At 61.9% G+C, this 220,935-nt stretch carries 228 protein-coding genes and 10 tRNA genes (1 of these 238 cut by a window edge); 142 read left to right on the top strand and 96 right to left on the bottom strand.

Annotation, left to right across the window (positions count from 1 at the left end):
- Together MKI86_RS01870 and MKI86_RS01865 are read right to left on the bottom strand one after the other, a co-directional pair.
- Nucleotides 1-1,225 carry the 5' portion of a DNA polymerase IV gene (locus MKI86_RS01870; RefSeq protein ID WP_442475971.1) on the bottom strand. It extends 122 nt beyond the left edge of the window, so only the first 1,225 of its 1,347 coding nucleotides appear in the window; it begins with the start codon at nt 1,223-1,225; its stop codon lies off the left edge, out of view.
- Between the two features lie 112 nt (nt 1,226-1,337).
- Nucleotides 1,338-1,637, bottom strand: coding sequence for a DUF3572 domain-containing protein (locus MKI86_RS01865; RefSeq protein ID WP_241596365.1), 300 nt, complete (start codon nt 1,635-1,637; stop codon nt 1,338-1,340).
- A gap of 141 nt (nt 1,638-1,778) precedes the next feature.
- Here MKI86_RS01865 and MKI86_RS01860 point away from each other — a divergent pair, with 141 nt between their 5' ends.
- Entirely contained in the window at nt 1,779-2,150 is a 372-nt protein-coding gene (locus tag MKI86_RS01860; RefSeq protein ID WP_003537642.1) for a response regulator, read from the top strand.
- Between the two features lie 15 nt (nt 2,151-2,165).
- On the top strand, nt 2,166-3,533 hold the full coding sequence (locus MKI86_RS01855; RefSeq protein ID WP_241596362.1) for a PleD family two-component system response regulator: 1,368 nt from the start codon (nt 2,166-2,168) through the stop codon (nt 3,531-3,533).
- 651 nt (nt 3,534-4,184) lie between these two features.
- Here the strand turns inward: MKI86_RS01855 and rpmG are convergent.
- From rpmG to topA, 6 genes are all read right to left on the bottom strand, one after another.
- Nucleotides 4,185-4,352 carry a 50S ribosomal protein L33 gene (rpmG, locus tag MKI86_RS01850; protein WP_241596359.1) on the bottom strand — a complete coding sequence of 56 codons (168 nt, stop codon included), beginning with the start codon at nt 4,350-4,352 and terminating at the stop codon, nt 4,185-4,187.
- A 94-nt stretch (nt 4,353-4,446) separates the two neighbouring features.
- A complete protein-coding gene (locus tag MKI86_RS01845; protein ID WP_241596354.1) occupies nt 4,447-5,631 on the bottom strand; it encodes an MFS transporter in 1,185 nt (394 codons plus the stop codon).
- Between the two features lie 13 nt (nt 5,632-5,644).
- The gene (locus tag MKI86_RS01840; protein WP_241596351.1) at nt 5,645-6,307 is read right to left on the bottom strand and encodes an NUDIX hydrolase; all 663 of its coding nucleotides are present in this window, start codon (nt 6,305-6,307) and stop codon (nt 5,645-5,647) included.
- Nucleotides 6,304-6,774: a DUF983 domain-containing protein gene (locus tag MKI86_RS01835; RefSeq protein WP_241596348.1), complete on the bottom strand. Its 471-nt coding sequence runs from the start codon at nt 6,772-6,774 to the stop codon at nt 6,304-6,306. The genes MKI86_RS01840 and MKI86_RS01835 overlap by 4 nt, the downstream gene beginning before the upstream one ends.
- Nucleotides 6,775-6,851: 77 nt before the next feature.
- On the bottom strand, nt 6,852-9,203 hold the full coding sequence (gene rnr, locus MKI86_RS01830; RefSeq protein WP_241596345.1) for a ribonuclease R: 2,352 nt from the start codon (nt 9,201-9,203) through the stop codon (nt 6,852-6,854).
- 4 nt (nt 9,204-9,207) lie between these two features.
- On the bottom strand, nt 9,208-11,883 hold the full coding sequence (gene topA / locus MKI86_RS01825) for a type I DNA topoisomerase (protein ID WP_241596343.1): 2,676 nt from the start codon (nt 11,881-11,883) through the stop codon (nt 9,208-9,210).
- A gap of 258 nt (nt 11,884-12,141) precedes the next feature.
- On the opposite strand from topA, the gene MKI86_RS01820 reads away from it, so the two are divergent.
- Nucleotides 12,142-12,396: a hypothetical protein gene (locus MKI86_RS01820; RefSeq protein ID WP_241596340.1), complete on the top strand. Its 255-nt coding sequence runs from the start codon at nt 12,142-12,144 to the stop codon at nt 12,394-12,396.
- Here the strand turns inward: MKI86_RS01820 and dprA are convergent.
- The 4 genes from dprA to MKI86_RS01800 form a co-directional block, all read right to left on the bottom strand.
- Nucleotides 12,328-13,479: a DNA-processing protein DprA gene (gene dprA, locus MKI86_RS01815; RefSeq protein WP_241596337.1), complete on the bottom strand. Its 1,152-nt coding sequence runs from the start codon at nt 13,477-13,479 to the stop codon at nt 12,328-12,330. The genes MKI86_RS01820 and dprA overlap by 69 nt on opposite strands.
- A 2-nt stretch (nt 13,480-13,481) precedes the next feature.
- Complete coding sequence (plsY, locus tag MKI86_RS01810; RefSeq protein ID WP_241597790.1) at nt 13,482-14,087, bottom strand: glycerol-3-phosphate 1-O-acyltransferase PlsY; 606 nt, start codon at nt 14,085-14,087, stop codon at nt 13,482-13,484.
- A 71-nt stretch (nt 14,088-14,158) separates the two neighbouring features.
- The gene (locus tag MKI86_RS01805) at nt 14,159-15,451 is read right to left on the bottom strand and encodes a dihydroorotase (protein ID WP_241596335.1); all 1,293 of its coding nucleotides are present in this window, start codon (nt 15,449-15,451) and stop codon (nt 14,159-14,161) included.
- Nucleotides 15,448-16,389 carry an aspartate carbamoyltransferase catalytic subunit gene (locus MKI86_RS01800; protein ID WP_241596332.1) on the bottom strand — a complete coding sequence of 314 codons (942 nt, stop codon included), beginning with the start codon at nt 16,387-16,389 and terminating at the stop codon, nt 15,448-15,450. Before MKI86_RS01800 ends, MKI86_RS01805 begins: the two co-directional genes overlap by 4 nt.
- 172 nt (nt 16,390-16,561) lie before the next feature.
- Between MKI86_RS01800 and MKI86_RS01795 the strand changes: the two genes are divergently transcribed.
- Nucleotides 16,562-18,208 carry an acyl-CoA dehydrogenase family protein gene (locus tag MKI86_RS01795; protein ID WP_241596329.1) on the top strand — a complete coding sequence of 549 codons (1,647 nt, stop codon included), beginning with the start codon at nt 16,562-16,564 and terminating at the stop codon, nt 18,206-18,208.
- Here the strand turns inward: MKI86_RS01795 and MKI86_RS01790 are convergent.
- Complete coding sequence (locus tag MKI86_RS01790; RefSeq protein WP_241596326.1) at nt 18,190-19,125, bottom strand: AEC family transporter; 936 nt, start codon at nt 19,123-19,125, stop codon at nt 18,190-18,192. The genes MKI86_RS01795 and MKI86_RS01790 overlap by 19 nt on opposite strands.
- 207 nt (nt 19,126-19,332) lie before the next feature.
- On the opposite strand from MKI86_RS01790, the gene MKI86_RS23780 reads away from it, so the two are divergent.
- Both MKI86_RS23780 and MKI86_RS01785 read left to right on the top strand, forming a co-directional pair.
- Nucleotides 19,333-19,464, top strand: a complete 132-nt coding sequence (locus MKI86_RS23780) for a hypothetical protein (protein ID WP_256465722.1) — start codon at nt 19,333-19,335, stop codon at nt 19,462-19,464.
- Entirely contained in the window at nt 19,461-19,787 is a 327-nt protein-coding gene (locus tag MKI86_RS01785) for a DUF6105 family protein (RefSeq protein WP_241596324.1), read from the top strand. The genes MKI86_RS23780 and MKI86_RS01785 overlap by 4 nt, the downstream gene beginning before the upstream one ends.
- Here MKI86_RS01785 and ruvX read toward each other — a convergent pair.
- On the bottom strand, nt 19,733-20,218 hold the full coding sequence (ruvX, locus tag MKI86_RS01780; protein ID WP_241596321.1) for a Holliday junction resolvase RuvX: 486 nt from the start codon (nt 20,216-20,218) through the stop codon (nt 19,733-19,735). The two genes, MKI86_RS01785 and ruvX, sit on opposite strands and share 55 nt — an antisense overlap.
- 11 nt (nt 20,219-20,229) lie before the next feature.
- Nucleotides 20,230-20,526, bottom strand: coding sequence for an alkylphosphonate utilization protein (locus MKI86_RS01775; protein ID WP_241596318.1), 297 nt, complete (start codon nt 20,524-20,526; stop codon nt 20,230-20,232).
- A gap of 111 nt (nt 20,527-20,637) precedes the next feature.
- On the opposite strand from MKI86_RS01775, the gene MKI86_RS01770 reads away from it, so the two are divergent.
- The 5 genes from MKI86_RS01770 (at nt 20,638) to MKI86_RS01750 (ending at nt 24,528) form a co-directional block, all read left to right on the top strand.
- On the top strand, nt 20,638-21,342 hold the full coding sequence (locus MKI86_RS01770; RefSeq protein WP_241596316.1) for a metal-dependent hydrolase: 705 nt from the start codon (nt 20,638-20,640) through the stop codon (nt 21,340-21,342).
- A 104-nt stretch (nt 21,343-21,446) separates the two neighbouring features.
- Nucleotides 21,447-21,734 carry an Asp-tRNA(Asn)/Glu-tRNA(Gln) amidotransferase subunit GatC gene (gatC, locus tag MKI86_RS01765; protein WP_241596313.1) on the top strand — a complete coding sequence of 96 codons (288 nt, stop codon included), beginning with the start codon at nt 21,447-21,449 and terminating at the stop codon, nt 21,732-21,734.
- Nucleotides 21,735-21,737: 3 nt separating this feature from the next.
- Nucleotides 21,738-22,202: a GNAT family N-acetyltransferase gene (locus tag MKI86_RS01760; RefSeq protein WP_241596310.1), complete on the top strand. Its 465-nt coding sequence runs from the start codon at nt 21,738-21,740 to the stop codon at nt 22,200-22,202.
- 18 nt (nt 22,203-22,220) lie between these two features.
- Nucleotides 22,221-23,702 carry an Asp-tRNA(Asn)/Glu-tRNA(Gln) amidotransferase subunit GatA gene (gene gatA / locus MKI86_RS01755; RefSeq protein ID WP_241596307.1) on the top strand — a complete coding sequence of 494 codons (1,482 nt, stop codon included), beginning with the start codon at nt 22,221-22,223 and terminating at the stop codon, nt 23,700-23,702.
- A gap of 313 nt (nt 23,703-24,015) precedes the next feature.
- Nucleotides 24,016-24,528 (top strand): GNAT family N-acetyltransferase, encoded by a 513-nt coding sequence (locus MKI86_RS01750; protein ID WP_241596304.1) that lies wholly within the window; start codon nt 24,016-24,018, stop codon nt 24,526-24,528.
- Nucleotides 24,529-24,561: 33 nt separating this feature from the next.
- On the opposite strand, the gene MKI86_RS01745 is transcribed toward MKI86_RS01750, so the two are convergent.
- The 4 genes from MKI86_RS01745 to MKI86_RS01730 all read right to left on the bottom strand — a co-directional run bounded on the left by MKI86_RS01745 (nt 24,562) and on the right by MKI86_RS01730 (nt 26,802).
- Nucleotides 24,562-24,819, bottom strand: coding sequence for a YjhX family toxin (locus tag MKI86_RS01745; RefSeq protein WP_241596301.1), 258 nt, complete (start codon nt 24,817-24,819; stop codon nt 24,562-24,564).
- Between the two features lie 198 nt (nt 24,820-25,017).
- The gene (locus MKI86_RS01740; RefSeq protein WP_241596298.1) at nt 25,018-25,914 is read right to left on the bottom strand and encodes an NAD(P)/FAD-dependent oxidoreductase; all 897 of its coding nucleotides are present in this window, start codon (nt 25,912-25,914) and stop codon (nt 25,018-25,020) included.
- Nucleotides 25,915-25,997: 83 nt separating this feature from the next.
- Nucleotides 25,998-26,441 carry an RrF2 family transcriptional regulator gene (locus MKI86_RS01735; RefSeq protein WP_241596295.1) on the bottom strand — a complete coding sequence of 148 codons (444 nt, stop codon included), beginning with the start codon at nt 26,439-26,441 and terminating at the stop codon, nt 25,998-26,000.
- A gap of 55 nt (nt 26,442-26,496) precedes the next feature.
- Nucleotides 26,497-26,802 carry a DUF1294 domain-containing protein gene (locus MKI86_RS01730; RefSeq protein ID WP_241596292.1) on the bottom strand — a complete coding sequence of 102 codons (306 nt, stop codon included), beginning with the start codon at nt 26,800-26,802 and terminating at the stop codon, nt 26,497-26,499.
- A 130-nt stretch (nt 26,803-26,932) separates the two neighbouring features.
- Between MKI86_RS01730 and gatB the strand changes: the two genes are divergently transcribed.
- The 4 genes from gatB (at nt 26,933) to MKI86_RS01710 (ending at nt 29,992) form a co-directional block, all read left to right on the top strand.
- Nucleotides 26,933-28,435, top strand: coding sequence for an Asp-tRNA(Asn)/Glu-tRNA(Gln) amidotransferase subunit GatB (gene gatB / locus MKI86_RS01725; RefSeq protein WP_241596289.1), 1,503 nt, complete (start codon nt 26,933-26,935; stop codon nt 28,433-28,435).
- A 2-nt stretch (nt 28,436-28,437) separates the two neighbouring features.
- A complete protein-coding gene (locus MKI86_RS01720) occupies nt 28,438-28,938 on the top strand; it encodes a GNAT family N-acetyltransferase (RefSeq protein ID WP_241597762.1) in 501 nt (166 codons plus the stop codon).
- A 126-nt stretch (nt 28,939-29,064) separates the two neighbouring features.
- Nucleotides 29,065-29,460: an NADH:ubiquinone oxidoreductase subunit NDUFA12 gene (locus MKI86_RS01715; protein ID WP_241596286.1), complete on the top strand. Its 396-nt coding sequence runs from the start codon at nt 29,065-29,067 to the stop codon at nt 29,458-29,460.
- A gap of 127 nt (nt 29,461-29,587) precedes the next feature.
- A complete protein-coding gene (locus MKI86_RS01710; protein WP_241597760.1) occupies nt 29,588-29,992 on the top strand; it encodes a DUF2155 domain-containing protein in 405 nt (134 codons plus the stop codon).
- 180 nt (nt 29,993-30,172) lie between these two features.
- On the opposite strand, the gene aat is transcribed toward MKI86_RS01710, so the two are convergent.
- From aat to MKI86_RS01680, 6 genes are all read right to left on the bottom strand, one after another.
- Nucleotides 30,173-30,787: a leucyl/phenylalanyl-tRNA--protein transferase gene (gene aat, locus MKI86_RS01705; RefSeq protein ID WP_241596283.1), complete on the bottom strand. Its 615-nt coding sequence runs from the start codon at nt 30,785-30,787 to the stop codon at nt 30,173-30,175.
- Between the two features lie 13 nt (nt 30,788-30,800).
- The gene (accC, locus tag MKI86_RS01700; protein WP_241596280.1) at nt 30,801-32,147 is read right to left on the bottom strand and encodes an acetyl-CoA carboxylase biotin carboxylase subunit; all 1,347 of its coding nucleotides are present in this window, start codon (nt 32,145-32,147) and stop codon (nt 30,801-30,803) included.
- A 10-nt stretch (nt 32,148-32,157) separates the two neighbouring features.
- Nucleotides 32,158-32,619 carry an acetyl-CoA carboxylase biotin carboxyl carrier protein gene (gene accB / locus MKI86_RS01695; protein ID WP_241596277.1) on the bottom strand — a complete coding sequence of 154 codons (462 nt, stop codon included), beginning with the start codon at nt 32,617-32,619 and terminating at the stop codon, nt 32,158-32,160.
- Nucleotides 32,620-32,641: 22 nt separating this feature from the next.
- Nucleotides 32,642-33,079 (bottom strand): type II 3-dehydroquinate dehydratase, encoded by a 438-nt coding sequence (gene aroQ, locus MKI86_RS01690; RefSeq protein ID WP_241596274.1) that lies wholly within the window; start codon nt 33,077-33,079, stop codon nt 32,642-32,644.
- Between the two features lie 149 nt (nt 33,080-33,228).
- Complete coding sequence (locus tag MKI86_RS01685; protein ID WP_241596270.1) at nt 33,229-33,987, bottom strand: DsbA family protein; 759 nt, start codon at nt 33,985-33,987, stop codon at nt 33,229-33,231.
- Nucleotides 33,984-34,232 carry a hypothetical protein gene (locus MKI86_RS01680; RefSeq protein WP_241596267.1) on the bottom strand — a complete coding sequence of 83 codons (249 nt, stop codon included), beginning with the start codon at nt 34,230-34,232 and terminating at the stop codon, nt 33,984-33,986. Before MKI86_RS01680 ends, MKI86_RS01685 begins: the two co-directional genes overlap by 4 nt.
- On the opposite strand from MKI86_RS01680, the gene MKI86_RS01675 reads away from it, so the two are divergent.
- Nucleotides 34,194-35,345 carry a pyridoxal phosphate-dependent aminotransferase gene (locus MKI86_RS01675; protein ID WP_241596264.1) on the top strand — a complete coding sequence of 384 codons (1,152 nt, stop codon included), beginning with the start codon at nt 34,194-34,196 and terminating at the stop codon, nt 35,343-35,345. The two genes, MKI86_RS01680 and MKI86_RS01675, sit on opposite strands and share 39 nt — an antisense overlap.
- A gap of 75 nt (nt 35,346-35,420) precedes the next feature.
- Here MKI86_RS01675 and MKI86_RS01670 read toward each other — a convergent pair whose 3' ends face one another.
- A complete protein-coding gene (locus tag MKI86_RS01670) occupies nt 35,421-36,185 on the bottom strand; it encodes an SDR family oxidoreductase (RefSeq protein WP_241596260.1) in 765 nt (254 codons plus the stop codon).
- 142 nt (nt 36,186-36,327) lie between these two features.
- Nucleotides 36,328-39,225 carry an Rne/Rng family ribonuclease gene (locus MKI86_RS01665; protein ID WP_241596257.1) on the bottom strand — a complete coding sequence of 966 codons (2,898 nt, stop codon included), beginning with the start codon at nt 39,223-39,225 and terminating at the stop codon, nt 36,328-36,330.
- A 632-nt stretch (nt 39,226-39,857) separates the two neighbouring features.
- Between MKI86_RS01665 and MKI86_RS01660 the strand changes: the two genes are divergently transcribed.
- From MKI86_RS01660 to prfB, 3 genes are all read left to right on the top strand, one after another.
- Nucleotides 39,858-41,096 (top strand): N-acetylmuramoyl-L-alanine amidase, encoded by a 1,239-nt coding sequence (locus MKI86_RS01660; RefSeq protein ID WP_370879860.1) that lies wholly within the window; start codon nt 39,858-39,860, stop codon nt 41,094-41,096.
- Between the two features lie 280 nt (nt 41,097-41,376).
- Nucleotides 41,377-43,824 carry a penicillin-binding protein 1A gene (locus tag MKI86_RS01655; protein ID WP_241596253.1) on the top strand — a complete coding sequence of 816 codons (2,448 nt, stop codon included), beginning with the start codon at nt 41,377-41,379 and terminating at the stop codon, nt 43,822-43,824.
- A 99-nt stretch (nt 43,825-43,923) separates the two neighbouring features.
- Nucleotides 43,924-45,055, top strand: a protein-coding gene (prfB, locus tag MKI86_RS01650) for a peptide chain release factor 2 (protein WP_241596250.1) whose coding sequence is annotated in 2 segments (ribosomal slippage) — nt 43,924-43,992 and nt 43,994-45,055 — 1,131 coding nt in all. Because the reading frame shifts where the segments join, the coding sequence is not laid out codon by codon here.
- A gap of 48 nt (nt 45,056-45,103) precedes the next feature.
- On the opposite strand, the gene MKI86_RS01645 is transcribed toward prfB, so the two are convergent.
- From MKI86_RS01645 to MKI86_RS01630, 4 genes are all read right to left on the bottom strand, one after another.
- Nucleotides 45,104-45,574 (bottom strand): hypothetical protein, encoded by a 471-nt coding sequence (locus MKI86_RS01645; protein WP_370879879.1) that lies wholly within the window; start codon nt 45,572-45,574, stop codon nt 45,104-45,106.
- Between the two features lie 51 nt (nt 45,575-45,625).
- The gene (locus MKI86_RS01640) at nt 45,626-46,399 is read right to left on the bottom strand and encodes an NAD kinase (RefSeq protein ID WP_241596245.1); all 774 of its coding nucleotides are present in this window, start codon (nt 46,397-46,399) and stop codon (nt 45,626-45,628) included.
- A gap of 229 nt (nt 46,400-46,628) precedes the next feature.
- Nucleotides 46,629-46,820 (bottom strand): hypothetical protein, encoded by a 192-nt coding sequence (locus MKI86_RS01635; RefSeq protein WP_241596242.1) that lies wholly within the window; start codon nt 46,818-46,820, stop codon nt 46,629-46,631.
- A 139-nt stretch (nt 46,821-46,959) separates the two neighbouring features.
- On the bottom strand, nt 46,960-47,127 hold the full coding sequence (locus MKI86_RS01630) for a hypothetical protein (protein ID WP_241596239.1): 168 nt from the start codon (nt 47,125-47,127) through the stop codon (nt 46,960-46,962).
- 204 nt (nt 47,128-47,331) lie between these two features.
- Here MKI86_RS01630 and MKI86_RS01625 point away from each other — a divergent pair, with 204 nt between their 5' ends.
- Complete coding sequence (locus tag MKI86_RS01625) at nt 47,332-47,541, top strand: hypothetical protein (RefSeq protein WP_241596236.1); 210 nt, start codon at nt 47,332-47,334, stop codon at nt 47,539-47,541.
- A gap of 169 nt (nt 47,542-47,710) precedes the next feature.
- On the opposite strand, the gene MKI86_RS01620 is transcribed toward MKI86_RS01625, so the two are convergent.
- Together MKI86_RS01620 and MKI86_RS01615 are read right to left on the bottom strand one after the other, a co-directional pair.
- Nucleotides 47,711-47,786, bottom strand: a tRNA-Thr gene (locus tag MKI86_RS01620).
- A 55-nt stretch (nt 47,787-47,841) separates the two neighbouring features.
- Complete coding sequence (locus MKI86_RS01615; RefSeq protein WP_241596234.1) at nt 47,842-48,789, bottom strand: LysR family transcriptional regulator; 948 nt, start codon at nt 48,787-48,789, stop codon at nt 47,842-47,844.
- A 131-nt stretch (nt 48,790-48,920) separates the two neighbouring features.
- On the opposite strand from MKI86_RS01615, the gene MKI86_RS01610 reads away from it, so the two are divergent.
- Entirely contained in the window at nt 48,921-49,544 is a 624-nt protein-coding gene (locus tag MKI86_RS01610; RefSeq protein ID WP_241596232.1) for an FMN-dependent NADH-azoreductase, read from the top strand.
- Between the two features lie 69 nt (nt 49,545-49,613).
- Here the strand turns inward: MKI86_RS01610 and rlmB are convergent, their stop codons facing one another.
- Nucleotides 49,614-50,489, bottom strand: a complete 876-nt coding sequence (gene rlmB / locus MKI86_RS01605; RefSeq protein ID WP_241596229.1) for a 23S rRNA (guanosine(2251)-2'-O)-methyltransferase RlmB — start codon at nt 50,487-50,489, stop codon at nt 49,614-49,616.
- 254 nt (nt 50,490-50,743) lie between these two features.
- On the opposite strand from rlmB, the gene MKI86_RS01600 reads away from it, so the two are divergent.
- The 13 genes from MKI86_RS01600 to rpoC all read left to right on the top strand — a co-directional run bounded on the left by MKI86_RS01600 (nt 50,744) and on the right by rpoC (nt 65,841).
- A tRNA-Tyr gene (locus MKI86_RS01600) sits at nt 50,744-50,828 on the top strand.
- 25 nt (nt 50,829-50,853) lie between these two features.
- Nucleotides 50,854-50,927, top strand: a tRNA-Gly gene (locus MKI86_RS01595).
- Between the two features lie 218 nt (nt 50,928-51,145).
- Nucleotides 51,146-52,321, top strand: coding sequence for an elongation factor Tu (gene tuf, locus MKI86_RS01590; RefSeq protein WP_241596205.1), 1,176 nt, complete (start codon nt 51,146-51,148; stop codon nt 52,319-52,321).
- Nucleotides 52,322-52,721: 400 nt separating this feature from the next.
- Nucleotides 52,722-53,282, top strand: coding sequence for a hypothetical protein (locus MKI86_RS01585; protein ID WP_241596226.1), 561 nt, complete (start codon nt 52,722-52,724; stop codon nt 53,280-53,282).
- Nucleotides 53,283-53,417: 135 nt separating this feature from the next.
- A tRNA-Trp gene (locus MKI86_RS01580) sits at nt 53,418-53,493 on the top strand.
- Between the two features lie 192 nt (nt 53,494-53,685).
- A complete protein-coding gene (secE, locus tag MKI86_RS01575; protein ID WP_241596223.1) occupies nt 53,686-53,886 on the top strand; it encodes a preprotein translocase subunit SecE in 201 nt (66 codons plus the stop codon).
- Between the two features lie 16 nt (nt 53,887-53,902).
- Complete coding sequence (gene nusG, locus MKI86_RS01570; protein WP_064329841.1) at nt 53,903-54,433, top strand: transcription termination/antitermination protein NusG; 531 nt, start codon at nt 53,903-53,905, stop codon at nt 54,431-54,433.
- A gap of 211 nt (nt 54,434-54,644) precedes the next feature.
- Nucleotides 54,645-55,076 carry a 50S ribosomal protein L11 gene (gene rplK / locus MKI86_RS01565; RefSeq protein WP_023517311.1) on the top strand — a complete coding sequence of 144 codons (432 nt, stop codon included), beginning with the start codon at nt 54,645-54,647 and terminating at the stop codon, nt 55,074-55,076.
- Between the two features lie 4 nt (nt 55,077-55,080).
- Nucleotides 55,081-55,773 (top strand): 50S ribosomal protein L1, encoded by a 693-nt coding sequence (gene rplA, locus MKI86_RS01560; RefSeq protein ID WP_241596220.1) that lies wholly within the window; start codon nt 55,081-55,083, stop codon nt 55,771-55,773.
- Nucleotides 55,774-56,124: 351 nt separating this feature from the next.
- Nucleotides 56,125-56,643 carry a 50S ribosomal protein L10 gene (gene rplJ, locus MKI86_RS01555; RefSeq protein ID WP_160859783.1) on the top strand — a complete coding sequence of 173 codons (519 nt, stop codon included), beginning with the start codon at nt 56,125-56,127 and terminating at the stop codon, nt 56,641-56,643.
- 60 nt (nt 56,644-56,703) lie between these two features.
- Nucleotides 56,704-57,081, top strand: a complete 378-nt coding sequence (gene rplL, locus MKI86_RS01550; protein ID WP_134652681.1) for a 50S ribosomal protein L7/L12 — start codon at nt 56,704-56,706, stop codon at nt 57,079-57,081.
- 253 nt (nt 57,082-57,334) lie between these two features.
- On the top strand, nt 57,335-61,474 hold the full coding sequence (gene rpoB, locus MKI86_RS01545; RefSeq protein WP_241596218.1) for a DNA-directed RNA polymerase subunit beta: 4,140 nt from the start codon (nt 57,335-57,337) through the stop codon (nt 61,472-61,474).
- 155 nt (nt 61,475-61,629) lie between these two features.
- A complete protein-coding gene (gene rpoC / locus MKI86_RS01540) occupies nt 61,630-65,841 on the top strand; it encodes a DNA-directed RNA polymerase subunit beta' (protein WP_241596215.1) in 4,212 nt (1,403 codons plus the stop codon).
- A gap of 130 nt (nt 65,842-65,971) precedes the next feature.
- Here rpoC and MKI86_RS01535 read toward each other — a convergent pair whose 3' ends face one another.
- Complete coding sequence (locus MKI86_RS01535; protein WP_134652687.1) at nt 65,972-66,268, bottom strand: transcriptional regulator; 297 nt, start codon at nt 66,266-66,268, stop codon at nt 65,972-65,974.
- 553 nt (nt 66,269-66,821) lie between these two features.
- Between MKI86_RS01535 and rpsL the strand changes: the two genes are divergently transcribed.
- The 32 genes from rpsL to MKI86_RS01375 all read left to right on the top strand — a co-directional run bounded on the left by rpsL (nt 66,822) and on the right by MKI86_RS01375 (nt 87,656).
- A complete protein-coding gene (gene rpsL / locus MKI86_RS01530; RefSeq protein ID WP_003507760.1) occupies nt 66,822-67,193 on the top strand; it encodes a 30S ribosomal protein S12 in 372 nt (123 codons plus the stop codon).
- 55 nt (nt 67,194-67,248) lie between these two features.
- Nucleotides 67,249-67,719, top strand: coding sequence for a 30S ribosomal protein S7 (gene rpsG, locus MKI86_RS01525; protein ID WP_241596211.1), 471 nt, complete (start codon nt 67,249-67,251; stop codon nt 67,717-67,719).
- A 30-nt stretch (nt 67,720-67,749) separates the two neighbouring features.
- Nucleotides 67,750-69,849 carry an elongation factor G gene (gene fusA / locus MKI86_RS01520; RefSeq protein WP_241596208.1) on the top strand — a complete coding sequence of 700 codons (2,100 nt, stop codon included), beginning with the start codon at nt 67,750-67,752 and terminating at the stop codon, nt 69,847-69,849.
- Nucleotides 69,850-69,914: 65 nt separating this feature from the next.
- Nucleotides 69,915-71,090: an elongation factor Tu gene (gene tuf / locus MKI86_RS01515; protein ID WP_241596205.1), complete on the top strand. Its 1,176-nt coding sequence runs from the start codon at nt 69,915-69,917 to the stop codon at nt 71,088-71,090.
- Between the two features lie 188 nt (nt 71,091-71,278).
- Nucleotides 71,279-71,587 (top strand): 30S ribosomal protein S10, encoded by a 309-nt coding sequence (gene rpsJ, locus MKI86_RS01510; RefSeq protein ID WP_003507767.1) that lies wholly within the window; start codon nt 71,279-71,281, stop codon nt 71,585-71,587.
- 169 nt (nt 71,588-71,756) lie between these two features.
- Entirely contained in the window at nt 71,757-72,440 is a 684-nt protein-coding gene (rplC, locus tag MKI86_RS01505; protein ID WP_024270438.1) for a 50S ribosomal protein L3, read from the top strand.
- Between the two features lie 12 nt (nt 72,441-72,452).
- Complete coding sequence (rplD, locus tag MKI86_RS01500) at nt 72,453-73,073, top strand: 50S ribosomal protein L4 (RefSeq protein WP_241596202.1); 621 nt, start codon at nt 72,453-72,455, stop codon at nt 73,071-73,073.
- A complete protein-coding gene (locus MKI86_RS01495) occupies nt 73,070-73,363 on the top strand; it encodes a 50S ribosomal protein L23 (protein WP_117372286.1) in 294 nt (97 codons plus the stop codon). Before rplD ends, MKI86_RS01495 begins: the two co-directional genes overlap by 4 nt.
- 31 nt (nt 73,364-73,394) lie before the next feature.
- A complete protein-coding gene (gene rplB, locus MKI86_RS01490; protein WP_134649048.1) occupies nt 73,395-74,231 on the top strand; it encodes a 50S ribosomal protein L2 in 837 nt (278 codons plus the stop codon).
- Between the two features lie 16 nt (nt 74,232-74,247).
- Nucleotides 74,248-74,526 carry a 30S ribosomal protein S19 gene (gene rpsS / locus MKI86_RS01485; protein ID WP_023517272.1) on the top strand — a complete coding sequence of 93 codons (279 nt, stop codon included), beginning with the start codon at nt 74,248-74,250 and terminating at the stop codon, nt 74,524-74,526.
- A gap of 2 nt (nt 74,527-74,528) precedes the next feature.
- Nucleotides 74,529-74,918, top strand: a complete 390-nt coding sequence (rplV, locus tag MKI86_RS01480) for a 50S ribosomal protein L22 (protein ID WP_134649049.1) — start codon at nt 74,529-74,531, stop codon at nt 74,916-74,918.
- Entirely contained in the window at nt 74,918-75,649 is a 732-nt protein-coding gene (gene rpsC, locus MKI86_RS01475) for a 30S ribosomal protein S3 (RefSeq protein WP_241596199.1), read from the top strand. Before rplV ends, rpsC begins: the two co-directional genes overlap by 1 nt.
- A 38-nt stretch (nt 75,650-75,687) precedes the next feature.
- Nucleotides 75,688-76,101: a 50S ribosomal protein L16 gene (rplP, locus tag MKI86_RS01470; RefSeq protein ID WP_024270440.1), complete on the top strand. Its 414-nt coding sequence runs from the start codon at nt 75,688-75,690 to the stop codon at nt 76,099-76,101.
- Nucleotides 76,102-76,113: 12 nt separating this feature from the next.
- Nucleotides 76,114-76,314 carry a 50S ribosomal protein L29 gene (gene rpmC / locus MKI86_RS01465; protein WP_024270441.1) on the top strand — a complete coding sequence of 67 codons (201 nt, stop codon included), beginning with the start codon at nt 76,114-76,116 and terminating at the stop codon, nt 76,312-76,314.
- Between the two features lie 12 nt (nt 76,315-76,326).
- Entirely contained in the window at nt 76,327-76,563 is a 237-nt protein-coding gene (gene rpsQ / locus MKI86_RS01460) for a 30S ribosomal protein S17 (protein WP_117372292.1), read from the top strand.
- A 248-nt stretch (nt 76,564-76,811) separates the two neighbouring features.
- Nucleotides 76,812-77,180: a 50S ribosomal protein L14 gene (gene rplN, locus MKI86_RS01455; protein ID WP_147182031.1), complete on the top strand. Its 369-nt coding sequence runs from the start codon at nt 76,812-76,814 to the stop codon at nt 77,178-77,180.
- A 12-nt stretch (nt 77,181-77,192) separates the two neighbouring features.
- Nucleotides 77,193-77,504, top strand: a complete 312-nt coding sequence (gene rplX, locus MKI86_RS01450) for a 50S ribosomal protein L24 (RefSeq protein WP_241596196.1) — start codon at nt 77,193-77,195, stop codon at nt 77,502-77,504.
- On the top strand, nt 77,497-78,054 hold the full coding sequence (rplE, locus tag MKI86_RS01445) for a 50S ribosomal protein L5 (RefSeq protein WP_241596193.1): 558 nt from the start codon (nt 77,497-77,499) through the stop codon (nt 78,052-78,054). Before rplX ends, rplE begins: the two co-directional genes overlap by 8 nt.
- Nucleotides 78,055-78,087: 33 nt before the next feature.
- Nucleotides 78,088-78,393, top strand: coding sequence for a 30S ribosomal protein S14 (rpsN, locus tag MKI86_RS01440; protein WP_241596190.1), 306 nt, complete (start codon nt 78,088-78,090; stop codon nt 78,391-78,393).
- A gap of 12 nt (nt 78,394-78,405) precedes the next feature.
- On the top strand, nt 78,406-78,804 hold the full coding sequence (rpsH, locus tag MKI86_RS01435) for a 30S ribosomal protein S8 (RefSeq protein WP_134649052.1): 399 nt from the start codon (nt 78,406-78,408) through the stop codon (nt 78,802-78,804).
- 42 nt (nt 78,805-78,846) lie between these two features.
- Nucleotides 78,847-79,380 carry a 50S ribosomal protein L6 gene (gene rplF, locus MKI86_RS01430; RefSeq protein WP_241596187.1) on the top strand — a complete coding sequence of 178 codons (534 nt, stop codon included), beginning with the start codon at nt 78,847-78,849 and terminating at the stop codon, nt 79,378-79,380.
- A 12-nt stretch (nt 79,381-79,392) separates the two neighbouring features.
- Nucleotides 79,393-79,755 carry a 50S ribosomal protein L18 gene (gene rplR, locus MKI86_RS01425; protein WP_134649054.1) on the top strand — a complete coding sequence of 121 codons (363 nt, stop codon included), beginning with the start codon at nt 79,393-79,395 and terminating at the stop codon, nt 79,753-79,755.
- Nucleotides 79,756-79,883: 128 nt separating this feature from the next.
- On the top strand, nt 79,884-80,450 hold the full coding sequence (gene rpsE, locus MKI86_RS01420) for a 30S ribosomal protein S5 (RefSeq protein WP_134649055.1): 567 nt from the start codon (nt 79,884-79,886) through the stop codon (nt 80,448-80,450).
- 13 nt (nt 80,451-80,463) lie between these two features.
- Nucleotides 80,464-80,667 (top strand): 50S ribosomal protein L30, encoded by a 204-nt coding sequence (rpmD, locus tag MKI86_RS01415; RefSeq protein WP_119258419.1) that lies wholly within the window; start codon nt 80,464-80,466, stop codon nt 80,665-80,667.
- A 13-nt stretch (nt 80,668-80,680) separates the two neighbouring features.
- A complete protein-coding gene (rplO, locus tag MKI86_RS01410) occupies nt 80,681-81,160 on the top strand; it encodes a 50S ribosomal protein L15 (RefSeq protein ID WP_241596184.1) in 480 nt (159 codons plus the stop codon).
- Between the two features lie 315 nt (nt 81,161-81,475).
- Entirely contained in the window at nt 81,476-82,816 is a 1,341-nt protein-coding gene (secY, locus tag MKI86_RS01405; RefSeq protein ID WP_241596181.1) for a preprotein translocase subunit SecY, read from the top strand.
- The gene (locus MKI86_RS01400; protein ID WP_241596177.1) at nt 82,813-83,397 is read left to right on the top strand and encodes an adenylate kinase; all 585 of its coding nucleotides are present in this window, start codon (nt 82,813-82,815) and stop codon (nt 83,395-83,397) included. Before secY ends, MKI86_RS01400 begins: the two co-directional genes overlap by 4 nt.
- Nucleotides 83,398-83,625: 228 nt before the next feature.
- Nucleotides 83,626-83,994 (top strand): 30S ribosomal protein S13, encoded by a 369-nt coding sequence (gene rpsM / locus MKI86_RS01395; protein WP_134649059.1) that lies wholly within the window; start codon nt 83,626-83,628, stop codon nt 83,992-83,994.
- A gap of 241 nt (nt 83,995-84,235) precedes the next feature.
- On the top strand, nt 84,236-84,625 hold the full coding sequence (rpsK, locus tag MKI86_RS01390; protein ID WP_023513823.1) for a 30S ribosomal protein S11: 390 nt from the start codon (nt 84,236-84,238) through the stop codon (nt 84,623-84,625).
- 100 nt (nt 84,626-84,725) lie between these two features.
- Nucleotides 84,726-85,736, top strand: coding sequence for a DNA-directed RNA polymerase subunit alpha (locus tag MKI86_RS01385; RefSeq protein WP_134649060.1), 1,011 nt, complete (start codon nt 84,726-84,728; stop codon nt 85,734-85,736).
- 139 nt (nt 85,737-85,875) lie between these two features.
- Complete coding sequence (gene rplQ, locus MKI86_RS01380) at nt 85,876-86,301, top strand: 50S ribosomal protein L17 (RefSeq protein WP_134649061.1); 426 nt, start codon at nt 85,876-85,878, stop codon at nt 86,299-86,301.
- A 164-nt stretch (nt 86,302-86,465) separates the two neighbouring features.
- On the top strand, nt 86,466-87,656 hold the full coding sequence (locus MKI86_RS01375) for a GGDEF domain-containing protein (RefSeq protein WP_241596174.1): 1,191 nt from the start codon (nt 86,466-86,468) through the stop codon (nt 87,654-87,656).
- Here MKI86_RS01375 and msrQ read toward each other — a convergent pair whose 3' ends face one another.
- Together msrQ and msrP are read right to left on the bottom strand one after the other, a co-directional pair.
- Nucleotides 87,657-88,316, bottom strand: a complete 660-nt coding sequence (gene msrQ / locus MKI86_RS01370; protein WP_241596171.1) for a protein-methionine-sulfoxide reductase heme-binding subunit MsrQ — start codon at nt 88,314-88,316, stop codon at nt 87,657-87,659.
- Nucleotides 88,316-89,257 carry a protein-methionine-sulfoxide reductase catalytic subunit MsrP gene (gene msrP / locus MKI86_RS01365; protein WP_241596168.1) on the bottom strand — a complete coding sequence of 314 codons (942 nt, stop codon included), beginning with the start codon at nt 89,255-89,257 and terminating at the stop codon, nt 88,316-88,318. The genes msrQ and msrP overlap by 1 nt, the downstream gene beginning before the upstream one ends.
- Nucleotides 89,258-89,457: 200 nt before the next feature.
- Here msrP and MKI86_RS01360 point away from each other — a divergent pair, with 200 nt between their 5' ends.
- Both MKI86_RS01360 and MKI86_RS01355 read left to right on the top strand, forming a co-directional pair.
- Nucleotides 89,458-90,861, top strand: a complete 1,404-nt coding sequence (locus MKI86_RS01360; protein ID WP_370879857.1) for a DegQ family serine endoprotease — start codon at nt 89,458-89,460, stop codon at nt 90,859-90,861.
- Nucleotides 90,858-92,171, top strand: coding sequence for a replication-associated recombination protein A (locus tag MKI86_RS01355; RefSeq protein ID WP_241596165.1), 1,314 nt, complete (start codon nt 90,858-90,860; stop codon nt 92,169-92,171). The genes MKI86_RS01360 and MKI86_RS01355 overlap by 4 nt, the downstream gene beginning before the upstream one ends.
- Here the strand turns inward: MKI86_RS01355 and MKI86_RS01350 are convergent.
- The 6 genes from MKI86_RS01350 to MKI86_RS01325 all read right to left on the bottom strand — a co-directional run bounded on the left by MKI86_RS01350 (nt 92,168) and on the right by MKI86_RS01325 (nt 95,762).
- Nucleotides 92,168-92,482 carry a DUF1883 domain-containing protein gene (locus MKI86_RS01350; protein WP_241596163.1) on the bottom strand — a complete coding sequence of 105 codons (315 nt, stop codon included), beginning with the start codon at nt 92,480-92,482 and terminating at the stop codon, nt 92,168-92,170. The genes MKI86_RS01355 and MKI86_RS01350 overlap by 4 nt on opposite strands.
- A 157-nt stretch (nt 92,483-92,639) precedes the next feature.
- A complete protein-coding gene (locus MKI86_RS01345) occupies nt 92,640-93,275 on the bottom strand; it encodes an alpha/beta hydrolase family protein (RefSeq protein WP_241596161.1) in 636 nt (211 codons plus the stop codon).
- Nucleotides 93,276-93,288: 13 nt separating this feature from the next.
- Nucleotides 93,289-93,459: a hypothetical protein gene (locus tag MKI86_RS01340; protein WP_241596158.1), complete on the bottom strand. Its 171-nt coding sequence runs from the start codon at nt 93,457-93,459 to the stop codon at nt 93,289-93,291.
- Between the two features lie 61 nt (nt 93,460-93,520).
- Nucleotides 93,521-94,513, bottom strand: coding sequence for an endonuclease/exonuclease/phosphatase family protein (locus MKI86_RS01335; RefSeq protein ID WP_241596154.1), 993 nt, complete (start codon nt 94,511-94,513; stop codon nt 93,521-93,523).
- 90 nt (nt 94,514-94,603) lie between these two features.
- Nucleotides 94,604-95,215, bottom strand: a complete 612-nt coding sequence (locus tag MKI86_RS01330; protein WP_241596149.1) for a GIY-YIG nuclease family protein — start codon at nt 95,213-95,215, stop codon at nt 94,604-94,606.
- Between the two features lie 259 nt (nt 95,216-95,474).
- The gene (locus MKI86_RS01325) at nt 95,475-95,762 is read right to left on the bottom strand and encodes a hypothetical protein (RefSeq protein WP_241596145.1); all 288 of its coding nucleotides are present in this window, start codon (nt 95,760-95,762) and stop codon (nt 95,475-95,477) included.
- A gap of 208 nt (nt 95,763-95,970) precedes the next feature.
- Between MKI86_RS01325 and MKI86_RS01320 the strand changes: the two genes are divergently transcribed.
- The 5 genes from MKI86_RS01320 to MKI86_RS01300 all read left to right on the top strand — a co-directional run bounded on the left by MKI86_RS01320 (nt 95,971) and on the right by MKI86_RS01300 (nt 100,309).
- The gene (locus MKI86_RS01320; RefSeq protein WP_134649071.1) at nt 95,971-96,207 is read left to right on the top strand and encodes an Lrp/AsnC ligand binding domain-containing protein; all 237 of its coding nucleotides are present in this window, start codon (nt 95,971-95,973) and stop codon (nt 96,205-96,207) included.
- Nucleotides 96,208-96,253: 46 nt separating this feature from the next.
- Entirely contained in the window at nt 96,254-97,246 is a 993-nt protein-coding gene (locus MKI86_RS01315; protein ID WP_241596142.1) for an RluA family pseudouridine synthase, read from the top strand.
- Nucleotides 97,246-97,911, top strand: a complete 666-nt coding sequence (locus tag MKI86_RS01310; protein WP_241596139.1) for an HAD-IA family hydrolase — start codon at nt 97,246-97,248, stop codon at nt 97,909-97,911. The genes MKI86_RS01315 and MKI86_RS01310 overlap by 1 nt, the downstream gene beginning before the upstream one ends.
- A complete protein-coding gene (locus tag MKI86_RS01305) occupies nt 97,904-98,689 on the top strand; it encodes an ATP12 family chaperone protein (RefSeq protein WP_241596136.1) in 786 nt (261 codons plus the stop codon). The genes MKI86_RS01310 and MKI86_RS01305 overlap by 8 nt, the downstream gene beginning before the upstream one ends.
- A gap of 87 nt (nt 98,690-98,776) precedes the next feature.
- A complete protein-coding gene (locus tag MKI86_RS01300) occupies nt 98,777-100,309 on the top strand; it encodes an acyl-CoA carboxylase subunit beta (RefSeq protein ID WP_241596133.1) in 1,533 nt (510 codons plus the stop codon).
- 72 nt (nt 100,310-100,381) lie between these two features.
- Here the strand turns inward: MKI86_RS01300 and sugE are convergent, their stop codons facing one another.
- From sugE to MKI86_RS01265, 7 genes are all read right to left on the bottom strand, one after another.
- Entirely contained in the window at nt 100,382-100,696 is a 315-nt protein-coding gene (gene sugE, locus MKI86_RS01295) for a quaternary ammonium compound efflux SMR transporter SugE (protein ID WP_241596130.1), read from the bottom strand.
- Between the two features lie 162 nt (nt 100,697-100,858).
- Complete coding sequence (gene fghA, locus MKI86_RS01290) at nt 100,859-101,692, bottom strand: S-formylglutathione hydrolase (protein ID WP_241596127.1); 834 nt, start codon at nt 101,690-101,692, stop codon at nt 100,859-100,861.
- Between the two features lie 15 nt (nt 101,693-101,707).
- The gene (locus MKI86_RS01285; protein ID WP_241596124.1) at nt 101,708-102,364 is read right to left on the bottom strand and encodes a DUF1345 domain-containing protein; all 657 of its coding nucleotides are present in this window, start codon (nt 102,362-102,364) and stop codon (nt 101,708-101,710) included.
- Complete coding sequence (locus MKI86_RS01280; RefSeq protein ID WP_241596121.1) at nt 102,361-102,834, bottom strand: YaiI/YqxD family protein; 474 nt, start codon at nt 102,832-102,834, stop codon at nt 102,361-102,363. Before MKI86_RS01280 ends, MKI86_RS01285 begins: the two co-directional genes overlap by 4 nt.
- Nucleotides 102,835-102,847: 13 nt before the next feature.
- A complete protein-coding gene (locus tag MKI86_RS01275; protein WP_370879856.1) occupies nt 102,848-103,321 on the bottom strand; it encodes a GNAT family N-acetyltransferase in 474 nt (157 codons plus the stop codon).
- A complete protein-coding gene (locus MKI86_RS01270; RefSeq protein ID WP_241596115.1) occupies nt 103,321-104,448 on the bottom strand; it encodes an S-(hydroxymethyl)glutathione dehydrogenase/class III alcohol dehydrogenase in 1,128 nt (375 codons plus the stop codon). The genes MKI86_RS01275 and MKI86_RS01270 overlap by 1 nt, the downstream gene beginning before the upstream one ends.
- Nucleotides 104,449-104,526: 78 nt before the next feature.
- Nucleotides 104,527-104,931 (bottom strand): helix-turn-helix domain-containing protein, encoded by a 405-nt coding sequence (locus MKI86_RS01265; protein WP_241596112.1) that lies wholly within the window; start codon nt 104,929-104,931, stop codon nt 104,527-104,529.
- A 154-nt stretch (nt 104,932-105,085) separates the two neighbouring features.
- Here MKI86_RS01265 and MKI86_RS01260 point away from each other — a divergent pair, with 154 nt between their 5' ends.
- The 3 genes from MKI86_RS01260 to MKI86_RS01250 all read left to right on the top strand — a co-directional run bounded on the left by MKI86_RS01260 (nt 105,086) and on the right by MKI86_RS01250 (nt 109,379).
- Nucleotides 105,086-106,036 carry a DMT family transporter gene (locus MKI86_RS01260; RefSeq protein WP_241596109.1) on the top strand — a complete coding sequence of 317 codons (951 nt, stop codon included), beginning with the start codon at nt 105,086-105,088 and terminating at the stop codon, nt 106,034-106,036.
- 76 nt (nt 106,037-106,112) lie between these two features.
- Nucleotides 106,113-108,065, top strand: coding sequence for an acetyl-CoA carboxylase biotin carboxylase subunit (locus MKI86_RS01255; protein ID WP_241596106.1), 1,953 nt, complete (start codon nt 106,113-106,115; stop codon nt 108,063-108,065).
- A gap of 69 nt (nt 108,066-108,134) precedes the next feature.
- Nucleotides 108,135-109,379 carry a hypothetical protein gene (locus MKI86_RS01250; RefSeq protein ID WP_241596103.1) on the top strand — a complete coding sequence of 415 codons (1,245 nt, stop codon included), beginning with the start codon at nt 108,135-108,137 and terminating at the stop codon, nt 109,377-109,379.
- On the opposite strand, the gene lipB is transcribed toward MKI86_RS01250, so the two are convergent.
- Nucleotides 109,352-110,098 (bottom strand): lipoyl(octanoyl) transferase LipB, encoded by a 747-nt coding sequence (lipB, locus tag MKI86_RS01245; RefSeq protein ID WP_241596100.1) that lies wholly within the window; start codon nt 110,096-110,098, stop codon nt 109,352-109,354. The two genes, MKI86_RS01250 and lipB, sit on opposite strands and share 28 nt — an antisense overlap.
- Nucleotides 110,099-110,293: 195 nt before the next feature.
- On the opposite strand from lipB, the gene MKI86_RS01240 reads away from it, so the two are divergent.
- Both MKI86_RS01240 and exoR read left to right on the top strand, forming a co-directional pair.
- A tRNA-Leu gene (locus MKI86_RS01240) sits at nt 110,294-110,378 on the top strand.
- A 461-nt stretch (nt 110,379-110,839) separates the two neighbouring features.
- On the top strand, nt 110,840-111,625 hold the full coding sequence (gene exoR / locus MKI86_RS01235) for an exopolysaccharide production regulator ExoR (protein WP_370879855.1): 786 nt from the start codon (nt 110,840-110,842) through the stop codon (nt 111,623-111,625).
- Between the two features lie 27 nt (nt 111,626-111,652).
- Here exoR and xth read toward each other — a convergent pair whose 3' ends face one another.
- Nucleotides 111,653-112,444: an exodeoxyribonuclease III gene (gene xth, locus MKI86_RS01230; protein WP_241597752.1), complete on the bottom strand. Its 792-nt coding sequence runs from the start codon at nt 112,442-112,444 to the stop codon at nt 111,653-111,655.
- Nucleotides 112,445-112,509: 65 nt separating this feature from the next.
- Entirely contained in the window at nt 112,510-112,842 is a 333-nt protein-coding gene (gene erpA, locus MKI86_RS01225; protein WP_241596097.1) for an iron-sulfur cluster insertion protein ErpA, read from the bottom strand.
- A gap of 217 nt (nt 112,843-113,059) precedes the next feature.
- Here erpA and MKI86_RS01220 point away from each other — a divergent pair, with 217 nt between their 5' ends.
- From MKI86_RS01220 to MKI86_RS01150, 15 genes are all read left to right on the top strand, one after another.
- A complete protein-coding gene (locus MKI86_RS01220; RefSeq protein WP_241596094.1) occupies nt 113,060-114,280 on the top strand; it encodes a deoxyguanosinetriphosphate triphosphohydrolase in 1,221 nt (406 codons plus the stop codon).
- A 69-nt stretch (nt 114,281-114,349) separates the two neighbouring features.
- On the top strand, nt 114,350-116,110 hold the full coding sequence (gene argS / locus MKI86_RS01215; RefSeq protein WP_241596091.1) for an arginine--tRNA ligase: 1,761 nt from the start codon (nt 114,350-114,352) through the stop codon (nt 116,108-116,110).
- Nucleotides 116,111-116,172: 62 nt separating this feature from the next.
- On the top strand, nt 116,173-119,469 hold the full coding sequence (locus MKI86_RS01210) for an SPOR domain-containing protein (RefSeq protein WP_241596088.1): 3,297 nt from the start codon (nt 116,173-116,175) through the stop codon (nt 119,467-119,469).
- A gap of 129 nt (nt 119,470-119,598) precedes the next feature.
- Nucleotides 119,599-120,618: a beta-N-acetylhexosaminidase gene (nagZ, locus tag MKI86_RS01205; RefSeq protein WP_241596086.1), complete on the top strand. Its 1,020-nt coding sequence runs from the start codon at nt 119,599-119,601 to the stop codon at nt 120,616-120,618.
- A 108-nt stretch (nt 120,619-120,726) separates the two neighbouring features.
- Nucleotides 120,727-121,542 (top strand): segregation and condensation protein A, encoded by an 816-nt coding sequence (locus MKI86_RS01200; RefSeq protein ID WP_241597750.1) that lies wholly within the window; start codon nt 120,727-120,729, stop codon nt 121,540-121,542.
- Between the two features lie 4 nt (nt 121,543-121,546).
- Nucleotides 121,547-122,239, top strand: a complete 693-nt coding sequence (gene scpB / locus MKI86_RS01195; protein ID WP_370879878.1) for an SMC-Scp complex subunit ScpB — start codon at nt 121,547-121,549, stop codon at nt 122,237-122,239.
- A 63-nt stretch (nt 122,240-122,302) separates the two neighbouring features.
- Nucleotides 122,303-123,406, top strand: coding sequence for an ABC transporter ATP-binding protein (locus MKI86_RS01190; RefSeq protein ID WP_241596080.1), 1,104 nt, complete (start codon nt 122,303-122,305; stop codon nt 123,404-123,406).
- A 42-nt stretch (nt 123,407-123,448) separates the two neighbouring features.
- On the top strand, nt 123,449-123,643 hold the full coding sequence (locus tag MKI86_RS01185; protein WP_241596076.1) for a twin-arginine translocase TatA/TatE family subunit: 195 nt from the start codon (nt 123,449-123,451) through the stop codon (nt 123,641-123,643).
- A gap of 50 nt (nt 123,644-123,693) precedes the next feature.
- Nucleotides 123,694-124,299 carry a Sec-independent protein translocase protein TatB gene (gene tatB / locus MKI86_RS01180; protein ID WP_241596073.1) on the top strand — a complete coding sequence of 202 codons (606 nt, stop codon included), beginning with the start codon at nt 123,694-123,696 and terminating at the stop codon, nt 124,297-124,299.
- Entirely contained in the window at nt 124,296-125,126 is an 831-nt protein-coding gene (gene tatC / locus MKI86_RS01175; RefSeq protein WP_241596070.1) for a twin-arginine translocase subunit TatC, read from the top strand. Before tatB ends, tatC begins: the two co-directional genes overlap by 4 nt.
- Before the next feature lie 66 nt (nt 125,127-125,192).
- Nucleotides 125,193-126,476, top strand: coding sequence for a serine--tRNA ligase (gene serS, locus MKI86_RS01170; protein WP_241596067.1), 1,284 nt, complete (start codon nt 125,193-125,195; stop codon nt 126,474-126,476).
- Between the two features lie 13 nt (nt 126,477-126,489).
- Complete coding sequence (gene surE / locus MKI86_RS01165) at nt 126,490-127,260, top strand: 5'/3'-nucleotidase SurE (RefSeq protein WP_241596064.1); 771 nt, start codon at nt 126,490-126,492, stop codon at nt 127,258-127,260.
- A complete protein-coding gene (locus MKI86_RS01160) occupies nt 127,257-127,913 on the top strand; it encodes a protein-L-isoaspartate(D-aspartate) O-methyltransferase (RefSeq protein ID WP_134649100.1) in 657 nt (218 codons plus the stop codon). The genes surE and MKI86_RS01160 overlap by 4 nt, the downstream gene beginning before the upstream one ends.
- Before the next feature lie 246 nt (nt 127,914-128,159).
- A complete protein-coding gene (locus MKI86_RS01155; RefSeq protein WP_241596061.1) occupies nt 128,160-128,765 on the top strand; it encodes a biotin biosynthesis protein BioC in 606 nt (201 codons plus the stop codon).
- Nucleotides 128,766-128,903: 138 nt separating this feature from the next.
- Nucleotides 128,904-130,463 (top strand): peptidoglycan DD-metalloendopeptidase family protein, encoded by a 1,560-nt coding sequence (locus MKI86_RS01150; protein ID WP_241596058.1) that lies wholly within the window; start codon nt 128,904-128,906, stop codon nt 130,461-130,463.
- Between the two features lie 68 nt (nt 130,464-130,531).
- On the opposite strand, the gene MKI86_RS01145 is transcribed toward MKI86_RS01150, so the two are convergent.
- The gene (locus MKI86_RS01145; RefSeq protein ID WP_370879854.1) at nt 130,532-131,416 is read right to left on the bottom strand and encodes an ATP-binding protein; all 885 of its coding nucleotides are present in this window, start codon (nt 131,414-131,416) and stop codon (nt 130,532-130,534) included.
- 167 nt (nt 131,417-131,583) lie between these two features.
- Here MKI86_RS01145 and yajC point away from each other — a divergent pair, with 167 nt between their 5' ends.
- The 5 genes from yajC to MKI86_RS01120 all read left to right on the top strand — a co-directional run bounded on the left by yajC (nt 131,584) and on the right by MKI86_RS01120 (nt 136,336).
- Nucleotides 131,584-131,922, top strand: coding sequence for a preprotein translocase subunit YajC (gene yajC / locus MKI86_RS01140; protein ID WP_241596051.1), 339 nt, complete (start codon nt 131,584-131,586; stop codon nt 131,920-131,922).
- Between the two features lie 87 nt (nt 131,923-132,009).
- Nucleotides 132,010-134,526, top strand: a complete 2,517-nt coding sequence (gene secD / locus MKI86_RS01135) for a protein translocase subunit SecD (protein WP_241596048.1) — start codon at nt 132,010-132,012, stop codon at nt 134,524-134,526.
- A complete protein-coding gene (locus tag MKI86_RS01130; RefSeq protein WP_241596046.1) occupies nt 134,510-134,896 on the top strand; it encodes an Mth938-like domain-containing protein in 387 nt (128 codons plus the stop codon). The genes secD and MKI86_RS01130 overlap by 17 nt, the downstream gene beginning before the upstream one ends.
- Before the next feature lie 21 nt (nt 134,897-134,917).
- Nucleotides 134,918-135,769, top strand: coding sequence for a phytoene/squalene synthase family protein (locus MKI86_RS01125; RefSeq protein ID WP_241596043.1), 852 nt, complete (start codon nt 134,918-134,920; stop codon nt 135,767-135,769).
- Nucleotides 135,770-135,886: 117 nt separating this feature from the next.
- Nucleotides 135,887-136,336, top strand: a complete 450-nt coding sequence (locus MKI86_RS01120) for a hypothetical protein (protein WP_241596040.1) — start codon at nt 135,887-135,889, stop codon at nt 136,334-136,336.
- 8 nt (nt 136,337-136,344) lie between these two features.
- Here MKI86_RS01120 and trmFO read toward each other — a convergent pair whose 3' ends face one another.
- From trmFO to MKI86_RS01100, 4 genes are all read right to left on the bottom strand, one after another.
- Nucleotides 136,345-137,754, bottom strand: coding sequence for a methylenetetrahydrofolate--tRNA-(uracil(54)-C(5))-methyltransferase (FADH(2)-oxidizing) TrmFO (trmFO, locus tag MKI86_RS01115; protein WP_241596037.1), 1,410 nt, complete (start codon nt 137,752-137,754; stop codon nt 136,345-136,347).
- A 157-nt stretch (nt 137,755-137,911) separates the two neighbouring features.
- Complete coding sequence (locus MKI86_RS01110) at nt 137,912-138,055, bottom strand: DUF1127 domain-containing protein (protein ID WP_119258352.1); 144 nt, start codon at nt 138,053-138,055, stop codon at nt 137,912-137,914.
- A 340-nt stretch (nt 138,056-138,395) separates the two neighbouring features.
- Nucleotides 138,396-138,539 carry a DUF1127 domain-containing protein gene (locus MKI86_RS01105; protein WP_069058672.1) on the bottom strand — a complete coding sequence of 48 codons (144 nt, stop codon included), beginning with the start codon at nt 138,537-138,539 and terminating at the stop codon, nt 138,396-138,398.
- Between the two features lie 139 nt (nt 138,540-138,678).
- A complete protein-coding gene (locus MKI86_RS01100) occupies nt 138,679-139,047 on the bottom strand; it encodes a hypothetical protein (RefSeq protein WP_241596034.1) in 369 nt (122 codons plus the stop codon).
- A gap of 356 nt (nt 139,048-139,403) precedes the next feature.
- On the opposite strand from MKI86_RS01100, the gene MKI86_RS01095 reads away from it, so the two are divergent.
- From MKI86_RS01095 to tig, 4 genes are all read left to right on the top strand, one after another.
- On the top strand, nt 139,404-140,507 hold the full coding sequence (locus MKI86_RS01095; RefSeq protein WP_241596031.1) for a DUF2157 domain-containing protein: 1,104 nt from the start codon (nt 139,404-139,406) through the stop codon (nt 140,505-140,507).
- 1 nt (nt 140,508) lies between these two features.
- The gene (locus MKI86_RS01090) at nt 140,509-141,099 is read left to right on the top strand and encodes a GDYXXLXY domain-containing protein (protein WP_241596028.1); all 591 of its coding nucleotides are present in this window, start codon (nt 140,509-140,511) and stop codon (nt 141,097-141,099) included.
- A 135-nt stretch (nt 141,100-141,234) separates the two neighbouring features.
- Nucleotides 141,235-141,319 (top strand) — tRNA-Leu (locus MKI86_RS01085).
- A gap of 180 nt (nt 141,320-141,499) precedes the next feature.
- On the top strand, nt 141,500-142,975 hold the full coding sequence (tig, locus tag MKI86_RS01080) for a trigger factor (protein ID WP_241596026.1): 1,476 nt from the start codon (nt 141,500-141,502) through the stop codon (nt 142,973-142,975).
- A 98-nt stretch (nt 142,976-143,073) separates the two neighbouring features.
- On the opposite strand, the gene MKI86_RS01075 is transcribed toward tig, so the two are convergent.
- Nucleotides 143,074-143,511: a BA14K family protein gene (locus MKI86_RS01075; RefSeq protein ID WP_241596023.1), complete on the bottom strand. Its 438-nt coding sequence runs from the start codon at nt 143,509-143,511 to the stop codon at nt 143,074-143,076.
- Between the two features lie 286 nt (nt 143,512-143,797).
- Between MKI86_RS01075 and MKI86_RS01070 the strand changes: the two genes are divergently transcribed.
- Nucleotides 143,798-144,772, top strand: coding sequence for a GlxA family transcriptional regulator (locus tag MKI86_RS01070; protein WP_241596020.1), 975 nt, complete (start codon nt 143,798-143,800; stop codon nt 144,770-144,772).
- 66 nt (nt 144,773-144,838) lie between these two features.
- On the opposite strand, the gene MKI86_RS01065 is transcribed toward MKI86_RS01070, so the two are convergent.
- The 4 genes from MKI86_RS01065 to MKI86_RS01050 form a co-directional block, all read right to left on the bottom strand.
- Nucleotides 144,839-145,615: an amino acid ABC transporter ATP-binding protein gene (locus MKI86_RS01065; RefSeq protein ID WP_241596017.1), complete on the bottom strand. Its 777-nt coding sequence runs from the start codon at nt 145,613-145,615 to the stop codon at nt 144,839-144,841.
- Between the two features lie 16 nt (nt 145,616-145,631).
- A complete protein-coding gene (locus MKI86_RS01060) occupies nt 145,632-146,786 on the bottom strand; it encodes an amino acid ABC transporter permease (RefSeq protein ID WP_241596014.1) in 1,155 nt (384 codons plus the stop codon).
- Nucleotide 146,787: 1 nt separating this feature from the next.
- Entirely contained in the window at nt 146,788-147,996 is a 1,209-nt protein-coding gene (locus MKI86_RS01055; protein WP_241596011.1) for an amino acid ABC transporter permease, read from the bottom strand.
- Between the two features lie 95 nt (nt 147,997-148,091).
- On the bottom strand, nt 148,092-149,120 hold the full coding sequence (locus tag MKI86_RS01050; RefSeq protein WP_241596008.1) for an amino acid ABC transporter substrate-binding protein: 1,029 nt from the start codon (nt 149,118-149,120) through the stop codon (nt 148,092-148,094).
- Nucleotides 149,121-149,475: 355 nt separating this feature from the next.
- Here MKI86_RS01050 and MKI86_RS01045 point away from each other — a divergent pair, with 355 nt between their 5' ends.
- Nucleotides 149,476-150,666 (top strand): cystathionine beta-lyase, encoded by a 1,191-nt coding sequence (locus tag MKI86_RS01045; RefSeq protein ID WP_241596005.1) that lies wholly within the window; start codon nt 149,476-149,478, stop codon nt 150,664-150,666.
- A 69-nt stretch (nt 150,667-150,735) separates the two neighbouring features.
- On the opposite strand, the gene MKI86_RS01040 is transcribed toward MKI86_RS01045, so the two are convergent.
- On the bottom strand, nt 150,736-151,896 hold the full coding sequence (locus MKI86_RS01040) for an FAD-dependent monooxygenase (protein WP_241596002.1): 1,161 nt from the start codon (nt 151,894-151,896) through the stop codon (nt 150,736-150,738).
- A 22-nt stretch (nt 151,897-151,918) separates the two neighbouring features.
- Entirely contained in the window at nt 151,919-152,167 is a 249-nt protein-coding gene (locus MKI86_RS01035) for a zinc-finger domain-containing protein (RefSeq protein ID WP_134649122.1), read from the bottom strand.
- 228 nt (nt 152,168-152,395) lie between these two features.
- On the opposite strand from MKI86_RS01035, the gene MKI86_RS01030 reads away from it, so the two are divergent.
- The 8 genes from MKI86_RS01030 to MKI86_RS00995 all read left to right on the top strand — a co-directional run bounded on the left by MKI86_RS01030 (nt 152,396) and on the right by MKI86_RS00995 (nt 159,279).
- Nucleotides 152,396-153,181, top strand: a complete 786-nt coding sequence (locus MKI86_RS01030) for an alpha/beta fold hydrolase (RefSeq protein WP_241595999.1) — start codon at nt 152,396-152,398, stop codon at nt 153,179-153,181.
- 90 nt (nt 153,182-153,271) lie between these two features.
- Nucleotides 153,272-154,105 carry a serine O-acetyltransferase gene (gene cysE, locus MKI86_RS01025; protein WP_241595996.1) on the top strand — a complete coding sequence of 278 codons (834 nt, stop codon included), beginning with the start codon at nt 153,272-153,274 and terminating at the stop codon, nt 154,103-154,105.
- A gap of 131 nt (nt 154,106-154,236) precedes the next feature.
- Nucleotides 154,237-154,440, top strand: coding sequence for a DUF3126 family protein (locus tag MKI86_RS01020; protein WP_241595993.1), 204 nt, complete (start codon nt 154,237-154,239; stop codon nt 154,438-154,440).
- Between the two features lie 217 nt (nt 154,441-154,657).
- Entirely contained in the window at nt 154,658-155,011 is a 354-nt protein-coding gene (locus tag MKI86_RS01015; protein ID WP_241595990.1) for a phasin family protein, read from the top strand.
- A 247-nt stretch (nt 155,012-155,258) separates the two neighbouring features.
- Nucleotides 155,259-155,609, top strand: coding sequence for an ATP-dependent Clp protease adapter ClpS (gene clpS, locus MKI86_RS01010; protein ID WP_134649127.1), 351 nt, complete (start codon nt 155,259-155,261; stop codon nt 155,607-155,609).
- Between the two features lie 9 nt (nt 155,610-155,618).
- Complete coding sequence (gene clpA / locus MKI86_RS01005) at nt 155,619-158,132, top strand: ATP-dependent Clp protease ATP-binding subunit ClpA (RefSeq protein WP_241595987.1); 2,514 nt, start codon at nt 155,619-155,621, stop codon at nt 158,130-158,132.
- Between the two features lie 65 nt (nt 158,133-158,197).
- Nucleotides 158,198-158,938, top strand: coding sequence for an AzlC family ABC transporter permease (locus MKI86_RS01000; RefSeq protein WP_241595984.1), 741 nt, complete (start codon nt 158,198-158,200; stop codon nt 158,936-158,938).
- Complete coding sequence (locus MKI86_RS00995; RefSeq protein WP_241595980.1) at nt 158,935-159,279, top strand: AzlD domain-containing protein; 345 nt, start codon at nt 158,935-158,937, stop codon at nt 159,277-159,279. The genes MKI86_RS01000 and MKI86_RS00995 overlap by 4 nt, the downstream gene beginning before the upstream one ends.
- A gap of 6 nt (nt 159,280-159,285) precedes the next feature.
- Here MKI86_RS00995 and MKI86_RS00990 read toward each other — a convergent pair whose 3' ends face one another.
- Genes MKI86_RS00990 through MKI86_RS00975 form a run of 4 tightly spaced genes read right to left on the bottom strand, consistent with a single transcriptional unit; the run spans nt 159,286 to nt 162,108 of the window.
- Nucleotides 159,286-159,708, bottom strand: a complete 423-nt coding sequence (locus tag MKI86_RS00990) for an HIT family protein (RefSeq protein WP_241595978.1) — start codon at nt 159,706-159,708, stop codon at nt 159,286-159,288.
- A gap of 15 nt (nt 159,709-159,723) precedes the next feature.
- Nucleotides 159,724-160,917 carry a GNAT family N-acetyltransferase gene (locus MKI86_RS00985; RefSeq protein WP_241595976.1) on the bottom strand — a complete coding sequence of 398 codons (1,194 nt, stop codon included), beginning with the start codon at nt 160,915-160,917 and terminating at the stop codon, nt 159,724-159,726.
- Between the two features lies 1 nt (nt 160,918).
- The gene (locus MKI86_RS00980) at nt 160,919-161,644 is read right to left on the bottom strand and encodes a glycerophosphodiester phosphodiesterase (protein WP_241595973.1); all 726 of its coding nucleotides are present in this window, start codon (nt 161,642-161,644) and stop codon (nt 160,919-160,921) included.
- Nucleotides 161,644-162,108 carry a RidA family protein gene (locus MKI86_RS00975; RefSeq protein WP_241595970.1) on the bottom strand — a complete coding sequence of 155 codons (465 nt, stop codon included), beginning with the start codon at nt 162,106-162,108 and terminating at the stop codon, nt 161,644-161,646. Before MKI86_RS00975 ends, MKI86_RS00980 begins: the two co-directional genes overlap by 1 nt.
- A gap of 178 nt (nt 162,109-162,286) precedes the next feature.
- Between MKI86_RS00975 and MKI86_RS00970 the strand changes: the two genes are divergently transcribed.
- The 14 genes from MKI86_RS00970 (at nt 162,287) to lpxB (ending at nt 176,636) form a co-directional block, all read left to right on the top strand.
- A complete protein-coding gene (locus MKI86_RS00970; RefSeq protein ID WP_241595967.1) occupies nt 162,287-163,114 on the top strand; it encodes a cell envelope integrity EipB family protein in 828 nt (275 codons plus the stop codon).
- Between the two features lie 243 nt (nt 163,115-163,357).
- Nucleotides 163,358-164,119, top strand: coding sequence for a 30S ribosomal protein S2 (rpsB, locus tag MKI86_RS00965; protein WP_134649136.1), 762 nt, complete (start codon nt 163,358-163,360; stop codon nt 164,117-164,119).
- A 234-nt stretch (nt 164,120-164,353) separates the two neighbouring features.
- Nucleotides 164,354-165,280 (top strand): translation elongation factor Ts, encoded by a 927-nt coding sequence (gene tsf / locus MKI86_RS00960; protein ID WP_241595964.1) that lies wholly within the window; start codon nt 164,354-164,356, stop codon nt 165,278-165,280.
- 205 nt (nt 165,281-165,485) lie between these two features.
- The gene (gene pyrH, locus MKI86_RS00955; protein ID WP_241595961.1) at nt 165,486-166,208 is read left to right on the top strand and encodes a UMP kinase; all 723 of its coding nucleotides are present in this window, start codon (nt 165,486-165,488) and stop codon (nt 166,206-166,208) included.
- 59 nt (nt 166,209-166,267) lie between these two features.
- Nucleotides 166,268-166,828, top strand: coding sequence for a ribosome recycling factor (frr, locus tag MKI86_RS00950; protein WP_241595958.1), 561 nt, complete (start codon nt 166,268-166,270; stop codon nt 166,826-166,828).
- Nucleotides 166,829-166,868: 40 nt separating this feature from the next.
- On the top strand, nt 166,869-167,615 hold the full coding sequence (locus MKI86_RS00945; RefSeq protein ID WP_241595956.1) for an isoprenyl transferase: 747 nt from the start codon (nt 166,869-166,871) through the stop codon (nt 167,613-167,615).
- A complete protein-coding gene (locus MKI86_RS00940; RefSeq protein WP_241595953.1) occupies nt 167,615-168,448 on the top strand; it encodes a phosphatidate cytidylyltransferase in 834 nt (277 codons plus the stop codon). The genes MKI86_RS00945 and MKI86_RS00940 overlap by 1 nt, the downstream gene beginning before the upstream one ends.
- 25 nt (nt 168,449-168,473) lie before the next feature.
- Nucleotides 168,474-169,607, top strand: a complete 1,134-nt coding sequence (gene rseP, locus MKI86_RS00935; RefSeq protein WP_241595950.1) for an RIP metalloprotease RseP — start codon at nt 168,474-168,476, stop codon at nt 169,605-169,607.
- A gap of 233 nt (nt 169,608-169,840) precedes the next feature.
- A complete protein-coding gene (gene bamA, locus MKI86_RS00930) occupies nt 169,841-172,183 on the top strand; it encodes an outer membrane protein assembly factor BamA (protein WP_241597744.1) in 2,343 nt (780 codons plus the stop codon).
- Between the two features lie 48 nt (nt 172,184-172,231).
- A complete protein-coding gene (gene lpxD, locus MKI86_RS00925; RefSeq protein ID WP_241595947.1) occupies nt 172,232-173,299 on the top strand; it encodes a UDP-3-O-(3-hydroxymyristoyl)glucosamine N-acyltransferase in 1,068 nt (355 codons plus the stop codon).
- Nucleotides 173,292-173,762, top strand: a complete 471-nt coding sequence (gene fabZ, locus MKI86_RS00920; RefSeq protein ID WP_241595945.1) for a 3-hydroxyacyl-ACP dehydratase FabZ — start codon at nt 173,292-173,294, stop codon at nt 173,760-173,762. Before lpxD ends, fabZ begins: the two co-directional genes overlap by 8 nt.
- Nucleotides 173,759-174,577, top strand: a complete 819-nt coding sequence (lpxA, locus tag MKI86_RS00915; protein WP_241597742.1) for an acyl-ACP--UDP-N-acetylglucosamine O-acyltransferase — start codon at nt 173,759-173,761, stop codon at nt 174,575-174,577. Before fabZ ends, lpxA begins: the two co-directional genes overlap by 4 nt.
- 5 nt (nt 174,578-174,582) lie before the next feature.
- Entirely contained in the window at nt 174,583-175,461 is an 879-nt protein-coding gene (locus MKI86_RS00910) for an LpxI family protein (protein ID WP_241595942.1), read from the top strand.
- Nucleotides 175,458-176,636 (top strand): lipid-A-disaccharide synthase, encoded by a 1,179-nt coding sequence (gene lpxB, locus MKI86_RS00905; protein WP_241595939.1) that lies wholly within the window; start codon nt 175,458-175,460, stop codon nt 176,634-176,636. The genes MKI86_RS00910 and lpxB overlap by 4 nt, the downstream gene beginning before the upstream one ends.
- A gap of 29 nt (nt 176,637-176,665) precedes the next feature.
- Here lpxB and gltA read toward each other — a convergent pair whose 3' ends face one another.
- On the bottom strand, nt 176,666-177,955 hold the full coding sequence (gltA, locus tag MKI86_RS00900) for a citrate synthase (protein WP_241595936.1): 1,290 nt from the start codon (nt 177,953-177,955) through the stop codon (nt 176,666-176,668).
- A gap of 450 nt (nt 177,956-178,405) precedes the next feature.
- Between gltA and MKI86_RS00895 the strand changes: the two genes are divergently transcribed.
- Nucleotides 178,406-180,781 carry a ComEC/Rec2 family competence protein gene (locus MKI86_RS00895; protein ID WP_241595933.1) on the top strand — a complete coding sequence of 792 codons (2,376 nt, stop codon included), beginning with the start codon at nt 178,406-178,408 and terminating at the stop codon, nt 180,779-180,781.
- A gap of 167 nt (nt 180,782-180,948) precedes the next feature.
- Here the strand turns inward: MKI86_RS00895 and lexA are convergent, their stop codons facing one another.
- From lexA to MKI86_RS00865, 6 genes are all read right to left on the bottom strand, one after another.
- Nucleotides 180,949-181,671 carry a transcriptional repressor LexA gene (gene lexA, locus MKI86_RS00890; protein ID WP_241595931.1) on the bottom strand — a complete coding sequence of 241 codons (723 nt, stop codon included), beginning with the start codon at nt 181,669-181,671 and terminating at the stop codon, nt 180,949-180,951.
- 93 nt (nt 181,672-181,764) lie between these two features.
- Nucleotides 181,765-182,988 (bottom strand): molybdopterin molybdotransferase MoeA, encoded by a 1,224-nt coding sequence (locus MKI86_RS00885; protein WP_241595928.1) that lies wholly within the window; start codon nt 182,986-182,988, stop codon nt 181,765-181,767.
- Nucleotides 182,988-183,482: a cyclic pyranopterin monophosphate synthase MoaC gene (gene moaC, locus MKI86_RS00880; protein ID WP_241597739.1), complete on the bottom strand. Its 495-nt coding sequence runs from the start codon at nt 183,480-183,482 to the stop codon at nt 182,988-182,990. The genes MKI86_RS00885 and moaC overlap by 1 nt, the downstream gene beginning before the upstream one ends.
- Nucleotides 183,482-184,297, bottom strand: a complete 816-nt coding sequence (gene trpC, locus MKI86_RS00875) for an indole-3-glycerol phosphate synthase TrpC (protein ID WP_241595925.1) — start codon at nt 184,295-184,297, stop codon at nt 183,482-183,484. The genes moaC and trpC overlap by 1 nt, the downstream gene beginning before the upstream one ends.
- An 8-nt stretch (nt 184,298-184,305) precedes the next feature.
- Nucleotides 184,306-185,328 (bottom strand): anthranilate phosphoribosyltransferase, encoded by a 1,023-nt coding sequence (gene trpD, locus MKI86_RS00870; RefSeq protein WP_241595922.1) that lies wholly within the window; start codon nt 185,326-185,328, stop codon nt 184,306-184,308.
- Between the two features lie 15 nt (nt 185,329-185,343).
- Complete coding sequence (locus tag MKI86_RS00865) at nt 185,344-187,233, bottom strand: peptidylprolyl isomerase (RefSeq protein WP_241595919.1); 1,890 nt, start codon at nt 187,231-187,233, stop codon at nt 185,344-185,346.
- Nucleotides 187,234-187,515: 282 nt separating this feature from the next.
- Between MKI86_RS00865 and MKI86_RS00860 the strand changes: the two genes are divergently transcribed.
- The 5 genes from MKI86_RS00860 to MKI86_RS00840 all read left to right on the top strand — a co-directional run bounded on the left by MKI86_RS00860 (nt 187,516) and on the right by MKI86_RS00840 (nt 193,462).
- A complete protein-coding gene (locus tag MKI86_RS00860) occupies nt 187,516-189,162 on the top strand; it encodes a Na/Pi cotransporter family protein (protein WP_241595916.1) in 1,647 nt (548 codons plus the stop codon).
- 78 nt (nt 189,163-189,240) lie between these two features.
- Nucleotides 189,241-190,620 (top strand): bifunctional UDP-N-acetylglucosamine diphosphorylase/glucosamine-1-phosphate N-acetyltransferase GlmU, encoded by a 1,380-nt coding sequence (glmU, locus tag MKI86_RS00855; protein WP_241595912.1) that lies wholly within the window; start codon nt 189,241-189,243, stop codon nt 190,618-190,620.
- Between the two features lie 123 nt (nt 190,621-190,743).
- On the top strand, nt 190,744-192,570 hold the full coding sequence (gene glmS / locus MKI86_RS00850) for a glutamine--fructose-6-phosphate transaminase (isomerizing) (protein WP_241595909.1): 1,827 nt from the start codon (nt 190,744-190,746) through the stop codon (nt 192,568-192,570).
- Nucleotides 192,567-192,722, top strand: coding sequence for a hypothetical protein (locus tag MKI86_RS00845; protein ID WP_241595906.1), 156 nt, complete (start codon nt 192,567-192,569; stop codon nt 192,720-192,722). The genes glmS and MKI86_RS00845 overlap by 4 nt, the downstream gene beginning before the upstream one ends.
- Nucleotides 192,723-192,757: 35 nt before the next feature.
- Complete coding sequence (locus MKI86_RS00840) at nt 192,758-193,462, top strand: DUF502 domain-containing protein (RefSeq protein WP_241595903.1); 705 nt, start codon at nt 192,758-192,760, stop codon at nt 193,460-193,462.
- Nucleotides 193,463-193,585: 123 nt separating this feature from the next.
- Here MKI86_RS00840 and MKI86_RS00835 read toward each other — a convergent pair whose 3' ends face one another.
- Together MKI86_RS00835 and recG are read right to left on the bottom strand one after the other, a co-directional pair.
- Nucleotides 193,586-193,801 (bottom strand): hypothetical protein, encoded by a 216-nt coding sequence (locus MKI86_RS00835; RefSeq protein WP_241595900.1) that lies wholly within the window; start codon nt 193,799-193,801, stop codon nt 193,586-193,588.
- 75 nt (nt 193,802-193,876) lie between these two features.
- Entirely contained in the window at nt 193,877-196,039 is a 2,163-nt protein-coding gene (recG, locus tag MKI86_RS00830; protein ID WP_241595896.1) for an ATP-dependent DNA helicase RecG, read from the bottom strand.
- A 109-nt stretch (nt 196,040-196,148) separates the two neighbouring features.
- Here recG and MKI86_RS00825 point away from each other — a divergent pair, with 109 nt between their 5' ends.
- Genes MKI86_RS00825 through MKI86_RS00815 form a run of 3 tightly spaced genes read left to right on the top strand, consistent with a single transcriptional unit; the run spans nt 196,149 to nt 200,642 of the window.
- A complete protein-coding gene (locus MKI86_RS00825; RefSeq protein WP_241595891.1) occupies nt 196,149-196,457 on the top strand; it encodes a succinate dehydrogenase assembly factor 2 in 309 nt (102 codons plus the stop codon).
- Nucleotides 196,454-199,969, top strand: a complete 3,516-nt coding sequence (mfd, locus tag MKI86_RS00820) for a transcription-repair coupling factor (RefSeq protein ID WP_241595888.1) — start codon at nt 196,454-196,456, stop codon at nt 199,967-199,969. The genes MKI86_RS00825 and mfd overlap by 4 nt, the downstream gene beginning before the upstream one ends.
- Nucleotides 199,970-200,000: 31 nt before the next feature.
- The gene (locus MKI86_RS00815) at nt 200,001-200,642 is read left to right on the top strand and encodes a glutathione S-transferase family protein (protein ID WP_241595885.1); all 642 of its coding nucleotides are present in this window, start codon (nt 200,001-200,003) and stop codon (nt 200,640-200,642) included.
- 8 nt (nt 200,643-200,650) lie between these two features.
- On the opposite strand, the gene MKI86_RS00810 is transcribed toward MKI86_RS00815, so the two are convergent.
- Nucleotides 200,651-201,322, bottom strand: coding sequence for a DsbA family oxidoreductase (locus MKI86_RS00810; protein ID WP_241595882.1), 672 nt, complete (start codon nt 201,320-201,322; stop codon nt 200,651-200,653).
- 113 nt (nt 201,323-201,435) lie between these two features.
- A complete protein-coding gene (locus MKI86_RS00805) occupies nt 201,436-203,241 on the bottom strand; it encodes an extracellular solute-binding protein (protein WP_241597722.1) in 1,806 nt (601 codons plus the stop codon).
- A gap of 284 nt (nt 203,242-203,525) precedes the next feature.
- On the opposite strand from MKI86_RS00805, the gene MKI86_RS00800 reads away from it, so the two are divergent.
- Together MKI86_RS00800 and MKI86_RS00795 are read left to right on the top strand one after the other, a co-directional pair.
- Nucleotides 203,526-204,149, top strand: a complete 624-nt coding sequence (locus tag MKI86_RS00800) for an invasion associated locus B family protein (RefSeq protein WP_241595879.1) — start codon at nt 203,526-203,528, stop codon at nt 204,147-204,149.
- A 198-nt stretch (nt 204,150-204,347) separates the two neighbouring features.
- Nucleotides 204,348-205,055, top strand: coding sequence for a FadR/GntR family transcriptional regulator (locus MKI86_RS00795; RefSeq protein WP_241597719.1), 708 nt, complete (start codon nt 204,348-204,350; stop codon nt 205,053-205,055).
- A 60-nt stretch (nt 205,056-205,115) separates the two neighbouring features.
- Here the strand turns inward: MKI86_RS00795 and MKI86_RS00790 are convergent, their stop codons facing one another.
- From MKI86_RS00790 to MKI86_RS00760, 7 genes are all read right to left on the bottom strand, one after another.
- On the bottom strand, nt 205,116-205,463 hold the full coding sequence (locus MKI86_RS00790; protein WP_241595877.1) for a hypothetical protein: 348 nt from the start codon (nt 205,461-205,463) through the stop codon (nt 205,116-205,118).
- Nucleotides 205,464-205,486: 23 nt separating this feature from the next.
- A complete protein-coding gene (locus tag MKI86_RS00785) occupies nt 205,487-205,747 on the bottom strand; it encodes a hypothetical protein (RefSeq protein WP_241595874.1) in 261 nt (86 codons plus the stop codon).
- 87 nt (nt 205,748-205,834) lie between these two features.
- Nucleotides 205,835-206,359 (bottom strand): DUF992 domain-containing protein, encoded by a 525-nt coding sequence (locus MKI86_RS00780; protein WP_241595871.1) that lies wholly within the window; start codon nt 206,357-206,359, stop codon nt 205,835-205,837.
- Nucleotides 206,360-207,032: 673 nt separating this feature from the next.
- Nucleotides 207,033-207,122, bottom strand: a tRNA-Ser gene (locus MKI86_RS00775).
- 126 nt (nt 207,123-207,248) lie between these two features.
- Nucleotides 207,249-207,425 (bottom strand): hypothetical protein, encoded by a 177-nt coding sequence (locus MKI86_RS00770; RefSeq protein ID WP_241595868.1) that lies wholly within the window; start codon nt 207,423-207,425, stop codon nt 207,249-207,251.
- A 7-nt stretch (nt 207,426-207,432) separates the two neighbouring features.
- Nucleotides 207,433-207,630 (bottom strand): hypothetical protein, encoded by a 198-nt coding sequence (locus MKI86_RS00765; RefSeq protein ID WP_241595865.1) that lies wholly within the window; start codon nt 207,628-207,630, stop codon nt 207,433-207,435.
- Nucleotides 207,631-207,659: 29 nt separating this feature from the next.
- The gene (locus MKI86_RS00760) at nt 207,660-207,923 is read right to left on the bottom strand and encodes a hypothetical protein (protein WP_241595863.1); all 264 of its coding nucleotides are present in this window, start codon (nt 207,921-207,923) and stop codon (nt 207,660-207,662) included.
- A 170-nt stretch (nt 207,924-208,093) separates the two neighbouring features.
- Between MKI86_RS00760 and MKI86_RS00755 the strand changes: the two genes are divergently transcribed.
- Nucleotides 208,094-208,618 (top strand): hypothetical protein, encoded by a 525-nt coding sequence (locus MKI86_RS00755; protein ID WP_241595860.1) that lies wholly within the window; start codon nt 208,094-208,096, stop codon nt 208,616-208,618.
- 71 nt (nt 208,619-208,689) lie between these two features.
- On the opposite strand, the gene MKI86_RS00750 is transcribed toward MKI86_RS00755, so the two are convergent.
- The 7 genes from MKI86_RS00750 to phaC form a co-directional block, all read right to left on the bottom strand.
- A tRNA-Arg gene (locus MKI86_RS00750) sits at nt 208,690-208,766 on the bottom strand.
- A 9-nt stretch (nt 208,767-208,775) separates the two neighbouring features.
- Entirely contained in the window at nt 208,776-209,081 is a 306-nt protein-coding gene (locus MKI86_RS00745) for an ETC complex I subunit (RefSeq protein ID WP_241595857.1), read from the bottom strand.
- 344 nt (nt 209,082-209,425) lie between these two features.
- Nucleotides 209,426-210,832 (bottom strand): Si-specific NAD(P)(+) transhydrogenase, encoded by a 1,407-nt coding sequence (gene sthA / locus MKI86_RS00740; protein ID WP_241595854.1) that lies wholly within the window; start codon nt 210,830-210,832, stop codon nt 209,426-209,428.
- Between the two features lie 136 nt (nt 210,833-210,968).
- Nucleotides 210,969-211,799: a RadC family protein gene (radC, locus tag MKI86_RS00735; protein WP_241595851.1), complete on the bottom strand. Its 831-nt coding sequence runs from the start codon at nt 211,797-211,799 to the stop codon at nt 210,969-210,971.
- Between the two features lie 8 nt (nt 211,800-211,807).
- Entirely contained in the window at nt 211,808-212,635 is an 828-nt protein-coding gene (gene map, locus MKI86_RS00730) for a type I methionyl aminopeptidase (RefSeq protein WP_241595848.1), read from the bottom strand.
- 30 nt (nt 212,636-212,665) lie between these two features.
- Complete coding sequence (sfsA, locus tag MKI86_RS00725) at nt 212,666-213,385, bottom strand: DNA/RNA nuclease SfsA (protein ID WP_241595845.1); 720 nt, start codon at nt 213,383-213,385, stop codon at nt 212,666-212,668.
- Nucleotides 213,386-213,400: 15 nt separating this feature from the next.
- The gene (gene phaC, locus MKI86_RS00720) at nt 213,401-215,257 is read right to left on the bottom strand and encodes a poly(3-hydroxyalkanoate) polymerase subunit PhaC (protein ID WP_241595842.1); all 1,857 of its coding nucleotides are present in this window, start codon (nt 215,255-215,257) and stop codon (nt 213,401-213,403) included.
- A gap of 126 nt (nt 215,258-215,383) precedes the next feature.
- Here phaC and MKI86_RS00715 point away from each other — a divergent pair, with 126 nt between their 5' ends.
- From MKI86_RS00715 to recJ, 4 genes are all read left to right on the top strand, one after another.
- Complete coding sequence (locus MKI86_RS00715; RefSeq protein WP_241595838.1) at nt 215,384-215,722, top strand: hypothetical protein; 339 nt, start codon at nt 215,384-215,386, stop codon at nt 215,720-215,722.
- A gap of 274 nt (nt 215,723-215,996) precedes the next feature.
- Complete coding sequence (locus tag MKI86_RS00710) at nt 215,997-217,217, top strand: LL-diaminopimelate aminotransferase (RefSeq protein ID WP_160872285.1); 1,221 nt, start codon at nt 215,997-215,999, stop codon at nt 217,215-217,217.
- A gap of 54 nt (nt 217,218-217,271) precedes the next feature.
- Nucleotides 217,272-218,594 (top strand): homoserine dehydrogenase, encoded by a 1,323-nt coding sequence (locus MKI86_RS00705; protein ID WP_241595835.1) that lies wholly within the window; start codon nt 217,272-217,274, stop codon nt 218,592-218,594.
- Nucleotides 218,595-218,806: 212 nt separating this feature from the next.
- Nucleotides 218,807-220,615, top strand: coding sequence for a single-stranded-DNA-specific exonuclease RecJ (recJ, locus tag MKI86_RS00700; protein ID WP_241595832.1), 1,809 nt, complete (start codon nt 218,807-218,809; stop codon nt 220,613-220,615).
- A gap of 33 nt (nt 220,616-220,648) precedes the next feature.
- Here the strand turns inward: recJ and MKI86_RS00695 are convergent.
- Nucleotides 220,649-220,723, bottom strand: a tRNA-Glu gene (locus MKI86_RS00695).
- Between the two features lie 139 nt (nt 220,724-220,862).
- Nucleotides 220,863-220,935 (bottom strand) — tRNA-Glu (locus tag MKI86_RS00690).

The following is a 220,935-nucleotide window of genomic DNA, read 5'->3' as shown; positions in this document are numbered from 1 at the left end:
GCAGCGTGTTCATTGCAGCTTCGGCGGCGGCGCGGCGGCTGGCTGCGGGATCGACAAGATCGGGCGGGTCGGCGCGGCTGGAATCCGTGAGGTCGCTGACGCCGATGCCGATCAGCCGGTACTTCGTGCCGTCGGCTTCCTTGCGCAGAAGCTCGATGCCGGTGCGGAAAATCCGGTCGGCCAGCATGGTGGGGTCCTCGAGCTTGCGGTTGCGCGTCCGGCTCTTGAAATCGGCAGTCTTGAGCTTGAGCACCACGGTATGGCCGGCGATCTGTGATTTACGCAGCCGGGTCGCGACCTTTTCGCTGAGCTGGCGCAGATGCGCGACAAGGTCGTCATAGCGTGAGATATCGTCGAAGAACGTGGTTTCGGCCGATACGCTCTTGGCCGCCTCATTGGCGTGGACTTCCCGGTCGTCCTGCCCGCGCGAGAGGTTGAACAGGCGTTTGCCCATAATGCCGTAGCGGCGCATCAGGTCGGTTTCCTCCATGGTCTGAAGCTGGCCGACCGTGCGGATACCGTCGCTTTCCAGCGTCTGCGCGAAAGCCTTGCCGACGCCCCATATGATGCGAACAGGCTTGTCCTTCAGAAAGGCGAGCGCTTGCTTCTGGCCGATGACGGAAAAGCCGCGCGGCTTGTTGAGGTCGGAGGCGACCTTGGCCAGGAACTTGCAATAGGACAGACCGATGGAGATGGTAATGCCCACCTCCTTCTCGACCCGCTGCGCGAAGCGGGCAAGCACGCGGGCAGGGGTGTCGTGGTGCAGCCGCTCGGTGCCTTTGAGCTCCAGGAAGGCTTCGTCGATTGAGAGCGGTTGCACCAGCGGCGTCAGTTCCTGCATCATGGTGCGTATCTGCCGGCCGACGCACACATACTTTTCCATGTCGGGCCGGATCACCACCGCGTCCGGGCAGGCTTCCAGCGCCTTGAACATCGGCATGGCCGATCGCACGCCATGAATGCGCGCGACGTAACAGGCCGTCGACACCACGCCGCGCTTGCCGCCACCGATAATGACGGGCCGATCCGCCAGTTCGGGATTATCGCGCTTTTCAATTGCCGCATAGAACGCGTCGCAGTCGATATGGGCGAGGGTCAGGTCATCGAGTTCGGCATGGTAGACGAGGCGCGGGCTGCCGCAGGCACGACAACGGCGCAGGTCGGCGGTCTGCCCGGAGAGGCAGTCACGGCAAAAACCCGGTAATCGCGTGGCAGCGGAGTGCATGTCAGGAACAAAAGTTGAACATCGCGACATTACAGCGTAAGTTCATGAGTCTCAAGACGGACCACGCCCCGATTGCGCGCGGTGCACAGGCAAAGGCGGCGTTGTTTGCCGTTCAGAAATCGATGTCACCGTGCGGTCCCGAAAGGACAGCATGGGCCGCCACAACGGTTTCCGGCTGCGTGCCGGTTGCCGCGCAAAAGGCGAGAAGGGTGGGCTCATGCGCCATCAGGAAATCGACGAGGCCGGTGCGAAAGCCGGGGTCGGCCATCGCGTGACGCACGTCCGATGGCAGGACGCCCGTGAGCGAGAGGAAACGCGAAAAAAGTTCAGGTTCACCGGCGAGCCAGCCGAGGATCGAGATGGCAGTCGCTTCGGCGTTCTCTACCGCCGCTGTCTCTTTCTGGCTCTTCATCGTTTTTCCTCGGGAAATTTACCTTTTAATCAACCAAGTGCCGCTAATGTGAATGCGGTACGGCTGGCTGAATTCGGCTCCGCCGCAACTTATCTATCTGCCCGACGGTTGCAAGGCCGGTCAGAGGAACAGGGACGCACGATGCCCAAACAGGTCATGATTGTCGAGGACAACGAGCTGAATATGAAGCTCTTCCGGGACCTTATCGAGGCATCCGGTTATGCGACCATTCAGACCCGGAACGGTATGGAAGCCCTTGAACTGGCTCGTAAACACCGCCCGGATCTGATCCTGATGGACATCCAGCTTCCGGAAGTATCCGGGCTTGAAGTCACCAAATGGCTGAAGGAAGATGACGAGCTTCACGTCATTCCCGTCATCGCCGTCACGGCATTCGCGATGAAGGGCGACGAGGAGCGGATCCGGCAGGGCGGGTGCGAGGCCTATGTCTCCAAACCCATTTCCGTGCCGAAATTCATCGAAACCATCAAGACCTATCTCGGCGACGCCTGAGCGAGGGGCCGCAGAATGACCGCACGCATCCTCGTCGTCGATGACATACCCGCAAACGTGAAGCTACTCGAAGCGCGGCTGCTGGCGGAATACTTCGATGTCCTGACGGCCGAGAACGGTTACGATGCATTGGCGATCTGCGAGCGCACCCAGGTCGACCTGATCCTGCTCGACATCATGATGCCGGGCATCGATGGTTTCGAGGTCTGCGAGCGGCTGAAGGCCAATCCACGGACCGCGCATATTCCTGTCGTCATGGTTACGGCGCTCGACCAGCCGTCTGACCGCGTGCGTGGTCTCAAGGCCGGCGCGGATGATTTTCTGACCAAACCCGTCAATGACCTGCAACTCATGTCGCGGGTCAAGAGCCTCGTGCGCCTGAAGATGCTGACGGATGAGTTGCGCCTGCGCGCAGCGACCGCGCGCGCCATATCATTGGAAGACGGGTTGGAAACCGGGCTGGGCGATGAACCAGGCGACATTCTGCTCGTCGATGGGCGCGGCAGCTCGCAGGACCGCATCGCGCGCGCCCTGAAGCCGATTGCCGAGGTCACCTGCATGTCCGATCCGCAGGCAGCGGTGTTTCAGGCTGCAGAGAGCAATTTCGAACTCGTCATCGTCAATGCCAATTTCGAGGATTACGATCCGCTGCGCCTCTGCTCGCAGCTGCGCTCGCTGGAGCGCACGCGCTTCCTGCCGATTCTGCTGATCGCCGAGCAGGGCGATGACGATCTGATCGTACGCGCGCTCGATCTGGGGGTGACGGACTACGTCATGCGCCCGATCGATCCCAACGAGCTGATCGCGCGCAGCCTCACACAGATTCGCCGCAAGCGCTGCAACGATCGCCTGCGCGCCAGCGTGCGCCAGACGATTGAACTGGCGGTCACGGACGGCCTGACCGGACTGCATAACCGTCGTTATCTCGACAACCATCTCAAGCTTCTGATCGATCGCGCGACTGCACGTGGCAGAGCGCTCTCCGTCTGCATCACCGATATCGATCGCTTCAAGCTCGTCAACGACACCTATGGCCACGATGCCGGCGATGTCGTGCTCCGGGAATTCGCAAGCCGCGTCCGCTCGGCCGTGCGTGGCGCCGATCTGGCCTGCCGCTATGGCGGGGAGGAATTCGTGCTGGTCATGCCGGATACGACACCGGAAATGGCGGCCGGCGTTGCCGAACGCTTGCGTGCGATCGTCGAGTCCGAGCCGTTCCAGATTCCGGGCAAGGATATCGCGCTTTCCGTGACGGCATCGCTGGGCATCGCTGCCATGTTGCCAGTCGGTGACACGCCGGACGCGCTGCTGAAACGAGCCGACACCGCGCTCTATGAGGCCAAGCGTTCGGGCCGCAATCGGGTCGTGGCCGCGGCGGCCTGAGCGGCGCGCTTAGACTTGTCCACAGCCATCTCGAGATCGTAGATCGTGTGGATTTTTTCGCCGGTTGACGGAAATTAAGAAGCCGGCTCATGAGCCGTGAATATGTCGCTGGAGCGCGTGCCGCTGTAGCGAAATCTAGCCATGTTGCTATGATTTGATTTTGCCGAAACTTATCAAGGTCTTGCATATTCTGCAATCAGACCGTGCGCAGGCTTATGGCGTGTTCGGCTTTTGTGCTGATCGCCGGTCGGTTGCATTGCCTTTGCAAATTGTCTCGTTTTCGTGACAGAAAACCGGACAGCGATTAACTATGAGACAACGCGCCGGCCGCCGAGCGTTAAGAAATCGTTGATTTATTTTCGTTTCCGCGCAATGCTCAACTCATGGACGGGAAATGATCCCGTACAACCGGTTACCCCATGATGCTAGGTCCGCCGCATCTCCTGGGTCGTGGGGTCGGTCGGTCAGTAACGACAACTACGGAATCCTCGTGCCGTCGTCGTTCCTGACCGACCCCCAATTTAGCGCCGCTCTCCGAGAGGAGGGCGGCGTTTTCGATTCGCGCTACGGAAGAGTGCCGTAATTTCCCCCAAAGAAAAAGGCGCCGGGCGTTTCCGCCCCGCGCCTTTGCGAACCTGTCGGGTCCCAAGATTACTTGATCTTGGTTTCCTTGAATTCAACGTGCTTCTTTACGACGGGATCGTACTTCGTCTTGGACATCTTGTCCGTCATCGTACGGCTGTTCTTCTTGGTTACGTAGAAGAAACCGGTGTCGGCCGTCGACAGCAGCTTGATCTTGATGGTGGTAGCCTTGGCCATGGTCGTCCTGCCTTTATGAAAAACGAAGCCGCGGACAGCCAGTCTGCTCCACGGCTTTAAATCTGCGCGGAAACTACAAATAGCGCCCGAAAAGTCAACCCTGTTTTGGCCGGAAAACCATCCGACCAAGAGAAAGTATGAGGTAAAGCACGAAGAAGCCAACGATTGCCCAGGCAAAACCGTCATTGCCCGAGACGTCCATAGCCCCGCCGATGGCTTGCGGGCCGATCACTGTGCCGACCGCATAACAGAAGATGAAGGCCGCATTGGCCGCCGCAAGGTCCGCGCCGACGAGTCGCGAGCCCAGATGGCTGAGCCCCACCGTATAGAGCCCCGCAACGCAGCCGCCCCACACGAACAGCACGACCGCCATCAGCATCCAGTTCTGTGACACCAGGGGCAGCGACAGCGCGCCGATCAAGCCGACGACTGCCATGATCGTGAGCAGGCCCCGGCGGTCGCGCATGCGGTCGGAGATCATGCCGAGGGGGATCTGGAACGCCATGTTGCCGATGCCCATGACGGTGAGAAGAAGGGCGGCCTGCGGCTCGCTGAAGCCCGCACGGGTGGCATAGATCGGGAACAGGGACAGTCCACCCACCTCGACGGCGCCGAACACGAAGACGGCGGCCGTCGCCGTCGGCACGAGCAGCACATAGCGCATGAAGTGCGCATCCGGCTTCTCGGTGATGATCGGGCTCTCCCGTCTCGCGATAAATATTGGAACGGCCGCGACAAGAATGATCATGGCACCGACCGCAAACGGCAGCACGCCCTGGCTGCCGAGCAGGGAGAAGAGCAGGGGGCCGGCGGCGAAACCGAGCGACAGCACCGTCGCATAGATGCCCAGCACCAACCCGCGCCGGCGGGGTGGCGCGGCGGCGTTGATCCAGAATTCTGAGAGGATGAACAGGGTGGTGATGGCCCCGTGGAAGACGAGGCGCAGCGGAAACCACAGCCAGAAATTCTCGATATAATAAAAGCCGAGCCCGCTGATGGCGGCCAGCACGATAGCCAGCAGCATCGTGTTAGACGTGCCCAGTCCATGCGCAAGGCGCGTGGTGAAGGGCGCGGCTACCATCGCCGCCACGCCCGCCATGGCGGAATTGATGCCGATGAGAGTCGGAGAGATGCCGCGCTTCTCCATAATGATCGACAGCAGCGGAAGCCCGAGGCCGATGGCCAGTCCCACGGCGGAGATCGCGGCGACGGCTGCAATGAGAGAACGCCAGTGAATGTGTTCCACCGGGCCGGATGTGCCGGATTGCGGCTGCGTCATATGTGGTCTGTCCTCAAAGCAGGTCCCTAAGGAAGCGCCCGTGCCGGGTGTGATACAGTGGCACGGCCCTTCCGAAAGGCAGAGATAGGTCTTCCTGAAGGCATTTTTGAAGCTCTTCAAGGATCAAGACGGTTATGTCGGGCATCTCAACGCATGTCTGATCAAAAATATTGACCCATCGCAGGTCCTCCAGCTCGTGACTGGCTGTCGCCGAGGCCGGATCGATGCCGGCTTCATCGGTGAAAAGCGTGAAGAAGCGCGTGTCGAACCGGCGAACCATGCCGGCGGGCGTGATGGCGCGGGCGAGGAATCGCAGCCGCGACAGGTCGGGCAGAAAGGGCAGGGCGTCGCCTGCGGGATTGGCGAGCGGCATGCCGACGCTGATGCCCGTCTCCTCGTAGAGTTCGCGGATAGCCGCGACGGCCAGCGCCCGCAGCCGCGAATCGGAGCACCGCGCGCCTGCGCGAATCGCCAGCCTCTCGGAGGCGAGCGCATGCAGCGGGCTGGCGATGGGTAAAAGCCGGTCGCGGGCATCGCGCCGACCGCCAGGGAAGACATAGACATCCGGCATGAAGACATGCCTGCTGCTGCGCCGTCCCACGAGGACGCGAATGCTTCCCCCTGTCCGGTCGAGAAGCAGGATCGAGGCGGCGTCGACAGGCCGGATGGCCGTCATGCCACGCTGTCGCCGTGTGCCGGCGATTCCTCGTCATCGGTGGGCTTGTCACCGAAACCGTGCATCTTCAGCGCCCATTGCAGGCCGATCGTGCCGCCCTTGACGGGCTGAAGCAGGACGATCGCCATGATGATGGTGATCGGCACCCAGATCATGAGATGCTGCCATGTGTTCAGGGGCAGGATCAGATCCGTCGCCATGTAGCCGCCAACGACGATGTGGCCGACGATGGTGATCACGATATAGGGCGGCAGGTCATCCGAGCGCTGGGGAGTGAAATCCTGGCCGCAGGCCGCGCAATGATCGGCAGGTTTTACGAAGGCACGGAACAGGCGGCCGGTGCCGCAGGCCGGGCAGCGGTTGAGCATGCCGCGCCGGATGGAGCGCCACACGGGTCTATCGTTCGGAACGGAATGTCCGCTCTCGCCGAAATGCTGCGTCGTTTCGCCGGTCTCTTCGGCCTGCATCTCACATGTCCTTCCTGCCGAAGGTCGCCCCGGCAAACCGCGCCCGCACAGGGGCGAACACGGATATTCTATCAGGCCTAGCGCTTACCGCGGGGCGGGCGCGTGCCCGGCTGGCGGCGTGGACCGGAACCCTTACGGCGGCCCGACTTGTGGAACGAACGCACGGCGGTCGGCATCTTGCGGCCTTCGCTGACCATGTCGAAGCGCAACGCGCCGGCAAGCGGCACGGCTTCGGCAAGCTTGACGCGCACCTCGTCGCCGAGGCGGTAGCCGAGCCCGGTCTTTTCACCGGACAGCGCCTGATGGGCCTCGTCGTAGATGAAATAGTCCTGGCCGAGCATCGATATCGGTACGAAACCATCCGCGCCATATTCGGGCAGGGTGACAAAAAGTCCCGCCTTGGTGACGCCGGAAACGCGGCCGTCGAATTCCTCGCCGAGGCGCCCCGCGAGGTGATGGGCGATCAGCCGGTCCACCGTATCGCGCTCCGCCGCCATGGCACGGCGCTCGAAGGTCGAGATTTCGGCAGCGATGTCGTCCAGAACGGTTTCTTCGTCCGGCGTGATACCGCCTTCGCCGAAGCCGAGCGAGCCCACCAGCGCGCGATGTACGATCAGGTCCGCATAGCGGCGGATCGGCGATGTGAAGTGGGCATACTTCATCAGGTTCAGGCCGAAATGGCCGATATTCTCCGGGCTGTAGATTGCCTGACTCTGTGAGCGCAGCACCATCTGGTTGACCATCTGCTCGAAGGGTGTCTCCTTCGCCTTGGCCAGCACGCCATTGAAATGGTTGGAGCGCATGTTGCCGCCCTTCACCAGCGAAATGTCGAGCGTCTGGAGGAATTCGCGCAGCGTTTCCTGCTTGGCAAGCGAGGGGGCGTCGTGCACGCGGTAGACGAGGACCTGCTTCTTCTTCTCCAGCGTTTCGGCGGCCGAAACGTTCGCCTGGATCATCATCTCTTCGATGAGCTTGTGCGCATCGAGGCGCGGCGGCACGAAGACCCGGTCGACGGTGCCATCGGGTTTCAGCAGAATCTTGCGTTCCGGCATGTCGAGTTCGAGCGGCTGCCTGCGGTTCCTGCCGATCGTCATGATGCGGTAGGCTTCCCAGAGCGGTTTCAGGATCGTCTCGAGGATCGGGCCGCTCTTGTCATCGGGTGCGCCGTTTATGGCGGCCTGCGCCTGCTGGTAGGACAGCTTCGCCGCGCTCTTCATCATGATGCGGTGGAAGGTGTGGCCCGCCTTGCGGCCTTCCTTCGAAAACACCATGCGCACGGCGAGGGCCGGGCGGTCGACGCCTTCCTTCAGCGAGCAGAGGTCGTTGGAAATGCGCTCTGGCAGCATTGGCACGACGCGGTCGGGGAAGTAGACCGAGTTGCCGCGCTTCAGCGCCTCGCGGTCGAGCGCGGATTTCGGGCGAACATAGTAGCTGACATCGGCGATGGCGACGGTGACGATCACGCCACCCGGATTGTCCGGCGAGGTATCCGGCTCGGCGTGCACGGCATCGTCGTGGTCCTTCGCGTCAGCAGGATCGATGGTGATGAGGGGCAGGCTGCGCCAATCCTCGCGATGCGACATGGACGCCGGGCCTGCCGCTTCCGCCTCGCGGATGACCGCGTCGGGAAAGATGTACGGGATGCCGTGGGCATGGATGGCAATCATGGAGATCGCCTTCTCCGACGCCACGGAGCCGACCACGCCCTTGATCTGCGCGCGCGGCAGGCCAAAGCGGCCGATGCGCACGACATCGATCTCAACGAGGTCGCCGTCCTTGGCGCCGGCCGTGGATCCGGCATCGACGTCCATCTCCTCGCCGCGTCGGTCGATCGGCAGGATGCGCCCATTGCCGCCGGGCATGGAGCGGAAGACGCCCATGCCGGAGTTCTTCTTCTTGTCGAGAACCTTGATGACGCGACCGGTATAGGCCGGCCCGCCGCGTTCCCTGGCCGGAAAGATCTTCGCGAGAACCCGGTCGCCGAGGCCGGCGACGGGTGCCTTGTCCTTGCGCGGTCCGCCGGACTGGCGGATCAGCACGGCCGGCGCCACGCCCGCGTCGTCGAGCCATTCGGCAGGGCGCCCGATCAGTTCACCATCGACATCGCGGGTTGTTATGTCGAGCACGGCGACCGGGGGCAGGGCACCGGGGCGCACCAGCGACTTGCGGCGCTTTTCCAGGAGACCGTCCTCCTCGAAGGATTTCAGCAGCGCCTTCAGTTCCACGCGCGCGTCTCCCTTCAAGCCGAAGGCCTTGGAGATTTCGCGCTTGGAGGCCTGCTCGGGATGATCGGCGATAAAGCGCAGCAGAACGTCGCGCGGCGGCACGACGCCGTGGATGATCGGCGTATCGTCTGCCGCCGGGGCATCACGACCCGCGCGGCCGGGCCGCCTGGATTGTCCCGACCGGCTGCGTGGTTCTCTGGTCATTCGATCAGGCCTTCTTTGCCTTGGGAGCTGTCTTCGGCTTGGCGGCGGCTTTCGGCTTGGCGGCGGCCTTTGCCTTTGGCTTCGCCGTCTTCGTCTCGCCGGTCTTTGCCGCCTTCGTGGACTTCGCCGCCTTGGCCCTGCCGCCCTTGGCAGGCGTCTTGCCGGCCTTGTCGGCGATCAGCACGAGCGCTTCCTCCAGCGTGACGCTGTCGGCGGACTTGTCCTTCGGCAGGGTCGCGTTGACCTTGCCCCAGTTGACATAGGGCCCGTACTTGCCGTCGCGCACCGTGATGGGGCCGCCGTCCGGGTGGTCGCCCAGCGTCTTCAGGGCAGCCGGTGTACCGCGGCCGCGGCCGCCCGGGCCCTTCGACGCCTTGTCCGCGATCACTGTTACGGCCCGGTTCAGACCGATCGAGAACACGTCTTCCACCGTTTCCAGATTGGCGTAGCCGCCGTCGTGCAGCAGGAACGGCCCGTAGCGGCCAAGCCCGGCCGAAATCATCTTGCCCGTTTCCGGATGCTGGCCGATATCGCGCGGCAACGAGAGCAGGGCGACCGCCTTCTCATGGTCGATGGTGGCCGGCGCCCAGCCCTTCGGCAGGCTCGACCGCTTGGCTTCCTTGCCGTCGCCGCGCTGCACATAAGGCCCGAAACGGCCGGAGCGCAGGGTGATTTCCTCGCCGGTATGGGGATCCTTGCCGAGGCTCTGCGGTTCGTTGGAGACGGACGCATCCGCATCGGAACCGCCGTCGGCGGAAAGCTGGCGAGTATAGTTGCATTCCGGATAGTTCGAGCAGCCGACGAAGGCGCCGAACTTGCCGAGCTTCAGCGACAGCTTGCCAGTGCCGCAGACCTGGCAGATACGCGGATCGCTGCCGTCTTCGCGCTTGGGGAAGACGAGCGGTGCCAGTTCCTCGTTCAGCGCGTCGAGAACATTGGTGACGCGCAGTTCCTTGGTTTCCTCGATCTGTGCGAAGAAATCCTTCCAGAAATCCCGCAGAACCTGCTTCCAGTCGAGCTCGCCGGCCGAGATCTTGTCGAGTTTCTCTTCGAGATCGGCCGTGAAATCGTATTCGACATAGCGCGTGAAGAAGCTTTCGAGGAAAGCCGTGACGAGACGGCCCTTGGTCTCGGGGATCAGCTTGCGCTTGTCGATGATGATGTATTCGCGGTCGCGCAGCGTGGCGAGCGTCGCGGCATAGGTGGAGGGACGGCCGATGCCGAGCTCTTCCATCTTCTTGATGAGCGTGGCTTCGGAATAGCGCGGCGGCGGCTCGGTGAAGTGCTGCGTAGCGTTCACCTTTTGCTTGTCGAGCTTCTCCTGCGCGTTGATTTCCGGCAGGCGGCCATCCTCGTCGCCGTCATCCGATTGCTCGCCGTCCTCCTTCTGGTCCGTATAGGCGGCGATGAAGCCGTCGAAGCGGATGACCGAGCCGGTGGCGCGCACACCGGCCTTGCGGCCGCCATTGTCAGCTTCGATCTCGACGGTCGTACGCTCGATTTCGGCGGAGGCCATCTGGCTCGCGATGCCGCGCTTCCAGACGAGATCGTAGAGCTTCAGCTGATCCGCATCGAGGAAACGGCGCACCTCGTCGGGCGTGCGATCGAATGATGTCGGGCGAATGGCCTCGTGCGCTTCCTGGGCATTCTTCGCCTTGGTGGAATAGAGTCGCGGCTTTTCCGGCACATAACGCTCGCCGAACTGGCTTGCGACGGCCCGGCGGGCGGCGTCGATCGCCTCGGGTGCCATCTGCACGCCGTCGGTACGCATATAGGTGATGAGACCGACGGTCTCGCCGCCGATGTCGATGCCTTCATAGAGCTTCTGTGCCACCTGCATTGTGCGTGATGCCGAGAAGCCGAGCTTGGAAGACGCGGCCTGCTGCAGGGTCGACGTGGTGAAGGGCGGGGCGGGATTGCGCTTGGTGGGCTTTGCCTCCACGCTTTCCACGCGATAGGCCGCGCCGTCGAGCAGGGCTTTCAGGCGGTTTGCCTCTTCGGCATTGCCGATGGCCTTTGGCGTCAGGCGTTTGCCCTCCGCAGACACGAGACGCGCCTCGAACTCGTCGCCGCGCGGCGTCTTCAGGGTGGTCGAGAGGTTCCAGTACTCTTCCGAAATGAAGCGCTCGATCTCGGATTCCCGGTCGCAGACGAGGCGAAGCGCTACCGACTGCACGCGCCCGGCGGAACGGGCGCCCGGCAGCTTGCGCCACAGCACCGGCGAAAGATTGAAGCCGACGAGATAGTCGAGGGCGCGGCGCGCCAGATACGCATCGACCAGCGATATGTCGATGTCGCGCGGATGTTTCATCGCATCCAGAACGGCCGACTTGGTGATGGCGTTGAAAACCACGCGCTTCACCGGCTTGTCGCCGATCACCTTCTTCTTGTTGAGCACATCGAGGACGTGCCAGGAGATCGCTTCACCTTCGCGATCCGGGTCGGTCGCGAGGATGAGGCCATCGGAGGACTTCATCGCGTCGGCGATATCCTTGATGCGTTTTGCGGAGGCCGTGTCGACTTCCCAGGACATCTCGAAGTCCTCGTCCGGCCGCACGGAACCGTCCTTGGCCGGCAGGTCGCGGACATGGCCGAAGGAAGCGAGCACCGTGTAACCAGGCCCGAGATACTTGTTGATCGTCTTGGCCTTGGAAGGCGATTCCACAACTACAACATTCATCGTCATTTCTCTGATACCAGGTGCCGCGGCTTGACCGCGCGGCAAAAAAGAAGGCGTCCCGCGCCGCAAAGTGTGTTTCGACATGAACAGGGAAAGCGTTCCGGTCAAGAGGTAGGGTTGAAATAAGTCGGTTACAACGCAATACAACCAATGGTCGACTAATAATTTATTGCAATTATAAATAATCGTATTATCGTTTGAGTGGTACAGGAATTGCAACCTGAAGTGATGATTCGTCACGGATGCAACGGGGGTGCCATGAACCCGAAAACAGCCACGCCAAGCATGCCGCCGCGCACTGCGGAGGACAACATAGCCTATATACGCCAGATGCTCGGCGAGTTGCGCAGCATCGCAAACAATGACGGCGCGGACATGCTGCGCTACCTGATCGAGATGGCCTATGTCGAAGCCGGAGACATCCAGTCCGGCGTGAGGCCGCTCTCAGTCCGCGGTCATCGAGACGCGCCCATCGACGTGGCGTTCCAATCGCCCCGCAAGGTCAAGTTCTAGCAGAATGAGATAGACGGCAGACGGGGTGATGCCGGTGTAACGAATGATCTCGTCGATCTCGGTCGGGACAGGGCTCAAAGCCTCCGTCAGCCGTTCACGATCGCTTTCGCTCGGCGGCAGCCGTTCGGCGGATGCGATGTCCTCGTCCGGTTCGTCGGCTCCGCTGTGCGGCTGGAAGAGATCGGGCTCGCACAGGGGGCGCAGGCCGTCCAGCACGTCCTGTGCCGTCGTGGTGATCGTCGCGCCATCCTTCAAAAGGCCGTTGGTTCCTTCGCAACGCGGATCGAGCGGCGAGCCGGGCACGGCGAAGACCAGCCGTCCGAAATCGCCCGCATTGCGTGCTGTGATCAGCGAGCCGGAGCGCATCGCAGCTTCCACCACGACGAGGCCAAGCGACATGCCGGCGATCAGGCGGTTGCGGCGCGGAAAGTCGCGTGCGCGCGGCTCCCATCCGAAGGGCATCTCGCTGACCGCAACGCCGTCCCGCGCTGTCAGCTCGTCGAGCAGTCCGATATTTTCGGGCGGGTAGGGCTTGTCGAGCCCGCCGGCCATGGCCGCGATGGTGCCAGTCTCGATGCTGGCGCGATGAGCAGCGGTGTCGATGCCGCGGGCAAGACCGGATACGATGGCATAGCCCGCCCGGCCGATGTCCCGCGCCAGCAGGCCGGCGAGCTTCATGCCTGAAATGGAGGCATTGCGGGCACCGACAATGCCGACAGCCGGCGCCGTCATGACCCTGCGATTGCCCTTGACTGCCAGGAGCGGCGGTGCGCCGTCGATCTGGCGCAGAAGAGGCGGATAGTCGGGTTCGCCGATGCCGACGAAGCTTGCGCCATGCCTCTCGGCCATCTCCATTTCGCGTTCCGCATCCGCCCGGCTGGCGACACGGATGCTGCGCGATGCGCCGCCGCGCCGGGAGAGCTCCGGTAACATTTCCAGCGCGGTCTCGGCGCTGCCGAAGTGGTTGATCAGATCGCGGAAGGTGACCGGCCCGACATTGTCGCTGCGGATGAGCCGCAGCCAGGCAATCCTCTGTCGATCCGTCAGCGCAATTCCCGTGGTCCTTGCGCTGCGGTCGTCCATGGCTATCCCTTGCTGCCGATCTTGCTTTCCGTGCCGCTCATGAGGCGGCTGATATTCGCGCTGTGCTTCCACCAGGTGATGAGCGTCAGCACCAGGAAAAGCAGCGCCACTTTCTCATACCCGAGAAACCACAATACAACCGGAGATACGGCAGTTGCAACCAGGGCCGAGAGCGACGAGTAGCGGGTGATATAGGCGCAGGCGATCCAGACGGCGGCGAACACCGCGACCATGACGGGCACCAGCCCGAGCAGAACGCCGACATAGGTCGCAACGCCCTTTCCGCCCTTGAAACCGAGCCAGACCGGAAAGAGGTGGCCGAGGAAGGCGGCGAAGCCCGCGGCAATGCCGGCCTCGATCCCCCAGCGCGAGGCGATCGCGGCCGCGGCCGTGCCCTTCAAAGCATCGAGAAGCAGTGTCGCGGCGGCAAGTTTCTTGTTTCCCGTGCGCAGCACGTTGGTCGCGCCGATATTGCCGGAGCCGATCTTTCGCACGTCGCCCAGCCCCGCCATGCGGGTGAGGACCAGCCCGAAGGGTATCGACCCCAGCAGATAGCCGAATGCGAGGGCGGCAAGGGTCGGCAATGCACCGAGCGGCCAGCTGAAAATGTCGGACACGATTGTTCCCCCGTTTTGTTCAGAGCATTCGGGGCTTTGTCTCCCGAGCGGCCGATGTCCCTTCAGCCCAGCGAATGCACCCGTTTGCCGGCAACATAGGTGCTAACCGCGCGCCCCGTAAAGCGGGCATCTTCGAAGGGCGTGTTCTTCGATCGCGAGACGAACGTCTCTTTCGTGGCAAGCCACGGCTCGTCGGGATCGATCAGCACGATATCGGCCTTCGCGCCCGGCGCGAGCGTGCCGGCGTCGAGGCCGAAGATCTTTGCCGGCCGCGTCGACAGCGCATCGATGAGCCGCATGAGCGGGACTTCGCCGCTGTGATGCAACCGGAGTGCAGCCGCCAGCATGGTTTCGAGCCCGATTGCGCCATCCGCCGCATCAGCGAAGGGCAGGCGCTTGGTGTCGACATCCTGCGGATCGTGCGAGGAGACGATGATGTCGATGTCGCCCCTGGCGAGCGCGTCGACCATGGCCTTGCGGTCGTCCTCGCCGCGTAGCGGCGGCGACAGCTTGAAGAACGTGCGGTACTCGCCGATGTCGTTCTCGTTGAGTGTCAGATGGTTGATCGAGATGCCGCAGGTGGCATTTGCGCCGCGCTGGCGGGCGGTCTTCACCGCCTCGGCGGACTCGGGCACGGAAATCTGCGCGGCGTGGTATTTGCCGCGGGTGAGGCCGGCGATGCGCAGGTCACGCTCGAGCGGGATCAGTTCGGCTTCGCGCGGGCTGCCGGACAGGCCGAGCCAACTCGCGAGCAGCCCCTCGTTCATGACACCGCCCGCGCCGAGATACTTGTCGCGCGTTTCGAGCGCGATGACGCTGCCGAATTCGCGTGCATAGGTCATGGCGCGGCGCAGCACCTGAGCATTGTGCATGGGGTTGCGGCCATTGGTGAAGGCCACCGCGCCTGCGTCCTTCAGCAGGCCGAACTCCGTCATCTCCTCGCCGGCAAGCCCTTTGGTCAACGCGGCGGCCGGATGAATGTTGACGATCGCCTTGTCGCGCGCGTTCTTCAGCACGAATTCGACCAGCGCGATGTCGTCGATGACGGGGTCGGTGTCCGGCATTGTGATGAAGGTGGTCACGCCGCCGGCGGCTGCCGCGCGCGAGGCCGATTCGATGGTCTCGCGATGTTCCGCGCCGGGCTCGCCGACGAAGACACGGGTATCGACGAGACCGGGCGCGGCGATCACGCCACGGCCATCTACGATCTCGGCGCCCTCAGGTGCGCCCTGGTTGTGCGCGCCACTGCCGATAGCGGCGATCCGCCCGTTCTCGATGACGATGGAGCCGTTTTCATCGAGGTTGCGGGACGGGTCGAGGATGCGGAGGTTTTTCAGGACGGTGGTGCGGGTCATGCGCGGACATCCTGGTTCTGTGAGAGGAGGAGCGTCTGCATGACGGCCATGCGCACGGCGACACCCATCTCGACCTGCTGCTCGATCACGCTCTGCGGGCCGTCGGCGATTTCGGAGGCGATTTCCACGCCGCGGTTCATGGGGCCGGGATGCATGACGAGCGCATCCTCCTTCGCCGCTTTCAGTTTTTCGGCATCGAGGCCGTAATAGTGGAAATATTCGCGCACCGAGGGCACGAAGGCGCCGGACATACGCTCGCGCTGCAGCCGCAGCATCATGACGACGTCGGCATCTTTCAGGCCCTCCGCCATGGAGTGATAGACCTCGGCCCCCATCTCCGCGATGCCGGATGGCAGCAGCGTTGTCGGCGCCACCACGCGCACCCGCGCGCCCATGGCGTTGAGCAGAAGGATATTCGAGCGGGCGACACGCGAATGCAGCACGTCGCCGCAGATGGCGACGATGATGCGCGAAAGCTTGCCCCGGGCGCGGCGAATGGTCAGCGCGTCGAGCAGGGCCTGGGTGGGATGCTCGTGCTGGCCGTCGCCGGCATTGATGACGGCGCAGGAGACCTTTTGCGCCAGAAGGGCCGCGGCACCGGCGGAAGAATGGCGCACCACCAGCACGTCCGGATGCATGGCGTTCAGCGTCATCGCGGTATCGATCAGGGTTTCGCCCTTCTTCACCGAGGAATTGCCGACCGACATGTTCATCACATCCGCGCCGAGCCGCTTGCCGGCCAGCTCGAAGGAGGATTGCGTGCGGGTGGAGGCTTCGAAGAAGAGATTGATCTGCGTCAGCCCGCGGAGCGCCGACGTTTTCTTCTCCCGCTGGCGGGAGATTTTCACTGCCTCGTCGGCGCGGTCGAGCAGGAACGTGATGTCGTGCTCCGTCAGACCCTTGATACCGAGAAGGTGGCGATGCGGAAAGAAGTCCATGGGGGCTCCGCCTCAACTGTCGTGGATACGCGCGGTCTATAAAGTGTCGGTTTCCGCGCGGCAAGGCGGCTCGGACCGCTCGGCGTGCATTCCCACGCTTTTGTGCGCTGAAGCGCATCTGCGGCATCACGGCCCCGTTTCGCCCCGTCGCGACTTGGGATAGAACCCGCTCATGACTCGCGACACCGAACAGAAACTTGCCGATCTCAACCAGCCGCCGCTGTGGTCGGGCATCAATGCCTACCGCTCCGATCCGCTGCTGGTCGACGCCACGGACGCCATGCCCAAGAGCCTTCGCGACGAGTTCGACGCGATCGGCCGCTATGTGACCTCGCCGGAGGCGCAGGAGCTTGCGCGCATGGCAAACGAGGGCGTTCCGCAACTGCGCACGCACGGGCCGCGCGGCGAGCGCATCGATGTCGTGGACTATCACCCCGCCTGGCATGCGCTGATGCGCCGGTCCATGGCGACCGGCCTGCATTCTTCGCTCTGGGAAAACGTTCCGGACGAGAATGGCATCGCGCACAAGGCGCGCGCCGCCCGCTTCTTTCTGACCGCGCAACTCGAATGCGGGCATCTCTGCCCGCTGACCATGACGAGCGCCTCCGTCGCGGCGCTGTCGGCCTCGCCGCAGGTGCAGCGCGAATGGGGCCGCAAGATCCTGTCGCGCAAATATGACAGCGCCAACAAGCCCGCCATGCAGAAGAGTGCCATTACCATCGGCATGGGCATGACGGAAAAGCAGGGCGGCACGGATGTGCGCGCCAACACCTCGACGGCCGAGCGTGTCGGCGAGGGCATTTACCGGCTGAACGGGCACAAGTGGTTCATGTCGGCGCCGATGAGCGACGGCTTTGTAATGTTGGCCCAGACCCGCGAGGGCGTCGGCTGTTTCCTCGTGCCGCGCCTGCTGGAGGACGGCTCCGGCAACGGCCTTCGCTTCCAGCGCCTCAAGGACAAGATCGGTAACCGCTCCAATGCCTCGTCGGAGGTGGAGTTCTCCGACACATTCGGCTTCCTGCTCGGCAAGCCGGATGCGGGCATTGGTACCATTCTCGACATGGTCACGCTGACGCGGCTAGATTGCGCGCTGGCCTCCGCCGGCATCATGCGCGCGTCCCTCGCCGAAGCCGTGCATCACACCCGCGGCCGAATGGTCTTCGGCAAGCCGCTGGTCGCGCAGCCGATCATGACGCGGGTGCTGGCCGATATGGCGCTCGACGTCGCCGGTGCAACCGCGCTCTCCTTCCGCCTCGCCGATGCATTCGACAAGGCGCGCGACAGCGCAAGCGACGCCGCCTATGCCCGCATCATGACGCCGGTCACGAAATACTGGTGCTGCAAGATCGCGCCCGCGCTCATCTACGAGGCGATGGAATGCATCGGCGGTAGCGGTTATGTGGAGGAGCGCCCGATTGCCCGCCACTATCGCGAGGCTCCGGTCAACGCGATCTGGGAAGGCTCCGGCAATGTTATGGCGCTCGACCTGATGCGGGTCATAAGCCGTGGCAGGGACCTGTTCGAACTGCTCTTCGCCGGCTTTGCCCGCGATCTCGGCCCCGCCGGCAAGAAGACGGTGGAAGTTCTGCGCGCCGCCCTGTCGCTCTGCGAGCGGGATGAGGGTGCTGCCCGCATGCTGGTGGAGCAGCTCGCCCTGGCTGCGGCCGCTGCCGAACTCTACCGTGCCGGTGCCGGCCGCATTGCCGATGCCTTTCTGGAAACGCGTCTGGCCTCTGGCTGGCGCGCGACCTACGGCATGCTCGATTCGCGCTTCGATTCGGCCTACATCGTTGATCTGCTCTATCCGCCGGCCAGATAGGCCGCCGTGGCCAGTACGATCGGGATGGTGAAGAAAGACGCGACGGTCTGAAGCGTTGCGACCGCCGCATAGAGCGGCGCATCCCCACCCATCTGCTTGGCCAGAACATAACCGTTCATGGCGGTGGGTACGCTCGCCCCCATGGTTATCGTCATCAAGTGCTCGCCGCGCATGCCCAGCGCGTAGGCCGCCGCGGTCATCACGAGTGGCATGAAGATGAGTTTCAGGAACAGCGGCAGCAAAGCCAGCGGACGTGGTCTCAAGGCGTCCGCCAGTTTCAGTCCGGCACCGACCATGATGAGACCGAGGCTCAGCGACGAGCTCGCCACCAGCTCGGCTGCCTGCATTACCGGCTGATAGAGCGGGATTTCCAAGAGATTGATGGTCACGCCCAGCGCCGACCCGATGATCATCGGGTTGGTGAGCACCTTCCACAGGAAGGTCTTCAGGCTCCGGCTGCCGCCGCCGAACCAGATCAGCATCGCGATATTGTAGAAGTTCAGGGGAATGATGATCAGCGTGGCTACGAGTGCAACGAGCGCGAGGCTTTGTTGCCCGTAGAGCTTTTCGCCGATGGCCAGCGCGATGAAGGCATTCCACCGGGTCGAGGTCTGGAAGACGGACGTGAAGGATGAACCCGACACGCCGGCTGCGCGAAACAGCGGCCAGGACAAGACGATCAGCAGCGCGATGAGCGTCACCGAGCCGATGGAGCCGATGGCGACGCTGCCGGCAGCAATTCCCGAAAACTCGGCCTTGGCGAGCGTCGTGAAGAGTAGGCACGGAAACAGCACGTAGAAGCCGAGCTGTTCCAGCCCGTTCCACATGTCGCCGTCGATGGCACGCCACCGTTTGAGCAGCACGCCGAGCACGACGAGCAGGAAGATGGGCAGGATGCTTTCGAAGATGAGGAGCATGGAACCGGAGGGCCTGGAGACGATTATCCGCTCATGCCCTGTCGCGATAGTGGTGGCAAGGGCGGCCGCAACCGCCGCCCGTGTGGAAATTAACCTTAATCGCAGGTTTGCATTGCGCGAACAGGGTTAACCGGCAAAGCTGCCATTAACCTGCTGTTAACCATGTAGCGAGTGATGAGTATGGCCATGGCGGCCCGGATATCGGTCATGACGACCCTGTTTTCCTTCACGGCGGTGGATATCGTGCTTCCGCTCATCGTTCTTGTCGCCGTCGTGGTGATCAGCGAAACGCTGTTTGCCGCTGTCGACCTTCTCGCAACGCGGAGGAGGGCGGCATGAAATGGTTCCTCATTCTCTGGGCGGGGCCGATCGCGCTGCTGGGCAGCTGGTACGGGCTTTCTTACTACGACATGAATTTCGGCATCTTCATGCTGACACGCGATGCCCACGATCTGGTGTTCCGCATCTACGGGCACATTCTGGGCATTCCACCGGAGAGCATTCCGCCGCTCGTCCTACGCGCCATCATCCTCGACAGCTTCCTGGTGCTCGGCATCATCGCCTTCCGCCGCCGCAAGAAGATTGCGGCCTGGTGGCAGGCGCGCCGTCAGTCGGCGCCGGCCGTCCTGGCCAGGGATGAAAGCCTGTCCAGCGCGCCCTGAAGGATGAAGGAGGCGGCCGCCGAGTCGATGCGCTCGGCCCGCTTCTTGCGCGAGACATCCATTTCGATCAGCGTACGTTCCGCTGCGACCGTCGAAAGCCGTTCGTCCCAGAAGACGAAGGGAATATCTGTCTTCTCCGACATGGAGCGCACGAAGGCGCGGGTGGCCTGCACGCGCGGACCGGCACTGCCATCCATATTGACCGGCAGGCCGATGACGAAGGCGGCGATCTTCTCCTTTGCGGCAAAGGCCAGCAGCAACGCCGCATCCTGCGTGAATTTCACGCGCTTCAGCACCGGCCGGGGCGTCGCGAGCCGCCGGCCGATATCGGAAACCGAGAGACCGATGGTCTTGGTGCCGAGGTCGAGGCCCGCGACGGGCTGCCCGGGGGCGAGGATCTGCGACAGTTCTTCCAGCGTCAGCGTCGCCATGGGGCAGCCTCTCAGCGTTTGCGGACGAATTCGGTGCGCAGCACCAGGCCGCGGATGCTTTCATGCCGGCAGTCTATTTCTTCCGGGTTGTCCGTGAGGCGGATCGAGCGGATGACCGTGCCCTGTTTCAGCGTCTGGCCCGCACCCTTGACCTTCAGGTCCTTGATGAGCACGACCGAATCGCCATCCGCCAGCACATTGCCGGCGGCGTCGTGCACGGCATTCTGCGCGGCCTTTTCCGCCGCGACCTCGGAGGCCGGGCGCCATTCGCCTGTTGCCTCGTCATAGATGTAATCGTCGTCGCTCATGGCGAACTCCTTCTTCAATCATGAGCGCCACGCTTATAACGATCCGGCGGCGGATGGAAACGCCCTTCATGCCGACTATATTGCCTGGCGAATCCAAACCGGAGACTGTTCATGAAAATCACCTGGCTCGGCCACTCGGCTTTCCGCATCGAAACGGCGAAGGCGAGAATCCTCATCGACCCGTTCTTTACCGGCAATCCGGCCTTTGATGATTCGACGCGCAAGGACGCCGTTTCCGGCCTTACCCATATCCTGCTCACCCACGGCCATGGCGACCACGTCGGCGATACAATCGGGATCGCCAAGGAAACCGGCGCAACCGTACTCGCCAATGCCGATCTCGCCGCCTGGCTCGGTGCCAAGGGCGTCGAGAATGTCGATATGGGCAATACCGGCGGCACCGTACATTTCGACGGCTTTTCGACCACCTTCGTCAATGCGCTCCATTCGTCCGCGCAGATCACCGAGGACGGCACGTCCCATTCGCTTGGCAGCGCCAACGGTCTGGTCCTGCATTTCGAGGATGAGCCGACGCTTTACCACATGGGCGATACGGACATCTTTTCCGACATGGCGCTGATCAACGAGCTGCACCAGCCGGACATCGGCCTGGTGCCGATCGGCGACCGGTTCACCATGGGCGGTGCCGTGGCAGCACTCGCCTGCCAGCGCTTCTTCAAGTTCGGTACCGTCATTCCCTGCCACTACGGTTCCTTCGGCATCATCGACCAGACGGCGGACCTTTTCGTCCAGGCCATGGATGGTGCGTCTGCCCGCATCGAGGTGCCTGAGGTCGGCGGTGTCGTCACGCGCTGAACGGCGGGAAATCGGGCGAGGGGGCGTGGAACCGGCCATTCCCCCGTTGCGCCCCTTGGGCTTGGTCATTATAGCGAAGGGGAAATTTCCCATCGGAGACCGCCATGTCCGTAGATCTAGCCACCGTGAAGCGCGTCGCGCGCCTTGCCCGCATCGCCGTCAGCGAGGAAGAGGCAAACCGCATGACCGGCGAACTCAACGGTATCCTCGGCTTCGTCGAGCAGCTGTCCGAGGTCAATGTCGAGGGTGTCGAGCCAATGACCTCCGTCATGCCGATGGAGATGCGCAAGCGCCAGGACATCGTCAATGACGGCAACAAGGCCGATGCGATCGTCGCCAACGCCCCGGCCACTGACCGCAATTTCTTCCAGGTTCCGAAGGTTGTGGAGTAATCCTTGACCGTCACCATCGACGTCGAAAGCCCGCTCACGGATGAGGTTCGCACGCTGATCGCAGAGCTGAACACGGCGCTGCTCGCGCTGTCGCCGCCGGAGGCGTGCTATCACCTCACTGTCGAGGAGATGGCTGACCCGACTGTGACGGTCTGGATCGCACGCGACGGCGACACCGCTATCGGCTGCGGCGCGCTGAAGCGCCACTCCGACACGATTGGCGAGGTGAAACGCATGTTCACCCGGCCGGCCTGGCAGGGGCAAGGCGTCGGTCGGCGTATGCTCGAAAAGATCCTGGAAACCGCCGAACGGGAAGGACTGAAGACGCTCGTTCTCGAAACGGGGGACCAGCATCCGGCGGCATGGGCGATCTACGAAAAGGCGGGCTTCACCCGCTGCGGACCCGTGCTCGACTACCCGGATTCACCCTATTCCATATTCTATCAAAAGCAGCTTTCTGCTGCCTGACCTGAAGTGACCGCACCCATGACCGACCTGACCCGCCTGACCATTGCCGAAGCCCGCGAAAAGCTCTCCGCCAAGGAGATCAAGGCGGTCGAGCTGACGGACGCGTATCTTTCCGCGATCGAGGCGGCCAATCCGGCAATCAATGCCTATGTCGCCGTGACGCCGGAAAGGGCGCGCGAGATGGCGAAGGCTTCCGATGCCCGCATTGCCGAAGGCAAGGCCGGGGCGCTTGAAGGCATCCCCCTCGGCATCAAGGACCTGTTTGCCACCGAAGGCGTGCACACGCAGGCCTGCAGCCACATCCTTGACGGCTTCAAGCCGCAATACGAATCGACCGTCACCCAGAACCTCTGGAACGACGGCGCCGTCATGCTCGGCAAGCTCAACATGGATGAGTTTGCCATGGGCTCGTCCAACGAAAGCTCCTATTACGGTGCCGTGAAGAACCCGTGGCGCGCTAACGGCTCCAACGCCGATCTGGTGCCGGGCGGTTCGTCCGGCGGTTCGGCCGCAGCTGTCGCCGCGTTCCTTTGCGCAGGTGCGACCGCGACGGATACCGGCGGCTCGATCCGCCAGCCGGCAGCCTTCACCGGCACCGTCGGCATCAAGCCGACCTATGGCCGTTGCTCGCGCTGGGGCATCGTCGCCTTCGCCTCGTCGCTCGATCAGGCCGGCCCGATCGCACGCGATGTTCGCGACGCTGCGATCCTGATGAAGTCCATGGCGAGCGTCGATGCCAAGGACACGACCTCCGTCGACCGGCCGGTGCCGGACTACGAAGCGTCTCTCGGCCAGTCGCTGAAGGGCATGCGTATCGGGATCCCGCGCGAATACCGCGTCGATGGTATGCCGGATGAGATCGAGGCGCTCTGGCAGCAGGGCATCGCCTGGCTGAAGGACGCCGGCGCTGAAATCGTCGACATCTCGCTGCCGCACACGAAATATGCCCTGCCGGCCTATTACATCGTCGCGCCGGCGGAAGCCTCGTCGAACCTCGCCCGCTATGACGGCGTGCGCTACGGTCTGCGCGTTGACGGAAAGGACATCGTCGACATGTACGAGAAGACGCGCGCCGCCGGCTTCGGCACGGAAGTGAAGCGTCGCATCATGATCGGCACCTATGTGCTGTCGGCCGGCTATTACGACGCCTACTACCTGCAGGCCCAGAAGGTGCGCACGCTGATCAAGCGCGATTTCGAGCTGGTATTCAATGCCGGCGTCGACGCCATTCTGACCCCCGCGACCCCGTCGTCGGCCTTCGGCATCGCCGACGAGGAACTCGCCTCCGATCCGGTCAAGATGTACCTTCAGGACATCTTCACGGTGACGGTGAACATGGCCGGCCTGCCCGGCCTGTCGGTTCCCGCCGGGCTTGATCACAAGGGCCTGCCGCTCGGCCTCCAGCTCATTGGCAAGCCTTTCGACGAGGAAAGCCTCTTCCGGACGGCCCACGTCATCGAGCAGGCCGCCGGCCGCTTCACGCCGGCCAAATGGTGGTAGGGGGCTCTTCCCTCGACACGCCAAGCATCCGAAAAGTTGTCCCGTAACGGCAATAGTTGCCGTTACGGCAGCCGCTTTGCGCCGTTTTCCGCTTGAACCACATCCCAACGCTAACAAACGCGCCCTCCCGGTCGTTCAGCCGGTGCGGATGGCAACGGATGGACGGCCTCTTCCCGCTTCGCAACAGGTAGGGGATCGCCCGGCCATGTGCCGGACGGTTTCGTTTCGGGTGCATCATCTCCGTGGATAGCCCTGCCGGTCTCTCGCCGACTCACGCCGATGGTGCTTTCATCGTACCGAAGAGGTGTGGCGCATGATCATTGTTCGCAATGCCCGTGAAGGCGATGTCGCAACGCTTGTCGAAATCGGCACAAGGGCTTGGGAACAGGCCGTGGTCGGGGTTGCCGATCTCCAGGTCCGGCGCGACCATGCCCGCAACGCCTTCGAGCAGTTCCTGCCCGGCCATTGGCTGCATGTCAGCGTGGCCGAGGCCGACGGTATGCCTGCGGGCTGGGCGGCGCGCGAGGCTCTCGACGACGAGATCAGCGACCTCTGGATCGATCCCCTTCAGCAGAAGAAGGGATTGGGAACCGCTCTGCTGGCAGCCATGGAGGCGGAAATCATCGCTGCGGGCTTCGAAGCATCCCGGCTCCAGACCCACGCGCGCAACATTGCCGCCGTCGCCTTCTTCCAGAAGCACGGCTATTCGGTGAACTGGCTTTCCGTCGACTACTCGCCGCGTCTCGATCGCAATGTCGAATCGATCGGCCTGCGCCGCCAGCTCGTCGCCGATCTGCCGATTGGCTACGGGCCGGGCGGGTTTTGAAGGAGGCGCAGCCTTCGCCGCGCCTCCGCTCGCTCACTGGTTGTCGAGTTGCGATCGCACCAGTTCAAGTCCGCGTTGCGTGATGCGATAGGGCCTGCCGCCGGTCGAGGCGATGCAGCGCCGGCGCTTCAGCTTGCGAAAGAGCACTATGTCGAGCCCGCCCGCCCGCCATCCGTCGCGCGTGATGCAGGCGACGGCGGTGATCTTGCGGTTCTCGTCTTTTTCGATGTCGATCCTGCCGCCCTGAGCGAGCAGGTGCAGAATGCGCTGTTCTGCGCGGGAAATGTCCATTGTCGTGGGAATCCGTCTGGCGTTCGAACGAACGCGGAAAAACGTTCCGCCACCGGTCGGTGGCAGGGTTCAGCGTTTTTTCCGACCCTGTGCGCAAAAGCTGCGGACAGGGTCTCTAGCGGGACTCAGACGAGTTGGACATCAAGACTCCATTTGCGGATATCCCTTAGATAAATCCGACATCTTTTATCGTCAACGTTACGACCAGATCAGCGAGTGATGCAGGAAGACGGCGGTCTTCACGCCGTTGGCCGAGGCCAGCGCAATATTGGCCGCGCCAAGCGCGATGTCACCGGCGGCATAGAGGCCGGGCAGGGACGTCTGCCCCGTATCGTCGGTGTGGAGAATGTTGCCGATCGGCGTGGCCTTCAGTTCCAGGTCGCGATCCCGCGGGATGTCGCTGCGAACGCGGGCCTCCGGGCTGACGAACAGCGCCTTGACCAGCGTGGGAATGCCGGGACCCGTCTCGACGGCGAGCATCCCGCCAGGCCCGTCCGTGACAGCCGTTACGCGGCCAGGCCGAAGCTTCACATTGCGCGCCTCAAGCACCGCCAGATCCCTCTCGTCCGGCTCCGGCACAGCATTGGTGAAGAGCGTGACATCGCCCCAGTCGGCAACGACGGCGGCAAAGCGCGCGGCGTCGGACGTGCGCGCCAGGACGCCGACCGGTCCGCCGCCCACTTCGTAGCCATGGCAGTAAGGGCAATGCAGCACCGTCTTGCCCCAGCGTTCGGAAAGGCCGGGAATATCAGGCAACTGGTCCTCGAAGCCGGTGGAGAGTAGAACGCGGCGCGCGTCGATCTGCCCGCCATCGCCGGTGACGACGGTAAAGGCATCCCGTTCCCCGTTCAGGGTTTCGGCCGATGTCGTCCGGAACGTGACGGTTTCGTACACGGCAAGCTGGCGGCGGGCATCCGCGAGGATATCCGCACCCGGCCGGCCGTCCTGGGCGAGAAAGCCGTGCGAGTGCGCAGAGAAACGGTTACGCGGCAGGCCCGTGTCGAGAATGGTGACGCGTCGCCGGGCGCGGGCAAGCTGCATGGCGGCAGACAGGCCGGCAAAGCCCCCGCCGATGATGATGGCATCTTCGGTCATGATCGGTCCTTTCATGTGAGCGTGCGGCATCCTTCGCCCGGCACATGCCGGTCGTTTGACGAGGATGCTGGGAAGTGGCTGCCTTAGCCCGTGTCGGCCCGGCAGTGTTTCGCCGCCGCGCGGAAGTCGGCGGCGAGATCGGCCAGCGTCGAGCCGGCAAAGCGCGCCATCAGGATGGCTTCCGCATCCTTCAGGGCGTCGCCGATCACCCGGTTGACGGATTGCTCGACAACGCAGCCCGGCATTTCCGTCGCCGGGCCGATCTGGAAGACGATCGGTTCGCCAAGCGCATTGTAGATGTCGAGCAGAGAGATTTCGGCGAGCGGCCGGGCAAAGTGCCAGCCGCCGCCATGGCCGCGGCCGGACTGCACGATCCCGGCGTCACGCAGCCCGGCCATGGTGCGTCGCACGACGACGGCGTTGGTATCGAGGCAGCGCGCAAGATCGTCCGACGTCATCGGCTCCTCACGTTCGGCCATATGCATGAGTGCATGAAGCACGGCGGAAAGGCGGCTGTTTCTTTTCATGTAACAATAATAGTTACGAATAATGATGGATGTCAAGAAGAGGCGGGATATGATGTCAGCCGGCTAGCAGCAGTCGTTGGAGGTCGGGGCCGAAGATCAGCGCTGCGGGAACCAGGGCGGCATGCAGAATAAGGATCGCCAGGAGTAGTGTGCGAAAGGGTTCCTTGCGGGTTTTGTGCCGCAACAGGCGTTGCGCGGCAAAGGCACCGAGGCTGCCGCCGAAGAAGGCGAGTTGCAGCAAGCGTGCTTCGGAAACGCGCCAATGACCGTCGCGCGCCGCTTCCTTGTCCCACCAGTAGACGCAGAACGTCACGACGTTGAAGAGGAGGAAGATGATCAGAAGCGTTGCCGGCGTGCCCATGACACCCTTTTAGCCGCACAACCTTGCCGGCTTGCTAATGAAGGCCGGTGGCATCAGCTGAAATCCTTGCGCCGCCTGTCCATATGTTCTACCGAGACAACACCGAAGACACCACAGCAAGAGCCTAAAAATGACCCTCGTCGACGTCCGCACTCCCGATCCGAAACGCTTGATCCCCGGCGCCACAGGCGACTGGGAAGTCATCATCGGAATGGAGGTGCACGCACAGGTCCTTTCGAATTCGAAGCTGTTTTCCGGCGCTTCCACGCAGTTTGGCAAGGCACCGAATGCCAATGTATCGCTCGTCGATGCCGCCATGCCCGGCATGCTGCCCGTCATCAACGAGGAATGCGTCAGGCAGGCCGTGCGCACCGGCCTTGGCCTGAAGGCGCAGATCAATCACCGCTCGATCTTCGACCGCAAGAACTACTTCTATCCGGACCTGCCGCAGGGCTACCAGATCTCGCAGTTCAAGGACCCGATCGTCGGCGAGGGCAAGATCGTCATTTCGCTCGGCCCTGATCGTCAGGGCAATTTCGAGGATATCGAGATCGGCATTGAGCGCCTTCACCTGGAGCAGGACGCCGGCAAGTCGATGCACGACCAGCATCCGACCATGTCCTATGTGGATCTCAACCGCTCCGGGGTGGCGCTGATGGAGATCGTCTCCAAGCCAGACATGCGCTCGTCGGACGAGGCAAAGGCCTATATGACGAAACTGCGCTCCATCGTGCGCTATCTCGGCACCTGCGACGGCAACATGGACGAGGGCTCCATGCGCGCCGACGTCAACGTTTCCGTGCGTCGCCCCGGGGAGGCCTTCGGCACGCGCTGCGAAATCAAGAACGTCAACTCCATCCGCTTTATCGGCCAGGCGATCGAGTATGAAGCCCGTCGCCAGATCGGCATTCTCGAGGATGGCGGTTCCATCGACCAGGAAACGCGTCTGTTCGATCCCGGCAAGGGCGAGACGCGCTCCATGCGCTCGAAGGAAGACGCGCACGATTATCGCTATTTCCCCGATCCGGACCTGCTGCCGCTGGAGTTCGACAACGAATTCGTCGGCAAGCTGCTCGCCGACCTGCCGGAACTGCCCGACGACAAGAAGATCCGTTTCGTCAAGGATCTCGGTCTTTCGGTCTATGACGCCTCGGTGCTCGTCTCCGAAAAGGCGATCGCCGATTATTTCGAGGCGGTGGCCGCCGGCCGCGACGGCAAGATTGCCGCGAACTGGGTGATCAACGACCTGCTGGGTGCCTTGAACAAAGCCGGCAAAGACATTGAAGAGACTCCGGTTTCCCCCGATCAGCTCGGCGGTATCATCGATCTGATCAAGGATGGCACGATCTCGGGCAAGCTCGCCAAGGATCTCTTCGAAATCGTCTGGAACGAGGGTGGCAACCCTGCCGAGATCGTCGAGGTGCGCGGCATGAAGCAGGTGACGGATACCGGGGCCATCGAAAAGGCGGTCGACGAGATCATCGCGGCGAACCCCGATCAGGTTGCCAAGGTCTTGGCCAAGCCCACGCTTGCCGGCTGGTTTGTCGGTCAGGTCATGAAGGCGACGGGCGGCAAGGCCAACCCGCAGGCGGTTCAGGCCCTTGTCAAGGCCAAGCTCGGTATCGAGGAATAATGGTGTTCTTCGTTCGCACCGCTGCGGAGCGCGACCTGGCAAAAGTCAGCGAGCTGCTGTCGGAGACGTGGCACGCGACCTATGACGCGCTCTACGGTGCCGATAAGGTGAGCGAGATCACGGCGCGCTGGCATTCCGTGCCAGCGCTGAAGGCCCGGCTGGAGCGCAAGGACAGCGAGTTCGTCGTCGCCGACGACGGCAAGGCGTTTGCCGGCATGGGCTATGCCGCCATGGCGAAGGACCGGCCGAAGACGGCCATTCTTCACCAGCTCTATGTCCTGCCGCGCTATCAGCGCCAGGGCATCGGCCGCGACATGTTCGCGGAACTCGAAACCTGCTTTCCCGATGCGAACGCCATGTTGGTTGAGGTCGACCCACGCAACGATGCGGCCGTGGCCTTCTATGCCGCACACGGTTTCGTCAAGGTTGGCGAGACAAAGCACACCGCAGACGATGTTTCCGGCGTGCCGCTTCATGTCTACGAGAAGCCGCTCGGCGGCTGATCCGCGGCGAAAAGCCGTGGGCGAAGGCGCGGGAATCGCTGGACATTCACACCCTGTCGCGCCATAAGCAGAGAAAATATCAGTCTCGGGCCGTGTTTCGGCATGGCCCTGCCAAGGACGCCAGCCATGAGCCTTCTCACGCAGATATTCACTTGGTGGAACGGTCAGACGATCGGCACCCGCTTTCACACCTGGCGCTTCGGCACGAAGGTTGGGCAGGACGAGTTCGGCAACGTCTATTTTCAGGGTGGCAAGGACTCCGAAGGCCGCACGCGCCGCTGGGTGATCTACAATGGCTATGCCGACGCCTCCGCCATTCCGGCCGGCTGGCACGGCTGGATGCATCACCGCACCGACGTTTCGCCCGCAGACGAGGACTACAAGCCGCGCGAATGGCAAAAGACGCATCGCGCCAATCCGACCGGTACGTCCGAAGCCTACCGTCCGCCGGGTTCGCTTGCCGCGACCGGTGAGCGTCCGCGCGTCACGGGCGACTATGACGCCTGGACGCCGGGTAACTGATACCGATTTGGCCACATTTCGCCGGTAGCCCGAAGCGGCCGGCGAATGCCGGCACAGATCGCAGGAGACGGCTTTCATGACATCAGGTTTTTTGCGGATAGGCGCCGGCAGTCGGTTCCTTTCGGTCATGCTGGCTACGGTGGCAGTCGGATTTGCCCTTGCGGCGGTCTCGGCCGAGGCGGCCCGTATCGAGAACCCGGTTGCCGTCTTCTCCGGCATCGACAAGATTACCGGCCGCATTACCAGTTTCGATGTCTATATCGGCGAGACCGTCCAGTTCGGCGCCCTCCAGGTGACACCGAAGGTCTGTTACAGCCGCGACGATACAGAAGCGCAGAAGATCACCTCTTTCGTCGAAGTCGACGAAATCACGCTTGACCGCAAGATCCGCCGTATCTTTACGGGCTGGATGTTTGCCGACAGCCCCGGCCTCAACGCCGTAGAGCACCCCGTTTATGACGTCTGGCTCACCGAATGCAAGGCGAAGTCCGATGTGCCGCCGCCAGACGATTCCGAAGCGAAGGCGCAGTAAAGGCCCCGTTCGCGACGGTGGATCCTAAGCTAAGTGCAAGGATAACGGAGGGGAGGGAGTGTGGCCCGCCTCCGTCAAACGGCTTGGCATGCGGTGCCGTTTCTATGTTTGTGCTTATCTTCTGGCGTCATCCTCGGACTTGAGCCGAGAATTCATGCCCTCACCGCAAAATTCATCGTCTCAAAACGGCAGGTGTGGCGAGGCGAGAGCGTTCGCCAGCATGTCCTCATAGTCGATTTTCGGCACGTCGATCGCTCCGAACGTCTTGAGATGATCGGTGGTAAACTGCGTGTCGAGCAGGCGAAAGCTGTTCGCCTTCAGGCGCTCGACGAGATGGACGAGGCAGATTTTGGAGGCGTTTGTCCGGCGCGAGAACATGCTCTCGCCGAAGAAGGCGGCGCCGAGCGACACGCCGTAGAGCCCGCCGACGAGCTGGTCACCTTCCCATGCCTCGACCGAATGGGCGTGGCCCATGCGATGCAACGTGCCGTACAGCGACTTGATCTTTGCGTTGATCCAGGTTGACGGCCGATCCGGCGCGGCCTGTGCGCAAGCCGCGACCACGGCGTCGAAGGCGGTGTCGAAACGAATGTCGAAGGGCTTCTGGCGGATAACCTTGGCGAGGCTGCGCGAGACGTGGAACCCGTCAAGCGGGATGACTCCCCGCACATCCGGCTCGACCCAGAATAGCTCCGGGTCATCGGCCGAATCGGCCATCGGGAAGAGCCCGATGGAATAGGCGCGCAGCAGAAGTTCCGGCGTTATTTCCGGGTTGCCGCCGCGACGCCTTGCCATTGCCCGACGCCTCTCAGGCGTCGGTCGTGCTGGCCAGGTAATTTTCCAGCCAGTGGATGTCGTAGTCGCCGTTGGCGATGTCCTGGTTGCCGATGAGGTCCTGGAACAGCGGCAGCGTCGTCTTGATCCCGTCGATGACGAACTCGTCGAGCACGCGGCGCAGGCGCATCATGCATTCGACACGCGTGCGACCGTGCACGATGAGCTTGCCGATCAGGCTGTCGTAGTAGGGCGGGATCTTGTAGCCCTGATAAGCACCCGAATCGACGCGCACGCCAAGACCGCCGGGCGCATGGAAATGCGTAATCGTGCCCGGGGAGGGAACAAAGGTGCGCGGGTCCTCGGCATTGATTCGGCACTCGATGGCATGGCCTGAGAAGACGATGTCTTCCTGTGTGACGGACAGGCCGGCGCCGGAAGCGACGCGGATCTGTTCATGCACGAGGTCGATGCCGGTGATCGCTTCCGTGATAGGGTGTTCCACCTGGAGGCGCGTGTTCATTTCGATGAAATAGAACTCGCCGTTCTCGTAGAGGAATTCGACCGTGCCGGCACCGCGATACTTCAGCTTCTTCATGGCGTCTGCGCAGACCTGGCCGATCTTCATGCGCTGTTCGACATTGAGTGCCGGGGAGTTGGCTTCTTCCCAGACCTTCTGGTGGCGCCGCTGCAGCGAGCAGTCACGCTCTCCGAGATGCACCGCATTGCCCATGCCGTCGCCGACCACCTGGATTTCGATGTGGCGCGGCTTGCCGAGATACTTTTCCATGTAGACGGCGTCGTTGCCGAAGGCGGCGAGCGCCTCCGAACGTGCCGTGGAGACGGCTTCCTCGAGATCAGCCTCGGTCTTGGCGACCTTCATGCCGCGACCACCGCCGCCGGCAGTGGCCTTGATGAGCACGGGGAAGCCGATCTTGCGGGCGACTTCCAGCGCGTTCTCCGGCTTCACCTCGCCGTCGGAACCGGGAACGACGGGAATGCCGAGTTCCTGCGCCGTCTGTTTGGCGGTGATCTTGTCACCCATGATGCGGATATGTTCAGCCGTCGGGCCGATGAAGGTAATGCCATGCGCGTCGAGAATCTCGGCGAACTTGGCATTCTCCGACAGGAAGCCGTAGCCCGGATGCACGGCGTCGGCGCCGGTGATCTCGCAGGCGGCGACGATCTGGTGGATGTTGAGGTAGCTTTCGCGCGACGGCGGCGGGCCGATGCACACGCTTTCGTCAGCGAGGCGCACATGCATGGCATCGGCGTCAGCCGTGGAATGCACGGCGACCGTCGCAATGCCGAGCTCCTTGCAGGCCCGAAGGACCCGGAGGGCGATTTCGCCGCGGTTGGCAATGAGGACTTTGGAGATCATGGGACCCGCCTTATTCGATGACGATCAGCGGTTCGCCATATTCTACCGGGCTTGCATCCTGAACGAGGATTTCGGTGATCTTGCCCGAACGCGGCGCCGGAATCTGGTTCATCGTCTTCATCGCTTCGATGATGAGAATGGTCTGGCCTTCCTTGACCGTCGCGCCGACTTCGATGAAGGGGCGGGCGCCCGGGGCGGGAGAGAGGTAAGCCGTGCCGACCATCGGCGCCGTGACGGCGTTCTTGTTGTTGCGCGCGTCGGCCGCGGGGGCGACGGCGGCGCTCACAGCCGGGGCGGCAACGGGAGCCGGAGCGGCCATCGGCGCCTGGACATATTGCGGCGTTCCGGCGCGCGAGACGCGGATGCGCAGTTCATCCTGCTCCACTTCGATCTCGGTCAGGTCCGTCTCGTTGAGGATATTGGCGAGATCGCGGATCAGGGCCTGATCGATGCCGTTTTTCTTGTCAGCCATGGGAATGAGCCTCTGGTTCTTCTTATTTCGTGATGGATGAAAGCGCATGGAGCGCCAGGACGTAGCTCTGCGCACCGAAACCGCAGATCACGCCCTTCACGGCGGGTGCGATCATCGATTTGTGGCGGAAGTCTTCGCGGGCATGCACATTGGAAAGGTGCAGCTCGACCACCGGTGTCTTCACGGCGCGGATCGCATCGTGAAGCGCAATCGAGGTATGCGTGTAGGCGCCGGCATTGATCGCGACGCCGGCGGCGACATCGCCGGCCTCGTGAACCCAGTCGACAAGGTCGCCTTCATGGTTGGACTGGCGGAAATCGACGGCAAAGCCCAGCTTCTCGCCTTCGGCCCTGCACAGCGCCTCGATATCGGCAAGCGTCTGGCCGCCATAAATGCCGGGCTCGCGTTTGCCGAGTGCGTTCAGGTTGGGGCCGTTGAGCACGAAAAGTATTGAAGCCATTCGAAATTCCGCATTCTGGATGGAGGATTACCTATAGACCGGCGGTCTGCGCAGGGAAAGCCCCAAGGCGCGGGCTTTCCCGGTCGAAGGGACGTGTCCACAAGCGGTTTGGCTCCAACACGGCCAGCATGGCAGGAAGATGGCGGCTGTCAGCAGCTCGCCTTTCCGCAGGCGCGGACATTGGCGATCTTTTCGCGCAGGTCGTCCGATCCGACGGCGCCGAAGACCATTTCCTCACCCACGACATAGGAGGGGGTGCCGGTAATGCCGAGGTCGTTGGCCAGCGAATAGGCCTGGCGCACCGCATCGTCATGCGGCTTCTCGGTCATCGTCTTGCGGACATCTGCTTCGGGAATGCCGAGGCTACCGGCGAGCGCTATGGCGCTTTCCTCCGTCGCGCGGCCTTCGCCGCCCAGCAGCGTGCGGTGGAATTCGCCGTACTTTTCAGGTGCAAGATCGCGCACGGCGGCACTGACCTTATGGGCGGCCAGCGAATCGGGACCGAGGATTGGAAGTTCCTTCAGGACGAAGCGGACATTCTTGTCGTCCTTCAGGATCTCTTCCATGTCGGAGAGGGCGCGCTTGCAGTAGCCGCAATTGTAATCGAAGAACTCGACGATCGTCACATCGCCCTTGGGATTGCCGAGCGCGATATCGTAGGGCGAGTTATAGATCGCCTTCGTATTGTCGGTGATCGCGGACTGTGCCTTTGCCTGCTGCTGCTCTTCCTGCTTCTTCTGCAGGGCTTCCTGCGCTTCGAGGAGGACTTCGGGGTTTTCGATCAGGTACTCCTTGATGAAGTCGCCGATTTCCTTCTTCTGCGCACCGTCGAGGGCAAGCGCCGGAAGGGGGGCCGCGACCGCAAGTGTAAGGGCTACGGTGGCCGCGAGCTTCGTCTTGAAAGTCATGTCTGTCCTGTCCTCGTCGTGATGCGCAGCAGAAGTGCCATTGGCCGCACCGGCGCGTCAATGCGCGCGCGGCCACTTTCAACGACCTTATGGGCGCGGTGAAGCAAACGACAGGTAAAAAGCGGCGGATTTTCGGCCCTCGCGGGATTGTGAATGTCGGCGTCTTGCGGCAGGAAGGCCGCAGTCAGGAAGCAAAAGGCAACCTCATGAAGCTCTCCGCACGCGGCGCCGTCGAACCATTCCATGCCATGGATGTCCTTGCCGAGGCGACAAAGCGGCGCGCCGCCGGCCGGCCCGTCATTTCCATGGCGGTCGGCCAGCCCGTCCACCCTGCGCCGCACGCCGCGCGAGAGGCCGCGCGCCGCGCTCTCGACGTGGGCCGCATCGGCTATACGGACGCGCTCGGCCTTCTGTCTCTGCGCAGCGCCATTGCGGATTTCTATCAGCGCCGCCACGGCGTGACGGTCGATCCCGCCCGCATCGCCATCACCACGGGCTCCTCCGCCGGTTTCAATCTGGCCTTCCTTGCGCTGTTCGATGCCGGTGATCGCGTCGCCATCGCACGCCCTGGCTATCCGGCCTACCGCAACATTCTCGCAGCACTCGGTATCGAGACGGTGGAAATCGAGGTGAATGCGGAAAACGGCTTCACCCTGACACCGGAGGCGTTGGAGGCCGCGGCGTCCGCGCGCGGACGTATCGATGGCGTGCTCCTGGCAAGCCCGGCAAACCCGACCGGCACCGTGACGGGCCGGGCCAATCTCGCCGCCCTGTCCGCATATTGCCGCGACAACGGCATCGCCTTCATCTCGGACGAGATCTATCACGGGCTGACCTTTGTCGGCGAGGAGGCGACGGCGCTGCAATTCGGCGAGGATGCAGTCATCATCAACTCGTTCTCGAAATATTATTGCATGACCGGCTGGCGCATCGGCTGGATGGTGCTGCCCACGGCGCTGGCGCGCCCCGTCGAGCGTATTGCGCAAAGTCTCTATATCTCGGCGCCGGAACTGTCGCAGATCGCGGCGGAAGCAGCGCTGGGGGCTGAGGCCGAGCTGAATGTCTATCGCGATGCCTACCGTGTGAACCGAGATTTCCTGGTGAAGCGCCTGCCCGAGATCGGCTTTTCCATCGCGTCACCCATGGACGGCGCATTCTACGCCTATGTGGATGTGAGTCGCTTTACCAATGACAGCATGGCTTTCGCACGCCGCATGCTGGCCGAAACCGATGTGGCCGCCACGCCCGGCATCGACTTCGATCCACGGGACGGCAACCACACCATGCGCTTCTCCTATGCCGGTGCGTTTGAGGAGATGAGCGAGGCGGTCGACCGCCTCGCGCGTTGGCTGGCCTGATGGGGTAAAGCGATTCTGCTTCAGGGACTTGCTGTGATCCGCGGACTCTATCTTTCAAGCACCTGAATCGTTTTCTCAGATGCGGTTGATCGACACGCCGCCGTCCACCAGCATTGCCGTACCGGTCATGAAGCTGGCCGCATCCGAGCACAGGAAGAGTGCGGCTTCAGCAATTTCTTCCGGAGCGGCAATGCGCTTGAAGACATTGAGCCCAGCAACGAAATCCAACGCCTCCGGCGTATTGGCGACGTGGCGCCCCATCGGCGTATCGGTCGCGCCGGGCAGGAGCGCGTTCACACGAATGCCCTTCTGACCGTACTCCGAAGCGAGAACCTGGGTGAGGCCGACGAGGCCGGATTTCGAGGCGGCATAGGCCGCCAGCCCCGGAAAGCCCGCGGTGTAGCCGACAAATGTCGAGGTGAAGACGATGGAGCCGCCCCCGCGAACCTCCATCGCCAGCAACTGATGCTTCGCCGCAAGAAAACCGCTCGTGAGATTGACGTTGACGACGGCCTGCCAGTCCGCGAGCGAAAGCGCGGGAAGCGCACCGACGGGCCCGGTGGTGCCGGCATTGTTGAAGGCGATATCGAGGCCGCCGAATTCCGCCTGCGCCGCGGCGACGAGAGCCTCGTGGTGCGCCTCCTCGCCGACATCGCCGGATAGCGCGATCGCCGTGCCGCCCTGTGCGCGGATGTCCTGCGCGACGGCCTCGAGCCGTTCACGGCCGCGAGCGGAAAGAACGAGGCTCGCGCCCTCACGGGCGAAAAGCAATGCGGCGGCGCGGCCGATGCCCGAACTGGCCCCGGTGATGATGGCGACCTTGCCGGAAAGGCGTGTCATGGAATGTCTCCTTGCTATGTCCAAGGACATCCGTGTCGCAGACGACAGGCCGGGCAACCACCCGATTCCGGCGCGAGCCCCCGAGAACGAAAAAGGCCCGGTCGAAACCGGGCCTTCTGAAATCAAGATTGTCCAAGGGTTCTCAGAAGAACCCGCGGCGCTGCCACCAGCCACCCTTCTTGGGCTTGTCGGCCTCGTTGTCCGAAGGCGTCTCCTTGGCGGTGGACGACTTCACGACGGGCTCCGACGCGATCTTGTTGATATCGCGGTTGGCGCGGGTCGGCTTGGCGGGCGCATCGAGGTCTTCGGAGGCCTCTTCGACTTCCGGCTCCGCAGGCGCTTCCGCCTCTTCAGTCACGGCAGCCGGCTGCGCTTCGATCTCGCTGCGGGCAGCCTCGTCGGTCACGGCCTCTTCCTTGGCCTTGGCGCGGCTGCGGCGTGCCCGCTTGGGCTTGGCCGATGCGTCCTCGGCTGCAACCTCGGCCGGAGTTTCCTCGACGGGGGCGGCGACTTCGGTCACGTCGACCTCGACGGCTGCGACCTCTTCGGCCTCGCCTTCGCTGTCATCGCCATCCTCGTCGGAACCATCGGCCGAAGCCTCGACGCTGCCGTCTTCCGGACGGTTGCGACGGCCACCGCGCTTGCCGCGGCGGCGGCGCTTGCGGCGGTCCGAACCGTCTTCGGAAGACTGGTCGGCCTTGGCGGCTTCCGCGCCCTCAAGGCCCTCGGCGTCACCTTCCGCGTCGTCGTCATCCAGTGCGTCTTCGTCGCCGGCCTGTTCGCCGCCGAAGGAGGCGGTATCGGCACCGTCGCCGTTTTCACGGCCACGACCGCGACGACGGCGGCGACGCTTGCGCTTGCGGCCGTTTTCATCGGATGCGGAGGACTGGCTCGCCGCGGCGGTTGCGGCCGGGCGTGCTGCTTCTTCCTCTTCCTCGTCGATCTCGTCTTCGATCACGACGTCATCGTCTTCGGGTTCCGGCTCGAAATGCAGGATCTGCTCGATCTTGACCGGGTTCTCGACGGGCTCGCCACGGTCGATCGCGAAATGCTGCGCGCCGACATGGGCATCTGCATCGATGAGGATCGCCACACCGAAGCGGCCTTCATAGTCGATGATCGTGCCGCGCTTGTGGTTGAGCAGGTAGAGCGCGATATCGGGCGTGGTGCGCACCGTGATGTTGTGCGTGGTATTCTTGAGGAGATATTCCTCGATGCCACGCAGGACATGCAGCGCCACGGACGATTGCGAGCGGATATGGCCCGTGCCGTTGCAGTGCGGGCAGGTCTGCATGGTCGATTCGAGAACCGAAGCGCGGATGCGCTGGCGCGACATTTCGAGCAGGCCGAAATGCGAGATGCGGCCGACCTGGATGCGTGCGCGGTCGTTCTTGAGGTGATCCTTCAGGCGCTTCTCGACGGCCCGGTTGTTGCGCTTCTCCTCCATGTCGATGAAGTCGATGACGACGAGGCCGGCAAGGTCGCGCAGGCGCAGCTGACGTGCCACTTCTTCCGCTGCTTCCAGGTTCGTCTGGAGCGCGGTCTCCTCGATGGAGTGCTCGCGAGTCGAGCGGCCGGAGTTGACGTCGATCGAAACGAGCGCTTCGGTCTGGTTGATGATGATGTAGCCGCCGGACTTCAGTGTGACCTGCGGCTGCAGCATGCGGTCGAGCTGGGCTTCGATGCCCGAGCGCGAGAAGATCGGATGCACATCGCGATAAGGCTGAACGACCTTCGCGTGGCTCGGCATCAGCATCTTCATGAAGGCTTTCGCTTCGCGGTAGCCTTCTTCGCCGGCAACGACGATCTCGCTGATATCCTTGTTGTAGAGGTCGCGGATCGAGCGCTTGATCAGCGAGCCCTCCTCATAGACGAGGCAGGGCGCCGTGGAGGCGAGCGTCAGCGTGCGGACGTTTTCCCAAAGGCGCATCAGATATTCGAAGTCGCGCTTGACCTCGACGCGGGTGCGGTTGGCACCGGCCGTGCGCAGGATGACGCCCATGCCCTGCGGAACTTCGAGGTCGCGGGCGATTTCCTTCAGGCGCTTGCGATCCTGCAGGTTGGTGATCTTGCGGGAAATGCCGCCGCCGCGCGCCGTGTTCGGCATCAGCACCGAGTAACGGCCTGCAAGCGACAGGTAGGTGGTGAGAGCAGCGCCCTTGTTGCCGCGCTCTTCCTTGGCGACCTGCACGAGCAGGATCTGGCGGCGCTTGATGACTTCCTGGATGCGGTACTGCTTGCGCGGCTTGCGGCTCACGCGGTCCGGAACCTCTTCCATGGCGTCTTCGGCGCCGACGGATTCGATGACTTCCTTCTCTTCGCCGTTATGATCGTCGTCATCGTCGTCATCTTCACGATGGCGGCGGCCGCGTTTGCGCTCGGCAGGCTCGGATACTTCGTCCGTATCGACCGCCATGGCCATGGCGCCGCCCGGGGTCTCGTCGTCGCTGCCTTCGGACGGCGCGGCTTCCTCGGCGGCCGGAGCCTCCTCGGCCTTCGCCTTGGCCTTGCGGGGACGGCGCGCCTTCTTCGGCTTTTCGGCGGGAACTTCGGGCTCTGCGGCGAGATCGGCCGATGCCTCGACAACTTCCGGCTCGGCGGCGGGCTCGGCCTGGACTTCCTCGACGGCTTCTACCGCTTCGGCTTCCACGGCTTCCACAGCTTCGATGGTATCGGCAACCGATTCATTGTCGCTGGCGCCGGAAGTGCGCGGGGCGGTCTCGACCGGCTCGATGTCGTCATCGCGGCGGTGATCCTCGGCTTCGGCCCTCAGCAGCGCCTGACGGTCGGCGAGCGGGATCTGGTAATAGTCGGGGTGGATTTCGGCGAAAGCCAGGAAGCCATGGCGGTTGCCGCCGTAGTCGACGAAAGCGGCCTGGAGCGAGGGCTCCACGCGCGTCACCTTGGCAAGGTAGATATTGCCGCGGATCTGTTTCTTGTGTTCGGATTCGAAGTCGAACTCTTCTATGCGGTTCCCGCGTACAACGACAACCCGCGTCTCCTCGGAGTGAGACGCGTCGATAAGCATTTTCTCTGCCATTTAAATTGTGCTCCTCGGCGCAGCCGCAATCCTGGCGGCGAGCTTTTCCCTGAAGGGAACGAGCCGGGGGAGGAGAGGGATGCGCCGGATAAGTAAAGTCTCGTCGGGCCCCGGTGAGGGGTAAGCGGACGAGGGGAGGCCGGCACGCGAGCGTCCCGTTGCCTGTTACCCTCTGAATGAATCCGCCGTGACAACATCAACGTCCAACGAGAATGCCAGTGCCATAGACCTATTCGGTCCGATGAAATGCCCTTTGGTAAGGGCGAGCGGTGGATACCCACCTTGACTGTTCCGGCCACCGCCGGTTTACGCGATCTAATCGGCCGGGAAAAAGGTTTGCGACGGCGGATGAAGGCCCGGTTCGGCGCCAAGTTCCGATGGATTGGCTGCCTGCTCTAAGCGATTCTATCCCGTCTGTTCTTTCTCCCTGATTTTGCTTTTATGGCGGATATGTCACAATGGCAAGGGAAAAGCCCTGTTGTCATAATCTTGATGAAATTGCCGGTCTGTGTGCGCGCTTGCAGCGTATGCCCGGGATGGCAAGGTTTGATTAACCATATGATAGCATCTATAGGCCTCGTCCTGCACCGCACCGCGCGGTTTTCACGCGTTTGAACGGACTGCCAGTGGTGATGCCAAGCTCCCTGAACGACAGATTTTTCCGCTTTGCCTGCCGCCTGCTTCTGGCCGCGCTGATGCTTTGCGCGCCTGCCGCTGCATTCGCTGCCTCCGCGGATGCAGCGCCGCTTCTCGCCTTTGCCGCTCGAATTGCCGGTGATGACGCGCGCACCCGCCTGATCATCGATTTCGACCGCAAGCCCGATTTCGAGGTGCACTACGTCGCCAATCCCTACCGTATCCTCATCGACCTGCCGCAGACGGATTTCGGCATCAAGGCGGAGGAGCTAGAGGCGCGCGGCATCTTCACGGATATCCGCTACGGTGCGATGGCCGCGGGCCGCTCCCGCATCGTTCTGACGGCCACCCGCCCGGTCGGCGTGGCGCTGGCCGAGGTGCAGCAGGAGGAGGGGGCATCCAGCCACCGACTGGTCATCGACGCGGCCATCGTCACCGAGACGGTCTTTCAAACGCAGATGGAAAAGCAGAGCTGGAAGGAAGTGTCCGCGCCGGCCGGCGGCGACGTGCCGGTCCAGCTGCCCGGTAGCAAGTCCGACGGCCCTTTCGTCATCGCGGTCGACGCCGGTCACGGCGGCATCGATAACGGCGCTCGCGGCGGCGTCACCAAGATGGAGGAGAAGCATGTCACGCTCGCTTTCGCCAGGCAGCTGGCCGAAGCGCTGAACGCGCTGCCCGATACGCGCGCCATCCTGACGCGGAACAAGGATGAGTTCCTTTCGCTCTCGCAACGCGTGCAGCTTGCGCGCAGTGAAGGCGCAAACCTCCTCATCTCCATCCACGCCGATACGCTGCGACAGAAGGATATCCGCGGCGCCACGGTCTATACGATCTCCGACAAGGCCTCCGACAGCCTTGCGGCAAGTCTTGCAGAGCGCGAAAACCTGTCCGACCAGATTGCCGGCATCGCCTTCGTCGATGAACCCGCTGAGGTCGCCGACATTCTACTCGACCTAACGCGGCGCGAGACGCAGGCCTTCTCCATCAGCCTCGCGCAGAGTGTCGTCGGCAAGTTCAAGGACCAGGTCCTGCTCATCAACAACCCGCACCGGCACGCCGGTTTTCGCGTGCTGACGGCGCCGGACGTGCCGTCGATCCTGCTCGAACTCGGCTTCATGTCGAACAAGGAGGACGAGCAGCTTCTGACGGATCCGGCATGGCAGAAGAAGGTCGCCGGCCTCATCGCCGAGGCTGTGAAGGATTATCGCACCACCGTCGCTTCCAACGGCGGTTAAGCCTTTCGTGCGATAGTCAAGGCGCGGCCATTCGCAATATGCTAATCTGCCCGCTGTGCCGGAAAAGTGACAACGGTCGCCAATGTGCGGTGGTGAAGCGGTCGAGCATGCTGTAAAGCCCTATTTTCCTCACATTCCGATCGCTAGACGGGTTCGAGAAAATTGGGGCGTGACTCGTCTTCAGAGTACCGGCGTGACGCATGTCGTCATGTCGGTTGAGAACCGGGCGGCAGGTCCGCGCGATGAAATTATAAAGACATAAGGCATCGGTAACTGGCTCATGATCAGACTGATTGGATATTTCTTCGGGATTGGCGCCGTCTTCTTCCTCGTCGTGGCAGGCGCGGTCGCCCTTTATCTCGGAAGTGTCACCAAGGATCTTCCCGATTATGAGGTCTTGAACAGCTACGCACCGCCGGTGACAACGCGTGTTCACGCCGGCAATGGCGCGCTGATGGCGGAATATGCGCGCGAACGCCGTCTCTACCTACCCATCCAGGCCATTCCCGACCGGGTGAAGGCTGCTTTCCTGTCTGCGGAAGACAAGAATTTCTATCAGCATCCGGGCGTCGACGTGACCGGCCTGTTCCGCGCCATCGTCGTCAATCTCCAGAACATGGGCTCGGGCCGCCGTCCTGTCGGTGCGTCGACGATAACGCAGCAGGTCGCCAAAAACTTCCTGCTCTCGTCCGACCAGACGATAGACCGCAAGGTCAAGGAAGCCATCCTCTCGTTTCGCATCGAGCAGGCCTATTCCAAGGACCGCATTCTCGAACTCTATCTCAACGAGATCTTCTTCGGCCTGAATTCCTACGGCATCGCCGGCGCCGCACTCACCTATTTCGACAAGTCCGTCACGGAGCTGACGATCGCCGAGACCGCCTATCTCGCCGCGCTGCCCAAGGGCCCGTCGAACTACCATCCGTTCCGCAGGACCGAGGCCGCGCTTGAGCGCCGCAACTGGGTCATCGACCGCATGGTTGAGAATGGCTACATTACCCAGACCGACGGCGCCGACGCCAAGACCCAGCCGCTCGGCGTAACGCCGCGCCACCGCGGTACCTATCTCTTTGCCTCCGACTACTTCTCCGAAGAGGTCCGCCGCCAGATCATCGAGCGTTACGGCGACAATGCGCTGTACGAAGGCGGTCTATCGGTACGCACATCGCTGGATCCGCGCATCCAGGTCGCTGCGCGCAAGGCGCTGCAGCACGGCCTGATCAGCTATGACGAACGTCGCGGTTTCCACGGCCCGATCAAGACCATCCAGATCGGTGGTGACTGGGGCGTGGAGCTCGCCAAGGTCGATGCCTTCTCCGATGTACCGGAATGGAAGCTCGCCGTCGTGCTGTCTGCTGACGATAGCGGCGCCGATATCGGCCTCCAGCCGGGCAAGGACGCCTCCGGCAAGGTCGTCGAGCAGCGTGTGACCGGCCGCATTGCAGCCAAGAGCATGACCTGGGCCTATCGTTCCGCCAAGGGAGACCGCAAGACGGCGAAATCGCCGGCGGGCGTGCTTGAGGTTGGTGATGTCGTCTATGTCGAGCCGACCGACGATGGCGGCTACCGCCTGCGTCAGCCGCCCAAGGTGCAGGGCGGCCTCGTCGCCATGGATCCGCATACGGGCCGCGTGCTCGCCATGGTCGGTGGCTTCTCCTACGGTCAGTCGGAATTCAACCGCGCCACCCAGGCGATGCGCCAGCCCGGCTCCTCCTTCAAGCCGTTCGTCTACGCTGCCGCGCTCGACAATGGTTATACGCCGGCGTCGGTGATCATGGATGCGCCGTTCGAGATGGTTGCCGGCGGTCAGGTGTGGCGTCCGCAGAACTACGGCGGCGGCTCGGCCGGCCCGTCGACGCTGCGCCTTGGCATCGAGCGCTCGCGCAACCTGATGACCGTTCGCCTTGCCAACGACATGGGCATGAATCTCGTTGCCGAATACGCCGAGCGCTTCGGTATCTATGACAAGATGCTGCCGGTTCTGGCCATGTCGCTCGGCTCCGGCGAGACGACCGTTCTGCGCATGGTCTCAGCCTATGCGGTGCTGGCAAATGGCGGCAAGCAGATCAAGCCGTCGCTAATCGACCGTATTCAGGACCGCTACGGCAAGACGATCTTCCGCCACGAAGAGCGCACCTGCGAAAACTGCAACGCCAATGACTGGGAAAACCAGGCCGAGCCCGAGCTTGTCGACAATCGCGAGCAGGTTCTCGACCCGATGACCGCCTACCAGATCACCTCGATGATGGAAGGCGTCATCACGCGCGGCACCGCCGCCGGCAAGATCAAGCTCGACCGTCCGGTCGCCGGCAAGACCGGCACGACCAACGATGAGAAGGATGCCTGGTTCGTCGGCTATACGCCGGATCTCGTGGCCGGCCTCTATATCGGTTTCGACAGCCCGGCGCCCATGGGCCGCGGCGCAACCGGCGGCTCGCTGTCTTCGCCGATCTTCAACGAGTTCATGCAGGCCGCGATCGAAGGTACGCGTCCCACGAAGTTCATCGTGCCCGAGGGCATGCAGTTCATCGCCGTCAACCGAAAGACCGGCATGCAGGCCTATGAAGGCGAGCCCGATACCATCATGGAGGCCTTCAAGCCCGGCACTGGCCCGGCCGATGTGTTCTCCGTCATCGGAGGCGACGAATACGCCACGCCGGAGGAAATCCTGAAGAGCTCGCCGCAGGCGAACCAGGCCGTGACGGGCGGCAGCGGCGGCCTGTTCTGATCCATATCGCATCCCTATTAGGGCGGGCGCGGGGGTTTACATCCGCGCCCGCCCTCTCTATTTCGGGGCCACCGAAACACGAGCATTGAAGAAACGGACATGCGCGCGGAAATCGAGAATATTGTCGACGAAATCAAGCAGGCCATAAGCCTGCTGAGGAGGCATCTTTGACTGGGATCAGGCGGTAAGACGACTGGACTGGTTGAATAACAAGGCAGAGGATCCCAACCTCTGGAACGACGCCCAGGAAGCCCAGAAGCTGATGCGCGAACGCCAGCAGCTGGACGAGAGCATCAACGCCGTGAGGGCCATCGAGCAGCAGCTTCGTGACAATATCGAGCTGATCGAGCTCGGCGAGGAAGAGGGCGATGCCTCCATCGTCAGCGAAGCCGAGGAGGCATTGAAGGCTGTCAAGGTCGAGGCCGCGCGCAAGCAGGTCGAGGCCATGCTTTCGGGCGAGGCCGACACGAACGACACCTATCTCGAAGTGCATTCGGGCGCAGGCGGCACGGAAAGCCAGGATTGGGCGAACATGCTTCTGCGCATGTACACGCGCTGGGCGGAACGTTCGGGCTACAAGGTCGAGCTTCTGGAAATCCATGACGGCGAAGAGGCCGGCATCAAGTCCGCCACGCTGCTCGTCAAGGGGCACAACGCCTATGGCTGGCTGAAGACGGAATCGGGCGTGCATCGCCTCGTGCGCATCTCGCCCTATGACAGCAACGCGCGGCGCCATACCTCCTTCTCCTCGATCTGGGTCTATCCGGTCGTGGACGACTCGATCAACATCGAGGTCAACGAAAGCGACTGCCGGATCGATACCTACCGTTCGTCCGGCGCCGGCGGCCAGCACGTCAACACGACCGATTCGGCCGTGCGCATCACGCACATTCCGACCGGCATCGTGGTGGCCTGCCAGCAGGAGCGTTCGCAGCACAAGAACCGCGCCAAGGCGTGGGACATGCTGCGCGCACGCCTGTACGAGGCCGAGCTGAAGAAGCGCGAGGACGCCGCCAATGCCGAGGCCGCTTCCAAGACGGATATCGGCTGGGGGCACCAGATCCGCTCCTATGTCCTCCAACCTTACCAGCTGGTGAAGGATCTCAGGACCGGCGTCGAAAGCACGGCACCGTCCGACGTGCTCGACGGCGAACTCGATGAGTTCATGGAGGCCGCGCTGGCACACCGTGTGAACGGCGGCAGTGACGCCGTGGTCGACGACCTGAACTGATACCTACAGACCTGTTAGCGATTGCAGACGGGCGCCTCGGCGCCCGTTTCAGTTTGTGGCGCGCTCAACTTTGATCTCGCCGAGATCGTCGATCAGCACCGTCCAGCTTTCCGGTTCGCTCGCCTTGGGGTCCGTCTTAAGGTAGACCGTCGCGAAGAAGCCCGGCTGCGTGGTGATGCCGGACGAATTTTCCGGTCGGATATCCGTCACATAGGGCTTCATCGCGGAGAATTCCTCCAGCGCGGCGGAGGACACGATTTTTGGTCCCTCTGCCGTCGCCTCGATCTGCTGGAGATGCAACTCGGCTGTTTCATCCGCCTGACGCACGGCGATCAGTTTGTAGTAGCCACGCCGGGTCTGCGCTCCGGCCGTATCCGTATCGGCTTCCTCCGCCGGTTCCTCCCAGAAACCCGTGCTGACCACGAAGGTGACCGTTTCCGCAACGGGCGGTGAGTCGCCTGCGGCATAGGCGGGCACGCAAGCGAGGGCGAACAGGGTGAGGGCGGCGGCAGGCGTCAACCGTTTCACGGACGCATTCATGGCATACTCCTTCCCGGCAGTGTCGTTCGATCAGTAATCGAACTGTTCGGCAAGAATCCGGTCGGACCAGGAATGATCCGGATCGGAGAGAATGCGGGCCGACGGGCCGACCGATTCGGCGATGCGCACCGACGTCACGGACTTCACCTCGGTATTGTCGGCGACAGCGTTGACCGGGCGCTTCTCGGCTTCCAGCACCTCGATCTCTACCGTGACCTTGTTGGGAAGGAGCGCGCCACGCCAGCGGCGCGGCCGGAAAGCGCTGACCGGCGTCAGAGCGAGCAGAGGCGCTTCCAGCGGCAGAATGGGGCCATGCGCGGAAAGGTTATAGGCCGTGGAGCCGGCAGGCGTCGCCAGAAGCACGCCGTCACAGATCAGCTCCTCCAGCCGTATACGGCCATCCACGCTGACGCGGAGCTTTGCCGCCTGGTAGGACTGACGAAACAGATAGACTTCGTTGATGGCGAGAGCACGGCGCTCAAGGCCGCTGGCGTCGCTCGTCACCATTTCCAGCGGCCGGAATGCATTCTCCACCGCACGCTCGACGCGGGCTGGAAGATCCTTCGCATCGTAGCGGTTCATCAGGAAACCGATGGAGCCGCGGTTCATGCCGTAGACGCATTTGCCGGTGTTCATCGTCGTGTGCAGCGTCTGCAGCATGAAGCCATCGCCGCCGAGGGCGACGATAACGTCTGCCTCTTCCGGGTCGGTATTGCCATAGACGGCGATCAGTTCCGCGCGCGCCTCTTGCGCTTCGGCGGCCTGTGAGGCGACGAAGGAGAAGGTGTTGAACTGGCGCGCCATCTGCTGTCCGTCTCCTCTCGGGCCGTGCCGGCCAGAATGCCTTTGCCCGACTTCACTCATGCTATCGGGAGGACGTTGCGATCATCCAGCGACAACCACGGTCTCTTCCCGAAATCGCCGGCGCGCAACACGCCCGGGCGGCCTTTGTTGCACGCCTTTATGCGATATGCATCTGAAAAATATGACAGACCGGACGAGTCGCGGATCTGCCGCGCGGGCGTTCAGGTCGTCAGGCCTTCCTGCCCGGTGTGCGGGCTTCAAGGCTCTTGAGCGCAGCCTGTCCGGCGGCGGCGGCCTGGAGTGGATTGGTAAAAGGTCCCGTAACGGGGTAGGTCACGCCTCGAAAGGTCAGGGCAAAGAAATAATGGCCCTTACGGTCCTTTTCGACCGTGACCTTCGAAACCGGTTCCTTGTCTGCCACGTCCGTTCCTCCAGGCAAGTGCTGGTCACGATGCAAGATCGCATCGTCCCGTCGAACGCCTATAGGACAGTCAGCCTTCCGCGGCAATGTGCGACCGTGTCTATGCCACGCCTGTGGGCGCGGCGGCGTTGGGCTCTGTTCACTGCAGAGGCAGTTCCAGTTGCGCCTTGTGCTTCAGCACATAGAGCGGTTTCGCGACTGCAGCGGCCTTGCGCTGTAGTTCCTGGCGATTCTGGACCTGTCGCTCCCGAAGCAACCGGCAGGCCTCGATGGTGGCAACAGCGCGATCTAGGGTATCGTTCTGCATGTCTACATCTCCATTTGTTCTCTATATGTTCTATTTTGAATCGAGAATCAAGATCGCGTTGCGAATGGCTTGGGTAGGTCATGTTCTGCCGTGGACACGATGAGATATGGCCGCGGCCAGGAAGTGGTTCTACGCGGCCGATTGCGGTGCGTCTGGAACCTCGGCACGGCGGCGCCGTTTCCCTCATCAACGAAGGAGACCATAATGACGCATGCATCGGATATAGCGAAAGAATATCAAAGGCTGGGCGGCAAGCGCCTGGCCAAGATCGACGACAACATGATCTCGACCCGTACATGGGAAGACGAACCCGCGGAAGCCGCCGCCTTCTGGAGGGAAAATGTGGAAGTCCTGAGCGAAAAGAAACAGGCGGAAGTCGTCACCAATTTAAAGACGATCACCACCGAGCAATAAGGGTTATCCGCTCAGCCGCATGCCCAACAAGCGCGAAGCCCGATGGGGCTGGTCATCGAAGTCAACTGATTCGACGATTCAAAGGTCAGGCTGGGCGTCATGTATGATCTCATGCGTAAGCCGGGTTTTCCGGCTCTCGCCCCATGTGCTATCACGACTTGGAAAGAAATGGTGCCCCCACCAGGACTCGAACCCGGGACCCCCTGATTACAAATCAGGTGCTCTACCAACTGAGCTATAAGGGCACTGCGTGCAGGGAGTTACCATATTCTCCGCCGCTGTAAAGCAAAAATGGGTCGTTCAGATTGACCATGTGCCGCGCGACCTCTCACCAGGGGTGATTTCCTGGCAGCGCTCCAGCGAGCGCGGCAGGTTTTCGGCGAGGTGGTCTATGAGCGCACGCACGGCAGGCAGCATGCCATGCCTTGACGTGAACACTGCGTGGACGGCGGCTTCGGCACCCGACCAGTCGGGCAGCACATGCGTGAGCAAGCCCGTGCGAAAGCCGCGTTCGGCAATCATGTCCGGCAGCAGGCCGAGGCCGATGCCCTCCAGCGTTGCGCGCTCCAGCACGGCGAAATCGGAGCAGGACAATACCGGTGAATGCGAGATATCGCGCACGCCGCCGCTGGCATTGTGCAGCGTCCAGATGGCGCGCGGTGTGTTCTCCTGCATTGACACGGTGGGGACGAGGGCGATGGTGTCGAAATCGATCGGACCGTGGCGCGCCAGGAAGGCCGGGCTCGCGGCCAGATAACGCCGGGTACTGGCGAACCGCCGGACGACGAGGGACTGGTCGGTGTCATAGGTATCGCGCACGCGTAATGCGACGTCGATGCGCTCTTCGATCAGGTCGACCGGCCGCCCCGTGGTGATGATTGACAGCCGAACCAGCGGATAGCGCTTCATGAAGCCGGGAAGCACCTCTGCGATCATGGGCGCGAAGCCCGGAGGCATCGACATGCGTACCATACCCGCCGGCTCCGCCTTTGCGACCGCCACGACCGCTTCGGCAGCCTCCACGCCCGACAGAACCGCCTCGCACCGGTCATAGAAGGATTTGCCGATATCGGTGACACTCAGCTTGCGTGTGGACCGCTCGATCAGCCGCACGCCCAGCTGCTCCTCGAGCGCGGCGATACGCTTGCTGATCTTCGATTTCGGGACGCCCAGCGCGTTGGCGGCGGCGGTAAACCCCTTGTGCCGCACCACGGCGGCGTAGAGGGCGAGATCGTTGAGGTCCTGCATTGCATTCGTCTCCAAGGTCGCTCGGATTTATTGTTTCCTTGGGGAAACGGTCAATTGGATTTTTGCCGTCTAATCATCGCATTGTTTTCAGAACATATGTCTGGCACCCAATTCAACCAAGGTGCTGAACCATGAAAATCCTCCATATCGACTCCGGCATTCTCGGAGAGCACTCCGTTTCACGCCGCCTGACCGCCGCTGTCGTGGCGCAGATCAAGGCCGAACAGCCCGCCGCCTCCGTGACCTACCGAGACCTCGTATCCAACCCGCTGCCGCACCTCTCCGGTGCCCATCTCATGGCTGCCAACGCCAATCCCGCTGACGTCGATGCGCAGGTTGCAGCCGATGTCGCCGAAAGCGCGGTCGTGCTCGAGGAATTCCTCGCCGCCGACACGGTCGTGCTGGGCGTGCCGATGTACAACTTCTCCCTGCCGAGCCAACTAAAGGCCTGGATCGACCGCGTCGCCGTCGCGGGCAAGACGTTCCGCTACACGGCTGAAGGCCCCGAAGGGTTGGCCACCGGCAAGAAGGTCATCGTGATCTCCACACGCGGCGGGCATTATAGCGCCGGTCCCGCTGCCGTGATGGACCATCAGGAAAGCTATCTGCTCGCCGTTCTCGGTTTCTTCGGTATCACCGACATCGAGATCGTTCGCGCCGAAGGCCTGAACCTGAGCGCCGACTCGAAGATCGAGGCGATTTCGGAAGCCGAACGCAGCATATCCACCCGCTCGAGCCTCAAGGTCGCAAGCTGATCCTGCCATCTTTCATGCAAAAGCCCGCCGGTGAAAACCGGCGGGCTTTTTTACGTTCGTATCGTGTAATCAGCCGAACAGGTGACGATGCGTGGCGTAAAGTGCGATGGCCGCAGCGTTCGAAACATTCAGCGACTTGATTGCGCCGGGCATGTCGAGGCGGGCGAGCGCCTTGCAGGTGGCGCGCGTCTTCTGCCGCAGGCCCTTGCCCTCGGAGCCCATGACGAGCGCGACGCGTTGGCCGGACAGCGTACCCTCAAGCGGTTCCGGGCCCTCCGAATCAAGGCCGATCGTCAGGAAGCCGAGCCGGTGCAACTCCTCCAGCGCATCCGAGAGATTGGTGATCTGGATATAGGGGATGAGTTCCAGTGCGCCGGAGGCCGTCTTGGCGAGCACGCCCGATTCGGTGGGCGAATGGCGCTGCGTGGTGATGACGGCGCCGGCATTGAAGGCAACGGCAGAGCGCATGATGGCGCCGACATTGTGGGGATCCGTCACCTGGTCCAGCACGAGCAGCAGCGGGCTGTCCTTCAGCGCCTCCAGCCGGCGCACGGGCAGGGGACGCGTCTCGAGCATCACACCCTGGTGAATCGCTTCCGGGCCGAGCACCTTGTCGAGGTCGGAAGGCAGGACGGTCTCGACCGGATAGGGCAGGGTCGCGATATCGGGTAGTTCGAGGCGCTGGGCCGCGTTCTGGCTCACCGAAAGCTTGATGATCTGCCGCTCGGGATTGTCGAGAGCGGCGCGCACCGTGTGCAGGCCGTAGAGATAGACCTGGTCGGGCGCAAGGGCCGGCGCCTTCCAGCCCTCCGCCGGCTTGCGGCGGCGGTCGTCCTTCGGTGTGGGGATCTCACCGCGCTCGCGCCTCTGGTCGCGATGCGCCCGGCGCAGCTTGGCATAATGGGTGTCTTTTGCGGACTTGCCGCCGGTATCGTCTTTGCTCATGGGGGCGTTATAAAGCATGTCCCGGCAAAGTGTGCAGGGGTTTTGCGGGAAGGGCTGAGGAAAATTCCGGCGCTCGCCGCTGGCCCGTCCACAGGCTTCTGCCGTCGAGTGGAGATGCTGGCGTTTTTCGCAATTTTTTCCGTGGCGTCGTGTTGACAGGATGAATTGTGCCCGTCATATACGCCGCCAGATCGAAGGCGCCGCTGCGAAGCACAGCCAAGATCGATACCGGTCGCTTGATCCCGACAGAATATGGAGGGATGCCCGAGTGGTTAAAGGGGACGGACTGTAAATCCGTTGGCTCAGCCTACGTTGGTTCAAATCCAACTCCCTCCACCATTCTGTCAGACGGATCAAGACCCCCGCGGGTATAGCTCAATGGTAGAGCAGCAGCCTTCCAAGCTGAATACGCGGGTTCGATTCCCGCTACCCGCTCCACTTGTCGTGTTAAAAAGAAGAATCAAGCATTCGCTGTAAAGCCCTGCCTTGAAAAAGCGATTCGTTATCACGATATTGGAGAAATCCGGCATAGCCCGGCCTCTTCCCGGTCCCTTTTCCCGTGCATTTAAGGCTTGCGCATTCGTTGCGAAACCCTTAAACGCCTGCCAAACCGGACGGGCCGGTTAGCCCAACTTTCGTTCAGTAGGAAATAAGAGATGGCAAAGAGCAAGTTTGAGCGCAACAAGCCTCACGTAAACATCGGCACGATCGGGCACGTTGACCACGGCAAGACGTCGACGACGGCAGCGATCACGAAGTACTTCGGCGAGTTCAAGGCGTACGACCAGATCGACGCTGCTCCGGAAGAAAAGGCGCGCGGCATCACCATCTCGACGGCACACGTCGAATACGAGACGGCGAACCGTCACTACGCCCACGTTGACTGCCCCGGCCACGCCGACTACGTCAAGAACATGATCACCGGTGCTGCCCAGATGGACGGCGCGATCCTGGTTGTTTCGGCTGCCGACGGCCCGATGCCGCAGACGCGCGAACACATCCTGCTGGCTCGCCAGGTCGGCGTTCCCGCGATCGTCGTGTTCCTCAACAAGGTCGACCAGGTTGACGACGCCGAGCTTCTCGAGCTCGTCGAGCTTGAAGTTCGCGAACTTCTGTCGTCCTACGAATTCCCGGGCGACGACATTCCGATCGTCAAGGGTTCGGCTCTGGCGGCTCTGGAAGATTCGAACAAGGAAATCGGTGAAGACGCGATCCGCGCCCTGATGGCCGCTGTCGACGACTACATCCCGACGCCCGAGCGTCCGATCGACCAGCCCTTCCTGATGCCGATCGAAGACGTGTTCTCGATCTCGGGCCGTGGTACGGTTGTGACCGGCCGCGTCGAGCGTGGCATCGTCAAGGTCGGTGAGGAAATCGAAATCGTCGGCATCCGCCCGACGACGAAGACGACCTGCACGGGCGTTGAAATGTTCCGCAAGCTGCTCGACCAGGGCCAGGCCGGCGACAACATCGGTGCGCTTCTGCGCGGCGTCACGCGTGACGGCGTCGAGCGTGGCCAGATCCTGTGCAAGCCGGGTTCGGTCAAGCCGCACAAGAAGTTCATGGCAGAAGCCTACATCCTGACGAAGGAAGAAGGCGGCCGTCATACGCCGTTCTTCACGAACTACCGTCCGCAGTTCTACTTCCGCACGACGGACGTGACGGGCATCGTGTCGCTGCCGGAAGGCACGGAAATGGTCATGCCGGGCGACAACGTCACCGTTGAAGTCGAGCTGATCGTTCCGATCGCGATGGAAGAAAAGCTGCGCTTCGCTATCCGCGAAGGCGGCCGTACCGTCGGCGCAGGCATCGTTGCCTCCATCGTCGAGTAATCTTTAGCGATTACGACAGGTCTTGAAGCCCCCGCTGGTCACCAGCGGGGGCTTTTTCGTTCGCGTAATCTTCTGCCGTTATACTTTAGCCATTGCCGAAAACTGGCCAATTCTGGGGATGGAGGCGGTGGGCGGGGATGTGTAGGGTCATCACGTCGCTTCGTGCGACAGGCCCGGGCATGCGCCACGGGTCCGGCGCCTTGGACCGATGGGTTTTCTCTTGTGTAAAGGCGCCCGTGCGCGTGGCAGGCATGAGGCCGTGCCGCGCGTAACAACGCTCACACGAGACGGATCCGTTTTTCAAATGACGCTATTCTTCCGTGCGGCGCGCGCAGCGTTCGCCCTTTCAATGGCTTCTGTGAGTCTTCAGGCTGGCCCCGCCCGTGCAGAGGGCTCCCTGTTGATCTGGTCGCCGAGCAAGATTTCCGGCAATGCCTACCGGCTGCGCCTGGGCGCGAAGACGCCGCCGGGAAGTGATGCGCGTGCCGGTGTCGATCTTTCCGTCACGACGTCCTCGACGGGCAGCATCCGACGCACCCGTGACAATGCGCGGCTGTGGGCGGAGATGCGGGGCAGAGGCGCGTCCGGCGCCGAAGGCAACGTGGCAGCCGGATATAACCCTGCAACGGGACGGGCGACGGCAAGCGCGGGTGTTTCGCATCGCTGGATGGCCACGCCCTCCGTCGACATCCTGATCAATCCGTCCGTATGGGCCGATTCGGATATGCGGCACGGGCATACGGGGTCCGTACGCGTCACGCAGAAAGCGCAGCTTCAGTCCATCGGGACGGGCACGTCGCTTATCGCGTCCGGCACGGCCGTCACCGGTCAGCCGCATGTGAGGGCGGAGTTCCGCGTCGAGCAGAATGTCGTGCGCGGCCTCAAGGTCGCTGCGACCCTGCAAAGGCAGGATGCAGAACTGGTCGGCGCCATCCGCGCACGGTTCCGCGTGGAGTGGTGATCCACCGGGGAGGGGTGTTTGGCTTGCTAAGCTGTGAAAAAAACACGCATTCGCCCTTGCCAAGTGCGGCTGCGCGCCGTAAAGACGCCATGCCTTGCCGGCAAGCGGTGTTTCACCCGGATACGGCAGGCGTGAAGGGGTATAGCTCAGTTGGTAGAGCGGCGGTCTCCAAAACCGCAGGTCGGGGGTTCGAGCCCCTCTGCCCCTGCCATTTTCGCCTGATGGCGCGGACCACCAGCAGCGACGGCGGAACATGGCACCGACGGCGAGAGCCGTCTAAATTCGTGAAAAGTCCGGTTACCTCTTGTGAAAAAGGGAATCGGGCTTTATGTAGGGCAAAACAGACACGCGGTGCGTGGGGCTGATAATTCAGCTTTACGCGCCGTAATGGCGTGGATATTCAATGGCATCGAAAACGAATCCGATTGCGTTTCTGCAGCAGGTACGCTCCGAAACGGCAAAAGTGACTTGGCCCTCGCGGCGCGAGACGATGATCTCGACCGCAATGGTGTTCGTGATGGTCTTCCTTGCCGCGGTGTTCTTTTTCGCTGCGGACCAGTTGCTGGCCTGGCTGATCGCGCTCGTCCTTAACGCTGGCGCTTGATTGGTTGGAGATGAACATGGCTTCGCGTTGGTACATCGTCCACGCCTATTCGAACTTTGAGAAGAAGGTCGCCGAGGACATCGAGAACAAGGCCCGTCAGAAGGGTCTTGACCATCTCTTTGAAAAGATCCTCGTTCCGACCGAAAAGGTTGTTGAGGTGCGTCGCGGCCGCAAGGTCGATTCCGAGCGCAAGTTCTTCCCCGGCTATGTGCTGGTGCGGGCGAACCTGACGGACGAGGCGTATCACCTCATCAAGAACACGCCGAAGGTCACGGGCTTCCTCGGTTCCGACAACAAGCCGGTTCCGATTCCCGACAGCGAGGCGGAGCGTATCCTGTCTCAGGTGCAGGACGGTGTCGATCGTCCGAAGCCCTCGGTCTCGTTCGAGATCGGCGAGCAGGTCCGCGTTTCCGATGGTCCCTTCGCGTCGTTCAACGGCACGGTGCAGGATGTCGACGAGGAGCGTTCGCGCCTCAAGGTGGAAGTGTCGATCTTCGGTCGTGCTACCCCCGTCGAGCTGGAATATGCCCAGGTCGAGAAAATCTGATTTCGATGGCTCCCGGTTTTGCGACCGAGGGGCCGTCCATATGAGATCCGGTCCTCTTCGCAGGATCGGCGGCGGAAGTTTCCGCCAATCGCGTGGAAGGGAAGGCGGCCTGTAGCCGGGCGCTGAAAACCGCACCACGCAACCGCAGCCGCCGATCCCCGGATCGGCATCAAGGGCCGGGCAACCGGCCGCATTCTGAAAGGCAGAGAAAATGGCTAAGAAAGTTGCAGGCCAGCTCAAGCTTCAGGTCAAGGCAGGATCGGCAAACCCGTCCCCGCCGATCGGCCCGGCGCTTGGTCAGCGTGGCATTAACATCATGGAATTCTGCAAGTCGTTCAACGCAGCGACGCAGGAGATGGAAAAGGGTATGCCGATCCCGGTCGTCATCACCTATTACCAGGACAAGTCCTTCACGTTCGTGATGAAGCAGCCGCCGGTGACCTACTTCCTCAAGAAGGAAGCCAAGATCACGTCCGGCTCGAAGACCCCGGGCAAGGGCGCGACGGTCGGCAAGCTCACCAAGGCTCAGATCAAGTCGATCGCTGAAGCCAAGATGAAGGATCTCAACGCCGCCGATATCGAAGGCGCGATGGCAATGGTTGAGGGCTCCGCCCGCGCCATGGGCCTGGAAGTGGTAGGTTAAGACCATGGCCAAGATTGCAAAGCGTCTCCAGAAGATCCGTGAAGGCATCGACCCCACCAAGCTGGTCGCCCTTTCGGATGCCATCGCTCTCGTCAAGGAGCGTGCCGTCGCCAAGTTCGACGAAACCGTCGAAATCGCCATGAATCTCGGCGTCGATCCGCGTCACGCAGACCAGATGGTCCGCGGCGTGGTCAACCTGCCGAACGGTACGGGCCGTGACGTTCGCGTCGCCGTCTTCGCGCGTGGCGCCAAGGCTGATGAAGCCAAGGCTGCCGGTGCGGACATCGTCGGCGCCGAAGACCTGCTCGAAATCGTTCAGGGCGGCAAGATCGACTTCGATCGCTGCATCGCGACCCCGGACATGATGCCGCTCGTCGGCCGTCTCGGTAAGGTCCTCGGCCCGCGCGGCATGATGCCGAACCCGAAGGTCGGCACCGTCACCATGGACGTCACGGGCGCCGTCAAGGCATCCAAGGGCGGTGCTGTCGAGTTCCGCGTCGAGAAGGCTGGTATCATCCACGCCGGCATCGGCAAGGCTTCCTTCGATGCCAAGGCTCTGGAAGAAAACATCAAGGCGTTCGCCGACGCCGTCGTCAAGGCGAAGCCAGCTGGCGCGAAGGGTAACTACGTCAAGCGCGTTGCCATCTCGTCGACCATGGGCCCGGGCGTCAAGATCGACCCGGCGACCGTCGCCTGATAAGACACGGGTCCGGTTGCGACCGGACCCAACAGAATTCCCGGCCTTGTCTGGCCGGGAATTTCCGGGGTCAAACCCCGGAACTCCTGTCCGAGATTGCAGGTGGTTAGACCTTAATCACTTTGCCTGCATGAGACGGGGTGAGACCTGGATTTCATCTCAGCGTCGGATGACGCCGGAATTCGGTTCGAACCTACCTTACCTTGTGCCGCGGTCCGACAGGGCCGAGCGCGGGGGGACAGGATCCTCGAGCGTCGCTCGGGGTCCATTTCAAAGTGGACCTCTGGCGGCAAAGGTAAACCCGGCAGGTCCCGTGAGAACTCACGGTCCTGTCAACTGGAGATAGGCACAGTGGAAAGAGCGGAAAAACGCGAATTCGTCACGGAGCTGAACGAAGTCTTCAAGGCTTCCGGTTCGGTTGTCGTGGCCCGCTACGCCGGTATCACCGTCGCGCAGATGAACGATCTTCGTACGAAGATGCGTGCTGCCGGCGGCACCGTCAAGGTCGCGAAGAACCGCCTGGCCAAAATTGCCCTTCAGGGTACGGAGTCGGAAGGGATGTCTGATCTCTTCCAGGGTCAGACGCTCATTGCTTACGCAAATGATCCGATGATTGCTCCCAAGGTAGCCATGGATTTCGCCAAGACCAACGACAAGCTCGTTGTTCTCGGTGGTGCCATGGGTGCGACCACACTCGATGCTGAAGCAGTCAAGTCGCTCGCGACCCTGCCTTCGCTCGACGAGCTTCGTGCAAAGCTTCTGGGCCTGCTTGCAGCCCCGGCAACGCGCGTCGCCACGGTCGTTGCAGCACCGGCAAGCCAGCTTGCCCGCGTGTTCGCAGCCTACGCCAAGAAGGACGAAGCCGCTTGAGGCGGTTTTTCGCTGTAAATCAAACTAACCAGTTCGAACCGAATATAAGGAACTACTACAATGGCTGATCTCGCAAAGATCGTTGAAGACCTGTCTGCTCTGACCGTTCTGGAAGCTGCTGAGCTTTCCAAGCTGCTCGAAGAGAAGTGGGGCGTTTCTGCTGCTGCTCCGGTAGCTGTTGCTGCTGCTGGCGGCGGCGCTGCTCCGGCTGCTGCTGAAGAAGAAAAGACCGAATTTGACGTTATCCTCGTTGACGCTGGCGCCAACAAGATCAACGTCATCAAGGAAGTCCGCGGCATCACCGGCCTCGGCCTCAAGGAAGCCAAGGATCTGGTCGAAGGCGCTCCGAAGCCGGTCAAGGAAGCCGTCTCCAAGGCTGAAGCCGCTGACCTCAAGAAGAAGCTTGAGGACGCCGGCGCCAAGGTCGACGTCAAGTAATATTGGAATGCGATGGGAGAGGGTTTCGACCCTCTCCCATTGATGATTCCTCCGGACTGATTACCCAAAAGCCGCAAAAACGGCTTTTGGGTAATGGGTTCTTCAAGAGGATGGTCTTTCCCCGCAAGTCAGGGCAATCCGGCCCGGTGCGCGGCAGGCGAGACGAGTTTGAACCAACCCATGATAGACGGGATCGACTGGCCAGCGAACCCCGTCCGTTGCAGGCCCGGATGCTTAATTTGAAGGAGCGACGATGGCTCAGACCCTTTCGTTTAACGGTCGTAGGCGCGTACGCAAGTTTTTTGGAAAAATCCCCGAAGTCGCAGAAATGCCGAACCTCATCGAGGTTCAGAAGGCGTCCTACGACCAGTTTCTGATGGTTGAAGAGCCCGCCGGCGGTCGTCCGGACGAGGGCCTTCAGTCGGTTTTCAAGTCGGTCTTCCCGATCACCGATTTCTCCGGCGCTTCCATGCTCGAGTTCGTATCCTACGAATTCGAACAGCCGAAGTTCGACGTCGAGGAATGCCGCCAGCGTGATCTGACCTATGCAGCGCCGCTCAAGGTGACGCTGCGCCTCATCGTGTTCGATATCGACGAGGATACCGGCGCGAAGTCCATCAAGGACATCAAGGAACAGAACGTCTACATGGGCGACATGCCGCTCATGACCGACAACGGTACGTTCATCGTCAACGGCACAGAGCGCGTCATCGTCTCCCAGATGCACCGTTCGCCGGGCGTGTTCTTCGATCACGACAAGGGCAAGAGCCATTCGTCCGGCAAGCTGCTCTTCGCAGCCCGTGTGATCCCGTATCGCGGTTCCTGGCTCGACATCGAGTTCGACGCCAAGGACATCGTCCATGCGCGCATCGACCGCCGCCGCAAGATCCCCGTCACCTCGCTCCTCATGGCGCTGGGCATGGACGGCGAAGACATCCTGTCGACCTTCTACACGAAGTCGCTCTACCAGCGCGACGGCGAAGGCTGGCGCATTCCGTTCAATCCCGACGTGCTGAAGGGCCAGAAGGCCGTCGCGGACATGATCGATGCCGATACCGGCGAAGTGGTTGTCGAAGTCGGCAAGAAGCTCACGCCGCGCCTGCTCCGTCAGCTCTCCGACAAGGGCCTCAAGGCTCTCAAGGCGACTGACGAGGATCTCTACGGCAACTACCTCGCCGAAGACGTCGTCAACTACGGCACGGGTGAAATCTACCTCGAAGCCGGCGATGAAATCGACGAGAAGACCCTGCCGGTCATCCTGTCGGCCGGTTTCGACGAGATCCCGGTTCTCGACATCGACCATATCAATGTCGGTGCCTACATCCGCTCGACGCTCGCAGCCGACAAGAACGAGAACCGCCAGGACGCTCTGTTCGACATCTACCGCGTCATGCGTCCGGGCGAGCCGCCGACCATGGATTCTGCCGAAGCCATGTTCAACACGCTGTTCTTCGATGCGGAGCGTTACGACCTCTCCGCCGTCGGCCGCGTGAAGATGAACATGCGCCTTGACCTCGACGTTGAGGACACGGTCCGCACGCTGCGCAAGGACGACATCCTGGCCGTGGTCAAGATGCTCGTCGAACTGCGCGACGGCAAGGGCGAGATCGACGACATCGACAACCTCGGCAACCGCCGTGTGCGTTCGGTCGGCGAACTCATGGAGAACCAGTACCGTCTGGGTCTGCTCCGCATGGAGCGCGCGATCAAGGAACGCATGTCCTCGATCGAGATCGACACGGTCATGCCGCAGGACCTGATCAACGCGAAGCCGGCGGCTGCCGCCGTTCGCGAGTTCTTCGGTTCCTCGCAGCTGTCGCAGTTCATGGATCAGGTGAACCCGCTGTCGGAAATCACCCACAAGCGCCGTCTTTCGGCTCTTGGCCCGGGTGGTCTGACCCGCGAGCGCGCCGGCTTCGAAGTCCGCGACGTTCACCCGACCCACTACGGCCGTATTTGCCCGATCGAGACGCCGGAAGGCCCGAACATCGGTCTGATCAACTCGCTCGCCACTTTCGCCCGCGTCAACAAGTATGGCTTCATCGAAAGCCCGTACCGCAAGATCGTGGACGGCAAGGTGACGACGGACGTGGTCTACCTCTCCGCCATGGAAGAGGCCAAGTACCACGTTGCCCAGGCCAACTCGGTGCTGGAAGCGGACAACTCCTTCGCTGAAGAGTTCGTCGTCTGCCGTCACTCCGGCGAAGTCATGCTCGCCCCGCGCGACCAGATCAACCTGATGGACGTTTCGCCGAAGCAGCTCGTTTCGGTCGCGGCGGCGCTCATCCCGTTCCTCGAGAACGACGACGCCAACCGCGCGCTCATGGGTTCGAACATGCAGCGTCAGGCCGTTCCGCTTCTGCGGGCGGAGGCTCCGTTCGTCGGCACGGGCATGGAGCCGATCGTGGCCCGTGACTCTGGCGCGGCCATCGCGGCTCGCCGCGGCGGTGTCGTCGACCAGGTCGACGCGACCCGTATCGTTATCCGCGCCACCGAAGACCTCGATCCGTCGAAGTCGGGCGTCGATATCTATCGTCTGCAGAAGTTCCAGCGCTCCAACCAGAACACCTGCGTCAACCAGCGTCCGCTGGTCACCGTCGGCGACGTTCTCAACAAGGGTGACATCATCGCGGACGGTCCGTCGACCGACCTCGGTGACTTGGCACTCGGCCGCAACGCGCTCGTCGCGTTCATGCCGTGGAACGGCTACAACTACGAAGACTCGATCCTGATGTCCGAACGCATCGTCTCCGACGACGTGTTCACCTCGATCCATATCGAGGAATTCGAAGTCATGGCCCGCGACACGAAGCTCGGCCCGGAAGAAATCACGCGTGACATTCCGAACGTTTCGGAAGAAGCGCTGAAGAACCTCGATGAAGCCGGTATCGTCTATATCGGTGCAGAGGTTCAGCCGGGCGACATCCTGGTCGGCAAGATCACCCCGAAGGGCGAAAGCCCGATGACGCCGGAAGAAAAGCTCCTGCGCGCCATCTTCGGTGAAAAGGCCTCCGACGTTCGCGACACCTCCATGCGCATGCCGCCCGGTACGTTCGGTACGGTCGTCGAAGTTCGCGTCTTCAACCGCCACGGCGTTGAAAAGGACGAACGCGCGATGGCGATCGAGCGTGAAGAGATCGAGCGTCTGGCCAAGGACCGTGACGACGAGCAGGCGATCCTCGACCGTAACGTCTACGGTCGTCTGATCGACATGCTGCGCGGCCACGTCGCCGTCGCCGGCCCGAAGTCCTTCAAGAAGGGCACCGAGCTGTCGAACGCCGTCATCTCCGAATATCCCCGCTCGCAGTGGTGGATGTTCGCCGTCGAAGACGAAAAGGTCCAGGGTGAGATCGAAGCTCTGCGTGGTCAGTACGACGAATCCAAGTCGCGCCTTGAACAGCGCTTCATGGACAAGGTCGAAAAGGTCCAGCGCGGCGACGAAATGCCTCCGGGCGTCATGAAGATGGTCAAGGTCTTCGTCGCTGTGAAGCGCAAGATCCAGCCGGGCGACAAGATGGCCGGCCGTCACGGCAACAAGGGCGTGGTTTCGCGCATCCTGCCGATCGAGGACATGCCGTTCCTCGAAGATGGCACGCATGTCGACATCTGCTTGAACCCGCTGGGCGTGCCTTCGCGCATGAACGTCGGCCAGATCCTCGAAACCCACCTTGCCTGGGCTTGCGCCGGCATGGGCAAGAAGATCGGCGATCTGCTCGACGAGTATCGCAAGACCATGGACATCTCGGACCTGAAGCGCGAGCTGACGGAAGTCTACGAGAGTGAGGCCAAGGACGAAGTCGCCCACTTCGACGACGACGCCCTGGTCAAGCTGGCCGAGCAGTCCCGCAAGGGTGTCTCGATCGCAACGCCGGTCTTCGACGGTGCGCATGAGCCAGACGTTGCCAGCATGCTCGAGCGTGCAGGTCTCAACGCGTCCGGTCAGTCGGTTCTGTACGACGGCCGTACGGGTGAAGCCTTCGACCGCAAGGTCACCGTTGGCTACATGTACATGATCAAGCTGAACCACCTCGTGGACGACAAGATCCACGCCCGTTCGATTGGTCCGTACTCGCTCGTTACCCAGCAGCCGCTGGGCGGCAAGGCGCAGTTCGGCGGCCAGCGCTTCGGGGAAATGGAAGTCTGGGCTCTCGAAGCTTACGGCGCCGCCTACACGCTGCAGGAAATGCTGACCGTGAAGTCGGACGACGTCGCGGGCCGCACCAAGGTGTACGAGGCGATCGTTCGCGGCGACGATACGTTCGAGGCGGGCATTCCGGAGAGCTTCAACGTTCTCGTCAAGGAAATGCGCTCGCTCGGTCTGTCGGTCGAACTCGAGAACTCCAAGATCGATCCGAACGCGGAAGCCGGCCAGCTTCCCGACGCGGCGGAATAAGCCTGATCGGGTGCGCGCCTTCAGGCGCGCACCGTTTCCGCCTCCCGCCTGTTCGGCAGGGGGCGGCTCATCCGTTTAAGGCAGCGTTGCGGCACCCGGGTATCGCCGCAATTGCTTGCTAAGCAGAGGGCCCAAGGCCCACTAAGGAGATAGGCATGAACCAAGAGGTCATGAACCTTTTCAACCCGCAGGTGCCTGCGCAGACGTTCGATTCCATCCGGATTTCGATCGCGTCGCCGGAAAAGATCCTGTCCTGGTCTTACGGCGAGATCAAGAAGCCGGAAACCATCAACTACCGCACGTTCAAGCCGGAACGCGACGGTCTGTTCTGCGCGCGCATCTTTGGCCCGATCAAGGACTACGAGTGCCTGTGCGGCAAGTACAAGCGCATGAAGTACAAGGGCATCATCTGCGAAAAGTGCGGCGTCGAAGTCACGCTGTCGCGCGTTCGCCGCGAGCGCATGGGCCATATCGAGCTCGCTGCGCCCGTTGCCCATATCTGGTTCCTCAAGTCGCTGCCGTCGCGCATCGCGACGCTGCTCGACATGACGCTGAAGGATGTCGAGCGCGTTCTCTACTTCGAGAACTACATCGTGACCGAGCCGGGTCTCACCGCGCTCAAGGAAAACCAGCTTCTTTCCGAAGAAGAGTACATGATCGCCGTCGATGAATATGGTGAAGACCAGTTCACGGCGATGATCGGCGCCGAGGCCATCTACGAGATGCTCGCCTCGATGAACCTCGAGAAGATTGCAGGCGACCTGCGCTCGGATCTGGCGGACACCACGTCGGAACTGAAGCAGAAGAAGCTGATGAAGCGCCTGAAGATCGTCGAGAACTTCATGGAATCCGGCAACCGTCCGGAATGGATGATCATGAAGGTCGTTCCGGTGATCCCGCCGGACCTGCGTCCGCTCGTCCCGCTGGACGGCGGTCGTTTCGCGACGTCGGACCTCAACGATCTCTACCGCCGCGTCATCAACCGTAACAACCGTCTGAAGCGTCTCATCGAGCTGCGCGCACCGGGCATCATCATCCGTAACGAGAAGCGCATGCTTCAGGAATCGGTTGACGCCCTGTTCGACAACGGCCGTCGTGGCCGTGTCATCACCGGCGCCAACAAGCGTCCGCTGAAGTCGCTGTCCGACATGCTCAAGGGCAAGCAGGGCCGCTTCCGCCAGAACCTGCTCGGCAAGCGCGTCGACTATTCCGGCCGTTCGGTCATCGTGACCGGTCCGGAACTGAAGCTGCACCAGTGCGGCCTGCCGAAGAAGATGGCGCTCGAGCTGTTCAAGCCGTTCATCTACGCCCGCCTCGACGCGAAGGGTTTCTCCTCCACCGTCAAGCAGGCCAAGAAGCTCGTCGAAAAGGAAAAGCCGGAAGTCTGGGATATCCTCGACGAGGTCATCCGCGAGCATCCGGTTCTCCTGAACCGCGCACCGACGCTGCACCGCCTGGGCATCCAGGCCTTCGAACCGATCTTGGTCGAAGGCAAGGCGATCCAGCTGCACCCGCTCGTCTGCACGGCCTTCAACGCCGACTTCGACGGTGACCAGATGGCTGTTCACGTGCCACTCTCGCTGGAAGCCCAGCTGGAAGCGCGCGTGCTCATGATGTCGACCAACAACATCCTGCATCCGGCGAACGGCGCACCGATCATCGTTCCCTCGCAGGACATGGTTCTCGGTCTCTACTATCTGGCAATCATGAACCAGAACGAGCCGGGTGAGGGCATGGCCTTCTCCGACATGGGCGAACTGCACCATGCGCTGGAAAACAAGGTCGTCACCCTGCACGCCAAGATCAAGGGCCGCTTCAAGACCATGGATGCCGACGGCAACCTGGTTTCGAAGATCTACGAAACGACCCCTGGCCGCATGATCATTGGCGAACTTCTGCCGAAGAACGTCAACGTGCCGTTCGAGACCTGCAACCAGGAAATGACCAAGAAGAACATCTCCAAGATGATCGACACGGTCTACCGTCACTGCGGCCAGAAGGACACGGTCATCTTCTGCGACCGCATCATGCAGCTCGGCTTTGCCCATGCTTGCCGCGCCGGCATTTCGTTCGGCAAGGACGACATGATCATTCCGGAAACCAAGGCGAAGATCGTCGGTGACACCGAAACCCTCGTCAAGGAATACGAGCAGCAGTATAACGACGGCCTGATCACCCAGGGCGAAAAGTACAACAAGGTCGTCGACGCCTGGGGCAAGGCGACTGAAAAGGTTGCCGAAGATATGATGGCCCGCATTAAGGCCGTCGAATTCGACCCGGAAACCGGTCGTCAGAAACCGATGAACGCCATCTACATGATGTCCCACTCGGGCGCCCGCGGTTCTCCGAACCAGATGCGCCAGCTGGGCGGCATGCGTGGCCTCATGGCCAAGCCGTCGGGCGAGATCATCGAAACGCCGATCATCTCGAACTTCAAGGAAGGCCTGACCGTGAACGAGTACTTCAACTCGACTCACGGCGCCCGCAAGGGTCTGGCAGACACCGCCTTGAAGACTGCGAACTCCGGTTACCTGACCCGTCGTCTCGTCGACGTCGCGCAGGATTGCATCGTCACGCACGTGGATTGCGGTACCGACAAGGGCCTCACCATGACGGCGATCGTCGATGCCGGCCAGGTCGTGGCTTCGATCGGTACCCGCGTTCTCGGCCGTACCGCACTCGACGACATCGATCATCCGGTCACGGGTGAGCGCATCGTCGATGCCGGCAGGATGATCCTCGAGGCCGATGTCGTCGAGATCGAGAAGGCTGGCATCCAGTCGATCCGCATCCGTTCGGCGCTGACCTGCGAAATCCAGACCGGTGTCTGCGGCGTGTGCTATGGTCGCGACCTCGCACGCGGCACGCCCGTCAACATGGGCGAAGCCGTTGGCGTTATCGCAGCACAGTCGATCGGCGAGCCTGGCACCCAGCTTACCATGCGTACCTTCCACTTGGGCGGCACGGCGACCGTGGTCGACCAGTCGTTCCTGGAAGCATCGTATGAGGGCACGGTGCAGATGAAGAACCGCAACATGCTGCGCAACTCCGAAGGCGCACTCGTCGCGATGGGTCGCAACATGGCGATCACCATCCTGGACGAGCGCGGCGTGGAGCGTTCCTCGCAGCGCGTCGCCTACGGTTCGAAGATCTTCGTCGACGATGGCGACAAGGTGAAGCGCGGCCAGCGTCTCGCCGAGTGGGATCCTTACACCCGTCCGATGATGACGGAAGTGGAGGGTACCGTTCACTTCGAAGACGTGGTCGACGGCATCTCGGTTCTGGAAACGACGGACGAGTCCACCGGCATCACCAAGCGTTCGGTCATCGACTGGCGTTCGACGCCGCGCGGTTCGGACCTGAAGCCGGCGATCATCATCAAGGACAAGAATGGCGCTGTTGCCAAGCTGTCCCGCGGTGGCGAAGCCCGCTTCATGCTCTCGGTCGACGCGATCCTCTCGGTCGAACCGGGTCAGAAAGTCTCCCAGGGTGACGTTCTTGCCCGCTCGCCGCTGGAAAGCGCCAAGACCAAGGACATCACCGGTGGTCTGCCGCGCGTTGCCGAACTGTTCGAAGCCCGTCGTCCGAAGGACCACGCCATCATCGCTGAGATCGATGGTACGGTTCGCCTCGGCCGCGACTACAAGAACAAGCGTCGCGTGATGATCGAGCCGGCGGAAGACGGTGTCGAACCGGTCGAGTACCTGATCCCGAAGGGCAAGCCCTTCCACCTTCAGGACGGCGACTTCATCGAAAAGGGTGACTACATCCTCGACGGTAACCCGGCGCCGCACGACATCCTGGCGATCAAGGGCGTGGAAGCACTCGCTTCCTACCTCGTGAACGAAATCCAGGAAGTCTACCGACTGCAGGGCGTTGTGATCAACGACAAGCACATCGAGGTGATCGTTCGCCAGATGTTGCAGAAGGTCGAGATCACGGATGCCGGCGACTCGACCTACATCGTTGGCGACAATGTCGACCGTATCGAGCTGGAAGACGTCAACGACGGCCTGATCGAGGAAGGCAAGAAGCCGGCATACGGCGATCCTGTCCTTCTCGGCATCACCAAGGCGTCGCTGCAGACCCCGTCGTTCATCTCGGCCGCTTCGTTCCAGGAGACCACCAAGGTTCTCACGGAAGCTGCGATCGCCGGCAAGACCGACGGCCTGCAGGGCCTCAAGGAAAACGTCATCGTCGGCCGCCTGATCCCGGCCGGTACCGGTGGCACAATGACCCAGATCCGCCGTATTGCGACGGCTCGCGACGAGATGATCCTCGACGAGCGCCGCAAGTCGACGGGTGCGGGCGTCGCCACACCGATGCTGGCGGAACTCGCCGGCGGCGAAGGTGCCGCAGCCGAATAAGGCTGGATCCCATGACTGTGAAGACGCCGGGCCTCGTGCCCGGCGTTTTCGTTTCCGGCAGCTGCGGGCAGAAACAGAAAAGCCGCCCGGCGGACCGGGCGGCTTATGCATTTGGGACTATAGCAAGCGGTCAGGCGAAGCGGATGATCGCCACTTCGCCTTCAAGGGCGCCCTTGTAGGCGGAAGCGTGCGGCTCTTCCTCCGGCTCGCCCGTCAGAGTGCCGATCTGGTCGAGGTCGGCCTCGATGAAGCCTTCCTCCGAAAGCGCGTTCAGGGCCTCGCGTACGGCGCTGTCGTCATCGGGCGCGCGCAGCATGACGTGGATGTCCAGGCCATCGTCGCCCTCCCGCTCATAGGCCTTGCCGATGATGATGAAGACCATCGGTTCGTCGAGCGTATTGTTGTCGTTGTCGGCGCTGGACGCCATGGCGGGCTCCTTTCGGGATCGAGTGCTGGACATTCTATAAAGGGTAGGGCGGCGAGACCCAAAGGCAAAATGCGGCGACGGGCCAGCCGGACGACAGAATCAGTGGATGCAGATGGTGCGTGGTGACTCTTCCCGGTTGATTCCGTTTTCGTGCTTTCTTAATATTCATTCGTGATGGATTGATGGCTTGCCCGATACCCGCGAGGGCAGGGCGCGATGCCGAAAGCCCTGCATTTCAGGCATGTCCGCCGCCGTGGCCCGGGATTCTTTTGCCGCGCCCCTTGACCTTTTGCCCTTAAGTCAGTATTCCGCACGCCATCAGAGCCTATGTGAGGCTGGCTGGTTCGGAACGACTCGTTCTGGAGTTCGCCTCAAACAGGGCTCGACGCACGTTGAGAACATGAATGCTGCACGCATGACGCGGTTATAACGCGTCCTCTGCCTATTGGGGTCATCCACTTATGTGGATCGGCCTTTTATTGCGCATGAACACGCGTGTGGCCATGTATCCGCCCGCAAGGGTAACGAGACTAGATTTGCAAGGGATGGTTCTATGCCTACCGTAAACCAGCTGATCCGCAAGCCGCGCCAGGCGCAGGTAAAGCGTAACAAGGTTCCTGCTCTGCAGGAAAACCCCCAGAAGCGTGGTGTTTGCACCCGCGTTTATACCACGACCCCGAAGAAGCCGAACTCGGCTCTGCGTAAGGTCGCCAAGATCCGCCTGACCAATGGCTTCGAAGTCATCGGCTACATTCCGGGCGAAGGTCACAACCTGCAGGAACACTCTGTCGTCATGATCCGTGGCGGCCGCGTGAAGGACCTTCCGGGTGTGCGTTACCACATCATCCGCGGCGTTCTCGACACCCAGGGCGTCAAGAACCGCAAGCAGCGCCGCTCCAAGTACGGCGCGAAGCGTCCGAAATAATACAGTAACCGGCGCCATTTCGCTGGTCGGAACCTTTTGAAGAAAGACGAAAAGTATGTCCCGTCGCCATAGAGCAGAAAAGCGCGAGATCAACCCGGACCCGAAGTTCGGCGATCTCGTTGTCACCAAGTTCATGAATGCCATCATGCTGGACGGCAAGAAGTCCGTCGCCGAAACGATCGTTTACGGCGCCTTCGACGTCGTGCAGGGTAAGGCCAAGGCCGACCCGCTGAGCGTGTTCCATTCGGCTCTCGACAACGTTGCGCCGCACGTCGAAGTGCGTTCGCGCCGCGTTGGTGGTGCGACCTACCAGGTTCCGGTCGATGTTCGTCCGGAGCGTCGTCAGGCTCTGGCCATCCGCTGGCTGATCTCGGCTGCCCGCAAGCGTAACGAAACGACCATGGTCGAGCGCCTTTCCGGCGAACTCATGGACGCATCGAACAATCGCGGCAGCGCGGTCAAGAAGCGCGAAGACACGCACAAGATGGCTGACGCCAACCGTGCCTTCTCGCACTACCGCTGGTAACCGAAACTAGACGTCTCGAAAGGAGCTCCAATGGCTCGCGAATACAAAATCGAAGACTACCGAAATTTCGGTATCATGGCGCATATCGACGCTGGCAAGACCACGACGACCGAGCGCATCCTGTACTACACCGGCAAGTCCCACAAGATCGGCGAAGTCCATGACGGCGCCGCCACGATGGACTGGATGGAGCAGGAGCAGGAACGCGGGATCACCATCACGTCCGCTGCTACCACGACCTTCTGGAAGGGCCGCGACGGCAAGACCCGCCGCTTCAACATCATCGACACTCCCGGCCACGTTGACTTCACCATCGAAGTCGAGCGTTCGCTGCGCGTTCTCGACGGTGCGATTGCCCTTCTCGATGCCAACGCCGGCGTCGAGCCGCAGACGGAAACCGTCTGGCGTCAGGCTGAGAAGTACAACGTTCCGCGCATGATCTTCTGTAACAAGATGGACAAGACCGGCGCGGATTTCTACCGCTCGGTTTCCATGATCAAGTCGCGTCTCGGTGCCACGGCTGTTGTCATGCAGCTGCCGATCGGCGCTGAAAGCGATTTCAAGGGCGTTGTCGATTTGATCGAGATGAATGCTCTCGTGTGGCGCGACGAGTCGCTCGGCGCGCAGTGGGATGTCGTCGAGATCCCGGAAGACATGAAGGAAAAGGCCGAAGAGTACCGCGAGAAGCTCATCGAGACCGTCGTCGAAATCGACGAGGCCGCGATGGAGGCTTACCTCGAAGGTAACTATCCGGACAACGACAAGATTCGCGAACTCGTTCGCCGCGGCACCATCGACGTGAAGTTCCACCCGATGTTCTGCGGTACCGCTTTCAAGAACAAGGGCGTTCAGCCGCTTCTCGACGCTGTTGTCGATTACCTGCCGTCGCCTGCGGATATCCCGGCGATCAAGGGTATCGACGTCAAGACCGAGACCGACACGGAGCGTCATGCGGACGACGCCGAGCCGCTCTCCATGCTCGCATTCAAGATCATGAACGACCCCTTCGTCGGTTCGCTCACCTTCGCCCGCATCTATTCCGGCAAGCTCGAAAAGGGCACGTCGGTCATGAACACGGTCAAGGAAAAGCGCGAGCGCGTCGGCCGTATGCTGCAGATGCATTCCAACTCGCGTGAAGACATCGAAGAAGCCTTCGCAGGCGACATCGTTGCTCTGGCCGGTCTCAAGGATACGACCACGGGCGACACGCTCTGCGATCCGCTGAAGCCGGTCATTCTCGAGCGCATGGAATTCCCGGAGCCGGTTATCCAGATCGCCATCGAGCCGAAGACGAAGAACGACCAGGAAAAGATGGGCCTCGCGCTCAACCGCCTGGCTGCAGAAGATCCGTCCTTCCGCGTCAAGACCGACGAAGAATCCGGCCAGACGATCATCGCCGGCATGGGTGAACTTCACCTCGACATTCTCGTCGACCGCATGCGTCGCGAGTTCAAGGTTGAGGCAAACGTCGGTGCTCCGCAGGTTGCTTACCGTGAGACGATCACGCGCAAGACCGAGAAGGACTACACGCACAAGAAGCAGACCGGTGGTACCGGCCAGTTCGCCCGCGTGAAGCTCGTATTCGAACCGAACCCGGATGGCGAAGATTTCCTCTTCGAATCCAAGATCGTCGGCGGTGCTGTTCCCAAGGAATACATCCCGGGCGTTCAGAAGGGTATCGAAAGCGTTCTGTCTTCCGGTCCGCTGGCAGGCTTCCCGATGCTGGGCGTCAAGGCGACCCTTATCGACGGCGCTTACCACGACGTCGACTCCTCGGTCCTCGCCTTCGAAATCGCATCGCGTGCCTGCTTCCGTGAAGCATCCCGTGAAGCTGGCGCACAGCTGCTCGAGCCGATGATGAAGGTCGAAGTCGTAACGCCGGAAGACTATGTCGGCGACGTGATCGGCGACCTGAACTCCCGTCGTGGCCAGATCCAGGGCCAGGAGAGCCGCGGCGTTGCCGTCGTCATCTCCGCCAACGTACCGCTGGCCAACATGTTCAAGTACGTGGATAACCTGCGCTCCATGTCGCAGGGCCGCGCCCAGTACTCGATGGTCTTCGACCACTATGCGCCGGTTCCGTCGAACGTCGCACAGGAAATCCAGGCAAAGTACTCCGGTCAGAAGTGACCGGGGTACGTCCCACCCAATTTGTATGAATTTCCCTTTGCGGGATCACGAACGGAGAGCCGGAAATGGCAAAGAGCAAGTTTGAGCGCAACAAGCCTCACGTAAACATCGGCACGATCGGGCACGTTGACCACGGCAAGACGTCGACGACGGCAGCGATCACGAAGTACTTCGGCGAGTTCAAGGCGTACGACCAGATCGACGCTGCTCCGGAAGAAAAGGCGCGCGGCATCACCATCTCGACGGCACACGTCGAATACGAGACGGCGAACCGTCACTACGCCCACGTTGACTGCCCCGGCCACGCCGACTACGTCAAGAACATGATCACCGGTGCTGCCCAGATGGACGGCGCGATCCTGGTTGTTTCGGCTGCCGACGGCCCGATGCCGCAGACGCGCGAACACATCCTGCTGGCTCGCCAGGTCGGCGTTCCCGCGATCGTCGTGTTCCTCAACAAGGTCGACCAGGTTGACGACGCCGAGCTTCTCGAGCTCGTCGAGCTTGAAGTTCGCGAACTTCTGTCGTCCTACGAATTCCCGGGCGACGACATTCCGATCGTCAAGGGTTCGGCTCTGGCGGCTCTGGAAGATTCGAACAAGGAAATCGGTGAAGACGCGATCCGCGCCCTGATGGCCGCTGTCGACGACTACATCCCGACGCCCGAGCGTCCGATCGACCAGCCCTTCCTGATGCCGATCGAAGACGTGTTCTCGATCTCGGGCCGTGGTACGGTTGTGACCGGCCGCGTCGAGCGTGGCATCGTCAAGGTCGGTGAGGAAATCGAAATCGTCGGCATCCGCCCGACGACGAAGACGACCTGCACGGGCGTTGAAATGTTCCGCAAGCTGCTCGACCAGGGCCAGGCCGGCGACAACATCGGTGCGCTTCTGCGCGGCGTCACGCGTGACGGCGTCGAGCGTGGCCAGATCCTGTGCAAGCCGGGTTCGGTCAAGCCGCACAAGAAGTTCATGGCAGAAGCCTACATCCTGACGAAGGAAGAAGGCGGCCGTCATACGCCGTTCTTCACGAACTACCGTCCGCAGTTCTACTTCCGCACGACGGACGTGACGGGCATCGTGTCGCTGCCGGAAGGCACGGAAATGGTCATGCCGGGCGACAACGTCACCGTTGAAGTCGAGCTGATCGTTCCGATCGCGATGGAAGAAAAGCTCCGCTTCGCTATCCGCGAAGGCGGCCGTACCGTCGGCGCAGGCATCGTTGCCTCCATCGTCGAGTAAGACTTAAGGCCTCAGGCCGCTGAAATAGGAAGGGCAGGAGACAATCCTGCCCCTCCGGTCTTTGAAAATTTAGCGGACTGGCCTTTCGGCAATTGTATTTTCGTGCGCGTTCCTTTATGGAACCGCCAGAATCAAAAACGCGGATTCCCCAAGAGAATCGCGCGAATAACGAACTAAGGAAAAGTCGTATGAACGGCCAGAACATCCGCATCCGCCTCAAGGCGTTTGACCACCGGATCCTTGATGCCTCCACGCGTGAGATCGTGTCGACGGCAAAGCGCACCGGCGCAAGCGTCCGCGGCCCCGTTCCGCTCCCGACCCGTATTGAAAAGTTCACTGTCAACCGTTCGCCCCACGTGGACAAGAAGAGCCGTGAACAGTTCGAGATGCGCACGCACAAGCGCCTGCTCGACATCGTAGATCCGACGCCGCAGACGGTCGATGCTCTCATGAAGCTCGACCTTGCGGCCGGTGTAGACGTAGAGATCAAACTCTAAGTCCGGCGTAAGCCGAATAACAAGGAAGGTACGTGGCATTAAGCCGACGTCTTCTGAAAACGGGAAACCCGATGGCCTTTGAGGCCTGAGTGGAATCCTTAAACCAAGAGGCATGAAGGGGCTCCCTTTCGAGGGGTTACCCCGACAGGACTTCTAAGAGGATTGAACCATGCGTTCAGGTGTGATTGCACAGAAAGTAGGGATGACTCGCGTCTATAACGACGCAGGTGAGCACATTCCCGTAACAGTATTGCGACTGGATAACGTCCAGGTCGTTGCTCAGCGTACGCAGGACAAGAACGGCTACACGGCCGTTCAGCTCGGCGCCGGCTCTTCCAAGGTGAAGAACACGGCAAAGGCGCTGCGCGGTCAGTTCGCCGCTGCAAGCGTCGAGCCGAAGGCCAAGCTCGTCGAATTCCGCGTGTCGGAAGACAACCTCATCGAAATCGGCGCGGAACTGACCGCCAGCCATTTCGTCGCCGGCCAGCTGGTCGACGTTACCGGCACCACGATCGGTAAGGGCTTTGCCGGCGCCATGAAGCGCCACAACTTCGGCGGTCTTCGTGCAACGCACGGCGTTTCCGTTTCGCACCGTTCGCACGGTTCGACGGGTAACAACCAGGACCCGGGCAAGGTCTGGAAGGGCAAGCGCATGGCTGGTCACATGGGCCAGACGCGCGTCACCACCCAGAACCTCGAAGTCGTCTCCACGGACGAAGAGCGCGGTCTCATCCTCGTCAAGGGCGCGGTCCCGGGCTCCAAGGGCGCCTGGATCGTTGTTCGCGACGCCGTCAAGTCCGGCACCCCGTCCGACGCTCCGCGTCCGGCCGCCGTGCGCGCCGCAGCTAAGTAAGGGAGCCTGATCATGGATCTCAAAGTCACGACCCTCGCAGGGAAGGACGCCGGCAAGGTCTCCGTTTCCGACGCGATCTTCGGCCTCGAGCCGCGCGAAGACATCATTGCCCGCGTCGTTCGCTGGCAGCTCGCGAAGAAGCAGCAGGGCACGCACCAGTCGCTGACCCGCGGCGAAGTTTCGCGCACCGGCTCCAAGATGTACAAGCAGAAGGGTACGGGCCGCGCTCGTCACCATTCGGCTCGCGCTCCGCAGTTCCGCGGCGGTGCCAAGGCTCACGGCCCGGTATCCCGTAGCCACGCTCACGACCTGCCCAAGCAGGTCCGCGCGCTCGGCCTGCGTCACGCTCTCTCGGCCAAGCTCAAGGCTGACGACGTCATCATCATCGACGACCTCGTCGCCGCAGAAGCAAAGACGAAGGCTCTGGCCGGCGTATTCGCTTCCCTCGGCCTCACCAATGCTCTCTTCATCGGCGGCGCTGAACTTGACGGCAACTTCAAGCTCGCAGCTCGCAACATCCCGAACGTGGATGTACTGCCGATCCAGGGCATCAACGTTTACGATATCCTGCGCCGCGGCAAGCTCGTGCTCTCCAAGGCTGCTGTAGAAGCCCTCGAGGAGCGGTTCAAATGACGGATCTTCGCCACTACGATGTGATCGTATCTCCTTCGATCACCGAAAAGTCGACGCTGGTATCCGAAAACAACCAGATCGTCTTCAACGTCGCCAAGCGCGCTTCCAAGCCTGAAATCAAGGCTGCCGTGGAAGCTCTCTTCGGCGTCAAGGTCACGGCTGTGAACACGCTCGTCCGCAAGGGCAAGGTAAAGCGTTTCCGCGGCTTCGCCGGCCGGCAGGGAGATGTCAAGAAGGCTATCGTCACGCTTGCTGACGGTCAGTCCATCGACGTCTCCACCGGGCTCTAATCGAGCAGTCGGCTAAAGAGGAAACAAGAAAATGGCATTGAAAAGCTACAACCCGACCACTCCGAGCCAGCGCCAGCTGGTCATCGTCGACCGGTCGGGCCTTTACAAGGGCAAGCCCGTAAAGGCTCTCACCGAGGGTCTCTCCAAGAGCGGTGGCCGTAACAACGCAGGTCGCATCACTGCCCGCTTCATCGGCGGCGGTCACAAGCGTACCTACCGTCTCGTTGACTTCAAGCGTCGCAAGTTCGACGTCGAAGGCACGGTCGAGCGTCTGGAATACGACCCGAACCGCACGGCGTTCATCGCTCTGGTGAACTATGCCGACGGCGAGCAGGCTTACATCCTGGCACCGCAGCGCCTTGCTGTCGGCGACAAGGTCATCGCGTCCGAGAAGGCCGTTGACGTGAAGCCCGGCAACACCATGCCGCTGCAGTACATGCCGGTTGGTTCGATCGTCCACAACGTCGAAATGAAGCCCGGCAAGGGCGGTCAGATCGCACGTTCGGCTGGTACCTTCGTGCAGCTGGTCGGTCGCGACCAGGGCATGGCGATCCTTCGCCTGAACTCTGGCGAACAGCGCCTGGTTCACTCGTCCTGCCTCGCAACCATCGGCGCCGTCTCCAACCCGGAACACGGCAACATCAACGATGGTAAGGCCGGTCGTACGCGCTGGCGCGGCAAGACCCCGCACAACCGCGGTGTCGTCATGAACCCCGTCGACCACCCGCATGGTGGTGGTGAAGGCCGCACCTCCGGTGGTCGTCACCCGGTTTCCCCGTGGGGTAAGCCCACCAAGGGCAAGCGGACCCGTTCGAACAAGTCGACCGACAAGTTCATCATGCGCTCGCGCCACTTGAAGAAGAAGTAAGAGAGGTTAGTCAGAAATGGCTCGTTCAGTATGGAAAGGCCCGTTTGTTGACGGCTATCTTCTCAAGAAGGCTGAGAAGGTTCGTGAAGGCGGTCGCAGCGAAGTTATCAAGATCTGGAGCCGTCGCTCCACGATCCTGCCGCAGTTCGTTGGATTGACCTTCGGTGTCTACAACGGCTCGAAGCACATCCCGGTGGCCGTCAATGAAGACATGGTCGGCCACAAGTTTGGTGAATTCGCTCCGACGCGGACCTATTACGGTCACGGCGCGGACAAGAAGGCGAAGAGGAAGTAACGATGGGTAAGGCTAAAGCCGAACGTCGGCTGAAGGATAATGAGGCGCAGGCCGTTGCGCGCACGATCCGCGTCAGCCCCCAGAAGCTCAACCTGCTTGCTGCGCTCATCCGCGGCAAGAAGGTCGATCGCGCCCTTGCGGAACTTGAATTCTCGCGCAAGCGTAGCGCCGAGACCGTCAAGAAGACGCTCGAATCCGCGATCGCAAACGCAGAAAACAACCACGACCTCGACGTCGACAGCCTTGTCGTCGCCGAAGCCTATGTCGGCAAGTCGATTGTCATGAAGCGTTTCCACGCTCGTGGCCGCGGCCGTGCATCGCGGATCGAGAAGCCTTTCTCGCATCTCACGATCGTTGTCCGTGAAGTCGAAGCCAAAGGGGAGGCCGCATAATGGGCCAGAAGATTAATCCGATCGGTTTCCGCCTCGGCATCAACCGTACCTGGGACAGCCGCTGGTTCGCCGACAACGCCGAATACAGCCAGCTGCTTCACGAAGACCTGAAGATCCGCAAGTTCGTTCAGGATGAACTGAAGCAGGCCGGTATCGCCAAGGTTGTCATCGAGCGTCCGCACAAGAAGTGCCGCGTCACGATCCACTCGGCTCGCCCGGGTCTGATCATCGGCAAGAAGGGTGCAGACATCGAAAAGCTTCGCAAGAAGCTTTCCGAGATGACGAACTCCGAAACGCACCTCAACATCGTTGAAGTGCGCAAGCCGGAAGTCGACGCGACCCTCGTTGCACAGTCGATCGCCCAGCAGCTCGAGCGCCGCGTGGCTTTCCGCCGTGCGATGAAGCGCGCTGTTCAGTCGGCCATGCGTCTTGGCGCCGAAGGCATCAAGATCACTTGCGGCGGCCGTCTCGGCGGTGCGGAAATCGCGCGTACCGAATGGTACCGTGAAGGTCGCGTTCCGCTCCACACGCTGCGTGCGGACATCGACTACGGTACGGCTGAAGCCGAAACCGCATTCGGTATCTGCGGCATCAAGGTCTGGATCTTCAAGGGCGAAATCCTTGAGCACGATCCGATGGCCTCTGAGCGTCGCGCGAGCGAAAGTGACAGCCAGGGTCCCGCAAGCCGCGAACGCGGTGATCGCGGCGACCGTCGTCGTGAAAACGCGTAACAGTCGCGTTTGGCAGCCAATATCGGAGAAGTAAAAAAATGTTGCAGCCAAAGCGTACCAAGTACCGCAAGCAGTTCAAGGGCCGCATCAAGGGTGTCGCCAAGGGCGGCTCCGAGCTCGCTTTCGGCGAGTTCGGCTTGAAGGCTCAGGAACCGAATCGCGTGAACGCTCGCGAGATCGAAGCGGCACGCCGCGCGATCACCCGTTACATGAAGCGTGCCGGCCGTGTGTGGATCCGCGTGTTCCCCGACGTTCCGGTCACCGCCAAGCCCACGGAAGTCCGTATGGGTAAGGGTAAGGGTTCGGTCGAATACTGGGCAGCCAAGGTCAAGCCCGGTCGTATGATGTTCGAGATCGACGGTGTCTCCGAGGAGATCGCCCGCGAGGCGCTTCGTCTCGGCTCGGCCAAGCTCTCGGTCAAGACGCGCTTCGTACAGCGCATTGCAGAGTAAGGAGCGAGCGCCATGAAAGCCGCAGACGTCAAGGCGCTCAGCGCCGATCAGCTCAACGAAGAGCTTGCCAAGCTGAAGAAGGAGCAGTTCAACCTGCGCTTCCAGAAGGCCACCGGCCAGCTTGAGAAGACCTCGCGCATCAACGAAGTCCGCAAGGACATCGCACGCGTCAAGACCATTGCCCGCCAGAAGGCGGCAGAAGCCAAGGCCTAAGGACCAAAAAATATGCCGAAACGCATTCTGCAGGGCACTGTTGTCAGCGACAAGAACGACAAGACCGTTGTCGTGCGCGTCGAACGCCGCTTTGCCCATCCCCTGCTTCAGAAGACCGTTCGCCGGTCGAAGAAGTACAAGGCGCATGACGAAACCAACCAGTACAAGGTCGGCGACGTCGTTTCCATCCAGGAATGCGCCCCGATTTCGAAGGACAAGCGCTGGACCGTCGTAGCGGCCCAGGCTTAAAAACAGCAGATTTCGCGTCGGGCCTTGCGTCTGGCGCGAAAACCTGTATGAAGCAGCGCAAGGACGCTCGGAATCACGAGCGTCTTTTGCTTTGAGCGCACGGAAGGTCCGTCGGTTCGCCGAAGGGAAACCACCCTGGCAACACATCTTCCCGCGCGAAGACATGAATTTCCATATGCTGGAACAGGGGGCCTTTCCTTGATCGGGATTGGCCCAACCGGTCTGGTAAAACAAGAAGGCGACCTGACATGATTCAGATGCAGACTAACCTCGACGTCGCGGATAATTCCGGCGCACGTCGTGTCATGTGCATCAAGGTGCTGGGCGGCTCCAAGCGCAAGTACGCTTCCGTTGGCGACGTTATCGTCGTCTCGATCAAGGAAGCTATTCCGCGCGGCCGCGTGAAGAAGGGTGATGTGATGAAGGCGGTTGTCGTTCGCACCGCCAAGGACATCCGTCGCGCCGACGGCAGCGTCATTCGTTTCGACAGCAACGCCGCTGTCCTGATCGACAACAAGAAAGAGCCTATCGGCACCCGTATCTTCGGACCGGTTCCGCGCGAGCTTCGCGCCAAGAACCACATGAAGATCATCTCGCTGGCTCCCGAAGTACTCTAAGGAGCGATGGCTATGCAAAAGATTCGCAAGGGCGACAAGGTCGTCGTACTCACCGGCAAGGACAAGGGCCGTACCGGTGAAGTTGTGCAGGTGCTGCCGAAGGAAGATCGTGCGGTCGTCAAGGGTATCAACCTGGTGAAGCGTCACCAGCGCCAGTCCCAGACCCAGGAAGCCGGCATCATCACCAAGGAAGCTTCGATCCATCTGTCGAACATTGCCATTGCCGATCCCAAGGACGGCAAGCCGACCCGCGTTGGCTTCAAGGTTGAGGGCGACAAGAAGGTTCGTGTTGCAAAGCGTTCGGGAGTGTCGATCGATGGCTGACACCAAGTATGAGCCGCGGCTCAAGAAGGAATATGTCGAGCGTATCCGCAAGGCGCTTATGGAGCAGTTCTCCTACGCCAACGAGATGCAGATCCCGCGCCTCGACAAGATCGTGATCAACATGGGCGTGGGCGAAGCCACGGGCGACTCGAAGAAGCCTTCGGTTGCCGCCGCTGACCTCGCAGCGATTGCCGGCCAGAAGCCGGTCATCACGCGCGCCCGCAACTCCATCGCCGGCTTCAAGCTGCGCGAAGGCATGCCGATCGGCGCGAAGGTTACCCTTCGTGGCGCCCGCATGTTCGAATTTCTGGATCGCCTCGTGAACATCGCGCTGCCCCGCGTACGCGACTTCCGTGGTCTGAACCCGAAGTCCTTCGATGGCCGTGGCAACTTCGCCATGGGTATCAAGGAGCACATTGTGTTCCCTGAGATCAACTACGACAAGGTTGATCAGATGTGGGGCATGGACATCATCGTTTGCACGACGGCCCCGACGGACGACGAAGCGCGCGCTCTTCTGAAAGAGTTCAGCTTCCCGTTCCGCGCCTGACCGTAACGACAAGCGTAAAGAAGGATTACTGTTATGGCTAAAACCAGCGCAGTCGAGAAGAACAAGCGCCGCCGCAAACTGGTCGCAAACCAGGCTGCAAAGCGCGCCGCCCTCAAGGCGATCATCCAGAACCAGGCTCTTCCGATCGAAGACCGCTTCAAGGCGACCTTGAAGCTTGCCGAAATGCCGCGCAATGGTTCCAAGACCCGCATCCGCAACCGTTGCGAAGTCACCGGCCGTCCTCGTGCGTTTTATCGCAAACTTGGTATGTCGCGTATTGCGCTTCGTGAACTGGGCAATTCCGGCAAGGTGCCGGGCATTGTCAAGTCGAGCTGGTAAGGAGACGGGTACATGGCAATGACTGATCCCCTGGGCGATATGCTCACCCGTATCCGCAACGGTGCTGCTCGCCGCAAGTCCAGCGTATCCACGCCGGCTTCCAAACTGCGCGCACGCGTTCTGGACGTCCTTCAGGCTGAAGGTTACATCCGCGGATACTCCGAAGTCGAATTCGGCAACGGCAAGTCCGAGCTGAGCATCGAACTCAAGTACTACGAAGGCGCGTCCGTGATCCGCAAGATCGACCGCGTCTCCAAGCCGGGCCGCCGGGTCTATGTCTCGGTCAAGTCCATTCCGCAGGTCGCGAACGGCCTCGGCATCACCATCCTTTCGACCCCGAAGGGCGTGATGGCCGATCACCAGGCACGCGAACAGAACGTTGGTGGCGAGGTTCTTTGCTCGATCTTCTAAGATCGGGCATGGATCTCCATAACGAACAGACAGGATAAAACAATGTCTCGTATCGGTAAGAAGCCCGTTCCGGTTCCCGCTGGTGTTACCGCGACCGTCGATGGTCAGAAGGTCACCGCGAAGGGCCCGAAGGGTGAACTGTTCTTCGTCGCAAACGACGAAGTTTCGGTAAAGCTCGAAGACAACGCCGTTGTCGTCGAGCCGAACAGCCAGTCGAAGGATGCTCGTTCCAAGTGGGGCATGTCCCGCACGATGGTCGAGAACATCTTCAAGGGCGTCAAGGACGGCTACGAGCGCAAGCTCGAAATCAACGGCGTCGGTTACCGCGCGTCTCTGCAGGGCAAGAACCTGCAGCTGGCACTCGGCTTCAGCCATGACGTCGTCTACCAGACGCCGGAAGGCATCACGATCGCTGTTCCGAAGCCGACCGAAATCATCGTGTCCGGCATCAGCAAACAGCAGGTCGGCCAGGTCGCTGCGGAAATCCGCGAGTACCGTGGCCCCGAGCCCTACAAGGGCAAGGGCGTCAAGTACGCGGAAGAGCGCATCGTCCGCAAGGAAGGCAAGAAGAAGTAAGGATCACGCGAAATGGCTAGCACCAAAGAAGCTCTCGTGCGCCGCGCCAACCGCGTGCGCCGTTCCCTCAAGGCGGTGGCCAATGGCCGTCCGCGCCTGTCGGTTCATCGCTCGTCGAAGAACATCTACGTACAGGTTATCGACGACGTGGCCGGCAAGACGCTTGCGTCCGCCTCCACGCTCGACACTGATCTGCGTTCGTCGCTGAAGACGGGCGCCGACACGGCAGCAGCTGCTGCCGTCGGCAAGCTCATTGCCGAGCGCGCAGTCAAGGCCGGCGTCAAGGACGTCGTCTTCGACCGTGGCGCCTTCCTCTATCACGGCCGCGTCAAGGCTCTTGCCGACGCTGCTCGTGAAGGTGGCCTGAACTTCTGATCATTCGGCCGGGCGCTTCGGCGCCCCGCCGATCTCAGTAGGGTATCTGTCGCTTCCATTTTTTTCAGGATGGGGGCGACTTTCGTCAATCTGCCGATTGCACCCGGAAAAGAAAAAGGAAAAGGACAATGGCACAGGAAAAGCGCGGTCGCGATGACCGCCAGAACCGCGAAGAGCGCGACAGCGAGTTTGTCGACAAGCTCGTCGCGATCAACCGCGTCGCGAAGGTCGTCAAGGGCGGCCGTCGTTTCGGTTTTGCAGCTCTCGTCGTCGTCGGCGACCAGAAGGGCCGCGTCGGCTTCGGCCACGGCAAGGCTCGTGAAGTTCCGGAAGCCATCCGGAAGGCCACGGAAGCCGCCAAGCGCGACCTGATCTTCGTTCCGCTGCGCTCGGGCCGCACGCTGCACCACGACGTGCACGGCCGTCACGGCGCCGGCAAGGTTCTGCTTCGTTCGGCCAAGGCCGGTACCGGTATCATCGCCGGTGGTCCGATGCGCGCCGTCTTCGAAACGCTCGGCGTTCATGACGTCGTTGCCAAGTCGACCGGTTCGTCGAACCCGTACAACATGATCCGTGCGACGTTCGACGCTCTCAAGAGCCAGATGCACCCGAAGGACATCGCAGCACAGCGCGGCCTCAAGTACGCCACGCTGCAGGCTCGCCGCCAGTCCGCCGGCGTCGCTGCTGAAGAATAAGGAGCCCTGATCCATGGCTAAGAAAGAAACCGCCAAGAAGACGGTGACTGTCGAGCAGATCGGCAGCCCCATCCGCCGTCCGGCTGTTCAGCGCGCGACGCTGGTCGGCCTGGGCCTTAACAAGATGCACCGGGTCCGTACGCTGGAAGACACGCCGTCTGTCCGCGGCATGATCCGCGCCGTCCAGCACCTCGTCCGCGTCGTCGACGAGAAGTGAGGGAGACAAGATCATGAAACTGAATGAAATCAAGGACAACGAAGGCTCTTCGAAGAACCGTAAGCGCCTCGGTCGCGGTATCGGTTCCGGCAAGGGCAAGACCGGTGGTCGCGGTGTCAAGGGTCAGAAGGCTCGTTCGGGCGTTGCCATCAACGGCTTCGAAGGCGGTCAGATGCCCATCTACCGTCGCCTGCCCAAGCGCGGCTTCACGAACATCTTCTCGTCCGACTTCAACGTCGTTTCGCTGGAGCGCGTTCAGAAGGCCATCGACGCCGGCAAGCTCGACGGCAAGGCAACGGTTGATGCTGCAGCCCTCAAGGCTGCCGGTGTCATCCGCCGCATCAAGGACGGCGTTCGCATCCTCGCTGACGGCGAACTGAAGGCCAAGGTCGCCTTCGAAGTGGCTGGCGCTTCCAAGCCGGCGGTCGAGAAGATCGAAAAGGCCGGCGGCTCTATCAAGCTGCTGATCGCAGCCCCCGAAGCTGCCGAATAATTCCACGAAATAATCGCCCGGTGTGCTTCACACCGGGCGATTTTGCTCCCATATGTGAGCCTCACAACGACGGCCGGGAATTGTCTCTCCGCTGTTGTCCGGAAGAAAAACCAGGGTGAGGCCGGGATTGCTTGACAATCCGCGTTTCAACCGGTTTAGGCTCCATCCGTCCGATTTGCCGAAACGGCAAAAGGGCACGACCAATTTCAGCATATGCGCATTGCCCGGGGAGGGCAGGGCGCGAATGCCAACGGATAAGCCATTTCGGACCTGGCCGGGCGTCGCCGCCGCCGGATTGGCTACGCGGAGAAATGCATGGCTTCGGCAGCGGAACAACTTGCCTCTAATCTGAACTTCTCGACTTTCGCCAAGGCGGAAGACCTGAAGAAGCGTCTCTGGTTCACGCTGGGCGCGCTGCTCGTCTATCGTCTCGGCACCTATATTCCGTTGCCGGGCCTCAACCCCGATGCCTTCGCGCAGGCCTTCCGCGGCCAGTCCGGCGGCATTCTCGGCCTCTTCAACATGTTCTCCGGTGGCGCCGTCGAGCGCATGGCGATCTTCGCGCTCGGCATCATGCCGTACATTTCCGCGTCGATCATCGTGCAGCTGATGACATCGGTCGTTCCTTCGCTCGAGCAGTTGAAGAAGGAAGGCGAGCAGGGCCGCAAGATCATCAACCAGTACACCCGCTACGGCACGGTGCTGCTTGGCACGCTGCAGGCCTATGGTATCGCGGTGGGCCTCGAAAGCGGGGCAGGGCTGGTCAACGATCCAGGCTGGTTCTTCCGCATTTCCACGGTCATTTCGCTGCTCGGCGGCACCATGTTCCTGATGTGGCTGGGTGAGCAGATCACCTCGCGCGGTATTGGCAACGGCATCTCGCTGATCATCTTCGCCGGCATCGTCGCCGCGCTGCCCGGCGCGCTGGCCGGTACGCTGGAGCTCAGCCGTACCGGTGCGTTGTCGATCGGTGTCGTCATCGCCGTCGTCGTCATGGCTGTGGGCGTCATCGCGCTCATCGTCTTTGTCGAGCGTGCCCAGCGCCGCCTGCTGATCCAGTATCCGAAGCGACAGGTCGGCAACCGCATGTTCCAGGGCGACACGTCGCATCTGCCGCTGAAGCTGAACACCGCTGGCGTTATCCCGGCCATTTTCGCCTCCTCGCTGCTGCTTCTCCCGGCAACGCTTGCTGGCTTCTCCAACACGTCGGAATTGCCCGCCTGGGCGACGTCGATCATTGCCTCGCTCGGCCATGGCCGCCCGCTCTACATGGCGCTCTATGCCGCCATGATCGCCTTCTTCGCCTTCTTCTACACGGCCATCGTCTTCAACCCGAAGGACACGGCCGATAACCTGAAGAAGCACGGCGGCTTCATCCCGGGCATCCGCCCCGGCGAACGCACCGCTGAATATATCGATTACGTGCTGACCCGTATTACGGTCATCGGCGCTGCCTACCTGATGTTCGTCTGTATTCTTCCTGAAATTCTCATCGCTCAGACAGGTGTGCCCTTCTACCTTGGTGGTACATCGCTTTTGATTGTTGTCAGCGTGACCTTGGATACGGTAGCACAGATACAGGGCCACCTGATCGCCCAGCAGTATGAAGGGCTGATCAAGAAGTCGAAGTTGCGTGGAGGTAAGAGGGGACGATGAGACTGATTTTTCTGGGCCCGCCGGGGGCCGGCAAGGGGACGCAGGCCAAGCTGCTGACCGAGAAGTACGGCATCCCGCAGCTTTCCACGGGGGACATGCTCCGCGCGGCCGTTGCCGCCGGGACGGATGTCGGCAAGCGCGCCAAGGCCGTCATGGATGCCGGCCAGCTGGTTTCGGATGCGATCGTCAACGAGATCGTGTCCGACCGAATCGCCGAGCCGGACTGCGCGAAGGGGTTTATCCTCGACGGCTATCCGCGCACGGTTCCACAGGCCGAAGCCCTCGACGGGATCCTGGCCGGCAAGGGTATCGCACTTGATGCGGTCATTGAGCTGAAGGTCGATGAGGATGCGCTGGTCAAGCGCATGGAGAATCGCGTCGCCGAAACCATCGCTGCTGGCGGCACCGTCCGCTCCGACGATAATGCCGAATCTTTCAAGCGCCGGCTGACCGAATACCGCGAGAAGACCGCGCCGCTGTCGAACTATTATGCCTCGACCGGCAAGCTTCAGACCGTCGATGGCATGGCCAATGTCGACAAGGTGACCGCCGAGATCGACGGAATCCTCGAGAGCGCCTGATATCAGGCAAAAAGGAACGGCCGGGGAGTTGACTTTTTCGGCCGATTCCCCTTAAGACAGCGCCAACTCGCGACATGCCATTGCGATCGGCGCGGATTTCCAGATGAGAAGTCCGGGTGCGGTCCTTTTGGTGCGTACCGAACATCGATTGAGCGTTGCGGCTTTCGAAGCCGTTTCAAATGAAGAAGACCACTTGCCGGATGGCAACTGGAAGCAAGGAGAACAGGCGTGGCACGTATCGCTGGCGTCAACATCCCGACTGCAAAGCGCGTAGTCATCGCGCTGACCTATATCCACGGGATCGGCCCGAAGTTTGCAAAGGAAATCATCGAGAAGGTCGGTATCCCGGCTGATCGTCGCGTTCACCAGCTGACGGACGCAGAAGTCCTGCAGATCCGTGAAGCCATCGACCGTGACTATCAGGTCGAAGGTGACCTGCGTCGCGAAACCTCGATGAACATCAAGCGTCTCATGGACCTCGGTTGCTACCGTGGCCTGCGTCACCGCCGCAGCCTTCCGGTTCGCGGTCAGCGCACACACACGAACGCCCGTACCCGCAAGGGCCCGGCCAAGGCCATCGCAGGCAAGAAGAAGTAATTTCCCGGAAACGGGGAACGGGAGGCTGGCGCTTCGCGCCGGCCTCTTTTGAGTTTCGAGCAGGGGCTTGCCTGATGTCAGGGTCCTGGTCGGTGGAGCTGCTGGTGTTACGGCAGTGACGATATCGCCGCACGCTTTGCCTGATGGCTGCGTGCAATTGTTATTCAGGGAAGGGGTGCTGCCCCGACCCGGTGGAGCCGCTGGCATTACGGCGGTGTCGAGATCAACGAAAGGACTACCCATGGCCAAGGAAGCCGCACGCGTCCGCCGTCGCGAACGCAAGAACATCACCTCGGGTGTTGCTCACGTCAATTCTTCGTTCAATAACACGATGATCACCATCACGGACGCACAGGGCAACGCCATTGCCTGGTCGTCGGCTGGCGCAAAGGGCTTCAAGGGCTCGCGTAAGTCGACCCCGTTCGCTGCCCAGATCGCTGCTGAAGACTGCGCCAAGAAGGCCCAGGAACACGGCATGAAGTCGCTGGAAGTCGAAGTCTGCGGTCCGGGTTCGGGTCGCGAATCGGCTCTGCGCGCCCTTCAGGCCGCCGGCTTCATGATCACGTCCATCCGCGACGTGACCCCGATCCCGCACAACGGTTGCCGCCCGCGCAAGAAGCGTCGCGTCTGATCATCGCATTCGAACTGCTGGAAAAGCCGGTCGGCTTTTCCGGAACTTCAGGGCTCGGTCGCCACGATTGGATGGTGGCGGCGAACGGAAGGCAAAACATATGATCCAGAAAAACTGGCAGGAACTGATCAAGCCGAACAAGGTGGAGTTCACCTCCTCCGGCCGCACCAAGGCAAGCCTTGTTGCCGAGCCGCTGGAGCGTGGCTTCGGCCTGACGCTCGGCAACGCGCTGCGGCGCGTTCTCCTGTCGTCGCTGCGCGGTGCGGCTGTCACCGCCGTGCAGATCGACGGCGTCCTGCACGAGTTCTCCTCCATCCCGGGCGTCCGGGAAGATGTGACGGACATCGTGCTCAACATCAAGGAAATCGCCATCAAGATGGATGGCGATGACGCGAAGCGTATGGTCGTGCGCAAGCAGGGTCCGGGCGTCGTTACGGCTGGTGATATCCAGACGGTCGGCGACATCGAGATCCTGAACCCCGAGCATGTCATCTGCACCCTCGACGAGGGTGCGGAGATCCGCATGGAGTTCACGGTCAACAACGGCAAGGGCTATGTCCCGGCTGACCGCAACCGTTCCGAAGACGCACCGATCGGCCTCATCCCGGTCGACAGCCTCTACTCGCCGGTCAAGAAAGTGTCCTACAAGGTGGAAAACACCCGTGAAGGCCAGGTTCTCGACTATGACAAGCTGACGATGACCATCGAAACCGACGGTTCCGTCACGGGCGAGGATGCAATTGCGTTCGCGGCCCGCATTCTTCAGGACCAGCTCTCGGTCTTCGTCAACTTCGACGAGCCGCAGAAGGAAGCCGAGGAAGAATCGGTCACGGAACTGGCGTTCAACCCGGCGCTCCTCAAGAAGGTCGACGAACTGGAACTTTCCGTCCGTTCGGCGAACTGCCTGAAGAACGACAACATCGTCTATATCGGCGATCTCATTCAGAAGACCGAAGCCGAAATGCTTCGCACTCCGAATTTTGGTCGCAAGTCGCTCAACGAGATCAAGGAAGTTCTCGCTTCCATGGGCCTGCACCTCGGCATGGAAGTGCCTGCATGGCCGCCCGAGAACATCGAAGATCTCGCCAAGCGTTACGAAGACCAGTACTGAGGCCGCACGCGCCCCTTCCGGGGCGCGTAAGGCTGGCCTCAGCAAGATCAACGCGTATGGACATGGTCTCGCGGCACGCGAGATGGACATGCGCCCCGTCAAACGGCAGGCAACTGCCTGCATGTGAAGGAGAACCGAGATGCGCCACCAGAATTCCGGTCGCAAACTCAACCGTACCGCCAGCCACCGCAAGGCGATGTTCGCCAACATGGCTGCTTCGCTCATCCAGCATGAGCAGATCGTCACCACGCTGCCGAAGGCGAAGGAAATTCGTCCGATCGTCGAGAAGCTCGTCACCCTCGGCAAGCGCGGCGACCTGCACGCTCGTCGTCAGGCGATCTCGCAGATCCGTGACGTTGCCGTCGTTTCGAAGCTGTTCGACGCGATCGCAACCCGTTACGCCAACCGCAACGGCGGCTACCTGCGTATCATGAAGGCCGGCTACCGCCACGGCGACAACGCTCCGCTGGCTGTCATCGAATTCGTCGAGCGCGACGTCGATGCCAAGGGCGCAGCCGACAAGGCCCGCGTCGCTGCTGAAGCCGAAGCTGCCGAAGCCGCATGATCTGATCCGTTCCAAGGAACGATCCGAAGCCGGACGCTCGCGCGTCCGGCTTTTTGTATTTCAGGGATTTTGCGTACCAGTAGCATTTCGTAAACCATGTCCTTAGGCAGTGTTTTCAGTCCTGTCGGCTAGGCTGCGCGCGAAAATTCAATCGAGTTCGGGTGATGGACGAGAACTTCGCTTTCCTGCTGCCAGTGGTCCTCAGCCTGTTTGGCGTCGCGTTCCTTGTCGTTGCCCGTTACGGCAACCGTGCGGCTCTCTTCTGGGGAGGCGGTTATCTCTGCGCTGCCCTTGGCTTCCTCGCGCCGCTGCTTCTTGCTGTCCTGCCTGTGGCGGTGGTTGCCCTGGCGGCGGATGCGCTTTTTGTCTGTGCGTTCCTTCTCTACAGCCACGCTCTTATCTGCCACTTCAACGCACCGCGGATGTTTGCACTGCGGGCTGCCGTCGCCATGCTCGGTTACGCCGGCATGGCCGTGGCGGTTCTTGGTGTCGATAGCCTTCGCTACGAACTTTTCCTGAGCGATATCACTTGCGGCCTTCTGCTGGTTGTGGCGATGGTAGCCGTACGCTTGCGCTTGCGTGCTCCGGTGGAAAAGGCACTGTTCGCCGCCGCCATCTTCGTGGTACTCGAGACGGTCGTCCGGACGCTGGTGTTCTTCTACATGGCCGGTTCGCCCGCCATCGATGCCTTCGTCGGCTCGTCCTATGCGTATGTGATGCAGATCACATCCACCGTCGGGGCGCTGCTTCTGGCGCTCACCGCGCTCGCTTCCGTCGCGTTGCGCGTCCTGGATGGTCACAGGAGGGATGCTGAGGAGGATCCGTTGACCGGCCTGCTTAACCGGCGCGGTTTCGAACAGTTCATCGGCGAAGGTGGCCGGTCGGCGAAGAACGACGCGGCAATCATCGTCGCCGATATCGACTGGTTCAAGTCGATCAACGATCACTTCGGCCACGCCGCCGGCGATGAGGCGATCCGCGAGGTCGCGCGTCTCCTGCGCGCGGTGTCGTGGCCGGGCCTCGCCGTTGCCCGCTTCGGCGGGGAGGAGTTCATCGCTTACTTGCCGAATTGTCGCCTTCCGGACGCGCATATGCTCGCCAACACCGTCCGCATCGCGCTGGGGGAACGGGACTTGAGCGGCATCGGGATCGACCGGCCGATCACGGCAAGCTTTGGCGTAGCTGTCACGGCGGCGGGAGACCACACGATCCACGAAGCGATTAGCCGCGCAGACCGGTTGCTTTATCTGGCGAAGAGCAGCGGCCGCAACCGGGTTGTCAGCAACGCCGCGGACGGCGGCCAGCCAGCGGCAGGCCCGCGGCTTTTCGTCGTGCGCGATGAAATGAGCGGCTGATCAGGCCGATCGCTCACGCCCCGGCAGGGCGGCGTTTGTCCGTCTGCCGCGATTGCGGTTCCGCAGGATCGGACGCAGCAAACGGTACAGCAGCAGCAGCGCAACAAGTGCGATATAGGTCCAAGGCTCAAGCCCTACCACCTTCACCGACATGGCGAAGTGCAGAACACCGGCGGCGGCAATAACATAGACGAGCCTGTGAAGCTTGACCCAGCGCGGTCCCAACCTTCGGATCGACCAGTTGTTCGACGTCAACGCCAAGGGAATGAGCATCACGAATGCGGCCATGCCGATGGTGATGAAGGGGCGCCGGACGATATCGTCGATAATGGCCGTGAAATTCAGGTACTGGTCCAGCACCATATAGGTCAGGAAGTGCATTAGCACATACCAGAAGGCCAGCAGGCCCAGAGCGCGGCGATAACGGATCCAGTTGATGCCGAACAGGTCACGCAGCGGCGTGATGGCGAGCGTCGCCACGAGGAAGCGCAGCGCCCAGAGGCCAAGAAGGTGCTCGAACTCCTTGACCGGGTTTCCAGGGAGCCCGCCGGTGGCGCCAAGCCAGAAGCCCCATGCCGCTGGCAGGAGGCCGACGGCGTAGAGCAGCCAGATCGAGGCCGCATGGTATTTTCGAGGCAGCGCGGGGATGGCGGCGGGCATCAGAAGTTCGCCCGCAGGTCCATGCCGGAATACAGGCTCGCCACCTCTTCCGCATAGCCGTTGAACGGCAGCGTCGGGCGGCGGTTGGCGCCGAAGAAGCCGCCTTCGCCGATACGGTTTTCAGTCGCCTGGCTCCAGCGCGGATGGTCCACCTTCGGATTGACGTTGGCATAGAAGCCGTATTCGTTCGGTGCGGAAATATTCCAGGTGGATGGCGGCTGCTTGTCGGTCAGCGTGATCTTCACGATCGACTTGATACCCTTGAAACCATATTTCCACGGCACCACAAGCCGGATGGGCGCTCCGTTCTGGTTGGGCAGCGTCTTGCCGTAGACGCCGACCGAAAGCAGCGTCAGCGGATTGCGGGCCTCATCGAGCCGCAGGCCTTCCACATAGGGCCAGGGCAGCGACTGAAAGTAGCCCGCTTGTCCCGGCATCTGTTCCCGCCGCACGACCGTTTCGAAGGCGACATATTTCGCGTCACCCAGCGGTTCCACCTTGTCGAGCAAGGCTGCGAGCGGAAAGCCGACCCAGGGAATGACCATCGACCAAGCCTCGACGCAGCGCATCCGGTAGACGCGATCCTCGAGCGGCATGGCAAGCAGTTCCTCCAGACCGAATTCCTTGGGCTTGCCGACGAGGCCGTCGACCTTCACGGTCCAGGGGGTGGGCTTGAAGTTTGCAGAGTTGGCCGCCGGATCGCCTTTGCCGAGACCGAACTCGTAGAAATTGTTGTAGGTGGTCACGTCCTTTTCGGGCGTCAGCTTCTCATCGACCGTGTAGCGGCTCTCCGACGCCTTCAACGTCGAGGCGAAGGCGGGTGCGGCAGTCGCAGCCAGCATGCCACCGGCTGCCGTGGCGATGAACGCGCGGCGGTTGAGAAAACAGTTCTCGGGCGTAATCTCCGAGGCGGGAATGCGGGGAGGGCGATAGACTGACATGGCGGACTCGATCCGTTCGATTGTATTCCCTGATACCTACGTAACGGAGGACAAAGTTGTTTCAATGGCGGTGATTTTTTCTGCAACCACATTTACGTGCGCGGCCCGTGAGAGGCCGTGAGCGCAATACTGCGCGCGGTTTGCCTTTTTTCCCCCGAAATCCTATCTGAACGTGACGCGCAAACGAAGGAGACTCGCACATGTCGAAAGCCAGAATGCTGTTTGCCGCCCCGCTTTTCTTGGCGCTGGCGCTTGTCACGCCCGCCACGGCAGAGGAGCGCACCGTCCCGCAATCGAGGACGGAGATGCAGCTGTCTTTCGCACCGCTCGTCAAGAAGGTCGAGAACGCGGTCGTCAACGTCTATGCCGAACGGTCGGTCGAACGCCGCTCCATCTTCGAAGGCGATCCCTTCTTCGAGGAGTTCTTCGGCCAGCGCATGCCCAACCGTAGTGAAAAGCAGTCCTCGCTCGGCTCGGGCGTGATCGTGGGCGCCAACGGCATTGTGGTGACCAACAATCACGTCATCGAAGGGGCCAGCGACATCAAGGTCGCGCTGGCGGATGGCCGGGAATTCGAAAGCACGGTCGTCCTGAAAGACGAGCGGATCGACCTCGCAGTCCTGAAGATCAAGAGTGATGCGAAATTCTCCACGCTGCCGCTCGGTGACAGCGATGCGGTTCAGGTGGGTGATCTGGTTCTTGCCATCGGCAACCCGTTCGGCGTCGGCCAGACGGTGACCAGCGGTATCGTGTCGGCGCTGGCCCGCAACCAGGTTCGCTCCGGCGACTTCGGCTTCTTCATCCAGACGGACGCGGCGATCAACCCCGGCAATTCCGGTGGCGGTCTCGTCAACATGAATGGGGAGCTGATCGGCATCAACACCGCCATCTTCTCGCGTGGTGGTGGCTCCAATGGTGTGGGCTTCGCCATTCCCGCCAATCTGGTGAAGACTTTCGTGGCAAGCGCCGAACATGGAAACGCTACCTTCGACCGCCCGTTCATCGGTGCAACCTTCGATGCAGTGACATCGGAGGTCGCCGAGGCGCTCGGCCTGGACCGCGCGCGGGGCGCGCTCATTTCGCGCGTTCAGGCTGGAAGCCCCGCAGAGAAGGCCGGAATGAAGCCGGGGCAGGTCGTCACCGCCGTCAACGGCATTGCCGTCGAGCACCCTGATGCCTTGGGTTACCGTCTGACGACGGTCGGTATCGGCGGTACGGCGAAAATCACCGTCATCGCCAATGGCAAGCAGGAGGAACTGACACTTGCCCTCGACCGCGCACCCGAAACAACCCCGCGTGACGAGCGCCTGATCGAGGGACGCAATCCCTTCTCGGGCGCCGTGATCGCGAATCTTTCTCCGCGGGTGGCGGATGAGTTGCGCATGCCGACGAACCAGACCACGACAGGCGTCGTCGTCACGCAAGTCAATCGCGGCTCTCCCGCCGCCCGCATCGGCCTCCAGCCGCGCGATATCGTTATCGAGCTGAACGGCACGGCCGTGTCGACGACGGAGACGCTGGAAGCGCTCGTCAAGGAAAACCCCTCCTTCTGGCGCGTCGAGATCGAGCGTGACGGCCAGCGCATTCGTCAGTTCTTCCGATGAGCGATCTCTTCGCCCCGCGTGAACCCGAGGACATGGCGGCAAAACGGCCTCTGGCCGACCGCCTGCGTCCGCGCACGCTGGGCGAAGTCTCCGGCCAGGCGCATCTGACCGGGCCGGACGGCGTGCTTTCGCGCATGATCGAGGCGGGCTCGCTTGGCTCCATGATCTTCTGGGGGCCACCGGGAACCGGAAAGACAACGGTTGCACGGCTGCTATCCGGGGAGACGGGGCTCGCCTTCGAGCAGATCTCCGCGATCTTCTCCGGTGTGGCTGACCTCAAGAAGGTCTTCGAAGCGGCGCGAGCGCGTCGTATGGGCGGCCGCCAGACCTTGCTCTTCGTCGACGAGATCCATCGCTTCAACCGTGCTCAGCAGGACAGTTTCCTGCCTGTCATGGAAGACGGCACCATCGTGCTTGTCGGTGCGACGACCGAGAACCCGTCCTTCGAGCTGAATGCGGCGCTTCTGTCGCGGGCACGCGTACTGACCTTCAAGCCCCACGACGAGGAGAGCCTCGAAGAGCTTCTGAAACGGGCGGAGACGGTAGAGGAAAAGCCGCTTCCGCTCGATGAGGAGGCGCGTGCGTCGCTCCTGCGCATGGCGGACGGCGATGGCCGCGCCGTGCTGACGCTGGCCGAAGAGGTGTGGCGCGCCGCGCGCGCCGGCGAGACCTTCGGGCAGGACGATCTCTTTCGCATCGTGCAGCGCCGCGCGCCCGTCTACGACAAGTCGCAGGACGGCCACTACAATCTTATTTCAGCGCTGCATAAGGCGGTGCGCGGCTCCGACCCGGATGCATCGCTCTACTATCTCTCCCGCATGCTGGATGCCGGCGAGGATCCGCTGTTCCTGTGCCGGCGCATGGTGCGCATGGCCGTCGAGGATATCGGCCTTGCCGATCCGCAGGCGCTCGTCGTGTGCAATGCAGCCAAGGACGCCTATGATTTCCTGGGCTCGCCGGAGGGCGAACTGGCGCTGGCGCAGGCCTGCGTCTATCTCGCCACTGCGCCGAAATCGAATGCCGTCTACACCGCCTACAAATCCGCAATGCGCGCGGCGAAGGAGAACGGTTCGCTGCTGCCGCCCAAGCACATCCTCAACGCGCCGACCAAGCTGATGAAGGGGGAGGGCTATAGCGACGGCTACCTCTACGACCATGACCAGCCGGATGCCTTTTCCGGCCAGGATTATTTCCCGGAGAAGATGGGCCGCAGGACCTTCTACAATCCGCCGGAGCGCGGTTTCGAGCGCGAGCTTCGCAAGCGGCTGGAATGGTGGGCGAAGCTGCGCCAGGAGCGCGGCTGCAGCTAGGCGGCGTTGAAGCGTTGCGCGGGCTTTTCCGGGCCTTTCGGCACGATCTTGATCGAGGATTGCGCCTTGCCCGGATGCCCTTCCATATCCACCACGATATGCCAGTGCCCGCTCTGCGGGATTTTCAGCCGGATCGGCGATTGCTTGGCCACGCCGCCGAGAAACTTGTGCTGACGGGCATTTTTGAACAGGTCGAAATTGCCATGGCTCATCAGGCGCACATTAGCGACGGCTGACAGCGTGATCTCTATGACCGTTCCGCTGCGCTGCATGTCGAGGTCGTAGTGCGTATAAGCAAAGCTGTGCGTCATGGCTTGCCCGGCTTTGGGGGATGGAACCAACATTCTGGCACAGCCCGGTTAATGTTCCCTTTTTCGAAAATGGATAGCGTTTCAAAGCCTTGCATGGAGAAGCGGATTCAATTCGTCAAATCGTTGAATCAGTCCCTCAGCTTTATTTGGCCGGGTGTCAGAGGGGCTTGGTCCACTCTTTTACCGTCCTTGCCATCGTGGCGAGATGGTCGGCGGCGGAGAAACCGGAAATAGACTTGCGCGGCTTCAGGTCATGATCGCCGTCTTCGAGCCACAGGAGGCGGATGCTTTCGGGCAGGCCATAGGTCGAAACCTCTTCCTTCGTGCCGAAGGGATCGCGCGTGCCCTGGCAGATGAGCGTCGGCGTCTTCAGCGTCATCAGGTGGGCGGTGCGCAACTGCGTCGGCTTTTCCGGCGGGTGGAACGGATAGCCGAGACAGAGCAGACCTGCGACGATGCCGGCGGCATGGAGATCGTCCACCACCATGCTGGCGACACGCCCGCCCATCGACTTGCCGCCGATGACCAGCGGGCCGTTCGCGCCGAGCGCCAAAACGGCCGCGCGGAACTCCGGGTTCAGTGTCTCTGCCTTGGGCGGCGGCCGACGGCTGCCGTTGGTACGCCGCGCCGCCATGTAGGAGAATTCGAACCGCGCGATACGCAGGCCCTGCGCTGCCAGCGCCTCGGCAGCCGCATTCATGGCCGGCGAGTCCATCGGTGCTCCGCTGCCATGGGCCAGGAGCAGTGTCACCGGCGCGTCGTCCGGGCCGGTGAAGAGAAAACTGCCGTTCACGCCGCGGCTCCACTCACTTGGCGTGATCCTTCACATCACCGGGCGCGATCGGGTCGCTCGCCGGAAAGGTCTCTTCCAGCGCTTCCTCCAGATAGTCGTCCTGCTCGGCCTTCGGGCTCTTTTCCTTCTGCCGGGCACGTTCCTGTTCGAGCGAGGTTTTCGGGCTGTCCTTCTTGGTCGTCATCGTCGTCTCCTCGTTTCGGCTACCCTGACAAGATAGCGTATTTTTGCGGCGCGACGAGGTCTCAGGTCTGCGGCAGCGTTAGTTCTGCGATGACGGGCCGGTGGTTCGAGCCGAAGGCCGGACCGACACGGTGCTTGCGCAGGAAGATGTCCGGCGAAACGGCGATGTGGTCGATGGTGGCGCCGATATAGGCGAAGGCCTCGAGCTTCATGGTAAAGCGCGTGACCGGCTGCAGCCAACCATCCGCCGTGGAAGCCAGACCCGATTGCTGGAGGAAGGTGCGGAAGAAGGGCGACCATGTCGGCGTGTTCCAGTCGCCGGCCACAATCACCGGCGCCCGTTCCAGATCGCCTTTCACCGCATCGGCGGCAGCCGAGAGGTAGGCGTTGCGGTCGCGCCACTGCCAGAGCCGGCGCGGCGTTTCCGGATGGAAGGCATAGAGGAAAAGCGGCTTTCCGGCGAGATCGAGCTCCAGCCGCAACGGCTGCTTGTAGGCCTGAGGCTCGGTGACGGCGCGCTTCAGTTCCGTTTCAGCGCGGATGGGCAGGGTCGAATAGACTTTCAGCGCGTCCCGCAGCATCGCTTCGGTGCTGCTCTCATAGGGATAAAGGCCGGATGACGAAATGAGCCGCTCCCAGGCGGGACTGGTCTCTTCGAGAACGACGACGTCGGGCCGCTCCTGCTTCAACAGGGTGAGGAAGGCGGCGCGATCCTTGATATTGTCGCCGAAGATGTTCGCCGTCATCACCTTGATGCCGCCTTGCGCAGAGGAGGCACGGGCCGTCGGCACGTCCGCGGCCGGCAGGAGCGCGACCGCAAGGCCGATCACCGCCATGGCGATAGCCTTGACGCGGCGTGTCAGCAAGGCCGCGACGGTCAGCAGCACGCCGACGGCGACAACGTAAGGCCAGGCAAAGGTGGCGAGATCGACCAGCCAGAAGCGGTCTGCAGCAAGCACGACGGTACTGACGGCGAAAAGATAGACAATGACGCCCGGCAGGACGAAAACACGGTAGGCGAGGGCAATCGCTCCCTTGCGCGGTGCTGTGGGCATCGGCGGTTCCTTCTGCATCACGGGATTCGCCGTAACGGGAAGTTCGCATTTAGCCCGTGCAATCCCGCATCGCAACGACAACCTGGCCGGCTACCGCGCCGCGAAGCTTTCAGAGATGTCGTTCCAGCCGGGATTGGATGCCTCGATGAAACCGATCTTCCTCTGCCGCGACCATTTCCGCATCTCCTTCAGACGGTTCATGGCGCTTTCCTTACTGTCATGCCATTCGCACCACACCACTACCTTCGCGTGCTTGGCGGCGGAGCCGTGCTTCGCCTTGTTTACGTGCGGCTCCAGCGTGTTTTCCGCCTCTAACAGCAACAGATCGCTTGGGCCTGACGACAGTATGTAAACATACCATGTCTCTTCTTCACCGACGCCGTGACGCTCGGCTGACGATTCGCTACCCTCAGCGAACCCGGCGGAGAAGGCCTGTTGTTTCATGGCAAACCAACTGCGGAAGGCATGAAGATCATTCCGGCGATCGCGTTCTTCTTCGGGTGTGAGGTCCTTCTCCCGCTCAATGAAAGGCCGTTTCGCCCTGCTATGCGCAAGAGCGTTTTCATAGCAGGCTTGTTTTGTTGGAAACGACATGATGGACCGACCGATCCAATTGCCGTTCTCGTCAAACAATTCCCAATGCCACCCGTTCGTCGTCAGTATGAAATGCCACCCCGTATGAGCCGTCTTCTTTCCCGTCATTAGCGCGCTCCCCATTGCCTATTCAGGGTAGCATTGGGTTGAGTGCGTGTACATGGCCAGGTAGTGGTTGCGCGCCAAGCGAAAGTGCTAGTCGACCGATTTTACGTAGCCGGTGATCCACCTCTCCTAGTCGGTCGAAATCTCATCCAACTTTGTTGGCGGGTATCAGCGATGCTTCGGCTATGAAGACATACGACATGAAAAGAAAGCCCCCGGTAACGGGGGCGAGGTGTTGGGGACGGCTGTTGTTGGGGAGGTGTCAGTCGACGTCGGGCGGTACTTCCTGGCCGTTCTCGTCATATTGGCGCTGTGCCTCGGCGACCGTTACCTGGGGGCGCAGGTCCGGCGCGGTGAGGAGGGCGAGCGCAAGCGCCGGGGGCTGGATGACGTTGAGGACCGCGAGCACGCGGGCATCGCCGCGCACCTTCGCATCCTCGCTCCAGTGATGGATGCGTTCCTCGAAGAGCGTATGGCTCCGCGTTGTGGTTTTCATGCCGAGAGAGGCATAGGCGGCGGTTGCCGGAGAGACTGTCACGATCTGGGTCATGGCATTTCAACGGTTGGTCGGATGATCGACTCTAGCATTCGGGAATTTCGCTGCGGTGAATTATGATGCTTGTATTTTCATCGAATTTTAACCGATGTCGGCTGTTTCCGGCGGTCTTGCCTTTGCGGTGACAATTCCGTCATAAGGAATGCGTAATGCCGCCGGAGTCGCGCGGCTCGAGCATGCCGCCGATGGCACGGGAGGACCGATGAAGCCGATTTTCGTGCAACTGCAATGCGCCCCGGGCAAGACCTATGAGGTGGCCGATGCGCTTTACGCAACCGAACTCATTTCGGAGCTCTATTCGACGAGCGGCGAGTTCGACCTGCTGCTCAAGATATATGTCGAAAGCGAAGAGGATATCGGCAAGTTCATCAACGATCATGTCGCGTCCATTCCCGGCATCGTGCGTTCGCTGACGACACTGACCTTCCGCGCCTTCTAATTCCTTCGTTCTTGCGCTAAGAGCGGCGCAACGAAAGAAGGCTGACATGGCAGGCATCGAACACAAGCAGGTGGATAACGACGAGGCGGGCATGCGTCTCGACCGTTGGTTCAAGGTCCACTATCCGGGGCTCGGCTTTGGCCAGCTTCAAAAATTGCTGCGCTCCGGGCAGGTCCGCATCGACGGCGGGCGCGCGAAAAGCGACACGCGCATACAGCCCGGACAGATTATCCGCATCCCGCCCATGGATGTCGATCCGAAAGCTGCGAAGTCCGGCCCCATTGCCAGCCGTGATCTCAAGCACTCCCCTGACGGCGAACTCCTGTCGCGCATGCTGCTGCATGAGGATGACAAGGTGTTCGTGCTCAACAAGCCGGCCGGCATCGCCGTGCAGGGCGGCTCGGGCGTCACGCGCCATATCGACCAGATGCTGGAAGCCTGGACGAGCCAGAAGGGCGAGAAGCCGCGTCTCGTGCACCGCCTCGACCGCGACACGTCGGGCGTTCTCGTCATCGCCCGCACGCGCGGTGCCGCGCAGAAGCTCACCGCCGCGTTTCGCGAGCGCGACACCAAGAAGACCTACTGGTCGCTGGTCAAGGGCGTGCCGAAGAAGCGCGAGGACAAGATTTCCACCTGGCTCGTCAAGGAGCAGACGCCGGATGGCGATCGCATGCGCATCGCCAAGCATGGCGAGGATGGCGCAGACCACGCCGTCTCCTTCTACCGCGTCGTCGAGCAGGCGGGGCAGAACTTCGCCTGGCTGGAGATGGAGCCCTATACCGGCCGCACGCACCAGCTGCGCGTCCACGCCCTGCATATCGGCCATCCCATCCTCGGTGATCCCAAGTATTTCGATGCGGATGTGAACTGGAATTTCCCGGGCGGGGTGCAGAACCGGCTGCATCTGCATGCGCGTCACATCGACATACCCCACCCCAATGGCGGGCGCCTGCGTGTGACCGCGCCCCTGCCGCCGCACATGGTGCAAACATGGAACCTCTTCGGTTTCGACCAGAACACCGCGGATGAGGAAGAGTGATGCGGCTTGTGCTTTTCGATTGCGACGGAACACTGGTGGACAGCGTCAAGCTGATCCACGAGGTCATGGCCCGCACCTTCGTCGATTTCGGGTATGCCCGGCCGGATGTGGCCGAGACCAAGGCGATCATCGGGCTTACCCTCGATATCGCGATAGCCCGCATGCAGGGCAAGCCCCATGTCGACGACGAGGCGCTGGCGATGACGGCGCATTACAAGGCCATCTTTACCGACGTGCGTGCCGAGCCCGGTTTCCAGGAACCGCTTTTCGACGGCATCGCGCCGATGATGGCGCGGCTGGAGGGTGAAAACGACCTGATCCTCGGTGCGGTCACCGGAAAGTCCCGCCGCGGGCTCGATCTCATTCGTGCCTCCCATGGCTTCGACAAGACGTTCTTCGTATCCCGCACCGCCGACGACTGCCCGTCCAAGCCGCATCCGGCCATGGTCATGGAATGCTGCAGCGAGGCGGGTATCGATGCGGACCGCACGGTCGTGATCGGTGACGCCGTCTATGACATGCAGATGGCCAAGGCCGCCGGCGCCAAGGCCGTCGGTGTTTCCTGGGGATATGCGAGCGTTCCCGAACTGGTCGATGCGGGCGCGGACCATATCCTGCGCACGCCGGCCGACCTCCTCGAATGGCTGGAGATTTCCGATGCGTGATATCCGAAGCGATCTTTCCGATGCGATGAGCGATCCCGATCCGGTGCGCCGCGCGCAAATCCAGATGAAGCGGCCGCTGCCGAAGCGGTTCTACAAGGACGTGACGACGGAGCCGTCGGAGGAGGGCTTCCGTATCCTCCTCGACGGCCGGCCCGTGCGCACGCCGGGCAAGAACATTCTGGCGGTGCCGTCCCAGGCGATTGCCGATCGCCTGCGCGAAGAATGGAACGAGCAGGGCGAGGAGATCGATCCCGCGAAGATGCCGGTCACCCGCCTCGTCAACACGGCCATCGACGGCGTCGCCGCCAATTTCGACGCGGTGGCCGACGAGATCGTGCGGTTCGCCGGCACCGACATGCTGTGCTACCGCGCCGATTCGCCCGAGGGCCTCGTCAACCGCCAGCGCGACGGCTGGGATCCGATCCTGCGCTGGGTAGCCGACGTAAAGGGCGCCCGGTTCATCCTCGTCGAAGGCGTGATGCATCAGGAGCAGCCGGCACCGGCGATCGATGCTTTTGCCGCAGCGCTTTCCGCCCACACCGATCCGCTCGCGCTGGCCTGCCTGCACACGGTCACGACGCTGACCGGCTCGGCGCTGCTGGCGCTGGCGCTGGCGGAAGGCGTTATCGACGCAGAGACGGCCTGGTCTCTCGCCCATGTGGACGAGGACTGGCAGATCGAGCATTGGGGCACCGACGAGGAAGCCTTCCGGCGCCGGGAATTACGGCGCGAGGAGATGGATGTCGCCGCCTCCGTCCTCGCCGGCATTCCGCGCTGACCTAAGACCATCGATCTAGGCAAATCCTCTTCAAGCCCCCGGTTGCCCATGCTAAGCCGTTGCCTGAACGGGAGGAACCGAGGGATCATGAAGGAAATTCTCCACGAGCTCGAAGTCCGGCGCGAGCGCGCCCGCATGGGTGGCGGCCAGGCACGCATCGATGCGCAGCACAAGCGCGGAAAGCTGACGGCGCGCGAGCGCATCGATGTCTTCCTCGACGAGGGCTCGTTCGAGGAGTTCGACATGTTCGTCGAACACCGGTCCACGGATTTCGGCATGGAGAAGACGAAGATCGCCGGCGACGGCGTCGTCACAGGCTGGGGCACGGTCAACGGCCGCACCGTCTTCGTCTTCGCCAAGGATTTCACGGTCTTCGGTGGTTCGCTTTCCGAGACCCATGCCCAGAAGATCATGAAGGTCCAGGACATGGCGCTCAAGAACCGGGCGCCGATCGTCGGGCTTTACGATGCCGGCGGCGCGCGTATCCAGGAGGGTGTGGCGGCGCTGGGCGGTTATGCCGAGGTCTTCCAGCGCAACGTGCTCGCCTCCGGCGTCATTCCGCAGATTTCCGTCATCATGGGGCCGTGTGCGGGCGGCGACGTCTATTCGCCTGCCATGACCGATTTCATCTTCATGGTGCGCGACACGTCCTACATGTTCGTGACGGGCCCTGATGTCGTGAAGACCGTGACGAACGAGACGGTGACGGCCGAGGAACTCGGCGGCGCCTCCGTGCACACCACCAAGTCCTCGATCGCCGACGGCGCCTATGACAACGATGTCGATGCGCTTCTGCAGGTTCGTCGCCTGGTCGATTTCCTGCCCCAGTCCAACACGTCGCCTGTGCCGGAGATCGAATGCTTCCAGTCCGTGGAGGACGTCGACGCGTCGCTCGACACGCTGGTGCCGGCCAATGCCAACAAGCCCTATGACGTCAAGGAACTGATCCTCAAGACCGTCGACGAGGGCGACTTCTTCGAGATCCAGGAAAGTTTCGCCCGCAACATCGTCTGCGGCTTCGGCCGCATCGAGGGCGCAACGGTCGGCTTCGTCGCCAACCAGCCGATGGTGCTGGCGGGCGTTCTCGATTCGGATGCCAGTCGCAAGGCCGCGCGTTTCGTGCGATTCTGCGACTGTTTCAACATTCCCGTCGTGACTTTCGTCGATGTTCCGGGCTTCCTGCCGGGCACGGCGCAGGAATATGGCGGCCTCATCAAGCACGGCGCCAAGCTGCTCTTTGCCTTTGCCGAGGCAACGGTGCCGAAGGTCACGCTCATCACCCGCAAGGCCTATGGCGGTGCCTATGACGTCATGGCCTCGAAGCACCTTCGCGGTGACATCAATTATGCCTGGCCGACGGCGCAGATCGCCGTGATGGGTGCCAAGGGCGCGGTCGAGATCATCTTCCGCAAGGATATCGACAATCCCGAAAAGATCGCCGAGCACACGAAGATGTACGAGGACCGGTTCCTGTCGCCCTTCGTGGCGGCTGAGCGCGGCTATATCGACGAGGTGATCATGCCGCATTCGACGCGCAAGCGCATTGCCCGCGCGCTGCGCCTGCTGCGCAACAAGGATCTGGAAAATCCCTGGAAGAAGCACGACAACATTCCGCTGTAAGGGAACGGATGTCGTGGGTTTCCACCTGGAGGCGTTGCCGGGAGCTCTTGCCCCCGGCCGTACCAGCTATGTCTACGCGACGAACTTCAGGCCGAGAATGCCCGTGACGATCAGGGCGATACAGCCTATCCGCATGGCCGTGACCGGCTCTGCGAAAAGGACGATACCGAGAATGACGGTGCCGACGGTGCCGATTCCGGTCCAGATCGCATAGGCCGTGCCCATGGGCAGCGTCTTCACGGCAAGGCCGAGAAGCACAATGCTGACCAGCATGGAACCGGCGGTGAGGACGGTCGGCACGAGCTTTGTGAAACCATCGGTATATTTGAGACCGACAGCCCAGCCGATTTCGAAGAGACCTGCAAGGGTAAGAATAATCCAGGGCATTTTGCCTACTCCGTTTGAAAGGAGCGAGGCCGTCCCCGCGATCGTGACCGGATGTCCCGGCGGTAGCCGTCTACCGTGAAGAAATATTGCGCATCGTGAGGCCGATCGCAAGAGCAGGGGCGGCATGTCAGCCATGCGCCCCCGCCATGGGAAATCGTCGTGTCAGCCGAGGCGTTCGGCGTGCCACTTCAGATGGTCGTCCATGAAGGTCGAGATGAAGTAATAGGAGTGGTCGTAGCGCTCATGCATGCGCAGCGTGAGCTTGATGTCCGTATCCTTGATCGCCTCTTCGAACAGCCAGGGACGCAGGCCGTTGTCGAGGAAGCCATCCGCCTTGCCCTGGTCGATAAGGAACTCCGGGAAACGCGCGCCATCTGCCACCAAGGCACAAGCATCGTATTGGCGCCATGCCGCCTTGTCGGCACCGAGATATTTTTCGAAAGCGGGCGCGGACCAGTCGGCGGTCGACGGTTCGACGATCGGCGCGAAGGCCGAGCAGCTCTTGAACCGGTCGGGATGCTTCAGCGCGATGGTCATGGCGCCGTGCCCGCCCATGGAATGACCGAAGATGCCCTGGCGATCCATGTCCATGCGGAAATGCTGGCTGAGGAAATTCGGCAGTTCTTCCGTCACATAGCTGTACATCTGGTAGTTTTCTGCCCACGGCGCCTCGGTGGCGTCGAGATAGAAGCCGGCACCCTTGCCCATCTGCCAGTTGGTGATTTCGTCCGGCACGTCATTGCCGCGCGGGCTGGTATCGGGGCAGACGACGATCAGGCCGAGCTCCGCTGCCATGCGGCGGTATTCGCCTTTTTCCATGACATTGGCATGGGCGCAGGTGAGGCCGGAGAGATACCACAGCACGGGCCGCGGCTCCTTGATGGCCTGCGGCGGCACGAAGACGGCGAAGGTCATCTCGGTCTTGCAGGCCTCGGAATCGTGGGCGAACACGCCCTGCATGCCGCCGAAGGCGGTGTTCTGGGATAGCACTTTCATGGGAAGCTCCTGATGTCAGGTGGCGAGCGACACGGCCGCGTTCACCGCGGCTGCGACCAGCACCGTGTTGAAGAAGAAGGATGCGATGGCGTGCAGCAGGTTGACCTTGCGCATCGCCGTCGAGGTGATCGCGACGTCAGATGTCTGCGCCGTCATGCCTATCACGAAGGCGAAATACAGGAAGTCGAACGCGCCCGGCTTCGTGTCGCCGGGGAAGGAAAGGCTGCGGCCTGCGCCGCGTCCCGTCTCCGTGTTCGATGGCCGCCAGTAGACATGGGCGTAATGCAGTGCCGCCATGGTGTGGATGGTAAACCAGCCCAGCGCGACCGAGGCGAAGGCGAGGGCGAGTTCGATGCCCGAGGTCCCCTTGCGATTGAGCACGACGAACAGCGAGCCTATGGACACGGCGGCGGCCGCGAAGGTGACCGTGAAGATGATCCACACCGGTTCGTCGGCGTCGGTGGCATGATGTTCGAGATAGCCCGCCGTCAGATAGGGCAGGCGAATGATCGTCATTCCCAGGTAGCAGGAGAAGAACACCACGGCGGCAATATCGATTGCGAAATCCGGTTTCATCAAGATCGCCGGCACGCCGCATAAGACGGCTGCGGCGATGCCTGCATAGAAAGGCAGGTGCCGACCGTAGATCTTGCGTGCCGGTGTTGCCGTCATGATCCTGCCCGCGCGTTCTTCGCCCGGCGGCAAAGCCGGTCCAGGGTTTCCAGGAAGGCGGAACGGTCGCGGGGCGAGAAGGCGGCATTGTAGCCCTTGCTTTCGCCGGTCTCGCGCAGATGTGCACCGAGATCGCGCATCGCGCTGGCCATGCCGATATTTGTCTGGTCGAACAGTCGCCCGGTCGGACCGGTCACATGCGCCCCCTTGGCGACGGTTCTGCCGGCAAGTGGCACATCCGCGGTGATGACGATGTCGCCGTCGCGCACGTTCTCGACGATCCAGTTGTCGGCCGCATCGAAGGCGCCGGAGACGATGACGTTGCGGATCATCGGGTCACGCGACGGACGCAGCCCCGAATTGGCGACGAAGGTCACCGGCAGGCCGTGCCGCTCGGCAACCTTTAGGACCTCCGGCTTTACCGGGCAGGCATCCGCATCGACAAAGATGGTGGGCTGGTCTTCGTTCATGCGATCGGTCTTTTCAGTTCGCTTGTGCCAGGCCTTCGGTCGGCCGCGCCATATCGAGATGGGGAATGCCGTCTTCGACATATTCCGCCGAAGTTGGGATAAAGCCAAGGGACCGATAGAAGGGTTCGAGATGGCTCTGCGCCGAAAGCGCGATCGGTTGACCGGGGAAATGCGCTTCACAGGCCTCTATCGCGGCGCGCATCAGCGCCCCACCGAGGCCGCTGCCGCGATGTGCCGGTGCCACGATGACACGCCCGATGCGCGGGCCGCCGTTTTCCGGCTTCCATAACCGCGCATAGGCTGCGGTCTCACCATCGATGATCAGGCGCAGATGCAGCGAATCGGCATCCTTGCCATCCAGTTCCGGATAGGCGCAGGCCTGCTCGACGACGAAGACATCGACGCGCAGCTTCAGCAGGGCATAAAGCTCGACCGCGGAGAATGCTTCCATTCTCCGCACATCGACCAGGTAGGCGGCTGCCGTCATCAGTAGACGACGACGCTGCGGATGGACTTGCCCTCATGCATCAGGTCGAAGCCCTTGTTGATGTCTTCGAGCGGCATTGTGTGGGTGATCATCGGATCGATCTGGATCTTGCCCTCCATGTACCAGTCGACAATCTTGGGAACGTCGGTACGGCCACGCGCACCGCCGAAGGCCGTGCCCATCCAGTTGCGGCCGGTGACCAGCTGGAACGGACGCGTCGAGATTTCCTGGCCCGCGCCGGCAACGCCGATGACGACCGACTTGCCCCAGCCGCGATGGGACGATTCCAGCGCCTGGCGCATCACCTTGGTGTTGCCCGTGCAGTCGAAGGTGTAGTCCGCGCCACCGATCGTGTCGCCATTACGCTTCGTCATGTTGACGAGATAGGGCACGATGTCGTCGCCGACTTCCTTCGGATTGACGAAATGCGTCATGCCGAACTTTTCGCCCCAGGCCTTGCGGTCGTTGTTGATGTCGACGCCGATGATCATGTCGGCACCGGCAAGGCGCAGGCCCTGCAGCACGTTGAGGCCGATGCCGCCGAGGCCGAAGACGACGGCCGTCGAGCCCACTTCCACCTTAGCCGTATTGATGACCGCGCCGATGCCGGTCGTCACGCCGCAGCCGATATAGCAGATCTTGTCGAAGGGGGCGTCGGGGTTGACCTTGGCGAGCGCGATTTCCGGCAGAACCGTGTAGTTCGCGAAGGTCGAGCAGCCCATATAGTGGAAGATCTTGTCCTTGCCGATCGAGAAGCGCGAGGTGCCGTCGGGCATCACGCCCTGACCCTGCGTGGCGCGAATGGCCGTGCACAGGTTGGTCTTGCGCGACAGGCAGGAATAACATTCGCGGCATTCCGGCGTGTAGAGCGGAATGACATGATCGCCCTTCTTCAGCGATGTGACGCCCGGGCCCACATCGACGACGATGCCTGCGCCCTCGTGGCCGAGAATGGCCGGGAAAAGGCCTTCCGGATCAGCACCCGACAGGGTGAATTCGTCCGTATGGCAGATGCCGGTCGCCTTCACTTCGATGAGCACCTCGCCGGCGCGTGGGCCTTCGAGCTGCACGGTCATCACTTCCAGCGGTTTTCCTGCCTGAACGGCAACGGCGGCACGTACGTCCATAGTCGTCTCCCTATGCGGATTCTCTTGCGGCCAGACCATTGCAGAGCTGGGCCGCTGTCTCAAGTCTTGGGGTGAAAATCAGGCCTGATCTTTTTGTATCAGCCTGGCGACCTCTGCCTCGAGCGCGGCGATCGCCTTGCCCGTCCGCTCATGCAGCTGGTGCACCTCGCGGAGCTGTCGAAGCAGGGGGTGGAGATGTTCGTCGCCGGCGGGATCGCCTGGCGCATCGCCGATGCCGGCAATCAGCCAGGACGGCGAAACCGACAGAACACCTGCCAGCATGAAGAGCGCCTTGGTGTCTGGCTCGGCGCGATCGCTTTCCCACCCGCCGATCGTCTCTTCCGGCAGGCCAAGCCGGGCCGCGAGGTCTTCCAGCGATACGCCGATGGCATCGCGCGCGCGCCAGATCCGGCCGCCCAGCGTGTCACCGTCGGTACGGATGGCAGGAAAGGGAATGGTGTTGTTTTCGCCGGCAATGGTCATCGCGGCCTCCAATGTGTTTCCGGCAAGTTTACAGGCACGGAAGGCCTTTTTTCTACCTCAAATGCGCCGCTTCGCGCCGCCTCTGCAGGGCCGAAAATCCGTCATTGCCAGTTGAGTGAAAAGGTCTAAGGAGAAAGTAACGAGGAGACGCATCATGAATGCAGGCGCAGGCCCAGCCGGCCAGTCCGGCGCAAACACCATGCAGGGCGTGGCGCTCATGGCCATCGCCATGCTGCTTCTGCCCTGCATGGATGCGATCGCCAAATACATGGCCAATTTCGCCGGCATGTCGCCGGGGCAGGTTACGTTCTACCGCTTCTTCTTCCAGTTGGTCTGCACCGTGCCGCTGATCTTCACGGCTGCCGGCGCCGCGACGCTGCGCCCGAAGCGTCCATGGCTCAACCTCCTGCGCGGGGCAATCCACGGCGCGGCAAGCCTGCTCTTCTTCGCTGCCGTCAAGTACATGCCGCTGGCGGATGTCTTTGCGATCTACTTCGTGGAACCCTTCATACTGACGGCGATGTCTGCTGCCTTTCTCGGCGACAAGGTGGGCTGGCGGCGCTGGCTCGCCATCATTGTTGGCTTTGGTGGTGCGCTCATCGTCATCCAGCCGAGTTTCGTGCTGTTCGGCTGGACGGCGCTGCTGCCGGTCGGCTGTGCCTTCCTGTATTCCATCTATCTCTTCATGAACCGCGCCATCGGTGACGCCGATTCGCCGCTTACCATGCAAACGATCGCCGGGTTCGGCGGAACGCTGTTCATGGGCGCCGCACTCATGATCGGCAACAATGCCGGCGTTGCGGACTTCGAGCTGTCGCTGCCGCCGTCGCTCTTCACACTCATTTTGCTGCTCATTCTGGGGGCGCTGTCGGGTTATGCGCATATGCTGGTGGTGCGCGCCTTCCGCATGGCGCCGCTGTCGCTGCTGGCGCCGTTCCAGTATTTCGAGATCATCTCGGCAACCGTGCTCGGCTACGCGATCTTCGGCGATTTTCCCACGCCGTCGAAATGGCTCGGTATCGCAATCATCGTCGCCTCTGGCCTTTTCATCATCTGGCGCGAACAAAAGAGCCGAAAGGCGAGGGCGGATATTGCCTTCGACTAAAGTGCCCGTGCGCTGCCGTTGAATGGCCGGGGCTTTTATGGCTACAACTCCTGCACAAGACTGCCGGGAGGAAAGCATGTTCAAGAAGATCCTGATTGCCAATCGCGGCGAGATAGCCTGCCGCGTGATCAAGACGGCACGCAGGATGGGCATCGCCACCGTTGCGGTCTATTCCGATGCCGACCGCGACGCGCTGCATGTCGAAATGGCCGATGAAGCCGTCCATATCGGTCCCGCGCCGGCGGCTGAAAGCTATCTGGTCGCAGACAAGATCATTGCTGCCTGTAAGGAGACCGGCGCAGAGGCGGTTCATCCCGGCTACGGCTTCCTTTCCGAGCGCGCCAGCTTTTGTGAGGCGCTGGAGGCCGAAGGCATTATTTTTATCGGTCCGAAGCCCAAGGCCATCCGTGCCATGGGTGACAAAATCGAATCGAAGAAATTCGCCAATGCCGCAAACGTCTCGACGGTGCCGGGTTTCCTCGGCGTGATCGAGGACACCGCCCACGCGGAGCGCATTGCCGGCGAGATCGGCTATCCCGTGATGATCAAGGCCTCCGCTGGCGGCGGCGGCAAGGGCATGCGCATCGCGTGGAATAAGGACGAGGTGCGCGACGGTTTCGACCGCGCCCGCTCGGAGGCGAAAAGCGCGTTTGGCGACGACCGCGTCTTCATCGAAAAATATATCGTCGACCCGCGCCATATCGAGATCCAGGTGCTCGCGGATGCGCATGGCACGACGCTCTATCTCGGCGAGCGCGAATGCTCCATCCAGCGCCGAAACCAGAAGGTCGTCGAGGAGGCGCCATCGCCGTTTCTCGATGAGGCGACACGGCGTGCCATGGGCGAGCAGTCGGTGGCGCTCGCCAAAGCCGTCGATTACCAGAGCGCGGGAACGGTGGAGTTCATCGTCGACCGCGACCGCAATTTCTATTTCCTCGAGATGAACACCCGCCTGCAGGTCGAGCATCCGGTGACGGAACTCGTCACGGGCATCGACCTCGTCGAGCAGATGATCCGCATCGCCGCCGGCGAAAAGCTGGCGCTGACGCAGAACGATATCCGCCTCGATGGCTGGGCTGTCGAAAGCCGCCTCTATGCCGAGGACCCATATCGCAGCTTCCTGCCGTCCATCGGTCGGCTCACCCGCTATCGCCCGCCCGCGGAAGGGAAATCCGGTTCAACGATCGTGCGCAACGATACCGGCGTCTACGAGGGCGCCGAAATCTCGATGTATTACGATCCCATGGTCGCCAAGCTTTGCACCTGGGCGCCAAGTCGCCTGGAGGCGATCGATGCCATGAGCGACGCGCTCGATGGCTTCACCGTCGATGGTATCGAGCACAATGTTCCCTTCCTCGCCGCGCTGATGCGGCATCCTCGCTGGCGGGAGGGGCGGCTTTCGACCGGTTTCATCGACGAAGAATATCCCGACGGCTTCGCGCCAATGACGCCGAACGCAGGTGAGGCGCAGGTGCTGGCCCGTGTCGCGCTCTCCGCGCACCTGACCGACGCCGCGCGTCGAGCGAAACACCGCGACCGCCTGCGTCCGGCCCAGGGGCTGCGGTCAGACTGGTTGGTGAAGATCGGCGATGATTACCACGCGCTCGCGACGACGGATGCGGTCGAAAGCGAGTGGCGTCCGGGCGATGCCGTATGGCGCGGCGCGGTTGACGGAAAATCGGTGACGGCGCAGTTGCGGCCGTTGCGAAACGGCATGCGCATCGACTGGCAGGGGCTGTCCGTACGGACCCGCGTCTTCACGCCGCGCCTTGCCGAACTCGATGCGCTGATGCCGGTCAAGCTGCCGCCCGATACCTCGAAAATGTTGCTTTGCCCCATGCCAGGCCTGGTCGTGTCGATCTCCGTTCAGGAAGGTCAGGAGGTGAAAGCGGGCGAGACCCTTGCCGTGGTGGAAGCCATGAAGATGGAGAACGTCCTGCGCGCCGAGCGTGACCTGACCGTCGGCCCGATCCGTGCGCGACCCGGAGAAAGCCTGGCAGTTGACGCCGTCATCATGGAATTCGCCTGAAACTCCTGATTTGTTAGGAAATCGCCGCTAGCCTGAAATCTCCGGTCCATGACGACCGGGGAGGATGCAATGTCGACTTCGGTTTCGGTTGTCTTGCTGCTGGCAATCAATCTCGGCCTGATCTGGCTGTTGATCGCCGCACCGGTCGGTCGCCGCACCCTGCGGCTCAGCCGGGTTCTAAAGGCATCACCGGCGCGTCTTGCCGGGCTGGTCAGCCCGCTTGGCAGCGAGGCCGACTGGCATCCCTCCGTCTTGTCAAGCGAACCTCTTTCCTCGGATCGTGCCCGGCAAACCTTACGCTACCCAGATCGGCGAGGTGAACCGATTACCCGAACAGTGTCGGTGCGCGAAGCGCGCGATGGCGATGGCATCGCCTGCGAGACTCGCGTCATCGAAGATAGCGCGCTCGATTCTTCCTTCTGGGAGGATTATGTGGATCGGCGTTTCATGCGTCCGGTGCCGGGCGGAACGCTGATGACGGTCGAACAGACGGATCGTTATCGCGGCATCGCCTTCCTGCTTTTCCGCTATGTGCAGCTGCGCCGTGAAATGAAGGCGCTCGATCAGTGGCTCGCCACGGGACAAGGCGAGGTGAGGGGCATTTTGGAGCGGCCGGCGACACAGATGGTGCTCGCCATCCTGTCCACAGTGCTGCTCTGGCCGTTTTTCGGGCTCAACGTGCGCGGCCTGCTGCTGTCTTCTTTTCTCACGGTGGTGATCGTTCTGCATGAATTCGGGCACATGGCCGCTTACCGGGCCTTCGGTCACAAGCGCGTGCGCATGATCTTCGTGCCGCTGCTCGGCGGCATTGCCGTCGGTGGGCGGCCTTACAATTCGCGATTTGAGGTGGCGGTCTGCGCGCTGATGGGCGCTGGCATGTCGGCTTTCCTTGTGCCGCCGTTGATCGCGTTGCACGATGTTGCCTCGCGCGCGACAGGTGCTGCCGTGCTGGTCTTCCTGCTGATCCTCGGCGCGTTCAACCTGCTCAACCTTCTGCCGATGCACCGATTCGATGGCGGGCAGGTGCTACGTCAGGTTTTCTCCAGTCGAGCCGGCCTTCTTTCTGCGAGCTTTCTGGTAACGCTGGCCATCGTATTCGTCGGCTGGCGTATCGGGCTTCCGTTCACACTCCTGATCGCCGGCCTTGCCGTCTTCACGCTCCTGAGCCTCATCGGTGCCGGTGGCGTGAAACCGCGTCGCGCGCTGGAGCCCATGACGCCGCCGCAGCGGCTGCTCGCGGGGTTCGGTTTCTACGCTGCCCTTGCCCTGCACGGCTACGCGATCGTCTATGCCTGCGATGCGCTGATCGCCTGAAAGTCCGTGTCGGGGATGGTTTCGCCAAAGACCCGCTCGAACGAGTCGCGGATGTGGATATCGACGTCGCTCATCATGACCGGCAGGCCGAGGTCGACGAGGCTGGTCACGCCGTAGCCGCGTATGCCGCAGGGCACGATGCCGCTGAAATGTTCGAGGTCCGGATCGACATTGAGGGAAAAGCCGTGGAAGCTCACCCACCGGCGAAGGCGGATACCGATGGCCGCGATCTTGTCTTCGGCAAGCGACCCGTCGGGCAGCGGTGGGCGCTCGGGCCGGCGCACCCAGACTCCGACGCGATCTTCGCGCCGCTCGCCGCGGATGTTCATGGAATCGAGCGCATCGATCACGACGGCCTCGAGTGCTGCCACGAAGGCACGCACATCCTGCCGCCGGCGCTTGAGATCCAGCATGACATAGACAACACGCTGGCCGGGGCCGTGATAGGTATATTCACCGCCGCGTCCCGTGGAGAACACCGGAAAGCGGTCGGGAGCCACGAGGTCATCGGGCACCGCGCTGGTGCCGGCGGTGTAAAGAGGCGGATGCTCGACCAGCCAGACCAGTTCGTCGGCGTCGCCGCGGGCAATGGCGGCCGCCTCGCGCTCCATCGTTTCGACTGCCTCGTCATAGGCGACAAGTCCTGGCGCGACGCGCCAGCGCACCGGCGGGGAGCCGGGAATCGCTAGAAGGGATGTCTCGATGTCCTGGCGCTGCATGACGGCTTTCCTTTCGGGTTCCTTGTGCCAGATATAGGAGCGATCCTGCAAGGATTTCAGGGGTTTCCGGGCCCTTGCGAAGGGACTGTTGAAATTGTTTCGCTTTCCCTCATTTTTCTTGTCGCGCGGCCTTGTGCACCCCAAATCCTTTTGCTACATGCACCCCCGTCGCCGCAAGACGACATCTACCACGATGCGGTCGTGGCGGAATTGGTAGACGCGCAGCGTTGAGGTCGCTGTGGGGCAACCCGTGGAAGTTCGAGTCTTCTCGACCGCACCAAGAACCCGGCCTAGTGCCGGGTTTTCTCGTTTCTGGGCTTCTGTTTTCCTGCTTTTCGCGCAGCCTGTCCCGCAGCTTTCGCGCGGCGCTCATCGGGCGCGCCTAAATGGTGCTCAAATCATCTGCGACAAGCGTTATAGTTAATGTTTCCCTACTGTTGGGCGCTTGCAGTGGGGAAATCACAGTGTTGCTGGAAATTCTGTGACAGAATCGCAACACATTTTTTCCAGAGTTTGCTACACCCTCTGGCAAGCGACGAAATGTCCATTTCCCGCCACAAACGGGGCGCAGCGATAAGGGCATGCAGATGCGGGCGACCGCGCTCAAGGGATACGATGAGCCAAACGATGTCATTGCCGCGGGAACTGTCGGGAAAGCGTACGAAAACCGTACGTTCCCGGTTTCTTGGCGATAGATCGGCCGGCCGCGGAATAGTTGAAGTGATACCCAGGTCTGAGTTGATGCCGATGAAAGTACTTGTAATGGGTCTCTGCCTTTCGCTCTCCTGCGGGATGGCGTCGACGGCTCTGGCATTCGATCCCGATGCGGGCATTACCAAGGAAAGCGGGCCTTTCGATCTCTTCAAGTTCGGTTTCTTCTCTTACAAGGAAGGTCGCAAGGGCGATGCCGTCGAGGCCTATCGCTATGCCGCGGAAAAGGGACATACGGGTTCGCGCTGGGCGCTCGCCAACATGTATGCCGACGGCGACGGCGTACCGGAGAACGACCTGGAAGCCTTCAAGATCTATAGCGAGATCGCCCGTGCCGGCGTCGAGCCGGGGTCGGAAGATACGGGTTATTTCGCCAGCGCCCTGATTTCACTCGCCAGCTACTATCGCCGCGGTATCCCAGACAGTCCGGTCCGGATCGATCTGACGCAGGCGCGTCAGCTCTATTTCCAGGCCGCGTCCACCTTCGGCATTCCCGAAGCGCAGTTCCAGCTTGGCCGCATGATGCTGCGCGGCGAGGGTGGCAATGTGTCCGTGCACCAAGCCAAGAAATGGCTGAACCGCGCGCGCAACAAGGGCCATGCCGGTGCGATGGGCTTGTTCGGTAACATTCTTTTCCAGGAAGGGGACACCGCCCGTGGTCTCGCCTTCATGACGGCGGCGCTGGACCATTGCCCGCCCAAGGACTGTGGCTGGCTTCAGGCGACGCAGGAGGAGGCGTTCTCCGTCGCCACCGAGGAGGACCGCCGCAAGGGCGTCGCACTCGCGCAGAGCATTCGTTTCAATCCCAACGAATAGACTGATCGAAGAGAGATCTCGCGCGCATCACGCGGCGTAGTCGAGCACAGCCACTACGGGCACATGGTCCGATGGCTTTTCCCAGTTGCGCACATGCTTCTCGACGGCTGTCGAGACCAGCCGGTCCGATGCCTCGGCCGACAGCATGAGATGGTCGATGCGGATACCGTAGTTCTTCGGCCAGCACCCGCCCTGATAATCCCAGAACGTATAAAGCGGCGCGGCATCCGACGAGGCGCGCACCGCATCGGTGAGACCGAGGTTTTCAAGACGTCTGAAGGCCTGCCGTGTCGGCGGCAGATAGAGCGCGTCCCGCTCCCAGACCTTGACGTCCCAGCAGTCGTGCGGCTCGGGGATGACATTATAGTCGCCGGCAAGCACGAGGGGTTCTTCCAGCGCCAGGCGATCCTGCGCGAAGGCGAAGAGGCGCTCCATCCATGAAAGCTTGTAGGGGTATTTGACCGGATCATCGGCGGGGTTGCCGTTCGGCAGGTAGATCGAGCAGACGCGGATTGCGCCGCCCTCAACGGAAAAGACGCCCTCGATGAAGCGCGCCTGTTCGTCGGCCTCGTCGCCGGGAAGGCCGCGGTTCACCTCGTCGGGACGGATCTTCGACAGAAGCGCGACACCGTTGAAGCCCTTCTGCCCGTGTGTCTCCACATGATAGCCGAGCGCTTCGATCTCCAGGCGCGGAAATGTCTCATCGACCGTCTTGATTTCCTGCAACGCGACGATGTCGGGGTTCGATTCCTTCAGCCATGCGACGAGGTTTTCGATGCGGGCCCGCACGCCGTTGATGTTCCAGGTGGCAATCTTGATCGGCATGCGGTTTCCGTTTCGCGTGTTCTTCCGGCCAATCTCTGTTGGCCGGGTATGAAATGACGTCAGATCGAGAAGCTGGTGCCGCAGCCGCAATTGGCGACGGCGTTCGGATTCTTGATCTGGAAAGACTGGCCAAGAAGGTTGTCGACGAAATCGATCTCCGAGCCGTCCATGTAGACGAGCGAAAGCTGGTCGATCAGCACGCGTGCATCGTTCTTCTCCAGAACGAGATCATCGTCCTGCTGGTCTTCGACAAGATCGAACTTGTAGGAAAAGCCGGAACAGCCGCCGCCTTCGACAGACACGCGAAGCGCCTGCTTTTCGGGCGAGGAGCCGAGAATGGTCGCAATGCGCCGGGCGGCGGCATCGGAAAGGGTTACGGGTTGGTTGCTCATGTCTGCCTCCTGCCGGGGTCAAGATCCGGAGAGAATCGTTTGTTCGCATTGGCCGGCGCGGCTGCGCCGTGAAGCCCGACTAAACGCGGAACCGTCGGCAGATCATTGAAAATGCTGATCTTTCAGACGGAGCTTGCGGCCGGACTTGCTGCTATGCACACTATAGGTATGAAGGCATTGAGGCCGCGTCAATGGGCGGCGTGAATGCAGGTGACGAATGACACTCGACAGACATGCGCTGGGTTTCGGCGCCGGACAGCGCGCCATCTATGCTTCCGATCCCTGGACAAGCCGTGGGAGGCTCTTTCCCGAAAGCGAAAGCCCCACGCGATCGGATTTCCAGCGCGACCGCGACCGCATTGTGCACACGACGGCCTTCCGTCGTCTCAAGCACAAGACGCAGGTGTTCATCGCAGCTGACGGCGACCATTACCGCACGCGGCTGACCCATACTATCGAGGTGGCGCAGATCGCCCGGGCGCTGGCGCGGGCACTGAAGCTCGACGAGGATCTCGCCGAAGGCGTGGCGCTGGTGCACGATTTCGGTCACACCCCCTTCGGGCATACCGGGGAAGACGCGTTGCAGGAGGTTCTGGAGCCATTCGGCGGCTTCGATCACAACGCCCAGTCCCTGCGCATCGTCACCAAGCTCGAACGACGCTATGCCGAGTTCGATGGGCTGAACCTGACATGGGAAAGCCTGGAGGGTCTGGTCAAGCACAACGGCCCGCTGATCGGTCCCAACGGAGAATGCACGCATGGCAAGGAGGTGCCGCGGCCCATCCTTGAATATTGCGCGATGCATGATCTTGAAATTGGCAGTTTCGCGAGCTTGGAGGCGCAGGTCGCCGCTATCGCCGATGATATCGCCTATAACACCCATGACATCGATGACGGCCTGCGCTCCGGCTTCCTGACCTTCGACATGCTGGAGGAGGTGCCCTTCCTGGCAAGGCTGATGCGGGAGGTTCATGATCGCTATCCGGGTCTGGAGGCGTCGCGCTTCACCCATGAGATCATGCGCCGGCAGATCACGGCGATGGTGGAGGACGTGATCGGCTATGCGCAACGCGCGCTGCTGGACGTTCGTCCCGAGAGCGCCGACGACGTGCGCAAGGCGCGCCGATGCATGGCGACCTTTTCCGAGGCGATGGGGCAGACCGATCGGCAGATCAAGAAGCTCCTGTTCTCGCGGATCTACCGGCACCCGGAAGTCATGCGCGTGCGGGCCAATGCCGCCTCGATCCTGACCGATCTCTATCACGCCTACATGGATGATCCCCAGCTCATGCAGGGACACTATTGGGTCGATCGTATTGCCACCATGCCGGAATCGGCGCGTGCCCGTCACGTCGCGGATTATCTGGCAGGCATGACCGACAATTACGCGATCAACACCCATCGCCGGCTGTTTGACCATACCCCTGAATTGCGATAGTCAGCCGGCACCCCGAATTTCTTCGCAGGAATACCGCCCGATGCGGTTCTCTGCGCGCGGATGGATGAGATGAACCTTTTTACAGACTTCGACAGCAGAATCAAAAACGTACTCGAAGGACTTCAAATCGTCCGTGAGAAGCGCGCCGACCTCGATTTCAGCCGTATCAGCGTCGAGCCCCCGCGTGACCAGAGCCACGGCGATGTCGCGACCAATGCGGCGATGGTTCTGGCAAAGCCGCTCGGTCTCAATCCGCGCGCGCTTGCCGATCTCATCGTGGCCGAGCTGAAGAACGATCCGGAAGTCGCCGATGTCGGCGTGGCCGGGCCGGGCTTCATCAATGTGCGCCTGTCCGTCGCCTATTGGCAGAAGCTTTTGGCTGCCGTCGTGGCTGCGGGCTCCGATTATGGTCGCAGCACGACGGGCGCCGGCCGAAAGGTCAACGTGGAATATGTGTCGGCCAATCCGACCGGCCCCATGCATGTCGGCCATTGCCGCGGTGCCGTGGTCGGCGATGCGCTCGCCAATCTTCTCGCCTTTGCCGGTTACGCCGTCACGAAGGAATATTACATCAACGATGCCGGTTCGCAGATCGACGTGTTGGCGCGTTCCGCCTTCCTTCGCTATCGGCAGGTGCTGGGCGAGACGATCGGTGAAATCCCGTCGGGTCTCTATCCCGGCGACTACCTGATCCCTGTTGGGGAGGCGCTCGTGGCCGAACACGGCACGTCGCTGCGTGCGATGTCGGAGGTGCAGTGGCTGCCGATCGTCAAGGAAAAGGCCATCGACATGATGATGGCGATGATCCGCGAGGACCTGGCCGCCCTCAACGTCGTGCATGACGTCTTTTTCTCGGAACGTTCGCTGCATGCCGGCAACGGCGCGCCGATCCGTACCGCGATCAACGACCTGACCTTCAAGGGCTATGTCTACAAGGGCGTTCTGCCGCCGCCGAAGGGTCAACTGCCGGAAGACTGGGAAGATCGCGAGCAGACCCTGTTCCGCTCGACGGAGGTGGGGGACGATATCGACCGCCCGCTGATCAAGTCCGACGGGTCCTATACTTACTTCGCCGCAGACGTTGCCTACTTCAAGGACAAGTTCGATCGCGGCTTCGACGAGATGATCTATGTGCTCGGCGCCGACCATGGCGGTTACGTCAAGCGCCTTGAGGCGGTCGCCAAGGCGGTTTCCGATGGAAACTCGAAGCTGACGGTTCTCCTGTGCCAGCTCGTGAAGCTCTTCCGCGACGGCGAGCCGGTGAAGATGTCGAAGCGCTCCGGTGATTTCGTGACCCTGCGCGACGTCGTCGAAGAGGTCGGGCGTGATCCGGTCCGCTTCATGATGCTCTATCGCAAGAGCAGCGAGCCGCTCGACTTCGACTTTGCGAAGGTGACAGAGCAGTCCAAGGACAATCCGGTCTTCTATGTGCAGTATGCCCATGCACGCTGCATGTCGGTGTTCCGTCAGGCGGCCGAGGCACTGCCGGGTCTCGATGTGACCTCGCTCGATCTTGCCGGTGCGATCGCCGGAAATATCGCGGATCCCAGCGAGTTGCAGCTTCTGGCAAAACTGGCAGAATATCCCCGTGTCATCGAAGGTGCGGCAGCGGCGCAGGAGCCGCATCGCATTGCATTTTATCTCTATGAACTTGCCAGCGCATTCCACGGACACTGGAACAAGGGTAAAGAACAACCGGAATTACGGTTTGTTAACGATAAAAATAGAGAATTGACCATCGCCAGACTTGGGCTGGTGCACGCTGTCGCTTCCGTTCTCAAGTCGGGTCTGTCCATTACAGGTACCGCAGCACCGGATGAAATGCGATAACGTCACCATTTACCCATAATAAGCTGGCAATGCGTCTTTGTAGCTTATGAGTGGGAAGCAGTATGGCTGACAAGAACTTCGCGCGAAGCGGAACCGGTGATGCGGGCCTCTTGGCGGATGATGATCCGCTGAGCGAGCTTGCCCGTCTCGTGAACTTCGATCCGCACCCGGTGCAGGGCGTGACGCAATCCTTCTCCGAAAGCGCACAGCCTGCGCCCCGGCGCGAGAATGCTGTTCTCGCACTCGAGGACGAGCTGATGCGTGCCTTCGAGCAGTACGATGCCCCGGCAAGCCGCGTTTCGGCGCAGCCGCTTGTGGAGCCGGCTGCCGAACGCCACGTCGAGCCTGTCTTTGATGTGTCGGTCCCGCTTGTCGAGGACCACGCCGCGATCATCGACGAGATTCCTGCGCGACACACGTTCGTAGACACACCCCGTCATCAGGAGCCGTCATTCGCCGAACCCACGTTCGAGGCGCCGGTCGAAACGTATCAGGCGCCGGTTCATGCCGAGCCCGTTTTCGAGCCGCAAGTGGATGCGTTCGTCGCCAGTCCCGTCGAGGATTTCGTCGCTCATGACGTTTATGTCGACGAAGCCCGCGATTGGGAGCCAGCGTTCGAAGAAACGCCGGCGGCCGTCGAAGCTTCGGTGTTTCAGGCCGATGTCCCTGCTGATTCCGCGCTTCTGCTCGCTGATGAGCTCGAAGGCGCCGTTCAGGACGTGCCGCCGGTTTCCGTCGAGGCGGAGGCCCATGCAGGCTTGCAGTTCGCTGAACGCTTCGAGCCGCATTTCGAAGCCCCGCCGCAGATTTCGACTGTCCCGGAACCCGAAACTTATGCGGCGCCGGAGCCGGCATTTCTCGGCCTGCAGCCGGTGGAAGGCGACACGGCTTCCGATCTCGGTGTGGATCTCGAGCGCGAGCTCGAGCTTTCTCTCGGCGATACCTTCACGGATGGCGCACACGCGCAGGATGCGAGTGCCGAGGCCGCGTTCACTCAGCCGTTGCCGGTTGCGGAAATGGCAATCGAAAGCGCTGTCGAGCCCGTTTCGGAAAACTGGGTGCCGGCCGATTCGGGCGTCCAGCATGCCGAGCCGTTCCATGCCGAGACCGCCTATTATGCTGGCGACGAGCCGCATTTCGTTTCCGAAATGCCCATCGACACCGCAGAAGATCACGCACGCGCTCTCGCTGAAGCCCAGCAGTCCTGGCAGGCTGAGCCCGTTCATGAGACGGCGCCGGATTATCAGGTACAGTCCGTCCAGAAGGGGCAGGGCTACGGTCACGATTCCCTGCTGGCCGAAGTCGAGCTTTATCCGGTGCCGGAAGCAGGCTTGCCCTTTTCCGCCACCACGGCTGCTGCGGCCACGACGGCGGCGGTTACAGCCGCCGCTGCACAGCGCAACTCTTTTGCGAATGTCGCAGCCATTTTCGGACGTGCAACACCGACCGGCCGCCGCGAGACCGTAGCGGAAAAGGCGGTAACGTCTGCCGTCCCGACTTTCGCCGAACCTGCGTTTACAGCGCCGGCACCGATCATCGAAACCCGTCAGGAGCCGGTTTCCGCTACGACGCCCGCCGCCGAGCCGGATATCGATTTCGACAATCTGGACTTTGACCTCTCTGACATCGATCTCGATCTGTCCGATTTTTCGCTGGATGAACCTCCGGCCGTTACGAAACCCGTGGCCCGCGCAGAGGTGGCTCCGGTAGAAACGGCTCGCGCTGTCGAAGCAGAACGCCCCGTGCGCCGTGAGCCGGCCGTTGCCGTACCCGTATCGACCTATACGGCGCCGCAGCCGATCGTTTCGGAAACGGCCGATGGCTCGCTGCCTTTCGATCCGACCATGATCGCCGATACCGATGTCGGTGTCGCGCCGGTCACGGAACTGGATGTGCCGCAGCTTCCCGTGATCGAGAAGGAAAAGCCGCAGGCCTATCAGCCCGATTTCGACTTTGACCTCGATGCGGAAATGGCTCAGCTCTTCACCGAGCCGGCAGCGCCGGCGCGTTCGGAAGATCTGTCGCGCGGTGTCGCCGCGGGTGCGGCCACGGTCGGCCAGCCCGCAGCGCAGATCAACGACGTCGATGATTTCGAACGAGCGCTCGAAGAGGATTTCCGCCGTTCCCTGCACCAGCCGGAGCGCATGGCGATCCCCGTCGATCCCGGCCAGGCAAACACGCTATATGGCGGCGACGGTTATGATGACGAGCAGACGCGCCCGCGCCGCGGCATGCTGATTGCGGCCTCCGTTGCCGCCCTGCTGCTTGTCGGCGGCGGTGGCGTCTATGCATGGTCGTCGTTTACGGGCGGCGGCACGGCGAGTTCCGGTGAGCCACGCGTCATTCTGGCTGACAAGGAGCCGATCAAGGTCGTGCCCGAGGAGCGTGGCGGCAAGACCGTCCCGAACCAGGACAAGGCCGTCTACGATCGCGTAGCCGGCGACGGCGCCAATACGCCGCAGCAAGAGCAACTCGTCACCTCGTCGGAGGAGCCGATCGATGTGGTACAGCGCACGCTAACGCCGGAAACCCTGCCGTTCGATGATGCTGATGACGGGCAGGAGACAGCTGGCGCCGACGATGACAGCCGCCTGCTTCCGGGCGTGGATGAGCCGGAAAAGGCGACCGCCGACGCCGGCAAGCCTGTCGTGTCGCCCCGCAAGGTGCGCACCATGATCGTCAAACCCGACGGCACGCTGGTTGCCCGCGAGGATACGCCGGCGACGCAGGAAACCGCCCAGCTCGACGCGAAGGCGACGGCGACCACCGGCCGCACGGCAGGCGAAGCCAAAACGGCAAATGCCGAGGTCGATCCCAATGCCTCGCTGCGTGCCGAACAGGCTGCCACCGGCACTCAGCCGCGCTCGGCGCTTGCCGAAGTGGCGAATGCCCAGGTCGATGACACCGCGCCTGTCCGTACCGTAAAAACCACGACCTTCGGTGCGGACGCCGCGACGACGGCCGGCAACAACACGCCGACGCCGGAAAGCCGTCCGGTCGACCAGCCGGTCAACGTCGTCGGAACTGTTACCGAAAACGGCAATGTCCGTGGCCAGCAGACCGCGGCTGCGACGAGCCAGGCCGCGGAGACCACCCAGGTCGCCGCTGTGACGCCTGGCAGCTACGTTATCCAGATCGCCTCGCTGCCGTCTGAGGCGGAAGCGCAGAAGACCTACAATTCGCTGTCCGCCAAGTTCGGCAGCGTGATCGGCGGTCGCGGCGTTGACATCAAGCAGGTGGCGATCCCCAACAAGGGCACGTTCTACCGTGTGCGCATCCCGGCCGGCTCACGTGAGGAGGCCAACAGCCTCTGCAATCGCTACAAGGGCGCCGGCGGCAGCTGCCTCGTGACCCGCTGAGGCAGACAGTCAGCATCATGGAGGGCGCGGATCCTGTCCGCGCCCTTTCGATTCCGTCGCGAGGCGCATTGCGGATAGCCGGCAGAGCAGGGCCTCGTCTTTCTTCTCCGAACCAATAAGATTGCCGATATGAGCGAATCGAAATCCTTTATTTCGGGCTGCAAGGGCCTGAGCCTCACCGCCGACGAAAAAGCCTTCTTCCGCAATGAGCGGCCCTGGGGTTTTATCCTGTTCGGCCGCAATATCGGTGAACCGGCGCAGGTCGCCGATCTCACAGCCGAAATGCGCGATTGCATCGGCGGCGATGCCGATATTCCCGTGCTGATCGATCAGGAAGGCGGGCGTGTGCAGCGCATCAAGCCGCCGAATGTCCAGCAATATCCGAACGCCGCAGCGCTCGGTGTCATCTACCGTTCCGATGCGGAAAAGGGCCTGCGGGCAAGCTGGCTGATGTCGCGCCTGCACGCCTTCGATCTGCTGCGTCTCGGCATCAACGTGGATTGCCTGCCGGTGCTGGATGTCGCCGTTCCCGGCGTGCATGACGTGATCGGCAACCGGGCCTATGGCCAGGAGCCGGAAATCGTGTGCGCCATGGGCAAGGCCGCCGCGGAAGGCCTGAAGGCCGGCGGCATGCTGCCGATCATGAAGCACATGCCCGGTCACGGCCGCACCATGGTCGATTCCCACCACGATTTGCCCGTCGTGCAGGCAAGTCTGGAAGAGCTCGATGCCTGCGACTTCGTGCCGTTCCGGCGCATGAACGATGAATTGATGGCGATGTCGGCGCACATCGTCTTCACGGCCATAGACCCCGACAACCCGGCCACCACGTCGCCAAAGGTCGTGCGCGAAATTATCCGCGAGAAGATAGGCTTCGACGGGCTCCTGATGTCCGATGACGTCTCGATGAACGCCTTGCGGGGCGATATTGCCGAAAGAACACGGGGAATCATCGCCGCGGGTCTCGACATGGTGTTGCATTGCCATGGCATCATGGACGAAATGCTGGCAGTGACCGAAAACGCCCCGCCGCTTGCCGGCGACAGCCTGCGGCGGGCGAAGGCGGTCCGTGCAGGTTTCCAGGCGCCTGACGACGCGGACGAGCAGGCGCTGCGAGAAGAATTCAATGCCATGATCGCGGTGGCCTGATCCACAGCGTCGCGGCGTGCGTCGGGAACTGCGTTCGAACACGAGAGGCGCGACGTGCAGGCAACAGGCGGCAAGCCACCGAGGAAGGGACGCGGCGCGGATGCGCCGATGGACGACCTGTGGCAGGATGACGCCTCGGGGCGGGGATTGCACGAGGAAAGCCTCGTCGTCGATCTCGCCGGCTTCGAAGGGCCGCTCGATCTGCTCCTTCACCTCGCCCGGACGCAGAAGGTCGACCTGACACGTATCTCCGTTCTGGCGCTGGCCGAGCAATACCTCGTCTTCATCGACCGGGCGCGCAAGATCCGCATCGAGCTTGCAGCAGATTACCTCGTCATGGCGGCCTGGCTTGCCTATCTCAAGTCACGCCTCCTCATTCCCAAGCAGGCGAAGGACGACGGGCCTTCGGGTGAGGAGATGGCGGCGAGTCTTGCCTTCCGCCTCAAGCGGCTGGAAGCGATGCGCGATGCGGCCACGAAGCTGGTCAACCGCAACCGCCTCGGCCGCGATGTGTTTGCGCGCGGCATGCCCGAGCATATTCCCACCGAGCGTCGCTCGGCTTTCGAGGCGTCTCTCTACGATCTGCTGACCGCCTATGCGTCGCTGCGCCAGCGTCATGCAATCACCCAGGTCACCATCGAAAAGCGCAGCGTCTGGTCGCTGGCCGACGCGCGCGAACTCCTGCAGCTCCTCGTTGGCGATTTCGATGACAACTGGACGGCGCTCGATCATTTCATGCTGCGTTACCTGAGCGATCCTGCCGAGCGGACCACGGCGATTGCCAGCGCATTTGCCGCAACGCTGGAACTTGTCCGGGAAGGGCGGCTGGAACTGCGTCAGGACGGTGTCTTCCAGCCCATCTATCTGCGCCGGGGCCAGAAGGCGGGCGAAGGCGAGGGAAGTGGGGGCGAAGAGGGTGGCTGAAGATGTGGGCGCCAGCGAAGAAAACGCGACTGTTGTCGATCCGCGGCGGCTCTATGAAGCCACGCGCATCGCCGAGGCGCTGGTTTTCGCCTCCGCCGGCCCGGTTTCGTCGGCCTATATCGCCGAGCGCCTGCCGCGCGGTGTCGATGTCCTGCATGTCATGCGCGAGCTGAAGGCGTTCTATGCGGGACGCGGTGTCAATCTCCTGCAGATCGAGGACAGCTGGGCGTTCCGCACGGCACCCGACATGTCCTTCGTCATTCGCACCGAGGAAACGGAGGTGCGCAAAGTCTCGCGCGCCGCGCTCGAGGTGCTTTCGATCATCGCCTATCACCAGCCGGTAACGCGTGCGGAAATCGAGGATATCCGTGGCGTGCAGACATCCAAAGGCACGCTCGACGTCCTCATGGAGGCCGGATGGGTGCGTCTGCGCGGCCGCCGGCGCTCGCCCGGCCGTCCTGTGACATTCGGCACCACGCGGGATTTCCTCGATCATTTCGGGTTGGAAGAACTGCGCGACCTGCCGGGCCTCGACGAATTGAAGGGCACAGGCCTGCTGTCGGGCCGTATTCCGTCCAATTTCCAGATCCCCATGCCGCTTGGCGAGGATGAGCTCGCGGAGGACGAGGATCCGCTGACACAACTCGACCTTGAAGAACTCGGACTCTTGACACCGGGCGGAAAAGCGGACGAATAGACGAAGGTTTATGCAAGACTGCATCGTCGACCTCCGCGCCGGCGACAGGGAAAGACTTCTGCAATGGCTTCGGACCCGTCAGGTTCCAACGGCATCGAGGCGAGACGAGCTTCGGCGGTGACCTTCGCGTCGCGCCTCGTCTTCGATGACATTCACCACAGCTATCACAACAAGGACACCATTCGTGGCCTCTCGCTGACGGCGGAACCGGGCGAGGTGTTGTGCCTGCTCGGGCCTTCAGGCTCCGGCAAGACGACGCTTCTGCGCATCGCCGCCGGCATCGAGGCGCAGACACGCGGCCGCGTTCTGCTTGATGATCGCGAGATCGCCGGCCCGGATGTCTTCCTGCCGCCGGAACGACGCGGCGTCGGGCTGATGTTCCAGGATTTTGCGCTGTTCCCGCATATGTCCGTGCTCGATAATGTACGCTTCGGTCTGACGGCGCTTCCGCGCGCCGAAGCGGAGGCTGAGGCGAACGTGGCGCTGGACCGCGTCGGTCTGTCGCACTACGCAGCAAAATTCCCGCATATGCTGTCCGGCGGCGAGCAGCAGCGCGTGGCGCTTGCGCGGGCTTTGGCCCCCCGGCCGAGCGTTCTCCTGATGGACGAGCCATTCTCCGGCCTGGATTCGCGGCTCAAGGATTCCATCCGGGCCGATACGCTTGCCATCCTGCGAAAATCCCGCGCCAGCGCCATCGTCGTCACGCATGATGCCGAGGAGGCGATGCGTATGGGGGACCGCATCGCACTTCTCAAGGACGGCAAGCTTGTCCAGGTGGGTACCGCCGAAGACCTGTATCTCAAGCCCAACGACATGTTTGCTGCGGCGTTCTTCTCGGAGATCAACGAATTTCCGGGCCATGTGCGTGGCGGCGTTGTGGAAACGCCGCTCGGCAATGTCGATGGCAAAGATTTTATCGACGGCCAGAAAGTTCACGTCGCGGTGCGTTTGACGGGCATTCGCGTACAAGAAACCGGCGGCGAGACGCCGGCGCGCATCCTTTCGCGGCGTTTCCTTGGCGTGGTCGAGCTTCTGGAGCTCGCCGTCGACGGAACCGACCGTCCCGTTCGGGCGCGGGTGAGGGCCGATCAACTGCCTGCCGGATTGCGCGACGTCACGCTTTCGGCTAACCAGCGCGACATACTAGTGTTTGAAAAAGACGGCTGAACGTCTTACATCGGGATCAGAGTTCAAAAGGGAGTCAAGCGAATGGGTTCTTTCAGCATCTGGCATTGGCTGATTGTTCTGGTGGTAGTGCTGCTGCTGTTCGGCCGTGGCAAGATTCCGGAACTGATGGGCGATGTCGCCAAGGGCATCAAGAACTTCAAGAAGGGTATGACGGACGAGGAAGCCAGCGCCGAGCAGGCGAAGACCGTCGACCACAAGGCCGACGAGGTCAAGTAACCGGCATTCGGCCGCGGACGGTGGTGCGCGGCTTCTGAGGACAGTACCCAATGCTTGATGTCGGCTGGACAGAGATACTGGTTATCGCCGTCGTCCTGATTTTGGTGGTAGGCCCGAAGGACCTGCCGCCGATGCTCAGGACATTCGGCCGCATGGTAACGAAGATGCGCGGCATGGCGAGCGATTTCCGCCAGCAGTTCGACGAGGCGCTGCGCGAGGCTGATCTTGACGATGTTCGCAAGACCATCGGCGATGCGCAGAAGCTTAACCCGCTGAACACCATACGCGAGGCGGTCAATCCGCTGCGCCAGGTGGGAGACGAGATCAAGTCGGACCTCCAGAAGTCGGTCGGATCCCCGTCCTCATCCATTTCGACGCCGGTCTCGGCCGTTTCCGCCGTGCCGTCGGAAGCGAACAAGCCCGCATCTACAGAGCCTGTCGCCGCCGAACCCTTGAAGAAGGGGCCGACGCGCAAGACCGCGGCAAAGAAGACCGACCCTGTGATCGCAGAGACGCAAAAGGCTGCGCGCAAGCCGGCCGCCAAGGCGAAGGCCGAGCCAAAGGCTGCCGCCGAGCCGGTCGCAAAAGTCTCGACCGCCAAGAAGACAGTTGCCGCCAAGGCCAAGACTGCAAAGACCCGGAAGGACGAGGCATGAGCGGCGATATCGAAGACAAGCCCCAGCCGCTCCTCGAGCATCTGATCGAACTGCGCCAACGCCTGATGTGGGCCGTCGGTGCGTTCTTCGTCGCGTTCCTGGTCTGCTTCTACTTCGCCAAACACCTTTTCAACATCCTGGTGCTGCCGTTCAAGTGGTCCGTCGAATGGGCCGGCCTGACGCATCGCAATGTCGAATTGATCTATACCGCGCCGCAGGAATTTTTCTTCACGCAGATCAAGGTCGCCATGTTCAGCGCTCTGGTCATCGCCTTTCCGGTGATTGCCCAGCAGGTCTACAAGTTCGTGGCGCCCGGCCTCTACAAGAACGAGCGTTCTGCCTTTCTGCCGTTCCTTATCGCATCGCCTATCCTGTTCCTGATTGGCGCCGCACTCGTTTATTTCTTCTTCACGCCCATGGTCATGTGGTTCTTCCTCTCCATGGAGCAGGGCGGCGGCGAAGGCCAGGTCTCCATTCAGCTTCTGCCGAAGGTTTCGGAGTATCTCAGCCTGATCATGTCGCTGATCTTCGCCTTCGGTTTGGTGTTCCAGTTGCCGGTTATCTCATCGCTTCTGGTGCGCGCCGGCTTCATCACGTCGCAGACGCTTGCGGAAAAGCGCAAATACGCAATCGTCATCGCCTTCGTCGTGGCGGCCGTGCTGACGCCGCCCGATCCGGTGTCCCAGATCGGCCTTGCACTGCCGGCCATCCTTCTCTACGAGATTTCCATCTATACGGCCCGACTCATCGAACGGCAGCGGGCGAGCGCCTCGAACGCGCAGGATGCGGAAAACGAGGTCGCTGCAACGCAGGGCGAGGCTGAATAAGCCTTCGCCTGCGGGTCGCTGCCGGGCGTGGATGGGCCTTCATCCACGGAAGAGCCTGGAACGACAATGCTTGATATCAAATGGATCCGCGACAACCCGACCGCCCTTGACGCCGCTCTGGCCAAGCGCGGTGCAAGCGCGCTTGCGCAGACCCTGATCGACCTCGACGAGAAGCGCCGCAGCGTCATCCAGACCGCGCAGGACATGCAGTCGCGCCGCAATGCCGCCTCCAAGGAAATCGGCGCGGCCATGGCCGCCAAGAATACCGATCTTGCCGACAAGCTGAAGGCGGAAGTCTCCGCCATCAAGGACCGCCTTCCGGCAGCAGAGGAAGAAGAGCGACAGGTCACCGCTGAGCTCAACGACGCGCTGGCACGCCTGCCGAACATTCCATTCGACGACGTGCCTGTCGGAGAAGACGAAGCGGGCAATGTCGAGAAGCACCGTTGGGGCAGCAGGCCCGCCTGGAACCATAAGGCGCTGGAGCACTACGAGATCGGCGAAGCCCTCGGCTACATGGATTTCGAGGCGGCGGCGAAGATCGCAGGTTCGCGCTTCACCGTTCTCAAGGGCCAGCTTGCCCGCCTGGAAAGGGCGCTCGGCCAGTTCATGATCGACGTGCACACCCAGGAGCACGGCTATACGGAGGTGCATGCGCCGCTTCTGGTGCGTGACGACGCCATGTTCGGCACGGGCCAGCTGCCGAAGTTCTCCGAAGACCTGTTTCGCACCACCGATGGCCGCTGGCTGATCCCGACGGCGGAAGTCTCGCTCACCAATCTGGTGCGCGAGGAAATCCTCGAACAGGAAAAGCTTCCCCTTCGTTTCACGGCGCTGACGCCGTGCTTCCGCTCGGAGGCGGGTTCGGCAGGGCGCGATACGCGTGGCATGCTGCGCCAGCACCAGTTCATGAAGTGCGAACTTGTCTCGATCACGGATGCCGAAAGCGCTGTGGACGAGCATGAGCGCATGACGGCGTGCGCGGAAAAGATCCTTCAGCGCCTCGGCCTGCATTACCGCGTCATGACGCTTTGCACCGGCGACATGGGCTTCGGCGCCCGTAAAACCTACGACCTTGAGGTCTGGCTGCCCGGCCAGGACACCTTCCGGGAGATTTCGTCCTGCTCGGTGTGTGGCGATTTCCAGGGGCGCCGTATGAATGCCCGCTACCGCGGCAAGGACGACAAGGCGACGAAGTTCGTGCACACGCTGAACGGCTCGGGTACGGCCGTCGGACGCGCGCTCATCGCCGTCATGGAAAATTACCTCAATGACGATGGCACCGTGACTGTGCCTGAGGCGCTGCTGCCCTATATGGGCGGGCTGACGAAGATCGAGAAGGCCGCCTGAGGCGGGACGGGGCATGCGCATTCTCCTGACGAACGACGACGGTATCCACGCCGAGGGCTTAGCGGCCCTCGAACGCATCGCGCGTGAACTCACGGATGACGTGTGGGTCGTCGCCCCGGAGACCGACCAGAGCGGCCTTGCTCACTCCCTGACGCTTTCCGAGCCGTTGCGGCTCAGGAAGATCGATGAGAAGCGTTTCGCGTTGCGCGGCACGCCGACTGACTGCGTCATCATGGGCGTGCGCGAGGTTCTCGACAAAAAGCCGGATCTCGTTCTGTCCGGTGTGAATGCCGGCGCCAACATGGCTGACGACGTCACCTATTCCGGCACGATCGCCGGCGCCATCGAGGGTACGCTTCAGGGCATCAAGTCCATGGCGCTCAGCCAGGCGTACAATCATTCCAATGGCCGTGTCGTGCCGTGGGAAGTTGCCGAGACCTTCGCGCCCAATCTCATTCGCCAGCTGATGGATGTCGAGCTGCCGGACTGGACGTTCTTCAACCTCAATTTCCCCAATTGCGCGCCGAAGGAGCTCCAGGGCGTCGAAGTAACGAGCCAGGGCAAGCTCGATTTCGGCCTGACCATCGACGAACGTGCCGACGGCCGCGGTTTTCCCTATTACTGGCTACGCTTCGGCGAGCGGAAGGGCGATTTCCGCGCTGGCACCGATATTCATGCAGTGAAGAACCACAAGATCTCCGTCACGCCGCTCAAGCTCGACCTGACGGACTACACGGTGCTGGATCGCGTTAAGCGCGCCCTGATCGGTGAGGATGCGGATTGAGCACGGGGCGGGTGATCGAGAAGGAAGGATTTGCCGCGTTGGCGCTGCGCCTGCGCGGCGAGGGCATCAACAATCTCGAACTCCTCACGGCGGTGGAGCAGACGCCCCGCACGCTCTTCGTTCCCCCGCAATTTGCCGGCGACGCCTATTCGAGCAGGCTGCTTCCGCTGGAATGCGGCTCTTTTGCCGAAGGCATCGATCTTGCCGTGCGCCTTCTGCATATCCTGAATCTCAAGGCTGGCCAGCGCGTGCTGGAAGTCGGCACGGGCAGCGGCTTCACCGCTGCCGTCATGGGGCGCCTGACGGAGCGCGTGCTGACCATCGACCGCTATCGCACGCTGGTCACGAACGCCCAGCAAGCCATCGAAAAGGCCGGCACCCGCAACGTCATCGTCCGGCAGGCCGATGGCAGCAACGGCATGCCGGGCGAGGGCACCTTCGACCGCATCCTCGTCACCGCCGCCTTTCCGGCGCTGCCGCGCTTCTTTGCCGAGCAGCTCGTTTCCGGTGGTGTTCTCATCGCGCCCGCCATGGTCAGCGAAACCGAGTGTCGCATGCTGAAGCTGACCAAGACCGGCAGCCGCTTCGATCGCGAGGATCTTTTTGCGGTGCCCTATCTGCCCATCGTTCCAATGATGGCCCAGGCGCTCTGAGCGCCCGAACGTTTTACCCTGCCTTCCCAATTGCGCTGCCGGCTGAGTCGTTTCGCCGGTTTTCCGCGTGATCCGTGCGCTTTGCCGTGCGCCAATCCTCCAGTCGGCCGAGAAAGTGTAGCGTTAACCTTTTGTTAACCGACGCAAGCCTCGCGCAAGCTTCGGCGCGTAGGCCCGTAGCGAAGCAGCAGTTTCCACGCAGGATGCCGGGTTTTCAACCTTCCGGCGATTCCGATGGAGAGGGAAATGTACGTCTCGAACAGGATAGCCAGCGGCTCGACCCATGAGGGGCTCGCCTATCTCGCGACCAAGGCGGCCGGCAAGGCCAACGAGGACGTGGCGGAGGCTGTTTCATCAGCGAACCTCGCCGGCGGCACGAGCGATCCCTCATCCCATGTCGGCCTTTCGGTCGATGCGCTTCTCGTTCTCAGCGTCGCCAAGGAAGAGGCAGTTCACAGCCAGCCGGCCTTGACGGATGCCGAACGCAACAACCTGGATACGGCGGCACTCGAAGCCCGTGAATATGGCGCCTTTGGTCATTTCTTGGAGGCCGGTGATCGCAAGGCCTACTACCGCGCCTATATCGAATATTTCGACAGCATGCCGCCGCAGGATCAGCGCAGTGCCCGCTATCTCGGGACGCGTGAGACGGCCGTTTCTGCTCTGCGTGCCATCGCGTACAACGAAAGCGCGCTCGACATGAGCGAACCCGAATCGGTCATTGAAGGTGCGGCCCGGCGGGCGACGCCGATTTCCGCGATCCTGCAGCCGGGGCAGGGCAATATGGAAAATAACGCCCATATCGGCGCACGCATCTCCCGCGCCGACAGCATGTACGCGGCCGGCTTCTGACGCTGCCGGCGATGGCCGCCTTGCGCATGGTTATCAATTTATCAAAAAACCTTTGCGGATAGGCCAGCCTTAACCGGGCAGTAACTCTAACGCGCTTTAATCGGTTCACTTCAAGTAGCGTACCGATTGGGTAGTCTCATGCGTAAGAGTGTATCGCCGAGTTTTGGCAGGACCGCGACCCGCCTTATTGCTGCGGCCCTGCTGGCCAGTGTCGCAACCGGGTGCAGCTCGGATGTTTCCCGTTTTGGCGGCCTGTTTTCCAGCTCCGGGCAGGACAACATGACGACCAGCTCGGTTCCGCGCCGCACGCTGTTCGGCAGCAATAGCATCGTTCCCCGCGCAACGGTTGGAAACGAGCAGCAGCAGTTTGCATCCGCAAATCAGATGGGAAGTCGGGATCAGGCGCTCAATCAGCCTTTCCCGGATCAGGGCGGCGTTTCCTACGATCCGATTAACACCTCAACGACGAGTGGCTCCGGTTCGCGTCTTGCGACCACGCCGATGACCGTTCAGCGTGGCGCGCTTAACGATCCCACAGCCGGTGCCGCACGGTCGGCAGAGCGCGAAGCCGTCGGTCAGCAGCGTCAGGCGAAAGCGATCGCCGACAATGCGGATACGCTCTCGACGGGAACCATCCAGAAGCCCAAGGCCGGTTGGTCGACGAACAATGCACCTGTTGTCATGCTGCGGCAGGGCGAAAGCGTAAAGACGCTCGCTAACCGCTACGGCGTGCCGGAGAAGGAAATTCTCGCCGCAAACGGCCTGAGGCGTTCGACTGACGCCGAACCTGGCCAGCGTATCATCATCCCGACCTTCAGCACGACCGCAAGCGCGGCCAAGGCTGCGACAGACCATACGCTCAAGGTCGATAACAAGCTGCCGACGCCTGAGCGCAAGACGGAACAGAACGTTGCCATCCTGCCCGGCACGTCGAAGCGCGACAAGGTGAAGTCGGATACCGATCAGGCCAACACCAATCTCGCCAATGCCGGTGAAGGCGCTGGCGGCTACGAGGTCAAGCCGGGCGATTCGCTCGCCAAGATCGCCCGCAGCAACGGTGTGTCGGTCGACGCCTTGAAGAAGGCGAACGGCATCCAGACCGCCTCGATCCGCATCGGCCAGAAGCTCGTGATCCCGGCGGGCGGGGCGGCTGTGGATACGACGACGGACAAGACGACCACGGCCTCCGTTCCGGTAAAGGAAAAGAAGGTCGAGACAGCGGAAAAGAAGCCGGAATCCTACAAGGCACCGGTCAAAACCGTCTCGGTCGCCGAGGTGACGCAGAAATCCGATGTGACCGACGAAGCGCCCGAATCGACGGGCATCGGCAAGTATCGCTGGCCGGTCCGCGGTGCGGTCATTGCCGGCTATGGCTCCAACGTCAACGGCAGCCGCAACGACGGCATCGACATTTCCGTACCCGAGGGCACGCCCATCAAGGCGGCTGAGAATGGCGTCGTCATCTATGCCGGCAGCAGCCTGAAGGAACTCGGCAACGCGGTTCTCGTCCGCCATGACGATGGCACGGTTACGGTCTATGGCCACGCCGGCGACCTCAACGTGCAGCGTGGCCAGAAGATCCAGCGCGGCCAGACCGTCGCAACGTCGGGCATGAGCGGCAGCGCCACCCGTCCGAAGGTTCACTTCGAGGTGCGCAAGAACGCGACCCCGGTCAACCCGATGACGTTCCTGGAATAGGTTCGTCTGCATTCCTGAATGAGCTGAGGGCGGTTCCTGCGGGACCGCCCTTTGTCATTCGGGTGTTTCTAGCGGTGAAGCGGCTTTCCAAGGCGTCCGGCAAGATCCTGCACATATTGCCAGGCGACGCGTCCGGAGCGGGAGCCACGCGTCGTTGCCCATTCCAACGCCTCGGCGTGAAGCTGTTCGACCGGGATATCGAGCGTATAGTGGCTCGCATAGCCGTCGATCATCTCGAGATATTCTGCCTGACTGCATTTGTAGAAGCCGAGCCACAGCCCGAAGCGGTCGGAAAGGGAGACCTTTTCCTCGACGGCTTCTGACGGATTGATGGCCGTGGATTGCTCGTTTTCCATCATGTCGCGGGGCAGGAGGTGGCGACGGTTGGAGGTGGCATAGAGCAGTACATTGTCCGGCCGTCCCTCGACGCCGCCATCCAGCGCCGCCTTCAGCGACTTGTAGGAGGTGTCGTCGTGGTCGAAGGAAAGGTCGTCGCAGAAGATGATGACGGGATAGGGCACTTCCTTGAGAATATCCATCAGTGCGGGCAGGGTGGCTATATCCTCGCGATGAACCTCGATGAGCTTCAGGTTGCTGCCGGTTTCGCTCGCCGAGAGCGCATGCACCGACTTGACCAGCGAGGACTTTCCCATGCCGCGCGCGCCCCACAAGAGCACATTGTTGGCCGGCAGACCGCGCGCGAAGCGCACCGTATTATCGACGAGAATGTCACGAACATGATCGACGCCGCGGATAAGGTCGATGTCGATGCGGTTCGGGCGCTTCACCGCTTGCACCTGCAGGCGCGCGGGCGACCAGACGAAGACGTCTGCCGCGTCCCAGTCATTGATGGCGGGCGCGGGGCCGGCGAGGCGCTCCAGCGTTGCGTTGATGCGGCCGATTTCGGCCAGCAGAAGCTTGACGTGATCTTCCTGCACTGTGTCTCTCCTCATACTTCATGCCGGGTAGCATGGCGGTAAGGGGGGCGAAAAGGGGGAAAACACTTGAAAAACGAGAGCTTCTCAGTCTCGTGTGTTGCATTGGATGTGTGCTTGCCTATATTCCGGCATCCGAAATGGGCCTTCAGGCCTTACAAATTCAAGTTTTCAAGGAGTAGCTGATGTTCATTACCGAGGCCTTCGCCCAGACGGCGGCACCCGGCGGTTCAGCAGGCGGTGCAGACATCCTGATGTCTATCCTCCCGTTCCTGCTGATTTTCGTGGTGATGTATTTCCTCATCATCCGCCCGCAGCGCGCTTCCATGAAGCGTCGCGAAGAGCTTCTGAAGAACATCCGCCGCGGCGATCAGGTCGTCACGGGTGGTGGTATCGTCGGCAAGGTGACCAAGGTCGTCGACGACAGCGAGCTTGAAGTCGAAATCGCAGAAGGCATCAAGGTGCGCGTCGTGCGCAGCGGTGTGAGCGAAGTCCGCGTCAAGGGCGAACCCGTCAAGGAATGACTTGGCTTGCCGTTCGGCCGAGGGTAACCTCGGCCTGCGGCCCGACTGGTTTTCAGCGGCGCTGGCGCCGTTTTTGTCGAGATCGCAATGCAGCAATCCGCCCGCTGGAAAACGTTTCTTCTCTGGTCCGCGTTCCTGGCCAGTCTTCTCGTCCTGTTGCCAAGCCTTATTCCGGCACGCATGGCAGCCGGCCTTCCCGAGTGGATCGCCGCACATCGGCTGAAACCGGGCCTGGATCTCACCGGCGGCTCGCGCCTTGTTCTCGATATCTCCCGTGACGATATCATCGATGCGCGCCTGCGAGGCGCCGTCGAAACGATCGGCAATGCCTTGCGGGCAGCGCAGATCGCCTATGGCAATCTCAACGGCGCGGACGACCAGGTCGACGTAACGATATCGTCGGCAAGTGACGCCGATGCAGCCAGCAAGACGCTCGATGCCCTTGGGCTCGGCACGCTGACAACAGGCGAAAACGGCGCCTTCAGCATCGTGCTGTCCGATGCCGCCATCGACGAAGCCGTGGCGGAAGCATCGCTCGGCGCCGTCGATGCCGTGCGTCGTCGTGTGGAGAGTCTCGGAATTCCCGCTCTGACTGTCGGGCGGGGCGACCGCGGCCGCATCGTCGTTTCCATGCCGGGTCTCACCGATCCGCAGCGCGTGAAGGACATGCTGGCGACCGTGGGCAAGCTTTCCGCCCGCCTGATCGACGACAGCGTGCCGGTCAACACGGCCATTGAGAGCGGCGCGCCTGCCGGTTCCGAAGTGCTATACTCAGCCGACGAGCCGCCGACCGGTTATCTCGTACGCCAGGATGACCTCTTCACTGCGGCGGATGTCGCGTCGGCGCGGGCATCGGCCGATGGCGAACCCTTCATCGAATTCGTGTTGCGCAAGGAGGCCGCCGAGAAGCTCGCTGCCTTTACGCGCGACAATGCCGGCCGAACCATCGCGATTCTGCTCGATGGGCAAGTTATCTCGACATCGCAGATCCAGGGCGCCATCAGCGATGGCATCGGCCGGCTTTCCGGCGATTTCGACGCCGAAGGGGCGGCTAACCTCGCCCGAATCGTTGCCAGCGGCCCGCTACCGGCAGCTCTCACGATCCTGGAGGAGCGGTCGATCGAGCCGGTGCTTGGCACCACGTCGATCGGCTCCGTCGCGCTGGCGCTCGCGGTTGCCGTCGTCGCTGTCGTCGCCTTCATAACATTTTTCTATGGTGTGCTCGGGATCATCGCTTCGCTGGCGCTGTTCTTCAACGTGCTGCTGACCTTCGCTGCGCTCGCGCTGATCGGTGCGCCGCTCTCGCTTTCGATGATCGCGGGGGTCGTGCTGACCATGGGGCTTGCCGTCGACGCAAGCGTTCTGATCTTCGAACGCATACGCGAGGAAGTGAAGGCCGGACGCCCGCTGTCGCAAGCCGTCTCGGTCGGTTTCGGCCGCGCCCGCACGACCGTGCTGGATGCATCCGTCACGATGCTGATTGCCGTCGCGGTCCTGTTCCTGCTCTCTGCGGCACCGGTTCGCGGCTTTGCGCTTGCGGTCGGCGTCGGCATGGTGGCGACCTTGTTCACGACATTCGGGCTGACACACCGGCTTGTTCGGATCTGGCTCGGACGGAGCCATGCGACGCGCCTCCCCAAAGGCGTGCGCAGCGGGTTCTTCGACAGCCTGAACCTGCGCTTCATGGCGGTGCGCAACGCGGTTTTCCTGGCCACGGCCGCGCTTTCGCTGGTCATCGCCGGCATGCTTGCGATGGGTGAACTGCGGCTCGGGATCGATTTCACGGGCGGTGCGGCGGTCGAGGTTCAGGCGAAATCCGGAAAGGCCGATGCGTTCGATATTTCCGCGCGCCTCGCCGATGCCGGCGTGGCCGTTCAGACCGTGGATACGCGGGTGGACGAACGGCGGGCGATCGTCCGGTTGACCTCGCAGGGCGATGGCGAAAACGCTGAGCAGACCTCCGTCCTCGTCGCACGTGGCGAACTCGAGGACGATTACGATTTCCGCCGCGTCGAGGTTGTCGGTCCGTCCATATCAGGTGAGTTGATCGATACGGCGACGCTTGGCTTCGTGGCCGGGCTTCTCGCGCTGATCGCCTATATCTGGGTACGCTTCGAATGGCATTTTGCCATCGGCGCGGTGATTGCGCTGGCCCATGACGTATTTTTCACGCTCGGGTTCCTGGCCGTCGCCAATATCGAGTTCAACATCAGCGCTGTTGCCGCGTTGCTGACGGTCGTCGGCTACTCGCTGAACGACACGATGGTTGTCTACGACCGGATCCGCGAGAATCTGCGGCACTTCAAGCAGATGCCGTTGCCGATCCTGATCGACGATGCGATCAATCGCACATTGTCGCGCACGGTCCTTACCTCCGCGACCACGCTGATCGCGCTTGCCGCGCTCGCACTCTTCGGCGGCGAGGCAATCCGCACATTCGCGCTGACGCTGTTCTTCGGGGTCGCCGTCGGCACCATATCATCCATCTACATTGCCGGGCCTATCCTCATTCTGTTCCGTCTTCGGCCGGAGCGCTACCGCCCCGGCAAGGGCGGCGCGGTGACGGCCCCGGAAGCGACGGGAGCCAATGGCCAAGGGAATTGAAATCCGGGAGGCGCACTTCCCCGGACGCGCGCCGATCGACGCATACGGCAATGGCGGCTTCCGATTTGCGGATATGTCGCATCGCGGCTCCATCCTCTGCCTGCCCTCGGGCATTCATGGCTGGGACAAAGAGGATGGCAGCCCGCTGACGCTGGCCGATCTGGAGCGCGTGCTGGACGAGGCGGGCGATATCGAGGTTCTGCTCGTTGGCACCGGCAAGGAGATCCGCCCGCTCGCGCCGGAGATCAAAACGGCCCTACGTGAACGTAAAATCAGTTCCGATCCGATGAGCACAGGCGCGGCCGTGCGTACGTTCAATGTCATGCTGGCGGAAAGCCGCGCGGTTGCCGCCGCGCTTATCGCCGTGTGACGGGCGAGGCGGTTCTTTGACGTGAGCGATAACGATACCCATTATGCGCACTGCCTGACGGTGCTTCGCGACACCGATCGCGACCGCTATCTCGCCTGCCTTCTGGCGCCCGCTGAAAAGCGAGGCGCCCTTGCCGCCCTCTATGCCTTTAATGCCGAGCTCGCCCGGGTGCGCGATGTCGTGCGCGAGGCGCTGCCCGGAGAAATCCGCCTGCAATGGTGGCGGGATCTTCTCGAGGGTGAAGCGGATGGCGATGCGTCGGCCAATCCGCTGGCGGCCGGCCTTCTGGCCTGCGTACGGGAACATCGTCTGCCGGTCGGCGTGCTGACCGATATGATCGAGGCCCGCATCTTCGACGTCTACAACGACCCGATGGAGAGCCGTTCCGCTTTTGAAGGTTATGCGGGCGAAACGGCCTCGGCACTCATCCAGCTTGCAAGCCTGGTGCTCGATCCGGCAAACGCGCCGAAGTCTGCCGACGCTGCAGGCCATGCCGGCGTGGCGCAGACAGTGGCCGGTGCTCTGCTGATGCTGCCGATCCATCGCCGGCGCGGACAGGTTTATCTGCCTGCGGATTTGCTCGCGGCGACCGGCCTGTCGCCCGAGGCGCTGCTTGCGGGTGACGACAAAGCCGCCGCCAGGCGCGCGATCGAGGCATTTGCGGGCCTCGGCCGGGAACATCTGGCCAAGGCGCGTGCGGCAAACGGTGTGTCAGTGGGCAACCGTCCGGCATTCCTGCCCATTGCGCTCGTGCCGCATATTCTCGATGCCGCCGAAAAGGCCGGGGCGGATGTACTCGAAGGCTCGCTCCAACCGGCGCAATGGCGACGGCAATGGTGGATGTGGCGGGCGCTGCGGCGTGGTCCTTTGTGACACGTCCGGCCGGAACCGTTTGGCGCCCGCTGCCGTTTCATTTGACGAGACGCACAACTGGCGCAAGCCTCGTTCGTTAGAGAAGGCGAATGTTATCGGCGCGGGGGAGTTCACGCCATGCTCTGGACCATCACGATCGCCTGCCTGTTTCTGGCGGGGCTGATTTTTCGTCACGCGTTTCATCGCGATGAACGTGAAAAAGCCGAGAACGATTCCGGGTTGGCGATCTTGGAGTTCGGCCGGGCTTTTCCCGATGAGGCGATCCGCGACGTCGTGACCACGGCAAATGGCAGGACCGTGTTCCTGCGCCTGCACGATGGGAAGGCCGGATGCATGAACGCACACGGCCTGCACTACACTTGCCATCTCATCGAGCCGGGCACGGTGCGTGTCGAAAGCGCCGGCCCGCGGCGGCTTTCCGTGACATTCGCCAACGCTGCCTTCGAGGGCGGCACATTCGAGTTCCGCAATGAGCAGCAGGCCGCGGAGGTCTCGCTTTGGCTGCTGGGAAGCTTCAGGCCGATGGCCGCACCCACCGGCGAGCGGGCACAGCAACAGCCGATCTGACCCTCAAATCAGTCTTTCAGCCAGCGGGCGCAATCGTCCAGCGCGCGTGCGGCGGTCGCATGCTTCTTGGCGATTGCCTTGTCCTTGCCACGGAAACGCTTCATGCCCTCGGGCTTTGTCACCGTTCCCGGCTCCAGCGGCGGGAACAGGCCGAAATTGATGTTCATGGGCTGGAAGGAACGTTTGCCCGGCTCATCATCCGACACGATATGCCCGCCGGTGATGTGGTTAAGCAGCGCGCCGAAGGCCGTGGTTTCCGGCGGAAGGGCAGGAGCGTGGCCTTGGCGCTCGGCGGCGGCGAAGCGGCCGGCAAGCAGCCCGATGCTCGCGCTTTCCACATAACCCTCGCAGCCAGTGATCTGGCCGGCAAAGCGAAGCCCCGGACGGCCCTTCAGCGTTAGCGACCGGTCGAGCAGCGTGGGGGAGTTGATATAGGTATTGCGGTGCAGCCCGCCGAGGCGTGCAAATTCCGCGTTCTCGAGGCCCGGGATCAGCCGGAAGATTTCCGCCTGCGCACCATATTTCAGCTTCGTCTGGAAACCGACCATGTTGTAGAGCGTGCCAAGCGCATTATCCTGGCGCAGCTGAACGACCGCATAAGGTTTTACCGTCGGGTTATGCGCATTGGTCAGCCCCATCGGCTTCATCGGGCCGTGGCGTAGCGTCTCACGGCCACGTTCCGCCATCACCTCGATCGGCAGGCACCCGTCGAAATAAGGTGTGCCCTCCCATTCCTTGAAGCCGGTCGTGTCGCCGGCGATCAGAGCGTCGATGAACGCGTTGTACTGCGCCTCATCCAACGGGCAGTTGATATAGTCCTTGCCCGTGCCGCCGGGCCCGACCTTGTCATAGCGCGACTGATACCAGCAGATATCCATGTCGATGCTCGCCGTATGCACGATCGGCGCTATGGCGTCGAAGAAGGCGAGCGAATCGGCACCGGTCCGCGCCTGGATGGCTTCGGCCAGCGAAGGGGCAGTGAGCGGGCCGGTCGCGATAATGGCCTGATCCCATTCCTCGGGCGGAAGCCCTGTCACTTCCTCGCGTGTGATGGTGATGAGCGGGTGGCTTTCGAGTGCAGCCGTCACGGCGTTGGAGAAGCCGTCGCGATCGACCGCCAGCGCACCGCCGGCCGGGACCTGATTGGCATCAGCCGAGCGCATGATGAGCGAACCGGCCAGCCGCATTTCCGCATGCAGCACGCCGACGGCATTGCTCGTCGCGTCATCCGAGCGGAAGGAGTTCGAACAGACGAGTTCCGCCAGGCCGTCGGTCTTGTGCGCATCCGTGCCGCGAACGCCGCGCATTTCATGCAGGATGACGGGAATGCCGCTTTCGGCAATCTGCCAGGCGGCTTCCGAGCCAGCAAGGCCGCCACCGATGACATGGATGGGAGTGTGGGAAGAGGTCTTGGTCATGGCCGGTTCGTTACCATGGGCGACGGCGCAATTCCAAGGAAAAGCATGGAAATGAGGCATCATGCCCCCGGAATCAAAAACGGCACCCTGTGGTGCCGTTTGAAGCGTTCTCCGCGCGTCGCCGTTTCCGGCCGCAGCGGTGGAAACCGGCTATGAATTAGCGGAAGGAACGGGAAGCGATGTCACGAATGTCGTAACGGGTCAGGCCGATGTCCGAGAGCGTGTGGTTCGACAGGTTGCCGAGTTCGTTCAGGGTGCGGCGGTAGGAAATCCAGTTCTTTGCGATGCGGATCGGGTTCATGGTCGTGTCCTTGACGGGTTGTCCGGAGGCTTTCCCCCGGCGTTGGCGTTCATATACGCGACATCCCTGTTAATGTGCAGTGCAAAGAAAATGCAGCTGCTATGCATTTGTGCAATAAGACGATGAAGGATAGGGCAGTTGCTGCCGTTGCATGCGGAAGAGGCAGATAACGGCGCCATATCAGGCAGATACCAAAATGTGACTGCACCCTTGGGCTGTGTGCACCATGTCGTAGCCTATGATTTGCGACATTGTGCGACGCAAAAAGACGGACAAACGAAAACGCCCTCCGGCGAGAGCCGAAGGGCGTTCAATTTGCGACCCGATGGGTCCGCTCGGCTTAGATCGAAGCCTTGCGTGCGATATACGGGATATCGCTGCGGCCGATGCCGAGGTCACGAAGTTCGCGGTCGGACATGCGGCCGAGTTCGTTGACGGTCTGACGATACTTGCGCCAGTTGTTGAAAGAGCGTGCCAGGTTCATTTTCATACCCCTTTCATGGGCTTCGTACTGAGCGGCCGCTCGTCGTTGGCGCCGCCCTGATCTGTTGAGCCGGACTATACGCGGCGGCGGCGAAATGAACAGCGCTCGATTGTCACGGCACCCATGCGCTTATTGCATGTCAAGCGAAAATTTTGACAAAATTCTGGCCAAAAAAGGCCCTATCGCCACACTGGTAAACGCTCGCCATGCGAATCCGGTAGGAGTTCGCCTCAACCCAAAGGGCGATGCATGCGTCGGTGACGCGCAGGTGCGGGCCTGCTGGGAAGCCACACGATCTGGGTGTCTGACGTATCAAAAGGGGGGTAAAATAATAACGCCCGCTGGGGGAGGAGATCCAGCGGGCGTCATTGATATTGATTGGCAACTGGGAGGAGGAGTGTTGCCAATCGATCGAAGGGGCGCTGGGAGGAGGAGTGCGCCACTTCGAATTCCATCGATCGCCGTTTCCGGCAACCTGATCTTTCGGCATCATGCCGGGCCTGATCATCTGGCCTTTCCGCGCCCTGTCGCCTGCTGCGGCCCGGATCAGTACCGATCCGATGCTTGCAATATAGCCGCCTCATTCGGTTTTGTGCAGTGCAATATGATCATGGATGATATGCACTATCTGCATGTCAAAAAAACCGGGCTAAGTCGTCGCCTTAAGGCCAAATCTGCCATGGTTTTCTTTATGTTTCGTTAATCCTGCGCGCCAGTTCGAAAGGATTTCTACAGTTTCGCGGTCGCTTTGATGGATTTGTTTACTTTTGCCGTGACCGAGCATTTTCGTGCAGCCTATAGTGCTGCGATTGACAGGGCGGAATCGCGGCCCCGCGGGCTGATTGTCGAAAGGAACGGCAGGGAATGTACAGGAGTTGGTTGGAGCGCGACCTGAAAGCGTGGACTGGGCAAGGCCTGATCGATACGCAGACGGCAATGTTGCTCTTGAAAGAGTACGATTCCCGTCCGAGCTCTTTTAGTGCCGGTCGTGTGCTGATGGTCGTCGCGGCGCTTCTCTTCGCTGCAGCCGTCCTCCTGCTTGTCGCGGCCAACTGGGACGTCATCCCGCGGCTGGCAAGGCTGGCCGCCATCCTCGGCATCATCTGGGGAGCCTATCTCGGCGGTGCTGCGCTTATGGCGCGCGGTGCAGAGCGTCTTGCAGCAGCTTTTCTCGTGCTGGGTTCGCTATCCTTCGGCGGCGCCATCGCACTGGTAGGGCAGATGTATCACCTCTCGGGTGATGCGCTCCAGGCAGCGCTGGTTTGGTTCGGCGGTACGGTGGTGGCCGCCGTGCTTTTCCGTTCGGGCGCCGTGACCGTCGTCGCCGGCTTTCTCGCCTTCGGCGTGGCCGGAACCGACTGGACGCAGTCCTATTCCGCCGACCAGATGTTGCTGCTCTGGCTCATGCCGCTCATGGCCGTGATCGTCATAGCCCTCGCGCGCTACACCGACGCCGGCCGCGCACGCCATCTCGGCTATCTGCTGCTGGTCGCCTGGCTCGCCTTTATCTATAGCGAATATTCCACCGCTACGACGGCTATTGCCATCGTCGTCTTCGGCGCCGTTGCCTATCTCACCGCCGCTCTGCCGCCATCACCACTGCACGCGATTGCCCGCAGCGCCGGTGCGGCGCCCGCTTTCTACGGCTATCTCGTGCTGATGCTCGGTCTCGTGGTTCTGCATGTCGAGTTTGATGCGGAGGGCGAACGTCTGGCCGTCGGCATCGTTACACTCGGCGCGGCGATCGCAGGCATCGCGCTTTCCGGCAAGGAAAACGGTGCGGTCCGTTATCTCGGATACGTGGCCTTCGCGGTGGAAACACTCTATCTCGCTTCAGAGACGATCGGCTCGATCATCGGTACTTCCGGCTTCTTCCTCGTGTCCGGCCTTGTGGTCGCCGTCATCGCCTGGGCGGTGATCGCGCTGGAGCGTCGCCTTGCGTCAACCGAAGACAAGGCGGAGGCCTGACATGACCCTGTCCCGTTCCTTCCGCCTTTCGCCGTTGGTCGCCGGTATCATCGTTGCCGTGCTCCAGACGGGCGTGATCGGCTATATGGTCGAAAGCCGGGCTGCCATCCTGCGCAACGGTGCAGATATCCGCTTGAAAACGAGCCCGGTCGATCCGCGCGACCTGCTGCGCGGCGACTATGTCATCCTGTCCTATCCGATCTCCACCATTTCGAAATCTATCGTCACGGGCGATATTGCGCCGGATGGAACGCGCGCTCGCCTTTCCGTGCGCCTCAAACCCGACGCCGACGGCCTTTGGAATGCCACGGAAGCGCGCTTTGCTGACATGGCGCCTGAGAATGGTTCGGTCATCCTGCGCACGCTGCCCTTCGTTTTCAATACCTACGGCGCCGGCGAGATGCCCGATACGCTCTTTGTACAATACGGTCTCGAACGCTACTATGTGCCCGAAGGCGAGGGCAGGGCACTGGAAAATGCCCGCAACGCGGAGGAGCTGGAAGTGGAGGCGCGGGTTTCGCACGATGGTACGCCGCAGATCGCGCGGCTGCTGTTGCGAGGAGAGCCCGTCTATGACGAACCGCTCTATTGAGCCGAAGCGCCGGAAGAACGGTCATTTATGTGTCATTTTTCCTTTGATCCCTGCAAAACGGATGATATAGAGACGCCGCGCTCGGAAGGCGCCACTGGAGCGGCCCGGCCGCCTGTGGACAGCGGTTTCTGAGACGCGGGTATGGTGAAATTGGTAGACACGCCAGATTTAGGTTCTGGTGCCGCAAGGCGTGGGAGTTCAAGTCTCTCTACCCGCACCAGAACCACCAAACGTGGAAACCGGACGGTTCCGCGGGGTGTGGAATATTAGAGCGCGCCATTTTGCTTGCCAAAAGGCCACCGAATTCAGTAAAGCCACTGCCGGCAAATGGACCGGCGGGGTGTTCGCCATAACCGGCAGCCCGGTTTGAACACCGCCAACTCGAAATGAAGGTTTGAACATGCAGGTTATCGAAACGCTCGCTGAAGGGCTGAAGCGCGAAATCAAGGTCGTCATTCCGGCCAAGGACATGGAAGCTCAGATGAACGAGCGTCTTGAGGACGTGAAGGGCCGTGTCCGCATCAACGGCTTCCGTCCGGGCAAGGTGCCGTTCGCACACCTCAAGAAGATGTACGGCAAGTCTGTCATGGCTGAGCTGGTCAACGAGATCGTTCGCGACCGTCCGTCCGCCATTCTTTCCGAGCGCGGCGAGAAGTCTGCAACCCAGCCGGAAGTCGCGATGACCGAAGACCAGGCCGAAGCCGAGAAGATTCTCGCCGGCCAGGCCGATTTTGAGTTCACGCTTTCCTACGAAGTCATCCCGGCCATCGAGCTGAAGGACAATTCCGGCATCGCCGTAACGCGCGAAGTCGTGGAAATCGACGCCAAGGAAGTCGACGACCAGATCCTGCAGATCGCCGAAAGCGCACGTTCCTACGAAACCAAGAAGGGCAAGGCCGCCGACGGCGACCGCGTCACCATCGATTACCTCGGCAAGGTCGACGGCGAGGCCTTCGACGGCGGCAAGGACGAAGACGCGGAACTGGTTCTCGGCTCCAACCGCTTCATCCCGGGCTTCGAAGAGCAGCTCGTTGGCCTCAAGGCTGGCGACGAGAAGGTCATCACCGTGACCTTCCCGGCTGAGTATCCGGCTGCAAACCTTGCTGGCAAGGAAGCCACCTTCGACATCAAGGTCAAGGAAGTCGCTGCCGCAGCCGACATCGAGATCAACGACGACCTCGCCACGAAGCTCGGCCTCGAATCGGCTGACAAGCTGCGCGAAATCGTTCGCGGCCAGATCGAAAGCCAGTACGGCTCGGTCACGCGCCAGAAGGTCAAGCGCCAGATTCTCGACCAGCTCGACGAGATGTACAAGTTCGACACGCCCGAGCGCCTGGTTGACGCCGAGTTCGAAAACATCTGGCGCCAGATCAACACGGACCTCCAGCAGTCCGGCAAGACCTTCGCTGACGAAGACACCACGGAAGAAGCCGCTCGCGAAGAATACCGCAAGCTGGCCGAGCGCCGCGTCCGCCTCGGCCTCGTGCTCTCGGAAATCGGCGAGAAGGCCGGCGTTCAGGTTTCGGACGAGGAAATGCAGCAGTCGCTCTATCAGCAGCTGCGCCAGTTCCCCGGCCAGGAAAAGCAGATCCTCGAATACTTCCAGAAGACCCCGGGTGCCGCCGCTTCGCTGCGCGCGCCGATCTTCGAAGAAAAGGTCGTCGACCACCTGCTCGGCGAAATCAAGGTGACGGACAAGACCGTCTCCAAGGACGAGCTGATGGCTGACGACGAGGAAGGTTCCGAGAAGGACGCCAAGAAGGCTGCGCCGAAGAAGAAGGCTGCTGCCAAAACTGAAGCTGCCGAAGGCGAAGAAGCCTCTCCGAAGAAGAAGGCTCCGGCCAAAAAGAAGGCCGCTGAAGGCGACGCGGAATAATCATCCGGCGAAGGGTTTTGACCCTTCACAATGCCAATAGAATGCAAAACGCCCGCGATATCATCGCGGGCGTTTTTTATTGGATCAAGGTCTGACGTTTAGCGCGAATAGGGCGAGACGCAGCTTTTGCGCGGACCGTTGTTCGGCTGGAACGTATTGTCGTAGGCACGGTACGAACGGTAGCGGTTCGAGCACCAGTTGACGTGGGAGCCGCTCACATCGCGGTCACGGGACACCGCACCGCCGATTGCCGCGCCCAGGCCGAAGGCAGCCAGCGGGTACCACCAGCCATCGGAGTGGCGACGATAGCCGGGGCGGCGGTCGCGATAACCGCGGTGGCCGTGCCAGCGCCGCTCTGCCCTGTCGCGACGGTGCATGCGTTCACGACGCTCATAGCGATACTGCACCTGTTCGACGGTGGACGCCGAAGGAACTGGGACGTTCGGGAACGTGATCGCTTGCGCCGGCACGAAGGAGGTTAGCGCCACGGCGATGGAGAGGGCGCCTGTGGCGAAAATGGACTTGAGTTTGTGCATGATGAAACCTTTCCTGCTTGGTTGCGGTGTCAACGCGCAAGGCAGGTGTAGGTTCCGCATGGCCGCAACCTTGTGTCCTTGGTCGATACCCGGCGAGCACGCAAAAAAAACGGGCTGGTCTGCCGTGAGGCTCGCCAACCCGTTCCGATAAAACGCGGATCAGGGTTCGGGGTACAGGGGCTGTCGCCATGATCCGGCTGCATCTCCGGATCACCTGTGAGATAGATCATGCCGGATTGCGGTTTTCTCGATTGACATAATGCGTGTGTTTTTTGACAATTTCCGCATGATCAAAGAATTGCCGCAACTGGGACCGCTCGACGTCACCATCGTTCTCCTGCCGGAATCGTCGATCATGTCGCTCGCTTCCGTGCTGGATCCCATGCGCGCGGCCAACCGCGTGGTGCCGGAACCCGTGTTCCGCTGGACAATTCTTTCGCCGGAGGGGCAGCCGGTGCTGCTGACCTGTGGGGTGGAAGTGCGGGTCGACGGCGCATTCGCCGATGTGACGAGCGGCGATGCCTTACTCCTGATCGCAGGCTTCAACCAGGATCGCCATGCCGGACGGTCTTTCGTTGCGCGGCTAAAGAAAGTGGCGAGGCGCTTCGGGATTGTCGCGGGCATCGAGTCCGGTTGCTGGCTGCTGGCGCGATCCGGCCTTTTGGATGGACGGGACGCAACGGCGCACTGGGAGGAACTGGAGGATTTTGCCGCCGCTTTTCCGGCGCTCAACGTGCGGGCGGACCGCTTCGTCACGGACGGTCCGCTGTGGACGTCAGGTGGTGCTTCTCCGACCTTCGACATGATGTTGCATCTCGTGCGCGAGCGGTTCGGTTCCGCGGTCGCACTGGATGTGGCCAGTGTGTTCGTCTACGACGAGACCCATGCGGCCACCGATGCCCAGCCGCTCGTATCATTGGGCCGCCTCGGCGAGCACAGGCCCGAACTTGCGGCCGCGATCCGTCTGATGGAGCGCACTATCGACCGGCCGCTGACGATCGCCGCGCTGGCGCGCCGCCTCGGGTTTTCCACGCGAAAACTCGAGACGCTGTTCGTTGGCGGGCTAGGTGCGGCGCCAGGAAAATATTATCTGCGCCTGCGGTTGACGGCAGCACAGCGCCTGGTGCGCGATACGCCGCTCTCCATGCAGGAGGTGGCGTTGCGCAGCGGCTTCGACAGCCTCTCCGCCTTCTCGCGCGCCTTCCGCAATCATTTCGGCGCAAGCCCGCTGAAGTTCCGGATGGGACTTCGCACGAAATGAAGCGTAGCGGGCAAGAAAAAAGGCGGGCATTCAGCCCGCCTTCTTCGGAATCGGATAGAGATCCGCTTAGTGGAGGATCTGGCTGAGGAACAGCTTGGTGCGCTCGTGCTGCGGATTGTCGAAGAATTCCGCAGGTGCGTTCTCCTCGACGATCTGGCCCTGGTCCATGAAGATTACGCGGTTGGCGACCTGGCGGGCAAAGCCCATTTCATGGGTCACGCACAGCATGGTCATGCCTTCTTCCGCCAGCGAGACCATTGTGTCGAGCACTTCCTTGACCATTTCCGGGTCGAGCGCCGAGGTTGGCTCGTCGAACAGCATGATCTTCGGCTTCATGCACAGCGAGCGGGCGATTGCCACGCGCTGCTGCTGGCCACCAGAAAGCTGGCCCGGATATTTGTTCGCCTGTTCGGGGATCTTGACGCGCGTGAGATAGTGCATCGCGATTTCCTCCGCTTCCTTCTTCGGCATCTTGCGCACCCAGATCGGCGCGAGCGTGCAGTTCTCGAGGATGGTCAGGTGCGGGAAGAGGTTGAAGTGCTGGAACACCATGCCGACTTCGCGACGGACCTCATCGATTTTCTTAAGGTCGTTCGTCAGCTCGATGCCGTCGACGATGATCTGACCCTTCTGGTGCTCTTCCAGACGGTTGATGCAGCGGATCATTGTCGACTTGCCGGAACCCGACGGTCCCGCGATAACGATGCGCTCGCCCTTCATGACCTTGAGATTGATATCGCGCAGCACATGGAAATCGCCGTACCACTTGTTCATGTTGATGATCTCGACGGCGGCATCCGTGGCCGAAACAGTCATCTTTTGTGCATTGGCTTGGTTGGCCATTTGTGTTTCCTCTCAGTTATCTCTTATGGCCCTTGTCGAGCCGGCGTTCCACGAAAGCCGAATAGCGCGACATGCCGAAGCAGAAAATCCAGAATACGAAGCCGGCGAAGATAAGGCCCGTGAGCGGCGTGACAGGAGTGATCCAGCCCGAATCGCCGAAGCTTGCCTTCACGATGCCGAGCAGATCGTACATCGAGATGATGGTGACGAGCGAGGTATCCTTGAACATGCCGATGAAGGTGTTCACGATCCCCGGGATAACGAGCTTGATGGCCTGCGGAAGCACGATGAAGGTCATCTTGTGAAAGTAGTTTAGACCAAGCGCATCGGCTGCTTCATACTGCCCTTTCGGAATGGCTTGAAGACCGCCGCGGATAACCTCCGCCATATAGGCGGACGCGAAGATCGAGACACCGATCAGTGCACGCAGGAACTTGTCGATATTGTTGCCCGGCTCCAGGAACAGCGGCAGAAGCACGCTGGCCATGAACAGGACGGTGATCAGCGGCACGCCGCGGATCAGCTCGATGAAGCCGATGCAGACCATCTTCAGGATCGGCATGGACGACCGGCGTCCGAGCGCCAGTAGAATGCCGATCGGCAGCGACATGACGATACCGACGAAGGAGATGATGAGCGTCACCATCAGCCCGCCCCACAGCGACGTTTCGACGTAACGCAGGCCGAAGGAACCGCCGAGAAGCAGGAAATAAGCAACGATCGGCAGGGCGACGAGCAGCAGGAGCGCGTTGAGCCCCTTGCGCGGCACCTTCGGGATTAGGAAGGGCACGAGCAGCGCGACGAACATGCCGGCGACGAGAAGCGGTCGCCACAGCTGATCGCGCGGGTAGGAGCCGAACATGAACTGCACGAAACGATCGTTCACATAGGCCCAGCAGGCCCCGCTCCAGCCCGCCGGCAGCTGGCCGCCCTGGTCAGTCGTCAGGCAGGCGGTTCTGTCGGCCCCCGTCCAGACCGCCGAAACGAACAGCCAGTCGATGGCCTTCGGCAGGTAGTAGACGAGCACTGCAAGAGCAATCACCGTCAGAAGACTGTCCTTCCAGGAAGCGAAGAGGTTGTGACGGATCCAGGCAAGCACGGACGAATCCGAGCTCGGCGGCTTTTCCGCCTCGATGAACCCCTCGCGGACATAGGTAATGCTTTGGGACATCTTAGCGCTCCACCAGGGCCATCTTGGCGTTGAACCAGTTCATGAACAGCGAGGTGATGAGGCTGATCGATACATAGACCAGCATCCAGATCGCGATGATCTCGATGGACTTGCCCGACTGGTTGAGGATGGTACCGCCGACCGCGACAAGGTCGGCATAACCGACGGCGACGGCGAGCGACGAGTTCTTGATGAGGTTGAGATATTGCGAGGTAAGTGGCGGGATGATGATGCGCAAGGCCTGCGGCAGCACGACGAGGCGTGTCGTATGGCCGGCCCGCAGCCCGAGTGCGAAGGCAGCCTCGGACTGGCCCTTCGACACGCCACGGATGCCCGCCCGCACGATCTCGGCGATGAACGAGGCCGTGTAGAGAGAGAGAGCGAGATAAAGCGCCAGGAACTCAGGCCCGATCGACATGCCGCCGCGCATGTTGAACGACCCCGGAACGGCGTAATCCAGCGACAACGGGCTGCCCATGACGAGGAAGACGACGATCGGGAACAGCACGATCACGCCGAGATTGACCCAAAGGACCGGCGGACGCTTGCCCGTGGCCCGCTGGCGGGCATTGGCCCAGATCGTGAAGGCGATCGCTGCGATGATGCCGAGGATGAACGCCCCGACCACCGTGCCGAACCCTTCACCGAAAACCGGGGCGGGCATGTAGATGCCGCGGTTGGAGATGAAGAAGATGGCGTCCGGATTTTCCTCCAGATGCTGGAAGATCGACCGGATCGACGGCAGCAAGGCCAGAACGCCGAGATACCAGAAGAAGATGACCAGAAGCGGCGGAATGTTGCGGAAGATTTCCACGTAAACCGTGCAGAGCCGCGCGATCAGCCAGTTGTTCGACAGGCGCCCGACGCCAATGAGAAGGCCGACGATTGTCGCGGTGACGATGCCGGCGGCGGCAACCACCAGCGTGTTGAGCAGCCCGACTTGCAACGCGCGAAAATAGGTCGAGTCACTGGTATAGGCGATCAGCGTCTGTGCGATGTCGAAACCGGCGCGGCTGTTCAGAAAGCCGAAACCGGCTGACATGTTGGCGCGGGCGAGGTTCTGAACGACGTTGTTCCAGGCGTACCAGACCGCCGCGACGATCACGACAAGTGTAACGACCTGATAGAGCACGCTTCGCAGCGCAGGATTGTAGAGAAGCGAAACCTTCGGCGGTTCGCTGGACCCGTTTCGGGCGTCCGCAAGAGCCATGCAAGTCCCCTGACATTGTGTTCGCCCTGTTTTCCGGGCGTTGTTTTAAAAAGGGAGGGCAATGGCTTGCCCTCCCGAAGCGGTGTCGTCCGGTGTTAGCGGATCGGCGGGGCGTACTGCAGTCCACCCTTCGTCCACTGGGCGTTCAGCCCACGCGCGATCTTGAGCGGGGAGCCTTCGCCGACATTGCGCTCGAAGGATTCGCCATAGTTGCCGACGGCCTTGATGATCTGCACGGCCCAGTCCTTCGGCACGCCGAGGTCTGCACCGATGGTCGAATCGGCTTCTTCACCGAGGAAGCGCTTGATGTCCGGGTTCGCGGAAGTCTTCATTTCCTCGACATTCGCCTGCGTGATGCCGAACTCCTCGGCAGCCACCATCGCGTAGTGCGACCAGCTGACGATGTCGAGCCACTTGGAATCGTTCTGGCGAACGGCCGGGCCGAGCGGCTCCTTGGAGATGATTTCCGGCAGAACCATATGGTCGTCCGGGTTGGCCATCTTCAGGCGGATCGAGTAAAGGCCGGAGGCGTCCGTCGTGTAGGCGTCGCAACGGCCGGCATTGTAGGCAGCGTCGGCTTCATCCTGGGCTTCGAAAACGACAGGCTTGAAGTCCATGTTGTTCGAGCGGAAGTAGTCGGCGAGATTCAGTTCGGTCGTGGTGCCGGACTGGACGCAAACGGAAGCGCCCGACAGTTCCAGGGCAGACTTAACGCCGAGCTCCTTCTTCACCATGAAGCCCTGGCCGTCATAGTAGTTGACGGCGCGGAAATCGAAACCGAGCTGCGTGTCGCGACTGATGCTCCACGTGGTGTTGCGCGCGAGAAGATCGATTTCGCCCGACTGAAGTGCGGGGAAGCGGTCCTTGGCCGAAAGAGGGGTGTACTTTACCTTGGTGGCGTCGCCGAAGACGGCAGCCGCCACGGCCTTGCAGAGATCTACGTCGAGGCCGGTCCAGTTGCCCTGCGAATCCTGCGCGCCGAAGCCGGCGAGGTTCGAGCCGTTGACGCCGCACTGGACGAAGCCCTTTGCTTTTACGTCAGACAGTGTGTCGGCCTGAGATGCTGTAGCGCCAAACCCCAGTACGGCGGCACCAACGAGCGCCGTCACAATTTTTTTTGCCATTTTTTACGACCTTTTTCTGTTGTCTTTGTCTTATCCGCAGGTCACGTGGTCCGGACGGACACGTATGCGGAACTCGCCACCCTCCCGGCGCGAGGTCGCTTATCTCATGCTCAAAATTTCGCAGGGTCAAGTGATACGGCCCATTTTCCATTCACTTCTCGAAATTTAAGGAAAATTGGCGCGGTTTTGGGCAAGGAAATGGGAATGGGTGCAGTCTCACGCCCAAAAAAGCTGCTTGCTGCAAATTTCAAGCGCTTTGGATTTAGCCTTCTTCGTCATCACGGGGTTGACCTCAAGGGGCTGCTGGCGAAAAGTCCGCCGGAGATAAACCTATTTGCATCGTTCGGATTGATCCATGAAAAACAAAGACGAAATCTTCGCCGGCGCCGGCGTGAATACCCGCCTTGCCCACGCCGGCAACAACCCGGCCGACTATTACGGTTTCGTCAATCCGCCGGTCGTGCATGCTTCCACAGTCCTCTTTCCCAATGCTGCGACCATGGAAAGCAGAGCGCAGAAATACACCTATGGCACGCGCGGAACGCCGACCACGGATGCGCTTTGTGCGGCGATCGACGAGCTGGAAGGTTCCGCCGGCACCATTCTCGTGCCCTCGGGGCTGGCGGCCGTGACCGTACCGTTCCTTGCCTATCTGTCGGCAGGCGACCACGCGCTGATCGTCGATTCCGTCTACAACCCCACACGCCGGTTCTGCGACACAATGCTGAAGCGGCTCGGCGTGACCGTGGAATATTACGATCCCTTGATCGGCGCTGACATCGAGACACTGATCCGCCCCAACACCAGGCTCGTGCATACGGAAGCCCCCGGCTCCAATACCTTCGAAATGCAGGATATTCCGGCTATCGCCGCCGTTGCGCACCGGCATGGCGCGGTTGTCACCATGGACAATACCTGGGCGACGCCGCTCTACTTCAAGCCGCTCGATTTCGGTGTCGACGTTTCCATTCATGCGGCCACGAAATATCCGGCCGGTCATTCCGATGTGCTGTTCGGCACGGTGTCGGCCAATGCCGCCCATTGGGAGCAACTGCACGAAACACAGATCACGCTGGGCACCTGCGCCTCTCCGGATGATTCCTACCAGGTGCTGCGCGGACTGCGTACGATGGGCGTGCGGCTGGAACGCCATCAGGAGAGTGCGCTGGAGCTGGCGCGCTGGCTGGAGGGCGTCGACGACGTTGCGCGCGTTCTTCATCCCGCGCTTCCGAGCTTTCCGGGACACGATCTCTGGAAGCGCGACTTCAAGGGTTCGAGCGGCATCTTCTCGATCGTGCTGAAGGGTGGCTCGAAGGATCGCTACAAGGCCAAGGCCCATGCGTTTCTCGATGCGCTCGGCATTTTCGGGCTCGGCTATTCCTGGGGTGGTTTCGAATGCCTCGCGGTGCATGTGAACCTCGACGATCGCCGTATCGCCAAGGCACCGGAAGGAGGCCCCGTGCTGCGCCTGCAGATCGGTCTTGAAGACGTGAAGGATATCAAGGCCGATATCGAACGCGGCCTCGCCGCCGCCCGGGCCGTTTGACCGTTTCACGCATCTCATACCGTCACTTGCCGGCGTTTTTGCCGCAGGTGACGTGTAGGATGCCGGATATCACTCCGGCGTGCGGTAGCCGTAGAGCCAGTCGAAATCGCCGGCAAGGCTTTCGGGCTTTCGCAACGACAGCACCAGATTGCGCGCGAGCGCGACGGGGCCGCGTGCGTGATAGGCAAAGCGATTGAAGGCGCCGCGGCTGCGGACTTTCGCGACCCGTTCCCGGCGGTCGCTCTCAAAGCGGTGAAGGGCCTGGGCAAGGTCCGTCGTCCCGGCAAGCCTGTTTGCCAGAAGTGCAGCATCCTCGATGGCCATGGCGGCGCCTTGTGCCGCAAAGGGTGTCATGGCGTGGGCAGCATCTCCGATGAGCACCGTCTTGTGGCCGTCCGCCCACGAACCATCGGCGCAGCCGAACAACGGCCAGACCAACGGATCGTTTGCAGCCGCAATCAGCCGTCTTAGATCGGCGTGCCAGCCGGAGAAGGCGTCGATCAGGCGCTTGCGGGCCGTGGCATCGCCCGTGCGGGACCAACCCTCCGGCGGTGCGTCAACCTGCTGGTGGATAGCAACGATGTTGAAAGCCCGCGTTTCCGACAATGGGTAGGCGACGAGATGGGCATGCGGGCCGAGAAAGGCCGTAACCGTGCGTGGATTGAGCAAGGCCGGTGCGCCATCGTAGGGCACCAGGAACCTCCAGGCGACATTGCCCGAATAGCGCGCGGGCAGGGCGCCCGGGACTGATCCGCGCAACCGCGACCACACACCGTCTGCCGCAATCACCAGATCGGTGTTCGCGACGGCGGCGGCCTCTTCGGCCGTTTCGATTCTCCGGCCGGTGACGAGCGTGCATAACGGTTCGCGGCTGACCGCGCCGAGAAGAACGGCCTGAAGCGAGGCGCGGTGGAGGACACCGTAGGGCGCTCCCCACCGAGCACGGGCGGCGCTGCCGGCGGGAACCGAAGCGAGCGGCGCGAGCGTGTGTCCCGAGGACAGCAGGATGTGGTCCGGCTCGCTCCAGCGTTGTTCAAGGTCTTTCAGAAGGCCGAGATCTGCCAGAATGCGCGACGCATTGGGCGAAAGCTGTAAGCCGGCGCCGACTTCCGCCAGCGTTGAAGCCTGTTCGACGATTTGCGACGCAATACCCTTGCGGGCGAGCGCAAGGGCCGCCGTCAGGCCGGCAATGCCGGCTCCGACGATTGTGACAGATTTTACCGGGGACATGATCGTGTCGGCCTTCTGGCCGTCACGCCGCCACCACGTTGGTGAAGGTGCAGCCTACCGGATTGGTCTGCGTGGCCTTCAGCGCGGGATTGTAGCGGTAGAGCGTCGAGCAATAGGGACAGACCTTCTCGTTGTCGTCGCCCATGTCGAGGAAGACGTGCGGATGGTCGTAAGGAATGGACGCGCCGACGCACATGAATTCCTTTACGCCGATCTCGATTGCGCTGTGGCCGCCGTCGTTCTGGAAATGGGGAATGCTGTGCCCAGCCATGTCATGCTCCGTGCAGGTCTGTTTTGTCGGCCGGACCATAATCATCTTCCGCGAGAATGTGTAGATGCAAAACCGTCGCGGAGAGGCAATGATCGTATCGCTACGGTGGTTTTCGTGCCGGACGCTCATACGCGAGCGTATTGGAGCGGGAAGTTTTCCGCGCCGGGCGTTTTCTCCGCGCGCAAACGGCGGTAAGAGCGGTTCGAGAAAACGAAAGACGGTCTCGCGATGAATATTGATCCTCCGCCCTTTTCCCGGTTCACCCACGAAGGTCTCGAACTGGCCTTTTTCGATGAGGGCGATCCCTCCGGCGATCCCGTGCTGCTGATTCACGGCTTCGCCTCCAGCGCCAATGTCAACTGGGTGTTTCCCGGCTGGCTGAAGACGTTGGGGGATGCTGGCTACCGCGTTATCGCGCTCGATAATCGCGGACACGGTGCCAGCGCCAAGCCGCACGAGCCCGCACTCTATACGCCGCCGCTGATGGCTGGCGATGCTGCGGCACTGCTCGATCATCTTGCGATCCCCGAAGCGCATGTTTTCGGCTATTCGATGGGTGCGCGCATCACGGCCTTCATGGCACTGGCCCATCCGCATCGGGTGCGATCCGTCGTCTTCGGTGGGCTCGGCATCGGCATGGTCGAAGGCGTGGGCGACTGGGATCCAATTGCAGACGCGCTGCTGGCGCCATCGCTTGACGACGTGACTCATGCTCGCGGTCGCATGTTCAGGGCCTTCGCCGACCAGACGAAATCCGACCGGCAGGCGCTTGCTGCCTGTATCATGACATCGCGCGACCTGCTGACGGAAGCCGATATGGCCCGTATCGACATGCCGGCCTTGATCGGGGTCGGCACGAAAGACGACATTGCCGGTGCGCCGCAGACCCTGGCGGCCCTCATGCCGGATGCGCGGGCGCTTGACATTCCCGGGCGCGACCACATGCTCGCGGTCGGCGACAAGGTGTTCAAGCGCGCGGTGCTGGATTTCTATGCGGAGATCGAAGGACGCTGAGGCGGCCTTCATGACAATGACGACCGGGGCATTTCGCTCGCCCTTGGTTTGTTCTATATATGGACGAGAATGACGACAAGGAGTGCGGCGATGGTCGCGACGAACGAACTGCGGGCTGCCGAGCGGCTCAAGGCTATGGATCCGATCTGGGACAGCCTGCGCGAGGAAGCACGTGTTGCCGCCCAGGCCGAGCCTCTGCTGGCTGCCTTCCTCTATTCGACAGTGCTGAACCACCACTCGCTTGAGGAAAGCGTCATCCATAGGGTCTGCGAGCGTCTCGATCATCCGGACCTGCAGGCCAATCTGCTGCACCAGATCTTCGACGAGATGCTGGAAGACTGGCCGGAGTGGGGCGGTATCCTGCGCGTCGATATTCAGGCGGTCTACGACCGTGATCCCGCATGCCTGCGGTTCCTCGATGCCGTGCTCTATTTCAAGGGGTTCCACGCCATCCAGACGCACCGTGTCGCCCACTGGCTCTACAACAACGGCCGGCGTGACCTCGCGCTTTACCTGCAAAGCCGCTCCTCCAGCGTCTTCCAGACGGATATCAATCCGGCCGCGCGCATCGGCAAGGGCATCTTCCTCGACCATGCGACGGGTCTGGTCGTGGGCGAGACGGCATCCATCGGGGACAACGTTTCGATCCTCCACAACGTCACGCTCGGTGGCACCGGAAAGGAAGGCGGCGACCGCCATCCCAAGATCGGTGACGGTGTCATGATCGGTGCTGGCGCGAAAATCCTCGGCAATATCCATATCGGCCATTGCTCGCGCATCGCTGCCGGTTCCGTCGTTCTCAAGCCCGTTCCGCCGAAATCGACCGTGGCGGGTGTGCCGGCGCGCGTGGTGGGCGAGGCGGGTTGCAACGAGCCGTCGCGTGCGATGGACCAGCTACTTGCGGCCTTCGATTACGATCTCTAGCGGCGCCGGCGAGGCGCCGCCTTGAACGCCTGAGCGCGGGAAAAGTCGGCTCGCACCTGCATTGAAGGGTTTACACGCCAGGGAGCAGGTGCGAGAAGCGCGGCACATCAAATCGTTGACGGAGACGTATCGTGACGCCGGAAGAAATCAGGAAGCTCGAGGCCTACTTCAAGCGCAATATCAACAAGGAGATTGTCGTGAAGGCCCGCCCGCGCAAAGATGAATCCGCCGAAGTCTATCTCGCCGACGAGTTCCTCGGCGTCATCTTCCGCGACGACGAAGACGGCGAACTGTCCTACAACTTCTCCATGGCGATCCTCGACATCGATCTCTGATCTCAAGGATTTCCCAAAAACAAGGCCCGGCTGCCCTTGGCGCCGGGCCTTTTGTTATTGTTTTTTGGCAAATTGGCTTTTGTCAGCGCCAATAATCATACCTATCGTCCAACGTCTTGCTTTGGTTATGGAATATTGCATTGCAGCATATACATTGACTTTTTTGTGCGCTGCATATATATATCAACCAAGTCACAAGGGACCAAAGGAGACTTCGATGTTCAATTTCGACGAGGCAAGCAAGAAGAACAAGGAAGCCATGGATACGTTCGTGAAGAGCTATACCAATCTCGCGCAGGGCTGGCAGGCGATCGCCACGGAAACCGCCGACTATTCCAAGAAGTCCTTCGAAAACAGCCTTGCCCATTTCGAAAAACTCTCGGGCGTAAAGAGCATCGAGACGGCCGTCGAACTGCAATCCGCATTCGTGAAGTCTTCCTATGAAGGCTTCGTCGCCGAAGCCACCAAGATCGGCGAGCTCTATGCCGATCTCGCCAAGGGCGCTTACAAGCCTTACGAAGCGCCGGTTGCCAAGGCCACCGCAGCAGCGAAGGCCGCAGTCGCCGCCTGAGGCCGACACGCCTTAATACGCGCATGACGTTCAACGACCGGCCGCGGGCAACCGCAGTCGGTCGTTTTCCGTTTCGGGGATTGCGCGAGGCTGGCGCGCTGGCGGCAAATTTCGCTATTTCCTTCGGATGGTCCGCGATTATGATTGCAGTGCGAAGCGAGGGTCTTACAATCGTGTGTCGAGACATTAGATAACACGTCGAGAGGCAACCTCGAGACGGACTACGCAGTCAGGGAATGAACAGGAAATGGAAGTGAGACGGGTTCGAATGCAGGATGGCGAAGACGGCGGCGATACTCCCGGCCGCAGCACGTCCGTCATTACCCGCACGAAGCCGAAGACCAAGAAGCCGAGTCTTTATCGCGTCCTGCTTCTGAATGACGACTACACGCCCATGGAGTTCGTGATCCACATTCTGGAACGTTTCTTCCAGAAGGACCGGGAAGCGGCCACGCGGATCATGCTTCATGTGCACAATCATGGCGTGGGCGAATGTGGTGTGTTCACCTACGAGGTTGCCGAAACCAAAGTGACACAGGTGATGGATTTCTCCCGCCAGCACCAGCACCCGCTGCAATGTGTCATGGAAAAGAAATGAGGAACCAACGTGCCAACATTTTCTGCAAGCCTTGAAAAGGCGCTCCATCAGGCACTGACTTTCGCGAACGAGCGTCACCACGAATATGCGACGCTGGAGCATCTGCTTCTGGCGTTGATCGACGATTCCGATGCGGCGGCCGTGATGGGCGCGTGCAACGTGAACCTCGATGCGCTGCGCAAGACCGTTACCGACTATGTCGATCACGACCTCGCCAACCTCGTGACCGGATATGAGGAAGACTCCAAGCCGACCTCCGGCTTCCAGCGTGTCATCCAGCGCGCGGTCATCCATGTTCAGTCTTCCGGCCGCGAGGAAGTGACGGGCGCCAACGTGCTCGTGGCGATCTTCGCCGAGCGCGAGAGCCACGCCGCCTACTTCCTGCAGGAGCAGGAAATGACGCGCTACGACGCCGTCAATTTCATCTCGCATGGCATCGGCAAGCGGCCGGGCGCCTCCGAGCAACGGCCTGTCCGCGGCTCGGACGAGACAGAAGGCGAGCCGAAGCAGCAGCGCAACGGCAGCAGCGAGCAGGAAGAACCAGCCAAGAAGCAGGATGCTCTGACCGCCTATTGCGTCAATCTCAACGAGAAGGCCAAGGGCGGCAAGATCGATCCCCTGATCGGCCGTCACGCCGAGGTGAACCGTACCATCCAGGTTCTGTGCCGCCGTTCCAAGAACAATCCGCTCTATGTGGGTGATCCCGGCGTCGGCAAGACGGCCATCGCCGAGGGCCTTGCCAAGCGCATCGTCGAAGGCAAGGTTCCGGAAGCGCTGGCGGACGCCACGATCTTCTCGCTCGACATGGGTACGCTGCTTGCCGGCACCCGCTATCGCGGTGACTTCGAAGAGCGTCTGAAGCAGGTCGTCAAGGAACTCGAGGAGTATCCGGGCGCCGTGCTGTTCATCGACGAAATCCACACCGTCATTGGCGCCGGCGCCACCTCCGGCGGCGCTATGGATGCGTCCAACCTCCTGAAGCCGGCGCTCTCCTCGGGTGCTATCCGCTGCATCGGCTCGACCACCTACAAGGAATACCGCCAGTTCTTCGAGAAGGACAGGGCGCTCGTGCGCCGCTTCCAGAAGATCGACGTCAACGAGCCAACCATCGATGACACGATCGAGATCATGAAGGGCCTCAAGCCCTACTTTGAAGAGTATCACAAGCTGCGGTACTCCAACGAGGCGATCAAGACCGCCGTCGAGCTTTCGGCACGGTACATCAACGACCGCAAGCTTCCGGACAAGGCGATCGACGTGATCGATGAGACCGGTGCGGCCCAGATGCTCCTGCCGGCCGGCAAGCGTCGCAAGATGATCACCGAAAAGGAGATCGAGGCGACGATCGCCACCATGGCCCGCATTCCGCCGAAGACGGTTTCCAAGGATGACGAGCAGGTGCTCGCCAACCTGGACAAGGAACTGCGCTCGGTCGTTTACGGTCAGGATCTCGCAATCGAGGCGCTGGCTTCGGCAATCAAGCTGTCCCGTGCGGGCCTGCGCGAGCCGAACAAGCCGATCGGCAGCTATCTGTTCTCCGGCCCAACGGGCGTCGGCAAGACGGAAGTCGCCAAGCAGCTTGCCGCCTCGCTCGGTGTGGAACTGCTGCGCTTCGACATGTCGGAATACATGGAGCGGCACACGGTGTCGCGTCTGCTTGGTGCACCTCCCGGCTATGTTGGCTTCGACCAGGGCGGTCTGCTGACCGATGGCGTCGACCAGCATCCGCATAGCGTTCTGCTGCTCGACGAAATCGAGAAGGCGCATCCGGACCTCTACAACATCCTGTTGCAGGTCATGGATCACGGCTCGCTGACCGACCATAACGGCAAGAAGATCGACTTCCGCAACGTCATCCTGATCATGACGACCAATGCGGGCGCATCCGACATGGCCAAGGCCGCCATCGGCTTCGGGTCGTCCAAGCGCGAAGGTGAGGACATGGAGGCGATCAACCGCCTGTTCACGCCGGAGTTCCGCAACCGTCTCGATGCGATCATCCCGTTCGGCTCGCTGCCGACGCCGGTTATCCATCAGGTCGTTCAGAAGTTCGTCATGCAGCTGGAAACCCAGCTGGCCGAGCGCAACGTCACCTTCGATCTTCAGCAGGACGCAATCGCCTGGCTGGCCGAGAAGGGCTACGACGAGAAGATGGGTGCCCGCCCGCTGGCGCGCGTCATCCAGGAAAACATCAAGAAGAAGCTGGCCGACGAGATCCTCTTCGGCAAGCTCAAGAAGGGCGGCGTCGTTCGTGTTTCTGTCGGCACCAAGGAGGACGGCTCGAAGGGCCTGATCCTCGATGCCGTGCCGGAGACTGCACCGATCAAGCCGAAGGCCGAAGTGGAAGAGGCTGCCGCCAAGAAGGCAAAGCCGCGCAAGGCCAAGGAAACGGTTGCCGCCGAGGCAGCCCCAGCCAAGGCGAAGTCGTCGAAGAAGGCGGCCGAAACCAAGGCCGCGGAGCCAAAGGACGAGCCGCCGCGGAAGTCTTCCAGCGCCGTGCCGAAGGTGCCGCGCAAGAAATAACGGCTTTACAAACGATACAGGCCGGGCACGAAACTGCCCGGCTTTCTTTTTGCACGAGATTCCTGATGACGGTTGACACGGCGCCAGACACCCAATCCCAGATCCACTGGTTCCTCATCGGCATGCGCGGTCTTTTTAGCTTGCCGGCCATCATCCTGATGCTGTCTTTCGTGGGCTTTGCGGCCTTTACGGCGGAGGCGAACATTCCCGTCGATCAGGTGATGTTCATGACCGGCATGGTCTGGGCGCTTCCGGCCAAGGTCATCCTCGTCGGCTCCATGCTGTCAGGCGCGCATGTCGCGACCGCCTTCATCGCCGTGACGCTTTCTTCCGTGCGCATGATGCCGATGGTTGCAGCGCTCATTCCGGAAATTCGTGATCGTCGCACGCCGACCTGGCTGCTGCTCATCATCTCTCACTTCGTCGCGATCACCGCGTGGGTCTTCGCCATGGAGAAGGTACGCGACGTGCCGCGCTCCGGCCGCGTGGCGTTTTTTGCCGGTTTCGGCATCACGCTGACGTTGACGAACATCATACTGGTCGGCCTCGTCTACGGCGCCGTTTCAAGCTTTCCGCCTATCGTGTCCGGTTGCCTCTTCTTCCTGACGCCGGTCTACTTCCTCACTTCGATCTGGATTTCGGCGCGTCATCGCGTGATCTACTGGGCGCTCGGCGTCGGCCTTGCCCTCGGCTACCTCTTTGCCGTCATCGCACCGGAATACGATATCCTGCTGGCCGGCATAATCGGCGGCACGCTGGCATGGTGGGGAGAGAAACGGTTGCGGCAGAAGGAGGCCGGGCAATGAGCTTCGACGGCGTCTGGCCCTATATCTACATCGCCATCGCTGGCTGGCTGGCAACAGATATCTGGCGCTGGGCGGGTGTGATTGCCGGCAAGCGGATCGACGAGAATTCCGAAACGCTGAATTGGGTGAGGGCGGTCGCCACGGCGCTGGTGGCCGCGGTCATCGCCAAGCTCATCTTCTTCCCGACAGGCGCTCTTGAGAACTCGCCTCTGTGGCTGCGGCTCGGGTCGATCCTGTTCGGCGCCCTTTGCTTTTTCATCGGCGGGCGTTTCCGCCAGCCTCTTGGCATCGCCGCGGCCATCGCATTCCTGGCCGCGGGACTTGCGCTCACCGGCCTTTGAGCAGTCTCAGCCGGCCAGTGCCTTGCGAAGCTTCTCCGCATTTGCAGAAAGCACGCCCTGATCTTCCATCGTCCCGGAATGCGGCCTGAGGGCTGCACCTTCTACGCGCGGGATGACGTGGAAATGCAGGTGATAGACGGTCTGGCCGGCGGCGGGTTCGTTGAACTGCATGACAGTCACGCCATCCGCGTCGAAAGCCTCCTTTGCCGCCTTCGCGACCTTTTGCACGACAGGCAGCAGGCGCGACAGCGTTTCGGGATCAGCATCCAGGATATTGCGGGAATTGGCTTTCGGAATGACGAGGGTATGCCCGTTTGCCTGCGGCATCACATCCATGAAGGCGACCGTATGCTCGTCCTCATAGACGCGGTGCGACGGGATTTCGCCGCGCAGGATCTTTGCGAAGATGTTGTTGGTGTCATAGCTCATGCCCGTCTCCCGGTCTCACTCAGTCTCGTTATTGTCGCCGCCGCGTCGGAAAGGTCCGTGTTCGGCCAGATACTCGCCCACCATTTCCACATCGCGTCGCTCGCGTTCCAGGTATTCGGCGACAGCCCGACGGAGCCCCGGATGGGTGATGTAGTGCGCAGAATGGGTGGTAACCGGCAGGTAGCCGCGCGCCAGCTTGTGCTCGCCCTGCGCACCGGCTTCGACGCGCGTGAGGCCCTTGGCGATCGCGAAGTCGATGGCCTGATGGTAGCAGACCTCGAAATGCAGGAACGGATGATCCTCGACGCAACCCCAGTGCCGGCCGAAAAGCGTATCGCTGCCGATGAAATTGATCGCGCCCGCGATATAGCGGCCGCCGCGCTTGGCCATGACCAGCAGGATATCTTCCGCCATGCGCTCGCCGATCAGGCTGTAGAATTCCCGGTTCAGATAGGGGCGGCCCCATTTGCGGCTGCCGGTATCCAGGTAGAAGGCAAAGAACTGGTCCCAGATGGATTCGGTGAGATCCGCGCCTGTCAGCCAGTCGATCTCTATGCCGTTTTCGAGGGCTGCGCGGCGCTCCTTCTTTAGCGCCTTGCGCTTGCGCGACGCCAGCGTTTCGAGAAAATCGTCATGTGAGCCGTAGCCCTCATTGATGAAGTGAAACTGTTGGTCGGTGCGGTGCAGATAGCCGGTAGCCTCGAAGACCGGCATTTCGTCCTGCGGCGCAAAGGTGACATGCGCCGATGAGACTCCATGCCGTTTCGCCAGTTCCTTCAGTCCCTCAGCAAGAGCCGTCTGTGTGGGAAGGACGGGTTGGCCGACGCGGGAGAGCAGTCGCGGGCCGGTGGCCGGCGTGAAGGGGATGGAGGCCTGAAGCTTGGGATAATAGCGCCCGCCGGCGCGCTCGAACGCGTCCGCCCAGCCATGATCGAAAACATATTCGCCCTGGCTGTGATTTTTCAGATAGGCGGGCAGGGCACCGAGCAGCGCCCCGTCGTCGCCCTCCAGAAGCAGGTGCTGGCCGAGCCAGCCGGTTTCGGCGACCGCGCATCCCGATTCCTCGAGTGAAGACAGGAAGGCATGGCTGATAAAGGGATTATAGGGCGTTTGCGCATCCGCCCGGGAGGCGCCGGAAAGGCGGTCCCAGTCGTCCGCCGCGATATCGGCGAAAGTCGTTTCGACGCGGATGTGCACCGTTTCCGTCATCCTATGCTGTCAGAGGCTCGTGCGGATCGAAGCCCTCGAAGGTCATCTGGTCCGCGTTGAGTGCCGTGATCGTGCGCGCTTCTTCGTCGCGAACGGTCCAGGTGATGATCTGCTTGCCGAGGTCGCGCTGGCGGCTGATGAAGGCGTTGGGCAGGTGGCCGTAGTGGTAGGAGATGAAGTCGAGCCCATACTGCATGGCTTCCTCGTGCGCAGCGAAGTTTTCCGGACGAGCACCCTCGGCCGTCAGCCCGACGGGGCGGTCGGTACCGATCGCCGTCAGGTCCTTGAGAAGCCAGTGGTCGAAGCTCATCAGCGCGACCGGTCCATCGTAGCCTTCAAGTGCGTCGAGAACCGCCATTGCGAAACCCTCGTCATCGCTGTTTCGGCCCTTGAGTTCCAGGATCAGCGGCACGCGGCCTTTCACGAGATCGAGAAGCTGTCTCAGTGTCGGTATGCGGTCGCCCGTACCGCCGATCGGCAGCAGCGCGAGTTCGCCGGCCGTGCGCTGGCGCACATCGCCCTCGATGCCGCACAAGCGTTTCAGATCATCGTCGTGGAAGACGACCGGAATTGCATCGGCCGCATATTGCAGGTCGCACTCGATAGAGAAGCCGGCCTCGACCGCGCGGGAGAACGCCGAAAGCGTGTTCTCCCAGACGGCGCGGTTGAGATCGTGGTAGCCGCGATGCGCAATCGGGCGCTCGGTCAGCCAATTGAATTTGTGCATCAGGCGATTTCCATGATGGCGTCGATCTCGACCGCCGCATTAAAGGGCAGGGCAGCCATGCCGACGGCAGCACGCGCATGCTTGCCGGCATCGCCCAGCGCGCCGACGAGGAAGTTCGAGGCGCCGTTGATGACGAGGTGCTGTTCAACGAAATCGGGCGTGGAGGCGACGAAACCGTTGATCTTGATGACGCGCTTGATGCGCGACAGGTCGCCAAGTGCCGCCTTGGCCTGGGCGAGCAGGCCCAGCGCGCAGAGTTCGGCGGCCTTCTGGGCGCCCGCCACATCGACATCCTTGCCCACATGGCCGCTCACCGCGATTTTGCCCTCGAGCATCGGCAGCTGGCCGGAGATGTGGAGGACATTGCCGCTGATGACGAAGGGAACGTAATTGGCTGCAGGGGCTGCGGCGACCGGGATATCGTAACCCAGGTCCTTGACGCGTTTTTCGATTTCAGCGGACATTCCGGTCTCCGTAGTGTGATCACCACCCTAGATAGGGTCGGCGCGGTTCGACTGTCAGGGGCATTGCGGCAAGGCAGATCGCACTCTTGCAAATGAATATGTCATCGCCCGGATATTGCCTCGCTTTTGCCGGAAGAGTTCATATAACATCGCCGCTGGATTCAACAGGAGGAAACGGATGTTTCGTTCATCCTTTGTCACGGCACTCGCGGCCGGGGCATGTGTCGCGGGCAGCGGCGTGACCAGCGCTTACGCCAACCCGGCGAGCGGGCTTGCGCCGCATCGCGCCGTCTATGACCTCCAGCTCAAGGATGCGAGCGAGCGTTCCGGCATCGCCGGCATGTATGGCCGCATGGTCTATGAATTCAACGGCAGCCCCTGCGATGGCTATACCGTGAGTTTCCGCTTCGTCACGCAGGTCAACACGGGCGAGGAAACGCGCCTCACCGACCAGCAGACCACGACCTACGAGGACCTGAAGAACGGCAGCTTCCGCTTCCTGACCCGCTCCTTCACCGACGAGAAGCTGGACAAGGAAGTGCGCGGCACTGCGCGCGAGGAAAAGTCCGGCGTCAGTGTCGATCTGACCGCGCCGGATACCAAGCAGGTGGAACTGGCCGCCAGCCGTTTTCCGACCGAACACATGCTCGAGGTGATCGACCACGCCAAGAAGGGTGAGCGGTTCTTCGAATCGCGCATCTTCGACGGCTCCGATTCGGGCGACAAGACGTTGATGACGACCGCCGTCGTCGGCAAGAAGGAAGAGCCCAAGGCAGGCGATCCGGATGCCGACAAGGCGGGGACCTTCTCCAAGCAGGCATTCTGGCCGGTTTCCGTTGCCTACTACAACGACACCAGTGATGGCGACGCTTTGCCGGTCTACCGCATGTCCTTCAAGCTCTATGAGAACGGCATCACCCGTGATCTCACGATGGATTACGGTGAGTTCGTGCTGAGCGGAAAGCTCGCCAAGCTCGAGATGCTCAAGCAGCAGGACTGCAAGTAGGCTGTCTGCCGCTTGGACGCGGACATGCCTTTGCCTGTGTGATGGCGTCGGCCAAAGAGCGTCCGTAGGTGCTTTTTTACCCGACTGCCCTTGATTTACCGGGAAACTGGGGGTATGGGGCAGCCATTCCACACGTGAGACATGGGATTGTTCGGGAGAAATCCGGACTGTTCCGACCGGTGGCGCTTCCGAAGGAAGGGCTGTTCGTCTCGCGGAGGTTCAACCGGAAAAGGATAACTAGGCATGGCATTGCCCGATTTCTCTATGCGCCAGCTTCTTGAAGCCGGCATCCACTTCGGCCACCAGACGCACCGCTGGAACCCGAAGATGAAGCCGTACATCTTTGGCGATCGCAACAACGTTCACATCATCGACCTGGCACAGACCGTTCCGATGCTGTCGCGCGCCCTTCAGGTCGTCAGCGACACCGTTGCAGGTGGCGGCCGCGTTCTCTTCGTCGGCACGAAGCGCCAGGCTTCCGACATCATCGCTGACGCTGCCAAGCGTTCTGCCCAGTACTACGTCAACGCCCGCTGGCTCGGCGGCATGCTGACGAACTGGAAGACGATCTCCAACTCGATCCAGCGTCTGCGCAAGCTCGACGAGATCCTGGCCTCGGAAGGCTCGGGCTACTCGAAGAAGGAACGCCTGAACCTCGAGCGCGAACGCGAGAAGCTTGAAAAGGCTCTTGGCGGTATCCGCGATATGGGCGGCACCCCGGACCTGATGTTCATCATCGACACCAACAAGGAATCGATCGCGATCCAGGAAGCCAAGCGTCTCGGCATCCCGGTCGTCGCCGTCATCGACTCGAACTGCGATCCGGATCCGATCGATTTCCCGATCCCCGGCAACGACGACGCCTCGCGCGCCATCGCTCTGTATTGCGACCTGATCGCCCGCGCCGCCATCGACGGCATCGCGCGCCAGCAGGGCGCCTCGGGTCGTGACCTCGGCGCCTCCGCCGAAGTTCCGGTCGAGCCGGCTCTCGAAGCCGAAGCGTAAGGCCCAGGCAGGAGCGATCCGCTCCAGCTTCCTGATCAACCGAGGCCAGAGAGACGATCCCTGGCCTCGGCTTGTTTGAAGGCCCTGCCGCCGGCAATCCAAGCGGTTGCATCAGAGGCAACGGGCCGGAGGTGATCTTCATCACCCTGTCATATTTCCGGGTACATTCGTTCCCAAAACCTTGAGTTCGCCGAGGTTTTCCGGCGGCACGCAACAACCGACAAGAGGCTCACAATGGCTGAAATCACCGCTGCACTGGTGAAGGAACTGCGCGAAAAGTCCGGCGCAGGCATGATGGACTGCAAGAAGGCGCTGGCTGAAAACAACGGCGACATCGAAGCGGCAATCGACTGGCTGCGCGCCAAGGGCATCGCCAAGGCCGACAAGAAGTCGGGCCGTACGGCTGCCGAAGGTCTCATCGGGGTCGCTTCTTCCGGCACCAAGGCCGTTGTCGTCGAAGTCAACTCTGAAACCGACTTCGTTGCGCGCAACGATGCCTTCCAGGGCATGGTTCGCGGCATTGCCGACGTAGCGCTCACCACCGATGGCACTGTCGAAGCCGTTGGCGCCGTCACGTACCCGGCAACGGGCAAGTCGGTCACCGACACGATCAAGGACGCCGTCGCCACCATCGGTGAAAACATGAACCTGCGCCGCTCGGCCGCCCTGTCGGTCGAGGATGGCGTTGTCGCGACCTATATCCACAACGCTGCTGCCGACCGTCTCGGCAAGCTCGGCGTTCTCGTCGCGCTCAAGTCGACCGGCGACAAGGAAGCCTTGAACGCTATCGGCCGCCAGGTTGCCATGCACATTGCAGCAACCGCGCCGCTCGCGATCCGCGCCGAAGAAGTCGATGCTGCCGTCGCCGAGCGCGAACGCAACGTCTTCATCGAGCAGTCGCGCGCTTCCGGCAAGCCGGACGCCATCATTGAGAAGATGGTCGAAGGCCGTATGCGCAAGTTCTTCGAAGAAGTCGCCCTGCTGTCGCAGGCCTTCGTCATGAACCCCGACCTGACCGTCGGCGCTGCCGTCAAGGAAGCTGAAAAGACCGTCGGCGCGCCGATCGAAGTCGTCGGCATGGCCCGCCTCCTGCTCGGCGAAGGCGTCGAAAAGGAAGAGTCGGACTTCGCCGCTGAAGTCGCAGCCGCTGCAAAGGGCTGATTTCACTTCTCCCGCAAGGGAAAAGTAATCTCGGTTTGGAAAAGAGGAGGGCGCCGCGTGACAACGCGGCGCCCTTCGTGTATCCGGCTTGCCGAAATGCCTGCCCCGAAATTTCTCTGCGGCCAGGACTGCCTCGTGCGGAGCCGACCCGGTGTCCACCCGGCGGCCGGATCGGGTGAGCAGGCACACGAGTTCAGGAGCGACGATGACCGCCACGCCAATCTACAAACGTGTTCTGCTGAAAGCCTCGGGTGAGGCGCTGATGGGCTCGCAGGGCTTCGGCATCGATGTCGCCGTTGCCGACCGCATCGCCTCCGATATTGCCGAAGCGCGCGCGCTGGGCGTCGAAGTCGGTGTCGTCGTAGGCGGAGGCAATATCTTCCGCGGCGTCGCCGTTGCCTCCAAGGGCGGCGATCGCGTTACCGGCGACCACATGGGCATGCTGGCGACTGTCATCAATGCACTGGCGCTCGCGACCTCGCTGCGCAAGCTCGACATCGATACCGTCGTGCTGTCGGCCATCGCGATGCCGGAAATCTGCGAGAGCTTCTCGCAACGCGCCACACTCTACCACCTCTCGCTCGGCCGCGTCGTCATCTTTGCGGGTGGCACGGGCAATCCGTTCTTCACGACGGATTCGGCCGCCGCGCTGCGCGCCGCCGAGATGGGTGCCGAGGCGATCTTCAAGGGAACTCAGGTCGATGGCATCTACTCGGCAGACCCGAAGAAGGACCCGACCGCCACGCGCTTCGACCAGTTGACGCATAGCGAGGTTCTGGAGAAGGGCCTGGCCGTCATGGATGTCGCCGCCGTTGCGCTGGCGCGCGAGAATTCGATCCCGATCATCGTGTTCTCGATCCACGAAAAGGGTGGATTTGCCGAAATATTGACCGGTGGCGGCCGCGGAACCATCGTAACCGACAACTGATTCTGGATCGGCTGTACGCTCATCGCGTGCAGTCGTCCTGCGACAATGGGAGTATTCCGATGAGTGAAGGTATCGACCTCAAAGAACTGAAGCGCCGCATGGATGGCGCGATCAACGCGTTTAAGAACGACATCGCCTCGTTGCGCACCGGCCGCGCCTCTGCCAACGTGCTCGACCCGGTTCAGGTCGAAGCCTACGGTTCGCGCGTTCCGCTGAACCAGGTCGCCAACATAAGCGTTCCTGAGCCGCGCATGCTGTCCGTTTCCGTCTGGGACAAGGGCATGGTCGGCGCGGTCGAGCGCGGCATCCGCGAATCGAATCTCGGCCTCAATCCGATCATCGACGGCCAGAGCCTGCGTATTCCGCTCCCGGAACTCAATGAAGAGCGCCGCAAGTCGCTCGTCAAGGTTGCGCATGATTACGCCGAGAAGGCCAAGGTCGCGATCCGCCACGTACGCCGCGACGGCATGGACGACCTCAAGAAAGCCGAAAAGGATGGCGATATCGGCCAGGATCTGAGCCGTGCGCAGTCTGAAAAGGTGCAGAAGATGACCGACGAGACGATTTTGGACGTCGATCGCTTGCTTGCAGACAAGGAAAAGGAAATCATGCAGGTTTAAAGCACAGGCTCGCCTGCTTTTCTTCTTTTTCGGATTGTTCATGAACCAGCTTTCGCCCAGTACCGTTCCGGCTCACGTCGCCATCATCATGGATGGCAACGGTCGCTGGGCGAATGCGCGCGGCCTGCCGCGCGCCATGGGGCACCGCAAGGGTGTCGAAGCCGTGCGCGAGGCCGTGAAAACGGCAGCCGAATGTGGCATCTCCTATCTCACGCTGTTCGCCTTTTCGTCTGAAAACTGGAGCCGCCCGGAAAGCGAGATCTCGGACCTCATGGGCCTCCTGAAGGCGTTTATCCGGCGTGATCTCGCCGTCCTGCACAAGCAGAACGTGCGCATCCGCATTATCGGCGACAAGACGAATCTGTCTGGCGATATCCTCCCACTCCTGCTGGAAGCCGAGGAGACCACGCGCGCGAATACCGGTATCACGCTCGTCATCGCGTTCAACTACGGCGCGCGTGACGAGATTGCACGAGCGGCAAGGCAGCTTGCCGCGGAAGTTGCAGCCGGTCGTCTGGAGGCATCCGCCATCACGTCGGAGCGGATCGGCGCGGCGCTCGATACAGCAGGAATTCCAGACCCGGATCTTGTCATCCGCACGAGCGGTGAGGAGCGGCTGTCCAATTTTCTGCTTTGGCAGGCCGCCTATGCCGAGCTGATGTTCATACCCGAATTCTGGCCGGACTTTTCGCGCGACACTTTCGTCGCCGCGCTCTCGCGCTATGCCATGCGGGAGAGGCGGTTTGGTGGGTTGCAACCCACCACCACGCTTGCAACGGGTTCCTGATGCAGACTGAACTGCGCCTGCGCATCATTTCCGGCATCGTGCTGGCTATCGCCGTTCTTGCCGCAACCTGGTTCGGTGGTTTTGCCTTTCGTATTCTCGCGGCCGGTATCGGCGTCCTGATCTACTATGAGTGGTCGACGATCACCCGACTTGCCGAATCGGACTTCCGCGGCAACGCGTTTGGCTGGCTGTCCGTTGCGCTTGTGGCTGCGCTCGTGCTTTTCGATTTCGATGAGCTGGCGCTGCCGGCACTTCTCGCAGCGACGGTCATCGGTATCGTCTACGCGCTGGTCGCCAAGGCAAGCCGCTGGCTGCCGGGAGGTATCGTCTATGCGGGCCTGACGGTGATCTCGCTTGCGGCGATCCGTGGTGAGACTGCGCATGGCTTTGCTGCGATGCTGTTCATCTTCGGCGTTGTCTGGGCAACGGATATCCTTGCCTACTTCATCGGACGGGCCATCGGCGGCCCCAAACTTGCGCCGTCGATCTCGCCGGGCAAGACCTGGTCGGGCGCCATTGGCGGAGCCGTTTCCGCCGTGATTGCGGGCACGCTGATCCATATGGCGTTCTTTTCCCTGAACGGTCTTTGGGTGCCGGCCATCGCGCTGATCCTGTCCATCTTCAGCCAGATCGGCGACCTCTTCGAATCCTTCATCAAGCGTCGCTTCGGCGTTAAGGATTCCAGCCGTCTCATTCCGGGGCATGGCGGGGTCATGGACCGCGTCGACGGCCTTGTTTTTGCCTGCTTCGCCGCGTTCCTCATTGCATTGGGCGACGCGATCATGAAGGGCACCGTCAACACGCCTGCCGGCGTGTTCCTTTTCGGCCCGTGACCGCGAAAGACTGGGGACTGGACATATGGAAATGCTTGCAGGCTCTCTCGGTTTCGTGACGGGCTATATCGCTCCCTTTCTGATCGTGCTGACGCTCATCGTCTTCGTGCACGAAATGGGCCATTATCTGGCGGGTCGCTGGTCCGGCATTGGCGTGACCGCTTTCTCCGTCGGCTTCGGCCCGGAACTCCTCGGCTTCACGGACAAGCACGGGACACGGTGGAAACTTTCCGCAATTCCACTGGGCGGATACGTGAAGTTTCTGGGCGATGACGACCCTGCCTCGACGCCGGACTACGATGCCGTCGCCGCGTTGCCGGAAAGCGAGCGCAAGCGCACCTTCCTCGGTGCGGCCCTGTGGAAAAGGGCCGTGACGGTCGCCGCAGGCCCTATTGCCAACTTCATTCTCGCCATCGCCATCTTCGCGGTGATGTTTTCCATCTACGGTCGCCAGATCGCCGACCCGATCGTTGCGGAAGTACGGCCCGACAGCGCCGCGCAGGAGGCGGGCGTTCTGCCCGGCGACCTGCTGGTCGCGCTCGACGGTCATGCCGTCACGACCTTTGACGACGTCCGCCGCTATGTGAGCGTGCGCCCGGAACTGCCGATTACCGTGACCGTGCGCCGCGGCGGCGCCGATCTCAATCTTCCCATGGTGCCGAAGCGCACGGAGATTACCGATCAGTTCGGCAACAAGGTGGAGCTCGGCCTGATCGGTATCGTCACCAACCAGGAGACGGGCAACTTTCGTGTCGTCGAATACGGGCCGCTCGAAGCCGTGGGGCAGGGCGTTGTCCAGAGCTGGCATATCGTCACCGGGACGTTCGATTATCTGTCCAACCTCGTGACCGGCCGCATGAAGGCCGACCAGCTTGGCGGGCCCATCCGTGTGGCGCAGGCGTCCGGCCAGATGGCCACGCTTGGTGTTGCCGCATTGCTGCAACTCGCCGCCGTTCTCTCTGTTTCCATTGGACTTTTGAATCTCATGCCGATTCCGGTACTTGATGGCGGCCACCTGATGTTCTATGCGGTAGAGGCTGTCCGGGGCAGGCCTGTCGGGCCCGGGGCGCAGGACGTCGCATTTCGCATCGGCATGGCGCTGGTGCTCATGCTGATGGTCTTCGCGACCTGGAACGACATATCCATGCTTCTTGGCTGAAGGCCGCCGGTGTCGCCGGGGCACATTATTAAGGGGAGCCGCAGTCTGGGCGGGGTGCGCTAACGCTCTGTTTACCGTGATGAAAAGCAATTAGTGGCGTTGAGGCCACTGTTGCAATCGAAGTAAACAGAAATTAACGCGTGGCCTTGCTTGTATGGCAAAAGCGGTTAAAACGGCATCGTGTCCGGAATCGGGCATGCCTGCCGGACGTAAAACGAAGGTAAGTTGTGAAGATGAAAGCTGGTTCGAACTTTTTGAACGCCGTGTCTGCCGTAGCATTGTCGGCAAGTATGGTCGTTACGGGCGGCTCTGTTGCCACGCTTGTCTCCGCAACCGTTGCGGAGGCGGCCGTCATTCGCAACATTCAGGTGCGTGGCGCCGATCGCGTGAGCGCCAACACGGTCAAGGCCAACTTGTCGATCAAGCCTGGTGAAAACTTTACCAGCGCGGACATTGATGAGTCCGTTCGTCGTCTTTACGCGACTGGCTACTTCTCCGACGTCAAGGTCTCCGTTTCCGGCAGTACTCTCCTCGTGACTGTCAACGAAAACCAGTTGCTCAACGAAGTCGTCATCAACGGGAACCGCAAGATCAAGGACGACAAGCTGCAGGCGGTGCTTCGCTCTCGCTCGCAGGGTCCTTACAGCGAAGCAACGATCGAAGCCGACAAGCAGGCTATTCGTGACGCCTATGCCGCCATCGGCCGCAGCGACGCGCAGGTGACCACGCAGACCTACCCGCTGGGCAATGGTCGCGTGAACCTCGCCTTCGTCGTCGATGAAGGTGATCGCACGAAGATTTCTCAGATCAACTTCGTCGGTAACCAGGCTTACAGCAATGGTCGCCTGCGTTCGGTCATTCTGACCAAGAAGTCGAACTTCCTGTCGTTCCTGACCCGCAAGGACGTCTACAGCCCGGAAAAGCTGCGCGCCGATGAAGAGGCGCTGCGCCAGTTCTACTTCAACAACGGTTATGCCGACTTCCGCGTCATCTCCTCGGATGCAGTTCTGGATGAAGCATCGAACGAATATGTCGTCACTTTCACGGTGGACGAAGGTCAGCGCTACAACTTCGGCGACGTGAATGTCGAATCGACGGTTGAAGGCATAGATCCCAGCGAGCTGAAGGGCCTCGTCGAGACGAAGGCCGGCAAGACCTACCGTGCCAAGGATGTGCAGGACACGATGTCTGCGATTTCGCAGCGCGTCGCGGCAAACGGTTATCCGTTCGCCCGTGTGACGCCGCGCGGCAACCGCGACCTCGGCAATGGCACCATCGCCGTCGATTATCTCGTCGACCAGGGCGAGCGCGCCTATGTCGAGCGCATCGAAATCCGCGGTAACACCCGCACGCGTGACTACGTCATTCGTCGCGAGTTTGATATCGGCGAAGGCGATGCCTTCAATCAGGAAGTCATCACGCGCGCCAAGCGTCGCCTTGAAGCGCTGGGCTACTTCTCTTCCGTGGAGATCACGACTGCGCCGGGCAGTGAATCCGATCGCGTGGTTCTCGTTGTCGATGTTCAGGACCAGTCGACCGGTTCGTTCGGCATCGGCGCGGGTTACGAGACAGGCAATGATGGTGGCTTCAAGCTCGAAGCGTCGATCGAAGAAAAGAACTTCCTTGGTCGCGGCCAGTATATTCGCGTGGCTGCCGGTGGTGGTGCTGACTCCCGCAACTACAGCCTGAATTTCACCGAGCCCTATTTCCTGGGTTATCGTCTGGCTGCCGGTTTCGACATCTTCAAGAATGAAGACAAGAGCGAAGACTATTACAATGTCGACACGCAGGGCTTCACGCTCCGTGTGACCGCACCGATCACCGAAGACCTGTCGACGACGTTCCGGTACAATTATACGAAGCTCGACTACAAGTCGTCGCTGCCGGTTAACGATCCGCGCCTGTCGACGCCGTACTGGGACGTGGTCAACAACGGTCCCTGGGTTCGTTCGTCGATTTCGCACAGCCTGACCTTCGATACGATCGACGACCGCACGCTGCCGCGTGAGGGCATCTTTGCGCAGGTTACGCAGGAATTCGCTGGTCTCGGCGGCGACTCCGACTACTACAAGATCTCCGGCAAGGCGCGTTACTTCCACACGCTGCTGGAAGATGCCGATGTCATCGGCTCGCTGTCCGTCAGCGGCGGTCACATGTGGGGTACGGGCGACACGACCCGCGTCTACGATCAGTTCACGCTCTCGGCAAGCGAACTGCGTGGCTTTGAGTCGGCTGGTATCGGTCCGCGTGCCACCTCGACTGGCGATGCGCTCGGCGGTACTACATACTTTACAGCTTCGGCCGAAGCGTCGTTCCCGCTGCCGGCAATCCCGCGTGACTCCGGTTTCCGCGGCGCCGTCTTCATCGATGCTGGTACGCTTTACGGCAACAAGGTTGCCTACGTAGACGGCGACAAGGTGCGTGGCACGGACATGAGCCTGCGTGCGTCCGTCGGTGCTTCGATCATCTGGGCGTCTCCGTTCGGCCCGCTGCGCTTCGACTATGCTGTTCCGATCAAGAAGGAAGAGTTTGACGAGACCCAGCGCTTCAAGTTCGGTATCGCAACCCAGTTCTGATGCAGCGCGTCCAGAACCGCGAGTATTTGGACGTTCTGGAGTCTTGCGATGGAACATAACTGGTTCTTTCCGCCCCATGAAGGCATTCGTCTGGGAGACCTGGCGGTAGCGCTTGGGGCGGAGCTGGCTGATACGGCACATGCCGACCGCATCGTGCGCAACGTGTCGCCGGTCAGTCGTGCGAAAGACGGCGACCTCTGTTACATTCTTTCCCGGAAGATGCGCAGTGAGCTCGAAACGAGCGAGGCGACGGCGATCCTGTGCGATGCGGCGCTGGCGCCGCTCATTCCGTCCCATATCGCCGTCCTGCTTTCGAAGCGTCCTCACACAGCCTTTGCAATCGCAGGCGCCATGCTGCATCCCGCGGCCATGCGTCCTGGCGTGACGACTTCCGATTCCACCGGCATTTCTCCCGCCGCCTTCGTCGATCCCGGCGCGCGCCTCGAAACGGGGGTGATCGTCGAGCCCATGGCCGTGATCGGCAAGGGCGCCGAAATCGGGGAGGGAAGCCGTATCGGACCCGGTGTCGTCATCGGAGCGGATGTGCGAATCGGCCGCAACTGTACGATTGGCACGGGTGCGACGCTGCAATGCGCGCTGGTCGGCAACGACGTCATCATTCATCCCGGCGCCCGCATCGGGCAGGACGGTTTCGGCTATGCGCCCGGTCTCAAGCCCGGCATGATCAAGATCGTGCAGATCGGCCGTGTGATCATTCAGGATCACGTTGAGATCGGCTCCAACACGACGATCGACCGCGGCACGATGGATGACACGGTGATCGGCGAGGGCACGAAGATCGACAATCAGGTGCAGGTCGGCCACAACGTGCGCATCGGCCGCCACTGCGGCATCGTCAGCGGCGTCGGCATCGCCGGCAGCACGCGCATCGGCGACGGCGTGATGATCGGCGGTGCATCGGGTATCAATGGCCATATCACCATCGGTGACGGTGTGCAGATTGCCGCGATGAGCGGTGTGGTCGGCGACATCCCGCCCGGTGAACGATATGGCGGCATTCCCGCACGCCCGATGCGCGACTTCTTGCGTGACGTGGCGGAAATGGCGATGCGCTCCAGCGCGCGAGACAAGAAGAAGGGCAGCAAGGATGACTGAAGAGACGACGAAGGCCACTCTGGGCGTAGCCGATCTGCGTGAAATCCTGACGCTGCTGCCGCACCGCTATCCGTTCCTGCTGGTCGACAAGATCATCGAGATCGATGGCGACAATTCGGCCATCGGCATCAAGAATGTGACGGTGAATGAGCCCCACTTCATGGGCCATTTTCCCGATCATCCCATCATGCCCGGCGTTCTGCTGGTCGAGGGTATGGCGCAGACCGCTGGCGCCATCTGCGCGCGCAAGGCCGCGACGGGCTCGAACCTTGTCTACTTCATGACCATCGACAATGCGCGTTTCCGCAAGCCGGTCGTGCCTGGCGACCGCGTGGAGTTCCATGTCACGAAGCAGAAGCAGCGCGGCAATATCTGGAAGTTTCACTGCGATGCAAAAGTTGATGGGCATCTTGTCGCCGAAGCTGATATCGGCGCCATGATTGTGAAAAAGGAAGATGCCTGAAAATGATTGCCGCCAGTGCCAGGGTCCATCCGCTCGCCGTTGTTGAGGACGGGGCGGTCATCGGAGAGAACGTTGTCGTTGGCCCGTTCTCCTATGTTGGTCCCAAGGTCGTTCTTCACGATGATGTGGAACTGCTGCAGCATGCGGTTGTCACAGGGCGCACGGTGATCGGCCGTGGCTGCCGTTTCTTCCCGAACTCTGTCGTCGGCGGCGATCCGCAGAGCCTGCATCACGATGGGGCCGAAACGACCCTGACCGTCGGCGAGAAGTGCACCTTCCGCGAAGGCGTCACCGTCAACACGGGCACCACCGAAGGCGGCGGCAAGACGGTTATCGGCAACAACAATCTGTTCCTGGCCAATTCCCACGTCGCACATGATTGCATCCTGGGTGACCAGATCGTCATGTCGAACAATGTGATGCTGGCTGGCCACGTGATCGTCGAGGACCGGGTCATCCTGGGCGGTGGCTCTGCGGTACACCAGTTCACCCGTATCGGCCGACAGGCGTTTATCGGTGGCCTTTCCGCCGTGTCTTACGATGTCATCCCCTACGGCATGCTGAACGGCAATCCCGGCCTGCTGAGCGGCCTCAATGTCGTGGGCATGGCGCGTGCCGGCATCGAGAAGGCGACGATCCACGAGGTCCGGCGCGCCTACAAGCAGATTTTCGATGGCGAGGGCTCGATCCGCGCCAACGCCGCCGCTATTCGCGACGATTACGCAGGCAGCGTGCCGGTCACGCAGATCCTCGATTTCATTGCCGCCGAGAGCGACCGTGCTCTCTCTTCCCCGCATCGGGGCAGCAAGGGCTGACCGGCATGGCAGAAAGCCGGCCCGATATCCGTGACCGGCTTGCCATCATCGCAGGTGGCGGTCTTCTGCCCCGTTACGTTGCCGAGGCGGCGCGCGCGCGGGGCGAAACGCCCTACATCCTAGCCTTGCGCAATGAGGCCGGTAACGACTGGTCGGATTTCGATCACGAGATCATCTCCATCGGGAATTATGCCGGCATCGGAGCGGCTTTTCGCCGGCACGGAATCGGCCGGGCGGTGCTGTCGGGGTGGGTGCGCCGCAGGCCGGAATGGCGCGACATCCATGCGCCTTTGCGTATGCTGCTGGCCGTTCCCTCCGTCGTGCGGACTCTCCTGAAGGGGGGCGATGACGCTGTTCTACGAATGGTGATACGTCTGATCGAGGCAGAGGGCGTACGCGTTGTCGGCGCGCATGAAATCGTGCCCGATCTCCTCGGCTGTGAAGGACCGCTGGGAAAAGTTGCGCCCGACCGAGACGCTGAGGCCGATATTGCCGCCGCGACGGCCGCCGCACAGGCGCTGGGCCGTCTGGACGTGGGGCAGGGTGCTGTCGCCGTCGGCGGCCGGGTGGTGGCGCTGGAGGGCGCCGAAGGTACCGACGGCATGCTGGAGCGCGTCGCCGCGCTGCGCGCCGCAGGACGTATCTCGCAACGCCGCAAAGGGGTTTTGGTCAAGCTCTGCAAGCCGGGCCAGGATATGCGCGCCGATCTTCCCGCCATCGGTGTGGAAACGCTGTCGCGTGCGCGCGTCGCGGGCCTTGCCGGCATCGCGGTGGAAGCCGGCCGTTCTCTGGTTCTGGAGCGTGACGCCATCATCGCCGAAGCGGACGCACACGGTCTCTTCGTGACGGGTATCGTGCCGGACACAATGGAGAAGACACCATGACGAAAGGACCACTGAAGATCGCTGTCGTCGCGGGTGAGGTCTCGGGCGATCTGTTGGGCGGCGATCTTGTTGCCGCCCTGCGCTCTGTCTATCCAGGCGACATCGACATCACTGGTGTCGGTGGTCCGGCGCTGGAGCGGCACGGGCTCAAATCCCTGTTCGACTTCTCCGAACTTTCCATCATGGGAATTTCCCAGGTGCTGAAGCGCTTGCCGCTGCTGCTGCGCCGTATCCGCCAGACGGCGGATGCCATCGTCGCAGCAGAGCCCGATGTGCTTTTGATCATCGACAGCCCTGATTTCACCCATCGCGTCGCCAAGCGAGTGCGCAAGGCAAGGCCGGATCTTCCCGTCGTCAATTATGTCTGCCCCAGTGTCTGGGCCTGGAAGGAACAGCGCGCGCCGCGCATGCGCGGCTATGTCGATCATGTCCTTGCGCTGTTGCCGTTCGAGCCGGAAGTCATGGAGCGGCTGGGCGGCCCGATGACGACCTATGTCGGCCACCGCCTTGTGAGTGACCCCGACATAGGCCGGATACGCGCGCAACGGCTTGCGCGGCCCGATACTGCGCCGGGCGAACGCCAATGCCTTCTTTTGCCGGGTTCACGCAGCACCGAAATCACACGCCTTCTGCCAGTCTTCGGAGAAACGGCAAGGATACTGGCCGAGCGCAATCCCGGTATCGGTTTCCTTCTGCCCACCGTTCCACGGCAGGAAGCGCTGGTGCGCCGGCTGACGTCAGACTGGCCGGTAAAGCCCGTGATCACCGTGACGCCGGAAGAGAAGTGGCAGGCCTTTGTAGAGGCGGACGCTGCCATTGCCGCCTCCGGAACCGTTATTCTGGAGCTCGCGCTCGCCCGGGTGCCGGTGCTCTCCACCTATCGTTTCGACTGGCTGGCCAATTTCTTCGTGGCTAGGCTCAAGATCTGGACGGCGGCCATACCCAACATGATCGCCGACTACGGCATCGTGCCCGAATTTCTCAACGAGCAGGTACGTCCCGGCACGCTTGCCCGCGGCTTCGAGCGGCTAGCCGCCGCCACGACCGAGCGTCAGGCGATGCTGGAAGGCTACGATCTCGTTCTGGAGCGTATGCAAACCGTGCGCCCGCCGGGAGAGACCGGCGCGGCCGTCATTCTGGATCTTCTCACAACAAAAAAGCCCGGTCACTTCTGACCGGGCTTTTTTCATTTTGTCTTTTAGGATCAGCGCTTGGAAACCGGAGTGTAATCCCGCTTCGGTGCTCCGATATAGAGCTGGCGCGGACGGCCGATGCGCTGCTCGGGATCCTCGATCATCTCGTTCCACTGCGCGATCCAGCCCACAGTGCGGGCAAGTGCGAAGAGAACGGTAAACATGGTCGTGGGGAAGCCCAGCGCCTTCAGGGTGATGCCCGAATAGAAGTCGATGTTCGGATAGAGCTTCTTCTCGATGAAGTACTCGTCCGTCAAGGCGATGCGCTCCAGCTCCATCGCGACTTCCAGCATCGGATCGTCCTTGATGCCGAGTTCGCCAAGAACCTCGTGCGTCGTCTTCTGCATGATGCGCGCGCGCGGATCGTAGTTCTTGTAGACGCGGTGGCCGAAACCCATCAGGCGGAACGGGTCGTTCTTGTCCTTGGCTCTCGCAACATATTCCGGAATGCGATCGACGGAGCCGATCTCGGCCAGCATGTTGAGCGCGGCTTCGTTTGCGCCGCCATGGGCGGGGCCCCACAGGCAGGCGATGCCGGCCGCAATGCAGGCGAACGGGTTGGCGCCCGAGGAGCCGGCGAGGCGAACCGTCGAGGTCGACGCATTCTGCTCATGGTCGGCATGAAGGATGAAGATGCGGTCCATCGCGCGCGACAGGACTGGATTGACCACATAGTCCTCGCAGGGAACCGCAAAACACATGCGCAGGAAGTTCGATGCGTAGTCGAGGTCGTTCTTCGGGTAAACGAAGGGCTGGCCGATATGGTACTTGTAGGCCATTGCCGCGATCGTCGGCATCTTCGCAATCATGCGCAGCGAGGCGACCATGCGCTGATGCGGATCCGTGATATCCGTCGAGTCGTGATAGAAGGCCGACAGCGCGCCCACGCAGCCGCACATTACGGCCATGGGGTGGGCATCACGGCGGAAGCCGGTGAAAAAGCGGCTCATCTGCTCGTGCACCATCGTGTGGTGCGTGACGCGATGATCGAAATCATCCTTCTGCGCCTTGGTCGGCAGATCGCCGTAGAGAAGAAGGTAGCAGACTTCGAGGAAGTCGCCATGTTCTGCAAGCTGCTCGATCGGGTAACCGCGGTGCAGAAGCACGCCTTCATCGCCGTCGATATAGGTGATCTTCGATTCGCACGAGGCCGTGGAGGTGAAGCCGGGATCGTAGGTGAAGGTACCCGTGTTCTTGTAGAGTGTGCCGATGTCGATCACATCGGGGCCGATCGTCCCGGATCGCGTCGGCAGCTCGATTGTCTTGCCACCGACCGATACGTCCGCGCCTTTTCCTGTCATAACGATCCTCCGTTGTTTCGAATGGCGGCATCCGGTTGTACCGGCGCCACGAACATGCCCGTTTTGCTAGCCCATTTGCGATGTCCTGCCAAGCGATACGAAAGGCAAATTGTGCATTGCGGTAACAGGCTTTCCGGCAACGCAATATCTACCCTTTGAGCGAAGTTGCAAGCAACTATTGAGGGTGGTTTGAAAATTGCGGAGGGCGCATCCTTTCTGTCTGCCTTATCATCCCGGTCAGCTACTTTCGATTGAACATTGCTCCGATCGATTGCATGATGGTCTGGGACAGCGAGGCCGGGGCGCATGGCCGGGACGGAGATCGCAGAGCGGAAGAGGGCCGCAAAGGCCTATCGGTGGGATGTCCGGCCGGGTGATGGCGCGGTGCCCGCGGAGTTCGACGCGGCGCCTGCGCCGGTTGAGAGGGCCGCGCGGTGGTACGGAAGGGCTGTGGGCTGGCTGCGACCGCGCCGCGCAATCCGTGAAAGCCTGTCGGAGGCCTTTGCCGAAGAGCGCACGCACGGGCACTTCTTTCTGTTCGTGCCAGTCTTCCTTGGAATAGGCGCGGCTCTCTGGTTCGCTGCCGAGGTCGATCCGCCGATCTATGCCATGGTTCTGTTGGCCATTGCCGCCATGATGCCCGCCTGGCGGCTTCGCCATCGCGAAAATTTGAGCGCGATCCTGGCGGGCGGCGCATTTCTCGTTCCGATCGGAATGCTGCTCGCGACGCTGGAAAGCGCAAGGCTCGATACCGTCATTATCGATACGTCCGTGACGACCATGATCGAGGGACGGGTGCTTTCGCGCGAAAGCGGGGCGGGCAACACGATCCGTTACCGCATCGCGCTGGAGAAGACGCGAGAGCCAACCCTGAAACGCGCGCCGCTAATCGTCACGCTACTGGCGCGAAGCCGCCACGATCCGATTGCCATCGGCCACGGCATATCCGGCCGCGCGCGTCTCGGGCCACCTTCGGGACCCGCCTTGTCCGGCCTCAACGACTTCGCTTTCGACGCCTATTTTGCCGGCACGGGCGCGGTCGGATACTTTTATAGCGCGCCGGTCGCAATCGAGACGGGGTCCGGCGGATGGAGCGACCGCATAGCGCAGCGGATTGCGATATGGCGAAACAACCTGACCGAGCATATCCGCGGCCGCATCGGCGGCGATGCCGGGGCGATTGCCGCGGCTCTGGTTACGGCAGAACAGCGGGCTATCAGCGACGAGACGGTGGAAGCGCTCCGGCAGGCGGGGCTTGCCCATGTCCTTGCCATTTCCGGCCTCAACATGGTGCTCGCGGCCGGCACATTCCTTGTCGGCGCGCGTATGCTGATGGCGCTCATACCCGGCTTTGCCGAACGCTTCCCAACCCGCAAGATTGCCGCGGGCGGCGCGCTCATAATGGTCACACTCTACATTCTCGTGTCGGGCGGCGCGATTTCGGCTGTCCGCTCATGGATCATGATCTGCGTGATGCTGATCGCCGTGCTTTTCGGCCGCTCCGCCATCAGTCTACGCAATGTAGCGCTGTCGGCCATCATCATCCTTGCCGTCACGCCCTCCGCCGTCACCAATCCCGGTTTCCAGATGTCTTACGCCGCAACGCTCGGTCTCGTCGCCGGTTACGCGGCGTGGCGCGAGCGGCCCGTGCGCAAGGAGGGCAAAGGCGGCGCGCTGCGTTTGACCGGCGGTGCGGCCGGGCGCTTCTTCGGCGGACTTCTGCTTTCATCGGCAATCGGAAGCCTGTCCACGCTGATCTACTCCATCGGCCACTTTCACCGTGTGCCCGCCTATGGGCTCGCCGGCAACCTGCTCGCCATGCCGGCAATCAGCGCAATCGTCATGCCCTTCGGTCTCATCGCGGTTCTGCTTATGCCTTTCGGACTTGATGCGATCCCTTTTGCCATCATGGGAAAAGGGATCGAATGGATGATCGCGCTGGCCGAATGGGTTTCGCGCTGGAAGGGTGGGGATGTCGTCACCGGTCGTATACCCATGTCCGCTTTCGTGCTGATCGGTGTTGGTGGCGGACTGCTCTGCATCCTGCGCACGCGGCTTCGGCACGCCGGGACGGTTCTTATTGTCGTCGGTGCGCTGATGGCCGTATGGCCTCCCACACGCGGGAAACCGGAGTTGCTGATTTCCGAAGACGGGCGACTTGTTGCGATCCTGCGCGACGATGCGGTCGCAACGAACCGCGCCAAGCCGCCGGGCTTCATCTACGACCAGTGGCGCCGTGCCTTGCGGCTCGGCGACCTTGCCAGACCGGACATGCGAAAGACCGCCGGTCTGCTGCTGGCCGAAACGGCGACGGAGGCGGCTGCTGCCGAGACCGAACGGAAACGGCCGCGTCGCAAGGCGGACAGGGAGAAGGCGAAAGAAGCCATGATGTCGGCTTTGGTGGCCGCGCGGCAGACGCAAACGTTTATCTGCGAGGCGAAGGCTTTCTGCGCCGCCGTCTCGCCCAGCGGCTGGAAGATCGTGACCCTTGAGGATACGGCCTTTCTGGGCACGGCTTGCAATAGGGCTGATCTCGTTGTCGTGCCCTTCGCTTTGCGGCTCGACAGTTGCCGTTCTGGCGCCAAGCTCCTGACCGCGCGGCATCTGCGCCGAACGGGCGCCTTGGAAATTACGCCATCGACCGATGATGCCGGAGCAAGCCTTACCGATGCGATTTACACGTCGGCCGTGGAAACTGTCGCGCGCGCCTGGTCGCGACATCGCACCTATGACTGGCGCAGCGATACCTTCGAGACGCCAGCTGGAGCGCCGTTGGCAGAGCCTGAGATCAAGGAGACTGATCCTTCACCTTTGCCACTCCCATGACGTCCAGGAAGCGGCCGAGCTTATCGGATGGGAGGGCGTTACAGAGACAGCGATCTGGCAGTGCTCCACACCAAGCAGCAGAGCACTTGCAAAGAGGCACGAGCAACTCGGCTCCGTGCGCTCCATCACCAAGACGGTCAGAAGCCAGCCTTATTGGCTACCACGTCTCAGTGATACCGGCGGATGAGCCCGACAAGCTTGCCCTGGATCTTGACCCGGTCGGGGCCAAAGATGCGGGTCTCATAGGCTGGATTTGCCGCTTCCAGCGCGATGGATGCGCCCTTGCGGCGGAACCGCTTCAGCGTCGCCTCTTCGTCATCGACGAGGGCAACGATGATTTCGCCCGGATTGGCAGTACTGGCGTTACGAATGATGACCGTGTCGCCGTCGAGAATACCGGCCTCGATCATCGAATCGCCCTTGACCTCGAGCGCATAGTGATCGCCGTTGCCGATCATCTCAGCCGGGACGGTGATCTCGTGCGTGTTGTTCTGGATGGCGGAGATCGGCACACCCGCGGCGATACGGCCCATGACCGGCACGGAAACGGACGACGACATATTCTGCGGCGGCGTTACAGGCCTGGATGGCGTCACGGCTGCGGGCTGCTTGCCGAGGCTGCCTTCGATGACCGATGGCGAAAATCCCCGGCGCGGCTGGAGGCTGGGCGAATAGGCCTCAGGAAGCTTGATGACCTCGAGCGCACGGGCCCGGTTCGGCAGGCGGCGGATGAAGCCGCGCTCCTCCAGCGCCGTGATCAGGCGGTGAATACCGGATTTCGAAGCGAGATCCAGCGCATCCTTCATCTCGTCGAAAGACGGAGGAATGCCTGACTCCTTCATACGCTCGTGAATGAACAGGAGCAGTTCCTGTTGTTTGCGCGTCAGCATGGCATCTCCAGCCAGAATCGTGAAACAAATCCAGAACAGACACTATCCGTTCCACATGTGTTCTGCAAGTGGCTGCCAGGACAATAATGTCGCTCAGGCAGCGGGTTCCCTGAGAACGAGCACATCGCAGAGGGCGCCGGCATCCTCTGCAGGTGCATGCGGCGGACGGATCAGGAGGCCATCCGATTCTGCGAAGATCTTCATCATCGACGAATCCTGCTTCTCGAATGGCGTGACGAGAAGCGCGTCGTCGGGCGCGTGTGCAAGGCCTGCGCGAATGTAATCCTGCCGGCGGTCGTTCTGTTTGAGCGGCACGGCGGCGACGGCCCGGCTTACCCTGTTCTTTGCGGGCAAGCGGGCGAGTTTTCGGAGCAATGGTTCCAGGAACAGATAGGAGCAGACAAGGCTGGAGACGGGATTGCCGGGCAGGCCGACCACCTGGATATCACCAAGACGTCCGACCATCAGCGGCTTTCCGGGTCGCATTGCGATGCGCCAGAAGTCGAGTTCCATGCCGGCCTCGCCGAGCACAGGCTGAACAAGGTCGAAATCCCCCACGGACGCGCCGCCGAGTGTCACCAGCACGTCGATGTCCATCTGCAGCGCCTGGCGCACGGCATCCAGAATGGCCTGCTTGTCGTCTCTCACAATGCCGAGGTCTATGATCTCCGCACCGGCCTGCCTTGCGATGGCCGCGACGCCGTAGCTGTTGGACGCGATGATCTGGCTTGCGCCGGGCGTCTCTCCGGGCGGCACGAGTTCGTCGCCCGTCGCGAGGATCGCGACCCGCGGGCGGGCATAGACGGGCAGTTGCGGGTGGTTCATCGCTGCTGCAACGGTCAATCGGCCAGCATCCAGCATCTGGCCGGCCTTCAGAACGACCTCGCCCTTGGTGAAATCCTGCCCGCGCGGGCGAATATGGCGGCCCTTGGGCGTGAGGAAGGTGGTGCGAATTCGACCGTCCTCAAGGGGCTCCGTGTCTTCCTGGAGGATGACTGTATCGGCAAAGGCCGGGAGCGGGGCGCCGGTGAAGATGCGTACTGCTTCACCCGGACCGGCCGTACCCTCGAACGCATGACCGGCTGAGGATAAGCCGGCGACGCTGAGGACGGATCCGATCCCGGCGATATTGGCATGGCGAACGGCATAACCGTCCATTGCGGAATTGTCGAAGGGCGGCTGGGTGAGGCGGGCGGCGACATCTTCGGCCAGCACCCGTCCTGCCGCGTCGTGGAGCTGGACGCGATCCGTCCGCTGCACCGGCTTGGCCGCGGACAACAGGCGGTTGAGGGCGTCGGCAACGGGCAGAAGGGACATCAGCTCTCTCTGCGCTTGTAGTCGCCTGAACGGCCGCCGGATTTCTCGACGAGGCGGACACCGCCGATCTCCATCTCGCGATCGGCCGCCTTCGCCATGTCGTAGATGGTGAGGCACGCGACGCTAACGGCCGTCAGCGCCTCCATCTCCACGCCGGTGCGGCCGGTGAGCTTGGCCGTGGCCTCGACGCGCAGGCCGGGCAGGGAGAGGTCCTCGTGGATCTCCACGGAGACCTTGGTGAGCATCAGCGGATGGCAGAGCGGAATCAGGTTTGAGGTCTGCTTGGCGGCCATGATGCCGGCGAGGCGCGCAGTCCCGATGACATCGCCCTTTTTCGCATCGCCCTTGAGGATGAGGTCGAGCGTCGTGGTGTTCATGCGCACGAAGCCTTCGGCCACGGCGATCCGCAGGGTCTCAGCCTTGTCGCCGACGTCGACCATATGGGCTTCGCCGGAGGCGTCGATATGGGTGAGCGTGCGGGCGTCGTCGCCCATCATTCCGCCGCCAGCATGCCGGCGGAACCGGTCAGCAATTCGCGCGTGGCCGCTGTTACATCGTCCTTGCGCATCAGGCTTTCGCCGACGAGGAAGGTGGAGATGGCGACTTTGGCAAGGCGCTGGCAATCGGCATGGGTAAAGACGCCGCTTTCGCTCACGAGCAGTCGGTCCTCCGGCACCATGCCGGCCAGTTTTTCGGAGACGGCGAGATCGACCTCGAAGGTGCGCAGGTTGCGATTGTTGATGCCGACGAGCTTGGATTTCAGCTTGAGCGCCCGCTCCATTTCCGCTTCGTCATGCACCTCGATCAGGACATCCATGCCAAGCGAAAAGGCGGAGTCTTCCAGCATTTTCGCCGTTTCGTCCGTTAGAGAGGCCATGATGAGAAGAATGCAGTCGGCACCCCAGGCGCGGGCTTCCAGCACCTGATAGCTGTCGAACATGAAGTCCTTGCGCAGTGCGGGCAGCGCGCAGGCGTCGCGCGCCGCTGTGAGGAATTCCGGCGCGCCCTGAAAACTCGGCGTGTCTGTCAGCACGGAAAGGCAGGCCGCGCCGCCGGCTTCATAGGCCTTGGCAAGCGCCGGTGGATCGAAATCCGGGCGGATGAGACCCTTGGAAGGGCTGGCCTTCTTGATTTCGGCGATCAGGCCGAACTGGCCTTGTGCCTTCTTGTTCTTGAGGCTGGCGAAGAAACCGCGCGGGGACTCCTGGTCGCGGATGCGGGCGCGAAGCTCTGCTGGAGCGACGCGCGCCTTGGCCGCGATGATTTCTTCCAGCTTGTAGGCTTCGATCTTCTTGAGGATATCGGTCATGATCAATCCTAACCCGCCGCGGCTTCGTTGGAAACCGTGACGAGGCGTTCCAGGGCGGTGCGGGCGCGGCCGCTTTCGAGAGATTCGGTCGCAAGCCTCATGCCATCTGCCAGCGTTTCAGCCTTGCCGGCAACGACGAGCGAGGCGGCGGCATTGGCGAGCGAGATGTCGCGATAGGGCATATGTGCGCCGCCCAGAACGGACAGAAGCGCCGCGGCATTGTGCGCGCCGTCGCCACCTTTGAGATCGTCGAGCGTCACCTGTGGCAGGCCGAAATCGGCGGGTGTCAGCTCGAAGGTGCGGATCTTCCCGTCCTCCAGAGCCGCGACGTGCGTCGTGCCTGTTGTAGTGATCTCATCGAGTCCTTCGCCGTGCACGACCCACAGGCTTTCCGAACCGAGATCGCGCATGACTTCGGCCAGCGGCAATAGCCACTGAGGAGAGAAGACGCCGAGCAGCTGGCGCTTGACGCCGCCGGGATTGGAAAGCGGGCCGAGCAGGTTGAAGATCGTGCGCGTTCCCAGTTCGACGCGCGACGGGCCGACATGCTTCATTGCCGGATGGTGCAACTGCGCGAACATGAAGCCCAGGCCGGCATCGTGCACGCAGCGCGCAATGTCGTTCGGGCCGATATCGAGCTTTACCCCAAGGCAGGAGAGGGCGTCCGCCGTGCCTGACTTGGAGCTGAGTGCGCGGTTGCCGTGCTTGGCGACGGGCACGCCTGCGCCGGCCACGATGATCGCCGCAAGCGTTGAGATGTTGTAAGTGCCGGCGCCATCGCCGCCCGTACCCACGATGTCGATGGCGTCAGCCGGCACGTCCACCGGCAGCATGCGCGCACGCATCGAGCCGACTGCGCCATAGATCTCGTCGACGGTCTCGCCACGCACGCGTAGCGCCATGAGGAAACCGCCAATCTGCGATGGCGTGGCCGCGCCCGACATGATGATCTCGAACGCGCCGCGCGCCTCCTCCCGGTCAAGGGAGGCGCCGGCGGCGACCTTGGCGATATAGGGTTTCAGGTCGGACATGCGGCTGCGTCTCCCTCAGCGCGTGATGCTCTGTTCGGCGAGCGTCCGGTTGATGGAGACGCCATAGGACGTCTGAAGCGCACTGACCATCTGGTCGAGGATGTCGTCGCCGCTGACACGGGCAACAGCCTCGATCTGCTGTGCGTCATTGGACAGCGCGTCGGTGGTGGCATCGGTGTTCACCTCTGTGACCTTCAGAAGGATCTGGCCTTCACCATCGACGCCGGGCGTGTTGGCGACGTGGCCAACCGGACCGCCGAAAGCTGCCGCAACGGCGGCCGGGCTCAGGACGGCATCCTGCGCGCCGCGATGCAGGCCCGCCTTCGTCTCGACGACCATGCCGAGTTCGGCCGCGATTGCGGCGAGATCACCGCCCTTGCGCACGCGCTCGGCAAGTTCTTCGGCCTTCTTGCCGAGAGCCTGGCGCTGCTGTTCTGCCGTCCAGTCGGCGACGGCGCGGTCTCGGACCTCGTCGAGCGTACGGTCGCGCTCCGGCACGATATCGAGCACTTCGTACCATGCGTAGCCTTCGCGGCCGATATTGACCGGGGACGTTTCCATTCCGACATCGGTCTTGAAGACCTCTCCGATCAGGGCCGCTTTCTCCGGAATACCGGTGATCTCTTCGCCCTTGGCATCGTTGCCCTGCGCATCGGCGGCCTCGATCGTTACGGCCTTGAGGTTGTTCTTGGCGGCGGCTTCCGCGAGCGTCATGCCATCGGCGCGGCTGTCCTCGATGCGGTCGTGGACAGCGAGGATGCCCTGGGCTGCCTCGTTGAGCGCCAGTTCGTTGCGAAGCTCGTCCTTGACCTCGTCGAAGCTCTTGACGGTTTCCGGGCGGATATTCGTGATGCGCAGGATGATCGGGCCGAACGTGCCGTCGATCACCGGGGTCGTGCCGCCGTCTGCGGTTACGGCGAAGGCGGGGGCGGCGAGCTTCTGGTCGGGTACATTGGCTTGCGTGAAGTCGCCAAGCAGCACGTCTGCGGCCGTCTTGCCTTCTTCCGCGATGAGGGCATCGAAGGTCGTGCCGGCTGCCAGCTTGGCGGCCGCGGCGTCGGCGGCTGCACGGTCGGAGAAGCTGAGCTGCTCGATCGTGCGCGTGGCCGGCGTGCGATATTTGTCGACGTTCTTGTCGTAATCAGCCTTCACCGCCTCGTCGGTGATGGCTGCCGTGTCCATGATGTCTTCCGGCTCAAGCGAGACATAGACGAACTTGCGGTATTCAGGCGCGCGATACTTTGCCTTGTTCTGCTCGAACCATGGCGCCAGCACATCGTCGCCTGGCGCCTTCACCGGATCGATATTGGCATTGGTGAGGATAAGGTAATCGATTGAGCGGGCCTCGCCGCGGTACTGGCGAAGCGCTTCGAGAAGCGTTTCAGGCGCTTTGTAACCATCCGAGACCGCCTCGACGACCTGGGTGCGTATCGCGACCTGGCTTCGGTTGTTGATATAGTCGTTTTCGCGCAGGCCTGCATTGCGCAGGATGGCGGAGAAGGCGGTGCGGTCGAACTGGCCGTTGACGCCGCGGAAGGCCGGGTCGTCAGCGATCAGCTGCGCAAGGCGGCCCTCGGAGAGGCCGAGATTCATGTCGCGCGACAGTTGGTCGAGCGCAGCGCCAGCAACGAGTTCGGCAAAGATCTGGTTCTCGACGCCGAAGGCGCGGGCCTGCTCTGCGTTGAGCCGCATGCCGAAGCGCTGCGACATGGTGGCGACCTGCCGCTCATAGGCAAGGCGGAAATCGGTCGGCGAAACCTTGACGTCGCCTACGGTTACGACAGCATTGGACGCGCCTGTGACGATCGAGCTCGAAACGCCCCAAATCGCAAAGGAACCGACCAGAACGATCAGCAGGGCTTTTGCCACCCAGGTCTGGGCGGCGCGTCTCAGGGCTTCGAGCATCGTCTACATTTCCTCATCTCGGCGGCCATGCGGCCGGAGATCGTCTCATAACGGAAAGTTCTCGGGAAATGAAGTCCGCGGACTTCCGCAATTTCCGCCAAAATCGACCGATGGCGCAAATCGGCGTGACGCTGTCGATATTCTTCGCCGGCAAAATAAAATTTCCTGAAATTATTACCGGATTCCGATCGCCTGGCGCTGTCATAATCGAAAGATTCGTGTTCGGATGAACGTTCAGCCCGATGAGTCCCATGATCGGCGGGGTGCAAGGAGACTGAAGACGTGGAATCCACGATCGTCATGATCAACCTTTTCGGCGCTGTCGCGCTGCTGCTCTTCGGCCTCGCGCTGGTCAAGGACGGCATGACACGCGCGTTCGGCGTCAAGCTGCGCTCGGGCCTGGCACTCGGCACGCGTGGGCCTTTCCGTTCGTTTTTCGCCGGTTTCGCTGCGACCGTCGCGCTGCAGAGTTCGACGGCGACGGCACTCATGATCGCCTCTTTCGTGGAAAAGAACCTTGTTCGGGCGCGCATGGCGCAGATCGTGCTGCTCGGAGCCAATGTCGGCACCGCCGTCACCGCCTGGCTGGTCGCGACGGGAATCGAGTCGATCTCGCCACTGATCATTCTCGTCGGTGTCGTGTTCTACAAGTCCACGGGGTCGACGGCGCGTCAGGGTCTGGGCTCGGCACTGGTCGGTATCGGGCTCATGCTGCTGTCGCTTCATCTTCTCAGCCTTGCGACGGAGCCGATGCGCCAGTCGCCGGCGCTCGCGGCCTTCCTGACGCTACTGGATGGTGCATGGCCGGCGGCGCTGGCTTTTTCCACCGTGCTTGCCATCGTGTCCTCGTCGAGTCTGGCAGTCGTCGTGCTCATCCTGTCGCTTTCGGCCATGGGCATCCTGTCGCCGGCGCTGACGGTGATCCTCGTGCTCGGCGCTAATCTCGGCGGCGCCGTGCCGCCGGTCATCGCAACGCTCCGGGCTGCTGCCTCCGCGCGACGCGTGACGCTCGGGAATTTGCTGGTGCGCGGCGCGGGCTGCCTTGTCGTCCTGCCGTTTGCCGGGCAGGTGGCTGACCTGCTTGCGCTCCTGCCCGTGCCGGCGGCGAAGCTGCCGGTCGATGTTCATCTCGCCTTCAACCTCGTCGTGGCGCTTGTGCTCTGGCCTTTGTCCGGGCCGCTCTCGCGGCTGATGGAAAAACTGGTGCCCGATGACAAGCCGGAGGAAACCGGGCCGAAATATCTGGAGGATTCCGCGCTCTCCAGCCCGGTCGTCGCGCTCTCCGGTGCAACCCGCGAAGTACTGCGTGTCGGTGACCTGATCGAGGCCATGCTGATCCGCACCATGCGTGCCTTCAACGACAACAATCTGACGCCACTCAAGGATATCGGCGACCTGGAGCAGCAGGTCGACGGGCTTCAGCAGGAGGTGAAGATATATCTTTCGCGGCTCGGGCGGCAGGGCGTGGACGGCGAGTGCGCGGCGCGGTCGATCGTCATCATCGACTACGCGATCAACCTCGAGCATGTCGGCGACATTATCGAGAAGGGCTTGCAGGAGCAGGTCCGCAAGAAGGTCGTCAACGGCCTGAAATTTTCCGAGGACGGCTACAAGGAGCTGGCCAATCTCTTCAACCTGACCATCGAGAACCTGCGCATCGCCCAGACCATCTTCGTCACGCGCGATTCCGCGCTGGCGCGCCAACTCGTAGAGGTGAAGGTCGATGTGCGCCGCATGGAGAAGCAGTCCTCAGAGCGCCATCTGGAACGGTTGCGTGATGGCCGTCTCGACAGCCTCCAGACCAGTTCGCTGCATCTCGACATGCTGCGCGACCTCAAGCGCGTCAACGCGCACCTCGTCTCCGTCGCTTATCCGATCCTGGACGAAAGCGGATTGCTGACGGAAAGCCGCCTGCGCAGCACCAGCTGATCGTGCGAAATCCTTTTGTGTCTTCTCATCGCTTTTTGCTAAGGAACGCCATCGAAGACGCCTGAACGAGGGATTCCCATGACCGCAGACCGGACGAAGCGCACTTGCCTGGCCGTTATCCTGGCCGCCGGTGAAAGCACGAGGATGAAGTCCTCGAAGTCCAAGGTGCTGCATCCGGTCGCAAACCGCCCGATGATCGCCCATGTGGTCGACGCGCTGGCGCGGGCCGGTATCGCCGATATCGCGCTGGTGCTGGGCCGCGATGCGGAGAAGGTCGAGGCCGCGGCGAAGAACGCCGCGGTGGAAAGCACCGTGCATATCCAGACGGAGCGCCTCGGCACGGCGCATGCCGTGCTGGCCGCTCGCGACGCCATCGCCCGCGGTTATGATGACCTGCTCATTGTTTTCGGCGATACGCCGCTCATTACCGAAGCGCCGCTGATTGCGGCGCGCGAAGGGCTGGCTGACGGGGCGGATGTCGTCGTCATCGGTTTCGAGACCGCCGATCCAACTGGCTACGGCCGCCTTATCGTGGAAAACGGTGAACTGCTGGCCATCCGCGAGCATAAGGACGCCACCGATACCGAGCGCGCCATCACCTATTGCAATGGTGGCCTGATGGCGGTCAACGGCCGCAAGGCGCTCGAGCTGATCGGCCTAATCGGCAATGAAAACGCCAAGGGCGAATATTACCTGACCGATATCGTTGAAGTCGCGCGCGCCTCCGCTGGCCGCGCCATCGCGGTCGCGGCGCCAGAGGAGGAACTGACGGGCTGCAACACGCGCGCCGAGCTTGCCGTCATCGAGCGACTTTGGCAGCAGCGCCGCCGTCACGCCATGATGATCGAGGGCGTCTCGATGATCGCGCCCGAAACGGTCTTCCTTTCCTATGACACCGAGATCGGCCGCGATGCGACCATCGAACCGAACGTCGTCTTCGGTCCGGGCGTGACGGTCGAGAGCGGTGCGGTCATCCATTCGTTCTCGCACCTCGAAGGCGCACATGTCGGCGCGGATGCCGAGATCGGCCCCTATGCCCGCCTGCGGCCCGGCGCCAAGTTGGGAGCTGGCTCCAAGGTCGGTAATTTCACCGAGATCAAAAAGGCGGAGGTCGGCGCGGGGGCCAAGGTCAATCATCTCAGCTATATCGGTGATGCCTTCATCGGCGCACACACCAATGTCGGCGCGGGCACGATTACCTGTAACTATGACGGCATCAACAAGCACATCACGCGCATCGGTACCGATGCCTTCATAGGCTCCAACACGTCGCTCGTCGCACCCGTGACGGTGGGCAACGGCGCCTATATCGCATCTGGCAGTGTCATCACGGTCGATGTGCCCGACGACGCCGTCGCCTTCGGCCGCGCGCGCCAGGAAAACAAGGAGGGCAGGGCCGTTCTGATCCGCGAGCGCAACCAGGCGATCAAGGACGCGAAGAAGAAGGACGCCCGCTGACGTACATGTGGGCGCGCCCACATTAACGATTGCAATCGAAAGTGAGTGCGCATCTGTTGCGCGGCGATGAAAAAACTCTACGACAGAGCGCAATCGAAGCATCTCTAGAACGCGGAGCGGGCCATGTGCGGAATTGTCGGTATCGTCGGAAATCAGCCTGTCGCGGGCCGGCTGGTCGATGCCTTGAAGCGCCTTGAATACCGAGGTTACGATTCCGCCGGCGTTGCGACCATCGTCGATGGCGCGCTCGCCCGTCGCCGGGCCGAGGGAAAGCTGTTCAACCTGGAGAAGCGCCTTGCCGAGGAGCCGCTGGCCGGCACGATCGGCATCGCCCACACGCGCTGGGCCACGCATGGCGCACCGACGGAAGGCAATGCCCATCCGCATTTCGTCGATGGCGTCGCGGTCGTCCACAACGGCATCATCGAGAACTTCTCGGAACTCAAGGACGAGCTGATCGCTGATGGCGCGACTTTCTCCACGCAGACGGATACAGAGGTTGTTGCCCAACTGCTCGCGAAATATCGCCGCGATGGCCTCGGCCGCCGCGAGGCGATGCATGCAATGCTGCGTCGGGTGACCGGCGCCTATGCGCTTGCCGTGATTTTCGCGGACGATCCGTCCACCATCATGGCGGCCCGCAGTGGCCCGCCGCTGGCAATCGGCCACGGCCATGGGGAGATGTTCCTGGGCTCCGATGCCATCGCGCTTGCCCCCTTCACCAACGAGATTAGCTATCTCGTCGATGGCGATTGGGCCATTCTCGGCCGCGACGGCGCCCATATTTTCGATATGGACGGCAACCGCGTCGAGCGCCCGAAGCAGATTTCTTCGGCCGCCGCCTATCTCATCGACAAGGGCAACCACCGTCACTTCATGGAAAAGGAAATCCATGAGCAGCCGGAGGCGATATCCCACGCGCTCGGCCACTATGTCGATTTCCTGGAGCATACGGTTCGCCCTGTCGCCGGCAGCATCGACTTCGCCAAGATCCCGAGCCTTGCCATTTCTGCCTGCGGCACCGCCTATCTCGCGGGTCTTGTCGGCAAATACTGGTTCGAGCGTTATGCGCGCCTGCCGGTCGAAATCGACGTCGCCTCGGAATTCCGCTATCGCGAAATCCCGCTGAATCCGGCATCCGCCGCGCTCTTCATCTCGCAGTCCGGCGAGACTGCCGACACGCTCGCCTCGCTGCGGTACTGCAAGGAGCACGGGCTGAAGATCGGCGCCGTGGTGAATACGAGAGAATCGAGCATCGCCCGCGAATCGGACGCCGTCTTTCCGATCCTCGCAGGCCCGGAAATCGGCGTCGCCTCGACCAAGGCCTTTACCTGCCAGCTGACGGTGCTCGCTGCACTCGCCATCGGCGCCGGCAAGGCGCGCGGAACGCTGACGCAGGCGGAGGAGAAGGCACTCGTCCGAAACCTTGCTGAAATGCCGCGAATCATGGCCAGCGTGCTCAATACCATACAGCCATCCATCGAGCAGCTGGCGCGCGATCTCTCCAAGTGCAAGGACGTGCTCTATCTCGGCCGCGGCACCAGCTATCCGCTGGCCATGGAAGGCGCGTTGAAGCTCAAGGAAATCTCCTACATCCACGCCGAAGGCTACGCCGCCGGCGAGCTGAAGCATGGGCCGATCGCGCTGATAGACGAAAACATGCCCGTCATCGTCATTGCCCCCCATGACCGCTTCTTTGAGAAGACGGTGTCCAACATGCAGGAAGTGGCCGCACGCGGCGGGCGGATCATCTTCATCACCGATGCGAAGGGGGCTGCGGCCTCCAAGCTGGAAACAATGGCGACCATCGTGCTGCCCGATGTCGATGAGGTGATCGCGCCCATGATCTATTCGCTGCCAATCCAGCTGCTGGCCTACCACACGGCCGTCTTCATGGGCACGGACGTTGACCAGCCGCGCAACCTCGCCAAGTCAGTGACGGTGGAATGACCGTCAGGCCGGAGCGGCCCGCCGATGTGGGCTTCGTTGCGGATCCCGCCCTTCGGGTCGATGGCGTGCCGCCCGAGTATTTCCTGCACCTGGCGTTTTCACAGGTTTACGGCGGCGGAACGGTTTCCTATCATCCGGCATTCTATGGCTGAGCGGCCTCCCGCGCTCGCCACACGCTGGATATTCGATGACCGAACCCCTCCCGAGACCGTCGCTGCCCACGCGGCTGCGCAACAATTTCCTGACCGGCCTGGTCATATGCGCGCCGATCGCCATCACCATATGGCTGACCTGGACGTTCATTCATTGGGCGGATAGCTGGGTCAAACCCTATATTCCCGCACGCTATAATCCCGAGAGTTATCTTCAGTTCGCCATTCCCGGTTTCGGTCTCTTGATCGCGCTGGTGCTGATCACGCTGATCGGATTTCTCGGCAAGAACCTTATCGGCCGCTCGATCGTCGAGTTCGGGGACGGGCTTTTCAACCGCACGCCGCTCGTGCGCACCGTCCACAAGAGCCTCAAGCAGATCTTCGAGACCGTTCTGAAGGACAAGGGCACCTCCTTCAACAAGGCTGCGATGATCGAGTATCCGAGCGCGGGCCTCTGGTCGATCGTCTTCGTGGCCACCGATGCGCGCGGCGAGATCGCCACCAAGTTCCGCTCCATGGGCAAGGACATGGTGGCCTGCTTCCTGCCGCCAACGCCGTTCCCGACCGCCGGCTGGCTCGTCTATATTCCAAGAGAAAAGATCGTGCCGCTCGATATGAGCGCGGAGGACGCCGCGAAACTCGTCATCTCCGTCGGCCTTGTAACGCCGCCGGAAGGAGCGTCGCTTCCCGCCGTGAAGCCGGAGAGCAAGGCGAAATCAAAGGATCGCAAGAAAAGCTGACATAACCAGCACTTGACGTCAGTCGTTAATCCACAACATGAACGTCATATGACCAAGCTCATGATAGTACCGGATGGATGACACCAGCCGAACACCGTGGTCGTCAAAGCTAACCTATGGAGCCTATTCCGCGGATGCCGCATCCTTGCGGTCATCCAAACGGAGTGTATCTGCATCTGCCGGAAGCCGGGATTGCTTTTCCGTCGTAACAACGCTGGCGGTTGTTATCGTCTTGTCGACGTCGGCCGCGGCGGACGTCTTGTTGTGCCAGGCGCAATCCGCGAAGGCGGCGGATGCCGAAAGCCCGAATACTGCTGCGACTGCGAGAACTGTCTTCATGGCATTTCTCCTTTTTCGCTTGTGCCGGAGAAGTATGCCTTCACGAGCCCTATCGGCGAAATCACGATTTTGTGGTCAGCCGGCCCTGAGGAAGCGGATCGCCTCGTCGCGACGATAGAGGTAGAGCAGGGTGCGGATCGCTTCGCCCCGCTCGCTGGTCAGTTCCTGATCACGCTCCAGGATATAGGCAGCGTCCTTGCGGGCGATCTCGAGAAGGTCGCCATGGGCTTCCAGGCTGGCGACGATGAAGCCCGGCGTGCCGGACTGCCGCGTCCCCAGAAGCTCGCCTTCGCCGCGCAGCTTTAGGTCCTCCTCCGCGATGCGGAACCCGTCTTCCGTCTCGCGCAGAATGGAAAGCCGTGCCCGGCCATTCTCGCTGAGCGGGCCCTTGTAGAGCAGGATGCAGCTCGACGCCTCCTCGCCGCGGCCCACGCGCCCGCGCAGTTGGTGGAGCTGGGCGAGGCCGAAGCGCTCGGCGTGCTCGATGACCATGATGGAGGCATCGGGCACGTCGACACCGACTTCCACGACCGTTGTCGCCACTATAAGACGTGTCTCGCCGCTCTTGAAGGCGAGCATGGCGGCGTCCTTTTCCGGTCCGCTCATGCGGCCATGGACAAGCCCGGCGGCGTTACCGAAGATGCTGGCAAGCGTCGCATGCCGCTCCTCGACGGACATGAGGTCGCTTTCTTCCGATTCCTCGACGAGCGGGCAGATCCAGTAAGCCTTCTTGCCTTCGGCAAGTGCGGCCCGCAGACGATCCACGATCTCCCCGACGCGCTCCTGCGCGACGACGACGGTCTGGATCGGCTTTCGCCCGGCGGGTTTTTCCGTCAGCTTCGACACGTCCATGTCGCCGAACGCCGCCAGAACGAGTGTTCTGGGGATCGGCGTGGCCGTCATGACCAGCATATGCGGCGAGATGCCCTTGGCTGTCAGGCGCAGGCGCTGGTGCACGCCGAAGCGGTGCTGCTCGTCCACGACGGCCAGAACGAGGTCCTTATAGGCCACATTGTCCTGGAAGAGGGCGTGTGTGCCGATGACGATCTGCGTTTCGCCCGAGGCGATGCGTTCCAGGATGGCGTCGCGCTCGCGACCCTTGGTGCGGCCCGTCAGCACATCTATGGACAAGCCGGCCGGTGCAGCCATTTTGGACAGTGTCGCAAAATGCTGGCGCGCCAGTATTTCGGTTGGGGCCATCAGCACGGCCTGCCCGCCGGATTCGACGGCGGCGAGCATCGCCATCAGCGCCACCGCTGTCTTGCCGGCGCCGACATCGCCTTGCAGGAGCCGCAGCATGCGCTGCTCGCCGGCCATATCCTTGAGCACCTCCCCAATCGCCACCTGTTGGCTGTTGGTCAGCGAGAAGGGCAGGGCGTCGATGACGGGGCGGCTGAGAGCACCGGTCGCGATGACCGGCCGCCCTGCGACCTTGCGCAGCTTCTGGCGAACCAGCGCGAGCGAAATCTGGCCCGCCAGAAATTCGTCATAGGCAAGCCGGCGTCGGGCTGGCGACTGGGGGGCGAGGTCCGTTTCGTCGCGCGGATCGTGCAGCCGGTGGATGGCATCGAAGGCCGTCGGAAAATCCTGCCGCTGCGCGAGCGCCGGATCGATCCATTCCGGCAGGTGCGGCACGCGGGCCACCGCCGCTTCCACCGCCTTGCGCAAAACGCGGGAGGTGAGGCCGGCGGTGAGGCCATGTACCGGTTCGACAAGCGGCACGTTGTCGGCGTCGCTGAGCCGCGCCATATAGTCGGGATGCACCATGGAGGCGCGGCCGTTGAACCAGTCGACCTTGCCGCTGACCACGACGGTTTCATCGATCGGCAGCGATTTTTCCAGCCAGTTGCCCTTGGCGCGGAAGAAGGTGAGTGCCAGTTCGCCGGTCTCGTCGTGAAGAAAGACACGGTAGGGCATGCTCGATTTGCCCGGTGGCGGCGGCTGATGGCGATCCACGCGGCCGGTGATCGTCATGCTCGATTTGCCCGGTGGCGGCGGCTGATGGCGATCCACGCGGCCGGTGATCGTGACGATGACGCCCTCATGCGCATTGGCGATGCCAGGCTGGTTGCGCCGGTCGACGATGGAATGCGGAAAATGGAAAACGAGATCCAGAACCCGGCAGTCCTCGATGCTTTCCTGGCCGAGAAGGCGCGCGAAGAGTTCCCCCAGCTTCGGGCCGATGCCGGGAAGCGTGGAGAGCGGTGCGAAGAGTGGATCGAGCAGGGCGGGTCTCATGGGGCGCCAAAATCGCCGGAGATGGTGTCTTTGGCAAGGCTGACAAGCGGCTTTTGCCGGTCTATAGAAGCGCAAAATTCTTTGCGATACCAGAAAGGCGAGGACGATCATGACGGGAACGACACGCTCGAGTGCCGATATCGACCCGCGCCGCAAGCGCATCCTCTTCCGCTGCTGGCATCGCGGTATCCGCGAGATGGATCTGGTGCTCGGCGCCTTTGCGGACGCGGAGATCGAGACGCTGTCCGATACCGAGCTGGATGAGCTGGAGCGCATCATGGCCGAAGAGGATAACGACCTCATCAAGTGGGTGACGGGGGAAAAGCCCGTGCCTGACGATTTCCGTGACGGTCTCTTTCCGCGCATCGCCGCCTACCGCCCCGATTTTTCCCCGCTCTTTAAAGACGACCGCGCATGATTCCCGGTTTTTCTCCTGAACGCATCGCCGCCGCCGACAGGCCGCTGACCATCGGCGCGGTGCCATCGGGCGTCGAGCCGTTGATCCTGGCCGACCTGGCGCGCAAGTCCGGTCCGGTTGCCTATGTGCTGTCCGATGGCCAGCGCATTTCCGATCTGGAGCAGATGCTGGGGTTCGTGGCACCCGACATTCCAGTGTTGACGCTGCCCGGCTGGGACTGCCTGCCCTATGACCGCGTCTCCCCCAGTGCGGATGTCTCCGCCCGCCGCCTTTCGGCGCTTTCGGCGCTGATCGCCCACCAGAAGAAGCCGCATGCCGCGATCGTGCTCGTCACCGTCAATGCGATGTTGCAGAAGACGGCGCCGCGCACGACCATCGAAAGCCTCGCCTTCTCCGCCAAGCCCGGCAACCAGGTCCGCATGGACGACATCGCCGCGCGGCTGGAACGCAATGGTTTCGACCGTGTCGCGACCGTGCGCGAGGTGGGCGAATTCGCCGTTCGCGGCGGCATCCTCGATGTTTTCGTGCCTGGCAGTCTCGAGCCCGTGCGCCTCGACTTCTTCGGCGATACGCTCGAAAGCATTCGCTCTTTCGATCCCGCCAGCCAGCGCACGACGGGGCAGGCCCGCTCGCTCGATCTCAATCCCATGAGCGAAGTGACGCTGACGCCGGAAACCATCTCGCATTTCCGCAAGCAATATCTGTCGTCTTTTGGTGCCGCCACGCGCGACGATGCGCTCTACCAGGCCGTCTCCGAGGGCCGGCGCTATGCGGGCATGGAACACTGGCTGCCGCTGTTTTATGGCGAGCTGGAAACCACCTTCGACTATCTCGCCGGCTTCCGTATCGTCACGGACCACACCGTACGTGAGGCCGCGGTCGAGCGTTCTCGGCTCGTGCGCGACTATTACGACGCGCGCCTCGCTTCCGCCACGCCCGGCAAGGGGCAAGTGGCGCAGGCGACACCCTACAAGCCGGTGCCGCCGGGCCAGCTCTATCTCGGCGCGGAACGCTTTGCCCGCGAACTCGACGAGCGCGCTGCCATTCGCCTGTCTCCCTTCAACGAACATGAAGGCGAGGCGCGACAGGTCGTGACCATCGAGGCTCGCCCTGGCCAGCGCTGGGCAAGGCCCGCCGGCAGCGAGGACGCCGACGGCGGTCGCGTCAACGTCTTCGATCAGGCAGTCAAACACATCGCCGACAGACGCGCGTCGGGCGCCAAGGTTCTCGTCACAGGCTGGTCGGAAGGTTCGCTCGACCGCCTTCTGCAGGTCCTGGCCGAGCACGGTCTCGGCAATGTCGTGGCGGTGGAGAAGTTTTCCGATCTGCGCAAGCTAAAGCCGGGTGAGGCAGGGTCTGCCGTGCTCAGCCTGGAAAGCGGCTTCGAAGCGGGCGACATCGTCGTTATCGGCGAACAGGATATTCTTGGCGACCGCATGGTGCGGCGTGCCAAGCGGCGCAAGCGCGGCGCGGATTTCCTTACGGAGGTCGCCGGGCTCGACGAGGGCTCCATCGTCGTGCATGCCGAGCATGGCATCGGCCGGTTCGTGAGTCTTCGCACCATCGAGGCTGCCGGCGCGCCGCATGCCTGTCTCGAATTGGTCTACGCCGACGAGGCGAAACTCTTCCTGCCTGTCGAAAACATCGATCTCCTGACGCGCTATGGCGGGGAGGGTACGGATGCGTTGCTCGACAAGCTAGGCGGCGTTGCCTGGCAGGCGCGCAAGGCCAAGCTCAAGAAGCGCCTGCTCGACATGGCCGGCGGACTGATCCAGATCGCCGCCGCGCGCCTCGTGCGCCATGTGCCGGTGCTCAGCACGCCGGAAGGCGTCTATGACGAGTTCGCCGCGCGCTTTCCCTACGACGAGACCGACGATCAAGCGAATGCCATCGATGCCGTGCGCGACGATCTCGGTGCCGGTCGCCCAATGGACCGCCTTGTCTGCGGCGACGTTGGCTTCGGTAAGACGGAAGTGGCATTGCGTGCCGCCTTCATCGCCGCCATGAACGGTGTGCAGGTCGCCGTCGTCGTGCCGACAACGCTGCTCGCCCGTCAGCATTTCAAGACTTTTTCGGACCGCTTCCGCGGCCTGCCCATCCGCGTGCAGCAGGCTTCGCGCCTCGTGGGCTCAAAGGAGCTGGCGCTGACGAAGAAGGAACTGTCCGAGGGCAAGACGGATATCGTCGTCGGCACTCATGCGCTGCTGGGCTCGTCGATCAAGTTTGCCAATCTCGGCCTGCTCATCATCGACGAGGAGCAGCATTTTGGCGTGAAGCACAAGGAGCGGCTGAAAGAGCTGAAGAGCGACGTGCATGTGCTGACGCTTTCGGCAACGCCGATCCCACGCACCCTGCAACTTGCAATGACCGGCGTGCGCGAGCTCTCGCTCATCACCACGCCGCCGGTCGACCGTATGGCGGTGCGCACCTTCATTTCGCCCTTCGATCCGCTCGTGATCCGCGAGACGCTGATGCGCGAGCATTACCGCGGCGGCCAAAGCTTCTACGTCTGCCCGCGCCTGAGCGACCTCTCGGAAATCCATGACTTCCTGCGCCAGGACGTGCCGGAACTGAAGGTCGCCGTCGCCCATGGCCAGATGCCGGCGACCGAGCTCGAAGACATCATGAACGCCTTCTACGAAGGCCGCTACGATGTGCTGCTCTCGACGACCATCGTCGAGTCGGGCCTCGACGTGCCGACGGCAAACACGATGATCATCCATCGCGCCGACATGTTCGGCCTTGCCCAGCTTTACCAGCTGCGCGGCCGCGTCGGGCGCTCCAAGGTTCGTGCTTTCGCTCTGCTCACGCTGCCGGTCAATCGCACGCTGACGGGTACGGCGGAGCGCCGTCTCAAGGTGCTGCAATCGCTTGATACGCTGGGTGCTGGCTTCCAGCTCGCCAGCCACGACCTCGATATCCGAGGCGCCGGAAACCTGCTCGGCGAAGAGCAGTCCGGCCACATCAAGGAAGTCGGTTTCGAGTTGTATCAGCAGATGCTGGAAGAGGCTGTCGCCGAGATCAAGGGCGATGAGGAGGTTGCCGACAGCGGCTGGTCGCCGCAGATCTCCGTCGGCACGCCCGTCATGATCCCGGACGATTACGTGCCTGACCTTCATCTGCGCCTCGGCCTGTACCGTCGCCTCGGCGAGATCACGGAACTGGCCGATATCGATGCCTTCGGCGCGGAAATGATCGACCGTTTCGGTCCTCTGCCCATCGAGGTTCAGCACCTTCTCAAGATCGTCTATATCAAGTCGCTGTGCCGCGTTGCGAATGTCGAGAAGCTGGATGCCGGTCCGAAGGGCGTTGTCGTCCAGTTCCGCAACAAGGAATTTCCCAATCCTGCGGCGCTTGTCGGCTATATCGCCAAGCAAGGCACGCTGGCGAAGATCAGGCCTGACCAGAGCCTCTTCCTGTCCCGCGATTATCCGACCCCGGAACGTCGCCTGACCGGAGCCGCACAGGTCATGACGCAACTGGCAGGCCTCGCAAAACAGGGTGCGGCCTGACAAACAGGATCAAACGGTCGCGGAGGGCGTGATGTCCGATATCGGCAAGAGGGCCGTCGTGTACGGCGCTAGCTACAGCGTGTATGTGCGGATCGTGCGCATCGTGCTGGCCGAGAAGGGCGTCGCCTATGATCTCGTGCCGGTCGATGTCTTCGCGCAGGAAGGTCTGCCGGCGGATAACATTGCTCGCCATCCCTTCGGCCGCATCCCTGCCTTTGCGCATGGCAGTTTCGATCTCTACGAGACCACCGCCATCACTCGCTATATCGATGAGAGCTTCGACGGACCTGTGCTTCAGCCGCAAGCACCCCGCGAACGTGCTCGCATGAACCAGATCGTCGCCATGCTGGACAACTATGCCTACGGGCCGATGGTCTGGGACGTCTATTTGCAGCGCGTGGAGCCGCCGGAAGGACAGCGCCCTGATGAGGCAAGAATCGCCGACGGGCTGGAGAAAGCCCGTCGCGTTCTTACCGCGCTATCAGATCTCGTCAGAGACCGGCCCTGGCTCGCCAGCGAAACGCCCTCTCTTGCCGATTTCCACGCCGCACCGATCTTCGATCTGTTTCAACGGCCCCCGGACGGGGCTGCGATGCTGGCTCAATTCCCCAGCCTGTTCGCCTGGTGGGAAACGATCAGCGCCCGACCGTCCGTGGTTGCTGCGCTGACATAGCCTGGATTTCAGTTCTTCCCAATGCGCTCCTGCGCCTTCATGGCTGCGATTTCGCGGAAGGCATTGGTCAGTACATCGACGGACTGCGCGCCCATGACGGCATATTTATTGTCGATGATGAAGCAGGGCACGCCGGAGACGCCCATGTCACGCGCCATGCCGATCTCCTCAGTGACGGAATCGACGTCGGCGCCGGCGGAAAACAGGGCTTTCACCACGGCGCGGTCCATCCCCGCTGCTTCCGCCACGTCGAGCAGAACGGCCCGGTCACCGACATTACGGCCTTCCTCGAAATAGGCCTTGAAGAGGCCGAGAGCCGCGCGGTTCTGTACCTCCGGCCCCTCGATCATCGCCCAGCGCAGAAGGCGGTGCGCATCAAGCGTGTTCGGGCTGATCTTCACGGCCGGAAAATCGAAGGCGATGCCGTCCTGCCGGCCAAGCTCGGTCAAGGTATCATGCGCCCGTTCCACTGCATCGGTGCCGCCGAGTTTTTCCGCAAGATGCGCCTTGTGATCGACGCCTTCCGGCGGCAGGTCAGGATTGAGCTGATAGGGGCGGAACGTCACCGCGACACCGAGCTCGTCCCTGACATTCTCGATTGCCTGGTCGAGCCGCTTCTTGCCGAGATAGCACCAAGGGCACACGACATCCGAAACGACATCGATTGTAATGGCTTCCATCCGGTTTTCCTTTCGAGACGCAGTAACGATCCGGTCATGCGCCGACATAGGCTCGTGCGCCGCTTGTTTCAACAGGTTACCTTGAGGGAACCCTAATTCTGGGGATCACCCCTTTACTGTGCGCGTGCGTCCCACCATACGGGGAACTGGAAACCGTAGAGCGGGGTCTTTTCCGGTCGCTGGATGCGCTTGGAATGCGCCACCCACTGTTCGCCGAGATGGTAGAGCGGCACGACATAGTAGCCTGAAAGCAGCATCCTGTCGTGCAGACGCACGGCCGAGCGGAAATCCTCGGCGGAGCGCGCGTTCAGCATCGCATCTATGAAGCGGTCGACATCCAGATCGGCCACGCCCGCAAAGTTCGAGCTTCCGGGAAAGTCACTCGTCGTCGAACTCCAGTAGCTGATCTGGTCGCGTCCGGGCGAAAGCGAGGAGGGGAAAGACTTGATGATCACATCATAGTCGAAGGTCTGGCTGCGGCTCTGATACTGCGAATCATCCACCGTCCGGATACCGGCCTTCACGCCGAGCGCCGCAAGAAAACGCTGGTAGGCGAGTGCGAGCTTCTCCTGATCGGCGTTCTGCGTCATGATTTCGAAGGTGAGCGGCGTCCCGTTCGCGTCGACCATCTGGCCACCCTTGATGGCGTAGCCGGCCTCAATGAACGAATCCATCGCCAGACGCAGCACCTTGCGGTCCCGCCCCGAGCCATCCGTGGTCGGCAGGAGATGCGTGCCGGCGAGGATATCCGGTTCTATCTTCTCGAGCGCCGCTCCCGCCACCGCCCGCTCACGGTCATCGGCGGGCACGCCCATCGAGCTGAGATCGGAATTCTGCCAGAAGCTCTGCGTGCGCTTGTAGGCGTTCTCGAAAAGGCTGCGATTCACCCATTCGAAATCGAAGACCAGTGTCAGGGCCTTGCGCAATTCCTTATTCTGGAAGACGGGTCGGCGCGTATTGAAGACGAAGCCGAACATGCCGGATGGCGTCTTCGGGCTCACCGCGTCCTTTACAATGTCACCGGATGCGATGGCGGGAAAATTGTAGTTGCGCACCCATTTCGTCGGGCTCCCCTCCTGGTAGAGGTCGATTTCGCCCTTCTTGAAGGCCTCGAACAGAGAATTGTCCTGCAGGAAGTATTCAACCGAAATCTCGTCGTAATTGTCGAAACCCACTTTGGACGGGAGATCCTTGGCCCAATAGTCGGGATTGCGCTCGTAGACGATCCTTTCGCCGGGCCTGACCGCCTTCACCTTGTAGGGACCGGAGCCGATCGGAAGCGAAAGCGACGTGCGGTCGAAGGTCTCGACGTCGATGGCATGCTTCGGCAGGATCGGCGAATAGCCGGCGATCAGCAGTGGCGTCTCTCGGTCGGCCTTGTCGTTGAAGGTGAGGCGCACGCTGTTTTCACCGACCTTCTCCATTTTCTCGACGCCGTCGAGCCGGCGGTTGAAGGGCGTGCGGCCCTTGTCGCGGAGCAGTTCGAAGCTGAAGATCACGTCGTCGGCGGTCACCTTCTCTCCATCCGCCCAACGTGCCTTTGGGTTGAGGTTGAATTGGATGAAGGTCCGGTCGTCGTCCATCACGACGGTTTCGGCGAGCAGGCCATACATGGTGAAGGCTTCGTCGCGAGAGCGCTGCATGAGCGATTCGTAGACGAGGTTGCCGAATTCGGGATCCCACATGCCGCGCGCCGTCGTGCGCATGCTCTTCAGAATGAACGGATTGAGATTGTCGAAAGTGCCGACGACGCCATAGGCGATGCGCCCGCCTTTCTTGACGGCCGGATTGACGTAAGGAAAGTGCGTATAGTCCGCCGGCAGGGCAGGCTCGCCATGCATCGCGATGCCGTGCACGGGCGCGGCCTCCACCGAAGCGGCGGCAAGGCCGATCGTGCAGGCGGCGAGGGCGGTTAGGATCAGGCGCACGTGTGACTCCCGTGACTTCAGGATGATTCTCCCTATTATACTGCCTGCATGCGCGGCAGCAGCATGGCGGCGGTGGGAAATGGCGTGTGCGCCGGATTTTCGCAAGGAAAGACTGGATATCCGGCGCGACGCGATGTAACAGGGTTCACCGAAGCGGGTCATGCAAATGCCTCATTTCGCCGACAGGAGAGCGCACGGCTGACCGAATGCCCGAGAGGGGCTTGCGGGAGGAGCGCAGTCGCTCCGGCACCGGATTTTCAGGAGACCGAAATCGTATGATCTTCACATCGAATCTCATCAAGCGGACCGTCCTTTCTGCCTTCGCCGCGTCCGTTGCGATGGCTGCTGCTCCGTCCGCGTCGCAGGCTCAGCAGGCCGCCCCGCCGAAGGGCTGGTTCAAGGTCTGCACCAAGCAGGAAGACAATGACGTCTGCATCGTGCAGAACCTGCTGACCGCCAGCAGCGGCCAGCTCATCACGGCCGTCGGCCTCATCACCGTTGCAGGCAAGGCCAACCGCAAGATCATGCAGGTCTCGGTCCCGAGCGCACGTCTGATCCCGGTCGGCGTTCAGATGCAGATCGATGGCGGCAAGGCCCAGAAGCTCGACTATGCGATCTGCATGCCAGACAAGTGCGTTGCCGAAGTCCCGCTCACGGATCAGGTTCTGGCCAGCCTCAAGAAGGGCGGCGAACTCGTTCTGACCTCGGTCAACTTCCAGCGTGCGCCGAACCCGATCAAGATCTCGCTTGAAGGCTTCACGGGCGTGTTCGACGGCGAGCCGATCGAACAATCCCAGCTCGAAGAGCGTCAGCGCCTGCTGCAGGAAGAAATGCAGAAGAAGGCCGAGGAAGCCCGCAAGAAGCTGGAAGATGCCCAGAAGGCTGCCAAGAGCCAGTAAGCCTCCGGCACCAGCATATCCCATTCAGAAAACCCGGCGTCTCGCCGGGTTTTTTTGTTGATGTTGCGGGTGCGCGATCAGGCTTTGCGGAATCGGTGCAGCGTTCTATACCAGCGGGATGTTTCGCAGCGGATGACGTGTGCGAGACGGAGGAGGGGAAATTTGCAAAAGGGTTTGCTTGAAGCCGCCATATCGGGGATGAACACGCGCACCAGCCATGCGCAGGTTGTCAACGAACTCGGGCGGGCCATCATTGCCGGCGAGTATCCAGTCGGCAGCACCCTTCCGGGCGACGTGGAGCTGGCCGCGCGCTTCAAGGTTTCGCGAACAGTGCTGCGTGAAGCGATGAAGACGTTGGCCGCAAAGGGCCTTGTCGTGCCGCGCGCGAGGATCGGTACACGCGTGACGCCGAATACCCAGTGGAACCTTTTCGATGGCGATATCCTCACCTGGTATTTCGCCGTGGGCATCGATGAGGAGTTTCTGACCCACCTCTCAGAGGTACGTCTTGGTTTCGAGCCTCACGCAGCGGCCCTTGCGGCGCGTAACGCCACGGAGGCCGATATCAGCCAGATGATGCGGCTTGCCGTCGCCATGGGCGACCCGGAGCATACCGCGGGCTCTATGGCTATGGCGGACCTGAAATTTCATCTGTCTGTACTGGAAGCGTCGGGTAATCCGTTCCTGCGCACGCTGGGCAGCCTTATTGAAGCCGGCCTCGTCGGCGCCTTCACGCTCAGCTCGCCGGCGGAAGATCGCAGCAAGATCAACGATGTCGCTGCCAACCACATCCGTATTGTCGAGGAGATCCACAGGCGGGACGAGGAGGGCGCACGCAGCGCCATGGAGAATGTCATTCGCCTCGGTCGCGAGCGGGTCGTTCAGGCCCTGCGCGACGTGACTTGACCTGACCGAGCCGGCACTGGGCCTCGCACCCGAAGCGCGAGCCTCATTTACGAAGTTTGATCAGTCGTCGTTGCTGGCATTGAGTTCCTCGGGCCGCTTGCCTTCGTCCGTGCTGCGGCTCGTCAGCTGCGCAGCGCCCATGGACTGGTACAGATTGAACAACGCTTCACTCGCGCGCGCGGCCAGGCGGAACCATTCCGGATTTCCCGCAATGGCGGGATGATGCAACAGCTGTTCGTCCACGAGATCAAGCACAATAGAGGTGGTGTGTACCGCCTCATGAAAACCGAAGGAACCCGGTTGGTAATGGGCCATCAGTTCGGACCCCGTAAGACTACGTTCGGAAGCGAGAATATCGAGCTGCTTCAGGCGCTCGTCTTCCAGTTCGATGTCCGAGCTTTCCAGCATGGCATTCTCCCGTTGTCCGTCCATCAGAATACCTCGACGCGTACATAACGGCGCACGATCGACAGCGATCGGTCCGGCTCGATGCGATACGTCTCGAACACCTCGCGGCCACGACGGTCGATGAATTGATGTTCGAACGTGCTGCCAACAGGGGCCTTGGTGAGCTTGGTGCGCGGCTGTGCATGGTAGGTGATGCTTCCCGGGATCGGTTCCAGCGGGATACCGCCAGTCGTGCAACCGGCCAGAACCAGAATAGCAAGCAGGGGAAGGGCAAAACGCTTCATGACAGCACCTCTAGTGCTTCATTCTAACAGATGGCGCGAAGGAAGAAACGGGCAACCGGTGTTGCCCGTTTCTATCGTAAGGTTTTATCAGCCCTGCGGCGTCAAAGTGACGGAGGTGCCGGTCGCGGCGAGGTTGAGACCAAGCTGGCCACTGACGCTGATCGTCTGCAGCTGGATCGAGCCCGACGTTCCTCCAACGAGGATATTTGTGCCGATACCCACGCCAACCGTCGCCTCAGCCGTTGCGCCCTGATACAGGCCACCGAGCGAACCCTGATGGTAGCCGGCCGTCGGCGCGAAAACCGCCCAGATGATTCGGCCCTGGGTGGTGAAGCCAAGATCGACGCCCATCTTGCGGATCACGCCGGAATAAACGTCCTGTTCGCCGTTGCTCGCGCTGAAAACGCAATCGACGCTCTTCGCAGACCCGATCACGTAGCCGACACCACCGCCGACATCGCAGGTCAGCATGCCGATCTTCACGCCGTCACGCGCGCCACGATCGACGTAGACCGGCGCGTTGTCGCGGCCGACCATGTCGGCTGCACCAGCGCTGGTCGCGATGGCCTGCGCCAGCGTCAATGCGAGAACCGTTCCAAGCTTCTTGTTCATTTGTGCACTCCTTCTATCTGGCACGATAATGGCGAGCCCGGCGCATTGGTTCCCGGTCGCGTCGCATCTCATGGCGAAGATCATGGCGGAGTGTGGGCGCGCGGCCTTCCGCACACAGGAAGCGGCGTGGCGTGTCACGCCTTCACTTGTTTCAATCGGGTGAGATGGAAAACAAAAAGGCCGGGGCGAAATCGCACCGACCTTCCTCATCATCGCCTGTTTCGCCAGTGCCAGTACATCCGTGGTCAAAAGCACCAGGCGATGGCGGCATTGCGAGCGGCAGAAGCTTTCCAGCGCTCATCAGCAATGCCGATGGAAGAGATATAGGAGGCTATTGTGGCCAAAACAAGGGGTCGCCGCCAGTTCGATCCTGCCGAAGATCAGAGTGCCGAGTTCTGGTGAGAATGCTCATTGAACACAGGGCGTGCCGCGCCCGACGACTACGCTATAGCGGTCTACCGCCGCACAAGGCGACAATCCGAACCAGATATCGCATCGCGATTCGCAGTGCGCCCCATGCACAGCGCTGACCCAGCAGCGCCTACGAGCTGGGCGATACCAGCCCACGACAGCCCGACTGCTCCAGCGGTTTGAATCGGCGCGACGTACGAAAATTGGGAGGGGCGCATAGCTATGGCCAAAGGGTATCGCTTTATAGCGCGGAATCGGCTTGTGGCGGATGGGGTGGGATTCGAACCCACGGTAGGCTCTCACCTACGCCGGTTTTCAAGACCGGTGCCTTAAACCGCTCGGCCACCCATCCGTGCCGCGGGACGTGTCCCGTTCAAGCGATGCGGCTTTGTAGCAGCTTTGTCCGGCCCGTCAACGGGAGGTGGATGCGTACGCCGCGGCCGGCGCGGCATTCACGAAAAAATACGTTTGTATCACTTCAGTTTGCTGCGGTGAAAATCCCGTAGAGCACCGTGAAAGTGTAGAGCGCAAAGGCTGCGAGGCCGATGCCGCAGATCACCATGACGGCACCTCGGCCTATCTGGAGTTTGCGCTTCTTTTCCCTCGGCGAATCCGCTGACGGTGCAAGGCCGACAGGGGTCTCATTCTTTTCCATGTTGTCCTCACTCGGATTGATTCATTGCGTTCGGCGAAGGCTGGCGCTCCGCTGCGCCGGGCATCCAGAAAACAATGTAGGACCCTGCAAGAAGCAAGGCGATCCCGGAGAGGATGATGACGAACCGGTACATCCCGGCCTTGGCTTTGCGTTCGGTGTCTTTCATGCGAGCCGAACGGCCAAGATTCACGAATGTTCCAGCCATCAAGTCTGAGCGTCCCGCGGTTTTCTGCGCTACCGCAGGATTTCACCCCATGAGGGATTCCATTTCACGCCCTCGACAAGCTCGACATATATCGGCGCTTCGCCCTCGCTGTGAGATGCGGCGAGCTGGAATGCCTTGGCCGGCTCCATCTCTTCGCCTGGGAATATTGTATCGTTCTCGGCGGGATCGGCGATCTTGCGCACATAACCTCTGATCTTGTCGCCCGACGTGTAGAGCTTGACGACGATCGCGTCGGGAACGGATGTGTTCGGGTCGAAAGTTTTGTAATTCATCTGTGTTCTCCCTTTTTCGGGAAATACGCTGATGTCGGAGAAGTTCCCGCTAGGTCAGCCAGCAGAAAATAGGGGCATTCACGGTTATGTCAGTCAAAGTGAGCCTGATTGGCGAAACCAATCCGTCGGCCCTTGATTTGATCCAGGTGACTGGATGAAAGGAGACCGGTGTGAGCAATTCTCGACAGCTGGAAGCGCGTTTTCTCGACAACAGCGAGAAGCAACTGGTGGACTCGTCGCATCACCCCGATGTCGGCGATCTGTCCGACCGGGAACTGGCGGATCTGAGGCGAAATCTTCGCGAAAGACGCAACCGTGCCCGGGACATTGCAAATCGCCAGCGGCGTGAAATACGCGGCAAGGGCGCACCCAGAGGCGGGTCCCGTGTCTCAGAAGATGCCGGCAGCCGCGAAAAGCTGAGCGTGCTGTCTTCGGCCCTTCAGCGCGTCAACAATGAGACGTCGCGTCGAGAGCGCTTTTGCTCGCGGCAGGCATTGAAGAACAATGCGGAGCGCGCACTGGAAATGCGTCGCGCGGCCAGCCGACCGAGGCGTCCAAAATCACGTCGTGCCGATAAGGGTATGCACGCGGTGCCAAACGAGCGCGCCCCCGATCTGGTGAACCGGATGGAGGTCGGTCGTGTATCGCAGTTTGTGAAGGACAGCCAGGCGCGGAAAGATAATCGCCAGGGCTGAGCCTGGCCGTTGAGTCAAAAAAAGCCCGTCACGGTTTTCTGCCGTGCGGGCGTCTTGGCACACGATATAAATGGCGACCCCTGCAGGGCTCGAACCTGCGACATTCTGCTTAGAAGGCAGATGCTCTATCCAGCTGAGCTAAGGGGCCGTCGGGACCTCAATGGGTCCAAGGCTGCATGCGGTTGAAGCGGAAATTGTCCGGATAGGCCACGCGCTTGCGCGTCGCTTCCTTCGGCTCGATCACGCGGTATTCGATGCCGTTGCGCTCGGCATACGCGACCGCTTCCTCGCTGGTTTCAAAGGTCAGCTTGACCTGCTGGTACATGTCGCCGGAACTCGTATACCCCATGATGGGGTCGATCGTCCGCGGCTTCTCGGCATCGAATTCCAGAACCCAGAGGTTGGTCTTGGCCTTGCCCGACTGCATCGCGGTCTTGGCGGGACGATAGATCTTTGCGGTCATCGACGTGGCTCCAGAATTCGCGCATCGCGGCGCGACGATCCGCCGGCGAGCTTGAGAAAATGCATAATCCGGTTTGCTTGAGGGAACAATGACCGGAACAACAGACTGCGCCTAAAGGCGAACCGCAGACAGGCCGAGCGGAACGATTCGAAACCGAACATGTCGTTTGTTTTCCACGACAATCTCGTCTCGATCCCATGCCCGCTCGGTTGCCATTCAGGCGCAATTTGCAAGCGTTGATATAGCCGCGAATATATGGGCTGACAACCTCGTCGATACCCAATCTTCAGCGCAATTCCGGGCGATTCGTGACGGCATCCGCCCGGTGTTTCGATGCAAGGGCGTCAGCCTGCCTGCGACAGGTCCCCCATGCGGTTCCATGCATCCAGGCCGGCGATCTTGTAGGCTTCGGCGAGCGTGGGGTAATTGAAGGTGTTCTCGACGAAATACTCGACGGTGCCCTTCAGGTTCAGCACGGCCTGGCCGATATGAACCAGTTCGGTCGCCCCTTCGCCGACAATGTGCACGCCGAGAAGGCGGCGGGTCTTCAGGGAGAAGATCATTTTCAGCAGGCCGGAGTTGAGGCCCATGATGTGGCCGCGCGAGGTCTCGCGGAAGCGCGCCATGCCGCATTCATAGGGAATACCGCGCTCCTTCACCTCTTCCTCGGTCAGTCCGCAGGTGGAGATTTCCGGCACGGCATAGATGCCGTAGGGGAAGTATTTCGGTGGTTCCTTCGCGATGGCCCCGACGGCGACGCGGGCGGCGATGCGGCCCTGCTCCATCGAGGTCGAGGCAAGTGCGGGAAAGCCAACCACGTCGCCGGCGGCGTAGATGTGCGGCACGTCGGTCTGGAAGGTTTCCGGGTTGACGCTGAGGCGGCCGCGCGAGTCGGCTGTGAGACCGGCAGCGGCGAGGTTCAGGCTATCTGTGGCGCCGACGCGGCCGGCGGCATAAAGCACCATGTCGCAGGTGACATGGCGCCCGTTGTCCAGCGTGATCTCGCACTTGCCGTTGGACAGCTTCTCAACCTTCTCGGCCTTCTGGCCAAGGATCAGCTTCATGTTGCGGTCACGCAGATCATGGACGAACTCCTCGATGATCTCCTTGTCGATGAAATCGAGGATGGTCGCCTTGGGATCGATGACAGTGACCTGCGTGTCGAGCGCAGAAAAGATCGTGGCATATTCGATGCCGATGACGCCCGCACCGATCACGGCCATCGAGCGCGGCAGTTCCTGGATGTCGAGCAGTTCATCGCTGTCGAGCACACTCACGCCGTCAAACGGAATGCTTTCCGGGCGGTAGGGCTTCGTGCCGACGGCCAGCATGATGCTTTTCGCCTGGACATGGATGGTCTCGCCGTCATCCTTGGCGATCTCCATCGTATCCGGTGTCACGAACGTCGCCTTGCCGCGAATGTGCTGCACGCGGTTGCGGGCGAACTGGTGCTCCAGAACCTCCACCTCGTGATCGAGCGTGATGAGCAGGCGGCGGCGCAGGTCGTCCGCACTGATCTCCTGCTTTACGCGATAGGCGCGGCCGTAAAAGCCGCGCTCGCGCCAACCCGAGAGGTTCAGTGCGGTCTCACGAAGGGTTTTGGAGGGGATGGTGCCAGTGTGCACGGAAACGCCGCCGACGCGTTTGCCCTGTTCGATGACGAGAACCTTTCGTCCGAGCTTGGCTGCCTGGATGGCGCCACGGCGGCCTGCCGGCCCGCTGCCCACGACGACGAGATCGAATTCCTGCATGAAAGATAGCCCCAGTCCTGTGCGGGAAGAATCATATTGCATTGCAGCAATTGTCTTCGCCTAGTCAATTTCGTCAACCGAATGTGGCAGCAAACCGTTTCAATCGGATGAAAGCTTGATTATCCGATTTCGGAATTCACATAAGTCTCAAGCCCTTGAGACTGACATGCCCATCCTTGCCGATGATGATGTGATCATGCACCGTGATACCAAGCGGACGGGCCGTTTCGACGATCGTCTTCGTCATGTCAATGTCCGCCCGCGAGGGTGTCGGGTCGCCCGAAGGATGATTGTGGACAAGGATAATGGCTGTAGCCGAGAGTTCGAGCGCGCGGCGCACCACCTCGCGCGGATAAACCGGGGTGTGATCCACAGTGCCGCGGCCCTGCACCTCGTCGGCGATCAGCGTGTTGCGCTTGTCCAGGAAGAGGATCCGAAATTGTTCGCGCGGCTCATGCGCCATGGCGGCATGGCAGTACTGGATGACCGAGGACCAGGAGGCGAGCACCGTCTTGTCGCGGATCTCGCTCTTCAGCGTGCGCTGGGCAACGGCGGCGATGAGCTTGATATCGAGCGCGACCGTTTCTCCGATGCCGCTGACTTCCTGGAGCAGGGCGGGCGTCGCGCCGAAGACGCCGGAAAGAGTACCGAACCTGCTGAGCAGCGCTTTGGCAACCGGTTTGGTGTCGCGGCGGGGAATGAGGCGAAAGAGGAGGAGTTCGAGGATTTCGTAGTCGGCGAGCGCGGTGTCGCCGCTTTCACGAAAACGAAGACGCAGACGGTCACGGTGCCCGTGGTAGTGCTTCTCTTCAGGTTCGGCCGTGGCAGCGGGCACTGCGGTCCGCGCCGGTCGCTCCGAAAAATATCCTCGCTCGTCAGTGTCGTCGAAAAGATCGCCGGCAGGGCGCGCTTTGTCCTCCTTTCTGGCGGAGGGGGGCTGGTCGATACGGCCGCGCGATCCCTTCATGGCGATCCTTAAGTGGGCAGACCCGGGCGGTCGAGGCCGCCGGGCGACAGTGTAAATATCTCGCATCCGTCAGCGGTGACACCGACAGTATGCTCGTACTGTGCCGACAGCGAGCGGTCGCGCGTCACGGCGGTCCAGCCGTCGGAGAGCACCTTCACATGCGGGCGGCCAAGGTTGATCATCGGTTCGATCGTAAAGATCATGCCTTCGCGAATTTCCGGACCTTCGTTCGCCCGCCCGTAATGCAGGATGTTCGGCGCGTCGTGAAACAGCCGGCCGACGCCATGGCCGCAGAAATCCCGCACGACCGAGCAGCGCTCGGCCTCGGCGTGAGCCTGGATCGCTTCGCCGATCGCGCCTGTGCGGGCGCCCGGCTTCACGGCGGCGATGCCGCGCATCAGGCATTCGTGGGTGACTTCGAGCAGCCGCTCGGCCGCCCGCTTGATCTCGCCGACGGGATACATGCGGCTGGAATCGCCGTGCCAGCCATCGAGAATGTAGGTGACGTCGATGTTCACCACATCGCCTTCGCGCATCGGCTTGTCGTTGGGAATGCCGTGACAGACCACGTGGTTGATCGAGGTGCAGGTCGATTTCGTATAGCCGCGATAATTGAGCGTGGCAGGCAGCGCTCCATTGTCCATGCCGAACTCGAAGACGAAGCGGTCGATCACGTCGGTCGCGACGCCGGGCTTCACCAGCGGATAGAGTTCGTCAAGGCAGCGCGCCGTCAACTGACAGGCCTTGCGCATGCCCTCGAAGGCCTCCGCATCGTAAAGACGGATGACGCCCGTGTTCTTCAACGGCGCCGCCGACGCTTCAATATAAGTCACCATGGTCCAGCTTTCTTCATTCTCCAGCGACCGTCATAAAACAGCGGCACCGGGTTCGTCCATGGCGATCGATGCCACAGGCCGGATTTGCGAGGTTGTAACCGCACATTTGACCGCATAGGCCTCAACGCCACGGGACAGTGCACGCTGGAAACCGGTCGCGTAGAAGGGGTCGAGGTCGGCGCAAATGCGAAAGCGGTCGCAATCCTCGCGCTGAACGAGATAGAGCATGATCGCGCGAAAGCCGGCTTCGGCCATGTCCCCAAGCTCTTCCAGATGCTTCGCGCCACGCGCCGTCACTGTATCGGGAAATTCAGCAAGCCCCGCAGCACGGCGGAAATGCACGTTCTTGACTTCGACATAGGCTGGCGGCCGCGTGTCGCCCGACAGCAGGATATCGATGCGCGAGTTGCGGCCGTACTTCTTCTCTCGTTCGATCAGCGGATAGGTCGCGAGGTCGGAAACGAGACCGGCATGGATCGCCTCTTCCGCCAGACGGTTCGGCAGGCCGGTGTTGATGCCAACGACGGTGTCGTCCGCTTCCACAAGCTCCAGCCGGTGGCGATGTTTTCGCGTGGGACTGTCGCTTGTCGACATCCATATGCGCGATCCCGGCGCGGTGAGGCCGCGCATCGAGCCGGTATTCGGGCAAGAGCCGGTAATCGCCGACCCGTCATCGAGGATGGCGTCGAACAGGAAGCGCTTGTAACGCTGCACGAGGGTGCCGGGGATGAGCGGCGGATCGAATTTCATTGCTGGATGAGTTCGTCAGGCACGCACACGCACATAGGAGCCGGGCGCTTCCTCGATGGAGTTCATGCTGCCGCCGGTCTTGCGGGCCGGTACCATGCGGTCGTCCTCGTCTTTGATCCATGCATCCCAGTGTGTCCACCACGAGCCGGGGGTTTCTTTCGCCTTCTTGACCCAGGTATCGAAGTCGCCTTTTGCCGGCCCGCCCGTCCAGTATTGATACTTGTTCTTGTCGGGCGGGTTGACGACGCCGGCGATGTGGCCGGAGCCTGCCATGACATAGGTTACCTTGCCGCCGAACAACTGGCTGCCGACGAAAACCGATTTCGCCGGCGCGATATGGTCTTCCTTCGTGGCGAGATTGTAGATCGGGATCTTCACGTCCTTCAGCGAAATCGTCTTGCCTGCAAGCACCATCTCGCCCTTGCTCAGCGTATTGTTGAGATAACAATTTCGAAGATAAAACGAGTGGTTGGCGGCAGGCATTCGTGTGGAATCTGAATTCCAGTACAGCAGGTCGAAGGGCATGGGATCCTGGCCCTTCAGGTAGTTGTTCACAAAATAGGGCCAGATCAGTTCGGAGGCGCGCAGCATGTTGAAGGCCGTCGCCATCTTGGAGCCATCGAGATAGCCCGTGGCCTGCATGCCGCGCTCGATGAGGTCGATCTGCTCCTCGTCCGCGAAGACCTTGAGGTCTCCCGCGTAGGTGAAGTCGACCTGCGTGGTGAACAGCGTCGCGCTGCGGATGCGCTTGTCGCCCTCCTTGGCATGCAGCGCCAGCGTCGCCGCCAGCAACGTGCCGCCCACGCAATAGCCGATGGCGTTGACCTCATCTTCGCCGGTGGCCTGCTTGATCGTATCGAGCGCGAAGCCGATGCCCTCGCGGGCATAGGCCTCCCAATCCTTGCCGGCATGCCGTTCGTCCGGGTTCACCCACGAAATAACGAAAACCGTATGGCCCTGGTCGACCGCCCATTTGATGAAGGATTTCGCGGGATTAAGGTCGAGAATGTAAAACTTGTTGATCCACGGCGGGCAGATGAGGAGAGGGCGCTTCAGGACCTCCTTCGTCGATGCGTCGTACTGGATGACCTGACAGACGTCGCTCTGCGCCAGAACCTTGCCTGGCGTCAGCGCCATGTTCTCGCCAATGGCGAACTTGCTGGTATCGGTCTGGCGCATCTTCAGGTCGCCGCGACCCGCCGCTATGTCTTCCGCGAGCATCTTCATGCCGCGCACGAGGTTCGCGCCGCTCGAGGCGACGGTTTCACGATAGAGTTGCGGATTGGTGGTCACGAAATTCGAGGGCGAAACGGCGCTCGCGATCTGCTTCACGTAGAAGGCCGCCTTGTGACGCGTGTGCTCGTCCAGGCCCTCGGCGTCGGTCACGAGTTTCTCCGCCCAGTCCGATGTCACGAAATAGGCCTGCCGCAGGAAGTCGAAGAAGGGGTTCTTCACCCAATCCTCGTCGGCGAAACGTTTGTCCTTGGCGTGGAGATCGGGCCCAGCCGCGGCATCTTCCCCGCCCATCCGGCTGAGCGTGCGCGACCAGATGTTAAAGTAGCTGCCCAGCAGCATGGTCTGCGCTTCCAGCGTCCGGCGCGGGTCGGCCATCCAGTATTCGGAGACCTTTGAGAGGGTCTTGACCATGTCGACCATCGGTTCGGAGACGGTATCGACCTTCGCACCGCTTTCGCGCGGTGCAAGCCAGGCGGAGGCGGCCTTGCCGAGTTGCTCGACCATGCGGGCGAGATTGACCGTCAGCGCCTCGGGGTCCTTGAGGACATAAGGTTCGATCGTTGCGGGATCGAAAGGCTGAAAACCGGGCTTTTCGCCGGCGGCATCGCGTTCACCCGCTTTGCTGTCCTGCGCCATGCTTTCCTCCCGGTTTTATTGTGTCGTTTTGCATTTTTACATTCTCTGCGAAACAGATTACAAGGGCCTGACAGCCTTTCGCGGCACGATACGGAACCCGTCGTTTCGACAGGAGCATACAGCCATATGGCGTTCGAATTCAGGCGCTTGAGCGTCGTCCTTCTCATGGCCGCCCTTCCGGTGGCTTTTGGCTCCTGCAGCTCGACAGCGCGGGATCCCTCGGTCAATGCCGGTGCCAACCGCGCGGACGTCTATCCGGACATCACGGCCATCGTCAGCGCCGAGACGCAGCAGATGACCGACGAGGAGGCCGCCACGAACAGCGAGAGCCTGACGGCGCTTGCGAAACGGCGCAGCGCCGGCCAGATTTCTGATGCCGAATACCGTCGCCAGCTCGCCGAGCTGCAGGCACTGCGCGACAACCACGGCAAGGCAACGCTGTCCGAGATCGAAGGCACGAATTAACGCTTGCGTTTCTTGCCGTTTGGCAGCAAAGCGAAAGGCGGCCCAAGGGCCGCCGGCGCGGGCGAAGCGTGTTCAATTCGAACGTTTTCGCCGCTGCATGATTCCTTGAATCGCGCACGATCCAAGGACAAAATTATGCGGCAATTGAAATGCTACTGCACCGTCTGCGCGCCAATTGTGGCGCGCAGACGGTGCAGTAGCGCCGGTTGATCGAATCGCGCGGGGTTTGCTCAGGCCAAGCCGGAGAAGGGCGCCGCGCCCAACGGGGTTGAAGATGGAAGAGTTTCACAAGGTCCGGCGTCTGCCGCCATATGTTTTCGAACAGGTCAACCGTTTGAAAGCAAGCGCGCGAGCGGGTGGTGCCGACATCATCGACCTTGGCATGGGCAATCCCGATCTGCCGACGCCCAAGGCGATCGTCGACAAGCTCTGCGAAGTCGTCCAGGATCCGCGCACGCATCGCTACTCCTCTTCCAAGGGCATTCCGGGCCTTCGCCGTGCGCAAGCCGCCTACTACGCCCGCCGCTTCGGCGTGAAGCTGAACCCGGAGACGCAGGTCGTCGCCACGCTCGGCTCCAAGGAAGGCTTTGCGAACATGGCGCAGGCGATCACCGCGCCCGGCGACGTGATTCTTTGCCCGAACCCGACCTATCCGATCCACGCCTTCGGCTTCCTGATGGCGGGCGGTGTCATCCGCTCCATGTCCGTCGAGCCCGACGAGAGCTTTTTCCCGCCGCTCGAGCGCGCTGTGCGCCATTCGATCCCGAAGCCGCTGGCGCTGATCATCAACTACCCGTCGAACCCGACGGCACATGTGGCCACGCTCGATTTCTACAAGGACGTCATCGCGTTTGCGCGCAAGCACGACATCATCGTGCTGTCGGACCTTGCCTATTCGGAAATCTACTTTGACGACAACGCGCCGCCGCCGTCCGTTTTGGAAGTGCCCGGTGCCATGGACGTGACGGTGGAGTTCACCTCCATGTCCAAGACCTTCTCCATGCCGGGCTGGCGCATGGGTTTTGCCGTCGGCAATGAACGGCTGATCGCCGCGCTGACGCGCGTGAAGTCCTATCTCGACTACGGCGCCTTCACGCCGATCCAGGTTGCGGCCACACATGCGCTGAACGGCGACGGCTCCGACATTGCGGAAGTGCGCAACGTCTACAAGCGTCGCCGCGACGTAATGGTCGACACCTTCGGCAAGGCCGGCTTCGAGGTTCCGCCGCCGGCGGCCACCATGTTCGCCTGGGCGAAGATCCCGGAAAAGTTCCGCCATCTCGGTTCGCTGGAATTCTCCAAGCTGCTCGTCGAAAAGGCGGATGTGGCAGTTGCGCCTGGCGTCGGCTTCGGCGAGATGGGCGATGATTATGTGCGCCTCGCGCTCGTCGAGAACGAGCACCGCATCCGCCAGGCGGCGCGCAATATCAAGAAGTTCCTGTCGACGGCCGACGAGACGATGCACAACGTTATCTCGCTCAACGCCCATCGCTGAAATCCACCCTCCGCGGTCTGCGGAGGGTCTGTTCCAAAACGTTAGGACATGACCATGGCTGATGCCCTGAAGATCGGCATTGCGGGCTTGGGAACCGTTGGTGCCTCGCTCGCGAAGATTCTCGTCGAACGCAGGGACATGCTCACCACGACGTGCGGTCGCCCGATCGAGATCGTCGCGGTGACGGCCCGCACCAAGGGACGTGACCGTGGCATCGATCTTTCCGTAGCTGAATGGTTCGACGATGCGGTCGACCTTGTGCGCGATGCGAAGATCGACGTCTTCGTCGAGCTGATGGGCGGGGCAGGCGACCCGGCGCTCGCGGCGGTGAAAGCCGCGCTGTCACGCGGCGTCCATGTCGTCACCGCCAACAAGGCGCTGCTCGCCGCCCATGGCGTCGAGCTTGCAGGCATCGCCGAGAAGAACGGCTGCATTATGAATTACGAGGCGGCGGTCGCGGGCGGCATCCCGGTCATCAAGGCTTTGCGGGAATCGCTGACTGGCAACACGATCTCGCGCGTCTACGGCATCATGAACGGCACCTGCAACTACATCCTTACCAAGATGGAGAAGGAAGGCCTGTCCTTCGAGGCGTGCCTCAAGGAAGCCCAGCGCCTCGGTTACGCCGAAGCCGATCCGGCCTTCGACATCGAGGGCAACGACACCGCCCACAAGCTCTCGATCCTGACGACGCTGGCCTTCGGTACGAAGATCGCGGCTGATGACATCTATCTCGAAGGCATCACCAACATCTCCATAGACGACATCCGCGCGGCGGCCGATCTCGGCTATCGCATCAAGCTCCTGGGCGTTGCACAAAAGACTGATACGGGCGTAGAGCAGCGTGTTCATCCGACCATGGTGCCGCTCGACAGCGTCATTGCGCAGGTGGATGGTGTGACGAATGCTGTCGCGATCGAATCGGACATCCTCGGCGAACTGCTGATGGTCGGTCCTGGTGCCGGCGGCAACGCCACGGCTTCCGCTGTGCTGGGCGACATTGCCGATATCGCAAAGAGCCGTCCCGGCGCGCAGACCGTTCCGGCACTCGGACGCCCGGCCGGCGCACTTTCCCCCTACAAGCGCGCGCAGATCCGCAAGCATCACGGCGGCTACTTCATCCGCCTGTCGGTCGAGGATCGCACCGGCGTCTTCGCCAGCATCGCCAAGCATATGGCGGAGAACGGTATCTCGCTCGAATCCATCGTGCAGCGTGCGCAGTCCACGGCCGAATCGACGGATCCGAAGACCATCATCCTCGTGACCCATGCGACGATGGAGGATTCCGTCCGCAAGGCCGTGGCATCGGTCAAGGCCGAGGGCTATCTGGTCGGCGAACCGCAGGTGATTCGTATCGAGCGTCCGAAGACGGCCTGATTATCGCTGACCGCATTTCGGGACGGACTGGCTCGTCACTATAACCTTCTTCCGGCAACGAACGAGGGATTTGCCCCACGTTCTGTTTGGGGGCTTGGGGAAATTGGCGCGGTACTCTTCCTTCTTCCCTCTTACGGGGAGAAGGTGGTCGGCAGGCCGGGTGAGTGAGTGCAGGCCTTCCGATGCAGGGGCGTAAAACGACCGGAGCCGCGATGAGCATGTTGGAAAACGCCGATCCCGTCACCCGCGCCTTTCTCGGTGTCGAGCGCTCTGCGACCGGGCAGCGCTGGATGGCGCGGCTCGATCAGGCGGGAGAAAACCGCGCACTGGCGATGAGCCAGACCCACGGCCTGCCGGACCTGATCAGCCGGGTGCTGGCTGGTCGCGGCGTACCGTTTGAAAACGCGCTCGAATTTCTGGACCCGACATTGCGCCGGCTGATGCCGGAACCCTATAGCCTGTTGGACTGTGAAGCGGCCACCGAGCGGCTGGCGCGCGCCATTGCCAATCGGGAGCGCGTGGCGATCTTCGGCGATTACGATGTCGATGGGGCATCCTCGTCCGCACTGCTTTACCGTTTCCTCGTGCATTTCGGCATCGAGGCCGAAATCTACATTCCCGACCGTATCTTCGAAGGTTATGGCCCCAATCCGACGGCGATCGGCCAGTTGATCGAACGCGGCGCACAACTGATAGTGACAGTCGATTGTGGCTCAACCAGCCACGAGTCGCTTGCCGTGGCGCGCGAACGCGGCGTGGATGTCGTGGTGATCGACCACCATCAGGTGGGTGTGGACCTGCCGCCCGCGCTTGCCCTGGTCAATCCGAACCGTGAAGACGATCTATCGGGGCAGGGGCACCTGTCGGCAGCGGGCGTCGTCTTCCTCGTGCTGGTCGCCCTGCAGCGGCTTCTGCGAGGGCGTGGCGATGCCCGTGCGGGGACGTTCGATCTTCTGTCCATGCTCGATATCGTCGCGCTGTCGACGGTTTGCGATGTCGTACCGCTCAAGGGCCTGAACCGTGCCTATGTCGTAAAGGGCCTCGTCGCCGCCCGTCATCTTGGTAACGCGGGATTGACTGCGTTGCTCAAGCAGGCCGGCATCGGCGGGCCCGTAACCCCCTATCATCTCGGCTTCCTCGTCGGCCCCCGCATCAATGCCGGCGGGCGCATCGGGGACGCGGCGCTCGGTAGCCGGCTCCTCACCATCGATGAGCCCGGCGAGGCCGAGCGCATCGCCCGCCAACTGGACGAACTCAACCGCGAGCGTCAGGCGATGGAGGCGGCCATGCTGGCGGAGGCGGAGGCAGAGGCGCAGGCGGAATACGGCACAGGAGAGAACGCTTCCGTGATCATCACCGCCCGCGAGGGCTGGCATCCCGGCGTCGTCGGCCTGCTTGCCTCCCGTCTCAAGGACCGATTACGACGACCGGCCTTCGCCATCGCCTTCGATCCATCCGGCAAGGGTACGGGCTCAGGCCGCTCGATCAGCGGGTTCGATCTTGGGCGCATGGTGCGTGCGGCAGTGGATGAGGGCATTCTTGTCAAGGGCGGTGGGCATGCCATGGCGGCAGGCCTCACCGTGGAGCGCGCCAACCTTGGCCGGCTGCGCAGTTTCTTCGAGGAGCGTGCCGAGCGTGTCGTGCGCGATCTCGTGGCGGTTGAAACGCTGAAGATCGACGGCGCGCTCAGCGCCAGCGGCGCGACGCTCGCGCTTGCCGATCAGCTGGAACAGGCGGGCCCCTACGGGTCCGGACATCCGCAGCCGATCTTCGCCCTGCCGGCGCATCGGATCCGCGATGTGCGACCCGTCGGCGTCAACCACTTGCGTGTCAGCCTGGAAGGCCCTGATGGCGGCCGTCTCGACGCCATGGCGTTCCGTGCGGCGGAAGCCGATCTCGGTCTTTTCCTGATGAAGGAACGCGGGCAGGCGGTGCATTTCGCCGGCACGCTTTCGGCCGACAGCTGGCAGGGCAACCGCCGCATACAGTTTCGTATTCTGGATGCCGCAAAGGCATTCTGAGGCAGCTGTTTGTGGAAATATGGGAGAGGACCGTGGCACGCCCTAGGGGAGTCGAACCCCTCTTTTCAGAATGAAAATCTGACGTCCTAACCGATAGACGAAGGGCGCGTGCGGTGGGCGTCTTCTAATCAGCACAGCGGATTCGTGCAAGCCCTAAATGCAGGATTTTTCTATTTTTCTTGCCCTCAAACAAAGACCGCAGAGCGAGCTCGAACAAGGAACGAAAAGTTTCTGAGGGGAAGAACCGTGGCACGCCCTAGGGGAGTCGAACCCCTCTTTTCAGAATGAAAATCTGACGTCCTAACCGATAGACGAAGGGC

This window comes from Shinella sedimenti, from assembly GCF_022601905.1.
Classification (GTDB): Bacteria; Pseudomonadota; Alphaproteobacteria; order Rhizobiales; family Rhizobiaceae; genus Shinella; species Shinella sedimenti.
This window is presented reverse-complemented; position numbering and strand designations above follow the sequence as displayed.

What these genes read in the sequence shown, in the direction of transcription:
- MKI86_RS01095 (WP_241596031.1), top strand. Translation starts at nt 139,404, where the DNA reads ATGTACAGGAGTTGGTTGGAGCGCGACCTGAAAGCGTGGACTGGGCAA.
- MKI86_RS01150 (WP_241596058.1), top strand. Translation starts at nt 128,904, where the DNA reads ATGCGTAAGAGTGTATCGCCGAGTTTTGGCAGGACCGCGACCCGCCTT.
- tuf (WP_241596205.1), top strand. Translation starts at nt 69,915, where the DNA reads ATGGCAAAGAGCAAGTTTGAGCGCAACAAGCCTCACGTAAACATCGGC.
- trpD (WP_241595922.1), bottom strand. Translation starts at nt 185,328, where the DNA reads ATGTCCGACCTGAAACCCTATATCGCCAAGGTCGCCGCCGGCGCCTCC.
- MKI86_RS00815 (WP_241595885.1), top strand. Translation starts at nt 200,001, where the DNA reads ATGTCCGATATCGGCAAGAGGGCCGTCGTGTACGGCGCTAGCTACAGC.
- lpxD (WP_241595947.1), top strand. Translation starts at nt 172,232, where the DNA reads ATGGAACATAACTGGTTCTTTCCGCCCCATGAAGGCATTCGTCTGGGA.
- MKI86_RS01075 (WP_241596023.1), bottom strand. Translation starts at nt 143,511, where the DNA reads ATGCACAAACTCAAGTCCATTTTCGCCACAGGCGCCCTCTCCATCGCC.
- gatC (WP_241596313.1), top strand. Translation starts at nt 21,447, where the DNA reads ATGTCCGTAGATCTAGCCACCGTGAAGCGCGTCGCGCGCCTTGCCCGC.
- MKI86_RS01015 (WP_241595990.1), top strand. Translation starts at nt 154,658, where the DNA reads ATGTTCAATTTCGACGAGGCAAGCAAGAAGAACAAGGAAGCCATGGAT.
- secE (WP_241596223.1), top strand. Translation starts at nt 53,686, where the DNA reads ATGGCATCGAAAACGAATCCGATTGCGTTTCTGCAGCAGGTACGCTCC.
- MKI86_RS01805 (WP_241596335.1), bottom strand. Translation starts at nt 15,451, where the DNA reads ATGACCCGCACCACCGTCCTGAAAAACCTCCGCATCCTCGACCCGTCC.
- MKI86_RS01860 (WP_003537642.1), top strand. Translation starts at nt 1,779, where the DNA reads ATGCCCAAACAGGTCATGATTGTCGAGGACAACGAGCTGAATATGAAG.
- rplN (WP_147182031.1), top strand. Translation starts at nt 76,812, where the DNA reads ATGATTCAGATGCAGACTAACCTCGACGTCGCGGATAATTCCGGCGCA.
- rseP (WP_241595950.1), top strand. Translation starts at nt 168,474, where the DNA reads ATGGAAATGCTTGCAGGCTCTCTCGGTTTCGTGACGGGCTATATCGCT.
- MKI86_RS01275 (WP_370879856.1), bottom strand. Translation starts at nt 103,321, where the DNA reads ATGACGGCAGCCGCCTACCTGGTCGATGTGCGGAGAATGGAAGCATTC.
- MKI86_RS01105 (WP_069058672.1), bottom strand. Translation starts at nt 138,539, where the DNA reads ATGAACCTGGCACGCTCTTTCAACAACTGGCGCAAGTATCGTCAGACC.
- frr (WP_241595958.1), top strand. Translation starts at nt 166,268, where the DNA reads ATGAGTGAAGGTATCGACCTCAAAGAACTGAAGCGCCGCATGGATGGC.
- MKI86_RS01050 (WP_241596008.1), bottom strand. Translation starts at nt 149,120, where the DNA reads ATGGCAAAAAAAATTGTGACGGCGCTCGTTGGTGCCGCCGTACTGGGG.
- rplP (WP_024270440.1), top strand. Translation starts at nt 75,688, where the DNA reads ATGTTGCAGCCAAAGCGTACCAAGTACCGCAAGCAGTTCAAGGGCCGC.
- MKI86_RS01640 (WP_241596245.1), bottom strand. Translation starts at nt 46,399, where the DNA reads ATGGCGCGCCAGTTCAACACCTTCTCCTTCGTCGCCTCACAGGCCGCC.
- exoR (WP_370879855.1), top strand. Translation starts at nt 110,840, where the DNA reads ATGCCGATGAAAGTACTTGTAATGGGTCTCTGCCTTTCGCTCTCCTGC.
- MKI86_RS01745 (WP_241596301.1), bottom strand. Translation starts at nt 24,819, where the DNA reads ATGGACATTTCCCGCGCAGAACAGCGCATTCTGCACCTGCTCGCTCAG.
- bamA (WP_241597744.1), top strand. Translation starts at nt 169,841, where the DNA reads ATGAAAGCTGGTTCGAACTTTTTGAACGCCGTGTCTGCCGTAGCATTG.
- lexA (WP_241595931.1), bottom strand. Translation starts at nt 181,671, where the DNA reads ATGCTGACGCGCAAACAACAGGAACTGCTCCTGTTCATTCACGAGCGT.
- MKI86_RS00845 (WP_241595906.1), top strand. Translation starts at nt 192,567, where the DNA reads ATGACCGTCAGGCCGGAGCGGCCCGCCGATGTGGGCTTCGTTGCGGAT.
- glmS (WP_241595909.1), top strand. Translation starts at nt 190,744, where the DNA reads ATGTGCGGAATTGTCGGTATCGTCGGAAATCAGCCTGTCGCGGGCCGG.
- MKI86_RS01790 (WP_241596326.1), bottom strand. Translation starts at nt 19,125, where the DNA reads ATGCTCCTCATCTTCGAAAGCATCCTGCCCATCTTCCTGCTCGTCGTG.
- fghA (WP_241596127.1), bottom strand. Translation starts at nt 101,692, where the DNA reads ATGAAAGTGCTATCCCAGAACACCGCCTTCGGCGGCATGCAGGGCGTG.
- MKI86_RS01785 (WP_241596324.1), top strand. Translation starts at nt 19,461, where the DNA reads ATGAAATGGTTCCTCATTCTCTGGGCGGGGCCGATCGCGCTGCTGGGC.
- MKI86_RS00945 (WP_241595956.1), top strand. Translation starts at nt 166,869, where the DNA reads ATGAACCAGCTTTCGCCCAGTACCGTTCCGGCTCACGTCGCCATCATC.
- MKI86_RS00770 (WP_241595868.1), bottom strand. Translation starts at nt 207,425, where the DNA reads ATGGAAAAGAATGAGACCCCTGTCGGCCTTGCACCGTCAGCGGATTCG.
- mfd (WP_241595888.1), top strand. Translation starts at nt 196,454, where the DNA reads ATGATTCCCGGTTTTTCTCCTGAACGCATCGCCGCCGCCGACAGGCCG.
- MKI86_RS01820 (WP_241596340.1), top strand. Translation starts at nt 12,142, where the DNA reads ATGAACCCGAAAACAGCCACGCCAAGCATGCCGCCGCGCACTGCGGAG.
- sthA (WP_241595854.1), bottom strand. Translation starts at nt 210,832, where the DNA reads ATGCAGGAATTCGATCTCGTCGTCGTGGGCAGCGGGCCGGCAGGCCGC.
- sfsA (WP_241595845.1), bottom strand. Translation starts at nt 213,385, where the DNA reads ATGAAATTCGATCCGCCGCTCATCCCCGGCACCCTCGTGCAGCGTTAC.
- rpmC (WP_024270441.1), top strand. Translation starts at nt 76,114, where the DNA reads ATGAAAGCCGCAGACGTCAAGGCGCTCAGCGCCGATCAGCTCAACGAA.
- MKI86_RS00790 (WP_241595877.1), bottom strand. Translation starts at nt 205,463, where the DNA reads ATGCTGGAAAGCTCGGACATCGAACTGGAAGACGAGCGCCTGAAGCAG.
- MKI86_RS00975 (WP_241595970.1), bottom strand. Translation starts at nt 162,108, where the DNA reads ATGTCCGCTGAAATCGAAAAACGCGTCAAGGACCTGGGTTACGATATC.
- rplK (WP_023517311.1), top strand. Translation starts at nt 54,645, where the DNA reads ATGGCTAAGAAAGTTGCAGGCCAGCTCAAGCTTCAGGTCAAGGCAGGA.
- MKI86_RS01265 (WP_241596112.1), bottom strand. Translation starts at nt 104,931, where the DNA reads ATGACCATTGCCGGCGAAAACAACACCATTCCCTTTCCTGCCATCCGT.
- MKI86_RS01315 (WP_241596142.1), top strand. Translation starts at nt 96,254, where the DNA reads ATGGCAGGCATCGAACACAAGCAGGTGGATAACGACGAGGCGGGCATG.
- ruvX (WP_241596321.1), bottom strand. Translation starts at nt 20,218, where the DNA reads ATGGCGACGCTGACGCTGGAAGAACTGTCGCAGATCCTCGCCCCCGGG.
- MKI86_RS01255 (WP_241596106.1), top strand. Translation starts at nt 106,113, where the DNA reads ATGTTCAAGAAGATCCTGATTGCCAATCGCGGCGAGATAGCCTGCCGC.
- topA (WP_241596343.1), bottom strand. Translation starts at nt 11,883, where the DNA reads ATGAATGTTGTAGTTGTGGAATCGCCTTCCAAGGCCAAGACGATCAAC.
- rpmG (WP_241596359.1), bottom strand. Translation starts at nt 4,352, where the DNA reads ATGGCCAAGGCTACCACCATCAAGATCAAGCTGCTGTCGACGGCCGAC.
- MKI86_RS01385 (WP_134649060.1), top strand. Translation starts at nt 84,726, where the DNA reads ATGATCCAGAAAAACTGGCAGGAACTGATCAAGCCGAACAAGGTGGAG.
- MKI86_RS01250 (WP_241596103.1), top strand. Translation starts at nt 108,135, where the DNA reads ATGTCGACTTCGGTTTCGGTTGTCTTGCTGCTGGCAATCAATCTCGGC.
- MKI86_RS01070 (WP_241596020.1), top strand. Translation starts at nt 143,798, where the DNA reads ATGATCAAAGAATTGCCGCAACTGGGACCGCTCGACGTCACCATCGTT.
- MKI86_RS01260 (WP_241596109.1), top strand. Translation starts at nt 105,086, where the DNA reads ATGAATGCAGGCGCAGGCCCAGCCGGCCAGTCCGGCGCAAACACCATG.
- rplR (WP_134649054.1), top strand. Translation starts at nt 79,393, where the DNA reads ATGGCTAGCACCAAAGAAGCTCTCGTGCGCCGCGCCAACCGCGTGCGC.
- trpC (WP_241595925.1), bottom strand. Translation starts at nt 184,297, where the DNA reads ATGACCGATATCCTCAAGAAGATCGAAGCCTACAAGCTGGAAGAAATC.
- accC (WP_241596280.1), bottom strand. Translation starts at nt 32,147, where the DNA reads ATGATCTCCAAAGTCCTCATTGCCAACCGCGGCGAAATCGCCCTCCGG.
- MKI86_RS00990 (WP_241595978.1), bottom strand. Translation starts at nt 159,708, where the DNA reads ATGAGCTATGACACCAACAACATCTTCGCAAAGATCCTGCGCGGCGAA.
- aroQ (WP_241596274.1), bottom strand. Translation starts at nt 33,079, where the DNA reads ATGGCTTCAATACTTTTCGTGCTCAACGGCCCCAACCTGAACGCACTC.
- MKI86_RS01770 (WP_241596316.1), top strand. Translation starts at nt 20,638, where the DNA reads ATGAAAATCACCTGGCTCGGCCACTCGGCTTTCCGCATCGAAACGGCG.
- MKI86_RS00705 (WP_241595835.1), top strand. Translation starts at nt 217,272, where the DNA reads ATGGCTGATGCCCTGAAGATCGGCATTGCGGGCTTGGGAACCGTTGGT.
- MKI86_RS00765 (WP_241595865.1), bottom strand. Translation starts at nt 207,630, where the DNA reads ATGGCTGGAACATTCGTGAATCTTGGCCGTTCGGCTCGCATGAAAGAC.
- MKI86_RS00710 (WP_160872285.1), top strand. Translation starts at nt 215,997, where the DNA reads ATGGAAGAGTTTCACAAGGTCCGGCGTCTGCCGCCATATGTTTTCGAA.
- MKI86_RS01355 (WP_241596165.1), top strand. Translation starts at nt 90,858, where the DNA reads ATGAGCGATCTCTTCGCCCCGCGTGAACCCGAGGACATGGCGGCAAAA.
- MKI86_RS01190 (WP_241596080.1), top strand. Translation starts at nt 122,303, where the DNA reads ATGGCTTCGGACCCGTCAGGTTCCAACGGCATCGAGGCGAGACGAGCT.
- MKI86_RS01610 (WP_241596232.1), top strand. Translation starts at nt 48,921, where the DNA reads ATGAAAATCCTCCATATCGACTCCGGCATTCTCGGAGAGCACTCCGTT.
- msrQ (WP_241596171.1), bottom strand. Translation starts at nt 88,316, where the DNA reads ATGCCCGCCGCCATCCCCGCGCTGCCTCGAAAATACCATGCGGCCTCG.
- rpsJ (WP_003507767.1), top strand. Translation starts at nt 71,279, where the DNA reads ATGAACGGCCAGAACATCCGCATCCGCCTCAAGGCGTTTGACCACCGG.
- rplX (WP_241596196.1), top strand. Translation starts at nt 77,193, where the DNA reads ATGCAAAAGATTCGCAAGGGCGACAAGGTCGTCGTACTCACCGGCAAG.
- MKI86_RS01285 (WP_241596124.1), bottom strand. Translation starts at nt 102,364, where the DNA reads ATGACGGCAACACCGGCACGCAAGATCTACGGTCGGCACCTGCCTTTC.
- MKI86_RS00745 (WP_241595857.1), bottom strand. Translation starts at nt 209,081, where the DNA reads ATGACCGCAAAGATCTATCGTCCCGCCAAGACCGCGATGCAGTCGGGC.
- MKI86_RS01660 (WP_370879860.1), top strand. Translation starts at nt 39,858, where the DNA reads ATGCCAAGCTCCCTGAACGACAGATTTTTCCGCTTTGCCTGCCGCCTG.
- MKI86_RS01200 (WP_241597750.1), top strand. Translation starts at nt 120,727, where the DNA reads ATGGACGACCTGTGGCAGGATGACGCCTCGGGGCGGGGATTGCACGAG.
- MKI86_RS00810 (WP_241595882.1), bottom strand. Translation starts at nt 201,322, where the DNA reads ATGGAAGCCATTACAATCGATGTCGTTTCGGATGTCGTGTGCCCTTGG.
- MKI86_RS01045 (WP_241596005.1), top strand. Translation starts at nt 149,476, where the DNA reads ATGAAAAACAAAGACGAAATCTTCGCCGGCGCCGGCGTGAATACCCGC.
- tig (WP_241596026.1), top strand. Translation starts at nt 141,500, where the DNA reads ATGCAGGTTATCGAAACGCTCGCTGAAGGGCTGAAGCGCGAAATCAAG.
- argS (WP_241596091.1), top strand. Translation starts at nt 114,350, where the DNA reads ATGAACCTTTTTACAGACTTCGACAGCAGAATCAAAAACGTACTCGAA.
- rpsG (WP_241596211.1), top strand. Translation starts at nt 67,249, where the DNA reads ATGTCCCGTCGCCATAGAGCAGAAAAGCGCGAGATCAACCCGGACCCG.
- MKI86_RS01185 (WP_241596076.1), top strand. Translation starts at nt 123,449, where the DNA reads ATGGGTTCTTTCAGCATCTGGCATTGGCTGATTGTTCTGGTGGTAGTG.
- secD (WP_241596048.1), top strand. Translation starts at nt 132,010, where the DNA reads ATGCAGCAATCCGCCCGCTGGAAAACGTTTCTTCTCTGGTCCGCGTTC.
- secY (WP_241596181.1), top strand. Translation starts at nt 81,476, where the DNA reads ATGGCTTCGGCAGCGGAACAACTTGCCTCTAATCTGAACTTCTCGACT.
- MKI86_RS00940 (WP_241595953.1), top strand. Translation starts at nt 167,615, where the DNA reads ATGCAGACTGAACTGCGCCTGCGCATCATTTCCGGCATCGTGCTGGCT.
- trmFO (WP_241596037.1), bottom strand. Translation starts at nt 137,754, where the DNA reads ATGACCAAGACCTCTTCCCACACTCCCATCCATGTCATCGGTGGCGGC.
- rpsN (WP_241596190.1), top strand. Translation starts at nt 78,088, where the DNA reads ATGGCTAAAACCAGCGCAGTCGAGAAGAACAAGCGCCGCCGCAAACTG.
- MKI86_RS00980 (WP_241595973.1), bottom strand. Translation starts at nt 161,644, where the DNA reads ATGCACAAATTCAATTGGCTGACCGAGCGCCCGATTGCGCATCGCGGC.
- rpsE (WP_134649055.1), top strand. Translation starts at nt 79,884, where the DNA reads ATGGCACAGGAAAAGCGCGGTCGCGATGACCGCCAGAACCGCGAAGAG.
- MKI86_RS01710 (WP_241597760.1), top strand. Translation starts at nt 29,588, where the DNA reads ATGCTGGCTACGGTGGCAGTCGGATTTGCCCTTGCGGCGGTCTCGGCC.
- MKI86_RS01855 (WP_241596362.1), top strand. Translation starts at nt 2,166, where the DNA reads ATGACCGCACGCATCCTCGTCGTCGATGACATACCCGCAAACGTGAAG.
- MKI86_RS01375 (WP_241596174.1), top strand. Translation starts at nt 86,466, where the DNA reads ATGGACGAGAACTTCGCTTTCCTGCTGCCAGTGGTCCTCAGCCTGTTT.
- surE (WP_241596064.1), top strand. Translation starts at nt 126,490, where the DNA reads ATGCGCATTCTCCTGACGAACGACGACGGTATCCACGCCGAGGGCTTA.
- MKI86_RS00780 (WP_241595871.1), bottom strand. Translation starts at nt 206,359, where the DNA reads ATGAACAAGAAGCTTGGAACGGTTCTCGCATTGACGCTGGCGCAGGCC.
- fusA (WP_241596208.1), top strand. Translation starts at nt 67,750, where the DNA reads ATGGCTCGCGAATACAAAATCGAAGACTACCGAAATTTCGGTATCATG.
- rplD (WP_241596202.1), top strand. Translation starts at nt 72,453, where the DNA reads ATGGATCTCAAAGTCACGACCCTCGCAGGGAAGGACGCCGGCAAGGTC.
- MKI86_RS00825 (WP_241595891.1), top strand. Translation starts at nt 196,149, where the DNA reads ATGACGGGAACGACACGCTCGAGTGCCGATATCGACCCGCGCCGCAAG.
- MKI86_RS01750 (WP_241596304.1), top strand. Translation starts at nt 24,016, where the DNA reads ATGATCATTGTTCGCAATGCCCGTGAAGGCGATGTCGCAACGCTTGTC.
- MKI86_RS01030 (WP_241595999.1), top strand. Translation starts at nt 152,396, where the DNA reads ATGAATATTGATCCTCCGCCCTTTTCCCGGTTCACCCACGAAGGTCTC.
- rpoB (WP_241596218.1), top strand. Translation starts at nt 57,335, where the DNA reads ATGGCTCAGACCCTTTCGTTTAACGGTCGTAGGCGCGTACGCAAGTTT.
- rplA (WP_241596220.1), top strand. Translation starts at nt 55,081, where the DNA reads ATGGCCAAGATTGCAAAGCGTCTCCAGAAGATCCGTGAAGGCATCGAC.
- erpA (WP_241596097.1), bottom strand. Translation starts at nt 112,842, where the DNA reads ATGAGCAACCAACCCGTAACCCTTTCCGATGCCGCCGCCCGGCGCATT.
- gatA (WP_241596307.1), top strand. Translation starts at nt 22,221, where the DNA reads ATGACCGACCTGACCCGCCTGACCATTGCCGAAGCCCGCGAAAAGCTC.
- tsf (WP_241595964.1), top strand. Translation starts at nt 164,354, where the DNA reads ATGGCTGAAATCACCGCTGCACTGGTGAAGGAACTGCGCGAAAAGTCC.
- fabZ (WP_241595945.1), top strand. Translation starts at nt 173,292, where the DNA reads ATGACTGAAGAGACGACGAAGGCCACTCTGGGCGTAGCCGATCTGCGT.
- MKI86_RS01305 (WP_241596136.1), top strand. Translation starts at nt 97,904, where the DNA reads ATGCGTGATATCCGAAGCGATCTTTCCGATGCGATGAGCGATCCCGAT.
- MKI86_RS01795 (WP_241596329.1), top strand. Translation starts at nt 16,562, where the DNA reads ATGACTCGCGACACCGAACAGAAACTTGCCGATCTCAACCAGCCGCCG.
- tuf (WP_241596205.1), top strand. Translation starts at nt 51,146, where the DNA reads ATGGCAAAGAGCAAGTTTGAGCGCAACAAGCCTCACGTAAACATCGGC.
- MKI86_RS01835 (WP_241596348.1), bottom strand. Translation starts at nt 6,774, where the DNA reads ATGCAGGCCGAAGAGACCGGCGAAACGACGCAGCATTTCGGCGAGAGC.
- rplL (WP_134652681.1), top strand. Translation starts at nt 56,704, where the DNA reads ATGGCTGATCTCGCAAAGATCGTTGAAGACCTGTCTGCTCTGACCGTT.
- tatB (WP_241596073.1), top strand. Translation starts at nt 123,694, where the DNA reads ATGCTTGATGTCGGCTGGACAGAGATACTGGTTATCGCCGTCGTCCTG.
- MKI86_RS01665 (WP_241596257.1), bottom strand. Translation starts at nt 39,225, where the DNA reads ATGGCAGAGAAAATGCTTATCGACGCGTCTCACTCCGAGGAGACGCGG.
- MKI86_RS23780 (WP_256465722.1), top strand. Translation starts at nt 19,333, where the DNA reads ATGACGACCCTGTTTTCCTTCACGGCGGTGGATATCGTGCTTCCGCTC.
- MKI86_RS00910 (WP_241595942.1), top strand. Translation starts at nt 174,583, where the DNA reads ATGGCAGAAAGCCGGCCCGATATCCGTGACCGGCTTGCCATCATCGCA.
- pyrH (WP_241595961.1), top strand. Translation starts at nt 165,486, where the DNA reads ATGACCGCCACGCCAATCTACAAACGTGTTCTGCTGAAAGCCTCGGGT.
- rnr (WP_241596345.1), bottom strand. Translation starts at nt 9,203, where the DNA reads ATGACCAGAGAACCACGCAGCCGGTCGGGACAATCCAGGCGGCCCGGC.
- rplE (WP_241596193.1), top strand. Translation starts at nt 77,497, where the DNA reads ATGGCTGACACCAAGTATGAGCCGCGGCTCAAGAAGGAATATGTCGAG.
- rpmD (WP_119258419.1), top strand. Translation starts at nt 80,464, where the DNA reads ATGGCTAAGAAAGAAACCGCCAAGAAGACGGTGACTGTCGAGCAGATC.
- MKI86_RS01630 (WP_241596239.1), bottom strand. Translation starts at nt 47,127, where the DNA reads ATGCAGAACGATACCCTAGATCGCGCTGTTGCCACCATCGAGGCCTGC.
- MKI86_RS01210 (WP_241596088.1), top strand. Translation starts at nt 116,173, where the DNA reads ATGGCTGACAAGAACTTCGCGCGAAGCGGAACCGGTGATGCGGGCCTC.
- MKI86_RS00795 (WP_241597719.1), top strand. Translation starts at nt 204,348, where the DNA reads ATGAACACGCGCACCAGCCATGCGCAGGTTGTCAACGAACTCGGGCGG.
- MKI86_RS01740 (WP_241596298.1), bottom strand. Translation starts at nt 25,914, where the DNA reads ATGACCGAAGATGCCATCATCATCGGCGGGGGCTTTGCCGGCCTGTCT.
- serS (WP_241596067.1), top strand. Translation starts at nt 125,193, where the DNA reads ATGCTTGATATCAAATGGATCCGCGACAACCCGACCGCCCTTGACGCC.
- accB (WP_241596277.1), bottom strand. Translation starts at nt 32,619, where the DNA reads ATGGCTGACAAGAAAAACGGCATCGATCAGGCCCTGATCCGCGATCTC.
- rplF (WP_241596187.1), top strand. Translation starts at nt 78,847, where the DNA reads ATGTCTCGTATCGGTAAGAAGCCCGTTCCGGTTCCCGCTGGTGTTACC.
- MKI86_RS01110 (WP_119258352.1), bottom strand. Translation starts at nt 138,055, where the DNA reads ATGAACCCGATCCGCATCGCAAAGAACTGGATTTCCTACCGCCGCACC.
- MKI86_RS00835 (WP_241595900.1), bottom strand. Translation starts at nt 193,801, where the DNA reads ATGAAGACAGTTCTCGCAGTCGCAGCAGTATTCGGGCTTTCGGCATCC.
- MKI86_RS00995 (WP_241595980.1), top strand. Translation starts at nt 158,935, where the DNA reads ATGAGCTTCGACGGCGTCTGGCCCTATATCTACATCGCCATCGCTGGC.
- MKI86_RS00840 (WP_241595903.1), top strand. Translation starts at nt 192,758, where the DNA reads ATGACCGAACCCCTCCCGAGACCGTCGCTGCCCACGCGGCTGCGCAAC.
- MKI86_RS01340 (WP_241596158.1), bottom strand. Translation starts at nt 93,459, where the DNA reads ATGACGACCAAGAAGGACAGCCCGAAAACCTCGCTCGAACAGGAACGT.
- MKI86_RS01335 (WP_241596154.1), bottom strand. Translation starts at nt 94,513, where the DNA reads ATGCCCACAGCACCGCGCAAGGGAGCGATTGCCCTCGCCTACCGTGTT.
- MKI86_RS01840 (WP_241596351.1), bottom strand. Translation starts at nt 6,307, where the DNA reads ATGACGGCCATCCGGCCTGTCGACGCCGCCTCGATCCTGCTTCTCGAC.
- MKI86_RS01670 (WP_241596260.1), bottom strand. Translation starts at nt 36,185, where the DNA reads ATGACACGCCTTTCCGGCAAGGTCGCCATCATCACCGGGGCCAGTTCG.
- nagZ (WP_241596086.1), top strand. Translation starts at nt 119,599, where the DNA reads ATGAGCGAATCGAAATCCTTTATTTCGGGCTGCAAGGGCCTGAGCCTC.
- MKI86_RS01350 (WP_241596163.1), bottom strand. Translation starts at nt 92,482, where the DNA reads ATGACGCACAGCTTTGCTTATACGCACTACGACCTCGACATGCAGCGC.
- yajC (WP_241596051.1), top strand. Translation starts at nt 131,584, where the DNA reads ATGTTCATTACCGAGGCCTTCGCCCAGACGGCGGCACCCGGCGGTTCA.
- map (WP_241595848.1), bottom strand. Translation starts at nt 212,635, where the DNA reads ATGGTGACTTATATTGAAGCGTCGGCGGCGCCGTTGAAGAACACGGGC.
- MKI86_RS01320 (WP_134649071.1), top strand. Translation starts at nt 95,971, where the DNA reads ATGAAGCCGATTTTCGTGCAACTGCAATGCGCCCCGGGCAAGACCTAT.
- MKI86_RS01735 (WP_241596295.1), bottom strand. Translation starts at nt 26,441, where the DNA reads ATGAAAAGAAACAGCCGCCTTTCCGCCGTGCTTCATGCACTCATGCAT.
- radC (WP_241595851.1), bottom strand. Translation starts at nt 211,799, where the DNA reads ATGAAGGGATCGCGCGGCCGTATCGACCAGCCCCCCTCCGCCAGAAAG.
- MKI86_RS01120 (WP_241596040.1), top strand. Translation starts at nt 135,887, where the DNA reads ATGCTCTGGACCATCACGATCGCCTGCCTGTTTCTGGCGGGGCTGATT.
- MKI86_RS00785 (WP_241595874.1), bottom strand. Translation starts at nt 205,747, where the DNA reads ATGAAGCGTTTTGCCCTTCCCCTGCTTGCTATTCTGGTTCTGGCCGGT.
- MKI86_RS01325 (WP_241596145.1), bottom strand. Translation starts at nt 95,762, where the DNA reads ATGACCCAGATCGTGACAGTCTCTCCGGCAACCGCCGCCTATGCCTCT.
- tatC (WP_241596070.1), top strand. Translation starts at nt 124,296, where the DNA reads ATGAGCGGCGATATCGAAGACAAGCCCCAGCCGCTCCTCGAGCATCTG.
- recG (WP_241595896.1), bottom strand. Translation starts at nt 196,039, where the DNA reads ATGAGACCCGCCCTGCTCGATCCACTCTTCGCACCGCTCTCCACGCTT.
- MKI86_RS01035 (WP_134649122.1), bottom strand. Translation starts at nt 152,167, where the DNA reads ATGGCTGGGCACAGCATTCCCCATTTCCAGAACGACGGCGGCCACAGC.
- clpS (WP_134649127.1), top strand. Translation starts at nt 155,259, where the DNA reads ATGGAAGTGAGACGGGTTCGAATGCAGGATGGCGAAGACGGCGGCGAT.
- rpoC (WP_241596215.1), top strand. Translation starts at nt 61,630, where the DNA reads ATGAACCAAGAGGTCATGAACCTTTTCAACCCGCAGGTGCCTGCGCAG.
- MKI86_RS00865 (WP_241595919.1), bottom strand. Translation starts at nt 187,233, where the DNA reads ATGCTCGAAGCCCTGAGACGCGCCGCCCAGACCTGGGTGGCAAAAGCC.
- MKI86_RS01845 (WP_241596354.1), bottom strand. Translation starts at nt 5,631, where the DNA reads ATGACGCAGCCGCAATCCGGCACATCCGGCCCGGTGGAACACATTCAC.
- MKI86_RS00885 (WP_241595928.1), bottom strand. Translation starts at nt 182,988, where the DNA reads ATGTCCCTTCTGCCCGTTGCCGACGCCCTCAACCGCCTGTTGTCCGCG.
- MKI86_RS01865 (WP_241596365.1), bottom strand. Translation starts at nt 1,637, where the DNA reads ATGAAGAGCCAGAAAGAGACAGCGGCGGTAGAGAACGCCGAAGCGACT.
- MKI86_RS00715 (WP_241595838.1), top strand. Translation starts at nt 215,384, where the DNA reads ATGGCGTTCGAATTCAGGCGCTTGAGCGTCGTCCTTCTCATGGCCGCC.
- MKI86_RS01330 (WP_241596149.1), bottom strand. Translation starts at nt 95,215, where the DNA reads ATGACGGGAAAGAAGACGGCTCATACGGGGTGGCATTTCATACTGACG.
- MKI86_RS01220 (WP_241596094.1), top strand. Translation starts at nt 113,060, where the DNA reads ATGACACTCGACAGACATGCGCTGGGTTTCGGCGCCGGACAGCGCGCC.
- MKI86_RS01730 (WP_241596292.1), bottom strand. Translation starts at nt 26,802, where the DNA reads ATGGGCACGCCGGCAACGCTTCTGATCATCTTCCTCCTCTTCAACGTC.
- MKI86_RS01090 (WP_241596028.1), top strand. Translation starts at nt 140,509, where the DNA reads ATGACCCTGTCCCGTTCCTTCCGCCTTTCGCCGTTGGTCGCCGGTATC.
- nusG (WP_064329841.1), top strand. Translation starts at nt 53,903, where the DNA reads ATGGCTTCGCGTTGGTACATCGTCCACGCCTATTCGAACTTTGAGAAG.
- MKI86_RS01000 (WP_241595984.1), top strand. Translation starts at nt 158,198, where the DNA reads ATGACGGTTGACACGGCGCCAGACACCCAATCCCAGATCCACTGGTTC.
- MKI86_RS01060 (WP_241596014.1), bottom strand. Translation starts at nt 146,786, where the DNA reads ATGTCCCAAAGCATTACCTATGTCCGCGAGGGGTTCATCGAGGCGGAA.
- phaC (WP_241595842.1), bottom strand. Translation starts at nt 215,257, where the DNA reads ATGGCGCAGGACAGCAAAGCGGGTGAACGCGATGCCGCCGGCGAAAAG.
- rplO (WP_241596184.1), top strand. Translation starts at nt 80,681, where the DNA reads ATGAAACTGAATGAAATCAAGGACAACGAAGGCTCTTCGAAGAACCGT.
- moaC (WP_241597739.1), bottom strand. Translation starts at nt 183,482, where the DNA reads ATGGGCGACGACGCCCGCACGCTCACCCATATCGACGCCTCCGGCGAA.
- rpsQ (WP_117372292.1), top strand. Translation starts at nt 76,327, where the DNA reads ATGCCGAAACGCATTCTGCAGGGCACTGTTGTCAGCGACAAGAACGAC.
- lipB (WP_241596100.1), bottom strand. Translation starts at nt 110,098, where the DNA reads ATGCAGCGCCAGGACATCGAGACATCCCTTCTAGCGATTCCCGGCTCC.
- MKI86_RS01065 (WP_241596017.1), bottom strand. Translation starts at nt 145,615, where the DNA reads ATGGCCAACCAAGCCAATGCACAAAAGATGACTGTTTCGGCCACGGAT.
- MKI86_RS01300 (WP_241596133.1), top strand. Translation starts at nt 98,777, where the DNA reads ATGAAGGAAATTCTCCACGAGCTCGAAGTCCGGCGCGAGCGCGCCCGC.
- rplV (WP_134649049.1), top strand. Translation starts at nt 74,529, where the DNA reads ATGGGTAAGGCTAAAGCCGAACGTCGGCTGAAGGATAATGAGGCGCAG.
- MKI86_RS01055 (WP_241596011.1), bottom strand. Translation starts at nt 147,996, where the DNA reads ATGGCTCTTGCGGACGCCCGAAACGGGTCCAGCGAACCGCCGAAGGTT.
- rplB (WP_134649048.1), top strand. Translation starts at nt 73,395, where the DNA reads ATGGCATTGAAAAGCTACAACCCGACCACTCCGAGCCAGCGCCAGCTG.
- MKI86_RS01495 (WP_117372286.1), top strand. Translation starts at nt 73,070, where the DNA reads ATGACGGATCTTCGCCACTACGATGTGATCGTATCTCCTTCGATCACC.
- MKI86_RS01715 (WP_241596286.1), top strand. Translation starts at nt 29,065, where the DNA reads ATGAGCCTTCTCACGCAGATATTCACTTGGTGGAACGGTCAGACGATC.
- gltA (WP_241595936.1), bottom strand. Translation starts at nt 177,955, where the DNA reads ATGACAGGAAAAGGCGCGGACGTATCGGTCGGTGGCAAGACAATCGAG.
- MKI86_RS00760 (WP_241595863.1), bottom strand. Translation starts at nt 207,923, where the DNA reads ATGAATTACAAAACTTTCGACCCGAACACATCCGTTCCCGACGCGATC.
- rplQ (WP_134649061.1), top strand. Translation starts at nt 85,876, where the DNA reads ATGCGCCACCAGAATTCCGGTCGCAAACTCAACCGTACCGCCAGCCAC.
- rpsL (WP_003507760.1), top strand. Translation starts at nt 66,822, where the DNA reads ATGCCTACCGTAAACCAGCTGATCCGCAAGCCGCGCCAGGCGCAGGTA.
- MKI86_RS01280 (WP_241596121.1), bottom strand. Translation starts at nt 102,834, where the DNA reads ATGAACGAAGACCAGCCCACCATCTTTGTCGATGCGGATGCCTGCCCG.
- recJ (WP_241595832.1), top strand. Translation starts at nt 218,807, where the DNA reads ATGAGCATGTTGGAAAACGCCGATCCCGTCACCCGCGCCTTTCTCGGT.
- MKI86_RS01270 (WP_241596115.1), bottom strand. Translation starts at nt 104,448, where the DNA reads ATGGACGTACGTGCCGCCGTTGCCGTTCAGGCAGGAAAACCGCTGGAA.
- MKI86_RS01535 (WP_134652687.1), bottom strand. Translation starts at nt 66,268, where the DNA reads ATGGCGTCCAGCGCCGACAACGACAACAATACGCTCGACGAACCGATG.
- aat (WP_241596283.1), bottom strand. Translation starts at nt 30,787, where the DNA reads ATGGCAAGGCGTCGCGGCGGCAACCCGGAAATAACGCCGGAACTTCTG.
- MKI86_RS00985 (WP_241595976.1), bottom strand. Translation starts at nt 160,917, where the DNA reads ATGACGGAAACGGTGCACATCCGCGTCGAAACGACTTTCGCCGATATC.
- MKI86_RS01775 (WP_241596318.1), bottom strand. Translation starts at nt 20,526, where the DNA reads ATGAGCGACGACGATTACATCTATGACGAGGCAACAGGCGAATGGCGC.
- MKI86_RS01130 (WP_241596046.1), top strand. Translation starts at nt 134,510, where the DNA reads ATGGCCAAGGGAATTGAAATCCGGGAGGCGCACTTCCCCGGACGCGCG.
- MKI86_RS01145 (WP_370879854.1), bottom strand. Translation starts at nt 131,416, where the DNA reads ATGAGGAGAGACACAGTGCAGGAAGATCACGTCAAGCTTCTGCTGGCC.
- cysE (WP_241595996.1), top strand. Translation starts at nt 153,272, where the DNA reads ATGGTCGCGACGAACGAACTGCGGGCTGCCGAGCGGCTCAAGGCTATG.
- rpsB (WP_134649136.1), top strand. Translation starts at nt 163,358, where the DNA reads ATGGCATTGCCCGATTTCTCTATGCGCCAGCTTCTTGAAGCCGGCATC.
- MKI86_RS01655 (WP_241596253.1), top strand. Translation starts at nt 41,377, where the DNA reads ATGATCAGACTGATTGGATATTTCTTCGGGATTGGCGCCGTCTTCTTC.
- dprA (WP_241596337.1), bottom strand. Translation starts at nt 13,479, where the DNA reads ATGGACGACCGCAGCGCAAGGACCACGGGAATTGCGCTGACGGATCGA.
- MKI86_RS01800 (WP_241596332.1), bottom strand. Translation starts at nt 16,389, where the DNA reads ATGGACTTCTTTCCGCATCGCCACCTTCTCGGTATCAAGGGTCTGACG.
- MKI86_RS01360 (WP_370879857.1), top strand. Translation starts at nt 89,458, where the DNA reads ATGTCGAAAGCCAGAATGCTGTTTGCCGCCCCGCTTTTCTTGGCGCTG.
- MKI86_RS01685 (WP_241596270.1), bottom strand. Translation starts at nt 33,987, where the DNA reads ATGACTTTCAAGACGAAGCTCGCGGCCACCGTAGCCCTTACACTTGCG.
- MKI86_RS01400 (WP_241596177.1), top strand. Translation starts at nt 82,813, where the DNA reads ATGAGACTGATTTTTCTGGGCCCGCCGGGGGCCGGCAAGGGGACGCAG.
- msrP (WP_241596168.1), bottom strand. Translation starts at nt 89,257, where the DNA reads ATGTCAGTCTATCGCCCTCCCCGCATTCCCGCCTCGGAGATTACGCCC.
- lpxB (WP_241595939.1), top strand. Translation starts at nt 175,458, where the DNA reads ATGACGAAAGGACCACTGAAGATCGCTGTCGTCGCGGGTGAGGTCTCG.
- MKI86_RS01625 (WP_241596236.1), top strand. Translation starts at nt 47,332, where the DNA reads ATGACGCATGCATCGGATATAGCGAAAGAATATCAAAGGCTGGGCGGC.
- MKI86_RS01155 (WP_241596061.1), top strand. Translation starts at nt 128,160, where the DNA reads ATGTACGTCTCGAACAGGATAGCCAGCGGCTCGACCCATGAGGGGCTC.
- MKI86_RS00800 (WP_241595879.1), top strand. Translation starts at nt 203,526, where the DNA reads ATGATCTTCACATCGAATCTCATCAAGCGGACCGTCCTTTCTGCCTTC.
- MKI86_RS01615 (WP_241596234.1), bottom strand. Translation starts at nt 48,789, where the DNA reads ATGCAGGACCTCAACGATCTCGCCCTCTACGCCGCCGTGGTGCGGCAC.
- MKI86_RS01100 (WP_241596034.1), bottom strand. Translation starts at nt 139,047, where the DNA reads ATGATCAGGCCCGGCATGATGCCGAAAGATCAGGTTGCCGGAAACGGC.
- gatB (WP_241596289.1), top strand. Translation starts at nt 26,933, where the DNA reads ATGACCCTCGTCGACGTCCGCACTCCCGATCCGAAACGCTTGATCCCC.
- rpsS (WP_023517272.1), top strand. Translation starts at nt 74,248, where the DNA reads ATGGCTCGTTCAGTATGGAAAGGCCCGTTTGTTGACGGCTATCTTCTC.
- MKI86_RS01310 (WP_241596139.1), top strand. Translation starts at nt 97,246, where the DNA reads ATGCGGCTTGTGCTTTTCGATTGCGACGGAACACTGGTGGACAGCGTC.
- MKI86_RS00970 (WP_241595967.1), top strand. Translation starts at nt 162,287, where the DNA reads ATGTTTCGTTCATCCTTTGTCACGGCACTCGCGGCCGGGGCATGTGTC.
- MKI86_RS01040 (WP_241596002.1), bottom strand. Translation starts at nt 151,896, where the DNA reads ATGTCCCCGGTAAAATCTGTCACAATCGTCGGAGCCGGCATTGCCGGC.
- rlmB (WP_241596229.1), bottom strand. Translation starts at nt 50,489, where the DNA reads ATGAGCAAAGACGATACCGGCGGCAAGTCCGCAAAAGACACCCATTAT.
- glmU (WP_241595912.1), top strand. Translation starts at nt 189,241, where the DNA reads ATGACCGCAGACCGGACGAAGCGCACTTGCCTGGCCGTTATCCTGGCC.
- rpsK (WP_023513823.1), top strand. Translation starts at nt 84,236, where the DNA reads ATGGCCAAGGAAGCCGCACGCGTCCGCCGTCGCGAACGCAAGAACATC.
- rplC (WP_024270438.1), top strand. Translation starts at nt 71,757, where the DNA reads ATGCGTTCAGGTGTGATTGCACAGAAAGTAGGGATGACTCGCGTCTAT.
- MKI86_RS01680 (WP_241596267.1), bottom strand. Translation starts at nt 34,232, where the DNA reads ATGGAATGGTTCGACGGCGCCGCGTGCGGAGAGCTTCATGAGGTTGCC.
- MKI86_RS01675 (WP_241596264.1), top strand. Translation starts at nt 34,194, where the DNA reads ATGAAGCTCTCCGCACGCGGCGCCGTCGAACCATTCCATGCCATGGAT.
- rpsC (WP_241596199.1), top strand. Translation starts at nt 74,918, where the DNA reads ATGGGCCAGAAGATTAATCCGATCGGTTTCCGCCTCGGCATCAACCGT.
- sugE (WP_241596130.1), bottom strand. Translation starts at nt 100,696, where the DNA reads ATGCCCTGGATTATTCTTACCCTTGCAGGTCTCTTCGAAATCGGCTGG.
- rpsH (WP_134649052.1), top strand. Translation starts at nt 78,406, where the DNA reads ATGGCAATGACTGATCCCCTGGGCGATATGCTCACCCGTATCCGCAAC.